The organism is Nocardia sp. NPDC060255 (assembly GCF_042727395.1).
Lineage (GTDB): Bacteria > Actinomycetota > Actinomycetes > Mycobacteriales > Mycobacteriaceae > Nocardia.
The window spans coordinates 1-226,020 of sequence record NZ_JBHXAU010000010.1 but is presented as its reverse complement, the minus strand read 5'-3'; the positions used below and the strand labels follow the sequence as shown (position 1 = coordinate 226,020).

Sequence of the window (226,020 nt, the reverse complement as noted above, 5' to 3'; positions counted from 1 at the left end):
CGGCATCACGCTGCCCTTCGGCATCGTGATTCCGCTGCCGCCCGCCCCCCAGGGCTGACGCCACACTCGAAGCAGGTCACGAAGTAGTAACAAAAAGGTCTCGGATGCGGTAGTCTCCTCTTCGTCAGATCACGAAGGGCTCACATCGAGCCGTTGGAGGGTCACTGCACAGTGGGGCGTCACCGAAAACCACCAGCTGTCACCGTTAAACGCAGCTCGGTTATTGCATTGACCGGATTGGTTCCCGCTGGACTGATGGCGTGCACCGCCGCGTCCAATGTGGGACAAGGGACCACCGCGACAGCGGTGGCACAGCACCTGCCGGGGGACGATCAGGACGAGCTGGGAGCCAAACCCGCAGCACTGATGACCGACCCGGGCGCGACGACCGAATTCGTGGCCAACAAGATGGCCAAGCCGAGCGGTCCGCCGGTGGTGAAAAGCGTTGCGCTGGCTGATGGTCGGCAGCTCGCGTCGCTGCCCGCCGGGCCGATGGGTATCCCGGGTATCGCGGTCGCGGCCTATCAGAACGCCGAACGCATCCTCGCCGAGGAAAACCCCACCTGCGCCATGCCGTGGTCGATGCTCGCCGGGATCGGCCGCGTCGAATCCACGCACGCGTACGGCAAGGCCGACGCCGACGGTAACCCGCTCACCAAGGTCTACGGCCCGGTGCTCGACGGAAGCCTCTACGGCAACAACGTCGTTCGGGACACCGACGGCGGCGAGCTGGACGGTCTGGCCGGTTACGACCGCGCGATCGGCCCGATGCAGTTCCTGCCGCAGACCTGGAAGCGCTACGCCGCCGACGGCAACGGGGACGGCATCGCCGATCCACAGAACCTCTTCGACGCGGCACTGACCGCCGGAAAGTACCTGTGCGACGGCGGTTTGAACATGCGCGACCTGGCCCAGCAGTCCAAGGCGATCCTGCGCTACAACAACTCGATGGCCTACGTCGCCAATGTCATGGCCTGGGAAACCTCCTACGCCAACGGCGTCGCACCACGGGCCGGGGACCTGCCCAGAATTTGACACGCCTAAAATTCCTGCCATGCCAGTAGTTACGGAATCGGATGTGCGGGGCGCTCTCGCCAAGGTCGACGATCCGGAGATCCGCAAGCCGATCACCGAACTGGGCATGGTGAAGAGCATTGCGATCAATGCGGACAGCAATGTCCACATCGAGGTCTACCTGACCACGGCGGGCTGCCCGCTGCGCACCGAGATCATCCAGCGGGTCACCAAGGCCGTCGCCGACGTGTCCGGCGTCGGCGCGGTCACCGTCGACCTCGATGTGATGAACGACGAGCAGCGCACCAACCTGCGCAAGCAGCTGCGCGGCGACTCCGCCGACCCGGTCATCCCGTTCGCCCAGCCCGGCTCGCTGACCCGCGTGTACGCGGTCGCCTCCGGCAAGGGCGGCGTCGGAAAGTCCAGCGTCACCGTCAATCTCGCCGCCGCCATGGCCGCGCGCGGACTCTCCGTCGGCATCCTGGACGCCGATATCTACGGCCACTCGATCCCCCGCATGCTCGGCACCGACGCCCGGCCGACCCAGGTCGAGAAGATGATCATGCCGCCGCAGGCGCACGGCGTGAAGATGATCTCCATCGCGCAGTTCACCCAGGGCAATACGCCGGTGGTGTGGCGCGGCCCGATGCTGCACCGGGCGCTGCAGCAGTTCCTCGCCGACGTGTTCTGGGGCGACCTGGACGTGCTGCTGCTCGACCTGCCGCCGGGCACCGGCGACATCGCCATCTCGATCGCCCAGCTCATCCCCGGCGCCGAGATCCTCGTCGTCACCACCCCGCAGATCGCCGCCGCCGAGGTGGCCGAGCGGGCGGGCGCCATCGCGCTGCAGACCAGGCAGCGGATCGCCGGCGTGGTGGAGAACATGTCCTGGCTCGACCTGCCCGACGGCAGCCGGATGGAGCTCTACGGGGCCGGCGGCGGACAGGTGGTCGCCGACCGTCTCACCCGCGCCGTCGGCGCCGACGTGCCGCTGCTCGGGCAGATCCCGATCGAACAGGCCGTGCGGGAAGCGGGCGACGACGGCACGCCGATCGTGCTGCGCTCCCCCGAGACCCCCGCCGCCACGGCGCTGCTCGACATCGCCGACAAGCTCGCCGTCCGCCGCCGCGGGCTGGCGGGCATGTCCTTGAACATCGACACCACTAGGCACCTATAAGGGATTGCTTCCAGTGACAACTGATCTCGTCATCACATGGGTAACTCATCGGGTACGGGCTAACCTGGTCACGACTTTCCAGACGGCCGCCGACGCTACTGTCGTGGCACCCGAGTCTGGCCTGAATACGCGGGGAGGCGGGCAAGCATGCTCACGTTGCTGTTGTACGTGCTGATCGTCGGTCTCGTTGCCGCGGTGCTGTTCCTGCTCGCCAGTGCGGTATTCGGGCGGGCCGAAGAACTGGGCCCGCTGCCGGAGGGGACCACCGCGACCGTGCTGCCCGCCGAGGGGATCTCCGGCGCCGATGTCCGGTCGCTGCGGTTCCAGCAGGTGGTGCGCGGCTACAAGGCATCGGAGGTGGACTGGTCGCTGGCCAGGCTCGCCGCCAGAATCGACGAGCTACAACATCAACTGGCCGAAGCGCAGGCCGCGCGGTGGCAGGCACCGGTCGCGCCGGAGGCCAAATGAGCCCGGCCGCGATGCCCCTGGCCGAGGACGACGGCCGGATCCGCTGCCCCTGGCCGCTGGAGACCCAGTTATACCGGGATTATCACGATTTCGAGTGGGGAAAGCCGCTGCACGGCGACGACGCCCTCTTCGAACGACTGTGCCTCGAGGCGTTCCAGTCGGGCCTGTCCTGGATCACCATCCTGCGCAAGCGGCCCGCCTTCCGCGCCGCGTTCGCCGGTTTCTCGATCGACCGCGTCGCCGAGTTCGGCGAGGCCGACACGGCGCGGCTGCTCGCCGACACGGGCATCGTGCGCAACCGGCTGAAAATCGAGGCGGCGATCGGCAACGCCCGGGTTGCGCGCGAACTCGATATCGGACTGGACACATTGCTCTGGTCGTTCGCCCCCGCCCCACGGCCACGCCCGGAAACCGGGGCCGAGGTGCCCGCCAGTACACCCGAATCCGTAGCTCTGGCAAAAGAATTGAAGCGGCGCGGGTTCCGTTTCGTCGGGCCGACCACGGCCTACGCACTGATGCAGGCGACCGGGATGGTAGACGATCACCTGGCCGATTGCTGGGTCGGTAGTGACGTGTCCGACACAGTCCGACCGGTCACTTTTTGAACTCAGGTATCCGTCCACATCCGCGATAGGGAAGAATGGGACAGGTGTAGCTCGCCAAATGCCGGCGAGCTCGCTGGTTGGTGACAACTGGAGTTCCAAGAAAGTGCGCAGCATATCGCGCAGATCTGGAGGGAGCAGAGGATGGCGGCCATGAAGCCCCGTACCGGGGACGGTCCCCTCGAGGCAACCAAGGAAGGGCGTGGAATCGTCATGCGGGTTCCACTCGAGGGTGGCGGGCGTTTGGTCGTCGAACTCACGCCGGACGAGGCCGCGGCGCTCGGCGACGAACTGAAGAGTGTCACCAGCTGATACCTCAGCGCTGGCCGCTGTGGCCGGTCTGCTGGCTTGCCCGGAATGCGCGCTCGGCCTCGAGCCGTGTGATCGGGTATTGCGCTGCGGACACGGGCACAGTTTCGACATCGCCAAGCAGGGCTATGTCAGCCTGCTGACCGGCGCGTCGACCAAAATGACCGGTGACACCGCGGCCATGTTGGACGCGCGTGCCGCCTTTCAAGGTGATGGACATTTCGCACCGATCGCCGCCGCGGTAGCGGAGGCAGTCGGGCCGGACGAGCATGCGTCCGGCACAGTGCTGGAGGTGGGCGCGGGCACCGGCTACTACCTGGCCGGTGCGCTCGACGCCGCACCGTCGACCCGCGGCATCGCGCTGGACGTGGCCAAACCGGCCGCCAAACGCTGCGCCCGCGCGCATCCACGGGCCGCGTCGGTCCTCGCCGACGCCTGGCGCGGGCTGCCCGTCCGCGACGGCACCCTGCGTGCCGTGCTTTCGGTCTTCGCACCGCGCAACCCGGCCGAGGTCGCCCGGGTGCTCACCGCGGACGGCCGATTCGTCGTCGCCACCCCCACCGAACGGCACCTGCGCGAATTGATCGGACCGCTCGGCATGGTGACCGTCGACCCGGATAAAGATCGCAGGCTCGACACGGCCATGTCCGGCCACTTCACCGCGGCCGATCGCATCCTGGTCGAATACCCGATGAAACTCACGAGGACCGACGTGGCGAACGTCGTCGGCATGGGCCCCTCCGCCCACCACACGGCGGCCGAGAACACCCGCATCGCGCCCCTCCAGGAAACAACCGAGGTCACCGCCTCGGTCCTCGTCTCCACCTACCGCCCGACCTGACCCCGCAAATCCGACCGAAGGCGCCCTTCAGCACCCCAGACCTACCGAAGGTCGCCTTCGTTCGATCTCGTATTCCGACCGAAGGCGGCCTTCGGTCGGTGTGGGCGATTGTGGGGGACCTTGGGTCGGGCCTCAGGACTTGCGGACCTGCTCGTACACACCGACCGTCTGCGCCGCGATCTGCGACCAATCGAATTCGGCGATCGCCCGCGCCCGGCCCGCCGCACCGAACTCGGCGGCCAGTGCGGGATCTCCGGCGACCTCGTTGATCGCGGTGGCCAGTGCTCGCTCGTACTCCTCGGGCGCGTTCGGGTCGTAGTGCACCAGCCGCCCGGTGCCGCCGTCGACGACCACCTCGGGGATGCCACCTACGTCCGAGGCGACCACCGCGGTCGCGCACGCCATCGCCTCCAGGTTCACGATGCCGAGCGGCTCGTACACCGACGGGCACACGAATACCGTGGCGGCGGCCAGGATCTGCCGGATCTGTTCGGTGGGCAGCATCTCGCGTACCCAGAACACGTTGCCACGACTGCGCTGCAACTCTTCCACCGCGGCGGCGGTCTCCGCCTCCAGCTCCTTGGTGTCCGGCGCGCCCGCGCACAGCACCAGTTGGATGTCCGGATCGAAGTCGCGGGCCGCGGCGAGCAGATGCCCGACGCCCTTCTGCCGGGTGATCCGCCCGACGAACGCCACCATCGGCCGGTCGGTCCGCACACCGAGCACCGCGAGCACCGGCCGCGCGCCCGCCGCCACCGGACCCGGGTACCACATGCCCGCGTCGATGCCGTTGTGCACGACGTGCACCCGGTCCGGGTCGACCGCGGGGTAGGCGTCGAGCACGTCGTGGCGCATGCCCTCGCTCACCGCGATGATCGCGTCCGCGTGCTCCACCGCGTTGCGTTCCGACCAGGAGGAGAGCCGATAGCCGCCGCCGAGCTGTTCGGCCTTCCACGGCCGTCGTGGCTCCAGCGAATGTGCGGTCAGTACATGTGGGATGCCGTATAGCGTGGCCGCGAGGTGTCCGGCCAGGCCGGTGTACCAGGTATGTGAATGCACGACGTCCACCTGCCCGGCGGCGTCGGCCATGCGCAGCTGTGCGGACATCATCTGCAGTGCGGCGTTGGCGGCGTAGAGCTGCGGATCAGGTTGGTGCACCACGGCATCGGTGCGCGCGACACCCATGCAATGCACGGTGACCTCGCACAGTCGCCGCAGCTGTGCGGTCAATTGGGTCACATGCACGCCGGCCCCGCCGTATACCTCGGGTGGGTACTCGCGGGTCAGCATCGCGACCCGAAGCCGCTCGTGCGCGCCGGAATCCGCCGTCGAGCGCGGGGTGTCCGTGCCGAAACTCACCAGGTTCAAAGTAGACGTTCACCTCCGCTGGGGCCACTCGCGCGGCGGTTACCCGGTAGTTTGGCAGTGTGAGGAGCCAGCCGCACGTACTCGGGATCGTGCTCGCCGGTGGCGAGGGCAAGCGACTCTTTCCACTCACGGCGGACCGTGCCAAACCGGCGGTGCCATTCGGCGGCGCGTATCGACTGATCGATTTCGTCCTCAGCAACCTGGTCAACGCGGGTTTCCTGCGCCTGTGCGTGCTCACCCAGTACAAGTCGCACTCGCTGGATCGGCACATCTCGCAGACCTGGCGGCTGTCCGGTTTCGGCGGCGAGTACATCACTCCGGTGCCCGCGCAGCAGCGGCTCGGGCCGCGTTGGTACACCGGTAGCGCCGACGCGATCATGCAGTCGCTGAACCTGATCTATGACGAAGACCCCGACTACATCGTGGTTTTCGGCGCCGACCACGTGTACCGGATGGATCCGGAGCAGATGGTCAACCATCACATCGAGTCCGGCGCGGGCGTCACCGTCGCGGGTATCCGGGTGCCGCGCAGCGAGGCGAGCGCGTTCGGCTGCATCGACTCCGACGAGTCCGGTCTGATCACCCAGTTCTTGGAGAAGCCCGCGCATCCGCCCGGCACGCCCGACGATCCCAATGTCACTTTTGCGTCAATGGGCAACTATGTCTTCACCACCAAGGTGCTGGTGGATTCGATCAAGGCCGACGCGGACAATTCCGACTCCGATCACGACATGGGCGGCGACATCATTCCGGCGCTGGTGGCCGCGGGCCAGGCCGGCGTCTACGACTTCGCCGACAACGAGGTGCCCGGCGCGACCGAACGCGACCGCGGCTACTGGCGCGACGTCGGAACCATCGACGCCTTCTACGACGCGCACATGGACTTGGTCTCGGTGCACCCGGTTTTCAACCTGTACAACCGGCACTGGCCGATTCGCGGCGCCGCCGAGAACCTGCCGCCCGCGAAGTTCGCCCAGGGCGGGCTCGCGCAGGAGTGCATCGTCGGCGCGGGCAGCATCCTGTCGGCCGCCACCGTCCGTAATTCGGTGCTCAGCTCCAATGTGGTGATCGACGACGGCGCGACCGTCGAGGGCAGCGTGCTGATGCCCGGTGTCCGGATCGGCCGTGGCGCGGTGGTGCGTCGGGCCATCCTGGACAAGAACGTGGTGGTCGGCGAGGGCGAGATCATCGGCGTCGACCTGGACCGCGATCGGGACCGCTTCGCCGTCAGCAACGGCGGCGTCGTCACCGTCGGCAAGGGCGTCTGGGTGTAGGCGAACCTCGTCGGCGAATCAGAGCGGCGCGGGCGTAGCCGGGCAGAACGGCGCGCAGGGGCCGGGCGTGCGCGGCACCGTCGATTTCGCCGGCTGACCGAAGTCGGCGGTGCTCACCAGGTAGACCACCAGCACCGCGGCCACCAGGACCAGGGCGAAGGCGACCAGCGCCCCGCCCCAGTGAATCTGCGGGCGCCCGTCGTCGTCGTTGTTGCTGTTGTTCAGGATGTAATAGATCACTCAGATCGCACCTCTTCCGCATGCCCCCGCCCGGGGCATCACCGCGCTGGTCTCGGATGTGCTCTGAGCAGCATGCGCCTCGAATCGCCGCGCTGTCGCTGTATTCGCCGACTCGCCCACGACGGCGCCGGCGACCGGCCCACCCCTCCAGGGTCGGTCACCAGCTATCCGGCCTACCTCCGTGCGCGTCCGCACCGTGCCTCCCCTTCCTCGGACGCGACCTGTCGAAGGCGAACCGGTCATCGTACATCCGTTGCGGGCCTTCGTATTCCATGACATATCCCACACCGCGTCGCGCAATGCTCAGCACGACAGGCGAATTCGCCGGGACACACGAAACCACGCGCCCCGATCGGGTGCGCGTGACGCGGGAGAGAACTACTGGCCGGGCGCGGGCGGCGCGGGCGGTGCCGTGCAGAACGGCTCGCAAGACCCGTGTGTCGGGGTGACTTTCGCTGGGCTGGTATGGAAATCGGCGTTGCTCACCGCCACCATCGCGATCACCGCGACGACAAGGATCAAGCCGAAGAACAGCAGCGCGGGCCGCAGCCAACTCGATCGAGTTTCGAAGATGGTGTGGCCGATGTGGCCGATTTCGAACAGTTCGTGCCCACGCATTGCAGTACCTCCGCCACCGGAATACCCGGCGCGGCACAAGGAAACCGCGATGTCGGTACGAATATCGGAGCGCGTGCGGCGTGGTTAACCGCGCGAGGCGCAGAGCAACCCGTCGCCGACGGGAATCAGCACGCTGGTGAGTTCCGGATCCTCGGCGATCGCGCGGGTGGCCGCCCGCACCGCCTGGGTCGCCGGATCACGTTGCGCCGCATCGGGTACCCGCCCGCCGAGCAACGCGTTGTGCAACAGAATCGCGCCGCCCGCACGCAGCAGTCGCACCGCCTGGGTGACGTACTGCGGGTGCTCGAGCGGCGCGGCATCGATGAAAACCAGGTCGTAGGCTCCGTCGGCGAGCCGGGGTAGCACGTCCAGCGCACGGCCGTTGATCAGCCGGGTGCGCGCGGGCGGAATCTCCGCGGCGCGGAAAGCCTCCTTGGCAGCGCGCTGGTGCTCCGGCTCGGAATCGATGGTGGTCAGCGTGCCGTCCTCGCGCATACCGTCGAGCAGCCACAGCCCGCTGATCCCGGCGCCGGTACCCACCTCGACCACGGCTTTGGCGTCGAGCAGCTGCGCGTACATGCTGAGCAGCGCCCCCACCGACGGCGGCACCGGCACCGCACCGAGTTCGGTGGACCGTTCGCGCGCGCTGACGAGGATCTCGTCTTCCACGACGGATTCCTCCACGTAGGCGAGATTTCGCTCCAAATTCGATGCCACGCCTATGAGGTTAATGCTGGGCGCCTTGTCTGGGCGTTCCGAACTACCCGCGCCGCTGAGCAATCTCTCCGCAGTTTTCTCAGGTGTCCCTCAGCATCTCCATATCCAGGCCATATCAGGACAGGAAAGAGTAGGGGCAACGCAAGACCAACAGACCGGCTCGACGCGGGACACGGGAACAACAACAGACAGGTTGTCGGTTGTAACCCCACGTAACGGTTTCAGGTCCGAAAGAGATTTCGGATCGAAGCTGAGTTCCGAGTTTACGGTCCCTAGTAGGAGGTAGCCCCATCCACATGGTCGATGCGGCGCGTGAGCACGCCACCCTGCCAGAGCAGATTCTGCCGATCGAGTCCGACGCCGCCGAGGAGGCCGTCGACCTCACCGGTACCGCTGCTTTCGATGCCACCGGTGACCGGGCGGCCATGCCGTCCTGGGACGACCTGGTCCGCGAACACGCCGACCGTGTCTACCGCCTTGCCTACCGTCTTTCCGGCGACGCCCAGGATGCCGAGGACCTGACTCAGGACACCTTCATCCGGGTATTCCGCTCCCTGTCCAGCTACCAGCCGGGCACCTTCGAGGGCTGGTTGCACCGCATCACCACCAACCTGTTCCTCGATATGGTCCGTCGCCGCAACCGCATCCGGATGGAGGCGCTGCCCGAGGACTACGACCGGGTCCCGTCCGAGGGTCCCGACCCGGAGCAGGCTTATCACGACGCCCGCCTCGACCCGGATTTGCAGCGTGCGCTCGATTCGCTCGCGCCGGAATTCCGCGCCGCGGTCGTGCTGTGTGACATCGAGGGCCTCTCCTACGAGGAGATCGGCGCTACGCTCGGCGTGAAACTCGGCACCGTGCGCAGCCGAATTCATCGTGGGCGACAGGCACTGCGCGACTACCTTGCGCATAATGGAAGTGAGCAGCGGTTCGCCGCTGAAGCAAGTATCGGGTGAGCTGGACGAAGCCGGCATCGCCCTACGATTCGGATGATGTCGGTTGGAAGGGTGAGCACCGAATGAGTGGCGAGTCCAGCACGCCCGGTCGTCGTCCGCCTCGATTCCGTCCCACCGAGCATCTGGCCAGCGAGGCGATCGCGGCCTATGTGGACGGCGAGTTGCGGATGAACGCCTATCTGCGTGCCGCCCAACATCTTTCTCTGTGCCCGGAATGCGCGGCCGAAGTCGACGCACAGCAGCAGGCGCGTATCGCGCTGCGCCAATCGGGCCCGATCTCGATTCCGCACGGGCTGCACGACAGCCTGACCAGAATTCCGCTCGCCGATCTGCCGGGCGCCGCGTCGAGCCAAACGTCGAGCGCCGACGGGACTCCGCGCAACGAGGCAGTTTTCGGTTTTCTCACCGATTCGTTTGCCGCGACTCGGTGGACTACGTGGTGGCGCAAGTAGAGTTTCCCGGGTGACCACGGAATCGACGAATACCGGATCGGCCGAGACCCCGGATCGCGTCCAGGGCAGGCCCACGGATTCGGCGGGCGACAGGGGAAACCTGCGGCCGCCGGACGCGCCGGTACTGGGACCGCGACCGGTATACCGACCCCATGTCGACAACCACACGGCCAGCGCGTTCCGCAGGCCGGCGGGCCAGCGCGGTTCGTTCGCCGAGCCGCTGCCCCGTGGCGCGACGCCGGTGGCGGGCCAGGACGTGCAGAACCGTCCGCCGGACGCCGTGCTCGCCGAGGCGTTCGGTCGTCCCGAGGGTTCCTCCGAACTGCTGCAACGTGATCCCGACGCGGCCAACGGTGCCGCACCCGTCGCCGGACCCGTCGATCCGTGGCGTGATCCCGACTCCGCCGCGCGACTCGGCGCCCCCGCGGTGCCGACCCCGAAGGCCCAGCCGTTGCCGCAGGCCCAGCGCCTCAGTGCGCGTGAGGTGCTGTTCGGCTCTCGCGTCGCCCCCAAGGCGCTCGCGCTGCTCGCACTCGTCGCGCTCGCCATCGGCGTGCTGGGCGGCCTGGTCGGCAGGCTGACGGCCGAACAGTCCGCCGACCTGACCTCGCGCACGGCGACGCTGCAGCAGAGCGCGGACACCGAACAGCCGCACAGCCAGATCGCCAAGGTCGCCAACGCGGTGCTGCCGTCCGTCGTGTCCATCAGCGTCATCGTCGGCGACAACGGCGCCACCGGCTCCGGCGTGGTGATCGACGGCCTCGGCTACATCGCCACGAACAATCACGTCGTCTCGATGGCGGCTCAGGACAAGACCAACCGGGCCGCCATCAAGGTCACCTTCTCCGACGGCACCAAGGTGCCTGCGAACATCGTCGGGCGCGACCCGAAATCCGACCTCGCCGTGATCAAGGTCGATGTGAAGAACCTCACCGTCGCCAAGCTCGGCAAGTCCGGCGATGTCCAGGTCGGCGACGAGGTGATCGCCATCGGCTCCCCGCTCGGCCTGAGCAAGACGGTCACCTCCGGCATCGTCAGCGCGCAGCACCGCCCGGTGAAACTGCAGGGCGAAGGCAGCGACACGAACGCGGTGATCGACGCGGTGCAGACCGACGCGTCCATCAACCCCGGTAACTCCGGCGGCGCGCTGGTGGACATGGAAGGCCGGGTCATCGGCATCAACACCGCGATCCGCAGCGAGTCCGGCGGCTCGGTCGGCCTCGGCTTCGCGATCCCGGTGGACCGGGTGACCGAGGTGGCGCAGATCCTGATCAAGGACGGCACGATCCACCACCCGACCATCGGCGCCAGCCTGCGCAGCAAGGTGGTGTCCAACGAGCAACTGAGCGGTGCCGAGGTCGCCGACGTCACGGCGGGCGGTCCGGCGGCGAAGGCGGGCATCGTGGAGAAGGACGTCATCGTGAAGGTCGGCGACCGCGAGGTGACCGGTCCGGACGAGCTCGTCGTCGCGGTGCAGTCGCGCAAGATCGGCGACACGGTGAACGTGGTGTTGATCCGGGACGGCAGGCAGGTGGACGTGCCGGTCACCCTGGAATCCGACTGAATTCACCCACCCCCGGCCGACTCCGTCGTCCTGCCGTCCCCCTGAGTTCACCCGCTCCGGCCGACATCGTCGTCCTGCCGTCCCCACGCGCCGCTGGCCGAAAGGCCGGGTAACCTGAGGACGTGTTCAGCAATATCGGCTGGAGCGAGATGATGATCCTGCTCGTCGCCGCCCTTGTGATCCTCGGACCGGAGCGACTGCCCGGCGCGGTTCGCTGGACCACGCGCAGCCTGCGTCAGGTGCGCGACTACGCCAGTGGCGCGACCTCGCAGCTGCGCGACGAGCTGGGCCCGGAGTTCGAGGACCTGCGCAAGCCGCTGGCCGACCTGAACGAACTGCGCGGTATGTCCCCGCGCTCGATGGTGACCAAACACCTTCTGAACGGCGACGATTCGATCTTCCGCAATATGGAGGACGCGCTGCCGGACAAGAAGGACCTCTACGGCACCGGCGGCGCGATGCCGGATTATCCGATGCCGAAGCTGGAAAAGCCGTTGGAGCGCAACGAACGTCCACCGATCGACACCGACGCCACCTGACCCGGGAAAGCTGGCGCAATCGCGTCACGAAAAGGGTGCAGTGTCAAGAGTTCTAAACACTTTGGCCTGTCCAGCTGTCTAGACTTCCCACATGTCGGCCGATGACGTGGCGCGCGTTTTCGCGATCGAGGACAAGGTCGAGCGACTGAAGGCGGCCACCGATGGTGTGGCTGCGGCCCAGCAGACCATCAATGAGCTCACCAGGATTCGTCGTGCGGTGATCCGGGAGCTACACGCCGAAGGCTGGACCTTCGCCAGAATCGGTGCGGCAGCGGGGCTTTCCCGCGCGCGCATCCATCAGGTGAGCACCCAGGGTCCGGCACCGGAGGGTCTGTTCTTCGGGCACGGGACGCTCACGGTGCTGGTGCCGGAGGTGCGGGCGGGCCGGGTGATCGGCGCACCGGATCCCGCGGCGCCGCACCGGCTGGTCGAGTTGCTCCGCGAGCTCGGCTTCACCGCCTCGGTCGAACACTTCCTACCCGGGCGGCCGGTCGACCTGAACCGGGACGGCCTGATCGTGCTCGGCGGGCCGGAACTCTCGCCGAGCGTGCGTCAGCTGATCGCCGCCGACCCGCGGCTGCGGCGCGCGGTGGCCAGGGCCGGCGATGCCAGGCGCGGCATCGAGGACCGCGCCGCGCGCCGGGTCTATCGGCCCGGCGGACCCGACCCGCACGACATCGCCTACCTGGCCCGGCTGCCGCGTCCGGACGGGCGCGGCTCGGTGCTGATGATCGACGGCATGCACCCGCCCGGCTCGCTGGGTGCCATCCGATTGCTCGCCACCCGGCTGGCCACCCTGCACGAACGCGCGGGCACCCACCTGTTCTCGGTGCTGGTGGCCTGCCGGTTCGACCGGGCGACCGGCGAACCCCTGGAAGCCGAGCTACTCACCCCGGTCTATCGGCACGACCCCGAAAACCGTTTGCCCGCACCGGGTATCCGGCGCTGACATCCACCGGCGGCGGGCGCGCGGCCGACGGCCGCCGATACCCACCGTGACCAAATTGTGTCGCGGGTCACTCCACTCTTCCGTTCGGGAAATCTTGGTGCAATGCTTGAATAGCTAGACGTTAACTATGCGTGATAGGTGAGCTCCGATGAGTGTTGAACTTTCGACGGCGGCCAGTTCCGCGCCCACTGTCCGGACGGTGCGCTCGCAGCAGGCCCAGTCCGCGACTGTCGATGCGGCGGACCCGATCATCACGACCCACCGGGTGACCTACAGCGACCGGCTGAAGTTGTTCATCGGGGCCGGCGAGACCATCGACAATTTCCTGCGCCCGCTGCGCAGACTGGATGGCCACCACCGCTATTCGGTCCAGCTGACGTGCCTGCCCGCGCCCATGCGCTCGGCCGACATCAGCCCCGCGGTGAGCTCCGCCCCCGGGCAGAACTACCTGCGGTGCACCGGCTCGGCGGACGCGCTGTTCATCGAACTCCGCACCGTCGTCGACGGGATAGCCCACCTGAGCACCGTCGGCCGCACCGTTGACCACGACGGCGAGCCCGGCATCTGTGTGCCGGTTCCGGAGAGCATGCCCGCGCCGTGGATCTATCCGGACGAGGTATTCACGGCCGAAGACGCGGCCGAGGTATTCGCCGGCTACTTCCACACCGGCACGGTCCCACCCGGTCTCGCACTCCGCGAGACCGCTTGATGCGTGACCTGAGGAGGCAGTGATGAATCTGCTCGTCACGGTCGGCGGCGCCGTCTTGGCGCTCGGCCTGCTCATCCTGATCACCACCGTCCTGCGACGACCGAGCAAGTCGCCGGGACAGCTGACCGTCGCCGCGCTGCAGGCGCGACTCGCCGAGGAACACGCCCCGGCCGAGGAGGCGGCGGAACGCCTGGTCGCGCCGGAGTTGGAGCACGCGGCCGCGCAACAGGCCAAGGATTCCTGACGCACGTGTCCGGCCGAATAGCTTTCGAGTAGCTAGGCTCGAACGAATGTCGAGTAGCTAGGCTGGAACGGACCGGTCGATACCGGTGTGCCCGCTCGAGAGAGGAACCGTGCCTATGCGCGCCATGCTCGACCAGTTGATCACGCTGGCGGGGCAGGGGCCGGTGGCCTTGGCGCGAGTGGTGGATACGACCGGCCCCGGGCCGCGTGAGTCCGGTGCCGCGATGATCGTTACTCAGTCCACCGAGGTATTCGGGTCGCTGTCGGGTGGTTGTGTGGAGTCCGCGGTCGTCGAGTCGGCGCGCCAGGTGCTGGCCACCGGCCACGCGGTGACCGACCGGTTCGGTTATACCGACGGCGACGGTATCGCGGTGGGGCTGACCTGTGGCGGCGAGATCGAGGTCTTCGTCGAACGGGTGACATCCGATCGCGTCCCGATGCTGTCGGAATTGCGGCGGCAGATCGCAGCCGGTCTACCGGTCGCGCTGGCCACCAGGCTCGATACCACCGCGGAGTGGAAGCTGCTGCGGACCGACTCGACGGAGGCGTGGCACGACGTCGACCGTGACGCACTCGCATTGCTCGACGCGGGCCGCAGCGGTGTGGTCGGTGCCGACGAATGCGAGGCCGACACCTCCCCGCGGCCCCGAGTTTTCGTGCAGGTCTTCGGTGCGCCCGCGCGGATGATCCTGGCCGGCGCCAATGATTTCGTGCGTGCGCTGAGCCGGACCGGTCGTCAACTCGGCTACCGGGTCACCGTCGTCGATGCCCGCGAAACCTTCGCCACCGCAGCGCGCTTCCCGTCCGCGCACGAGGTCGTGGTGGATTGGCCGCATCGGTACCTGCGCAACGAGCAGGAGGCGGGTCGGATCGATGGCCGCACCGTGGTCTGTGTGCTCACGCACGACACCAAGTTCGACGTGCCGACGATCGCGGCGGCACTGGACATCGAGGACATCGGCTTCGTCGGCGCCCTCGGTTCCCGCCGGACGCATGCCGAGCGGACCGAACGTCTACGTGCCGCGGGTGTCACCGAGAGCAAGCTGGCGCGGCTGAAAAGCCCACTGGGCCTTGACCTCAACGCACGGACACCGGACGAGACCGCGATCTCCATCGCCGCGCAGATCCTCGCCGAGCGCGGCAACGCGACGGCTCGACCGCTCGACCGGATCAACGGCCCCATCCACCGCTGACCCGCCTCAGATCAGGTGTTCGATGCGGAGCGGGATGTCGCGGAAGCGGCGGCCGGTGGCGTGGTGCACGGCGTTGACGATGGCAGCCGCCGCGCCGATCATGCCGAGTTCGCCGATTCCCTTGACGCCCAACGGGTTCACCACGGTGTCGTCGACCGCCACGAACGAGATGTCGACCTCGGGGGCATCGGCGTTGACCGGGAGCAGATACTCCAGCAGCGACGCGTTGGCCCAGCGGCCGTCGCGGGTGTCGGGCAGCGAGCCCTCCATCAGTGCTTGGGACAGGCCCCAATTCATGCCGCCGAGCACCTGGCTGCGGGCCAGTTTGGTGTTGAGCACCCGGCCGGGGGCGAAGGCGCCGACCATCCGGCGGACCCGGATCAACCCCAGCTCCGGATCGACGGCGACCTCCGCGAACTGGGCGCCGAAGCTCATCTTCCCGTACGGCGCCGGGGTGGCGGCGGGGCGCCAGCTGCCGGTCGTCTCGATATCCGAAAGATGGTTCCGCTCCAGCACATCCGCGTACGCGTCACACACCGAGGGATCATCGGTCAGCCGCAATACGCCCTCGACACCGTCGATCTCGTCGGGCGTGCGGCCGCGCAGCGGTGAGTCGATGTCGGCGACCGCGATCTCGATGAGCTGGGCGAGCAGCTGGGCGCAGGTGACGTGTACCGCAGAGCTGATGGAGCTCGCGCCGATCGATCCGACGCTGGCCGCGATGTTCGGGTAGTCGGTGTTGCCGATCTCGAAGCGGATCCGGTCGAACGGCATGCCCATGGCGTCGCAGGCGACCTGCGACATGGCGGTCGCGACGCCGGTGCCGAACTCCTGGGTGCCCGTCTGGACGACGAGCGAGCCGTCCGAGCGCAGCCTGGCGTGTGCCCGCTGCGGCTGGCCCGGCTCGTACACCGGGTAGCCCGCCGTGCCGACGCCCCAGCCGAGCAGCCAGTTGCCGTCGGTGTGCGACCCGGGGGTCTCGATCCGGCCGTCCCAGCCGAAACGCTCGGCGGCCAGCCGGAGGCATTCAACGTAACCGTCTGAGCTCCACGGGTTTCCGCTCTCCGGGTCGACGGCGGCATGGTTGTGCAGCCGCAGTTCCACCGGGTCGGTGCCGAGCTGTTCGGCGAGTTCATCGATGGCGCACTCCAGCGCGACCATGCCGGACGCCTCGCCCGGCCCGCGCATGAAGGTCGGCGTCATCGTGTTGCCCTTGATCAGCCGATACTGCCCCTCCCAGTGCGGAATTCCGTACGCCTTGCTCGCCACCTCCAGCGACGGCTCCGCCCAGTCATCGAAATGCGAAGTGACGGAAAGCTTGTGGTGCCGCAGCCCGGTGAACCGGCCGTCGGCGTCGCAGACCAGCGTGACGCGCTGCTCCTGCTCCTCGCGTAATCCGGTGCCGTAGAACATCTGCTCGCGATTCAGGATCACCCGGAGCGGCCTGCCGAGCTCCCGCGCGATCAGCGGGGCGAGCGTAACGTGCGGCCACATCATGGCTTTCGCGCCGAACCCACCGCCGACATAGTCGGTGACGACCCGCACCTTGCTCGGCGAGATGCCGAGGTGCGCGGCGATGGTCAGCTGGCTGGCCACGATGCCCTGGGTGGCGTCGTAGACGGTGACCGAATCCCCGTTCCACATCGCGGCGGTGACCGAGCATTCGATCGGATTGTGGTGGTTGGCGGCGAAGCGGAACGTCGCGTCGACGGTGTGCGCGGCGGCCGCGCTCGCGCCGTCGAAGTCGCCGCGTGACTGTGCGGCAGGGATCTGGCCCGCGAAGATGCTGTCCGGCAGGTACTGCTCGTCGCGTCCGTCGTCCAGGCGCACCAGCGCGGGCCGCTTGTCGTAGGTGGCCTCGACCAAGCGGGCGGCCTGCTGGGCGACCTCGAAGGTGTCCGCGACAACGACGGCGATCGGCTGGCCGAAGTAGTGGATTGTGGTGTCCTGCATGGGAAAGAAGCTCTGCCCCGGTGCGGGTTGCCCGAACAGCGACGGCAACAGCGGCACCGACGCGACGCGCGGCAGGTTCTCATGGGTGAGCACAGCGACCGCACCGGCCCGCAGCGCTTGGCCGACATCGATGGATTTCACTGTGCCGTTGCCGATCTCGGCTCCGACAATGACGCCGTAGGCGGCGTTCGGCATCGGAATCTCGGCGGTGTAGCGGGCGGCGCCGGTGACTTTGGCGTGCCCGTCGATGCGGTCGAGACCCTGACCGACGAGCTTGGGGACGGTGGGGGTGCTCATTTCCGGCCTCCCCGGTGCGCGATCTGCTCGGTCACGATCTCCAGGGTGCGCACCATGGTGCGTTGTGCCAGTTCGATTTTGAACCGATTCATCGGATAGCCGTCGTCGGCGGCGGCCAGCTCGGTGGCGGCCGCGGCCGCGAAGTTCGCCTTGGTCGCGGGCTTGCCGACCAGCAGCGCCTCGGCCATCTTGGCGCGCCACGGCTTGGTCGCCACGCCGCCGAGGCCGATGCGGACACCTCGTATCGCACCATCCGCCAGATCCAGTGCCACGGCCGCGGAAGCGGCGGCGAACTCATAGGATTCGCGGTCGCGCACCTTCAGATAGTGCGAGTTCACCGCGAACGGCAAGGGCGGAACGTCGATTCGGACGATGAGCTCGTCCGCGGTGATCGGATGCTCCAGATGCGGTGTGTCACCGGGCAAGAGGAAGAAGTCGTCGAAGGCGATGGCCCGGGTGCCGCGCGGTCCCTGCACCTGCACCACCGCGTCGAGCGCGGTCAGCGGGATGGCCATGTCGGAGGGGTGCATGGCGAAACAGTGCTCGCTGGTGCCCAATACGGCATTGCCGCGGTGCAGTCCGTCCAGTGCGCCGCAGCCGCTGCCCGGTTCTCGTTTGTTGCAGGCGAACGCGATGTCGCGGAACTGCGGGCAGCGCACCCGCTGCATCAGATTGCCGCCCATCGACGCCATGTTGCGGATCTGCGCGGACGCGCCCTTCCACAGCGCGATGGACAGGAACGGAAAGCGTTCGACGACACCGGGATCGGCGGCCACCTCACCCATCCGGACCATCGCGCCGATGCGCAGGCCGCCGTCCGGGCGGTGCTCCAGGTCGGTGAGCGGCAGCCGGTTGATGTCGACCACGTTGTCCGGCTCCATCGCGCCGATCCGCAGCATGTCCACCAAAGTGGTGCCGCCCGCGAGGAATACGGTATTCGGGCGGGCGGTTACCGCGGCGAGGGCCTGATCCACTGTCTCGGCGCGGGCAAAGGCGATGGGCTTCATCGGGTTTCACCCATCTCGTCGCGTGCGCTCTTTATCGCGTCCCTGATGTTCTGGTAGGCGGCGCAGCGGCAGATATTGCCGCTCATCCACTCGGCGATCTCTTCGTCGCTGCCGGTATGTCCCTCTTCGATGCATTTGATCGCCGACATGATCTGTCCCGGCGTGCAATATCCGCATTGGAAGCCGTCGCAGCTGATGAACGCGCGCTGCACCGGATGCAGCTCCTCGCCCTCCGCCACCCCCTCGATCGTGGTGATCTCGCGCCCCTCCACGCTCAAAGCCAAGGTGAGACAGGATAATTCGCGCTTACCGTCGACCCACACCGTGCACGCGCCACAGGCGCCCTGGTCACACCCCTTCTTGGTGCCGGTGAGCCGCAGGTACTCGCGGAGGGCGTCGAGCAGGCTGACCCGAGGTTCCAGCGCCACCGGGAAAACGTGGCCGTTCACCCGCAGCGTCGCCAGCGTGTAGTCGGGACCGGCAAACTCTGGCTGCCGTGTGTCCTGCTTGGGTAGCTCACCAATAGTCATAGACGTATCTCCTGCTCATGAGCGCGCAATGGTTGCAGCATCTCGAAGTACAGAATGCGAACGTAAGACCGAACAACACTCTAGCGTTCACTCAGCAAACACGCTCGCCATCTCAGGAATGCGCAGATCACAGCAGGGCCCATGGCTTTTCGACAGCAACGAACCCGGGCACCGTAGGCACCCGGGTTCGCGCGTCAGACGTTGGTCAGGCAGCCGCCCACTCGGGGCGCAGCGTATTCATCGGCGGACGATCGGCCAGCGACACCTCGGTGCTGTGCGCGGTGAAGGCGTCCCCGACCAGCGGGAACTGGGTGAGTGCCGCCCCGGAGTCCTGCACCCCGCTGCGGCCGAGCACGGTGCCGAGGATCTGCCTGCTCATCACGCCCAGATCGGCCAGCGGACGGTTCCGGTGCGTGCGCACCCCGAGGTTCACCTGCCCGATCGCGGACAGGCCGAGCTGGTCGTAGGTATCGAGCAGCAACCCGATCTCCACGCCGTACCCCGGCGCGAACGGGACCGCGGTGAGCAACTCACGGGTGCCCGCGTATTCGCCGCCGAGCGGCTGCAACACCTGGGAGAGCTCGGGCCGCAGCGCGGCGAGCAGTGGACGGGCGACGAGCTCGGTGACCCGGCCGCCGCCGTGCGCGTCCACCGCACCGCCCTGCCGTAGCGGCCTGCGGTAGTAGGCCTTGACCAGGTGCATCGCATCGACCGTGAGCAGCGGGCCGAGCAGTTTCGGCACGAATTCGGGATCCGGGTCGATGAGGTCGGAGTCGACGAAGGCGATCAGATCGCCGCCGGTGACGGCCAGCGACCGCCACAGCACCTCGCCCTTGCCCGGCACCGGGTCCAGCTCGGGCACCGCCTGCTCGCGGCTGATCACCTCGGCGCCCGCGGCACGGGCCCGTTCGGCGGTGGCGTCGGTCGAGCCGGAATCGAGCACGATCAGCTCGTCGACCAGGGTGCCGAGCAGCGGCATGATGCTGGCCACCACGTCGGCGACGGTGTTTTCTTCGTTCAGCGCGGGCAGCACCACCGAAACGGTGCGGCCGTCTTTGGCGGCGACGAGTTCGTCGACCGACCAGTGGGGGCTGTCCCAGGTGTTTGTCGTAGCCCACGCGGGGCTGTGTTCGCGGCCATGGGGGTGGTGGAATTTCATACCAAACCTCGCAGGGTGCGTGCTGGGGGCCGGATGCCTTGGATCGCGGCGATCATGTCCACTACTCGCCGGGTGGCGGCGACTTCGTGGACTCGGAAGATTCGGGCGCCGGCGGCTGCCGACCATGCTGTTGCTGCCAATGTGCCCTCCAACCGTTCGGAAAGATCGACACCTAGAGTCTCCCCGATGAAGTCCTTGTTGCTGAGTGCCATCAGGACAGGCCACCCGGTATTTACAAGAACGTCCACTCCACGCAACAACTCGAGCCCGTGATAAGTGTTCTTGCCGAAATCATGGGTCGGATCGATCAGAATCGAATCCGCCCGCACGCCCGCTGCGGCCGCCTTTTCGGCTGCTTGGACCAAAGTCTCGGTCACCTCGGCCACTATGTCGGCATAACGGACGCGATGCGGACGGGTGCGCGGGACCGCACCGCCGGTATGGCTGCACACGATGCCGACCCCGTGCTCGGCGGCCACCGGTACCAGGTCGGGGTCGGCGCCGGACCAGGTGTCGTTGATCAGATCCGCGCCCGCCCGCACCGCCGCCAGCGCCACATCGGCACGCCAGGTATCGATGCTGATCAATAACTCCGGATACTTCGCGCGAATGGCCGCGACGAACGGGATTACCCGGCGCGATTCCTCGGCGGCGTCGACCAATGCGCCGGGGCCCGCCTTCACGCCGCCGATATCGACCAGATCCGCACCTTCGTCCACCGCGCGGGCGACGGCCGCCATGGCGGCTTCGTCGGTAAAGGTGGCGCCTTTGTCATAGAACGAATCGGGAGTGCGATTCACGATCGCCATCACCAGCGCCCGATCGGTCGCCACCGGCTTGCCGCACAAGGTTGGAAGCGGCGCTGCGGTGGTGCGAGACATTCTCTGACTGTACCGACCGGTGTGCCAGCGGTCTCGCCGCCCAGCGGCCTCACCTACCTCAGTAAGGCCGCTGGGCGGCGCGGCTAGTTCTTCGGGGCGCGGCCTGCGGCTACGTCGGCGGGATAGTCGTCATAGAAGGGAACGTAGCCGTCTGAACGGCCCGCCAGGACGTACAGGCTGCCGTCGCCGTCGGACGCGTAGCCCTGCTTGCGTAGTTCGACCTTGCGGCTCTTGAACGTGGAGGTCTGTTCCAGTTCCTTGACGACCCGGATGAACAGCGGGACTGCGTAGGCGGGCAGCTGTTGATAGACCTCTCCGGCGATCGCCTTACCGTCGAATTCGGTGTCCGGACTCAACGTCACCGCCGCCATGCCCGCCCTGCCGTCGGCGCCCGGCACATCTACGCCGTAGACGACCGCCTGCGAGAGCGCATGCGATCGGGTCAGCGCGCCCTCGACCTCGGTGGTCGCCACGTTCTCGCCCTTCCAGCGGAAGGTGTCGCCGAGCCGGTCGACGAAGGCGATGTGATGCCAGCCCTGATCGCGGACCAGATCGCCGGTGTCGAACCAGACGTCGCCCTGCTCGAAGCCGTCACGGACCAGCTTCGCCTCGGAGGCGGCCTTGTCGGTATAGCCGTCGAACGGTGAGCGGTCGGTGACCTTGGACAGCAGCAAGCCGACACCACCGGTGCCGACCTTGTGCAGTCGGCCGTCCTTGTCGCGCTTGACTTTTCCGGTCTCCTCGTCGTAATCGACCACCGCGTACGGCAGCGGCCCGAAGCCTGCGGTGCGGTCGACGCTGAACGCGTTGATGAAGGCGATGTTCGCCTCACTGGCACTGTAGAACTCGACGATCCGATTGATGCCGAACCGGTTCTTGAACTCGTCCCACAGTTCCGGGCGCAGCCCGTTGCCGACCGCCAGCCGGACCCTGTGCTGCCGGTCGGTCGGCTTCGCGGGCTGGTTCAGCAGGTAGCGGCACAGCTCACCGATATAGATGAAACCCGTTGCCTGCTCACGGATCACCTCGTCCCAGAACCGGGACACGGAGAACTGCCTGCCGAGCGCGAAAGTACCGCCGGAGCCGATCACCGCCGACAGCGCGACGGTCATCGCGTTGTTGTGGTACAGCGGCAGGCAGCAGTACAGGGTGTCGTTGCCGCGCAGGCGAATTCCGAGGCCGGCGATGCCCGCCAGGCTCTTGGTCCAGCGCAGATGGGTCATCACGCTGGCCTTGGGCAAGCCCGTGGTGCCGGAGGTGAAGATGAGGAAAGCGCGTTCCTTGGCGGTGATCTCCGCGCACACCGGCGGGTCGGTGGCGTCCGCGCCCTGGGCGGCGGCCTGCAAATCGTTGGCGGACAACACATTCGCGAGCGGCTCGGCCAGCGAGTCCAGCGCCTCTTTGCATTCCTCGCCGACCACGTTCAGCACGCTGTGCAGCAGGCCGAAGCTGTGCGCGAGCACCTGATCGCGCTGGTGATGATTGAGCAGGCCGACGGTGGCGCCGAGTTTCACCGAAGCCAGTGCGGTGAACAGGGTTTCGGGCCGATTGGTCATCAGCAGGCCGACCACGTTGCCACGCTGCACACCGCGCGCGGCCAGCACCGCGGCAAAGCGGTTCACCTCGGCGTTGACCTCGCCGTAGGTGTAGGCGGTGCCTTCGAAGCGCAGGAACGTGCGGTCCGGATAACGATGCGCGGCCCGCTGAAAGTACAGCCCGACAGAGGATTTGTCGTCCGGCCCGACCAGCATGCCTGCCACGTTGCGCAGCATGGCCGGTGCCTCGAACGCCATCGCGGGCAGGTTTTTGGCCAGGCTTAATAAGCTAACCGTCGAGCGGCCATCAGAACTCACTGTGAAGCTCTCCTCATCAGGAAGTGTTGCTCACGCCTCCAATGCCGTGAAGGCGGACGAAAGATCAGTGACCACGGTAATGCGGTCCATGGCGGGCTGGGGCACGAACTTACGGTCGTAGAGTTCGTCGAGCCACTGGAAAAGGCCTCGATAGAAGCCATTCGGGTCCAACAACACCACCGGCTTATTGTGCTGTCCCAGATAGCCTCCGGTCCAGGTTTCGAAGAACTCCTCCAGGGTGCCGATGCCGCCCGGCAGGGTGAGGAAGGCGTCGGCGCGGTCCTCCATGATCTGTTTGCGCTGCCGCATGGTGTCGGTGACGACCAGCTCGTCGGCATCGACATCGGCGACCTCGCGGTGCACCAGGTGCTTCGGGATCACCCCGACGGTGTTGGCGCCGCCGGCCCGAGCCGCGATCGCCACCTCGCCCATCATCGAGACGTTGCCGCCGCCGGACACCAATTGCCAACCGCGCCGGGCGATCTCGGTGCCGACCTGGGCGGCCAGCGCGAGGTAGGTGGGATCGGCGGTGCTCGCGGAACAGTAGACACAAATGGAATACGGCTGCTCGCTCACCACTGGTCCTCCGTACCGAGCGCGTCCTCCGCGCCGTTGCCCTCCGCGCTGGCCAGGATGATCTGCACGACCTCTTCCACGCTGTCGGTGACGTGGATCAGGCCGAGGTCACCGGGCGAGATCTTGCCGGAGCCGCCGAGCGAATCGCGCAGCCAATCGACCAGGCCGGACCAATATCTGCTGCCGAACAGGATGATCGGGAACCGGGTGATCTTGCGGGTCTGCACCAGGGTGAGCGCCTCGAACAGCTCGTCCAGGGTGCCGAAGCCGCCGGGCAGGCAGATGAACGCCTCCGAGTACTTCACGAACATCGTCTTGCGGACGAAGAAGTAGCGGAAGTTGATGCCGAGATCGACCCAGTCGTTGAGGCTCTGCTCGAACGGCAACTCGATGCCGAGGCCGATCGAATAACCGCCCGCCTCGCACGCGCCACGGTTGGCGGCCTCCATCGCGCCGGGGCCGCCGCCGGTGATCACCGCGAAACCGGCCTTGGCCAGCGCCGTGCCGATCGCCCGGCCGGCCTGGTACTCCGGATGATCCGGGCCGGTGCGCGCCGAACCGAACACGGTGACCGCGCGCGGCACCTCGGCGAGCGCGCCGAAACCCTCGACGAACTCGGCTTGGATGCGCAGCACCCGCCACGGGTCGGTGTGTACCCAATCGGTGTCGCCGCGCCTGTCCAGCAAATTCCGGTCGGCCGTGCCGGTCCCATCCTTGCGGTCCCGGCGGAGCATGATCGGTCCGCGAAACTTGGCTGTCGACTTCTGCGTATTGGCAACCTCGCGGTCAGCGGCGTCGGTGGACATACCGCCCACGCTACCGGGGACTGCGCACCGCAACTGCCTGGAGGCGAGAAGTCGTCCGACGTTCAGTAGCCCGACCCGGCCCCGAGACAGCCCCGCAACCTGCACCCCAGCAAACCCGTGATTCAGCGCTGCCTGTGATCGAACAGATAGACGGGTCTCAGCCCACCGCGCCGGTCAAGTAGTTGCGCAGCATGGCGGTGACGGCGGTGATCTGGTCGACGGGGACGTGTTCGTCGCGCTTGTGGGCGAGGTTGGGGTCGCCGGGGCCGAAGTTGACGGCGGGGATGCCGCGGGCGGCGAAGCGGGCGACGTCGGTCCAGCCGTACTTGGCGCGCACGCCGCCGCCACCGTGGCTGTTCACCGAGGCGATCAGGTCCTTGGCGGCCGGGGCGGTCAGGCCGGGCAGCGCGCCGGGTGCGGAGTCGGTCACCTCGAAGGTCAGCTCGAGGCCCGCGAACACCTCGCGGACATGCTCGACGGCCTGGTCGACCGTGCGATCCGGGGCGAAGCGGAAGTTCACCTCCACCTCGGCGGCATCGGGCACGACATTGCCCGCCACCCCGCCGGCGGTGCGCACCGCGGACAGTCCCTCGTGATAGACGCAGCCGTCGATATCGACCTCGCGGGCCCGATAGTCGGCCAGCCGCTGCAGGATCGGGGCCAAGCGGTGAATCGCGTTGTCGCCCAACCAGGCTCGCGCCGAGTGCGCGCGCGTTCCGGCGGTGGACAGCCGAACCCGCAGCGTCCCTTGGCAACCCGCTTCGATCCAGCCGCCGGACGGTTCGCCCAGCACCGCCAGATCACCCGCGAGCCACTCCGGCAGCTCGCGTTCGATCGTGCCGAGCCCGTTGAACTCCGACGCGATCTCCTCGCAGTCATAGAAGATCAACGTCAGGTCGTGCACGGGTTCGGCCACCGTCGCGGCCAAATGCAGGAACACCGCATCGCCGGACTTCATGTCGACCGACCCGCAGCCGTAGAACACCCGCTCCCCCGCCGCGTTCTCGGTGAAATGCCCGGGCACGTTGCCGGCGATCGGCACGGTATCCAAGTGTCCGGCCAGCACCACTCGGCTCGGCAGTCCCCGATTCGTCCGCGCCAGCACCACATTCCCGTGCCGCACCACCTCGAACCCACTCGTCTGCTCCCGCAACGCCCGCTCGACGAGATCGGTGATCGCCACCTCGTCCCGCGAAACACTCGGAATATCGACAAGAGCAGCGGTCAGGGTGATCGGATCAGCACGCAGGTCGAGGGTCACACCCCCACCCTACGACCGCCGTGTGGTGGGGCACATCGGTGGAGCGGGCTCACCACTGGTGGCGACAGGTCGGTAATCTCTGTTGACGTGAGCATTCAGGGAGCAGCAGCAATCGGTATCGCCAATGTGACCGCGGACGGGACCGTCTTGGACACCTGGTACCCGAGTCCGGAGCTCGGCGAGTTCGCCGAGACCGGAACTAAGCGCCTGGATGACGCCCCTGCGGAGTACGCGGCGCTGCTCGGGTTCGACGAGGCGCGCGGTGTCGATGTGGTCGCGGTGCGCACGACGATCGCGGATCTGTCGGCGGCACCGGTCGACGCGCACGACGTCTACCTGCGGCTGCATCTGCTCTCGCATCGGCTGGTCCGGCCGCACGGGGTGAACCTGGACGGTCAGTTCGGGCTGCTCAGCAATGTGGTGTGGACCAATCACGGCCCGGCGGCGGTGGAGGGCTTCGAGACCACCCGCGCCAAGCTGCGCGCCCGCGGCCCGGTGACCGTGTACAGCATCGACAAGTTCCCGCGCATGGTCGACTACGTCATCCCGTCCGGTGTGCGCATCGGCGACGCCGACCGGGTCCGCCTCGGCGCACATCTCGCTTCCGGCACCACCGTCATGCACGAGGGCTTCGTCAACTTCAACGCGGGCACCCTCGGCAACTCCATGGTCGAGGGCCGCATCTCGGCCGGTGTCGTGGTCGGCGACGGCTCCGACGTCGGCGGCGGCGCCTCCATCATGGGCACCCTCTCCGGCGGCGGCACCACCGTCATCTCCATCGGCGAGCGCTCGCTGCTCGGCGCCAACGCCGGCGTCGGCATCCCCCTCGGCGACGACTGCGTCGTAGAAGCCGGCCTCTACCTGACCGCAGGCACCAAGGTCACCACCCCCGACGGCACCGTCGTCAAGGCCGCCGAATTCAGCGGCCAGAACAACCTCCTCTTCCGCCGCAACTCCGTCACCGGCGCGGTAGAAGTGGTGCCCCGCAAGGGAACCGGCATCGAACTCAACGCCGCCCTGCACGCCAACGACTGACCCGGGATCCGAGAGGCACGCCACAGCGGCTCCAGAGCCGCGCGCACGTTGGCCTGACGCGCACGTTTCGGGGCGCTGCGCACGAAATCGCTAGCCGATTCCTGCGCGGCGGGCCGATTCACGCGCGGCAAGCGAAATCACGCGCGGCAGGCGTGCGCCGGTACGGCACCGAGGTCGCGCACACACTGACTCGCTGCGCGCGTTTCGGGGCGCTGCGCACGAAATCGCTAGCCGATTCCTGCGCGGCGGGCCGGTTCGTGCGCGGCGGGCCGGTTCGTGCGCGGCGGGCCGGTTCGTGCGCGGCGGGCGGAGCTTTAGGTGAGGCGTTTCTTTTGGACCTTGCCCATGGCGTTGCGGGGAAGGGAGTCGACTATGCGGATCTCGCGGGGGCGTTTGTGGGTCGAGAGTTGTTCGGCCACATGGGTGATCAGGTCTTGTTCGATGGAAGTCGGGGCGGGGCTGCGTAATACGACGAAGGCGACGATGCGTTGGCCTAGGTCGGGGTCGGGGAGGCCGACTACGGCGGCCTCGGCGACGGCGGGGTGGCCGAGGAGGGCGGTTTCCACTTCGCCTGCGCCTATGCGGTAGCCGCCGGACTTGATGAGGTCTACCGATTCGCGGCCGACGATGCGGTGGAAGCCGTCGGGGTCGATGGCGGCGACGTCGCCGGTTTTGAACCAGCCGTCTTCGGTCCAGCTTTCGGCGGTGGCGTCGGGGCGGTTGAGGTAGCCGTCGAAGAGCATCGGGCCGGAAACCTGGAGGCCGCCGATGCTTTCGCCGTCGTGCGCGACGTCGGCGCCGGATTCGTCGCGCAGCCTGGTCTGTACGCCGCGCACCGGCGTCCCGACCCAGCCGGGGCGGCGCTCACCGTCGGCGCGGGTGGACAGGGTGATCATGGTTTCGCTCATGCCGTAGCGTTCGATCGGCGCGTGGCCGGTGAGTTCACGCAACCGCTCGAACACCGGAACGGGCAGAGGCGCGCTCCCGGACACGAGCAGCCGCGCATCAGCCAATTGCTTTGCGGCATCTGGATCTTCGACAACCCGCGACCACACGGTGGGCACCCCGAAATACAGCGTGCCGTGCGCGGCGGCGTACGCCTGCGGGGTCGGCTTGCCGGTGTGCACCAGCGGACTGCCCACCCGCAGCGGACCGAGCACACCGAGGATCAAACCGTGCACGTGGAACAGCGGAAGCCCGTGCACCAGAACGTCGTTCGCGGTCCAGGCCCACGCGTCGGCGAGCGCGTCCAGTCCAGCCGCGATCGCACCGCGGCTGAGTACAACACCTTTCGGCAAACCGGTCGTCCCGGACGTGTAGAGCACGAAAGCGGTTGCCGCAGCGTCGGGTTCGGGATAGGTATGCCATGACCTGGCGTGCACCCGGACCGGCACCACCGGCAGCTCGCTGCCCTCGGGCGCTTCGCCGAGCCAAGCCTGCGCCCCGGAATCGGCCAGGATGTGCGCGAGCTCAGCGGTTCCCGAATCCGGCGGCACCGGAACAACTGTCACCCCGGCGATCAGACAACCGACCACCGCGAGCACCGTACTCACCGTCGGCTTGGCCAGCACCGCAACCCGATCGGCCCTGGCCACCCGCTCGGCGACGGAGGTCGCGGCACCGAGCAGATCACTGCGCGAGAGCGTCACCCCGTCGATGGTGACGGCATCCGGAATATCCGCCCCGCCTGCGACGGCGAGCGGGTTCAGGGAACTGAGCAGCAACGGCGGACCGAACGACATGCGCCCAAACTACTTCGCCCACCCCGCAACACCTCGGCCGGTCACAGGTGAATGAACCGTCGATGTGACCGTTGACACACGTGATGAGGCGGTGAGACAGTTAGTGCATAGCCTTCTCAATGAGACAGGGGTCGACGATGACCAGGCCACTTCGCGCAACGACGCACGAGACCGAACCGCCGGACGAGCTCGACATCACCCAGTTCATCGACGGCATCGCCGGCCTGCTCGGCGGCGGCGCGAACGTCATCATGCAGCTCAGCACCCGGCCGGTCGGTTACGGCGTGGTGGAGAGCACCGTCGACAGCGGAAAGGTCATGCTGCACCCGGTCAAACGGTTGCGCACCACGATCACCTACCTGGCCGTCGCCATGCTCGGCACCGAGGACGAACGCGCCGACTACCGCGCGGCGGTCAATCGTTCGCATCGCCCGGTGCATTCGACCGCGTCGAGTCCGGTCCGCTACAACGCCTTCGACCCGAGTCTCCAATTATGGGTTGCCGCTTGCCTTTACTGGGGCGCGAAGGATCTGTACGAACGCATGCACGGCCCGATGGACGAGCCGACCGCCGATGCCTTCTACCGCCACAGCGCCCGTCTCGGCACCACTTTGCAAGTGCGCCAAGACATGTGGCCCGCCGATCGGCAGGCCTTCGCCGCGTACTGGGACGCCAATCTGGCCGGCACCACGATCGATCCGCCGATCCGCGACTACTTCAACGACCTGATCGATCTGAAGATGCTGCCCCGGCCGGTGCAACTCGTCTTCGGCCGCCCGCATCGCTTCTTCGTCGCGGGCCTGCTCCCGCCACATCTGCGGGACCAGATGGGCTGCACCTGGACCGCGCGCGACGAGCGCACCCTGCGGCGCGTCATGCGCACCCTCGGCACCACGCAGACCTGGCTCCCCCGCCAGGCGCGCATGTTCCCGATGAACGCCTACCTGCTGGACCTGCGCATGCGCCGCCGCCTCGGCCTCCCCCTCGTCTGACTGGGCAATTGATCAGCTACCGCGTGTCGCGAGCGACTTTTCACTGCTGATCGGTGTTATCTCGAAGAGCACACAGGGGGCCGAGCCAGGAGGAAACGATGGGCTATCGGACTGTTGTGACCGCGGCGGCCGCCGCGGCGACCTACTGCGCGCTCGTCGCGCCTACTGCCTATGCGGAACCACCCGACCCGGCGGTCGTCCCACCACGCACCGCGATTTCCATCCGTTCCACCTTCGGCGCGAACTGGAGCACCGCGAACGAACACGAATCTCGCACCAGCCTGTCGCTGACGAAGCTCTACCTCGCCGACTACGCCCTACGGCACGGCGACGGCTCTCGCGCGGACCGCGACCTCGCCGAACGAATGATCCGCTACTCCGACGACGGCGCGGCCACCACCATGGAGAACAAATATCCACAGGCACTCAAATCCGTTGCAGCGGAATACCATCTGACGGACACCCGCTCAGCGGGAAGTTGGGGCGCGGCCTACACCAGCACCGCGGACCTGGCCGACTTCCTGGACGCCAAACTGCGCACCGACCCCAACTCCCCGATCCTCGAATGGATGGCCGAAGCGGGCGAGAACGCCACCGACGGCACCGAACAGGATTGGGGCACGGCGCGTTTGCCGTTCGTCCTCGGCACCAAGTGGGGCTGGTCGGATTTCGGCGAGCCCGACGTCGCCTCGGCCTCCTACGGCCCCGGTTTCGCGGTCGCGGCGCACACGCACGGCACCGCGACCGAGCAGACCCTCGACATCCTCGGGGCGCTCCCGCTGGCCGCCCTCGAACTCGCCACCGGCCACTGAGACCCGTCAGGGCACCCGGAACGACACCACGATGTGATCGCGCGCGAACTGCCGGATCGCCACCTCGTCATGCAGTGGAATGACGGTCTGCGGCGTCAGCGCCAGCGATAACGCCGTGCGCGCAATCATTTCCGCGAGCGGCTCCGGGTCGTAGGCGGGCAGCTTGCCCTCCTGCTGCAGCCGGGCGATGAACTCGGCCAGGTAGTCCCGGCCGAGCTCGAGCACCGGCGCGCCCTTGATGGTGAGATACGGCAGCACCAGTTCGGGCTCGGTGGCGAGCAGTCGATGGACGAGCCGGTTGTCCCGGAGCCCGGTGATGAACGCGGCGAACAGTTCGACGATCTGTTCCTCCGCGCCCGCGTTCCGATCCACCTGCCGCTGCAAGGCCGCGTCGACCTGCTCGACGAACTCGCGGGTCTGCCGCAAGCCGACCGCCTCGATCAGATCGGACTTGCTGGCGAAGCGCCGATACAGGGTGGCGAGCGACAGTCCGCAGCGCCGAGCGACCTCGACCATGCTGGTGCGCTTGATGCCGAAGTCGAGGAACGCCAGCATCGCGGCATCGAGCACGCGCGCCTGATTGCGGTCTTCCGGACCGGCGCCGCGCACCAACGGCAGCAGTCTGCTGAGCCTCGCCATGCCTTCCACCCTATCGGGATCGCCGAAACGATGACACAAGAAGCATTGCAACGCATCATTGACATGATCGACGAGACAGTGAGAAGGTGAGTTAAGAACCTTCTCACTGTTCGCTTGTCCGGGCCGCTCCGGACACAGAAAGTCGAGGTCAACGATGACCACACCGCTGCGCATCGCCGAGCCGGATCCGGACCGTGCCGAGCAAACCCTCACGCCGGACAGCGTCCAGCAGTACATGGACGGCATCGCGGCCTTCCTGGGCGGCACCGCCAACGTCATCATGCAGCTGAGCCTGCGCCCGGTCGGCCGCGGCGTGCTGGAGAGCACCGTGGACAGCGGCAAGGTCACCCTGCATCCGGTCAAGCGACTGCGCACCACGCTGACCTACATCGCCGTCGCCATGATGGGCTCCGACGAGGAACGCGCGGCCTACCGCGCGGCGGTCAACCACTCGCACCGCCCGGTCCACTCCGGACCGCAGAGCCCGGTGAAATACAACGCCTTCGATCCGAAGCTGCAGCTATGGGTGGCGGCCACCATCTACTGGGGCATCGACGACCTCTACACCCGCATGCACGGCCCGCTGGATCCGGCGACCGCCGAGGCGCTCTACCAGTACAGCGCGCGGCTCGGCACCACACTGCAGATGCGCCAGGAGCTGTGGCCCGCCGATCGCACGGAGTTCTTTCCGTGGTGGGAGGAGAACCTCGCGCAGTACCGGATCGAGCCCGCCCTGCGCGAGTACTTCGACGGCATCATCGACCTCGAAATGATGCCGCGGCCAATCCGATTCACCTTCGCCAAGCTGCAGCGATTCATCGTGGCGGGACTGCTGCCGCAGCACGTGCGCGACGAGATGCGGATGACCTGGACCGACCGGGACCAGCGCCGATTCGACCGAATGCTGCGCGGCATCTCGGTCGTGCACACCCGACTACCGAAGCAGGCCCGGATGTTTCCGTTGAACATCTACCTGTTCGATCTGCGCAGGCGGCTGCGACTGGGAAAGCCACTGGTGTAGGGACTTTCAGGACTTGCTGACGAGAGCGCGTAGAAAGAACCCGAGATTGGCGGGCCGCTCCGCCAGCCGCCTGGTGAGATAGCCGTACCACTGACTGCCGTAGGGCACGTAGACCCGGACCGCCCTACCCGCCGCGACCAGCCGCAGTTGCTCGGCATCACGGATGCCGTACAGCATCTGGTATTCGAATCGGTCAGGGCCACGGCCGCCTTCGGCCGCGAGATCCTCGGCATCGGCAATCGGCACCGGGTCGTGCGAGGCCACCATCGGGTAGCCGTCGCCGAGCATCAGCGCGTCGAGGCAGCGCAGATAGGAATTGGTCACCTCGGACGCTCGCTGGAAGGCGACCTCATGCGGCTCGCGATAAGCGCCCTTGCACAACCGGATTCGCGAATCCGGTCCCGACAGCGCGCGGCAATCCGCTTCGGTTCGATGCAGATATGCCTGCAGAACCGCACCTAGCCACGGGAATTCACCGCGCAGCTCGCGGACCGTGGCCAGCGTGGCATCGGTGGTGGTGTGGTCTTCGGCGTCGACGGTCACCCACACGTCGGCCTGGGCTGCCTTGGTGCACAGAATGCGCAGGTTCTCGGTGGCGATCGCGGGCCCGTCCACCGGCAAAGCCTGGCCGAGTGCGGACAGCTTCACCGATACCTCGACGGGCGGGGCGTCGATGCCAGGTAGTGCGGGACGGTCCAGCGCGGCCAATTCGTTGATCAGCGAAAGGTATTCGGCCACGGTGGCCTCGGCCTGGCTCCGGTCGGTGGTGTTCTCCCCGAGGAAGTCCACGCTGACCATCCGCCCGCTGTTCAGCAGCGTCTGTGCCACCTCGATGAGGTCGGCCCTGGTCTCCCCTGCCACGAACCGCCGCACGAGGTCGGCGGTGACCGGGATGCCGGTGAGCGCGCGTTTCAGCCGTGGCGACTCCGACGCCGCGAGGATGAGGGGACGCAGTGGATTCACCGGTTCACTCGCCCATGTGCGGGTAGCGGTAATCGGTTGGCGGAACGAAGGTTTCCTTGATCGTGCGCGCGGATACCCAGCGCAGCAGATTCAGCGGGGAGCCTGCCTTGTCGTCGGTGCCGGACGCGCGGGCGCCGCCGAACGGCTGCTGGCCGACCACCGCTCCGGTCGGCTTGTCGTTGATGTAGAAGTTGCCCGCCGCGAATCGCAGTGCGGCGCCTGCCTGTTCGACCGCTTGGCGATCCTGCGCGAACACCGCCCCGGTCAGCGCATACGGTGCCGCTGAGTCGACCTCCGCCAAAATGGCCGCGTACGAGCCGGGTTCGGCGTCGTCATAGACGTGCACCGACAGGATCGGCCCGAAATACTCGGTGGCGAACGACTCGTCGTGCGGATCGTCCGCCAGCAGCACCGTCGGGCGGACGAAGAATCCCTCGCTGTCGTCGTAGGTGCCGCCGACCGGAATGGTCAGCCCGGCATCCCTGGCCCGCCGAATCGCGGCGGCGTTCTTGTCGAAGGCACGCTGATCGATCAGCGCACCACCGAAATTGGACAGATCGGTCACATCCCCGTAGGTCAGCTCTGCGGTGCGGTGCAGGAATTCGTCGCCCATCTTGCGCCACACGGAACGCGCGATATAAGCGCGCGAGGCGGCCGAACACTTCTGCCCCTGATACTCGTAGGCACCACGAATCAGCGCGGTCCGCAACGCATCCGGATCGGCCGACGGGTGGGCGACGATGAAATCCTTACCGCCCGTCTCCCCGACCAACCGCGGATAACCGTGATACCGGCCGAGATTCGCGCCGACCTGCTGCCACAGATACTGAAAGGTCTTGGTGGAGCCGGTGAAATGAATCCCGGCCAGTTGCGGATCGGCCAGCGCCACCTCCGACAGGGCGATGCCGTCGCCGGTCACCATATTGATCACACCCGGCGGCAGCCCCGCCGCCTCCAGCAATCGCATCGTGTAGAACGCCGAGAGCGTCTGCGTCGGCGACGGCTTCCACACCACCGTGTTCCCCATCAGCGCAGGTGCGGTCGGCAGATTCCCGGCGATAGCGGTGAAGTTGAACGGCGTGATCGCGTAGACGAACCCTTCCAGCGGCCGATAGTCCAGCCGGTTCCACACCCCCGCACTCGACTCCGGCTGCTGCGCCATGATCTGCCGCGCGAACGCCACATTGAACCGCCAGAAGTCGATCAACTCGCACGGCGCGTCGATCTCCGCCTGCTGCGCCGACTTCGACTGCCCGAGCATGGTCGCCGCCGCGATGGTCTCCCGCCACGGCCCGGCCAGCAGATCGGCGGCCCGCAAGAACACCGCGGCCCGCTCGTCGAACGGCAACGCCCGCCAGCCCGGCGCGGCCGCCAGCGCCGCGTCGATCGCGCCCTGCGCTTCGGAATGCGTGGCATCGGTATAGGTCCCCAGCACCTGACGGTGCCGATGCGGCGCGACGATATTGTGCCGCTCGCCGATCCCCGGCCGATGTTTACCGCCGATGACCAGCGGCACCTCGACGTTGTCCGCGGCGATCTCGGCCAGCTTGGCGACCAGCAGTTCCCGCTCGCGACTGCCCGGTGCGTACGAGTGCACCGGCTCGTTGCTGGGAGTAGGAACAACCGTGACAGCGTCCATACCTCAGGCTAACGCCGGCTCGCGCCCCGTGCCTCTGCCCGCCGTGCGTGTCGGCCGTCCGTCCGCGCGACGGACGGCCGAGCGGGTGGTCTACGCGGTCAACCGTTGGACAGCGGCGGCGATGCGTTCATCGGTCGCGGTCAGCGCGATGCGGACATGTTCGGTGCCGGTGGGACCGTAGAAATCTCCCGGGGCGGCGAGGATGCCACGGTGGGCGAGCCAGTCGAGGGTGGTGCGGCACGGTTCGCCGCGAGTCGACCAAAGGTAGAGACCCGCTTCGGAGTGGTCGATCCGGAAACCGGCTTCTACCAAGGCTTTTCGCAGTACCTCGCGGCGAACACGGTACCGCTCACGCTGCTGCGCCTCATGCGCGTCGTCGCTGAGCGCGGCGGTCATCGCGGCCTGGATCGGGAACGGCACCATCATTCCGGCGTGCTTGCGCACTTCCAGCAGTTCCGCGACCAGTGCCGGGTCACCCGCGACGAAGCCAGCGCGGTAGCTGGCCAGGTTGGAGGTCTTCGAAAGCGAGTGCACGGCAAGGAGGTTCGTGTGGTCGCCGTCGCTGACCTCGGGATCGAGGATGGAGACGGCGCGCCCCTCCCAGGTGAGGCCGAGGTAGCACTCGTCGGAAGCGATGATCACGTCACGTTCGCGGGCGAATTCGACGACCTTGCGCAGGTGATCGACGCCGAGCACGCGCCCGGTCGGATTCGACGGGGAGTTCACGAACATCAACGCGGGCGTCCGCGGTCCGAGCTGGGTGAGCCCGTCGGCCCGCACGATCTGCGCGCCGGCGAACAGCGCACCCACCTCGTAGGTCGGGTAGGCCACCTCGGGGATGACGACCAGGTCGTCCGCGCCGAGGCCGAGCAGCCGGGGCAGTCCGGCGATCAGTTCCTTGGTGCCGATCGCGGGCAGCACCGCCGCCGGGTCGAGCCCGGTGATCCCGTAGCGCCGCTTGAGCGCGTCGACCGCGGCCGCGCGGAGCTCGGGGGTGCCGTGCGTCGCCGGGTAACCGGGCACGGCGGACGCCGCACTCAGGGCCGCGCGGATGAGCGGATCGACCGGGTCCACCGGGGTGCCGACCGACAGGTCGACGATCCCACCGGGATGCGTCGCCGCCTTCGCCTTCACCGAAGCGATGGTGTCCCAGGGAAAATCGGGGAGCAGGCTGCTGACCCGAGCACGTGCCGTCACGTCCGAGCTACTCGCTCGCCATCGGCGGCAGTTCCTTGATGAACGGCGGGTCGTAGTCGACCTGACCGACCTTGGTGGCGCCGCCCGGCGAACCCAGCTCGTTGAAGAAGTCGATGTTGGCGTTCACGTACCCGCTCCACTGGTCCGGGGTGTCGTCTTCGTAGAAGATCGCCTCCACCGGGCACACCGGTTCACATGCACCACAGTCCACGCACTCGTCGGGATGGATATACAGCATGCGGCCACCCTCGTAGATGCAGTCCACGGGGCATTCCTCGATGCATGCCTTGTCCTTCACGTCAACGCACGGTTCAGCGATGATGTACGGCACTGCCGTTCTCCTAGTCTGTCCTCACCTTGCGGGGATAGTCCGCCCAGCGAAACCCTATCCGGACACCCCACGCTACTCCGGGTCAGCCTTGCCTAACTTCAGATGTTCCGCACGCCACTATCGGCGTGCGAAACCACTGCCCGGATCAGGCTGTTCGGCACCGTTCCCACGACATTGCGGGTCCGGCTCCCTCCGTTCGGCGACAGCCCGGCCGGTCCGCCGGGTTTCCGGCATCGCGACCGCGATCCGACTTCGATCGCAGTGCGGGGCCTTGCCTATCGCCGAACCCGCCTTCCGTCTTCGGCCGTTGCCGGAAGCCTACGCCGTCACCCGACCGTGAGTGGTAGCGCCGAAACCTTGTGCTGCGGAACGCCGTACGTGGTGGTCCGTTCGCGGGCCGGCCGGCCGATGCCCGCGGCGATGTCCACCAGCTCCGCAACGGTCTTGGCCGAGCCGTGCTGCGAGCCCGCCATCCGGGAGATGGTCTCCTCCATCAGCGTGCCGCCGACGTCGTTGGCGCCGCTGTTGAGCATCACCCTGGTGCCGACGGTGCCGAGCTTCACCCAGCTGGTCTGGATGTTGTCGATCCGGCCGTGCAGCATGATCCGCGACAGCGCGTGCGCGGCCTGGTTGTCCCGGTTCGTCGGGCCGGGCCTGGCCGCGCCGGCCAGGTACAGCGGCGCGCTCTGATGCACGAACGGCAGCAGCACGAATTCGGTGAAACCGCCTGTCTCGTCCTGGATTCCGCGCAGCACGCGCAGGTGCCCGACCCAGTGCTTCGGGTTGTCCACGTGGCCGTACATCATGGTCGAGCTGGAACGCAGGCCGATCTGATGCGCGGTGGTGATCACCTCGATCCACGCCGAGGTCGGCAGCTTGCCCTTGGTGAGCACCCAGCGCACCTCGTCGTCGAGGATCTCCGCGGCGGTGCCCGGGATGGTGTCCAGGCCCGCTTCCTTCAGCGCGACCAGCCAGTCCCGAATGCTCTGCCCGCCGCGCGAAGCGCCGTTGACGATCTCCATCGGGCTGAAGGCGTGGACGTGCATGGACGGCACCCGCTGTTTCACCGCACGCACGATGTCGGCGTAGCCGGTGACCGGCAGGTCGGGATCGATACCGCCCTGCATGCAGACCTCGGTGGCGCCGTCGACGTGCGCCTCCCAAGCCCGATCCGCGACCTCGTCCATGCTCAGCGTGAACGCGTCGGCGTCGCCCTTGCGCTGCGCGAACGCGCAGAAGCGGCAGCCGGTGTAGCAGATGTTGGTGAAGTTGATGTTCCGGTTCACCACGTAGGTGACGTCGTCACCGACGGTGTCGCGACGCAGCTGATCGGCCAGCGCGGCCACTGCCTCCAGGTTCGCACCGTCGGCCGTGGCCAACGCCAGGTATTCGGCGTCGGACAGTGCGGCCGGGTCGCGCTCGGCGGCCTTCAGCGCGGCGAGCACCTCGGAGTCGAGCCGTTCCGGCGCGACGACCGCGAGATCGCGGGCCTGCTCGCGGATGGTGTCCCAATCGCCGAAGGCGCCCACCACGTCCTGGCCGATGGCGGAATCGCTGCGGCTCTCGGTGTTGCGGCCCTCGGTGTCGATGGCGGTGTTGAGGTCGACGCGTCCGGCGGATTCCCAGGACTGGTCCGGTTCCTGCCAGGGCAAGCCGACCGGCATCGCGTCCGGGTTCGCCAGACCGGTGACCGGATCGCTGAGCGCGGCCACGTGCACGCCGATCCGCGGGTCGATCCACGGGCTGCCCGCGCGCACATACTTCGGATGCGCGGAGGTCCGCTCGACCAGCTGGTACCCGGCCTGCTCGGTGATCTCCCGCAGCGTGTCCAGGTTCGGCCACGGCCGCTCCGGGTTCACGTGGTCCACCGTCACCGGCGACACGCCACCCCAGTCATCGATGCCCGCATCGATGAGCGCGAGGCAGTCCTCGTGCGACACCAGGTTCGGCGGCGCCTGCACCGGCACGTCCGGGCCGAGCAGCAGCCTGGTCACCGCGATGGTGGCCAGGAACTCCTCGATGCCCGCGTCGGGGACGTCGCGCATGGCGGTGTCGTCCTTGGCCCGGAAGTTCTGGATGATCACTTCCTGGATGTGCCCGAAAGCCTTGTGCTGCTTACGGATCGCCATGATCGACTCGGCGCGCTCGGTCAGCGTCTCGCCGATGCCGACCAGCAGGCCGGTGGTGTACGGAACCGAAAGGCGGCCCGCATCGGTGATCGCGCGCAACCGGACCGCCGGGTCCTTGTCCGGGCTGCCGTAATGGCAGGCGCCCTTCTCGGTGAACAGCCGGGTCGCGGTGGTCTCCAGCATCATGCCCATCGACTGCGCGACCGGCTTGAGCCGGGAGATCTCCTCCCACGACATCACACCCGGATTCAGGTGCGGCAGCAGGCCGGTCTCCTCGAGCACCAGAATCGACACGGCGCGCAGGTAATCCAGCGTGGAGTCGTAGCCACGCTCGTCGAGCCACTGCGCGGCCTCCGGCCAGCGATCCTCGGGACGGTCGCCGAGCGTGAACAGGGCTTCCTTGCAGCCGAGTGCGGCGCCGCGGCGGGCGATGTCGAGCACCTCGTCGGGTTCCAGGAACATGCCCTTGCCCTCGGCGCGCAACTTGCCCGGCACCGTCACGAAGGTGCAGTAGTGGCATTTGTCACGACAGAGCCGAGTCAGCGGAATGAAGACATTGCGGGAGTAGCTGATGGTCTTCGGCCGCCCCGCCGACTCCAGGCCCGCGTCACGCACTCTGGCTGCGCTGTGGCTCAGGTCTTTCAGGTCGTCACCGGTCGCATGCAGCAGCACCGCGGCTTCATCCACGTTCAACGTGACACCGTCACGGGCTCGTCGCAGAGCCCTGCGCATAGCCGATGGAGAAGGGAGTGCAGCAGGAATGCTCGGGTTCGGCAGTTCGGTCACGTCTTCGATCATGCGCTAACCATCCGGACCTGTCTCCTTCCGAGGCTGATGAGTGAGCGTAGCGACCAGAACCCACCGGGCGCGGGACGCCGCGTTCACCACGGCACCCTGTGACAGCGAGGCACCATGTGAGCGTTGACAACTGCGCGAAGCTCGGGGCTATTCCATCGGCGCCCGCCGAAATCGGTTGCCCGTGGTCACCCGGGTGCGCCGCGCCGCGCACCATCGGCGGCCCAGCGGGCCGAAGTTCATGGAACCATGGCAGGCATGTCGCAGCCGCGCACCATCATGGCCGATCCGGCCTGGCGCCCCAGTCCGAAGGCGAAACTCTTGTGGACCATCCAGGCCGCCCTGGTCTGGGTGGTTCCGTTCGCGGCGCAGCTCGTCTGGGCAGTCCTCGACTCCGGCAATCGGGGGTGGCAGCTCACGGTGTTCCTGGTGACGCTGCTGCTCGCCGGATTGAATATCGGTGTGGTCCCGTGGTGGCGGTACGCGGTGCACCGGTGGGAGGTCACCGAGGAGGCCGTGTACACCCGCGTCGGCTGGCTCACCCAGGAGAGCCGGGTGGCGCCGATTTCGCGGGTGCAGACCGTCGATACCGAACGCGGGCCGTTGGCGCGACTGCTCGGGCTTGCCACGGTGACGGTGACTACCGCCTCGTCCGCGGGCGCGGTGCAGATTTCCGAGCTCGACCTCCCGGTCGCCGAGGAGACGGTGGTCCGGCTGACCCGGATCGCGGCGCAGCATCGGGGCGATGCGACGTGACATCAGCGGAGGCGATCGCACCGGAGACCGATCAACCGTGGTCGCGCCTGGACAAGCGAATGTTGCTGGTACATCCGGTCACCGAGGTGGTGAAGTTCATTCCGGTGCTGATCGGGTCGGTGATCCTCGGCACCAGCAGCGGCAATCATGGGTGGAGCATCATCCCGCTGGCGTTGATCGTCGGGTTCGCGCTCACCCGCTGGTTCACCACCACCTACCGGGTCGGGCCGACCCATGTCGAGCTGCGCACCGGGCTGATACAGCGCAAGAAGCTCGCGGTGCCGCGGTCCCGGATCCGGTCGGTGGACATCGAGGCGGACCTGCTGCACCGGCTGCTCGGGCTCGCGGTGCTGGCCATCGGCACTGGGCAGCAAGCGGATTCGGGCGACAAGTTCAAATTGGACGCGCTCGACGCGCGTTTGGTGCCCGACCTACGGGCCGCACTGCTCGCCCACACCGGTAGCGCGCCGCAAGACGCTGCCGGACAACCTGTTTCGCTCGACAAGGCGACCACCGAGCGTCCGGCTGCGCTGCCCGGCCGCGAGATCGCGCATTGGAATCCGGCCTGGGTTCGGTACGCCCCACTGTCTTTGACGGGTTTCGCCATCATCGCGCCGATCGTCGGTCTGGCGTTCCAGTACGGCGTCGGCCAGGTGCTGTTCCGCTCGGACGCGGTGCAGCGGGTGGAGAACGGCGGCGCGGCACTGATCGCCATCGGCACCGCGGGGTTGCTCGTGGTGATCGTGCTGATCGTCAGCCTGGCCGCCTGTGCACGTTATCTGACAACGTATTTCGGCCTGCGCGTCATCGATGACGGCCGCACGCTGCACCTGCGCCACGGCCTGTTCACCACCCGCCAGATCACCCTGGATCTGGCCCGCTTCCGCGGCGCGACGGTGAACGAGCCGCTGCTGCTGCGCCTGGCCGGCGCCGCCGAACTCGAGGCGATCATGGTCGGCGCGAGCCCGCGGCAGAAGATCCTCCCGCAGGCGCCGCGCACCGCCATCGAGCACACGCTGAGCCACCTGCTCGCCCCGAACGAGTTCCAGGACAGGGCGATTGCCCCGCCCGCTGCGGAGCCGGGCCCCGGCAGCGCACCGCTGATCGCGCACGGTCCGATCGCGCGCCGCAGGCGGCACACTCGCACGCTGGTGCCCCTTGCCGTGGCCGCACTCGGCATGCTGGTCGCTTCGGTTGCGGGCGCGAACTTTTCGCCGTGGTGGTGGGTGCTGCCCGTGCTGTTGGTTCCGGTCGCGATCGCGCTGGCGGAAGACCGCTATCGCGGCCTCGGCCACACCGTGCTGCCCGAAACCGCCACCGGCCCGCGCTGGTTGATCACCCGCTCCGGCTCACTGGGTCGCGATCGCGACTGCCTGGAAGCACCCGGCGTGATCGGCTGGACCGTCCGGCAGTCGTTCTTCCAGCGCCGGGCAGGCGTCGCCACCGTGGTCGCGGCGTCCGCCGCCGGCAAGAAGCGGTATCACGTGCTCGATATCCCGCTCGACGAAGCCTGGGCCCTCATCGACGCGGTGACACCGGGCCAGCTCGGCGACCGCTAACGCCTGCTGAACAACCCGGAATTGACGCGAAGGTAGATGTACACCAGCGGCGGCACCAGCCCGCAGAACAGCAAAAGCACAGTGCGCCAGTCACTTGCGAGCATGATGTCCCCGCCGGGGCCGGTGCTCGCGCAGATCAGGAACCCGAAAGTCCACGCGGCCAACGGCAAGAACATCGCCGCCACCCGCGGCGAGACGGCACGGACACCGAGCACGAGCAGGATGTTCACCACACCGGCCAGCACACCCGACAGCGGAAACGCGGTCGCGCCGAAGTAGGTCGGCAGATACAACACTTCCAGGGCCAGCGTGATGAACGCGTCGATCACCAGAATCACGAGGATGAGCGGTGCCAGCCAGGGCGCCACCGGGGCGGGCGACTCCCGATACGTCACGGGCACCTGATTGCCGCCGACGGCCGCCCTCACGGCACCGGGGGAAAGCCGAGGAGGGTCAGCAGGTGGCTCTGCATGTCGACGAACCCGTACAGCACCGACAGGTACAGCTCGTGCTGGGCCTGCCAGTTCGGCTTCATGCTTTCCACGAACGCGACGATCGCGTCCTGGACCGACCAGTTGTACATGGGAGCGAGTCTATTCCGACGCCGTGGCCGCCGGGGCCCGCATGATCACTTCTCGCCGTCGACGGGGATGTTGGCGACCACCGGGAACTCGCCGGTGTAGCCCATCCGCTCCTCGGCGATGGACAGCACCCGCTTGCGCGCCACCAGCCAGCCGACGATCAGCATCGGAATGATCAGCACCAGCGAGGCGACGGTCCAGGTGCCCACCGGATAGTCGATGCCGGTCAGCACCACCACGAGGAACAGGAACACCAGCGTGAGCAGCCCGGTATAGGGCGCGCCGAACATCCGGAACGACGGCCGATCCGCCTTCCCCTGTTTGGACCAGCGCCACAGCTGCAGCTGGCACAGCACGATGGTGGCCCAGGAGGCGACGATGCCGAGCGAGGCCAGGTTCAGCACGATCTCGAAGGCCCGGTCCGGCACCACGCCGTTGAGCGCGATGCCGACCAGCGCGATCAGGCTGGTCAGCAGGATGCCGCCGTAGGGAACGCCGTTGCGGCCCATCACGCCGGTGAACTTCGGCGCGCTGCCGTTCATCGACATGGACCGCAGGATGCGTCCGGTCGAGTACAGGCCGGCGTTGAGGCTGGAGAACGCGGCGGTGAGCACGACCAGGTTCATCACGCTGCCGATGCCGGGCACGCCGAGCAGGGTGAAGAAGGTGACGAACGGGCTCTCCTTGGCGGTGTACGCCGTGTACGGCAGCAGCAGGCCGAGCAGCACCAGCGAACCGACGTAGAAGATCGCGATGCGGGCGATCACCGAGTTGATCGCGCGCGGCATGATCTTGGCCGGGTTCTCCGTCTCGCCCGCCGCCGTGCCGACCAATTCGACCGCGGCATACGCGAACACGACACCGGAGACCACGACGACCAGCGGCAGCACCCCGGTCGGGAACAGCCCGCCGCTGTCGGCGATCACGCTCGGCCCGGTCGGGTTGCCCTGCACGGTGAATCGGCCGATCAGGAAGATGGTGCCGACGATCAGGAAGGCGCTCAGCGCGAACACCTTCACCAGCGCGGCCCAGAACTCCATCTCGCCGAACCACTTCACCGAGATCAGGTTGATGCTGAGCACCAGGATCAGCGCAATGAGCGCGAGCAGCCACTGCGGGATGCTGCTGAACCCGGACCAGTAGTGGAAATACTGGGCAATCGCGGTGGTGTCGGCGATGCCGGTCATCGACCAGTTGAGGAAGTACATCCAGCCGGCCACGAACGCGGCCTTCTCGCCGAAGAATTCGCGGGCGTAGGAGACGAACGACCCGGACGACGGCCGGTGCAGCACGAGCTCACCGAGCGCGCGCAGGATGAGGAACGCGAAGAATCCGCACACGCCGTAGACCAGAAACAGTCCAGGTCCCGCGTTGGCGAGCCTGCCGCCCGCGCCGAGGAACAGCCCGGTGCCGATGGCGCCACCGATGGCGATCATCTGCAGCTGCCGCGGTTTGAGACTCTTGTGGTAGCCCTCGTCCTCGAGGCTGAGGTGAGCCTTGTCGCCGACCGCCGTCATGAACCGCTTCGCCTCCACATCGCTGAATTCGAGATCACGGGAACGGTACCCGGCGAAAGTTTTCGGGGTAACAGCAACCCTAGAGCTACGAATACCCGCAGCTCAGGGCACATTCGAAGAATACGCCGGAATGCGACAGGAACTGCGGAAGGCTAGCCGCGCCATCGATGGAAGTTCGTTATTCGAGGCCCGCGAGAAGATCATGTTCGCGGCCATCCGAACCGACCGGTCCCCTCTGACCGCGGACAAGAACGAAGCACTCCTCCGGCAGTACCGGCTGAGCAACATTGTTGGAGAGCGCGAATTCACGCCCGGACGGCGCCATCGTGAGCTGGGTGGCGTGCGCCCGCAGCGCGGCGCGTTTGGCGGCGAGCGCGTCGGACACGTCGATGGTGGTGGTCACGGTGCGGCTCGGCACGCTCGCGAGTTCGTCCGCGGCGGGCAACCGCCAGCCCTGCGGCAACCGGCCGGGCAACCCGTCGACCGTGCGCTTGGCCAGCGCGGTCGTGTGCTGGCGCAGCATGTCGGCGTCGGTGACGGTCCAATAGAACTTCGGCGTGTCCCAGCCGCGCTCGGCGGCGGAATGCACTGCGGCCGTGGTGATCTGGTGTGCTCGAATGTGGTCGGGATGGCCGTAGCCGCCGTTCGGGTCGTAGGTGATCACCACGCGCGGCCGCAATTCCACGATCACCTCGGTCAACGCGTCCACCGCCGCATCGCCCGACTTCACGAACACCCCCGGCTTCTCCGCCGCCGGGGTGCCCGCCATGCCCGAATCGCGCCAGTGGCCCGCGCCGCCGAGGAAGCGCGGCGGCGCGGCATCCAGGGCCTGCAATGCCCGGGTCAGCTCGAGGATGCGATAGCCGCCGAGTTGATCGGCGCGATCGGCGGTGAGCTGGGCCCACTCGTCCCCGATGACCTCGCCCTCTTCGCCGAGCGTGCAGGTCACCACGGTCACCGGCACGCCGCGGCGGCGGTAGTGCGCGATGGTGCCGCCGGTGGTGATGGATTCATCGTCCGGGTGCGCGTGCACCAGCAGTAGGCCGCCGGTCATTGGATCTTGCGCCACTGTCCGGCGTCACCGAAGATCCCGACCTGGATGCTGCCGCTGAGCGACGCACCATCGACCCGGGGTCCGGCGGCGGCGACAACGTTGTCCTGCACGATCGGCAACACCGTGGCCAACTCCCACAGCTTGGGCTCGGCCTCGGCGAGCACCCGGCCGGTGTCGATGCCGCGCAGCGCCTCATCCATCGGCACCTGCAGGGCAGGGTCGCACACTCCGGACAGGTTGGCCGGTGCGCGGCGCGCCGGATCCGAGCTCGGTTGCGCGGCACCGGTGGTGCCTGCGCCGACTTCCGGTGGCGGGCAACCGTATCGGGAGGCGAGCACGGTGGCCGGGTCGGAACCCGCCCGCTCCCAGCCGACGATCGCGTCGATCGTGCCGTCGACGAGCTCGCGCCCGTACAGCTCATCGGCGGCGACATTGCGCACCGTGGCATCTATTCCGGCACTGCGCAATTGGTCGGCGGCGGTGTTCGCGACCGCGATCGCGGTGGTGTCCCCCTCGGCGGCGCCGATCCGAATCGTCAGGGATTTACCGTTTTTCGCGACCGGACGCGGCGTCGGCGCGGGCGAGGTCGGCGAGTTGACCGGCGGCGGCTCCGGCGCGCGACCATATCCCGCCTCTGCCAGCACAGCGAAGGCTTCCTCGGCGGGCGGCCGAGGCGGCGAGGTCGGCGCATAGCCGGGGTCGGACGGCGAAAGTATCTGTGCGCGGGCCGGTTCCACCCAGCCGCCGGTTTGCGCGCCGACCGTCGCCAGGAGCGCGGGATCGAGCAGCGCGAGCACCGCCCGACGGACCCGGATATCACTCACCGGGCCGGTCCGGCCGTTGAGCGCGAGCTGCAGCACCCGCGACTGGGGCATGATCGCGGTGCGCACCGACGGGATGGCGGCCAACTGCGCCTGGGTCGCGACACCGCCGTGCACCAGCGTCATCTGGGCGTCGTTGGTGCGCAACGACTCGGCCAGCTGCGCGGGTGTCCCGCCGCGGCGCAAAAGGATCTCGTCCGGTGCCGCGGGGGTACCCCAGAACCGGGCATTGCGCTCCAGCAGCACTTCCTCGCGCTGCGGATCGACATTCTTGATCGCGAACTGCGCACCGGACACCCGGATTCGCTTCACCCAGCCGTCCTGGAACCCGCCGGGCGAATCCTTCATCAGATGCGAGGGCAGCAGATTGGTGAACAGCTGCTGCCAGGCCGGATAGGGCTGCCGCATCTTGACGGTCACCAGTTTGCCGCCGTCGGCCGAGCCGATATCGGTGATCAGCCGGTAGCCTGCCGAGTCGATGACACCGGGCTGCGAAATCATCTGCTGCCACAAGAATTGGAAGTCCTCGGCGGCGATCGGCGCACCGTCGGACCAGTTCGCCTCGTTGCGCAGCGTGTAGGTGATGGTGAACGGATCTTGCGCGCTGACATCGGCCGAGGCGATCAGCGACGTGTCCGGCACCCAGTCGGTGAGGCCCGGCGCGGCCTGATTCGGCACCGGCCGGAACGGGCTCGGCAGCACCATCGAACTCAACGCGGCGGACGCGGGTGACTGATCCGAACGCAGGTGCGGATTGAACCCGATGCCGATGGTGTCGATCGCGACGACCACCGTGCTCTTGCCCGGCTTGGCCTGCGTCGTCTTCGGACTGTCCGTGGTCTCGATCGGCGGCGGCGGATTGGCGGTACACCCGGCGAACACCGTCAACGACGCCGCAACGATCAGCCCGAGCACCCGCCAGGTAGCCCGCCGATTCGACCGCGGACTCACGCTGCGCACGCTACCGCGCCGACCGACGGCGGCAGCACCGCCGAGGGCGACAACGCCGGCCGCTCCATGCCATTCCCTGCGCCCACTTTCACGGTTGCGGACTCTACCGCACCCACCTGATGGAATCCTGCCCATACTGAGGGGGTGGCAGCGCCGCAATGCGGGCCGAGACGACGCTCGTCAATTGCGTGAACAGAACACTCGGGCAAACGGTCGGCATTCCCGCCGAAAAGGCCTCTCGGCGTTCGGATCGGCGCCCGTGCTTTGTCCAGAACGCTTGCCTATCAGCAGCATTCGCCGCCGATGCCGCCCCGGCTGATTAGCGCGGGAATCCTGCGCACATCTCCATTCATGTGCTATTCACCCGAGCCGACCCCCCGAAATTTCCGGTAATTCGAACCCCGGTCCTCGGCGGTTTGAATTCCGATAGCAAACGGGATTCCAGCGCGAACGCCGGAATCCCGTTGCGGTCGAAACGATCAGAGGGCGGCGCGGTCCCGTGCCTTGCGGCGGGACAGTTCGCGGCCACGCTCGGTCGCGCCCAGGATCACCTTGCGCACCCGGACCACCTCCGGCGTGACCTCGACGCACTCGTCGTCGGCACAGAACTCCATCGCGGCTTCCAGGTCGAGCTGCAGCGGCTTGGCCAGCGTCTCGAACACGTCGGCGGTCGCGCTGCGCATGTTGGTCAGCTTCTTCTCGCGCGTCACGTTGATGTCGAGATCCTCGGCGCGCGGGTTGATCCCGACCACCATGCCCTCGTAGGTGTCCGCGCCCGGCTCGACGAAGAACTGGCCGCGATCGGCGAGCTGGATCATCGCGAACGGGGTCACCGAGCCGGCCCGGTCGGAGACCAGCGCGCCGGTGTGGCGGGCCCGGATCTCGCCGGCCCACGGCGCGTAACCGTGCGAGACCGCGTTGGCGATGCCGGTGCCGCGGGTGTCGGTGAGGAAGTCGGTGCGGAAACCGATCAGGCCGCGCGAGGGGACGATGAACTCCATCCGCACCCAGCCCGCGCTGTGGTTGGCCATCTGCACCATCTTGCCCTTGCGGGCGGCCAGCAGCTGGGTGACCGCACCGAGGTACTCGTCGGGGCAGTCGACGGTCAGCTCTTCGTACGGCTCGTGCACCTTGCCGTCGACCTGCTTGGTGACCACCTGCGGCTTGCCGACGGTCAGCTCGAAGCCCTCGCGGCGCATCTGCTCGACCAGGATGGCCAGCGCGAGCTCACCACGACCCTGCACCTCCCAGGCGTCCGGGCGGCCGATGTCGAGCACGCGCAGCGACACGTTGCCGACCAGTTCCTGATCGAGGCGCGACTTCACCATGCGGGCGGTGAGCTTGTGCCCCTGCACCCGGCCGACCAGCGGCGAGGTGTTGGTGCCGATGGTCACCGAGATGGCGGGTTCGTCGACGCTGATGCGGGGCAGCGCGACCGGGTTGTCGATGTCGGCGAGGGTATCGCCGATCATGATCTCCGGGATGCCCGCGATGGCGACGATGTCACCGGCCTCGGCGACCTCGCCCGGCTGGCGCTCGACGCCGATGGTCTGCAGCAGCTCGGTGATCTTCACCTGCTTGACGCCGTCGCCGTGCATCCACGCGACGTTCGCGCCCTTGCGCAGCTGGCCGCTGTAGATGCGGACCAGCGCGAGGCGGCCGAGGAACGCGGAGGCGTCGAGGTTGGTGACGTGCGCCTGCAGCGGTCCGGCCGGATCGCCCTTGGGCGCCGGGATGTTGTTGAGCAGCACGTCGAACAGTGCGTCCAGGTTCTCCGCGTCCGGCTCGTGCCCGTTCTCCGGGCGCTCCTTGGACGCCTTGCCCGCGCGGCCCGAGGCGTAGAGCACCGGCAGGTCGAGCGCGAGCTCGGCGGCTTCGGCGGCGGAGTCGTCCAGATCCGAGGCCAGGTCGAGCAGCAGGTCGTGGCTTTCCTCGACGACCTCCTCGATCCGGGCGTCGGGCCGGTCGGTCTTGTTGACCACCAGGATCACCGGCAGCGACGCGGCCAGTGCCTTACGCAGCACGAACCGGGTCTGCGGCAGTGGGCCCTCGGAGGCGTCCACCAGCAGCACGACGCCGTCGACCATGGACAGGCCGCGTTCGACCTCACCACCGAAGTCGGCGTGGCCCGGGGTGTCGATCACGTTGATGACGGTGACGGAACCGTCCGCGTGGTGCTTATGCACCGCGGTGTTCTTGGCGAGAATGGTGATGCCCTTCTCGCGCTCCAGGTCGCCGGAGTCCATCACCCGATCGACGAGCTCGGCTCGCTCGGCGAAGGCGCCGGACTGGCGGAGCATGGCGTCGACCAGCGTCGTCTTACCGTGGTCGACGTGGGCCACGATGGCAACGTTGCGAAAATCGCGCGCAGACGACACGCTGAATCCTCCTGCTGTTAGGTGTAGGTACCGGCCGACCCCTGCAAACAGGTGGAGAATCGAAACTCACCGGGCATTGCGGCCATATACACCCTACCTGTGTTCGGGTCACCCCTCCGCGTCAGGCACGCAACTAAGGGTATGCTAACCGACATGGGCAAGGTCAAGGCTAAGCAGGTTTCGCGTCTGAAACCGAAGAAGAAGTGCTGTCGCAAAAAGACGCGCTGCGTGAAATGCCCTGTGGTCATTATGCGTATGAAGAAGTGTGAAGCCGCAGGCATCTGCGGCAAGGACCTGAAAAAAGCGCTCAAGCAGGCGCGCGCCGCCTGACCTTTTCGACCCCGCCGGGCCGCCCGCGAACCGCGCTGCGCCGGACCGATCCGGCAATGACGGACATCACTCTCCGCGGAGGAGTAGAACCGGGGTTATGAGTGCCCCGTTGCTGACCGAAACCGAACTCACCGAGTCACTGACCGACCTGCCGGACTGGACCAGGGACGGCGATGTGCTGTCCCGCACCGTGCAAGCGCCCACCTTCCTCGCGGGCATCGAGCTCGTCCGGCAGGTGGCCGAAGCGGCCGAGGCCGCGAATCATCATCCCGACATAGATATCCGCTGGCGCAAGGTGAGCTTCGCGCTGTCCACCCACGATTCCGGCGGTCTCACCGCGCTGGACGTCGAGCTGGCCCGCACGATCGATCAGCTGGCGGCCCAGCTCGGCTGAGGCACTAGGCGGCGTGCGCCGGGCCCTCGGTGGGGACGCGCGCCGCCGCTGCCCGCTCCGGCTTCTTGCGCCGACCGGCGCGGATCACCCAGACGAAGAACACCAGCGAGCCGAGCACGTCCACCGTGCCGAGCCAAGCCAGCACCGCCGGTCGCGGAATGGTCCAGATCGAATCCTGGGCGAACGACAGCACCCACGGGATCCCGATCAGCGTGTTCACCAGCCAGTAGCCCGCGATGATCTTGGCCCCCGCCGCCCGCCGCAGTGGCCCGTAGAGCAACCACAGCACCGTCGGCAGCAGCCAGACCCAGTGGTGCGACCAGGAGATGGGCGAGACGAGCAACCCGAACAGCTGCACCATGATCAGCGTGCCCATCCGGTCGTCCGGCTCGAGCGCCCGCCAGGCGAAGAACGCCAGCACCGCGACCACCAGCACCCCGGCCAGCCACCACGGCCCGGATTGCACGTCGTAGCCGAGGATTCGGCTCAGCGCGCCGCGCAGCGACTGGTTCCACACCGAGCCGACCGGACCGATCCGGTCCGCGTCGCCGAGCAGGGTGCCGAAGTACCGCCGCGCCTCGTGCGGGGCGATCAAGAAGCTGATCCCGACCGTCGCGCCGAACACCACCGCCGACCACACGGCCGCCAGCCAGCGCCGCTGGGCGACGAAGTACAGGCCGCTGATCGCCGGGGTCAGCTTGATCCCGGCGATGACGCCGATCAGCCCGCCGGACAGCCACCAGCGCGAACTGCGCACCGCGATCATCGCGCCGAGGACCAGGAAGACATTGACCTGGCCGTAGTCGATCGTGGTCCGCACCGGCTCCATCCACATGCCGAGCGCGGTCCAGCCGACGGTCGCGGCCTGCCAGCCCGGCTCGCTCGCCCGCTCGGCACCGAGGATCAACTCCAGCGCGATGCGCACGACGACATAGAGCGCGGCGACGGTGGCCAGCAACCAGCCGACGGCGACGGCGGTGAACGGCAGATAGTGCAGCGGGAAGAAGACCAGCGCGGCAAAGGGTGGATAGGTGAACGGCAACGGGAAGTCCGGCGTCTTCTCCGCGTAGGTGAAGTCGTAGAGCTTGTCGGTGAGCAGCGACGCCGATCCGTCCACGTACACGTGGAGGTCGACGACGTTGATCCCGTTCTTGTTCAAGAACATCCAGAGCAGCCTGGCCAGAATGGACAGACCGAGTGCCGAGACAGCCCATCGGAGTTGACGGTTCAAATCGCAGGCTTTCGACTCGGGTGGGTGCGTCGGCCCGACACCCGGCGATGCGAGTGTTCGGCGACAAGAACGGACGGCTCCGACTACATTAACCGCAGCGCCGATCCCGGTCGTCGCGCCCTCGTATCCCCAGCCGAATCACTGATAACATTTGCATCACCTTTCACACCGGTAACACCTGACACGCGCTACCGTCTGATAACACTGATCGTCCGCATGACCTGTAGGGCGACGCGGCTGTACACATAGCCGCGATATCCCTAGAGTGACCCCCGAAACGATGGCTTTTCAGCATCGGCCCAGATGTACCCGAGGTAAGGACGGCTAGACCAGTGCTTCGCACCCGAGGATCGCGGATCGCATTGTCGGCACTCGCCATCGCGGCGACTGCCACGCTTGCCGCGCCGACGACAGCAGTCGCGGCGCCCGCGCCCGCGCCTGCGGCGACCCCGAACACCGTGCCGATGGTTCCGGAGGGTGTGCCGATCGACGCCCTGGCCGCCTTGGCCCCCGCCATCGTCGGCTCGATCGCTGGCCCGGCCGATATCGCGGCAGGCCCGCAGTCGGCCATCCTCGACCAGGCCCGCAAGCTGCTCGCGACGCTGAACCTGCCGCCGCAGATCAAGTCCACGCTGGAGCGGATCATCACCTTCCTGGACGGCAGCGGTGGCGGTGGCCCCGAGCTGCCGCAGGAGGGCCCGGTCATCGCGCAGTTCCTCTACCCGACCATCGGCAAGGGCTGCATCGGCCCCACTGCCGACTCGATCGGCACCGCGCTCGCGGTCGCGGGCCCGGCCCAGCTGCCGCCGCCCGGACCGAAGGCCGGTCAGGCCGGATTCGTGTTCACCGCGCTCGGCACCAAGGCGCCGACCGAGGTACAGAATCCGCCGATGACGGTGCAGTGGATGAACCTGGACACCCGGCAGGGCGGCCTGCTGCCGCTGACCGACGAGGCCAAGATCAACCCGGGTGGCCCGGCCACCCTGTCCGCGATCGCCGACACCGGTTCCGGCCGGGTCGTCGCGGTCATCTCCGGCTCGCTGACCACCAAGGCCGACGACGCCGACCCGCGCACCTGCTCGTTCCTGCCGACGCTCGGATTCTTCACCGTTGCATAGGTTTTGCGACAAAGGCGGCGCTCCTCCGGGATCGCCGCCTTTGTCGTCTTTACGACATCACCCCACCGAAACGCCGCGATGACGGATGCCGGGATAGCGAATGTGGTAGACCGCTAACTATGGCGATCGAACATTCGAATCGGCACGGCCGCTCCATCCGGAGCAAGCACTCGCACCGATCGATACTGTCCTTCCGATCCGAAGGCTCGATCCTGTCGATCGGGTCGGCCTACTCGATCCTCTCGATCGGCAGCGTCGGCTCGGTGCTGTCGATCGGCTCGGTCGGCTCGTTCGGGTCGGCCATCTCCTCGTTCTCGTTCACCAGCCTGGGCTCGGCGTTCTCCGGACTGTCCCGCTGGTCGCTGTTCTCCTGGCTCGGCGATCACGAGGCGCCGGACAGCCGCCCGACCCTACGGGTGGTGCCGGACGAGGAACCCGACCTGCGCGAAGCGCCGCTGAGCCACTCGCAGACCTAGCCTCGGCTCACCACTGCCCGTATTCGGCGGCGAGTGCGTGATTGAGATCGACGCCGATGCCGTCGAGCGAGCGTTTGTCGATCTCGAACTGGTGCAGGTGCGCGGCGGGGTTGATGACCCCGTTGGAGCCCCAATTGTGTTGCCAGTACCAGGAACCCAGGCCGGCGGCGCGGGCCAGGTCGATGGTGGGGGCATTGGCGTACATGCCGGTGTTCTCCTTGCCGAGCACCGACTGCCAGCCGAGTAGGTAGGGCGCGATCATGCTGGCGAATTCGACTGCGGTCGGGTTGTCGTCGATGGCGGCGTAGATCGGCACGTTGTCGGGGCCGCCCGCGGCGAGGTGGAGGTCGAGTCCGCGTTGCGCGTGTTTCTTGCCCGCCTCCAGTCCGCCGCGCCAGTCCGCGGTCGGTCCCTTGCCGAACTGGTAGCAGGACACGATCTGCAGGTTCGCCTCGTGCAGCTGGTCGACCTCATTGGCTCGCAGCGGCTTGCCCGCCATCCATTCCGCGCCGGGCCGCCGGTCGGAGACGTACCGGATCACGCCGAGATGCCCGGCGTCCTTGATCGACTCGGCCGAGGGCACGCCGCCCGCGTAATCGACCAAGGTGCCGAACGCCTGGGCGGCGGCGGGTTTCGCGGAAACGGTCAGGCCGATCGCGGCCGCCGCGGCGGCATAGCCGAATAGCTCACGCCGGGACACAGAATTGGAACGCATCGTAGGACTCCTTCGCGCAACCCCGACCATGGATGGCAGCGTGCCCGGCGCACCTTCCCCATACATTCAGCGCGCGCCGGGAGCCTCGAACGTGTACTCATTTCACCATATTCACATGGGAACCGCTAGACCCACGGGACACACCCTTTCACATTGGTCACACGCGTTGACGTGCCAATGCGACTGCGGCCGTGACTAGGCCTTGTCGGAAGTCCCCGGAGAGGTCGAGGAACCGATGCGGGCGGCTACGTCGATGGTGCGACCGGAACTGTCGGCGAGTTCTTTGCTCACCACGCCCGCTACCTGGGCGATCACCTGCTTCTTGATGCCTGCGAGCGCGCCGAGCGTCGCGGCACGGACGCCGTGCGCCTTGAATTCCAGCCGGATGTCGTCCGGGTCGGGCGGCGGCACGTCGATGACCACGAGCAACGGGTCGGCGGCGCGGGCGGTCAACACCAGCGGGACCTCGACGTCGGCGCGGTAGCGGTTGGCCTTCAGCACGTCCACGGTGATGTCGAGGCTGACCGGCAGCGTCAGGTCGAAAGATCGTGGCGTGTCGGTCTTGTCGTCCAGTTGCGGTACCCGGACACTGCCCCGCACGGTGACGGTCGCCGATTTCCCCGGCCCGGTCTTCAGCGGGCCGATCTCGATCGGCCGTCCGGCCATCCGCTCGACCACATCGAAAACGCGCTCGCGCGTCACGATCCGCGAGAAGAACCGGTGCCCGAATTCGTCGTAGCCGATCCAGTCGAACTCCGCCTGCTCCCGATGGGTGGACTTGGCGCCGTTGACGATGGCCTCGACATCGAAGACGCGGCTGCGACGGGCCTGCGGATCGGCGAGCATGGCGTTCACCCTGGACGCGACCTCGCGTTGCACCAGGCCGGCGATCGGGTCGAGCAGCATCTCCCCCGCCGCATCCATCGCCTGGGCGCGCACCACGAAGCTGACGTCGCGCTGGGTGATCGGCGGGATGTCGATGACGATCAGCAGCGGGTCGGCGGTGCGCGCGTGCAGGGTCAGGTCGATTTCGACGCGGGCCTCCAGCCGCAATTTCTTGCCGCCGAGCATCACCTTCAGCGCCAGCGACACCGGAACGGTGACCTCGAACGTCACGTGCGGTCCGCTGTGCAGCACCTTGGGCGTGCCGACCTTGCCCTCGGCGACGAAGCCCGCGAGGCCGGCCGGGCCGAGCGAGAATGGGCCGATCGTCATGCCGCGTCCGGCCATCCCGGACACCGCGGCCTCGATCCGGTCCTTCGTCACCGCGTGCGTGACGAATCGCTCCCCGAAATCGGCGTAGTCGATCCAGGCGGGATCGCTATTCGGTGCGTCGGTCGACTGCATCAGATGTTCCGGAACCCTCACCGCTCGATGGACACCCGACACGGTACGCGACCAACATTGCCCGGAACTTGCTCGAGTCTGAACCCGAGATCCCCGTCCTGCCGATGAGGGGGAGGCAGGGCGGGGATCGGCGACGGCGCTGCCGGGCGCCGTCACTAACCATCGTAGGGCTAACGCGCGCGCCCAACGGACGTGCGCACCCACCAACCACAGCCGTTAGCCGTCAATACATCTCACAGTCGGCCGAATCCGACGATTCCCGGCACCTCGGCCAGCGCGAACGTGTGGATGCTCACCTCGCCGAACTCGTTGCCGCCGATGGTCGTCACCATGCCCGCGCCGGACTTCAGCACGATGTTGGTGTGCTGGCCGAACGGGCTGGTGTTGTCGTACATCAGCACGTCACCGGTGCGCGGCCGGTAGCTGCCGACCGGGGCGAAGCGGCCCGCGCTCGCGTAGTACTCCTGCAGCGTGTACACGCCGGGGATCCGCCACGAGCCCGAATTCGGGTTCGCCAGGGGCACACCCGACTCACGCAGCACCCAGCTCACGAAGTCCGCGCACCACGGTTCGCTCGCTCCTTCGGCGTATTTGGCGCCCGATCCCGGATTGTGGAATTCCCGCGCTGTCACGGCTACCACCTTGGCCTGCGTCGGGTCGAGGGTCGCGCTGTCGACCGCGGGGAAGTCGGTAACGCGCTGCCCGACGATCGCCGCCGGGTTCGAATGGTCTTGCCACCAGCGGACTCCCACCCCCCCGACGGCTGCGAGCGCGAGCACGACCAGTCCCACTGCGAGCCACGGGCCCGCGCGCCTGCCCGACCGGCCGTGCCGAGCGCCGTCCGTGCGGTGCCGCGCCCGGTGCGACGTTCTGACCTGCTGCTCCGCCATCTCTCCCCCGATTTGTTCGTGATCGTGACCGTCTCGGCCCTTGCTGAATTGGACGAACGAACCGCCCGAACGGTTCCCGTCGAAAAACTATTTTCCACCAGCGATGGAACAAGGGTAGAGTGTCTACCATCCCAGTCCAGAAGGGTGGACCCCTATGGGTTTGAATATAAAAAATGAGAAGGTGCACGCCTTGGTGCGTGAGGCAGCGGAGCGGACGGGGATGTCCCAAACCAGCGTTGTCGAGGAGGCACTGAAACGCATGTTGAAAGAACTGAACGCCGAGCGCGAGGCGACACAACAGTCGCGAAAGGCTCGACTCTGGGAAATCGTGGCCGATATCGACGCCAGGATGACTCCCGAGACCCTGGCGTTGCTCACGACCGATGATCTCTACGACGATCAGGGGATGCCCGCATGATCGTCGACGCATCGGCCCTGCTCGCCATCATCAAACAAGAACCCGAACGCGGTAGTTTCATCGACGCGCTCGACGCGGCCGAGAGCCGGTCGATGTCGGTGGTCAACCACTTCGAAGTCGCGATCAAGGTTGATCGCAGTCCGGACCCGATCTTGGCGCGTAAATTCGCGGAGTTGATCGGCGAGGGAGATATCGAGCTCGCTCCCGTCTCGCTGGAGCAGGCTGCCATCGCCCGAGCCGCATACCGCGATTTCGGCAAGGGCAGCGGACATAAGGCACAGCTCAATCTCGGCGATTGCTTCGCTTACGCACTCGCCACCGTTAGGAAAAAGCCGCTGCTCTACAAGGGCAACGACTTCGTACACACCGATATCAGATCTGCGGTCTGACCTCGGAGCTCGATTCCGGGCGGCGGCGCGCCGCCCGGAATACCGTCCGGGCGAAGCGAATCCGCGCTACCCTCCCAGGACACCGGGCGACGGGGAGGTACGACCCTGGACACGCTGTGGACTTTCGTAGTGCACCGGCGACATCAGCTGCTCATCGACTCTTATCTGCATGTGTCGGCGGTGTTGCAATCGGTGCTGATCGCAACGATCGTCGCGGTGCTGATCGGCATACTGGTGCACCGCAGCCCGCTCGGCTCATCGATCTCGACGGCCGTCGCCAGTGCCATTCTCACCGTGCCGTCGTTCGCGCTGCTCGGCCTGCTGATCCCGATCCTCGGCCTCGGCGTCGCACCGACAATCTCCGCGCTGGTTCTGTATGCGCTGCTGCCGATCCTGCGTAACACGATCATCGGGCTGTCCTCGGTGGATCCCGCGGTGACCGACGCGGCCCGCGGTGTCGGCATGAATCGCCTGCGGGTACTCACCGCCATCGAACTCCCGCTCGCCTGGCCCGCCATCCTGGCCGGGATCCGGGTCAGCACGCAGCTGATCATGGGCATTCTCGCCATCGCCGCGTACGCCAAGGGACCCGGGCTCGGCAACCTCATCTTCTCCGGGCTGGCCCGGCTCGGCAGCCCGAACGCGGTGCCACAGGCCCTGGTCGGCACGGTACTGATCGTCGTACTAGCGCTCGTACTGGACGGGATCTACGTCCTCGTCGGACGCCTCACCACCTCGAGGGGAATCCGTGACTGACACCGAAACCCGTTCCGGCGGCATCGAATCGGCGGTGTCCGGCGAAGAGATCGTGCTCGACGCGGTCACCAAACGCTATCCGGGCCAGCGCGATCCGGCCGTCGACGAGGTGTCGATGACCATCCCGGCGGGCGAAATCGTCGTACTGGTCGGGCCTTCCGGCTGCGGCAAGACCACCACCATGCGGATGATCAACCGGCTGATCGAGCCGACCTCGGGCACCATCACCATCGGCGGGCGCGACGCCGCGTCGATGAATCCCGACCAGCTGCGCCGCGGCATCGGCTACTCGATCCAGCAGGCCGGCCTGTTCCCGCACATGACGGTCGCCAAGAACGTCGCGACGGTGCCGGGCCTGATCGGCTGGGACCGCAAGAGGGTCGCCGCCCGCACCGACGAGATGCTCGACCTGGTCGGCCTCGATCCGGACACCTATCGCGACCGCTACCCGCGGCAACTGTCCGGTGGTCAGCAGCAACGCGTCGGTGTCGCCCGCGCGCTCGCCGCCGACCCGCCGGTGCTGCTGATGGACGAGCCGTTCGGCGCGGTCGACCCGATCACCCGCGGCCTGCTGCAGGACGAATTGCTGCGACTACAAGGCGAATTGGGCAAGACCATCGTGTTCGTCACGCACGACTTCACCGAGGCGGTCAAGCTCGGTGACCGAATCGCGGTGCTGGGCAACCAGTCCCGCATCCTGCAGTACGACACCCCGGCGGCCATCCTCGCCGATCCCGCGGACGAGACGGTCGCCGGTTTCGTCGGCGCGGACGCCTCGCTCAAGCAGCTCACCCTCACCCGGGTGAGCGACGTCGACATGCGCCAATGCCCGACCGCCGTCGAGGACGAGCCGGTCGACACCCTGCGGACCGCGCTGGCCGGGCAGGACTGGCCGTGGGCGCTGGTGCTCGACAAGCAGCGGCGGCCGCTGCGCTGGGTCTCGGCCGACCACCTCGCGCACGCGAACTCATTGCGCGGCACCGGAACACCGATCGGCGAGCCGCTGTCGCTGCGGTCGACGCTGCAGGACGCGCTGGAGGCATTGCTCGCCGACCAGACGGCGAACGCGGTCGTCACCGGCAAGCGCGGCGAATACGTCGGACTGATCACCATCGACACCCTCGTCGCGCACCTGTCGGCCATGCGCGCCGAACACGGATCCGGCCGTCCCGCGGCGGGTGACGCGCCGTGACGGCGGCCATCGGCACCCCGCCCGCGACGTCCTCGCCCGCCGCCCAGCGGCGGGCCGAGCGGATCCGGCTGTTCGTCCAGCCGGTGGTCGTGCTGCTGCTCACCGCGGGCGTGCTGGTGTGGGCGTTCGCCAGGGACCTGACCACCACGCAGCAGGCCAGCCTCAATACGCACAACATCGTGACCGTCACCTGGCAGCACATCCTGATCTCGGCGACCGTCGTACTGATCGTCATCGTCATCGCGGTGCCGCTCGGCACGGTGCTCACCCGGCCCGGATATCGCCGTCTGGCACCGCTTTTCGTCGGCATCGCCAATATCGGCGCGGCCGCACCGGCCATCGGCCTGATCGTGCTGTTCTACCTCGCCACCCGCACCACCGGCTTCTGGATCGGCGTCGCGCCGATCGCGTTCTATTCGCTGCTTCCGGTGCTGCGCAACACGATCCTCGGCTACCAGCAGGTGGATCAGACGCTCACCGACGCCGGACGCGGACAGGGCATGTCGGCGCTGACGGTGTTGCGCCGCATCGAGTTTCCCCTCGCCGTGCCCTACATCCTGGCCGGCCTGCGCACCTCGCTGGTGCTGGCGGTCGGCACCGCGACGCTGTCTTTCCTGGTGAGCGCGGGCGGTCTCGGCATCCTGATCGACACCGGCTACAAGCTGCGCGACAACGTCACCCTCGTCGTCGGCGCCGTGCTCGCGGTCGCGCTCGCCCTGCTGGTCGACTGGCTCGGCGCCCTCGCCGAGCAGTTCCTCGGGCCGAGGGGGCTGAAATGAACCGACGGTGGCGCGGTGTGGCGCTGACGGCCGGGGTGATGCTGATGGCGGCCTGTGGCTTGGAATCCGGTGGCGCGGTGCCGCTTCGGGTGGGGCCGGGCAGTATCGGGCCGGTTCCCGAACTCGACGGCGTCCGAATCATCGTGGGGTCCAAGGACTTCACCGAGCAGAACATCCTCGGCTACATCATCGAGTTCGCCATGTCGGCCGCCGGCGCGGAGGTGCGGGACCTGACGAACATTCAGGGTTCCAACAGCCTTCGCGACGCCCAGCTGCACGGTCAGATCGACGTCGCCTACGACTACACCGGTACCGGCTGGGTCAACTACCTCGGTAAGGAGACCCCCGTCCCGGACGAGGTAGGACAGTTCGACGCCGTCCGCGACGCCGATCTCGCCGCGCACGGCATGGTGTGGGCGGACATGGCGCCGATGAACAACACCTACGCGCTGGTGATGAGCCCGGCCACCGCGCAGGAGACCGGCGTGCGGACGCTGTCGGACTATGCCGCGCTGATCGAGAAGGACCCGGCCGCCGCGGCCACCTGCGTCGGCACCGAGTTCAATGTGCGCCAGGACGGTTACCCCGGCATGGCCCGCAAATACAACATCGATGTCGGCAAGGTGCACAAGCAGATCGTCCAGGATGCCGTGGTCTATCAGGCCACTGCCGATGCCAAACAGTGCAAGTTCGGCTCGGTCGCCACCACCGACGGCCGCATCCCGGCGTTGAATCTGGTGCTGTTGCAAGACGATCAGCGCTTCTTCCCGAAATACAATGCGGCAGTGGTGATGCGCAAGTCGTTCGCCGACGCGCATCCGCAGGTCGCCACCATTCTGGCGCCGATCTCGCAGCGGCTCACCAACGAGGCCGTCACCGAGCTGAACCGGCTGGTCGACCTCGAAGGCAAGGAGCCCGCCGACGTCGCTCGCGACTGGATGGTCGCGCAGGGATTCGTCACCGCTCGCTGACCCGTTGCAGTACAACGGTTTCCGCTGGCCGGGGTGCGCGACGCGGGCCGCGCACCCCGCCCCACCTCAGACGCGCGGGACGCGACCGAGGTAGCTCAGCAGTTCGGCGACCGCGCTGCCGTCGGACTCGCCGTCGACGATCGCGGCGTAGGCACCCCACTGACGCAGCGGCTCAACGATTTCCGCTTCCTCGCCGCTCCCCGGTGCGGGCTGCGCAGTGCGCGCGGCGGTGAGCAAGTACCCGGCCAGCTCCTCGGTCAACGGCGACGGCTGGCCCGTGCCGATCGCGATATCCCAGGCGTGCACCGCGGCATCCAGTGCGCACATCACCGCACCGACCGGAGTCGGCAGGGAACCGTGCGGCAGCGGCGTCGGCACGGTCTCGGTGTCGTCGGCGACGGTCGCCCAGGCGGCCGCGGTCTGCTCGATCGCGTTATCGACCAGCGCCGTCTTCGACCCGTCGACGCTGCCGGAGGGCTCGAAGGGGTTGCCGGACGGCCCGGCTCCGATGCCGAGCGCCGCGGCGTAGGCGAGCTGATCGCCCGCGGCGTGCTGAACCACCTGCGTCACAGTCCATTCCGAGCACGGCGTCGGCAGCTCCCACTGATCGTCGCGGACACCGGCGACGACGTTTGCCAGGGCACGGTAGGACTCGTCGAGGACGTCCCGCCAGACGGGGCTCAGGGTGGCGATGGAGGTGGTGGCGACGTTCATGTCAGGACCTTTCGAGATGGTGTTCCTTGCTTCTGACATCAGCCTATGAGTCCATTAGGCTGGTTTCGTTCCTAATTTTCCCGAGGTGAAATGTGACGCCGACCACAGTGCGAGTACTGCGTTTGCTGGCCCTACTGCAGGACCGCGCGCACACCGGCCGGGAGCTGGCCGAGCGACTGTCGATCACCGACCGCACCCTGCGCAACGACATCCAGCGCCTGCGCGAACTCGGCTACCCCGTGCAGGCGCAACGCGGCGCGATCGGCGGCTACCGCCTCGGCCGCGGCACGACGATGCCACCGCTGCTACTGGACGACGACGAGGCCGTCGCCGTCGCGGTGGCCGTCGGCCTGGCCGAGGACGGCGCCACCGGGATCGCGGACATCACCGACAACGTCACCCGCGCCCTCGCCAAACTCGACCAAATCCTGCCGAAACGCTTGCAGCGCAAGGTAACCGCGCTCCGCGAAGCCACCGCCATCGGCCCGGCCACCACCGGATCGCGCGAACCCGACGCCCCGGTCCCCGCCGCGATCCTGACCACGCTCGCCGGCGCCATCCGCGACGGCGCCACCGTGCTGATCGATCAGCCGGACCTGGCCCGCGAAGAAGTCGAACCCTATCGACTCATCAATTGGCAGCGCCGCTGGTACCTGGTCGCCTACCACCTCGAAACCCATTCCTGGAGCGCGATTCCCGTCGCCCGGGTCCAGCAGGCCGGCACCGGCACTCGCCGCTTCGCCGCCCGCGCACTCCCCGACGACGACCTGGTCGCCTTCGTTATGCGCCACATCGCCAGCACCGGCTGGCAGGTGCACGCCCGCGTCACCGTTCTCGCCCCCGCCGAAACCGTCATCGCCCGAATCAATCCCGCCGTCGGCGTCGTCGAGGCCGTCGACGCGGACAGCTGTGTGCTGCTGACCGGCGCCGACGCACTCGAAACCGTCGCCATCTACCTGAGCATGCTGATGATGGACTTCCGCGTCGACGGACCGCCGGAGTTGGTCGCCCACATCCGCACCCTCGCCCGCCGCTACACCGAAGCCGTCACACCCGAAACGCTGGTTCCGCCAGACCCGTCGCCGGAATCCGGACGAATGATCACGGGGAACTGATGCCGGGATAGCGCGGGAGGCCGCCGGACAACGACCGGCACAAGCTGCGCCCGTTGGCGTCGGTTGCGCGCCCGTCGAAGTTCCCTGCCACGGGTGTACGACTTCTCACGTCGCCGCTCGACGCGGACTCTTCTACGCTCACAGGCACTTCGGTCCAGTTGCGTGCATCGGCTCGCGAGATCCGATGTGAGAGAGGTCGGCATGACCAGCGAGACAACGGCGGCACTCGTGCTGCCACAGACGCCCCTTGCACAGCACGTCCTCGCGCTGACTCTGCGAGTGGAGTCACCGGCGGTGGTCAACCACAGCATCCGCAGCTTCCTGTTCGCCAGACTCTTCGCCGAGCACACCGCGGCGAAACCCGACGCCGACTACGACACCGATCTCCTGTTCGCCGCCTGCGTGCTGCACGACATCGGCCTCAGCGACGCGGCCAACGGGAACCAGCGGTTCGAGGTCGACGGGGCGGACAAGGCGGCGGAGGTGCTGACCGAGCAGGGTCTCGGGGCTGCCGCCGTCGACTCGGTCTGGGAAGCGATCGCGCTGCACACTTCGCAGCACATCGCCGATCGCCGCGGCACGCTGTGCCTGCTCACCAGGAACGGGATCGCACTCGACTTCGGCAAAGACACCGAGTTCATCAGCGACGAGGTCGGCGCGGCAATCCACGCGCGGTATCCACGACACGCCATGGCCACGTCCCTGACGGACATCATCATCGAACAGGCAACGGCACGGCCGGACAAAGCGCCGCCGTTCTCCCCAGCCTTCATGCTGCTGCGCGAGCGCGCGGCCGGGCAACGAACACTGCTGGAGCACGCGGCCGAACTCGGCCGCTGGGGCAACTGACCCTGGAAACAGCGGAGCCGACCCGGGCAAACCGGGTCGGCTCCAACAGTTCTCAGATCAGGCGTGTCCCACCGTCGCCGCCGCGTCGGGCGCCTTGCGCATCGGGATCAGCGCGGTCAGCACGATCGCGACAACGGCGGCCGCCGTGGCGATCAAGAACGTGGTGTGGAATCCGTCGCGCGACGGGAACACGTGCACGCCGAGCTGCATGGTCATGTGTGCGAGCACCACGCTCATCACCGCCGACGAGGTCGAGGTACCGACGGAACGCATCAGCGAGTTCAGCCCGTTGGCCGCGGCCGTCTCGGTGATCGGCACCGCGCCCATGATCAGCGCGGGCATCGCGGCGTAGGCCAGGCCGACACCCGCGGCGACGATCATCGACGCCACCATGATTTCCCAGACGCTGTTCATCAGCACCACGGCGCACAGGTAACCGGCCGCGATCACCGCGGAACCGAGCGCCAGCGTGATCTTCGGGCCGCGCGCGGCGGACAGCTTCGCCGACACCGGCGAGAGCAGGATCATCACGAATCCGGTTGGTGCCAGCGCCAATCCGGCGTTGACCATGGTCAGGCCGAAGCCGTAGCCCGTCTGTTCCGGCGCCATCAGCAGCTGCGGGAAGGTGAGCGACATGCCGTAGAGCGCGAAACCGACTGCGACGGAAGCGATATTGGTGAACAGCACTCGCGGTCGCGCCGAGACCCGCAGGTCGACCAGTGGCGAACGCTGACGCAGCTCGTAGGCGCCCCAGCCGAGGAACACCACCAGCGACACCGCGAACAGGATCAGCGTCGTCGGGCTGCCCCAACCCCAGTCCGCACCCTTGGTGATCGGAATGAGCAGCGCCAGCAGCGCGATCGAAAGACCAACCGCGCCACCGAAATCGAAGCGCGCGGGGGTACGCACCGGCGACTCCGGCACGAAGACGAAAACCAGCGCGGCACAGATGAGGCCGAGGCCGGCCGCGGTCCAGAACAGCATGTGCCAGTCCGCGTTCTGCGCGATCGCCGCGGCGAGCGGCAGGCCGAGGGCGCCGCCGACGCCGAGCGTCGCGCTCATGATCGCCATCGCCGAGCCCACCTTCTCGGCGGGCAGTTCGTCGCGCATGATGCTGATGCCCAACGGAATCGCACCGACGGCAGCACCCTGCAGCGAGCGTCCGATGATCTCCGGAATCAGCGAGGTGAAGGCCGCGCAGACGACCGAACCGGCGACCAGCGAGAGCAGGTTGACGAACAGCACCCGGCGCTTGCCGAACATGTCGCCGAGCCGGCCGCTGATCGGCGTGAACACCGCACCGGCGAGCAGGGTGGCGGTCACCACCCAGGAGGCGTTGGACGCCGAGGTGCTCAGCAGGTCGGGCAGCGTCGGAATGATCGGGATGACCAGCGTCTGCATCAGCGAGACGACGACACCGACCATACCGAGGGTGGCGATGAGGACGGCCGGCGATGGACGCCTTCGGTCTTCGATATCAGAGACGGTCGAAGACGCGTCGGCAGCAACAGTCACAAATGTGCACGCTACACATCTTGTGTATCGTGCACAATTGGATATAACGTGACGCACCCGACATAGTGAGGCCCATGTCCGAATTCGGTCCCGCCGACAACGCAGCGCTCACCCGCCTGGTCTACGAGCTGACCCTGCTCGCCAGGCACTTCCCCGCGTCCCTGCTGCGTCGCCCCGGTTTCCAGCTCGACCGCTCGGCCTTCCTCATCCTGACCAGGCTGGAGTACGACACCGCGCTGAGCCTGCGCGAGTTGTCCGAGACGTTCCAGCTCGACATCTCCACGATCAACCGTCAGGTCGGCGCGATGCTCAAGCAGGGGCTCGTCGACCGCGTGCCCGACCCGGACGGCGGCATCGCGCGCAAGATCCAGGCCACCGTCAAGGGATTGGATGTGCTGGCCGCCGATCGCCTGCAGAGCCGGGACGGCATCGGCGCGGTGGTCGCCGACTGGGCCGACGCCGATGTCGATCAGTTGAGCAGGTTGATCGCGCGGTTCAATCAGTCGGTCGAGTCCATCGAAGCCAATCCGTGGCCGCGGCCGCCGGAAGTGCGCTAGCGGACTCCCTTGGCGGATGTCAGCTCGGAGAGCGTCCGCCCACCCGCCTTTATCGTCGCGAGGACCGGTGCGGTCTCCAGCGTCCGGATCGCGTCGAGCTCGCCGAGGCGGCCGGTGAGGTATCGGTGCAGGGCGGCGGGGTCCGCACACATTGCCTGGGCGACGAGGTTGGCCGAGCCGGTGGTCGCGACCACGAAGGCGAGTTCGTCGTGCCCGGCCAGCGTGCTGGCGACCGCGTCGAGGCGGGCCGGGGCGACCGACATCCACAGCAGGGCCTGGGTGGTCGCGCCGAAGTGCGCGTCGTCGAATTCGACGTCGAAGAAGAGCGCGCCCGTCGCGCGCAGGTCGGCCAGCCGCCGGGTCACCGTCGCCGGCGACCAGCCGGTGGCCGCGGCGAGTTCGGCGAGGCCGGATCGGCCGTCCCGGCTCAGCACGCCGAGCAGGGCGGTCTCGGCAGCGGACAGGGTCCGATGCTGCGGCGGACTGCCGGATTCGATCTGAAGTTGTTGCTGCTGAGCGGTATTCAATGCGTTGACATGGCCGCGCCACACGCCGGGCCCGCCGTGGTAGGTGTGCAGCACCAGGTGCGCGGACACCCCGGTGACGCTCGAGGTGCGCGGAATGTCGTGCAGCAGTAGCGATCGCGAGGTCTGCGCGCCGAGTGGGACATCGACGATGAGCAGGATTTCGGTGCCGCCGGACATCAGCTTGACCCACGAGGTGTCGGACCTGCGAGCCAGTGAGTTGGCCAGGTGCTGTGCCGCGGCCGTCGTGGTGGTGAGTCGAACCAGCCACTGCGCCTTGCCGATTCCGTGCGTGTCCGGCAATCCGACGACGCGCAGGCCTGCCTCGGCGCGTAGCCGACGGTACCGGCGAGCAATGGTCTGCGTCGAGACACCGAGGACCGCACCGATCTGATTGAACGGTGCCCTGCCATCGATGTGCAGTGCGTGGATCAGGCCGCGATCCACGTCGTCCAGTGTGGTCATTCCTTTCATATCACCACGCTGTGTGGAAATTTTCCACTATCCGTGCGCGGTAGATGGATCGATTGACCGTCCCGGTCGCACTCTTGTCCAGGCAGCGGGCATTCGGCCCGCCCCATCGAAAGAGGAAGCGACACCATGATTCTCGTAACCGGAGCCACCGGAACCGTCGGCCGCGCGTTGATCGAGCAGCTGCGCACCGCGGGCGAACAGGTCCGCGCGACCAGCCGACAGCCGGCGGACGCGCAGCTGCCCGCGGACGTCGAGGTGGTCCGAGCCGACCTCGGCGACCCCACCCACCTGGCCGCCGCCATGCGCGGCGTCGATCGGGTTTTCCTGTTGTCCGCCGGACCCGCGATTCCCGAGCACGATGCGATCGTCGCTCGGGCAGCCGCCGAGGCGGGCGCCGTACGCCTGGTCAAGCTGTCGTCGGGCCGCACCGGCGACGACACCGCGACCGATCCCATCCCCACCTGGCACCGCGCGGGCGAACAGTCGGTGCGCACCTCCGGTGTGCCGTGGACAATCGTGCGCCCGCTCGGGTTCATGTCCAACGCGCTGCACTGGGCAGGCACGATCCGTGCGCACGGAGCCGTGTACGCGCCATATGGGCAGGGGCGCATAGCCGTCATCGATCCACGCGATATCGCGGCGGTGGCGGCCGTCGCGCTCACCACCGACGGGCACGACGGTCAGGTGTACACGCTGAGCGGACCGCAGGCGCTGTCCCCCGGCGAGCAGACCGCCGTCCTCGGCGAGGTGCTCGGCCGCCCGCTCGAATTCGTCGAAGTCGCACCGGAACAGGCACGTCAGGCCATTGTCGAGCACGGCGTGCCCGCCGAGATGGCGGATGCGATCATGGCGCTGCGGGCCACCGCGCTGGCGGCTTTCACCTCCGTCGTGCACGACACCGTCGAACGGCTCACCGGCGCACCGCCGCGCACCTTCCGGCAGTGGGCGATCGATCATGCCGCCGAGTTCCGCTCCGCCGCAGCCTGACTCGGCCCGGACAGCGGCACGGCGGCAACCCCCGTACGATCAGAGCGTGCGGCTGGGTGTGGGGTTGCTGGCCGTGTCCGTCCTCGTGGCCGGATGCGACGCCGGCGAGAACAAGTGGTCCGACTGGACCGTCACGGCGTATTACACCGCCGTCGAGTCCTACCATGACGGACCGCGCGAAACGGTGCACGGTTGCATCTACCTCGACTGTGTCGACGACGACGCTCAACTCGGCGATCTACCAAGCGATTTCGTCGACGCGGTGCGCGACGAAGGCACCGGCCGTATCACCAGCGGCAGCAACGCGGGCGCCTACCTGAACTGGTCCTACGACGCCGGCTTCTGGCTCGACTCGCAGCCCCGCGACGCCGCGGGCGAGATCCTGCAGCCCTTCCGCAGCGCCGCCGCCGACGGCCTGGCACCAGGCACCCGCCTGCGCCTCACCGACTGCGGCATCATCGACCCCGAAGCCGCCGCCACCTGCGCCAAATTCCAAGCCGCCGAATGGTCCGTCGGCGAAGAATTCATCCCGGGCCCCGGCGGCCCACACCACCTCGACCTCTACATCGGCGAGGAAACCTCCGCGGACTTCGCCGATTCCACCGACTTCCTCATCTTCGCCGGAGCCGCCGTCGAACCGATCGACGACGTGCCGAACGGGGCATAGCTCGCGGTGCCCTGTTCGCTGCCCGGAGCACCGGGCCCGAACACGGGCAGATCGCGACGGCGCTCGGCCCAGCGCCTATTCCGGCGGGTCCAGGCGTAGCCGTTCGACCGGCTGGCCCGTGATCTCGGCGACGAGTTCGAAGTCCTTGTCGACGTGGAGCACAACGAGTTTCGACTGTTCCGCGATGGCCGCGATCAGCAGATCGGGGATCGATGGCGCGCGGTGGTGTCCGCGGTCGGCGAGGGTTCGGAGCACCTGGACCGACCGGTTCTCGGCAGCCGGAGTCAGGTACTCCACCGGCATGCTCGAGAGGGGTGGGAGGTCGAGCAACTCGGTCAGATCCTTGGCCGATCTGGCCGAGTAGCCCGTCTCCAGCACGGTAACGGTGGAGATTCGCACCAGGCCGCGTTCGATGCGTTCGGCCCATCGCTGCGCATCGGGACTTCGACCAAGGCGAACCAACGCGGACTTGTCGACGAGCCAGGGCCGCTCACTCACGACCACGCCTGCCGCATGACCTCCGGGTCGTCGAGGTCTCGCGCTAGGCGGCCTAGTCGATCGAGGTCCGCCGCTGTCACCGGCGCCGCAGCCGACCGGAAGTCTCGGCTGATCCAGCGGCGAAGGAATTCACTGCGCGATACGCCCAGATCTTTTGCGCGCCGATCTATCTCGGCGATCGTCGAGTCGGGCACATCACGGATCAAGATGTCGGTCATCAAGCCCACCTCCTTGATATCGATGATATCAGCAGGAGACAAGCTCGACCAGAGGTTCAGCGCTGTCATTTCCACGCCTCAACTCTTGCCCGACACGGCCCCCAAGGGAACCCACGCCCGGGCAATTGTGGATAACTCGGGGGTGTTAGGGAACGACGTCCTAACCGGCGCAACGTAATACGAGGCTTTGGCGTCCGTTGGGGTGGTGGCGCGCTAGGCTCTGCGGCTGGGTCGGACCCGACGTCATGGGAGGCGCTTCGATTCACACGAAACAACACGCATGGTGGGACAACTACCTCGTGGCCCTGCTCGGTCTCGTGCTCGCGGCCGGATTCGCATTCGCCGCTATCGCCGCGGCCTCGGGAGGGGCCTATCCGCTGGCGATTGCCCTGGCGGTGCTGGCAGTGCCCTTCGCCGTTCCCACCATCCTGCAAGTGCTCGGCGAATTGCTCATCTACTTGATGATTCCGGTCGCGTTGGTCGGATTCGTACTGTTCCTCCCGGTTCTCGCGGTGAGTCCGGCGGCACGAAAGTGGGCGCGACGGCGGTGGCGGAACCGCTGAGCGCGAGTCGACGAAGATCACATCGATCGGCTGTCGGCCGTCCGTAGAGTTGTCGGCATCGAGCTTGCTGCGTAAACCGACGGACGGAGGCCCCGGGTGGGCGGTAGCAAGGCGCGGACCTGGGACGTACGTGGAATCGCGTGGTGGTTGCCCGGGCTCGCCCTGATCGTGTCGGGTGTGTTGCTGTACTCCCCCTTGGGCGTTTCGCTGATCGAGGGACGCGTTGTCGTCGCGGTCGCGATGCTGGTACTCGGCGCGTCCGCCGCCGCTCGGTGGTGGTTGGCGCGCAGCGGCGGTTCGTCGGCCGCCGAGCCCGATCAGCCGGCTGATGGTGACAGCTTCGAGTCCACCCCACTCATGCGCGCTCGACGGTTGCTGGGTGTCGAGGCAGCGCTTGCCACTGGGTTCGGCGTGCTCGGTATCGCCGCACTGACCATGTCTGTGTCGACGTCGTTCCTGTGGGTCGGGGCGTGCTGGATCGGCGTCGGCAGCTGCGGCCTGTCGGCCGGGGCGCGACGCGACGATGTGCTCGTCGCATCCGCGGCACTCGCGGGCTGGCAGGTGCTCGCCGGCTCGATTCTCGCGACGTTCCCCTTTCGCACCGGCCTGGATTTCACCGCATGGACGGTCATCACCCTCTTGATCACCGGGGTGGCGATGGTGCTCCGCGGTCTCCGGCTGACTGCTCCGCTGCCCCGCGCGAGCACCCTGCGCTGGTGGCGTCCGGCCGCGGTAACCGTGCAGTTGATCGTGCTCGCGGTGACAATCGGCTGGTACGGGACAATCGTCACCCAAACCGCCCGGCAGGACGCGGAACAAACCCGCCTGGCCGCCTTCTACCAAGTGCCACAAAGTATTTCACCCCAACCGCCGGGCACCGTGATCCGTTCATCGCCGATGTCACTGCCCGGCGTGCACGGCCACGGCCAGCGCGTCCTGTACTGGTCCCAGGACCGCAACGGCACCCCCGCGGTGTCGTCCGGCATGGTCTGGACGCCACTCAGCGAGGGCGCCAACCGCCCCATCCTGAACTTCGCCCACGGCACCGTCAGCCTCGGTGCCGAATGCGCGCCGAGCAGGAATTCCGGCATCGCCGCGACCATGCCCTGGCTCAACGACGCCCTCGACCGCGGCTGGGTGGTCGCCGCCAGCGACTACGCGGGCGCCGCGGGCACCGGCGACGGCGAGCACTACCTCGTCGCCACCGACCAGGGCCGCGACGCCGTGAACGCCGCCCGCGCCGCCCGCAACCTGCCCGGCTCCGGCGCGGGCACCGACATGCTGATCTACGGCATCTCCCAGGGCGGTCTCATCTCGCTGGCCGCCGCCGCGCTGACCCCCACCTACGCGCCCGAACTCCACCTCGTCGCCGACGCCGCCACCGCCCCCGCCTCCGACATCGCGGGCATCCTGCACGAACGCCCACCCCAACTCCTCAACGGCTGGGCCGTCACCCCCTTCCTCACCACCCAGTACGCCAAGGCCTACCCCCAACTCGACCCCAACGCCCTGCTCACCCCGCAAGCCGCCGCCCGCAACGAGGAAATGGCCGGAGCCGGTTGCGCCGCAATACCTTTCGCCGCCCTGTTCGCCCGAATCACCACCGTCCCCGGCATGGGCGACTACTTCAAGGGCGACCCCCTCGCCGACCCCGCGTGGCGCCGAGCCTTCGAGGAGAACCGCGCCCCCGACCTGCCGCCGGGCATTCCGGTCTATCTGGCCCAGGGCCTGGAGGACAAACTCGTCCCGCCGAAATTCACTGCAGCACTGGTCAACCGCTACTGCGCCGCAGGCACTCCCGTAACAACCCAGTGGAACCCCAACGTCGGTCACGACAATCAAAACGACCAAGCCGTCGCCCCCCGCGTCATCCAATGGTTCGCCGACCACCTCACCAACACCCCCACCCCCAACAACTGCGGTGACCCCCTCCCCGGCAACTAGGCAGCCAGATTCAGGGCGTTGCATATCTAGCTATTTCTAGCTAGATTTGCACCATGACTTCTGTTCGAGTGCCCATCACCACCGCATCCCGCAAGGGCGTGTCCGGGTTGGTCGCGGCAAGCGAAGAGCAGCGCGTCGTGCTGACCAGCCATGGCCGAGCGGTGGCCGTCGTCGATTCGGCTGAGCGAATCGACGAGGACATGCGCAAGATTCGCGAAGCCAAGCTCGCAATCCTCGATGCCGCCGCCGATCTCGCCTCGAAGCGGACGCGGAAGTTCGATCTCGCCGCGGTGTGCGTCCGGCTCGGCGTCGACGAGTCCAGGGTGCGCGCGCTGGCGGCCGAGCGGGTCGCGAATCGGTGAGGAAGGGCGAATCGTTCCCCGGCTGCCAGGCGGAGATCGAGTTCTCCGACGCGTTCGTCGAGTATCTCGAGGACCTGCCGCCCACCGAGTGCGAATCCGTCCTCGTGGATCTGCTTGCGCTGTGCGGTAATCCAGCGGGCAGCCATCCGCTGAGCAACCGCGGCACCGGAGATCGGCTGGCCGGCTGGAACACCCTCGATGTACTCGGCAAACAGCATCGCGTCATCTTCTCGAGCAGGATCGTCGACGACGTCGGCATCATCGAGGTGCTCTGCGCGGGCCCGCGCCGAGCCGACGCCGCCTATGACATGGCGAATGCGTTGATCCAGAGCGGCCAGCTCACGCTCGACGAAGCCACCGAACTGTGGCAAGCGCTGGTTCTGCTCGATGTGCTGGCCGAAGACATCGGCCTCGACGGGTGGGACTATCGGCCGGAGCCCGCGCCCGCTGGTCTCATTCGGACCGTCGTCGCCGCCGGGTTGCTCGACGAGACCATCGCCAGGGTGATGTCGAAGGACGAGATCAATGCGGCGATGTCGCAAGGCTGGGGCGCGGACGGGCCTGATCCCAAGGCCGCACTGCGCGCCGCCTTGGCGCGCGCCAGGGCTGGAGTGGACGCGGGCGACCTGAACCGTATCGTCGCCGACCGGGGCGAACCACGGTGTGACGTAGTGCTTCCCCGCGCGGGCGCGACCTGCATCCGCCGCAAGGATCACCCCGGGCCGCACCGCGCCACTCCCTGACTAGTTCGCGCTATCCAATTGTCTTGCTGGGCTTGATATCAGGCTACGTATGGGCGTTCGGCGCGGGCTGAGCGGAGGGCGGAGCCCCACCAGGTGAGCTGGTCGAGGAGTTGGTCGGCGGCGGTTTCGGGGGCGGATGGGTCCGTCAGTTTGCCTGTTGGGTCGAAGAGTTGGGCGGCGCTGTGGAAGCTGACGGTGTCGCGGACGGTGACCGCGTGTAGTTCGGCGAAGACGTGGCGAAGGTGCTCCACGGCGCGCAAGCCGCCGGAAATGCCTCCGTAAGAGACGAATCCGATCGGTTTGGCCTGCCACTGGGTGAAGTGCCAGTCGATCGCGCTCTTGAGTGGGGCCGGGTAGCTGTGGTTGTACTCGGGTGTCACCACGACGAAACCGTCGGCTGCGGTCAGTCGCGCACCGACGGACCGCAGGGCTCGCGCACCGTCGGGTTCCGGTTCGTGCGACATGTGAGCGGGCAGTTGATCTTCCGCGAGATCGATGAGATCGACCGCGATGTCGGCCCGCTTTTCGGCGTGTTCGACGAACCAGTTGGCGACCGTGGGACCGAACCGTCCCGCCCGGGTGCTTCCCACGATCACGGCGACCTTGACCGGATTCTCCGTCATGACAATTCCTTTCGACGCTGGCTACTGATGCGGGTAAGCGTCGAACATCAACAAAGGTTTATGTCAAGTCGCCGGTGATCTACTCGGCCGACCCGCTCCCGGGGACCCAGCCGCGGCCTACTCCGAAGGGCGTACCGCCGAGTCGGCCACGCTCGATTTCGATGGCGGGGCGCTTGCGGTAGTCGGCCGCGAGAATGGGCTCGACATCCCGGTTTTCGTAGGCAGCCAGGCACGGCGCGAAGAATGCGCAGGCCGAGCAGTGTGCCGGTGTGGGATTCGGGTAGACGTGGAGATCAGGGTTGACCATGTCCAGTATCTCGTCGGCCAATTGCGCACCGGCCGCGTGTATCTCGGCACTGTTGCGCCTGATTGTGGTGCGGCGGAGTCCATTACCTTCGATGTGGCTGATCCGGTCGGCGGTCTCCGCCGGTCGACCCTTCACATAGATGCGCCGGGGTGACGAGACACCGCGGCCACCACCGCTCGGCTCGTGCTGAGGGATGCCGCCACGCCGACGTTGGGGCGGCAGCTCGCTCCGGTTTCGCGAACCGTCGGCGGCTCGCGGTGAGAGCTCGTTGTAGATCGTGCCCGCGACCTCCATGCCGTCGTAGAACCGTCCCCACGCCCAGCACGCCGTCACCGAATCCTCCTCCAGCACAAGCTGTGCCACCGGCGGGAACGGCTCGTCGAGCACCCGGTGGCGCACGACCCAGTAGCGGTCGTACTCATCGATGGCCAGCAGGTCGATCCGCCCCGTGTAGTGGATTCCGCCGCCGCCGGGGCCGACCAGCCCATGCTCGGGATCGGCCGGGTCGGGCACGATCGCGTCGAAGTCGGTCTCCACCCGGATCGGCGAGAAGCGGTCGACGGTCGGCGCCCAGGAGAAGTAGCGCTCCAGCAGCAGGTGCGCACGATCGAGGGTGGCCTGCCAGTCCGGCGGCTCGGTGCCGAGCGCTTCGCGTTGGCGACCGAGCGCGTTGTCCAGCGCCTTGGTTACCAGCGGTAAGACGATCGCCGCATCCCAATCCCACATGCCGGGGAAGTAATAGACGGCGAGGGCGTCGCGCAGCGCCCGATCGAGGTCATAGGTGGTGCGCCGAACCGGACTCAGGCAGCGACGCCCGGTCGCGGCGAAATCCCACTGCCGACGGCACCGCTTGAATGCGGCACGATCGGCAGCACTGACCAGGTATTCCACCGCCCGGCCTCAATGCGTCCGGGGCCAGGGCTCGTCGAGCGGCCATCGGCAACGGTCGGCGCCGCTGCCGATCATCGACTCCATCTCGGCCAGTAGGTCATCGAGCATTTCGCGGGCGCTCTCGCGATCGCCGACCGCACGCTGCCAGCAGTAGTAGATCCACGTGTCGGCCGCGCCCGGCGAACACTCGCCTCCGCCGCGCCATCGATACGAATCGCCCCGGCGCTCGACATAGACCAAGTCGCCCGGCTGCGGGTCGGCAGTCAGGATGGCGTCGAGCAGCTGTTCGCGGTTCACGGCCACCTCGGAAGGTTTGTCCGGCGCTTCGAATTTTACGCCGCCGGACACTCCTATCCGCCGTCAGAGACGTTCGACCCGAGCAAGCCCCCTACTTCGCCGGAGTAGTGACCGCCGGCGCGGGCGGCGACGTGGTCGCCGTGGACGACGTCACGGTCGGCTGCACCGTAGGCGATGCGGTGACAGTCGGCTGCACCGTGGGTGACACGGTGGCTGTCGGCCGAATCGGCTCGGGGCACTTGTGGTTCCACTCGCCGAGGGTGTTGATCTCGGCGGGCGTGCGCGGATCACCCGTGTAGTCGATCCGCTCCGTGCAGATCACACCGCAGTTGTCATTGCAGTTGTCGGTGCCGCCCGGCCGCGGCGCGTTGGGATCACCGCAGAAGATCACGCCACAGTTGTCGGTCCCGCCCGGCGGCGGTATCGCACCGCAGTTCTCATTACAGTTGTCGGTACCACCGGGCGGCTGCGCCGCAGGCTGTCCCGCGTCGCCGACGCCGGGCCGCGACCCATCCTGACGTTGCGGCCCACCCGGATTACCCTGCGCCGGAACCGAACTCGTCGGAGTCACCGTCTTCGTCGCGGTAACCGAAGTCCCGGTCACCGAACTCGGCAGCGGCGTACGGGATTCGGACTCCTTCGTCCCGCATGCCACCACCAATACCAGTGTCACCGCGGCCAGTAGCACGCCCAAGACCACACGCAGCCGTCTACTCATCATTACCCTCATCTCCTCCAGCTGCCGAAGCAGCACCCCGAACCGAACCTAAAAGTACACGGCAACCGAAACTTTCGGATAAATGCCCCAGGTCGAATACCGATGCAGCGAGGCCGGCTGAGCAACCTGCGGCGTGCAACTGTTTTACGTTGTGAGCATCATGGAATTCGAAGGTGCGGAAGTAGTCCGCGAAACGCAGTACTTCGGCGACCCCTTCGCCCCCGGGCCCCTCTCACGCGCAGTGGGTCGAACCGATGGATTAGACCCGCTGTGCCGATGCGATGGAGCCGGTCAATGCGTCGTATAGCCAGCGATGGGTTGGCCCCACAGTGATACGGGCGCCGAGCAGCTGCCCGGTCAACGCCCAATAACGATGAATCCGGTGGTCGGCGTCGGTGGCATCGACCAGCAATTGCCGGCGGAAACGCCGCGAATCACGTTCCCCGCGCGCCCTGGCATGGGCCCTGACGTAGCGATCGAGTTCGCTGCCCTCGTGCGGCGGCGCGCCGGCCGCGACCAGTGCCACCACATCCGCCATCAGGTCGCCCACATCGAAGTACAGCCCTTGACGGTCGCGGATCAGCTCCGGCCGATACCGCCAGAGTTGCTGTCGCACAACACGACTCAGTTCCGGGTCAGCGGCAAGCGCGGCCAGTTCGGCAAGCGCGACAACCTCGTCGACGGACGGATCAGCAGGCGGCTCCGGGACATTCCAGCACACCCATCTGTCGACCTCGATCCTTGGCACCGGAGCGAGGACGCGCTGCCAGAACCGTGCGAGGCAATCGTGTACCGCACCACTGTCCTGCGCGGCGGCCAGCAACGCGAGTCGCTCGACCCGCTGCGTCGGGGCAGCCGTCTCGACGGCCCGCACCGACGCGCGTCGCCAGGCCAGCGACCTGAATTCGAGGTCGAGTCGCGCACTTTCGGCGGCGATGGCCTCATCGATCGACCGCTCGCCGTGCAACACGTCGGTGATCGAGCCCAGCCCCAGACCCAGCGCCCGCAACCGCCGGACCAGCAGCAGTCGTTCAATCGCGCTGTCGGCGTCGAACATCCGATGCCCACCCGCGCTGCGGCGAGGTTCCAGAATGCCCTCGTCGCAATAGAACCGGATCGTGCGCACCGAAAGCTCGGTGCTGCGCGCCAACTCACCGATACTCACCAGCGCGCTCGCCTGTATGTCGTCCGTCACAACTAGTTGAACCTCCACCCCGGTGGAGCTCTTAGCGTACTGGCACTGCCGTTCGACCCCAGCCGGAGGAACCAGCGCCTAGTAGGCGAGGGCGCACCGCAGCTATGTGATCGCATCGAGGAAAAGAGGATTCGTGGCAACCACGCAGGAAGAAATCGTCGCAGGCATCGCGGAAATCATCGAGGAAGTGACCGGCATCGAGGCCGCCGAGGTGCTGCCGGAGAAGTCCTTCGTCGACGATCTGGACATCGATTCGCTGTCACTGGTGGAGATCGCCGTGCAACTCGAGGACAAATACGAGGTCAAAATCCCCGACGAGGATATGGCGAGCCTGCGCACTGTCGGCGACGCGGTCGCCTACGTCCAGAAAATGGAAGCCGAGCAGCCACAGCTTGCCGCCGAATTGGAGGCGAAATTCAAGGAAGGCCAAGAGAATTGATCGCTGACGCACAGCTGAATCCCGCTGCCGTCGAACTCGGCAACTTCTTCCCGCAACCACCCGACACCGTATGGCGCGCGCTGACCGAGCCGGATCTACTGGCACGGTGGCTCCTTCGCCCGATCGGATTCGCCGCCTCGGTCGGAACCCGCTTCCGATTCACCTACCCCACCTCACCGATCGATGAGGTGTCCTGCGAAGTACTTGCGGCCCGGCCGTACGAACAGTTGACCTACAGCTGGCTACATCCGCAGGCCGAGCACCCCGCCCGATGGATCATCGACTGGACGATGCGTCCCCAAGGCCGCGGCACCCGACTTCTGTTGATGCAGAAAGGTTTTGACATCGAAGACCGTCGACAGAAGATGGTCCGCAACGCCACCGAGCGAAGCTGGAAACGTTCCGTCCTACCGCGACTCGGTGAGGTGATCCACCAATAGAGTCTGGAGTTGGCCGGGTCGCCGGAACGCCGCAGTCGACCCGACCATCTAGGACTGCGGCGCGGCGCGCACGCCCGAGGCCGCCAACTCCTCCGGCACCGACCTGCCCGGCTCGTCGCCGCTTGATCAAGGGGCCTCAATAGCTGGGCCGGCCAGAGTTGGACTCGATTCGCGGCCTTCGTCATGGTGCGGCAGGGTTGGACGCACCATGACCGACTACGACGATTCCGCGCAGACCAGCCGGTGGCGGCACGGCGTGCGGCTCGGCTTGTGCATCGTGTTCCTGCTCGGGATGTTCTATCTCGTTGCCGTCGCACGGGTTATCGATATCAACGGCGTGCGCGACATGATCGCCGAGACCGGTCCAGCCGCGCCGTTCGTGTACGCAGCAGTGTCGGCGCTCCTCGGCGCCATTCTTGTTCCTGGCTCGATTCTGGCGGCCGGGAGCGGTCTGCTTTTCGGACCACTGGTCGGGACATTCGTGACATTGGGTGCGACCGTAGGCACCGCGACAGTCGCCGGCTTCCTCGGACGACGGGCAGGCCGCGAGAGTGCGCGCGCCCTCATCGGCGCCGAACGCGCAGATCACCTCGACGCCCAGATCGAACGCCGCGGCCTCTGGGCCGTAGTCGCCCAACGCTTCATCCCCGGCGCCCCAGACGCCCTGTCGTCCTACGCATTCGGCGCCCTCGGCGTCCCCCTATGGCAAATGGCCACCGGCGCCTTCATCGGCTCAGCCCCCCGAGCCTTCGTCTACACCGCCCTAGGCGCCTCAATCGGCGACCTCTCCGCCCCCCTCGCCTACACCGCAATAACAATCTGGTGCATAACCGCCATAATCGGCGCCTTCACCGCCCACCGCACCTACCGCACCTGGCGCCATCGCCGCGAAGAAGCCGATCGAGCCCCGAAACCGCTAGACGGTTAAGTGCAATTCGACCAAGTTCCGATACGGAACAACCTGTGCCCAGAGTCCCCATTCATGCTGACGAAAAGGTCCGTGTCCAAACTCCGCCCCGGTGACACGGCCCTACTGCCGGTATTCAAGAGCCCGGGAGATCCCGCACTGGATGGGGCCATGGCAGATCCGGGTAATGAACAAGCTGCTGATCGATGTGCGCCGCGACTAGTCGCTCAAGCTCGTCGATACTGTGGTCGGAGTCTCCAAAGCTTCGCGCCCTTCCGGCATGGAAGGTGTCCCATTTGCTTCGCCCGCTTTGTCGAGTCGCGGCACCTTGCTCGTGACTGCCGAATCCGGTCAAGACGCTGTTCCAGACAGGTTGATAGAGTCTGCGCAAACCGTCTTCTCCTAGATCCGCGTGCACATCAGGCATCAGGAGTACTCGAAACTCGAACTCCGCCACCAGCAAACCACCCTCGTCGATGGAGCGCCGATGTGCCTTCAAACGCAGGTAGACCGGCCGAAGTGACGACTTCACTCGTCCCGTAGCACTATTGTGCGACGCTCCTTGACCAGCGTAAAGCGGGATCTCAGTCCGAGCGAGCGGGGTGTACTCGCCCACGGATTCCCCGCGATAGTAGATTGCGTACAAGCCCGCCCCGTCGAACCTTGGCACCTGCTCCGCCATAGAAAACAGCGGCTGTCGTTCCAGCGTCTGGCAAATGATCTCTGTCAGGTGCTCGGTGGATAGCGGATCGAAGAACGCGGGTTGGAAGGAACCGTCCTTCACGGTCATGCTTCACGCTCCTTGTCAGTGCCTGCCGCTAGGGTCGGTGAGCGAGGTGGAGTACTCGACTCACCGAGACCTTACTTGGTGAGCTGACGGACCGTTTGGGATGGCTCCGAGCGTCTACCGACGCAGTAAACCCAGTCTCCAGATGTCACAATATTCACAGATTCCGCGGTACGCTTTACCGGTGCCTGAACAGGGAAGAGAGCCAATGGTGGATCGAACGGGGGTCGAGCTGTTCGCAGGTGCGGGCGGCCTGGCCATGGCTGTCCATCAGGCCGGCTTCCGCCCGCTGTTATTCAACGAGTTCGCGAAGCGGGCGTGCCAGAGCCTGCAGGCCAACGGCGCGAAACCTCGCGGGGATGTGGAGTGGGTTCCCGAGCCAGGTGAGCCGTGGCCGCTCGTCGAGGGCGACGTGCAAGAGCTGGACATGACGTACCTGCACGGCCGCGTCGATGTGCTCGCCGGAGGACCGCCCTGCCAGCCATTCAGCCTCGGTGGTATTGCGAAGGGCGACGAGGACAAGCGGAACATGTTTCCGCAGATGTTCAAAGCGATGCGGCACATTCAGCCGAAAGCGGTCATATGCGAGAACGTCCAAGGTCTCCTCAGACCATCTTTCAGGCCGTACTTCGAGTACATCCTCCGCGAGATGGAGATGCCCTTCGAGTTGCGTGACCCGAACTCTCGTTGGCAGGATCATGATTCGGTTCTGATAAAGGCACAAGCCACACGTAGCGGCGACCTGCGCAAGCGGTATGATTTAGTCGTTACCCGCGTAAACGCTGCCGATTACGGGGTTCCGCAGATCCGTCATAGAATTATCATTGTCGCGTTCCGTGCGGATCTGAATGTAGATCTCGAACAATTCAGATCAGATGTACGGCCTCAATATTCCGAAGCTTCTTTGTTTCGCTCGATGCGCGACGGTTCCTACTGGAAGCGGCATTCCAGGGTCCCCAAGCATGTTCGCGATCGTGTGATGGCAAGACTTCCTCAGGACATTCCACTACTCGATGATGGATTACAACCATGGCGGACGTTCCGAGATGCGATCACAGGTATCGACGAAAATGAAGGAAAGCCGCTCCCGAAGATCTCGTGGGACAAATTGGACCGCAAAGAATATCGCGTTGGTGGGTTCACAGATCACATCGGTTGGCCTGACGCACGGATCTACAAGGGGCATACACCGAACGAGCTGGATCGTCCGGCCAAGACAGTGAAGGCTGGCGTACACGGCGTGCCGGGTGGCGAATCGGTGATGCTGACAGACGAGTTGGACCCAGCTGACGACACGACCTATCGACACAGGTACATGACCGTGCGTGAAACGGCACGAGTAATGACGTTCCCAGACCATTGGAAGCTGGAAGGCCCGAGAGGGGAACAGATGCGGCAGCTCGGAAACGCGGTCCCCGTCAAGCTTGGGTCTGTGTTCGCCGAAGCTGTCGCGAAAGCCTTGGACAAGGCGGAAGTTTGCTCATGACCGCTGAGGGGAAGTCGTCTCAGAATCGTTGGAACGACAAGATGCCCCCAGACCGGGCCTGGAAGGGCAGGCCCGGACGAAGCAGGTCAGCACTATCGGCTGAGCAAGATAGAGCGGCTGGCGGGAGCCACCGTCGACTGGTGGATCTAGGCGGTGGCCGCTTCGCTCGCGCCTCGGTCTCGTTGAGGGTGTACGCGAGAACCCGACGGATCCGAGCGACCTTGCGATGGGGCGATGGCGAGAAATCACCAGAACGGTACCTGGGCGAGGTTGGATTCGATACCCGTGCGGCCAACTTGACCGAAGGTTGGCGACGGGCATGGAACAGGGGCTTACTCACCGAGGAGAAGCTTCCGAAGGGATCGACAGCGTCATCCCTCGCAGTGCGTGCGTCCATGCGCGGTAACCGCGGCAGGGACACCAGGCCTGAGAAGCGTCTCAGATCCCTTCTGTACAAGGCTGGCCTTCGCTACCGCGTGGATGCGGAGCCTCTAAAAGGCCTCGGGCGTCGAGCGGATGTCGTATTCGTGAAGGCGCGAGTGGCTGTGTTCGTGGATGGCTGTTTCTGGCATGTCTGTCCGGAACATCACCGAGCAGCGACACGCAACACCGAGTTCTGGCAAAAAAAGTTTGGTGACAACCAACGGCGAGACGCAGAAACCACATGCGTCCTTACAGAAGCTGGCTGGACTGTCATCAGAGCATGGGAGCACGAACCTCCCGATGAGGTCGCCCGTCATGTCATCGCCACCGTGCGCGGGACGGCCTAGCCCTGGAGCTCATGGCCAGGTCTCCTCAACGGTGGTCGGTTGGCACCTCTAGAGAGTATGCGTAGCGTTCATGACGGCTCTACCGCTGTGCGCGACCCTGCATCCAGGTTCGGATGCGAGCCCAGACACTTAAAGTTTGGAGATTGTGATCATCTCGATCGATGCTGAGCGCCAGACACACTACTGTTAGTCGCGCGGGGGCACAGCCTCGCCGTACACATCTGGTCACGATGGACTGGGTGCGGCGCAGGGATCACTCGGCGATGGCGTACCCCAACGCATAGAAGTGCGTCTTCGAGGGGATGGAGTTGGGTTTTGGCAGGGGATCAGTTCATCAATGTCACGCCACACCCAAGGATCTTGGGTGTGCTCGGCGATATCGAGTTCTCTCAGTGGCAATGTCTAGCAGAGCTCGCCGACAACTGCTTTGACGAGTTCCAAGCAGCTGGCGAGGCAGTCCATAGACCATCGGTAACGATCACGCTGCCTCCCGCTAGCTCGAACCGTGCGTCCGCTGAGATCACCGTGCGAGACAACGGCCGCGGTATGAGCTTGACTGCGGTGACCAATGCGATCAGTGCGGGCTGGACGAGTAACAGCCGACACGGTTCGCTCGGGTTATTCGGTATGGGATTCAACATCAGCACTGCCCGACTTGGGCGGCGGACTACAGTGCGCACGAGTCGTGCTGGCGACCCCGAATGGATCGAAGTCACGTTGGACCTAACGAAGATCGCAAACTCGTCCAAGTATCTGGCACCATATCGCACAGTCCCGAAAGCCAATCCAAGCGAACATGGAACCACGGTCACTATCAGCGAGCTGAAACAAGATCAACACTCCACTTTGTGTCGGCCTCGCACCCAGAGCGTTATCCGCGACAAACTAGGAGATGTCTACAGCTACCTCTTAAGAGAGAAGGGGTTTCTACTGACACTGAATGGCAAGAAGGTTCAGCCGCGAGTGCCGTGCATATGGGATGCGAAACGCACCGTAACACGGCAAGGAGTCGAGATCCATGCCGTTCAGCAGATCGATCATGTATTGAGTTCCAAGAAAGCGTGTATGACGTGTGGATATTGGAGTTCCGCTGACGCCGAACAGTGCGAAGAGTGTGGACAAGATCGCATCGAACTACGCGAGCGAAGGATTTGGGGCTGGGTCGGAGTTCAACGATATGTCCATACATCAGACTATGGCATTGACTTCCTTCGAAATGGGCGAAAGATCCTCCAAAGGGACAAGCGCGTCTTCTACTGGCAGGACGAAGACGATCTCGGCGATCCCGAGCTCGAGTATCCCATTGACTCCAAAAAGCCAACGGGAAGAATCATCGGCGAGATTCATTGTGACCATGTTTCGCCCAACTATCAAAAGACGGCATTCGAGTTCGAGACCACTGAATGGCGGCAGGTTCTACGTGAAGTACGAGGAACCAGCCCCATTCGACCGCAGATCGCCAAACGTCTGGGTCTGCCAGAGAACCGTAGTCCGCTGGCCCTTCTCTTCGCGGGCTTCCGCCGCCAAGACCCGGGGCTGAATTACCTAATTCCTGGAGACGGCCATAATCCCCTACACGAGAAGGCTGCGAAGTGGGCGGACCTCATGAGGAATGGGGACCTGGACTATCAAACAGACGAGATGTGGTATCAAGCCGCGCGCCAGCATGACCACCCAGTCGAGCCTGATCTGGACCCGACCTCCGGCGAGATTCTTCCCGGCCTGAATATCGACTCTGTCGAGGTCGACCCAATGTTCCCCACGGACGAGACGCGAGGGAAGAGACCGTTCACGGAAAAGGAACCGCCTGCTGAGACGGTTAATGCGCGTCTTCAACGGTACCGGGATCACGCAGAGGCGCTCGTAGACCTTACTGGCAAGTACCTCCTTGATGATCTGGGCAGCGTAGAGCTGACAGTATGGGCAGTCCGAGGGCAAGAACTCGTTACCAATGAAGGACACGTAGTCCCGGTTGCGGCGATGATGCTTCGGGCTCCGACCCTAGAGGTGTTCGTCAACGCTGGTCATAAGTTGTTCAGCCAATTTGGAACCGATATGCGCGACATGGCGCTTGTTGAGGTTGCCGAGTTCATGCGCGCGCGAGTCAACAGAAAGATAGATACTCCCTTGACAGAGATCGTGGGAAATCTCAAAGCTCAAAGCTCAAGACCGCAGTTGACCGTGGCCGCAGTAGCGGATGAGTCGGAGCGCCTGCTTGAACGTGTCCGAGCCGCGATGGTTATTCCCGTCTCAACTAACCCGAGCAGCGTCTGGGAATTGCTGACAAACGACGAACGGGCCAGCACGGAGCGAAGTTTCGCTGTTCAATCTGGTGGATGGCCGTCCTGGGATGATGCTCGTACGAGCGGAGAGTTCATTCGATACATCCCAGCGAGCGCGATAACCCGCATCATCAAGGCTTCCCCGGAACTATTTCTCGACGGCCATGTTTTCAAGCACCGATACCAGGATCTGACTGATGCGAGCGCGAAGGCTCTCGTTCTAGATCGCGTCATAGGCCCGTTGGGCGACCTCACGCTGCTCGACCAACACAGCCCACGGCTCGATAGTGATGAGTTGTCACGGACCCGAATCAGTTGCCGTTTGATCACTCGCGACCTCGCAGACGACATATAGGGCCAGGTATGCGTCGCTTCCTCGATACAGCCTCCCTTCTTAGCTCTGGTCCGATACAGTTCCCTCGCCAGATTGAACGCCTTTTGTGGCATTTGGGTTTTTCGGATGTCACGAATATCGACGGATCTGGTGATGAAGGGGGCGACATCCTCGCCAGTCGGCGAAGCGAGACCTGGGTCTTCCAGTGCAAATGGAAACGAAGCGGCGCGGTGGGCGCCAACGCGGTGGAAGAGGTCACACGGGCTCACACCCGATACCGTGCGCATCATGCTGTCGTCGTGACCAATGCCCGGTTCAGCCCGTCCGCGCAACAGCGGGTCGAGAGTATGAAGCGTCTCGGGCCAAACATACTGCTTTGGTCCGGAACAGACCTGACGACAAGCTTCGACCGACTTCCACCTCGATTCGATGAGATTGCGCTGCGTGGGTATCAAGTCGACGCGTTGCGAGCGATCCTCAGTGATCTCGATACCACCCGCCGCGCATTGCTCGTGCTCGCGACTGGGTTAGGCAAGACAGTCGTGGGTGGAGAAGTAATCGCAGCGCACTTGCGCCAGAATCCCGCATCGCAGGTTCTCGTAGTCGCTCACGCCAAGGACTTGGTCCAGCAGTTGGAGCGAGCATTGTGGCGCCATATTCCTAAAGATGTACCAACACGGCTTCTGACCGGTGACACCCGACCGGACGACCTCTCCGGGATAACCTGTGCAACGGTCGGATCCGCGTTACCTGCAGCACGATTTGGTTACCGACCAAGTCTCGTCATGATCGACGAGGCTCACCACCTAGGCGAGGAAGGGCAGTACGACAAATTACTCGAAATTCTAGGCGATTCACAACATTTAGGTGTAACGGCCACGCCCTGGCGAGGAGATAAGCACGACATTACCCGCCAATTCGGCACTGCCAGCTTCAGCCTGGGAATCGAGGAGGGAATGAAGCGCGGCTATCTCGCTCAGGTCGATTACCGCCTATTCGTCGATAACATAGATTGGGACGTTGTCCGAGAAGCCAGTATCCACTCATATGGACTGGCAGAGCTCAATGCACACTTGTTTTTACCTCAACGAGACGAGGCTATCCGCGATGAGCTGGCTGCGGCATGGGCGGGCACCGCACGGCCCCGAGCCATCGTCTTCTGTCGCACTATCGAGCATGCCGAGCGTCTCGCGGACCTGCTCGTACGAACACCACTTTGGTCAAACGCCCTCGCAGTACACGCAGGGCTTGGAAAGCGAGAACGGCAGAGCCGCCTGCTCGCATTTCGATCTGGCGAAATCCCACTCCTGACCTCTGTGGATATTTTAAATGAAGGCGTAGACGTGCCCGACGTTAATATCCTCTGTTTCGCTAGAGTCACTCACTCACGTAGGATTTTCGTTCAACAACTCGGACGAGGGCTTCGTTTACGCGAGGGCAAAGACCGTGTCACAGTCTTGGATTTCGTGAGCGATCTCCGTCGGATCGCCGCGATCCTCAAGATGAAGCGCACATTCGACAGATACGACACTGAGGTTGAAACCTTACATAAGGCAACATCGAATATAAACTTTAGTGACCAGCGAGTATCCACACTTATGGACGAGTGGATCAAAGATGCCGCTAGCCTCGAAACCGCATATGACGAGCACCGGCTTCAGTTTCCCGCCGGCCTGACAACTTGGGAATAAGGTAACCATGCCTCTGAGACAGCTACCTCCATCCGTCCGCGAACGTCTCATAACCGAGATATACCGCCAAGCGCATGAACTGGATTGGGAATTCTTGAGCAACCCGGAGAAAACTCATCAGTACCGCAAGTGGATTGAAGATCCGCAGGTTGGCAAAATTCTACTCGACTACGGTCCAGAGAAAGATGCAAGAGTCTGGATCAAAGACGTGCCGATGAAAGAGTACACTAGAGCCCAGGAAGGAATCGGTAACTACGTGCGCTATACCGTGCGGCGATTCAAAGGTCCTCAGGAAATTATTCAGGCGGCGTTCGGTCACGGATGGGATATGATTCCGAACACTATCAACGTCAAACCTAACCATTGCTACGCAACAAATGGGACCTCAACCCGATACGTCTGCTGGGGACACGCAGGAACCGTTCGTGACCTTGTCTGGGCCGCGCTGAGCATAGCGGTCTCGGGGGGCGACAGACCTGCGATTGTCGTTACGACACGCGATGGCGAAACTATCGACAGTCCTGTACGGGAACTACATTCTGCGCTGGCCGAGCACTGCAGAATTGATTTGAGCTACCTTCATCGCGAACTAATTGTGAATCCCGAGTACAACCAGCCGCAGGCGCACTAGCTGAACAGAATGCACACCATCTATTTGCTCAATTACTCATGTTCAACAATGCAGCCATCAAGACGCATAGTAGATCAGTGGGCATGCCCCCAATGCGATACCCTAGTCTGGCGAATGAGTCCATGCCTCGCCTCGGAAGGTGCGCAGGCACCGTGAAATTCAGCGGAGACACCTATGTTTACACGGGATCACGGGTGATCATCTTCAGGATTTTCAGCAACTCACTCGCCGCCCTCAGCTGCTGGTGTTCACTATCAGGCGCATCAACATTCCAATGAGCGAGCTCATTGCGATATCTAGCAACCGATTTCAGTCGGTCCACAAGCCCCTGCCGCTCCAATGGCCAACCTAGCTTGGTCCATACCTGATCGTTGTTCACGACGAATGAATAGTTACCGAGGGTTAGATCCTTTGCGGACATCACACTGTCCTTGCCTCTTTTGAGGCCACTCCGTAAATCTTCGACAGAGAGACGGTCGAGTGCACGACGGAGCCGTCGTTCGATCTCCTCTAGTACCGTAAATGGCATGATCCGAGTTCTGAGCTCGCCAGCCAGATCAGCTGTGGTTACAATCCCGGTCACTATATTCTCGGCGTCTACAACAATTACGAAGCCGAACCTCTGGATGTCATCAATTCGAGCGAAGAGTTCTTCCTCTCCGTGTGCGGCTGGCGGATACGCGTCTGCGCGAGACTTCCATAGAGTGACATTACGTTGCACCAAGCTTGAATGCGCGATACTTTCCCATGTGACAACACCCTTGAGACGTTGGCGATTATCCACGATGGGTAGCTGCGAGAACCCGCGTGTGACCATCAGCTCGATTGCCCGTTCGAGCGATTCCTCAGCTGCAACCGTAATAATTGGCCCATTTTGTCGAATATTGCCGATTCGCCATGTCAGATCTCTACCGACGGCTGCTCCTGAAATTGTTTCCGAACCAGTACCCTGATCGCTTTTGTCACCTGAATTTTTCTCACCGATGGTCAGCGGCAAAACCGTGACTAGACTATCGAGCTGCACAGTCGCGAAATCCGGCTCGACCGCGAGGTGGAGGTTACGAAGAGCCTGATTGACATCATCCACAACATCGCTTGTTCGACGCTCATGACCCCACAGACTGATGAGGGATCGCACAGACAACTGCCGCGCGCCAGAATTAAGAACGTCCTCCTGAAGTTCATCGTGAGTCGCTGGTGAAATAATGTCACCTGAGTATCCAGGGTCGACACCAGTATCCAACAATGCCTTCACCCGCTCTACACCATTACGCCGACTGAGCTCGCTAATTGTCAGATATGAACCCATGCTGGCCCTCAGATCGCCAGCGATGGCGGCGCGCTCGACGCTAGAGTTCAACCATTCGACAGGACGTACATGCCTGTATCCAGGCGCTGCATTTTTACGATACTCGTAGCCCCCATCGATTTTTCCGATCGACACTACATCACGATATTTTCTCGGCATTACCACAAGATCACCAACCTGCATCTCGTTTACGAAGCGCCACAGTTGGTGTGTCCAATTATCGATTGTTGATCCATGCTCATTGCGGTAGCAAATCGCTAAAAGGTTACGCAAGTGATCAATGTCTTCCACCTCCGCAAGATCATGACTCACGCTGCCCCATCCAGCGATTGCTAATCCGTCCGCAAGAGCAGACTCTTCACGTTGCCCATCCCAACCACCACGCACAGTCCATGCATGAACCATTCCACCGCATCCTCGATAAATCCCCTGCAGCACAGAGGGAACGATTAGAGTCGACCCATAATAGCCAATAATATATCGACTCCTCGGATTAAGGCCTGAATCTGATGCAGCCCGCACCCGCTGCCAGACCGATCAAACACGCGACCGGTCATCCAATGATGGCACGTCACCGCGTAAAGTGACCAGCTGTTGGCTCTATTGGGCGATCCCGTATTGCACCGTGCCTTGGACGACACTCTTGTATGGTCCGGTTAGTTGCACGACCTACACGTTGAAGCGGAACTCGACTACGTCGCCGTCGGCCATGACGTAGTCCTTGCCTTCCATGCGGACCTTGCCTGCGGCTTTGGCGGCGGCCATGGAGCCGTGTTCGACGAGGTCGTCGAAGGCTACGATTTCGGCTTTGATGAAGCCGCGTTCGAAGTCGGTGTGGATGACGCCTGCGGCTTTGGGGGCGGTGTCGCCCTGGTGGATGGTCCAGGCGCGGGACTCTTTGGGGCCTGCGGTGAGGTAGGTCTGCAGGCCGAGGGTGTGGAAGCCGGTGCGGGCCAAGGCGTTCAGGCCGGGTTCGGTTTGGCCGATGGATTCGAGGAGTTCGAGGGCGGACTCGTCGTCGAGTTCGAGGAGTTCGGCTTCGACCTTGGCGTCGAGGAAGACGGCGTCGGCGGGGGCGACGGCGGCCTTCAGTTCGGCGATCTTCGCGTCATCGGTGAGGACGGACTCGTCGGCGTTGAAGACGTAGAGGAAGGGTTTGGTGGTGAGCAGCGAAAGCTCTTTGAGCAGTTCGCCGTCCAGCTTGGTGCGCGCGGAGTAGAGCGTCTGGCCGCTGTCGAGGACCGCGTTGGCGGCGACGGCCGCATCGAGCAGGGGCTTGCGGTCCTTCTTGATCCTGGCTTCTTTTTCCAGCCGCGGGATCGCCTTCTCCAGGGTCTGCATGTCGGCGATGATCAGCTCGGTCTCGATCACCTCGATGTCGGCGAGCGGGTCGACGCGACCGTCGACGTGCACCACGTCATCGTCGGCGAAGACGCGGACCACCTGGCAGATGGCGTCGGCTTCGCGAATGTTGGCGAGGAACTTGTTGCCGAGACCGGCACCCTCGGACGCACCCTTGACGATGCCCGCGATATCCACGAAGGACACCACGGCGGGCAGGATCTTGGCGGAACCGAAGATCTCGGCGAGTTTGTTCAACCGCGGATCGGGCAGCGGCACCACGCCGACATTCGGCTCGATGGTCGCGAACGGGTAGTTCGCGGCCAGCACGTCGTTCTTGGTCAGCGCGTTGAAAAGCGTCGACTTTCCGACGTTGGGCAGGCCGACGATTCCGAGGGTGAGACTCACGAGACTGCCTCGCTGCGCTCGGCATTCTCGTACGTCTCGGACGCTGTGCTGGTTGGTTCGCTCGCTCGCTCGCTCACGAGAACGAGAGTCTACGCGGCAGGCGCGGTGCTCCAACCCGCGCCTGCCATACCGGTGATCAGGGGATAAGCACGACCTTGCCGAGATTGCCCCGGTCCTCGATCACCGCGTGCGCCTCGGCGGCGTCGTCGAGCGCGAATTCCGCGTGCACCGCGGGCCGAAGCTGATCGGACACCACGTACTGCCACAGCTCCTGCCGCCACTGATCGAGCAGGTCGGGCCGGCGCTGCGCGATGCGCGCCATCTGGAATCCGATCACCGACTTGGCGCCGACGAGCAGGTCGTAAGCCTGGATGGTGCCGCCACCCGAGCTGTAGTAGACGAGCCGTCCACCAGGAGCGAGCGCGGCGATCGCGGGCCCGAGCAACTCGCCACCCACCGCGTCCAGCACGTAATCGACGGGCTCGCCCCACGACTCCTGCCCGTACTCGATCACCTCGTCGGCACCGAGCCCGAGGACGAACTCCGCCTTGTCCAGATCCGAGACCGCACCGACGACCCGCGACGCCCCACGCACCCGGGCAAGCTGCACCGCGAGATGTCCAACCCCACTGGCCGCCGCGGTGACCAGCGCCGACTCACCTTCACGAGAGTTCGCCGCGTCGAGCGCACCCAGCGCGACCAATCCACTGCGCACCAGCGCGACCGCGTCCACGGCCGACGCACCGTCGGGAATCGGCGACGCCATCGCCACCGAGAGCAGCGCGTAGTCGGCGTACCCGTGCCCGAACACCAGCCCGGTCACCCGATACCCCGGCGCGTACCCGGTGACGCCGTCGCCGACCGCGACCACCTCGCCCGCGACCTCGCCACCCAGCGCGATCGGCTCGCGCTGCTCGCGCACCTTCCGCACGGTCGGCAGGGTCACCCCGATCGCCTCGACCCGGACCAGGAGTTCCCCGGGCCCCGGTGCCGGCACCTCGACCGACACGACCTCGAGCACCTCAGGACCACCGCTGCGCTCGTATTGGACCCGCCGCATCACACCTCCAGAAATCGTTAGAAGGGGACACGGTAACCAGCTCCCGCGGTGCGCTCATACCCAATTTCGCCCCGAGTGCGCCATCTCACCGCGCTTGCGGTCGTCACCGGGCGGCGTAGCGTGACCTGCATGGAGCCGATCACCGAGGTGGTGACAGCGCAGCCGGCGCCCATGCTCACGCCGTTCATCGATCATTACCTCGGCTATCGCATGACGGGGTATCCGCCGGGGTTGCATCGCGGCCTGCCGTCGGCACATATGACGTTCATCATCAGCATCGGTCCGACCATCGACGTTGTCGCGCAGACGGATCCGAGTCAGTCGCCGCAGGATTACCGCTGTTCGGTGAGCGGCCTGCAGGCGAGCACGGCGATGATCTCGCACGACGGTCATCAGGAGGGCATCTCGGTCGCGCTGACGCCGCTCGGCAGCCGCGCCCTGTTCGGCGTGCCCGCCGCCGCGCTCTGGGACACGTCGGCGGAGTTCGCCGATGTGGTCGGCCCGATCGGGCACGAGCTGTGGGAGCGGCTGCAGGGGCCGCGCGGCTGGCCGGAACGCTTCGCCACCGTCGATCGAATCCTCACCAGGCTGGCCTATCCGGATCGCGTGGTCGCGCCCGAACTGACTTGGGCCTGGCGGGCCGTCGTCGGCTCCGGCGGGACGCTGTCGGTCGGCGCGCTGGTCGAGGAAATCGGCTGGAGCAGACAGCATCTCGCGCGCCGGTTCAGCAACGAGTTCGGCCTGAGCCCGAAGCTCGCGGCTCGGATCACCCGCTTCGAACGCGCACGGCGAATGCTCGAGCACACCCCGTCGTTCATCACCATCGCGCAGGTGGCGGCCAGCTGCGGCTACTACGACCAGGCCCATCTGAATCGCGACTTCGCCGAGCTCGCCGGAACCAGCCCGACGATCTGGCTGGGCGAGGAGATTCCATCCGTCCAAGACACCGACCGGTCTGCCGGGCGACGCTGAGGGCATGACGAATCCGACACCACCCGATGTCACCACCCGCACCGCCGTCTGGCCCACGCTGACCTTCCGCGACGCCAGAGCTATGTCCGCCTTCCTCGTCGAAGCCTTCGGCTTCCAGGAGTCCGCGATGTACACCCGCGAGGACGACCCGTCCATCGTCGAGCACGCCGAGCTGCGCTGGCCGCTCGGCGGCGGCGTGATGTTCGGCTCCGCGTGCAAGGACGAAAGCGTGTTCGGCAAGCGCGTTGCAGGCAACGACTCGACCTACGTCGTCTGCGACGAACCGGATGCCCTGTTCGAACGCGCAACTGCCGCCGGTGCCGAGGTGCTGCGCGGCCTGCGCGACGAGGACTACGGCTCGCGCGGTTTCACGGTCCGTGACCCCGAGGGCAACCTCTGGAGCTTCGGCACCTACTGGGGCGAATAACTCAGCGCCCGAGGAGCATTGCGTAAGTTCACGTGGGGTCTACGGCCCGGCGGCCTCGAAGCCGTTGGGCCGTTTCACCGACCCCCGAGACCGGACATGGCCATCCCCCGGATGAACGCCCGCTGGGCGATGCCGTACACCACGAGCAACGGCAGCAGAATGACCATCGAGGCAGCCATGAGAATCGGCCACTGGGTGTAATACTGCCCCTGCAGACGCACCAATCCCAATGTGACGGTGGCGATCTCGTTGCGTTGGATCATCACCAGCGGCCACAGGAAGTCGTTCCAGACGGTGATCCAGGTGAGCACGCCGAGCACCATCAGGGCGGGGCGGGTGTGCGGCAGCAGAACTCGCCAATAGACCTGCCAGGTAGAGCAGCCGTCGAGGATCGCGGCCTCCTCCAATTCCGTTGGCAGCGTGGCGAAGAACTGGCGCATCAGGTATGTGCCGAAGGCGCTGCCGAACAGGCCGGGCACGATCATCGCCCACGGTGTGTCCACCCAGCCGAACGCACGCATCAACAAGAACTGCGGAATCACCGTGACGGTCAGCGGCACCATGAGCGTGCCGAGGTAGGCGACGAACAGCACCTCGCGACCACGAAACCGCAAGCGCGCGAAGGCATACCCGGCCAGCGAGCAGAAGAACACCTGCCCGGCGGTGACACATACCGCGTACACCGCGGTGTTCAGGAGCATCCGCCCGAGCGGCAGCAGCTCGAATACCTCGCTGTAGTTGGACCATTGCGGACTCGCCGGGAGCAGGTTCCCCTCCGCGATCTCCCCGTCTCGCTGCAACGACCCGGACAACGCCCACAGAATCGGCGCCAACGCGCACCACGCGATGCCGATCAACACCGCGTAGATGCCGATCCCGTGCAGCATCCGGCGCACGATCATCCGCTCCGCCTTCACAGGTCAACGGCCTCCCGCCGCGCAAACCGCAACTGCAGCAGCGTGAGCACCAGCAGAATCGCGAAGATCACCCACGCCAATGCCGACGCGTACCCGACCTCGTAGAACCCGAAGGCGTTCTGGAACAACATGATCCCCAGCAGATAGGTCCCTGTCTCCGGCCCCCCGTTACTTCCGGTGAGCGCGTACACCTGATCGAACGCCTGCGTCGAATTGATGACCGTGATCACGAAGACGAACGACAACGGCCCTCGGATCAACGGCAGCGTGATCGCCGAAAACCGCCGCAGCGCACCGGCTCCGTCGATCTTCGCCGCCTCGTAGAGCGGTTCCGGCACCCCTTGCATCGCGGCAAGCAGAATGACGGTCGCGAACGGCACGCTCTTCCACACCGTGACGACACTCAGCGAGACCAACGCCAGATCCGGATCGGTCAACCACGGCACCGGCCCCAACCCGACCACACCGAGCCCGATATCGAGCATCCCGTCCTCGGTAAAGATGAACCGCCACACCACCGCCATCGCCACCGTGGAGGCCACCAGCGGCAGGAACGCCAACGTTCGAAAGAACCCGATACCGGCCAGCTTCCGGTTCAGCGCCGCCGCGATCCCCAACCCGATCAGCACCGTCGGCACCAGCGTGAGCACGGTGAACACCGCACTGTTGCGCAATGCGATGAGAAACAACGGATCCGCCCCGAAGAGCCGCTGATAGTTGGCCAGCCCGACGAACCGCATCGGCCGGAACAAGTCCCACGCGTGAAAACTCAGATACAGCGAAAACCCCAGCGGAAACAAGAGAAACACCGCAACGGCCGCCACGTTCGGCGCCACGAACAGCCACCCCGCCCGCTCCCGCTTCCGCGCCAGCCGAGCCCCACTCACGGCGACTCCAGCAGCGCGTCGAGATCGGCGGTGAATTGGCCATCGAAGGACGCGGCGGTCGCGGCACCGCGCAGGACTCGGTTAGCACCGCGCTCCAGCAGGGCGGAGACCTTGCCCCACGCCGGGGTTATCGGTAGCGCGCGGGAATTGTCCGGCCCCTCGGTGAACACCGCGAGGTTGCGCGTCTCGCGATGTGCGGCAGCGAAACCGGGCGAACTCATCGCGGATTTCAGCACCGGAACGAACAACCCGGACGCGGCGATGATGGCCTGCCCCACCGGCCCGGTCGCGAATTTGACGAATTCCCAGGCCTGTTCGACCCGCGGACTGTCCGCCGCGATGGACAATCCGGTACTGCCGACATCGGTGATCGCACCGGGACCGCCGTGCGGCCCGACCGGCAACACGGTGACATCGATCGAAAGCCCGTCCCGCCCAGCGAATTCGGAGTACAGCCAGTGCCCACCGAGTACCATTCCCGCCCGTCCCGCCCGGAACAGGTCCGCCGCCGAAATCGATAGCTGGTCGGCGACTTTCGGCGCCACCCGATGCCGCACCGCGAGATCGGCGTAGAACTGGAACCCTTCGGCGAACCGGGGATCACCGAGATTGGCCTTGGTCGGCGCCACCGACGGGCTGAACCACTCCGCGCCGTTGTTCATGCCGAAACAGGCGGCCGAGTAGTACGGCACCCAGGCGTCGGCGAAGCCCCACTGCTTGTTCTTCGTGAGTGTGCGCGCGGCATCCAGGAATTCGTCGAACGACCAGGCATCACGCCACCGGGCGGGCGGCGTCAACCCGGCCGCCGCGAACAACTCCCGGTTGTAATAGAGGAACACCCCGGACCACTGTTCGGGCAAGGCGTACTGCCCACCGGCATAGGTGAAGGTGTCGTACAGCGCCGGATAACTGTCCCGGCGCAACATCTCCGCGTACTCGGGCTCCCGATCGAGCAGCGTGCGCAGATCGAGTAGCACGTCACGCTCGGCGAGCCCGGAGTAGAGCAGCTCCCAGGCCATGATGACGTCGGGACATCTGCCGCCCGCACAGTAGGTGAGCAGCTGCTGCTGCGGATCCGGGCCGGACATGATGGTGCGAATCCTGATGTCCGGGTGCCGCTTCTGGAACTCGTCGATGATCGTCGACCGCACCCGCGCCTCCTCCGGCCTGGCCTGGAAGAAGAAGGTCAGCGCGTCGTCGGCGGATCCGCAGCCGGTCGCGGCCAGTAGCGGCGCGGCCAGCGCCGAGCCGAGCAGGGTGCGACGACGAATCGGTGACACGAGCTCCTCCACGACGGCCTGCGGATGGATACGCGAACCCCGGGATGAGAAACGGCGATGTGTAGGACCGATCGGCGCATGCCCGAGCCAGCATGGCAGCATACGGATGGCAACATCGCCGGGCGAGGGGAACACGCCCACTCGAACCGGCGAACACCGGCGACCGTGAACAACGGCCGACCGGCCGGCTGACGCCCCGCGGGCCACCCCTACCCGTGCGCGCAGACGGATCGAGCCCCGCTCGTAGGAAGACACAGCACGAGTCCTCGCGGCGATCTCGATTCGTATCGCAATGTTCAGACTTCACTAAGTCCGGCTCATGCGCGCCTCGGTTCAGCTACGTTGACATCGTTTCAGCAAGCTCGATTTCACGGGAGAGTAGTTCGCATGGCGACCATCGAATACCTCCGGACAGATCCCGACCTACCTCCCGTGGGTGTCGTGGACCGTTCGCCTATCACCCCAGTCAAGAAGGGCATTTTCGCCGCGATCGCCGTGGTGGGTGCGATCGCCTGGGCCGTCCTGGCCATCTCCCGCGGCGAGTCGGTCAACGCGGTATGGATCGTGGTCGCGGCCGTGGCCACCTACGTGCTGGCCTACCAGTTCTATTCCAGGCTCATCGAATACAAGATCGTCAAACCGCGCGACGACCAGGCCACGCCCGCCGAGATCCTGGAAAACGGCAAGGACTACATGCCGATGGACCGGCGGGTGCTGTTCGGGCACCACTTCGCCGCCATCGCCGGCGCGGGGCCGCTGGTCGGTCCCGTCCTCGCCGCCCAGATGGGCTATCTGCCCGGCACCATCTGGATCGTGATCGGCGTCGTCTTCGCCGGTGCGGTGCAGGACTACCTGGTGCTGTGGGCCTCGACCCGCCGCCGCGGCCGCAGCCTCGGGCAGATGGCCCGCGACGAGCTCGGCGCGGTCGGCGGCGTCGCCGCGATCATCGCGGTGCTGGTGATCATGATGATCCTGCTCGCGGTGCTCGGCATCGTCGTGGTGAACGCGCTGGCCGCGACGCCGGGCAAGGACGGCACGTTGCAGGGCGGCAGCCCGTGGGGCGTGTTCTCCATCTCGATGACCATCCCGATCGCCTTGTTCATGGGCGTTTACCTGCGCTTCTTCCGGCCGGGCAAGGTCGGCGAGGTCTCCATCATCGGGTTCGCGCTGCTGCTGCTCGCCATCATCTCCGGCAACTGGGTCGCCGGATCCGGTTGGGGCCAGGACCTGTTCACGCTGTCGGGCACCACCATCGCGTGGTTCCTCATCGGCTACGGCTTCATCGCCTCGGTGCTGCCGGTGTGGCTGCTGCTCGCGCCGCGCGACTACCTGTCCACCTTCATGAAGATCGGCACCATCGTCCTGCTGGCGGTCGGTGTCCTGATCACCATGCCGGTGCTGAAGGCACCCGCCGTCTCCGACTTCGCCAGTTCCGGCAAGGGCCCGGCGTTCGCGGGCAGCCTGTTCCCGTTCCTGTTCATCACCATCGCCTGCGGCGCGCTGTCCGGATTCCACTCGCTGGTCTCCTCGGGCACCACGCCGAAGCTGCTGGAGAAGCAGTCGCAGGCCAGGATGATCGGCTATGCGGGCATGCTGATGGAGTCGTTCGTCGCCGTCATGGCGATCATCACCGCGAGCATCATCGACCAGCACCTGTACTTCGCGATGAACGCGAGCGCGGGCCTGACCGGTGGCACCGCGGAGAAGGCGGCGGCCTACACCAATAGCCTTGGCCTGAGCGGGAATCCGATCAGCCCCGCAGAGCTGACCCAGGCTGCCAAAGACGTCGGCGAGACCAGCATCGTTTCCCGGACCGGTGGCGCGCCGACGCTCGCCGTCGGCATGTCCGAGGTGCTGCACCGGTTCCTCGGCGGCACCGGGCTCAAGTCGTTCTGGTACCACTTCGCGATCATGTTCGAGGCGCTGTTCATCCTCACCACGATCGACGCCGGTACCCGCGTCGCACGCTTCATGCTGTCGGACTCGCTGGGCAACCTCGGCGGCCCGGCCAAGAAGTTCAAGGATCCGTCCTGGCGGCCCGGTGCCTGGCTCTGCTCTGCGATCGTGGTCGCGGCGTGGGGCTCGGTGCTGCTGATGGGTGTCACCGATCCGCTCGGCGGCATCTACACGCTGTATCCGCTGTTCGGCATCTCCAACCAGTTGCTCGCCGCGATCGCGCTCACCGTGGTGCTGACCATCGTGATCAAGAAGGGCCTGGTCAAGTGGGCCTGGATTCCGGCGATCCCGCTGATCTGGGATCTGACGGTGACGATGACGGCGTCCTGGCAGAAGATCTTCTCGGCCGATCCGAACATCGGCTACTGGAAGCAGCACAGTAACTATGTCGCCGCGGTCGACGCGGGGAAGATCTTGGCGCCCGCCAAAACCGCCGCCGATATGGACAAGGTCGTGCGCAACACCTTTATCCAGGGCAGCCTGTCGATCATCTTCGCGGTGCTGGTGCTGATCGTGGCGATCGTCGGCTTGATCGTCTGCGTGCGGGCTTGGCGGGCAGGCGGCGGACCGGACAGCGAATCGCCGGACGAGCCGTCGAAGATCTTCGCCCCGAAGTCCTTCCTCGCGACCGCCGAGGAGAAGGAGGTGCAACGGGAATGGGACGCCCTGATCGCCGCCGGGAAGGTCCGAGCGCCGGGCGCCGCGCAGGTGAAGGCGACGCAATGACCGTGCACGTCGCCCCGCACGGCAGTCGATCGGCTGCCGTGCGGGGCCTGCGTGCCGCTCGAAGTGGTTGCGCGGCAGCGATTTGGTGGTTCAACTCGATCCTCGGCGGGCAGGACTATCGGCGCTACGTCGACCATCTCGCGCGCAACCATCCCGGCTGCGCGGTGCCGACGGAACGCGAGTACTGGCGGACCCGGCACGCGGACGCGGACAACAACCCGGCAAATCGCTGCTGCTGAGGCACGGCGGAGCGACGCGATGAGGGCGCCGCTCCGCTCGCCGAGGTAGGGGCTGATCTGCGCGTTCGCGATTCCAAGTGGCGCGAACCAGGGGTCATGGCAGATTTCCGCTAGCGGCGGATCGCCGCAGCTGACATTGTGGTTGGCGTGACGATCACGGCGTTGGATTTCGAGCGGTGCTACCGGGCGGTGTCGACCAGGGATTCCCGCTTCGACGGGCAGTTCTTCACCGCGGTGCGTACCACCGGAATCTATTGTCGCCCTTCGTGTCCGGCGATCACGCCGAAACGGGTCAACGTGTCGTTCCTGCCGACCGCGGCGGCGGCACAGCAGGCGGGCTATCGCGCCTGCCGCCGGTGCCTGCCGGACGCGGCCCCCGGCTCGCCGCTCTGGAACACCCGCGCCGACCTGGCCGCGCGTGCGATGCGGCTGATCGGCGACGGCGTGATCGAGCGCGGCGGCGTCCCCGCGCTGGCCGCCACACTCGGCTATTCGCAGCGGCAGCTGACCCGCGTGCTCACCACCGAACTCGGTGCGGGGCCGCTGGCGCTGGCCCGCGCGCACCGGGCGCATACCGCCCGACTATTGATCCAGACGACGGCAATGCCCATGTCGGACATCGCTTTCGCGGCCGGGTTCGCCAGCATCCGCCAGTTCAACGACACGGTGCGCGAGGTGTTCGCGGTCAGCCCGACCACCATGCGGACCGAGGCGAACCGCGCGAAGTCCATCTCGAACGCACGCCAGGTGCCCGCCGTCAACGGCACGCTGAGCCTGCGGCTGCCCTACCGCGAGCCGCTGGATCGAGCCTGGCTGGAATGGTTCCTCTCCTCGCACGTGGCACCCGGCATGGAGCTGTGGGAGAACCGCGCCTACACCCGGAATCTGCGCACGCCACACGGCCACGCGACGACCAGGCTCAGCTTCCAGCGCGACCACGTGCGGGCCGAACTGGCCCTGCACGACATGCGCGACCTGGCGCCGACAGTGGCGCGACTGCGGCACCTGCTCGACCTGGACGCCGACCCGATCGGCATCGACGAGGCGCTGGGTGTTACTCCAGGACAGGGGATTTCGACACCGGAACTGACCGATCCGGACACCACCCGGCTGCCGGACGCGGGCGCCGGTTCACCGCCGGACGCTGAGCTCGACCCCTGCGACGGGCGACAGCCGGTCTTCTCCCCCGGCATTAGGGTGCCCGGCTGCCTGGACGGCCCGGAACTGTTGCTGCGCACCATGATCGGACAGCAGATCTCGGTGTCGGCGGCGGCGACGCACACCGCGCGGCTGGTCGATGCGCTCGGTGATCGAGTCGACGGGCCGATCCCCCTGCTGTTCCCCACCCCGGCGGTGATCGCCGAGCGCGGTGCCGAGGTGCTCACCGGTCCAACGCGGCGGATTCGCTCGATCATCGGCGCGGCCGAGGCATTGGCCAGTGGCGAACTGGCGTTGCATCAAGGCCGTACCGCCGCTGACCTGCGTCGCGACCTGCTCGCCCTGGACGGGGTCGGCCCGTGGACAGCCGACTACGTGACGATGCGCCTACTCGCCGACCCGGACGTGCTGCTGAACACCGATCTGGTGGTCCGGCAGGGTGCCGCGGTGCTCGGCATCGACCTCTCCGATACCGCGCGCTGGGCGCCGTGGCGCTCCTATCTGTCCATGCACCTGTGGAAGGCGGCGCTGACCGATCGCGCCGCTCGAGCCAAAACCAAGTCCGTCGCACCGAAAGCGAGCGCCGAAGCATGAACGCCACGACCGTTGTTCGCCCGACCAAGCGCCGGATCGGTACCACCACTGCGGATTTCGCGACCGTCGAGACGCCGATCGGACCGTTCACCGCGGTGGTCGACGCCGACGGGGCCGTGCTGGCCGCCGGTTGGACCGCCGACGTGCACGACCTGCACCCCGTGATCCACTCGACGTTGCGTCCGGCCGAACTGCGGCAACGGGATTCGCTCGGTGAGCTCACCCGGATCATCACCGCCTACCACGACGGTGAGCTCACCGCGATCGATGACGTCCCGGTCCGTCAGCAGTCCGGCGAATTCCTCATGCACGCCTGGGAAGTCCTGCGCAAGGTGCCGGCGGGCGCACCGATCACCTATACCGAGTACGCCGCCATCTCCGGTCGTCCCGACGCCACCCGGGCCGCGGCCAACGCGTGCGCGCGCAATGCGGCGGCGCTGTTCGTGCCGTGCCACCGCATTTACCGCATCGGCGGGGCGCTGGGCGGCTTCCGCTGGGGTCTGCCGATCAAGCGCTGGTTGCTCGATCACGAGGCGTGATCGCGGGCGCGGCGACCGGGTTCGCACGGCAGGCGCGCTCGAGACAGCGTGCCCGCGCGGCGAGTTCGAGGTGCCGGTCAGGCGACGGTGGCCTCGAGGTGGGAGCCGGAGCGGCCGCGGCGGACGTGCAGGCGGCTGGGGATGCGCTGGCGCATTTCGTCGACGTGGCTGACGACACCGACCACGCGGCCGCCCGCGCGGAGCTCGTCGAGGACGCCCATCACCGCGTCGAGGGTGTCGGCGTCGAGGCCGCCGAAGCCCTCGTCGATGAAGAGGGTGTCGAGCACGAGGCCGCCGGATTCGGCGGCGACGGTGTCGGCCAGGCCGAGTGCCAAAGACAGGGAGGCCATGAAGGTTTCGCCGCCGGAGAGAGTTTTGGCGGGGCGGATGGCGCCGGTGTAGTCGTCGCGGATGTCCAAGCCGAGACCACCGCGGCGACCGCGTGGGCCCGCCTTGTCGGAGTGCACGAATTCGTAACGGCCACCGGACATTCGGCGCAGGCGAAGCGAACCGGCCTGGGCCACTTCCTCCAGGCGGGCCGCGAGAACGTAAGAGCGCAGCGACATCCGGCGGTTGTTCTCGCCGCGGCCCGCGACGACCTCGGCGAGTCCGGCCAGTTCGTCGTGGCTGCGTTGCAGCGGGGCGATGCGATCCACCGCCGCCCAGAGTTGGCCGCCCAGGTCTTCCAGCAGGCCGACCCGCCTGGTCGCCTCGGCGTGCACGGCGACGGCGGTGTTCAGCTGTGTTTGTGCGGCGGCGACGGCGGACTCGAGCTCGGCCAGATCGCCGGGTTCGGTTGACGCGGCCGCTTGGATTTCCGGTTCTGCGAGAACGGCTTCCGCGTGTGCGCGGGCGCGGTCCGCGTTGGTGAGTTCGGCTTCGATCTCTGCCTGGCGTTGTGCGGTGCGGCTCGCCGCAGTGACCACGCGCGCATAGGCGGTGAGCCTCGCAACAACGTCCCGGGGTGCCTCGACTCCGGCTGGACGCGGCGTGGGTTCCGTCACCGAGTCGTTGGCCGGGGCCGGATGGTCGGCAATCGACGTAACCGAGTTGTCGGTGGTCGCTGCGGCCGCGCCGTCGGAGTGCACGGAAGTCGCATCGGCAGAAGTCGCCGCAACCGCATTGTCAGCGGTCGCCGCGGCTGCGCCGTCGGCGTGCGCCGTTGCCGGATCGCTCGATTCAGCGTTTGCCGCACCCGCGGCGGCGTGCGCCACCTCGGCACCGGCCGTCGCTGCCTCGGTTCGCTGACGACCGGCTTCGAGCTCGGGTATGAAACCTGCGGCGCGGGCGAGGTTTTCGACGCGGTCGGCGATGACGGCCACCTGTTCGCGGGCGGCTGCGGCGTCGGCGCGGGTGTCGCGCAGGGTGGTGGCGTCGGCGACGAGGGCGGTGAGGCGGGCGTAGCGGCGTTCGATGGTCTCGTCGTTGCCTGCCGCGGCGCGGAGACGGTCGTTGAGTTCGGCGAGGCGGGTAGTGGCGGTGGCGACGTTCGCGGCGACAGTGCTTCGGCGCGAATCGGATTCGCGGAGTTCGTCGTGCAGGCGGGCCTCGTCGGTGCGCAGGCGGGTGAGTTCGGCGGTCAGGCCGTCGGCCAGTGCCGCCAATTCGGCGGTGTCCTCATATCGGTCGGTGGCGGTGCGCAGGGCGGCGGCCAGTTCGACCCGGTCGGCGTCGCCGCCGCGGGCGGTGAGCGCCTCGATCTCGCGTTCCAGGGTGGTGATTCGGGCCAGCACGCGGTCACGTGCGTCCTCGGCGGCGCGCTCGGCCGTCATCGCGGCCTCTTCGGCGTCCTTGGACACGGCGGTGGCGGTGGGACGGGCGGGCGCTGGGTGATCGGCCGAACCGCACACCGTGCACGGCTGGCCGTCGGTCAGCCCGTCTGCGAGTTCGGCGGCCATGCCTGCCAGTCTGCGCTCGCGCAGATCGAGGACGCGCTCCTTGGCGTCGTTGTGCGCGGCACGGGCGGTTTCGAACTCGACGCGGGCATGGTCCAAACCTGTTTTGCGGGAAGCGAGTTCGACCGCGGCTGCGGCAGCGGTCTGTAGCCGCTCGCATTCGGCCGTCAGGGTCGGCAGCGTGGCGGCCGCGTTCGTCGCCTCGCGCAGGCGAACCTCGAGGGTGGCGAGCGAACCGGGGAGCTGTTCACGCAGCCGGGTCAGCTTGGTCACCTGGGTGTTGAGCGCCGCGTCCTCATCGCGCAGCCCCGCCAACTCCCGGTTGAGCCGAGTGGCCGCGGTCGCGTCGGCCCGCACCTCGTCCAGTCCGCCGATCTGCGCGCTCCAACGCCTGATCGCGGCATCGATGTCCGCGTCGTCTCTGATCACCGCTTGGTCGGCGGAGCGAGCCCCCCTTTCCCCCGCCCCCATCCGATTCCGCTCGGCACCAGAATGATCCGCACGTAGCGGTCGGACACCCTGCTGCTGAGCGTCCGCGTGTGAGGCGGAAGTTCGCTCGGTAGCGCGGGTCGCTCCATTTCCGGCCGTCTTCGCGCGATCCGACTCGGTACCAAGGCGATTCGCATGCAGCGGTTGGACACCCGGCTGCTCGGCGTCGGCGCTATCCGCTACTCCGCCACTTGACGCTGGATCAACGCTGTCTGTGTCCGCGCGGTCTATCCGAACCAGTTCGACACCGCCGAGGTCGGCACCGGCGGGCTCGAGCAGACGGGCGGCCAATTGGCGACTGGCGCTGAGGGTTTCGGTGTCTTTGCGGCGCATCTGCATGACCGCGTCGCGGGCCTCATCGATGGCGGCGGCGACCGGCTCGGCGCGGCGGGCCAATTCGAGTTCGGCTTGCAGGGCGGTGCGCTGGTCCGTCGAGGCGGCGTAGTCGTCGAGTTGCTTGCGGGCGGCCGACATGCGGCGGCGTAGCTCGTGCAGGCGGCGTTGCTCCTCGGCGAGCGCGCGCACGCGGGCCGAGTCCTGTTGGCAGCGTTCGGCTTCCGTGGCCGCGACGGTCAGGTCGGTGCGCGCGGTGGCGAGCAGCTCCTGTGACCAGCCGACGGCCTCCAGTGGGCCGAGGGTTTCGGCCGCGCCGGTCCCGGCCGCGACGCCGACCTGCGCGATCAGCCGGTCGATGCCTTGCTTGCGGGAGTCGAGGTCGGCGGTGGAGGCGCGGCGCTTGTCCGCGAGCCACTGTTCGGCGCTGCCGAATCGTTCGGTGTCGAAGAGCTTTTCGAGCAGCTTCTCGCGATCTTCGTTGTCCGCCCGCAGGAATCGGGCGAAGTCGCCCTGCGGCAGCAGCACCACCTGGAAGAACTGGTCGGCGCTCATGCCGAGCAGCCGGATGATCTCGTCGCCGATATCGGGTATCCGGGAGAGGTTTTCGCCGCGCCCGTCCAGCCAGGCCAGCGTCGCCTTGGCGGGGTCGGTGCGCATGCCGGTGCCGCGCAGCTTCGGGCGTTCGAATTCGGGGATGCGGGTGAGCCGCACCCGCCGACCACCGAGGGTGGCCTCCAGGATCACCTGCGGCGGAGTCTGTTCCGGCGCGTGATCGGAGTGCAGGCGCTTGCTTTCGCCGCGCGCGCCGGGGACGCGGCCGTAGAGCGCGAAGGCGATCGCGTCGAGCACGGTGGTCTTGCCCGCGCCGGTCTGTCCGTGCAGCAGGAAGAGCCCGTCGGCGCCGAGCGCGTCGAAGTCGACGACCGTGGTTTCGGCGAACGGGCCGAAGGCGGTCATCTCCAGCTTGTGCAGCCTCATGCAGCCGCACCGTCCATCGGCGTGTGCCTACCGCTGCTCGGCAGCCCGGGGCGCTCCGCTCGGCGCGCCCTCACGCCGAGAGTTCCGCTGCCGAGCCGGCCGTCAGCGCGTGATCGGGTTCCGCGACGGCGGCGGCGAGTGCCCGCTCCAGCCAAGCCATTTCGCCCTCGCTGGGCACACCGCGGACGTCGGTGAGGAAGCTCTGCGCTACTTCGGTATCGCGACGGCCGTGCACCCGCTCACGGTAGCGCAGCTCCGGGTTGCCCTCCGGCCGCACCCACTCGACGTGCACCGCGTGCGGGAACCGTTCGCGCAGCTTGCGCATCGCGTCGACCGGGCGGGCCGAGTCGGTGAGCACCGCGGAAACGTAGTGCTCCTCGGCAGGCGCGTGGCTCTCGTCGGCGAGCAGCTCGTCGAGGGTTCCGGTGAGCTTGGTCAGCCCGCGCACCACGGGCAGGTCGCGGCGCTGGACCGAGTGCAGTCCGGCGGCGTCGAGCTCGATGAGCCACACCGCCTTGCGGTGTGAGCTCTCCGCGAACGAATACGGCAGCGGCGAGCCGCAATAGCGCACGGACTCCGACAGCGTCTGCGGCGAATGCAGGTGGCCGAGGGCGACATAGTCGATGCCGTCGAAAGCCGACATCGGCACCGTCTCCACGCCGCCGACCGAGATCGAGCGTTCCGAACCGGTCGCCTCGCCGCCGACGACGAAGGCGTGCGCGAGCACCACCGTGCGGGTGCCGTCCCGCTGCGCGATGTCGGCGCGGATCCGGCGCATCGCGGCGTCGAGGATGTCGGCGTGCGAACGCGCCTGCGGCACACCGAGTTCCGCGCGGGTGATATCCGGCTCCAGGTACGGGATGCCGTAGAACGCCACCGGGCCGTGCTCGTCGTCGAGCAGTACCGGTCGGTCGGCCTCGGCGACCGTGGTGCGCAGATACAGCCCGCCCGCCGCCGCGAAGCTCGCGCCCGCGCCGAGTCGCGCGGGCGAATCGTGGTTGCCGGAGGTGGCGACGATGCGGGCGCCTGCCGCGCGGATGGCTTCGAAGCCGCGGTTACACACCGCGATCGCGTCGGCACTCGGGATGGACCGGTCGTACACGTCACCGGGCAGCACCACCACCTCGACCGACTCCTCGGCCACCAGCTCGGCGATCGCGGCCAGCGAACGAGCCTGGTCGGCAAGCAGATCGACGCCGTGGAAGGTGCGCCCGATGTGCCAGTCCGAGGTGTGCAGCATCCGCATCCGCGAAACCGTAGGCCACCGCACCGACACAATTCAATTGCCGAGGCCCTCGTGTCGGATAGCCGTCCTTTCGTGCGGCGTGTCAGCGGTGATTCGTACGACACTCCGACGGCTATCCCTCGGCGTCACGCGACATACGCACATGGTGTGCGGCCGGTCCGCATTCGTTCGGTTGTCCGGCTCATTGTCCAACCGCGAGTGCGGATTTCGACGCCGCACCGCGCCGCGCACCACCCCGTGTCGGGCCTGATCGATAACTGCTGAGCGACGCGGGTCACGAATTCGGTTGCCTCGTCATGACCGACCAGGCCACGCCGCGGCGTATGTACGGCTTGACCACCATGTTTGCCGACACGGCGCTGCGTAATTGCCGACCCGCGCGTTCTTGTCGGTGGGTTACGGCACTATCGGCGCTATGACCGCACCGATGCTCGTCGCACTGATGCTGGTGTTCGCCGCCGGGGTAGGGCTCGGCTGGCTCGGCCATGCCGCGCGCGCCGGGCAGCGGGCCGTGCAGGCAGAGGCGAGACTCGCGGCGGCCACCGACAACGAGCACCTGTTGCGGCAGTCGCTCACCGCGGCGAACGAGGATGCGGCGCGCAGGCATTCGCATGCGATCGGCGCGATGGTCGATCCGCTGCGCGATGCGGTCGGCGCGCTGAACCAGCACATCCAACAGGTCGAACACCATCGGATCAACGCGTATTCGAGCCTGCGTGAGCAGGTCGCGGGGATGCAGCGCACCTCACTGCAGCTCACCAGCCAGACCAGTCAGCTGGTCGCCGCGCTGCGGGCGCCTCAGGTGCGCGGGCGGTGGGGCGAGATCCAGCTGGAGCGGGTGGTCGAACTGGCCGGGATGACCAGGCATGTCGACTTCGACACCCAGGTGACCCGCGCGGCCCGCGGCGACGGTGACGGTGACCGCACCGGCAATGTCCGCCCCGACCTGGTGGTGAATCTGTCCGGCGGCAGGCACATCGTGGTCGACGCCAAGGTGCCGTTCAGTGCTTATCTCGACGCGAGCATGGTCGATGATCCCGACATGCGGGCCGAGCATCTGACCAGGCACGCGAAACACCTGCGCGGGCATATCGACCAACTGGCCGACAAGGCGTACTGGGCCGCGTTCGATCCGGCACCGGAATTCGTGGTGCTGTTCGTGCCCGGTGATCCGTTCCTGGACGCCGCGCTGACCACGGACTCGGGGTTGCTGGAGTACGCGTTCGGCCGGAACGTGATCCTCGCGACGCCGACCACACTGATCGCGCTGCTGCGCACGGTCGCGTTCGGCTGGCGGCAGGAGGCGCTGTCTCGCGATATGGCAACCGTTCAACAATTAGGTAAGGAGTTGTACGCCCGGCTCGGCATGACTGGCAGGCATCTGGACCGGCTCGGCGCGCAACTCGGCAAGGCCGTCGACGCTTTCAACTACACGGTGGCCTCGGTGGAATCGCGGGTCATGGTCACCGCGCGCAAACTGCATGACCTGGAGATTGCGGAACAGGAGGTGCCGGCTATCCAGCGGGTTGATTCGTGGCCACGCGCGGTGGGCTTCGCCGACGCCGACGATTAGCCGGGACAACCGCCGTGCCATAACGCCGTCCGAGGCGTCGAAGGTTAGTGTTCATAATGTGGCTGCTTCCCAACGTGTGCGAACCCGGGTGCCCGCGCCGCAACGCTCGATACTGCCGACGGTCCCGGGTCTCCCGGTGGGCGCGGCGGTCCTGATCGCGGTTGCCTGCACGTTTCTGGGTTTCTTGATCGATGCGAACGGCGACAGTACCGACCTGACCGGTACCTTCGCCGCGCTATACGTCGTCGGTTGTGTCGCAGCCGTACTTACCGTCCGCTATCGCGGCCTGTTCACCACCATGGTGCTGCCGCCGCTGCTGCTGTTCGTCGCCGTCCCGCTGGCCTATAAGCAGCTGACCGGCGTCGCGATGAGCTCGATCACCGAGATCCTGCTGAAACTGGCGGTCCCGCTGGTCGAGCGGTTCCCCACCATGTTCCTGGCCACCGCGCTGGTGCTGCTGATCGGCGGCGCGCGCATCGCGCTGCAGCGCCGCAGCGAGGCCGCGGGCGGCGCGACCGAGTCCAAGCGCGGCGAAAGCTGGGGCCGACCCGGCACCAAGCGCCCGCGCACCGGCCGGGCCGGCACCGCCGGTCTCGCCGACTCGGCCCGCCGCCGCACCCGCCGCCCCAAGGACGACGCGGACGATCTGGACCCTGTCGAAGACACCCCACGACCGTCCCGCCGGACCGCACCGCCGGTGGCCGACGCCCCGCCGCGAGTCGCCGGCTCCGCCCGCCCACGCGAGGGCCGCCCGGCCCCACGCACCGGCGCCCGCCCCGCCGCGGCCGCCCCACGCGCGGACACCGAACCCCCCCGCGGCAACCCCCCGCGCCGTCGCGGCGACATGCCACCCCCACACCCCCAGCCCAATGTCCGCTACCGCGAACGCGATTCAAGCCGCACCGACCGCCGCAGACCGGAAAACCTGTAACCGGCAGCCCCCGCGCACAAGCTGTCCTCGCGCGCTCGAAATCGCCAGCCGATTCGTGCGCAAGATGCCGAAAGGTGCGCGGCACTCAGCCACACACGCCGAACTCCGCCCAGTCAGCACCCGGCGGTCCTGTAGTCACCGAAGGTCGTCATCGAGTCGAGTCGAATGGTCGCGAGTTGATCTCCAACAGCAACCATATGACTCTCGTCGATCGCGCTACCGTTGCCGAGGCACCCGGAAAGCCATCGAATGTCGAGTTCCAGGGCGGTTTTACACTGCGGAACTGGCGTGTCCAGTGTGCTGCGCGCGGGATCTCGTGGCGCGCACGGAATCGCTAGTTGATTCGTGCGCGCGATGACGAGCTGTGCGCGGCGGCGTCGGGGCGAGCAGCATCGGTGCGTCGTGGACGGCACGACGGGTACCGGGTCGCGTGGCGTGCGCGAAATTGCCGGTTGATTCGTGCTGGACGCCGAAGGATGCGCGGCGGGCTCTGATCAGACCTGCGGGAGGCGGGTGGGCGGCCGCGATGGGGTTAACGCGCGCGGGTGGTGCGGAGTTCTCGGGGCAGGGCGAAGACGAGGGTTTCGTTGGCGGTGGTGACCGGCTGGACGTCGGCGTAGCCGTGCTCTTCCAGCATGTCCAGGACGCCGCGGACCAGGATCTCCGGGACCGAGGCGCCGGAGGTGATGCCGATGGTGCGGACGTCGGTGAGCCAGGCGGGGTCCACCTCACGGGCGTAATCGACCAGGTAGGAGGCCTTGGCGCCGGCGTTGAGGGCGACCTCGACCAGGCGCACGGAGTTGGACGAGTTGCGCGAGCCGACGACGATCACCAGATCGCATTCGGGCGCCATCGCCTTGACCGCGACCTGACGGTTCTGGGTGGCGTAGCAGATGTCGTCGCTGGGCGGATCCTGCAGCGCGGGGAAGCGCTCGCGCAGCCGCTGCACGGTCTCCATCGTCTCGTCGACGCTGAGCGTGGTTTGTGAGAGCCAAATCACCTTCGACTCGTCGCGCACGGTGACCTTGTCGACCGAGGCCGGGCCGTCCACCAGCTGCACGTGGTCGGGCGCCTCGCCCGCCGTACCCTCGACCTCCTCGTGGCCCTCGTGGCCGATCAGCAGGATGTCGTAGTCATCGCGGGCGAACCGCTTCGCCTCCTGGTGCACCTTGGTGACCAGCGGGCAGGTCGCGTCGATGGTGTGCAGATTGCGCGCGGCGGCGGAGGTGTGCACGGCGGGAGAAACACCGTGCGCGGAGAACACGACCACCGAACCCTCGGGCACCTCGTCGGTCTCGTCGACGAAGATGACGCCCTGCTCACGCAGTGTTTCCACGACGTGGCGGTTGTGCACGATCTCTTTGCGCACGTAGATCGGCGCACCGTGCTTTTCGAGCGTCTTCTCCACGGTTTCCACCGCTCGGTCCACGCCGGCGCAGTACCCACGCGGCTCCGCGAGCAGCACCCGCTTGCCGCCGACGGTATCGGCGGTTCCGGCACCCGACGAGCGGGCGATTCCGACGTTCAAGGGTATGGCCGTGGACATGCCGACAGCTTACGTGCGTGCACCGACTCTGCGCCGTCCGGGCATTGCGCCCAGCGCCGTCCGGGCATCGCCCCCGCGCCGTCCGGGCATCGCCCCCGCGCCGTCCGGGTATCGCGCCCGCGAACTGTCCGCGCGGCGGCGAGGCGCGCTCCGCGCATGCGGTTCTATGCGCCAGAATCACTCCCGTGAGCCCCGACCTTTGCATAGCACACCATTTCGGGCAGTCTAGGACCATGTTTCGACCACCGTTCCTGGCCCGGGTAGCCGCTGGGGCCGCCGTATACGCCATTGAGGAAACTCGTCGGCTACCCACGGCCGCAATGAATTTGCCGATCACCGCCATCAGTCAGATGCTGCAGACGACGATGCATGTCCAGCAGTTCGTGACCAGCCTCGCACTCAAGGGTGACGCGGTTTTCGATCGATTGGGCAACGCTCCGGAAGAACAGCCGGAGTGGGCCACCTTCGACGAGGACCTCGACAGCGAGCAAACCCCGCACAGCGCGACGGCGCGCACCAGCCGTTTCGACCTGTACGCCACCGAAGAACCCGAATCGCCCTTCCCCGCCCGGGAAACCCCGGCCGAGCGCAACGGCCACGCGGTCGAGTTCGTCGCCGACCCGGAAACCGCTGCGCCGGAACCGGAACCAGAGCTGGAGATCGTCCGCGCGGAGGAACCCGCGCCCGCGATCGATGCGCCGGAAGTGGCCACCCGCTACGACTACGCCAATATGACCTTGGCTCAGCTGCGCGCCCGCCTGCGCATGCTGACCATCGAAGACCTCACCGCGCTGCTCGACTACGAGCAGCAGACCCTGGCCAGGGCACCGTTCGTGACCATGCTGACGAATCGGATCGCCACCGTGCGGGCCCAGTGACCGAACCCCGGACGCCACCGTCGACGGTTGGCCGGGACACCCCCGGCCAACCCGAGCGCTCCGACCAACCGCAGGCCCAGAGTGCTGCCGCGCCGGCGAATTCCGCCGAGCAGCCGTATCCGGTCCGCTCCGTCGCGATCAAGGTCGCGCAGTGGATCGATCGGCTCGGCAGCATCTGGGTCGAGGGTCAGATCACCCAGATCAATCTGCGGCCGGGCACCCGCACCGCATTCCTGGTGCTGCGCGACACGTCCGCGGACATGTCGCTGTCGGTGACCTGTGACCCGGATCTGATCCGCAAGTCCCCGATCCCGTTGCAGGAGGGCAGCCGGGTCGTGGTCTACGGCAAGCTGTCGTTCTTCACCGGCCGGGGCACCCTGTCCTTGCGTGTCATCGAGATTCGCCCGGTCGGCATCGGCGAGCTGCTCGCCAGGATCGAGCGGCTCAAGGCGCTGCTGGCCGCCGAGGGACTCTTCGATCCGCGGCTCAAGCGGCCGATCCCGTTCCTGCCCAAGACCATCGGCCTGATCACCGGCCGGGCCAGCGCCGCCGAGCGCGATGTGCTGACCGTGGCCAGAAATCGTTGGCCCGCAGTGCGTTTCGAGATCCGCAATACCGCGGTACAGGGACCGACCGCGGTGTCGCAGATGCTGGAGGCGCTGGCGCAGCTCGACCGCGACCCGGCCGTCGAGGTGATCGTGCTCGCCCGCGGCGGCGGCAGCGTCGAGGATCTGCTGCCCTTCTCCGACGAGGCGCTGTGCCGCGCCATCGTCGCCGCGACCACCCCGATCGTGAGCGCGATCGGCCACGAGCCGGACAACCCGCTCAGCGATCTGGTCGCCGACCTGCGCGCCGCCACGCCCACCGACGCCGCGAAGCGCGTTGTCCCCGACGCGGCCGCGGAATTGGCCGGTGTGCGCGATATGCGCACCCGCTCCGCCGCCGCGTTGCGCGGCTGGGTCGACCGGGAAACCCGCGCGCTGACCCAGCTGCGTTCGCGTCCCGTACTCGCCGACCCGCTGCGCGAAATCGACCGGCGCCGTGAGGAAATCGAGCGCCTGCGCGCGTCGGCCCGGCGCACCGCCGAGCAGTTCATCCGCACCGAGGCCACCGCGACCAGGCACCTGCGCGAGAAGCTGACCGCGGTGGGCCCGGCCGCCACGCTGGCCCGTGGCTACGCTGTCGTGCAGCGCGTCGCGGGCACCGAGCGGCATGTGGTGCGCACGATCGAGGACGCACCCGCGGGCAGCCAGCTGCGCATCAGGGTCGCCGACGGCGCCGTCTCCGCAGCCGCGCTCGGCACGAAGGCACTCGGCGCGCAACGCCCCACCGAGGACACCGAAACAAGGAGGAGCTGACCTTGGCCGAAGCCGAGACCGAACTGGCGGAGATCGCCACCTTCGGTTACGAGCGCGCCCGCGACGAACTGGTCAATGTCGTGAAGATGCTCGAGCAGGGCGGTCTCGACCTGGACGAGTCACTTGCCCTGTGGGAGCGTGGGGAAGCGCTGGCCAACCGCTGCGAAGAACACCTGGCCGGTGCCAGAAAGCGCGTCGAGGACGCACTGTCGCGCACCGACCTGGAGGACGGCAAATGACGATCCGCCGGGCCACGCCGGACATCCGCACCACCGACATCGAGCGCAGCCGCGACTTCTACAAGTCGCTCGGCTTCGAGGAGGCGATGGATCTCGGCTGGGTCGTCACCATGGTCTCCCCGTCCAACCCCACCGCCCAGGTGCTGCTCGTCGGCCCGGGCGCGGAAAAGCTACAGCCGAACATGAGTGTCGAGGTCGATGACGTGGACGCGGTGCACGCGGCGATGACCGCCGCGGGCGCCGACATCGTCTATCCGCTGACCGACGAGCAGTGGGGCGTGCGCCGCTTCTTCGTCCGCGATCCGAGTGGCACCATCGTCAACGTGGTCAGCCACAGCTGACGATCAGGGCTTGCTGATCGGCTGCGCCGCGGTGATCGCCTGGGCCAGCGTGACGAACGAGTCGCGCTGTCCCGCACCGGTGATGAGCACGCGCGACTGGCCGAGGTCGGCGACCCAGGCCGATTCCGAGCCGGGCTCGGCGTAGACGATCCACTTCTGGTCGCCCACCTGCTCGGTGCCGCTGGCGTAGCGGGAGCCGAGGACGAAGCGCGACATCGACTCCTCGGTCGCATTGCTCTGGCTGAAGCGCATGTAGGAGCCGTGACCAGTGATATAGCCGACAGTGCTGATCGGTCCGCCGCCGGTGCCGCTGATGTTCTCGCGGCTGCCGGAGTTGGGGGTCCAGTCACTGGGGACGGCCGGGTTCCGAATGGGGAACGGCAGGCTGCGCGCGTCCGACGTCAGCGCCGCCTGCACGTCGAAGTGCGGAATCTGTCCCTGCGTCGGACCCTTTGCGGCAAAGCTGCATTGGCTCGCGAGGCCTGCGAAAACCACGGCGATCAACACGAGCGGGATCAACGACCAGAACAGATCCCGGTAGTCGTTCATGATGCGTGGCTTTTGTGGGGACACGCAGACAGTATCCACTCGCGGCTCGGGTGCTCGAGCTCGCACCCCGCCCCGGCGAGCAGGGTGTACGCCCGTCTCAGTTCGAGTGAGACAATGCGTCGGTACGTACCAACGCACAGGAGGCACCCCGCAATGACGGCATCTTCCCCGACACCGAGCCGCCGCGAGGCGCCGGACCGCAACCTCGCGCTAGAGCTGGTCCGCGTCACCGAGGCCGGTGCGATGGCCGCTGGCCGGTGGGTCGGCCGCGGCGACAAGGAGGGGGGCGACGGCGCCGCCGTCGACGCGATGCGGCAGCTGGTGAACTCGGTGTCCATGCGCGGCGTCGTCGTCATCGGCGAGGGCGAGAAGGACGAAGCGCCGATGCTGTTCAACGGCGAGCTGGTCGGTGACGGTACCGGCCCCGAGGTCGACTTCGCGGTCGATCCGGTCGACGGCACCACGCTGATGTCGAAGGGTTCGCCCGGCGCCATCGCGGTGCTCGCGGTCGCCCAGCGTGGCGCCATGTTCGACCCGTCCGCGGTGTTCTACATGAGCAAGATCGCGGTGGGCCCGGACGCCGCCGACGTGATCGATATCTCCGTGCCGATCGGCGAGAACATCCGCCGGGTCGCCAAGGCCAAGAGCCTGTCGAAGTCGGATCTGACCGTCTGCATCCTGGACCGGCCCCGGCACGCCGGGCTGATCCAGGAGGTCAGGGACGCGGGCGCGCGCATCCGGCTGATCTCCGACGGCGACGTCGCGGGCGCCATCGCCGCGGCCCGCCCCGATTCCGGCACCGACATCCTGGTCGGCGTCGGCGGCACCCCCGAGGGCATCATCGCCGCCGCCGCGATGCGCTGTATGGGTGGCGAACTGCAGGGCATGCTCGCCCCCACCGACGACGACGAGCGGCAGAAGGCGATCGACGCGGGCCATGACCTGGACCGCGTGCTCACCACCGAGGACCTGGTGGCCGGCGACAACGTCTTCTTCTGCGCAACCGGCGTAACCGACGGCGACCTACTCCGCGGCGTCCGCTACTACGGCGGCGGCGCATCCACCCAGTCCATCGTGATGCGCTCCAAGTCCGGCACCGTCCGCATGATCGACGCCTACCACCGCCTAACCAAGCTGCGCGAGTACTCCTCGGTCGATTTCATCGGCGACGAGCACGCGGTACCGCCGCTGCCCTGATCTCAGCACCGACTCGACAGAGACGCGCAGGCATTCCGCCTGCGCGTCTTTTCTATTCCGCCACCCGCGTGTGCGAATCACTACAGGCGTGGCAGCCCCACGGCTTGTTGGGGCGGCATAGGGTCGAAACCATGACGGAGGAGACGCAGTACCGCATCGAGCACGACACTATGGGCGAGGTCCGGGTTCCGGTGGACGCGCTGTGGCGGGCACAGACCCAGCGGGCCGTGGAGAACTTCCCGATCAGCGGACGCGGCCTGGAGCGCGCGCAGATCCGCGCGCTCGGCCTGCTGAAAGCCGCCTGCGCCAAGGTGAATCGGGATCTCGGCCTGCTCGACCCGGCCAAGGCCGACGCCATCATCGCCGCGGCGAACGAGATCGCCGAGGGCAAGCACGACGCGCAGTTCCCGATCGATGTGTTCCAGACCGGCTCGGGCACCAGCTCGAACATGAACGCCAACGAGGTGATCGCCTCGATCGCCAAGGCGAACGGCGTCGCGGTGCATCCCAACGACGACGTGAACATGTCGCAGTCGTCCAACGACACCTTCCCCACCGCCGTGCATCTGGCCGCCACCGAGGCGGTCATCACCGACTTGGTGCCCGCGCTGGATCATCTGCGGCTTGCGCTGCTGGACAAGTCGACCGAGTGGCGGACCGTGGTCAAGTCGGGCCGCACCCATCTGATGGATGCGGTGCCGGTGACGCTCGGTCAGGAGTTCGGCGGCTACACCCGGCAGATCGCCGCGAGCATCGACCGCCTGATGGCGACGCTGCCGCGCCTCGGCGAGCTGCCCATCGGCGGCACCGCCGTCGGCACAGGTCTCAACGCGCCTGATGGCTTCGGCGCAAAGGTCGTCGCAGAGCTGGTCCGCTCGACCGGTCTTGACGCTTTGCGCGAGGCCGAGGATCACTTCGAGGCGCAGGCGGCCCGGGACGGGCTGGTCGAGGCGTCGGGCGCGGTGCGGACCGTCGCGGTGAGCCTCACCAAGATCGCCAACGACATCCGCTGGATGGGCTCGGGGCCGCTGACCGGTCTCGGCGAGCTCCAGCTGCCCGATCTGCAGCCCGGTAGTTCGATCATGCCCGGCAAGGTCAATCCGGTGCTGCCCGAGGCGGTTACGCAGGTCGCGGCACAGGTGATCGGTAATGACGCCGCGGTCGCGTTCGGCGGCGCGAACGGCGCCTTCGAACTGAATGTCTATATCCCGGTGATGGCGCGCAATCTGCTCGAGTCGATTCGCCTGCTGGCCAATGTCTCTCGATTGTTCGCCGATAGGTGTGTGCGCGGTCTGGTCGCCAATGTCGATCACCTGCGCACGTTGGCGGAATCGTCGCCGTCCATTGTGACGCCATTGAATTCGGCAATCGGCTACGAGGAAGCGGCTGCGGTCGCCAAGGAAGCGTTGAAGCAGAAGAAGACAATTCGCCAGACGGTTATCGATCGCGGTCTGCTCGATGAAAAGCTCACCGAGGCAGAACTCGACCGGCGGTTGGATGTGTTGTCGATGGCGAAGGTCAAAGACGCTGATTAGCAATTAATTTCGACGCTATGCCGGGCGTCACGTTGCACACCCTCATGGTCCAACGTGACGCCCGAACATGCGTGTGCGCGGGTATGTCAGCCGAAGTCGGCATACCCGCGCCGGGCATCACAAAAAGATGCCGAGTGCCGCGAGGAACGCAGACGCGCCCACGCCGACCAGTGCGACGAGGCCGGCAACAATTGCAGCGATCATGATTCTTTTCCTTTCTTGCTTCCGCACATTGCGGATGTACTCAGCTAATCGCGAGCAAAGCCGCGTGTGTTTCATCACACTGTCGCGGCGCAAGAAAGAAAATCCGGTCGGCGCGGTAAACCACGCGCCGACCGGCAGTAATTCAGCGCAGATACGCGAGTTCTTCGCGGGCCTTTTCGCCCGCTGCACCCAGATCGGTCCGGGTGAAGACGTTCCACCGCTGCAACAGCGGCTTGAACACCAGCTCATCCTGCTTGGCCGGATCGTAGATCCCGGCCTCGGCGAGCACGTCGTCGCTGTTGCGCCCGTCGGCCAGCGTCACCGAGGGCACCACGAAGCCGGCCACCTGGTCGGCGATGGCGCGCATCGCCTGATCGGGCGCCACGTTCAGGCCCGCCTCGACCAGCTCGGCGAAGACGACCGCCTGCAGCTCGTCGTCGACCGCGATGCGCTCGGCGATCGCGGTGACCATCGGGCTCTCGCCCAGCGCGGCGGTGTTGCGATGCCGGATCGCGGCGGCGAGCTCCTCGAACGCGCAGGCGGCCAGCACGTCGAGCAGGTGCATGCCGGGGCGGCGGAAGCCGGTGGTCATGTTGTCCATCCGCATGCGTTCCAGCGCGACCGGGTCCACCGCCCTGGTCGTCATGAGGAAGTTGCGGATCAGGATCTCGTGGCGGTTCTCCTCGGCGGTCCACCGGCCGACCCAGCGCCACCACGCGCCGGTGCGGAGGTACTTGCCGAGCTCGCGGTGATACGAGGGCAGGTTGTCCGCGATCAGCACGCTGACGGTCAGCGCGGTCTTGGCGACGTCGCTGAGCTCGGACTGCTCCGGCGCCCAATCGGTCCCGCTGAGGAACGCGAAGTTGCGGCCGTCGTCCCACGGCACGAAGTCGTGCGGCTGCCATCCGTCGGCGGCGTCGATGTGACGGCGCAGAATGGATTCCACGTCCAGCGCGAGGGATTCGAGCAACTCGCGATCGGTCAAGAGAGTTTGCACCTAGACAACCTAGCGGTTGAGCCCGTGATCCGGGGATTTTTGGAATGAGACTGGACGGGCGTCCGGGACAGGCTGAGCCGTCCCGGACGCCGCACCGACTACTGCTTCGGGGTAACGGTCGTCTTGCCGTCGACCCAGGTGATGGTGCCGCCGGAGAAGTCGCTCTCCTTGCCGCCGGCGATGTCCTTCTCGTCGCTGGTCGGGTAGCCGAGCTTGCCCATGGCACCGCCGTTGTCTTCCCACGCCTTGCGGATCTCGCCCCAGACGATGTGCGCCTCGCCGTCCTTGGCCTTGTACACCGTGCCGCCGACGAAGTCCTGGTACTTGCCCTCCTCGGGGCCGGACTCCTGCGCCTCCAGCGGAGCGCCCAGCGCGCCGGCCGGACCGCCGGACTGCACGTACTTGTCGAAGATCGCACCGGAGACCGTGAGGTCACCGCGCTGTGTGGCGATCTTGGTCTCCGCCGCGGCACCCGAGGCGTGCTCCTCGCCGTGCTGCATCGCGGCCGCGGTGGTGGTGATCGAGGCCGCCGCGTTGTTGTCGTTCTTGTCGTTGTCCTTGCTGCAGCCGGCGACGATCAGGCCTGCTGCGGCAAGCAGAGCAGTGTATCCAGCCGTTCGTCGAGCGAAGTGGTGCATTTCCATCCTCTCGAAAGTGGCTACGAGACGCCGCCATCTCGGTGACGCCGCTGGCAGCCTAGGCCGATGTTCAGCAATGACCCGGCGAATCCACCAGGGACACGCCGGGTCATACCGAACAGCTATCGCAGGGATATTACCCGGCGACTGTGAGCGGAAACACACCACCCAACTCAGGCGTTGGGGCCGTACTCCTCCAGCATCTCGGTCACGAGCGCCGCGATCGGCGAACGCTCACTGCGGGTCAGCGTGATGTGAGCAAACAACGGGTGACCCTTGAGCTTCTCGATCACCGCAGCCACACCGTCGTGCCTGCCGACGCGCAGGTTGTCCCGCTGGGCCACATCGTGGGTGAGCACCACGCGCGACCCGGTGCCGAGCCGGCTGAGCACCGTGAGCAGCACGTTGCGTTCCAGCGACTGGGCCTCGTCGACGATCACGAACGAGTCGTGCAGCGACCGACCGCGAATGTGGGTAAGCGGCAACACCTCCAGCATGTCCCGGGCGAGCACCTCCTCCATCACCTCGCGGCTGGCCAGCCCGTCGAGCGTGTCGAAGACCGCCTGGGCCCACGGACCCATTTTCTCGCTCTCACTACCGGGCAGGTAGCCGAGCTCCTGGCCGCCGACCGCGTAGAGCGGACGGAAGACCACCACCTTTCGCTGAGTTCGCCGCTCCAGCACCGCCTCCAGGCCCGCGGTCAACGCGAGCGCGGATTTGCCGGTGCCCGCCCGGCCGCCGAGCGAGACGATGCCGATGCTCTCGTCCAGCAGCAGATCCAACGCGATGCGCTGCTCGGCCGATCGGCCGTGCAGGCCGAACGCCTCGCGTTCGCGCACCAGTTGCACCCGCTTGTCCGGCGTGACCCGGCCGAGCGCGCTGGAGCTGCTGCCCAACAACCGGATTCCGGTGTGGCAGGGCAGTTCCCGGGCATCATCGATGTCGAGGATGGAGTCCGAGTAGAGCTGGTCGATCTGCGCGGTGCTGACGTCGAGTTCCACCATTCCGGACCAGCCGGAAGTAACGACGTCCTGTGCGTGGTATTCGTCGGCTTGCAAGCCCACCGCACTCGCTTTGACCCGTAGCGGAATGTCCTTGGACACCAGCACCACCTGGCGGCCCTCGGCCGCGAGATTCAGTGCACAGGCCAGGATTCGGGAATCATTGGTGTCGGTGCGGAATCCGACCGGAAGGACCGCGGGATCGGTGTGGTTCAGTTCCACCTGCAGCGTTCCACCCTCGGTGCCGATCGGCACCTGCTGATCCAGCCTGCCGTGCTGCAGGCGAAGATCGTCCAGGTTGCGCAGGGCTTCCCGCGCGAACCAGCCCAGTTCATGGTGATGCCGTTTGCCTTCGAGTTCGCTGATGACGACCAGCGGTAGCACCACGTCGTGTTCGCCGAACCGGGTGAACGCCCAAGGATCGGACAAAAGGACCGAAGTGTCGATGACAAAAGTATCGGCCGGGGAATGCGAGGGGTGTGCCCCCTTCGCGGCGGTTCCGCCTTTCGCGGAACGGGATTGCGCCGAGGGAGCGGGAACGGAGCGTGAAGCAGTCACGGTGGGCTCCTCTTTGTCCGCGCGGCACCCGCACGAACGATCTCGCTGGACCGGTCCGTCCTGATGGGACCTGACGTTGCCGTCAGATGCCACGAGGGCCGGGTGCCGGCCCCCTCGTACTGATCAACTCAGTCACGGTCAGGACCTCCCGTACGAGCCACACCGCCGCGGCCCGCACCATCGACGCTACCGCCGAACTACGCTTCCCCGCTCCCGCACAGGTAGGCGTGTCCGTGAATTTGTCGTTAACCCAGAGACCAGCCCGCTCCGCTACCCCGCACCGGCGGTGTTCAAACCGGCTGGTGAGCGGCAATACCGCGCCCCCACGGCACCTTCTGGCCCCCGGCCGATCCCAGCAGATCCGCGGAGCGCCGCCAGCGAAGTGACCAGCATCATTGCCGCATCACTTCAGGTAAGTGCTTCCTGTAGCGCCGCGGTCCGGGGAACCCAACGTGGGTCCCGGGCCACGGTGTTGTCTCCGGTCATGTTGGTGCACGCGTACCCGACCGCGACCCCAGATTCGAGTGCCGCCACGCAGATCGGCCAATCGGTCAACTTCGTTGGGCCGATGCCATATTCGAGTCGAGAGGCCCGGCCTGTCGCGGGTGGTCGGCGGGGCCGGTTAGAGTCGCTGGCATGGCCGGTAATGAGGAACTGGAGAAGCTGTCGTCCAAGGAGCTGCACGATCGCGCGGTGAAGCTGGCCGTGCGGCATGGGGACGTGAAGTTCTTGTGGCGGTTGCTCACCTCGATTCCGGCGGCCGAGGCTGCCGCGGGCAACCTTGGCGAGAGCGAGGCGGACATCAAGTACGTGTTGCCGATGCTGGACGACTACATCCACGCGGGTGACGGTGAGATCGCCGAGGTGCTGCGGCCGTTCTATCTGGAGTACCTGACCGAGCACAGCTGATCGCCGAGTCCTCGACTCGGGATCGACGCCGCGGCGGGGTCAGCCGCGCGGCAGTGCGGCGCGGAAGAGGCCGACGGCCGTGCCGCGCAGGAAGTTCTCCCAGCTGAAGTGGTCGTGCCACAGGATGATTCGGCCGTCGCGCAGTTCGAAGGTGCCGGTCACCCAGAACGCGATGCGGACCGGGCCGAAGCGGAGGATGTCGGTGCGGTCGGTGAGCACGATGTTGCCGTCGGCGGCGATGTGGTGCATCGCCACCGCGAAGCCGAACGCGTCCCGGTCCAGGCCGAGCAGCACCTTGCGCGCCAAACCGCCGCCGAGATCGGGCAGCGAGGTGTTCTTCCAGACCACGTCCGGGTGCAGTAAGTCCAGCGCGTCCGAGACTGGGCCGTGTTCGAGCGCGGCGAAGAACTCCCGCACCGTGGTGATCGCGTCCTGCTGAAGTGATACGTCCTGGGCCATGATTCGACGATAGCCATTACCCGGTGTTACGGCTATCTCGCGAAGGGCTCAATTGCCCGCTCGGCGGCCGATCAGCACGGCCAAACCATCCAGAACGCGTTCGATACCGAAGTTCAGGGCATCGTTCGAGCCGCCCGCGTCGGGCGCGGCGACCTCCTCGGCGAAGGCGGCGGCCACGGCGGGATAGCGATCGCCCGCCTCGGCCATCATCTCCGCGAACTGTTCGGCGAACTGCCCGGCCGGGTCGTCGCCCAAGGATTGCGTCTGCTGAGCCAGGCTGCGGACGTGACCGTGCACCAAGACGATGGTGTCGAGTCGCTCCGAGCCGGTCAGACCGGTGCCGTCGAGCGCGACCAGCGCGCTCTCCATCCACCCCATCTCGTTGGGGCCGAACGGGCGCGCACCGATCGTGAGTTCGATGGCCCACGGGTGGGCCCGGTATCGCTGGTCAATCGACTCGGACCACAGCCGCAGCCCGGCACGCCAGCCTTCATGTGCCGAATCACCCCGCACCGCAGCGGTATCCGGCGGTGGGCCCATCGCCGAGTCGAGCATCAGCGCCATCAGCTGTTCTTTGCCCGGCACGTACCGATACAGCGACATCTTCGTGAAGCCGAGCTTGTCCGCCAACCGCTGCATCGACAGGTTCGCCAGCCCTTCGGCGTCGACGAGCGCGATCGCCTCGGCCACGATCCCTTCCAGCGAAAGGGCGGGCTTGGGCCCGCGCTTGGGCCGCTGCTGAGTACCCCAGAGCAGCTGAACAGTGGTCGGTGTCGGCATGACCAAATCCTTCCGGAGAACGGCTTGACCTGAAACTGTGTCTACCATACTCTAATTCGTGTCCGCCGGAAACAGAATCTGGTAGACGCAGATTCAGATCACAGGAGTCATCATGCGTAACAAGACCGTCCTCATCTCCGGCGCCAGCATCGCGGGCCCCGCCCTCGCCTACTGGCTGGACCGCTACGGCTTCGACGTCACCGTCATCGAACGCGCCCCCGGCCTGCGCCCGGGCGGCCAGGCGATCGACTTCAAGGGCCGGACACACTTCACCGTCCTGGAGCGGATGGGCATCCTGGCCGACATCAAGGAACGGCGGACCGGCACCACCGACACCGTCTTCGTCGACGAGAACGGCAAGCGGTTGGCCATCATGTCCGGCGACTTCACCGGCGGCGACGTGGAGATCCTGCGCGGCGACCTGGCCGAGATCATGTACAAGCGCACCGCGGAACACTGCGAGTATCTGTTCGGCGACTCGATCAGCGCCCTCACCGAACTCGCCGACGGTGTGCACGTCGAATTCGAACACGGCCCGGCGCGCACCTTCGACCTGGTCTTCGGCGCCGACGGCATCCACTCCAGGGTGCGCAAGCTGACCTTCGGTCCGGAAAAGGACTTCGTCAAGTACCTGGGCCACTACTACTGCGTCGCCGGCGCGAGCCCGTGGAGCAAGGACGCCACCGGACCGCGTGAGCGCGTCACCGCCTACGGTCACAACGCGCCCGGCAAGCTGGCGATCAGCGGCGGGTCGAAGGCACAGCAGTTGTACATGTTCATTTCGCCCGAGCTCGACTACTCCCGCGATGACACCGCGGCCCAGCGACGCATCGTCGAACAGGTCTACGCCGACGTGCACTGGGACGTTCCCCGAATGCTCAGCGAGATGGCCGATTTCAACGACTTCTACCTCGACTCGCTCAGCCAGGTGCGGATGCACGGCACCTACACCAAGGGGCGGGTCGCGCTGGTCGGCGACTCGGCATACGGAAACACGTTGGCGGGCTTCGGCACTGGGCTCGCGGTGGTCGGCGCGTATGTCATCGCGGGGGAACTCGCCGTCGCGGACGGTGACTACACCGTGGCGTTCGCTCGCTACAACGAGATCATGAAGGGCTACGCCAAGATCATGGGAAACAGCAACGCTGGAAGATTCCTCGCGCCGAAGACCGCGTACGGCATCAAGATGCGCAACTGGTTCTTCGGATCGTGGATGTTCGGCATGATGGTGAAGTACGCGGACAAGGCCGCCAACGACATCGACCTGCGGGACTACCCGGCGATGGTCGGCGCGACCGAGATCAACTGAAACCGTTGGCCGCGCTGTGGTTTCGATCCCGCGCACTGGTTCGAGGCCGTCCAGTATGCGGGGTCGATCCGCCGATGTGCTCGCACCGGAGAATCCACTGTGTTTCGATGGAACCGAACCGGGGTGGGGCGCGTCTATAGGGTCAGAGGCACTCATGAAAGGGGACGGTGATGGCGGTGGACAGCCCGTTTCCCGGGTACATCGAGGATGCGAAGTCCGGGGCGTTGACGGTGCGGATGGATCCGCAGGGGTTCGTCGATATCGACAAGGCGTGTCAGGACCTGATCGATTCGCTGGTGGCGGTGCAGACCGACGCACGCGAACTCGGTGAGCGATCGTATTGGGGTCTAGGCGAAGCGAATCCCCGGTTGTCGTCCGCCATCGAACTGGTCACCTTGTTCCGTGAGAAGGCATTCGGCGGCCCCAACAACGCCTTCGACACCATCACCGACTACATCGCTGTCGCCCAAGAGATCCAGACCATGTTCACCGCCATCCGCGACGCCTACGTCCGCACCGACGCCGGGTTCGCCGCCAAACTGCGGGAGCTCAGCGTATGAACCTCGGCGCCAGCGGAACAACCACTCCGCGAATCGGTTTCGCGGTGGCGGCGGCGGGTCTGCTCCTACTGACCGGCTGCACCGGGGACAAGGGTGCGGGCACACCGACACCGGCCACGGCATCGACGCCGTCCACGACCACCCCGAGCACGTCGACCGGGTCCAACGCGCCCACCGCATTCGACCCGTGCACCGCACTGACACCGCAGTTCTTGAGCGAGCATCGGTGGGACGCGAAACCGCCGGAACCCAAACAGGACAGCGCGGCCGGAGTCACCTGGAAGGGCTGCCGCTACGTCGCCAAGGCGAGCTACGGCTTCGTCATCGAGACGACCAACGGCACGCTGCCCCAGGTACGGGAGAAGTTCCCGGCCGCCGTGGAAGTCTCGGCAGGTCAACGCAAAGCGGTGCGCTACGAAGCGCGACCCGACGTCCCCGGCGGGTGCTCGATCAACATCGAGATGCAGTCCGGCTCGCTCTACATCCTGACCAACGTTCCGCAGACACCGGCCAACAAAAACCTCGCAGCCTGCGATATCACGACCGAAATCGCCCAAGCAGTCGCACCATTGCTGCCCGCCGGCAGCTGAACAACCCCACGGGGGAGCGATCATGAAACAAACCGATGGCCGCGCGATCACCAATCCCGAGAACGCGCAAAGCTTTACCCACGCCGAGATCAAGCAGGCGGCCGACGGGATGAACCCGGACGGGCTGGACAGCGCGTTCGACGCCTGGTCGAAGATCGCGACGGCGGTGACCGATGCCGGGCACCAGTTCGAGACCGCCATCAAGCAGGCGGTCGAACAGCATTGGGAGGGTGCGGCGGCCGACAGCGCGGTGCGCGGCATCCGCGACTACGCGACCCAGGTCGGCGAGTTCGGTACGACACTGAACGCGCAGAGCACGCCGTTGTCACAGGCCGCGAGCGCGGCCGCGAAATTCAAGATGTCGGTGCCCGACGTGGTGGACACCTCGACCAATCCCCGCGGCCCCGAGCTACGCAACTCCAACGAGGAGCAGGCTCGCGACGAGATGACCACGCAGTACATCCAGCCGTACGGCACCACCGCCCCCGCCATTCCGACGCTGCCGCCGCCGATCAGCCCGATCGTCGTGCCGACGCCCGGCGGCGACAGCAGTACCGATCCCGGCACGAACCCGGTCCCGGGCAAGACGCCCGACGGCAACGGTTCGCACACCGACAACAACGGTTCCGCCACCGAGGATTCCGGCAAGCAGGCACCGACCGACCAGACCGGCAAGTCGGCGGACACCGGTAAATCCGACACCGAGGCAAAACCGGAAGGCACTGCTGCGCAGTCTGTCTCGCCGGATCAGAACAACGCATCGACCACGCCTGCCGCGACGACGACGGCGGCGACCACCCCGAAGTCACCGACCAACCCGACCATCTCGGCCAATCCGATCACGACCGGAATCCCCACTACGCCACTGCCATCAGCACCGGCAACCGTCACCTCCGCTTCGTACAACGGCACTCCCAGCGGGTCGGGCACACCGAGCACCGGCGACCGCCCCAGCACCTCGACGTCCCCGCACACCTCGGCGAGCCCGATCAGCGAAGCCCGCCCCGGCACCTCCCGACCGCCGCTGCCCGCCACCACACCGGGCGCCGCCGGACCGCAACCCGCCGCCGTCCCTGGTCGAACCGGCGCACCGGGCACCTCGGGTTATCCCGGCATGTTTCCGCACGCCGCCCGAAGCCAGGGCGACGACGACGGCGAACACAAGTCCCCTGGTTTCCTGCGCACCGCGGAGCACGCCAAAGAACTCCTGGGCGAGGTGGAAAAGACTGTGCCGCCGGTGATCGGGGAAAAGTGACGGCACAGTGGTCGCTGTCGGCGGAGCAGTTCGCGGCGGCCTGGTTCGGGACCGGCCTCGATCGACTGCCGTTTCCGTTCCGCTTCACCAGTCGCTTCCCCGGTCTGCGCGAATACCAGACCTACCAGCGGGAATTCCGCGACGAACTGGCCCGGCCCGAGCGCGTCCCGCTGGCGCGTGCCATCACCGTGCTCGCCCGGCCCGATTGGCGCATCGAACTTTTCGGCCACGACAACACCCGCGACGGCATCGAGATGCGGGCGATCGGCTGCGCCAGCCGCGGCGGCGCGGGCGTGATCGCCGAGCAGACGCCCGCACCCACCGGCGGCCGAGTTCAACTCCGCCGCTGCCGCGTCGACCAACTCGCGACCGAACTGGTGCGACTGCTGCCGGACACCGCAGCGGGCAGCACGGGCGAAAAGTCCTTCCTGCTGGACGATCTCAACGATGACCGCCCCGACCTGTTCGGCAGCGCCCCCGCCAGCGAGGTCAAAGATCGCTACCGCCGCTTCTGGCGCCAGTCCGGCGGCACCCGCGGCACGGTCACCGTGCTGCTCGGCCCGCGCAACGCCGAACCGCTGCGCACCGGCCGCCTGCGCTGGATCGACACCGCCGACGGCCGCTACTACGAGGTTCCCGCCAACCGCGCCTTGATGATCCGGCCGGGCACCAGCGCCGACATCACCCGCTACCTCGACGAAGCGATCGCCCGGGCCAGGGCCCGGATGGACTCGGCGTGAACCGCCGATCAGGTGTTCGCGCGGATCGCTTCGATGAGCAGCTGCGCCTCGTGCTGATGACCAACGGCATTGGCGTGCAACGGTTGTGCGGGCGATTCAGGGAAGACGCCTTCGGCCCACCGATCGTCCGCCGGCGCGCAGGCATCGTGGCCGGCGCTGGCCGGGTAGACGTCGACGAAGGTCGCGCCGTGGGCCGCGGCCTGGGTGACCAGCACCGCGTTGACGGCTTCGACGCCTGCGTAGATCTGGTCGGCCTGCGTCGGCAGTAGCGGCACCGCCGGGAAGCAGCCGCCCGCGCGCACCCGCTCGATCTTGCCCATCACGAAGATCCTGGCCTGCGGTGCGCGGGCGCGGATATCGTCGAGCAGCCCGGCCAATTTCGATACCAGCGCGGTGGCGGTCCAGCCGTCGTCGGCGTAGTCGTTGATGCCGAAATCCACCGAGACGATCGTCGCGTCCGCGGTCACCGCGTCCATCTGCGGAGGGTTCGCGCCGCCGAACGGCAACGGCTGTGCCGCATACATATTCGCGATTTTCGCGCCGGAACACGCCGGGTCACGCAGGGTCAGTCCGAGTGCTTCGGCGGTCAGATGGGCGTAATTGTGGTCGGAACGAAAGCAGCCCAGCGGGTATATCTGCTCCGGGATGAACGGTCCCGCCGCGCTCGACTCCCCCACGGACACATAGATACCCGACGGTTCCGCGGCCGCCGACGCACCCATCACACCTGCGGCGAGCACGACCAGCGTGCACACCACCCGGACCGCCCGCCTGCCGACCACCAGGTTGCCTCCGCGTCGAGTCACCTACCTGAGAACTGAACTTCAGACTGCGCTCCCCCGCCGTCAGACGAGGGTGATCCGCGCAAACACTAGCGGGATCGCACGCGCCTGAGCTGCGACGACACGGCTCGGCGACCACATCGGTGTCTGCCGCCGGGTGCACAGATGGCCTGGCCCGCCGATGACGAACATGCCGCAAGACTCTGGACCGCCAAGAGCACCGCGAGGCATCACAGCCGGACAGGTGGGCAGGGCTGCACAACTGGCGCTCATCTATGACGCCGGTCAGGATTGCGGGGAGGGACCGTGTCCACAGACGATTCGGGCTCGCATATCCGGTGATTCACCAGATATGCGAGCCCGTCGAACGTCTTCGCGGCGACTCAGCCCAGCAGGCGCCAGTCCTCCAAGCCCTCGTAGAGCGGAACGCTCTGCGCCAGCTTGGTGACGCGGCCACGCAGCGCGTCGACATCGGAGGTGCCCGCGAGCGCGGTGGCGATGATATCGGCGACCTCGGTGAACTCGGTGTCGCCGAAGCCTCGGGTGGCCAGCGCGGCGGTGCCGATGCGCAGGCCGGAGGTGACCATCGGCGGGCGCGGGTCGAACGGAACGGCGTTGCGGTTCACCGTGATTCCGATCTCGTGCAGCAGATCCTCGCCCTGCTGGCCGTCGAGCTCGGAGTTGCGCAGGTCGACGAGCACCAGGTGCACGTCGGTGCCGCCGGTGAGCACGCTGACACCCTTGCCCTTTACGTCGGCCGCGGTGAGCCGCTCGGCCAGGATCTTGGCACCGGACAGCGTGCGCTCCTGCCGGTCCTTGAACTCACCGCCCGCCGCGATCTTGAAGGCGACGGCCTTGGCGGCGATGGCGTGCATGAGCGGTCCGCCCTGCTGCCCCGGGAACACCGCACTGTTGAGCTTCTTGGCGAACTCCTGCTTGGCCAGGATCAGGCCGGAGCGCGGACCGCCGAGGGTCTTGTGCACGGTGGAGGACACCACGTCGGCGTGCGGCACCGGCGAAGGGTGCAGGCCGGCCGCGACCAGACCGGCGAAGTGCGCCATGTCCACCCACAGATAGGCGCCCACCTCGTCGGCGATCGAGCGGAACGCCGCGAAGTCCTGCTGGCGCGGGTAGGCCGACCAGCCCGCCACGATCACCTTCGGACGAGCCTCGAGCGCGATGGTGCGCACCTCGTCCATGTCGATGCGGTGGTCTTCCTTGCTGACGCCGTAGAAGTGCGTCTCGTACAGCTTGCCGGAGAAGTTCAGCCGCATGCCGTGGGTCAGGTGACCGCCGTGCGCGAGGTCGAGGCCGAGCAGCTTGTCGCCGGGGTTCATCAGCGCCATCAGCACCGCGGCGTTCGCCTGCGCGCCGGAATGCGGCTGCACGTTGGCGAATTCGGCGCCGAAGAGTTCCTTGGCGCGGTCGCGGGCGAGGGTCTCGACGACGTCGACGTGCTCGCAGCCACCGTAGTAGCGCCGGCCCGGGTAGCCCTCGGCGTACTTGTTGGTGAGCACGCTGCCCTGCGCCTGCAGCACCGCGCGCGGCACGAAGTTCTCCGAGGCGATCATCTCGAGGGTGTCGCGCTCGCGGGCGAGTTCACCCGCCATCGCGGCGGCGAGCTCCGGATCGAGCTCACCGAGAGACTGAGTATTGACCGAGGCCGTCGTCTGCGTCACCGCCACAGTCTATGGGCCCGCATTGTCCTCTTCAGCATGGGGTTCCAGGCAACTCCGGGGTCATCCGTCACTCGACGCGTGTGCGGTTCGTTAGCTGTCGGCAGTGGTCGGGAGGTAGTGGTCCAGCAGGACCGAGAGGTGTTTTTGCGCGTCGGCCAGTGGCTGACTGGATTTCATGGCGCGCGACTGCACGATCGCACCCTCCAGCGCGCTGATCACGAAGCTGGCGAACGACTCCGCCTCCTCGGCGGGCAGTCCCGCGTCGGCGAAGCCGGTGCCGAGTCGTGCGTGCCAGTCGGCGAATACCGCACCGGCCGAGGCCTGTACATCGGGCTCGGATTCGGCGAGCGCGGCACCGATGATCGGGCAGCCCGCGCGGAACGAGCTCGTGTCCAATGCGGTGATCCACCAGCCGAACAATGCGTCGAACCACTGTCGCGGCGGACGCGAGGCGGCGACCTTCTCGATCACGGTCGCGAGCCGCGCGCCGGCCACGGTGGTGGCGGTCGCGACGAGCTCGCTCTTGCCGGACGGGAAGTGCTGATACAGCGAATTGCGTGACGCCTTGCCGCGGTCGAGCAATGCGGTCAGACCCGCGCCTGCCACGCCCTGCTCGCGGACGAGTTCGATCGCGCTCTCGATCAGCCGAGCGCGTGGGCCTCCGGTCATCGGGCACCCCCTGTGCGGTCGAAGTTCCCGGTGCCCGTGGGACGGGCGGGCACTGCACCAGTGTGACTTATGCCACCCGGCGCTGGTCGGCCGGAGATTCCGCCCGTTGTCGGCGGCGCGAGCGCGGCGCGCGTATTTCTCACGCGCATCTCCTCCTCCAGCATGGTTGCGTGAACCGATCGGTCCATGCTGCAATCATGACAGATGTGGACCGATCGGTTCACCGAAAGGACGGATTCATGTCGGAGACCACGATCGACCTCGCGCAACTGACGGGCCTGGAGATGCTCCGCCTCGGGATGACGCGGACGGACCGCCCTCCGTTCATCGGCGATCTGCTCGGCATGGAAGTGGACCTGCTCGAGCAGGGCAAGGTGGTGTTCTCGCTAAGCACCCGCCCCGACTTCGCCAACCCGCTCGGCACCACGCACGGCGGCATCTGCGCCACCCTGCTCGACTCGGTGATGGGCTGCGCGGTGCACTCCACCCTCGACGCCGGCGTCGGCTACTCCACCTTGGAACTGAAGGTCAACTACATCCGCTCCGTTCCCACCGACGGCCAGAAGCTCACCGCCACCGGCACCACCATCCACGTCGGCCGCACCACCGCGACCGCCGAGGGCAGGGTCGTCGACGAACAGGGCAGGCTGGTTGCGCACGCCACCACCACCTGCGTCATTTTTCGCGGAAATCGCTGAGACACAAGGAGTCTCGCCATGACTACCCGCAGCACCAGCGCCGCCGTCCGCAAGTTCCGCCGCGAGCGCCTCCTCGGCCGCTACCTGGTCAACCCTGCCGTCGGCCTGCTCGACCGCATCGGCATCCGCTCGGCCCTGCTCGCCGAATTGGAGACCACCGGCGCGAAAACCGGTCAGCCGCGCCGTGTTCCGGTCACCGTCTCGGTGGATGACCAAGGCGCCTGGCTCATTTCGCAGCACGGCCGCCGCTCCGGCTGGGCCCGCAATATCGTCGCCGACCCGAAAGTCCGCCTGCGCCAAGGCAAACGCTGGTTCACCGGCACCGCCGCCTTCGTCCCCGACGACGACGTGGTCGCCCGCGCCCGCAGCTTCGCCAAGGGCCGCGTCCTCGAATCCGCCGCGGAATGGACCATGAAAGCGCTGGAAAGCGACCCCATCTCAGTGCGCATCACCTTCACCAACGCCTGACTCCCGCCCCTGCCCCCGCCACTCGGGGCACCTCGATTCGGGGCAGCGCGAGACGTAACAAGACACCCGATTCCGCCGGTTCACCAGATGGCCGGCACGAACCGGAGGGGATCGCGCCGTACGACACACCGCGGCGCCATCGTCCTCGGACATTCGCACCCTCCACCACTGCCCGGCGGCGGGTGCGAATCCGTGTCACGAGATCAGTTGCGGCGCAGGGCACCCGGGGTCAGCGGTTCGTCCAGTAACCGGCGGAAGCGGTCGGCGCGGTCGTCCGCGGCGGTGGCGCGATCCAGCCAGCCGCCGAGCAGGCGGTAGCCCTCCACGTAGGTGGAGATGTAGGCGCGCCATAGTGGGGAGGACAGGAAGCGCAGGGTTTGGCGGGCGCGTTCGGGGGTGGCGAGGCTCCAGGTCTGCAGGAATTCGGTGACCTCGTCCTCGGGGCGATGCTGGTCGTGCAGGAGCAGGGCCGCGTCCTGACGGACGCTGAGCAGCTTCGCCGACGCGGTCGAAAGTTGTTCTGCCCGTTCGCCGTCGAAGCGCAGGCCGAGGTCGGCGTAGATCTCCTGGGCCCATTTTCCCCAGCCGGGGCCGACGATGGCCTGCAGGGCCAGGTCGGCGAGGCCCTCGGCCATCAAGCACTGCGGAGTGTTCACGACGAACAGGGTTTGTTCGGCCTGACCGGTCGCGACCAGTCCGGCCTCCTTGCGGCAGTGCTCGGTGTGATGACCCGGGTAAGACTCGTGCGCGATCAGCGACGGCAGGTGCGTCATGTGCTGTTTGAGGTCGGAGTTGATCGCGACGCGGGACTGATAGTTGCCGAGGTAGTAGTTGAAGCCGGACCAGGGCTTGTCGCCGACCACCTCGTAGGTGACGTGCTCGTGGTCGGGCAGCGGATAGCGGTCGCGGACCAGTTCACGCAAGGCATCGGAGAACGCCGCGACGCAGGCGGCCAATCGCTCCGGCGGGATCTCGTCGGCCTTGCGATGCGTGGCCACTCGCTGGGCCAGCGGGCCCGTACCGGCGAGGACCTCGTCCATCTGCCGGTGTGCGTCGCGGTAGTCCTCGACGTTGCCCGGGGCGATGTCCACGTCGAAGTAGGCGCGCACTTCATCGACGAACCCGATGTCGTCACCGGCGAACTTGCGTCCGGAGCATTCCAGCGCGCGCAGGTGTACGTCGAGGAATTCGGTGCGCTCCACGGTCAGTCCCGCGTCGGGCAATCCGGCACGCAGTTCGGCCGCCCGGCGGGCCAGCTGCCGCGGCTCCGGCGCGGGGGCGTTCGCCACTTCGCGGCGCAGGGCCGGATCACCGGTATACGCGTCGACGAACCCGTCTTCGAGTCGGTCGAATGCCAGGCCGAGCCGCAGGTACTCGGTCACCAGGGGATGCGCTGCCATCCGGTCGACTTTAGCGGCTCACCGGGAGCCCGGACGCGGCACAATCACGCGACGCCACCCTGCGTTCGCCCGGTGAAAAGCGCTCGGCGTCGACCGAGTCAACCCAGTATCGGTACCCCGCTTTTTCCACGCCGTTGACGCAGAGCAGAATTCGGTTATGCGGCGAGAGTTAGACCGAATCACACGGAGCCGGCACGGTATGTGTACGCGTTTGCCGAACTGGAGCGTCGGGTAAGTGGGACGAATGAGCGAGCCCAGTCCGTATGTGGAATTCGACCGGAAACAGTGGCGCACACTGCGTAAGTCGACTCCCCTGGTGCTCACCGAGGAAGAACTGAGGGGCCTGCGCGGTCTCGGCGAACAGATCGACCTCGAAGAAGTCGCGGAGGTCTATCTGCCACTCGCTCGCCTCATCCATCTGCAGGTGGCCGCGCGCCAGCGGCTGTTCGCCGCGACCGCGACCTTCCTCGGCGAGACGCACCCCGATCGGCAGGTGCCGTTCGTGATCGGCGTCGCGGGCAGCGTCGCGGTCGGCAAGTCCACCACCGCCCGCGTGCTGCAGGCGCTGCTCGCCCGGTGGGACCACCATCCGCGGGTGGACCTGGTCACCACCGACGGATTCCTCTATCCCACCGCCGAACTCACCCGCCGCGGCATCATGCATCGCAAGGGCTTCCCGGAGAGCTACGACCGCCGCAAGCTGCTGCGATTCGTCACCGAGGTGAAGTCGGGCGCGGCCGAGGTGTGCGCGCCGGTGTACTCGCACATCTCCTACGACATCGTGCCGGACAAGTTCCACTGCGTGCACCAGCCCGACATCCTGATCGTCGAGGGCCTGAACGTGCTGCAGACCGGGCCGCGGCTGATGGTCTCGGACCTCTTCGACTTCTCCATCTACGTCGACGCCCGCATCGAGGACATCGAGAACTGGTATGTGCAAAGGTTTCTCGCGCTGCGTGAGACCGCCTTCGCGAACCCGAACGCGCATTTCCACCACTACTCCGGATTCACCGACGAGCAGGCGACCCATGCCGCGTCCGAGATCTGGAACAACACCAACCGCCCGAATCTGGTGGAGAACATTCTGCCGACCCGGCCCCGCGCCACCCTCGTGTTACGCAAGGACGCCGACCACAGCATCAATAGACTGCGACTACGTAAATTGTGATCCCGCTTACAATTTCCAGGCTTCGTCGAGCCGTTTCGCCACATTGATATCGCGGGCCGCGGCAATGTGCGGTTTGTCGATCTCCTTGGCGATATAGCGCGCGACGAAACGCCGGATCTCCTGATCGACGCTGGCGAGGATGCGCAACAGGTTCCCGCGAATGGTGTCGGTAGCGACATTGATCCGGACGTCGCTCGACCGCGGCGTCGCGATGTCGATGACCACGCGCAGCGGCTCGGCGGCCCGCACGACCAGGTGCAGATGGATGTGCCCGTCCACCTCGAAGCGGTGCCGGTCCAGCGCGAGATCGATGAGCATGTCGACGCTCAGCGGGATCTTCAGCGCGAACGAGATCACGTCGTCGATATCGCGGCGCACCACGGCCTGACCGAGCTGCACCTGCGCGCTCGCCTTCGCCAACCGGCCCGGCCCCACGCCGATCGGACCGAAATCGAAAGCGGCCCCGGTCAACTGGTCGAACGCACCGAGGATGCGCTCCTCGGTGGCGGCGTACTCGAAGAACCGGCGACCGAAGTCTTCGTAGCTGAGGTAGGGCGCCGTAGCTCGGTGTCCACCGGAGCGGCTGTCCAGGTCACTCATGACCCACCGCCGGACCTCAGATGCCGAAGCGCCGGTGTCGTGCCGCGAAGTCGCGCAGCGCCCGTAGGAAGTCCACGCGCCGGAATTCCGGCCAGTATGCCTCGGTGAACCATATCTCCGAGTATGCGCTCTGCCACAGCAGGAAACCGGAGAGTCGCTGTTCCCCGGAGGTGCGGATGACCAGGTCCGGGTCGGGCTGACCGGAGGTGTAGAGGTGCTGGCCGATGGCGTTCACGGTGATCGACTGCACCAGATCCTCGCCGGTCTCGCCCGCCGCGATCTCCTGGCGCACCAGCGAGCGCACCGCGTCGGTGATCTCCTGCCTGCCGCCATAACCGACGGCCACGTTGACGTGCACGCCGCTGTTGCCCTCGGTCCGTTCGGCGGCGGTGCGCAGGCGCTTGGCGATCAGCTCGGGGAAGCCGTCGAGCGTGCCGACGATCCGCACGCTCCAATTCCGTTCCGGGTCCGACAGTTCCTCGACGACGTCGGTGATCACCTCGAACAGGGTCTCCAGTTCCTCCGGATCGCGCTGCAGGTTCTCGGTGGAGAGCAGGTAGACGGTGACCATCTCGATGCCCTCGGCCTGACACCAGCCGACCAGCTCGGCGATCTTGACCGCGCCGACCCGATGACCGTGGCTCACGTCGGTGAAACCGTTCTCGCGCGCCCACCGCCGATTACCATCGCACATCACCGCGACGTGGCGGGGATGTTGTTTGCCGGCCAGCTGCTTCATGAGCCGGGCCTCGTAGATGCGATACGGCAAACCCCGCACCTGAACCGGAAGCTCCACGCGGCCACCCTACGCCTCAGCGGCGGGATCCTGGCAGCGACCGGGTCTCCCGGTACAGTGGCGGGAGACCGTAACTTACGGTTCCGTAGGTTACCGGCGAGTTCAATCAGGAGGTAGCTCGTGTCCGAATCGGTCGGCGGCACCGACACCGGAGTGGTCGACGACTCGGGGCCGGAGTCCCTGGTCGAGGCACTCGGCAAACCCCGGATGCGCGGCTGGATCCACACCTGGGCGGTCGGCATCGCGGCCGTCGCCGCCATCGTGCTCGTCGCCAAGGCGGCCACCATCTCGGCCACCGCGGGCTGGTCCACCGCCGTCTACGGGCTGACGGTGTGCGGCCTGTTCGGCATCAGTGCGGTCTATCACCGGGTGACCTGGCCCACCGCGCAGGCCCGCATCCGGATGAAGCGGGCGGATCACTCGATGATCTTCCTGTTCATCGCGGGCAGTTACACACCGTTCGCCCTGCTCGGCCTCCCCGGCCGCACCGGGCAGACGCTGCTGATCGTGGTGTGGGCGGGCGCGCTGGCAGGTGTCGCGCTGAAACTGTTGTGGCCCACCGCTCCCCGCTGGGTCGGCGTGCCGCTCTACCTGTTGCTCGGCTGGGCCATCGTGCCGGTCGCCGGGCAGCTGAACAGTCAGATCGGCATCGCGCCGCTGATCCTGCTGCTGGTCGGCGGGCTGTTCTACAGCGGCGGCGCCATCCTCTACGCCACCAAATGGCCCAACCCGTGGCCCACCGTCTTCGGCCATCACGAGTTCTTCCACGCCGCGACGGTGCTCGCCGCGCTCACCCACTATGTCGCGGTCTGGCTCGTCGTCCTCCGATGACCAGCGCGAACGGCTAAGCTGCTCGTTCGTGTTCCTAGTCACTGCCGTTCGTGGCGTCGCATGATCGCCCGGCTGGTCATCTGGGCACTCAAGGCCCGCGCCGGTCTCGCGGCGGTGGTGATCACCGCCAATCTCAGCGGTCTGGCCGTCATCATCATGGAGCTCTGGCTCAGCGGGTCGCTGAGCAGGCTCGGCCCCGACTGGCTCAGGCATGTCGCGCTGGCGGGCATCTATCCCACGCTCGGCTTCCTGGCCGGGGTCGCGCTCGCGATCCGGGACCGGTCGTACCATTTCGGCTGGCTCGATCAGGGACGCAAACCGACTGAGGAGGAAGCGCGGCAGCTGCTTCGCCTGCCGATCACCATCACCACCCGTGCGCTCGCGGTGTGGATCACCGGTGTCATCGTCGCCACCCTGTCGCTCATCCGGCTGACCCCGGACAACGATCCGGCGGTGATCGCGGCGCTGTTCACCTTCGGCGGGATCGAATCGGTCGGGCTGACCTTCCTCATCGTCGATCGGCTCATCCGGCCAACCATTCCGATCGTCGCCGCGGTGCTCGGGCCGACCATGCACTGGAGTTCCTCGGTGCTGGTCCGGGTCGTGGTCAGCTGGGCGGTCGCGGCGGCGTTGCCGATGCTGATGCTGATCGTGGTGCTCGGCAATCCGGTGGCCGATCCCGCCGATCGCGTGCGCACCGCCATCTACCTTTCGGTGGTCGGTCTCGGCGTCGGCGCGTTGGCGACGGCGTTCCTGGCCCGCGCGGTGGCCACGCCGATGCGCACGTTGCGGCTGGCGTTGGATCGCATCACCAAGGGCGATCTCGACGTGCGCGTTCCGGTGGGCAGCACCAGCGAGATCGGACGGTTGGAGAACTCGGTCAACGAGCTGGTCGCGAATCTGCGTGAGCGCCAACGGATGCGCGACGTATTCGGCAGGCACGTCGGCACCGAGGTGGCCGAGCGCGCGCTGGCCGGCGGGCTGGACCTCACCGGCGACGTGCGGGTGGTGACCGCGCTGTTCGTCGACGTGACCGGCTCGGTCGAACTGTCCACCGGGCTGCCGCCGGAGGAGTTCGTGGCCAAGCTGAACCGGCTGCTCGCGACCGTCGTCGCCGCGACCGAGGAGAACAACGGGCTGGTCAACAAGTTCGAGGGCGATGCCGCGCTGTGTATCTTCGGCGCGCCGATCGCCCTGCGCGACAACGCGACTCCCGCACTGCGCGCGGCACGGCGGATCCGGGACGAGGTGGTCGCGGCGGGCGAACTCGACATCGGCATCGGCGTCGCGCACGGCCTGGTCTTCGCGGGCGATATCGGCTCGGACACGCGACTGGAGTACACCGTCATCGGAGACGCCGTCAACGAGGCGGCCCGCCTCACCACCGAGGCGAAAGAGGTACCGCGCCGAATACTGGTGAGCGGTTCCGCCATCGAGGACGCCGCGCCGCACGAACGTGCGAAATGGACGCTGTACGAGACGATTCTGCTGCGTGGGATGAAGCAGCCGACGGCCTGTTGGACCGACGTCGACCAGGCCGCCACGGACCTGAGCGGCAATGGTTCCCGAACCGCCGCGCCGAGCGGCACCGCGGATCCGGCGACCGATCGCAGCGCGGTGGTCGAAGTTCGCACCGCTGCAACGGAAACCGACTGATCGGCTGTTCCGCTGCGTCATCGGGCAGCCGACCTCGGTGACCAGCGGCGCTATCGCCCCGGCGCTCGGCAGCAGCCACTGACCGTTATAACAAGGCGAGCGATCAGCGCCTTCGTCCGCTGTAGGCAGGCCCTAGCTCGGCGACCACCGCCACCAGCGAGTCTTCCGACCGCCCCGGTCGACTCCCCTCGCCTATGTCCGTTCCAAAGCCGCACGCAGTTCAGCCGATGTCGCTACCGGGAGGTCGCAGACCGTGCCGCGGCAGACATAGGCGGCGGGCTCGCCGCCCAGCAATGGGCGGTCCGCCAGCAAGGGAGCCGAATTCGGCAGGCCGGCAAGGATTACCGTGCCGCCGGGGGCGGTGGCACGGGCAGTGGCGAGCAGTTCACTTGGCTCGCTGGGTGTTTCGGTGGCGATAGCGACCTGGAGGGGCCCGCGGAGAGCGGCCTCGGCGACCGTGATCCATTGGCCCGCTGAGCGTGGGGCGCGGGCCAGGACGACCGCGCCGCGCTGAAGAGTCTGTTCGGCCAGTGAGAAATAGGGAATGGCGCGGTCGGGATCGCTGGCGGCGGCCGCGGTGAGCAGCGCTTCGGCGAGGGCGGACGCGCCCGCCGGGGTAGCGCCGTCGACCGGGTCGCGAGGCCGGGCGACCAGGGTCTCGGCGTCGTCGGCGGTGTCGTACCAGCTGCCGGGGATGCCGGGATCGGCGAAGTGCTGGATTGCCTTGTCCAGCAATTGTTGCGCCTCGTCGAGCCAGTTGAGCTCGCCGGTGGCCTGATGCAGGGCGAGCAGGCCGGTGACGAGCCAGGCGTAGTCCTCGAGCACGCCGGGCGACGCCCCTGCTGTGCCGTTCAGTGAGGCGCGGCGCACGCGGTCGTCGATCACGTGCTCGGACAACAGGAATCGCGCGCAGCGGACAGCAGCGGCTACCCAGTCGCGCTCACCCAGTGCGGCACCCGCCTCGGCCAATGCCGTGATCGCCATGCCGTTCCACGCGGTGACCACTTTGTCGTCGCGGTCCGGTTGCGGGCGGCCGTCGCGAGCCTTGCGCAGCGCGGCGGTGATGCGTTCGAGCCGATCGATATCGGCGGGATCGGTGTATCGGGTGAGCACCGAAGTGCCCTGCTCGAAATTCCCACCGGTTGTCACCCCGAAAAACTCTGCGGCCCAGGCGCCTTCGATCGGTCCGAGTTCGCCGACCAGCTCGGCGGGCGTCCAGACATAGGTCGCGCCCTCTACCCCGGGCTGGCCGGGCTCGAGATGTGTATCGGCGTCGAGCGCGGAGGCGAAGCCACCTTGCTCGGTACCCAGATCGTCGAGCAGGAACTGAACAGTTTCACGAGTAACCCGGTGCGCCAACGACTCCGGCGATCGCCGCGCCAAATGCCCATACACCCGCAGCAATTGGGCATTGTCGTACAGCATCTTCTCGAAATGCGGTATCACCCAAGCCGGATCAACGGAGTAGCGCGCGAATCCACCACGCAACTGGTCGTAGATGCCGCCACGCGCCATCGCCTCGGCCGTACGATTCACCGCCGCGAGCACCGCCGGATCGCCGCTGCGCTCCCAACTGCGCAGCAGCCCCTCCAACAGCGCCGACGGCGGAAACTTCGGCGCCCCACCGAATCCCGCATACTTCGGATCCTCGTCCCGCAACACCGCGGCGACCGCATGATCCAGCAACTCGGCATTGATCGCCAGATCCGAATCAGGCAGCCCCGCCGCCTGCGCCTGCAACGCCTCGGTCACCTGCGCCGACGCCTTGTGCACCTCATCACGCCGCTGCTGCCAGGTCTCGGTGATCGCGGTAAGCAACTGCGTGAACGACGGCATCCCACCCCGCGGCACCTTCGGGTAGTACGTCCCGCAGTAGAACGGCTCCCCCTCCGGCGTAAGGAAGCACGTCATCGGCCACCCACCCTGCCCCGTCATCGCAACGGTGGCATTCATATACACCGCATCCAGATCAGGCCGCTCCTCCCGATCCACCTTGATACAAACAAAGTTCTCGTTCATCAACTCGGCAGTCGCGACATCCTCGAACGACTCATGCGCCATCACATGACACCAGTGACACGACGCATACCCGATCGACAACAGAATCGGCACATCCCGCTCCGCCGCCTCCGCCAAGGCAGTGGCATCCCACTCCCGCCAATCAACTGGATTGTCGGCATGCTGACGCAGGTAGGGAGATGTCGCAGCGGCCAATTGATTCACGTTTCCAGCCTGCCATACCCGGGGCGCACGCAAACCCGATCCATGCTCGCCTCTCGCGTCCGGGGTTAACTCGGATTGATCATTGCGTTAGTCCGAGTTATGATGTTAAATCGGACTAAGGCCGTGATTTTTCCGACTTAGGAGGCGTCTGTGTCGACAAAGTGGGCCGCGCACGCCCGGGAGCGGCGAGCGTGGCAGCAGACACATCGCGGCGGCACCCGGGACGATCGAATGCTGCGGGAGATCGAGGTGTCCCTGCCGCCAAGGATCGCCAGACAGGCAGTTGACATCGATACTGCGCTGTCGACCGAATTGGAGGCGGCGGTTCGGGAGATCGCGGTGTTGGACGCCACGCATGGGGACCAACTCGAAGCATTAGGGTTACTGCTACTGCGCACCGAGTCGGTGGCGTCGTCGAAGATCGAAGCCATCGACGCCGATCCCGACGACTACGCTCGCGCGCTACACGGCATTCGGAGCAACCCTTCGGCGGTGGCGATGGCCGCCGCCACAGACGCGCTGGACGCACTGATTGGCTCCGCCTCCCGCGAGCGTCGGGTCACCATACCGAATTTCCTTGCCGCGCACCGTATTCTCATGGCCGACGACAAGTACGAACACATGCATGCAGGGCGCTTCCGGGACATGCAGAACTGGATTGGCGGCAGCGACCATTCGCCGCGTGGTTCGCTCTACATTCCGCCACCACCGGACACCGTGGCCGACTACATGGCCGATCTAGAGACGTTCGTCAACCGGAGCGATCTGTCGGCGCTCGCGCAAGCGGCAGTCGCGCACGCGCAGTTCGAGTCCATCCATCCGTTCACCGACGGCAACGGCCGGATCGGGCGGGCGCTCATCAACAGTGTGCTGCGGTTGCGTGGCGTAACCACACTGGTGGTGGTTCCGCTCGCGTCGGCACTGGTAGCCCGGCGCGACCGCTACTTCGAACTGCTCACGCTCTACCGGACAGGTGACGTGCGGCCGCTCATCTCGGATTTCGCGCGATGTGCGGCGATCGCGGCGGCGCAGTCGCGAACGACAGCCGAGCGGCTGCGCGACGAGATTCCTCGCGAGTGGCGCGACCTGCTGGGCGGTGTGCGCGCTGGCAGCGCCGCCGCTGCGTTACTCGGACACCTACCTGCCCACCCGATCCTGTCCGCCGAGGAGGCGGAAGCCCTGACAAACGCTTCTCGCAGCAGCGTTTTCGCGGCAATCGACCGCCTGGCCGAAGCTGGCGTACTACGGCCGCTCACCGACCGGAAACGCAACCAGATCTGGGGCGCCGGCGCAGTCCTCGACGAACTCGACGACCTCGGCGTCCGGATCGCCGATGCTGCTCGCCCAGTGTGAACATGTCGGCGACTTGCTCTGGGTTGTCGATACGAACTACGGGCCACATAGTCGATCAGTTGTCCGGTGGTGGACCATGGGCCGTGCACGGGCAGCAGCAGGGTGTCGGCGGCGACGTCCGGGACGGTGAGGGCGTCGCCGGGATGGAACATGGCGTCGTCGATCAAGAATCCGATGTTGCTCCGAACTGGCGCACCGGCGCAACGTGACGCACCAATCGGCCGCCAAGACCATCAAGGACCTCGTCGGCGCCGGCCTGGTGCGCACCGAACCGCATCCCGACGACGGCCGCAAGCACCTGCTGTACATCACCGACACCGGCCGAGCCCGCCTGCGGCGCGAACGTACCCAGCGCGCCACCTCACTCGACAGCGCCATCAGCAACACACTCACCCCGGACGAGCAGCAACAACTGTGGGACTGCGTGCGATTGCTGACCCGCATCACCGCTCATATGAACGGACGGTGACCGAGTGGCTCGACGCAGAGTCAGCTCGCCGGTGCCGTGCACACGCACTCCGCGAGGTCAGCCGAGGACTGGGAAGTTTGCGCGGATGATGTTGTGGGGGTCGCGGTTTCGCTTGATCTCGCGCAGTCGCGCGAGGGTGTGTGGGTCGAAAGCTGCGGTGGCGGACTCGCCGGGGGCGAGGAAGGTGTAGGGCTTGGTGCCGGTCAGGTGGGTGCCGAGGGCGCTGGTGATCTCGTCGAATCGGTCACCGATGGTATCGAGCAGGTGCGGCAGTCCCAGGCCGAGCAGGTACAGCGCGTACGGTTCGGCGACCGCGCCGCGGGCGCCGAAGTCGGGGCGGTCCTGGGCGAGCGCGCCACCCAGGCCGCGGATCTGCACGTTGAGTAGCGGGGCGACGGGTGCGTCGATGAGGGTCTTCACGACTGCGTCGCCGAGATCGGTGAGCAGCTCGCCGCGCGAGAGCGACGGGCTGGGGTCGGTGGGTTCGGCGGTGATCTTGCCGATCTCGCCCGGGCTGAGTTTGCCTCGGGTGTCGGCGATGATGCCGTCGATCGTGTCGAGCCTGCGGGTCAGGTACCGTCCGTCGGCGGGGTCGCCGAGGTAGGCGAAGTCGATGGCGACGGTCGGCGCGGCGCCGGGAATCTGATAGCGCTGCAACCACACTGACAGTTCGGCGGGTGCGTCGGTGGTGAGCTCGGTGAACAGGTCGAAGACCTCGCGGGTGCGGTCGGCAGACCACATGACCCGCCCGCCGTAGAGGCGGGGCAGCGCGAACAACTCGAACTCGAGCCCTGTGACGATCCCGAAATCGCCACCGCCGCCACGCAAAGCCCAGAACAGCTCCGGATCGGAGTCGGCGGTGACGCGCTGCGGACTACCGGCGGCGTCGACGATCTCGACCGCCCGCACCGCGTTCGCGGCCCACCCGTACTTTCGGGCGAACCAGCCGAACCCGCCGCCCAGGGTGTATCCGGTCACCCCGACGACCGGGTTGCTCCCGGCCAGCCCGGTGAGCCCGCACCCGGCTGCCGCTGCCTGCACCTGTCCCCACTGCACGCCGCTGCCCACACGCGCCACGCGCTGTCCGGGGTCGATGTCGATGGTGTTGAAGTGCTTGGTGCGCACCAGGATCGCGCCGTCGATGTCGCCGGTCGCGCCGTGCCCGGTCGGCTGCGTCACCACTGCCCGGCCCGCCCGGCGGGCGTAGTCGAGCACCGCCGCGACGTCCTGCGCGTCGGCGACTTCGACGACGCCGGCCACAGACTGCGCGATGGCGGAGTTCCACGGTCGCGCCGCCTGATCGAAATCGGCGTCGCCCGGTAGGAGCACACCGCCACGGACCGCGGTGCGTAGGTCTTGGATAGACATTCTCAGTCCTCGTTCGTCATTGTCTCGGTTTGCTGATTGATAGACGACGTAGCGTCGGCGGGTGTGACACGAGCTCCTCGCCGACGCGGTGGCATCAGTAATCCGCCAGCGTGATGGCGTTGGCGGCGCGCTCGATCGGTTTGATGATGGGTCGCAGGGCCAGCCCCTTCCAGGGCATATGCCGCAGCATCCGGAGCATGGTGGTCTGGGTGCGGATGGCGCGGCGGTCGCTGGCGACCATCTGGGTGGCGTTGGACCAACCGAGGGTCTGGTTGCGAGCGATGTAGTCGCTCATGGCTTGCTGGTAGCGGGGGAAAGCGGCGCGCTGGTCGCCCCGCGCCGCACGGAGTTCACCGGCCAGGACGTACGCGCCGACCAGCGCCATGCTGGTGCCTTGGCCGGACAGCGGGGACGGGCAGTAGGCGGCATCACCGACGACGGCCACCCGGTGGTCCCACCAGTGGTCGAGGTGGATCTGGCTGACGGTGTCGAAGTAGAAGTCGGGGGATTCGGGCATGGCGTGCAACAGGTTCGGAGCTTCCCAGCCCGCGTCGGCGAAGGTTTCCGCGACGAGGCGCTGCTGGGCGGCGACATCGTGGCGGCCGGGCAGCCGATCGGGGGCCGGGAAAATGAACTGGGCCTTGGCGGTGCCGTGCTGGGTGCTGTAGAGCTGGACGACCTTGCCGGGAGTCGGGTAGACCAGTTCCCAGCGGTCCAGGCCGAGGTCGTTGGGGACCGAGAACGCGCAAACAGCCATGCCGGTGTGGCGGGCGAACTGCTCCTCCGGACCGAACGCGATGCGCCGTACCGGCGAATGCATGCCGTCGGCACCGATGACGAGGTCGAAGACGCGCGAGGCGGCATTGCGGAAACCGACGGTGACACCGTCGTCGTGCCGGACCAGCTCCGTGATCGAATCACCGAACAGGTACTCGACTTCGCCCTTGGTGGCATCGAAGAGGATGCGGGCGAGATCGCCGCGCAGCACCTCGTCGTCACCGGGCGAGCGCAGGCCGATCAGCTCGGGGCCCAGCGTGGCGACGGGCTTGCCGGACGCGTCGACCCAAGCGCCGCCGCGCATGTTGGTGGAGGCTCCGCGCAACTGCGGCAGCAGGCCCATCCGCTCGACGACATCCATTGCCACACCACGGATATCGACCTTGTAGCCGCCCTCGCGCAGCGTCTGCGACTGCTCGACGATGGTGACGGTGAAGCCGTAGCGGGTCAGCCAGTAGGCGAGGGCGGGACCGGCGATGCTCGCGCCGGAGATGAGGACGGTCTTGTTGGCGAACTGCGGTGTCTCGGTCATGGAAAGGAGCTTCGCTGGAGTCGCTCACCACGGGCTCACCATCGGCTCACCGTCACTCACCGACCAGCGCGACCACCTGCTCGACGGAGTATCCGCGGCCTTTACCGAAGGCCATGAGGAAGCCGGATTCGCCCAGGGCGGAGCGGGTTTCAGCGGTGATGCGGGCGACGTCGCCATCGCCCATCGAGCGCAGACCACGCAACGCTTCGGCGGCGCCGAGCAGGTGGGCCGCGCGTTCCGCGTCGCCGCACGTGGCGGCCACTCCGGCCAAGCCCTCGACGGCTGAGGCCGCCACCGGTCGCAGCTGATGGCGATGGGCGAGCTCGAAGGCCGTGCGATGGGTGGCGCGTCCCGCCGCCAGGTCACCCTCGGCGGTGTCGACCCAACCGAGGCCGATGAGTGCGCGGGCTCGGGCCTCGACCGCACCCACCGAGCCTTCGGCTACCAGGTTCAGGGCCGCGGTGTATTGCGCACGAGCGCTCGGCAAGTCTCCGCCGGATCGGTCCAGATCGCCGAGCCCGCGAATCGCATTGGCGCGCATATCCGTCGCGCCCACCGAGCCGGCCAGTTCGGCGGCGCGTTCGTAGGCGGCGCGGGCGGCAGCGGAGTCACTGCCCGCCAAGATGTCACCGCGACGGTTGAGCAGATCGGCGGTGTCGTCGACGGTGCCCAGTTCGGTGTAGCGCTGCACGGCCTCATCGATCAGGGTCAGGGCGGCCGGTCGATCGCCGCGCCAGTCGGCGACCGCCGCGAGTTTGTCGAGCGCCGTGGCGATCGCCCACCGGTCGCCGGTCGCACGGAAACCGGCTAGGGCACTGCGGAATTCAGCCTCGGAGTCGGGCATGCGCCCGGACATCAGCAGCCGCAGCCCATCACCCAATCGGAGGAAGGCTCGCGACCATGCGTCCGGCCCGAAGAGCAGTCGTGCGCGATCCGGATCGACGGTTGCCATACCACCCGCGATCGCGAGCAGAAACACCAGATGCGGTCGCCGCAGCGGGGTTCGGGATTCAGATACCGCCGCGGCCGCGCGTTCGACCGCCGCGCGCGACTCGCCGCCGCCCCGCGCCGCCACCGCCGCGCATAACGCGTATTCCTCGACGGATGCCGGATCGAGTTGGGGCAGTAGCTGTTCGGCCATTTCGACCGCGTCACCGGGCCGACCACTCAACCACCAGTACCACGCCAGCGCGGCGATAAGCCGTTGTGCCAGCCGCGGATCGGAACGCGCCGCCCAGTGCAGCGCCGCTTGCAGATTGCCGTCATCGGCGGCCAGCGTGGCCAGCCAATCCAGCTGGTCGGCCCCGCGCAGCAGCGGGTCGGCACGCTCGGCGAGGTCGGTGAAGTACCGCGCGTGCGCGTCCAGCAGCCGGTCGTGCTCGCCCGCGTCGATCGCCTGCCGCCGCGCGAATTCACGAATGGTCTCCAGCATTCGGTAGCGGCCACCCGCTACTTCCACCAACGATTTGTCGACCAGATCGTCGAGCAGTTCATCGGCATCATCGATATCGCAGACATCGCGCGCGGTCCGCGCAGTGGCTCCGCCCGCGAAGACCGAGAACCGTTGGGCCAGTAGCCGTTCGGCCGGGGCCAGGAGTTCCCAGCTCCAGTCGACCACGGCCTGCAAGGTGCGATGGCGGGGCTCGGCGGTGCGGTCACCGCGGGCGAGCAGCCGGAAGCGGTCACCCAGGCGCGCATCGATCTCGTCGAGCTCGAGGGTGCGCAGCCGGGCGGCGGCGAGTTCGAGGGCCAGCGGTAACCCGTCGAGGCGGGCGCACACGCGCCGGACCTCGCCGATCGTCGCGGCATCCACGGCGAAGCCGGGTCGCGCGGCGGCGGCCCGATCGGCGAACAACCGGACGGCCGCACAGTCGAGCTGCTCGGCCAAGGTGGCATCAGCCGCGGCGACGGATAGTTGCCCGACCGGGAAAACGGTTTCGCCGGTGATCCGCAAGGGTTCTCGGCTAGTGGCCAGCACGCGCAACCCCGGGCAGCCGAGCAGCAGCCGGTGCAGCAGGCGGGCGGCGTCGAGAATCAGATGCTCGCAATTGTCGAAAATGATCAGCTGCGGTCGTTCGGCGAGCATCGAGCGCACCCGGCTCTCGACGTCGCGGGGCTCCCCCGGGGCTCGCCCGGTGCTCTCGCGTCCACCCAACGCCGCGGCCACCGCCTGGACCACCTGCGCCCCGTCCACCAGCGGGGCCAGGTCCACGAAGCAGACCGGCCCCTCGGTGCGAGCGCCGACTTCCAGGGCCAATCGCGTCTTGCCGGTCCCGCCGGGACCGGTCAGTGTCAGCAGCCGAGACTGCGCGAGCAGCAGCGCTACCCGCGCCAATTCCGTATCGCGCCCGAAGAATCCGGTGAACGGCGTCGGCAGCCGCCGGAGCGCACGTTCCGGTGCGGCATCGGCGCGCAGGATCGCCAGATGCGCCTGGGCCAATTCCGTCGAAGGGTCGGCCCCCAATTCCTCGGCGAGCAGCTCGCGCCCCTGCTCGAACAACGCCAGCGCCTCCGCCTGCCGCCCCGCCCCGTACAGTGCCCGCATCAGCAGGGCCCGTGCCCGCTCTCGAAGCGGGTGCGCCGCAACGATTTCGGGCAGGCGCACCAGCGCTGCGCGGTGATCGCCCAGCGCCACCGCCGCCGCCGCGCGATCCTCCAGCGCCGCGAGCCACACCTCGGTGAGGCGAACCGCCTGCACCGCGGCGAAGGGCGCGTCCACCACATCGGCGAAGGCCGGGCCGCGCCACAGCCGCGCCGCCTCGTCCAGCAAGACGGCAGCGGTGGCGAAATCCTTGTCGTGCACGGCCTTTCGACCGTCCTGGGCGAGTTGGGCGAACCGATGCGCATCGACGTCTTCCAGTGCCACCGTCAATCGATACCCGGCAGCCGAAGACTCGACGATCTCCTCGGTAAGGCCGGCTTTGCGCAGCGCACCACGCAGTCGCGATACCTGCGCCTGCAGCGCATGCCCGGCGTTGGCGGGTGGCCGCGCCCCGTAGAGACCGTCGATCAACCGATCCCGCGACACGACGCGACCGGCGTCGAGCGCAAGCAGCGCCACCAACGCCCGCACCTGCGGGCCGCCGACCGTGATCGGACTCCCGTCGGCCAGGCGGACTTCGATGGGACCGAGGATTCCGAACTGCACAATGCACAGTATGCTCGCGCAATCTCCGAGCTACCGGATGGCCGGCTACTGGGCGCCGATGGCCGGGCTGATGGCGGTGCCGCCGCTCACATCGACCACATTGGCGGTGATCCAGCGGGCGTCCGCGGAGGCGAGGAAGGCCACCGCATCGGCGATATCGGCGGGCTGCCCTACCCGGCCCAGCGCGGTCATGGCACCGATGCTCGCCCACACCTGCGGATTGGCATCGAAGAAGGCGGCCATCCCCTCGGTCTCGGTGGCACCGGCGGCCACCGCGTTCACGGTGATGCCGCGCGGACCGAGCTGCACCGCAAGGGTTTTGGTGAGCACATCGATCGCTCCTTTGCTCATCGCATAGGCCACCTGCGATGGTGCCGCCACCCGCGGTGCGCACGAGGAGATATTGACAATGCGACCGCCATCGCGCAGCAGCGGTATCGCCCGCTGCGAAATGAACAGCGGCGCGGCGACATTCACCGCGAAGAGGCTGTCCACCGCCGCCGGGGTCAGCTGTTCGATCGAGCCGTTGCCACCGCCGCCGCCCGCATTGTTCACCAGAATGTCGAGCCGCCCGTCCGGCAGGCGCTCGGTCAGCTCGGCGAACAGCGCATCGATTCCGGCGGGCGTGCTCACGTCGGCGCGGAGAGCGAATGCCTGCCCACCCGCCGCGCCGATGTCCGCGACGGTCTGCGCCGCCGCTTCGTCGTCGTGTCCGTAGTGCACTGCGACCGCCGCGCCGTTCGCTGCCAATCGCAGGGCAATGGCGCGACCGATTCCGCGAGAAGCGCCGGTAACGAGGGCGAACTGAGACATGAGAACTCCTGTGCTCGGGTTTGTTTTCTTGACACAGACATTCGCCTGCCGCGCTCACCAAACCCTCACCATGTGCTCACGGACGGTGGCATCCGCCACGTCGCCGCGCTATCACCCGAACGTGCTCGGCCGCATCCATGCATGCCCTTCCGCGGCGCACCCGTCAGTTCCAGTCGGACCAGACCGGTGGCGGGCCGACGATGGTGACTCCGTAGCTGACGAGCAGTTCGGCCTGCTTGTCGTGTTCTCGGGCCTCGGCCGCGCCGACGCCCTTGAAGTAGCCTTCGATCGCACCCGGTGTACTGCCGACCAGCACCTCGCTCTCCTCGGTGATGGTCTGAAAGGTATGCGGAATATTGCGTGGACCGTAGACGAAAGCGCCGGGACCGGCCTCGGAGACGGCGCACTCCGTCAACGAGTACCCACCGATCCAGAACCGGACCCGCCCGGACAGGATGACCCAGAATTCGTCTTCTCTGGTGTGGAAGTGCAGCGGCGGTGCGCCCGCCGGGAAAACCTTGGCCCGCATGACGGACAGCGCACTCGCGGTCTCCTGCTCCGACAGCACCTGCTCGAAACCGCCGTCGTAGTAACGAACTTGTGGCTGGGTCCAGGGCGCCCGAACGCCCACGGGGCCTGCGTAAGCCATTGTGATGTCCTTTCATACCGGTGGGACCGCCATGTCGTCCCGTAACAAGAAAACCGCAACCGCCGTCAGCAACGGATCACTGTTCGATCACCATCGATCACGGCTTAACCTCGAGGAGTGAAGGTCTTCAGATGGTCGACGGTGACGAACTCGCTGGTAGGACTGGACTGAGCGACCGCCTTGCGCAACGATTCGAGACCACCCCAGTCTCGCGCGGGCTCGGCGAGCGGATAGTCGAAATCGTCCCAGTGCGTGGGAATTACATAGCGTGGGTTGCCGGTGACGCGCAGCAACCGCGCGACGTAGTCGTAGATCTTGCCGCCGCCCGCGGGCAACAGCAGCACGTCCGGGTGCAGGCCGGCCAGCTCGGACTCGATATAGTTCGAACCGCCGAAGTTCAGCACGCTCACCCCGCCGCCGCCCACCTCGTAGGCCAGCGTGCCGCCTTCGACCAGATCGCGAATCACCCTGGGCTCCGGTAACTTTCCCGCCCCCAGACCGGGCCTGGTACCGGCGAACGCCACCTCCGCCCTGGCACCGGAGGCCGAATGCAACGAGCGCAGTGCGCGAATGGTGTAGCCGTCGAAGCGGAGGTACTCGCCGCCGGTGGCGATCGAGAGCTGGTCCTCGGGTGCGCCGAGCGCCATCAGCAGATTGAGATGGGTCTCGGTGCCGAGCACCGTGGCACCGGTCTTCTTCGCCAGGTACGGCACGTCGGTGAGGTGGTCGTAGTGACCGTGGGTGACCAGGATGTGGTCGGCGCGCAGTTCCCCGTTGTCCACGTAGTGGTCGATGAGCGCCGTATCGACGGTGATCGGGGTGTTCGGGTCGGCGCCCGCATCGGTATAGGTACCGGTATGGAACCTGGTCAGCCACGGGTCGATCAACACCGTCTTGCCGCCGGGCAGCCGGATCTCCCAGCCGTTGTTGCCCCACCAGCGCAGGGTCACACCGCCAGGCGCCGGAGCCGGACTGCTCGCCGCCGGGCCCGCGAATTCCTTTCCACCACATGCCATTACACCGGCCAGTAACGCAGCGCCCGCAGTCACACCGAAGAAATTTCGCCGTCCGAAACCTGTCATGCGAGCACCGAAACACACGTTCGCCGCCGCTGTCCAAGACCAGCCGGCCTACTCGGCGATATCGAAAACGATATCGTCGCAGCGTGGACATGCTGCGTCAGCTGCGGTATTTCGTTGCCGTCGCCGAAGAACTTCATTTCGGCCGGGCCGCCGAGCGCCTCGGCATCGCCCAACCACCGTTGAGCCAGCGCATCCGCAAGCTCGAAACCGATCTCGGCGCCCGGCTGTTCGACCGGGACAGCCGCCGGGTCGAGCTCACCGAGGCGGGCCAGATCCTGCTCGCCGAGTCCCGCGATCTGCTCGCCCGCTGGGAGCGCACGACCTCACTGGTCGGCAAGGCGCATCGGGGCGAGATGGACGCGGTGCGCGTCGGTGTGCCGCCCGAACTGGCCGGGCGGGTGCTCGCCGCGATCCTCACCGCGTTCGAAAGTCGCGAGGTACGCGTGGATCTACAGGAGCTGACCACTGCCGAGCAGGTTCGCCTGCTCGCCGACCGCCAACTGGACGCCGGACTGCTGCAGCATCCGGTCGACGTGGTCGGCCTCGAACTCGGTCCCGCCGTGGACACTCCGGTCGGCGTGGTGCTGCCCCGCGATTCGCCACTGGCCGTACGGTCTTCGCTCACCCTCGCCGATCTGGCCGGGCTCGGTTTGGTGATCTTCCCGCGGGCGGCCGCACCCGGACTCTACGACGCGACGCTGCGCACCTGCTGGGAACACGGTTTCAAACCGACGCGGGTGCAGCATGCCCGCAATCCCGAATTCGTGCTCGGCATGGTGCTTTCCGGCCGTGGCGTCGCCTTCGATCAGGGCATGGTGGCGCAGAAGGAACCGAGGGTCGTCTGGCGGCCGCTACCGGAGGGTACGCTGAGCTGGCGGCTCTCGCTCGCCTGGCCCGCGACGGCACCGCATCCGCTGGCGCCCGAACTGGCCGAGCTGATCGCGCGAGTTGTGCAGGGCGACGGCACATCTCGGCCCGCAGATGTTCAGGCCGCGCCGCAACGACCGTGGAATGTGGTGTACGGCAGGCCGTGAGCGGTCGTCAGCGAGCGTGCCGAAGCGGTAGCGCACCCGCCGCAGTGGAGCCGAGTGCCGGCGAGGTACATCCGTGCGAGATGCTGCCGATCGCGTGCGCGGCGACGGCGCCGATGGCGCGATCCACCTCGGGTAGCCGTTGGGCGACGGTGTCCGCCCTGGTGAATACCGCTACGGCATAACGACTTCCGTCCGGGTACTCGAGCACCCCGATCTCGTTGCGCACTCCGGGCAGCGTGCCGGTCTTGGCCCACACCCGCACCTCCGGCGGGAACGCGCCGGCGAGCCGATGCCAATTCACTTGCTGGCGCATGAGATCGCGCACCCACCGGCACGCCTCGGCCGGACCCGCGCGATCCTGACCGATGAGGGTGAGCAGGCGGGTCATCGCACGCGGCGTGCTCGCGGTGGTCCGATGGGGATCCAGGGCACGGGTGCCGAGGATCTCCGCGGCGGTGAGCGCCGGGAACCGCGCGGCGAACTCGGCGGCATCACGCGCCCCGATGTCCTCGGCCATGCTCTGCACGATGTTCCGCGGTGCGCCGACGATCCTGGTGCCCGCGAGACCGAGCTCGCGCACCAGCGACCGCACATTATCGATGCCCACCCGGTCGAACAGCAGGTCGGCGGCGGTGTTGTCGCTCAACGTGAGCGCAAAGAACGCAGCATCCCGCAGGCTCAGCTCCACATCATCGTGACAACCGGCCGTACCGACCCCACCGAGCCGATCCGCACCGCCCACCCGCACCCGATCGGCCGGATCCACCTGCCCCGCCACCACCTGCCGAGCGAACTCCAGCACCAGCAGCACCTTCACCACCGACGCAAGCACCACCGGCTCGTCCGCCCCCACCCCCGCCTCCGCACCGCAGCCGAAGCACCGAGCATGCACCCACCCCCGCACCCCGACATCCCGAAAGAACTCCCGCACAACTCCCCAACCTGCCACATCGCCTAGTCCCGGCGATGGTCCAGTCGGTCGCGTTGTGTTGTCCATCGAGTCGCTGAAACACCCGTGCTGCCGCCCGCTCACTCGAATGGCTCTCGATACCTCTACCGGCACGCTTCTGCGACCTGCGCTCAGCAGCTATCTGCTCCTGGCACATCACGTAACACATCGATCAACATCCACAACAGGCTGGAGGGGTTCTGGCCCGGTGCATCGCTGTTCGCTCGCGCCCGGTCCGCCGCGTCCTGTACGAAAGGTGCGAAGTCCCCGAATGCGAGCTTCTCCTTCTCATATGCAGGCAGATACTTCCGTAACCTCTGCTGGGCCGCGTCGCCGTCCTCGAGGTACTTTCGACAATCCGCGAAATGCAGCACCAACCATGCCTCGAAACACGGGTTGGAGATCAGCAGAGAGACACCTACGTCCTGAGCGATCTTAAGTGCGCTGTCTACATCGAAATCGTCTCTGTCCGCAACCGCGAATGCTCGATCGAATCCGATCCGGCGACGGGTCTGCGAAGTTTTCCGGACCAGCTCACTCGGTCCGCTGTTGATGAACTGGACCTTTTTCTTTTTGATACGCGCGCTGACCCATGGCTCCTGCACGACTGCCTGAAGGTATACCTTCTCGGTCTTCGCCCCGTTCGTCGTCACCAATATAAAGATAGCTGACTCGCGGACAGCGATTGCTCGATCAAGCGACGTTGTGCGCCCTTGACCCACTCGGACAGGTCGCCGAGGTTGTTGATTACTCTGTCGCGCTGCCATCGGCCCCTCCTCTGCCCCGCATCGCCTGGGCGAGCAGGTCCGAGGAGATATCCGGTACCGCTCCGTAACTACCGTTCAGGTACCGCCGCTCGCGATTCTCCCCGTTCTTTCGCGGTTTGAACTCGGACAGCGAGTACAACAAGGATCTGCCGTCATCGCCCTTCTCCGTGAACCAGATCTCGTCCCTCTTCAATACCTCTTCACCGTCCAGATGTCCGAGCAGAGCAGCATCATGGCTGGTGAAAATCAACTGCGCGCCATGCGGATTGGTCAATGGCGACCGGAACAGCTCTACCGACGTCGCAGATAGCAAAGGGTGCAGGCTGACGTCGATCTCGTCGACTACCAGGAGACCGCCGCGGTCGAGTACGTCGATCGCGTCCACGCCGAGTTCTAGGAGTTGGCGAGTACCTCGCGACTCATCATCGAATTCCATCAGGACATCACCATCCGCCCCCTTGTGCCGGAAAAGCAGCCGATCGCGAGTGGCGGCGCGGATAGCCTGAGCCTTCAGGTGTTCGCCTGCCTCGGTCAGTTCCTGGACCAATCGCCTCGCATCAGGATCACCGGGAGCGAGTTCGATACCGGCAATACCGAAATCAGCAACTCGCAGCAAACCCGCAAGCCTGTCGCGCAACCTGTCATCATGAAATGTGCCCGGAGGTCCGGGCGGCAGCATCAGACCAGAAGACCCTCGGCGCGTCCGTATTGCGCGAAACCACCGGTACGCGTCGTGCAACGGGTCCGGTAGCCGATTCTCGTCTGTTCCGCCACCCCGTCGAACACGAAGCTTGAACCGTGCCGCAGTAGATAAATAGAGCGCGGTTGGCGCGGTGAATCCAGCGATATCTCTCAGATCACTGTGACTGCGATAATCTGGCCCCAATTCGAAGTCATCGCCGATGCGCGCAAAGATCAATTGCTCTCGACCAGATTTATGATAACGGTCGGTCCGAGGATAGTAGTAGAGCCATTCTTCGAGAACTTCGTTGTTGTCGATAGTGAAACCATAGGCGTGATGCTCACCGCCGAGTAACAAGTCCACGACATACCGGGAGGGCTCCAGCTGTGCAGCGCGCACCAACTGGAAGGGGTTGCGCCGCAACCCTTGGCCCGGCTCCACGTCGCGATCAGACCCCAGCACGAAACGCCGCATGAAATCGAGTGCGTCGAGCACGTTCGACTTCCCGGAAGCGTTCCCACCGAAGACGCCGACAACCGGAACTGGGCGAACCTCTGCGTCCGGATAGTCACCGGGGAACGCCGGCATGAGGTTCAGCTGTTGCTCATCCCGGAACGAACGATGATTCGCGAAACGGAAACTCTGCAACATCTCCAGTCACCTCACCCTTACTTCGTCGGCTCAACCCTATCTACGACTTTTTCTCGCACAACACCGCCTGAAGAACCATGATACAAGTCACATCGCATCTCAGGTAGCACCCCATGCCCCCAGTTCAGGGGTTGGCGCAGATGCACAGGCCGCATCGCTAACGCTGACGGCGAGGTGAGCAGCGGCACTGTGGTCGCCGATCCGAGACGCTTGACTCTCCCGGCGCTGGAGCGTTGAGGCTGGCGGGATGAAACTCGACCTGGCCAAAACCGACAGGCACTACTACCACGCGTCTACCGAACCGACGCTGCGCACCTTCGGCAGCTACGGGTACGTGACGGTCACCGGTTCGGGAGCTCCGGAAGGTCCGGAGTATCTCGAGGCCGTCGAGGCGCTCTATCGAGCTGCGTACGGTGCCAAGAAGATCGCCAAGGCGGGTGGGCGCGATTTCGTGGTGGCGAAGCTGGAGGGGCTGTGGTGGGTAGAGTCCGACGCACCGCCGCTGACGGTGCCTCGCTCGGAATGGCATTGGCAGTTGATGATCCGGATGCCGGAGGGCGTCACCGCGGACATGGTGCGCGGGGCAACCTTTGAGCGGCTCAGTGAAGGTGACGCCGTTCAGGTGCTGCATGTGGGTCCGTATGCGACCGAACCGGAGACCCTGGCGAAGATGGACGCGTTCATGACTGCCGAGGGGCTCGCGATGAACGGCCGCCATCACGAGATCTATCTCTCCGATCCACGGCGGGTGCCGGCCGCGCAGGCCAAGACCATCCTGCGTCACCCGGTCCGCCGCGTCACCGAAAAATAGGATGCGCCGGTCGAATTCGACCGGATACAGTTCGCAACGCGCCCGGTGCGCGGGTAACGGTCGATTCGACCGTATCGGCGGATCCGATAGCTCGACCGATAGAGCTAACCCACCGTCGGCTCGAATATGGACGAGCCGTCGGTGACATACCGCGAACTCCGGTGCGCATACACACGCACCCACGGTGTGGCACACGTTTCCTTGGTGTGCCCGAAATACGGTGGGTGCCTAGGAAATCGGGTCGATATACCTGCAGCTGAACGAAAGGGCAGAATTGCCATGCGCATATTCTCCATCGCACGCCGGAATGCCGACGCAGCCCGAGATATCACTGCGACGACGTCCTCGGCGCATGCCGAGCAGCACGCATTGCACCGCAACCATGGTGGCCGGCTCGGCTACCAGCAGATCGCCGACCGCGAACTGTTGCTGCTCGCGGCCTCGACCATGGTGCGGATCCGTTAACCCGCGCTACGGCGTGCGCGCGAGCACTTCCCGGCCGACGTAGCCGAGCAGTCGGCGATGAGCGGGCTCCCCTGCTTCGACAAAGACTTCCGCGTCGAAGACGCCGGGGGTCCGGAACTGATCGATGCCACCCCTGGCCTGCATGGTGGCGAGAAGTTCGCCACACAGCTCATCGTCGGCCAGCTCGGGCCTGCCGATGGCGACCGCGAGGTCGACGCCGTGCACAACCAGTTCGGTGAGGTGCACAAGGGCCGCCGCCGGTGCGGGCAGCGCGCCGAACGAAACGTGCACGGTGTTGTCCAGCGCGTCGGGCCGGTGCCAGGCCGCCCGGTCCACCTCCGCCGCCGCCGCGTACGCGCCCTGCGGATCGCCGCCGAGCCAATCGGATTCATGATCGGCACCCGAATCCGTGCCGCTCAGCGCGGCCGCGAAGAGGTGCATGTTGCCCACCATATGGTTCAACACGGTGCGCACATCCCACTCCCGGCAAGGCGTCGGCGCCGCCATGGAGCTCTCGTCCAAGGCGGCGACGATCAGGCTCGTCGCATCGAGTGCACGGTCGATCTGTCCGATCACGTTCTCCATGAGCTTCCTTCGGTCGAGCGGTCTGGCTGAATTGGTAACACAGGCGGGCGACATATGGAGGCCGTTGCGAAAGCTGCTCGCGGCGAATTAGGTTGCCAGCAGTGTGCTTCTCGGTGGCCGGTGGATTAAGCCGATGCGCGAGCCGAATACATCTCGCTACAGTGTGCAATGCGCTCGGTGCGCACGCAACGCCCATCCCACAACGTTTGAAAACTGTTGTGCGGACAGCGTTGTGACCATAGACCGCACTATGCAGACGTGTGAAGCTGACAACCACTTCCGATTAAGCTCCACCGTACTCATTTCGTTATCCACTTCAGGTGTCGTTTAAACCTGTTACCGCCGATTGAAATTCGGACAGACCACCCAGGCCACCATTGCCGCTTCAACCGGCCGATTTCCGCAACTGCCGCAAACGATTCGACGCCGCGTTCCACCAGATGGTGTCGCGCGGCGTCGAATTCGTGACGGTGCAGCCGTCAGGTCTTTTCGGCCCGGCCGTCCGGCTCGGCCTCTTCGGGCCGGCTGGTGATGCCGCGCTCGGTCCCCTCGTCGGCCTCCTGGTCCGGTTCCGGGTGTTCCGGCTCGAAGGTCGCGGGCAGCTTCTTGAGGTGCTTGTTCATCGAACGCACCAGCAGCACCGTGCCTGCGAGCAGGACCAGGATGATGACCAGGCCGAGCGGGGAGGCCTTGCCGAACTCCGGCCCGGTGGGCGTGCCGCCGGGCGCCTGGGCGAGCAGAACCAGCATCACCGCTGCTCGTCTTCGATGCCTGCGAACAGATCGGTCTCCGGCAGCGCCGTCTTGACCCTGGTCTTGGCCAGTTCGAACTCCTCGGTCGGCCAGAGCCGCTGCTGCAGCTCCAGCGGAATGGCGAAGAACGCGCCATTCGGGTCGATCTGGGTCGCGTGCGCGCGCAGGGCGTCGTCACGCTGCGGGAAGTACTTGGCGCAGTCGATCTGCGTGGTCACCCTGGAGAACACGTCGCCGCGCTCCGGCACGTACTTGCGCATCCGGTCCAGCCATTCCTGCAGCGGGAACGGCTCACCCATCCGCTCGTACTCCTCGGCGAAGATCTCCATCCGCCGGGCGGTGAAGCCGTGGTCGTAGTACAGCTTCAGCGGCGTCCACGGCTCGCCCGCGTCGGGGAACTGTTCCGGGTCGCCCGCCGCCTCGTACGCGGCGACCGACACCTCGTGGCAGCGGATGTGATCCGGGTGCGGGTAGCCGCCCAGCTCGTCGTAGGTCGTCATCACGTGCGGCCTGAACTCGCGGACCACCCGGACGAGCGCCTCGGTGGCCTCCGCCAGCGGCACCACCGCGAAGCTGCCTTCCGGCAGCGGCGGCAGCGGATCACCCTCCGGCAGACCGGAATCGATGAAACCGAGCCAGTGCTGGCGCACGCCGAGCGCACGCGCCGCGGCGGCCATCTCCTCGCGCCGGATCTCGTTGATCCGGTCCAGGACACCGGGGGTGTCCATCGCGGGGTTCAGGATGCTGCCACGTTCGCCACCGGTCAGCGTCACGACGAGGACATCGTGTCCTTCGTCGGCGTACCGGGCGGTCGTCGCGGCACCCTTGCTCGATTCGTCGTCGGGGTGGGCATGCACCGCCATGAGGCGAAGGCCACTCACGTCTCGTTCACCATCGCTCTCGCTCGCGGGTGTCGGGTCTTCGTTCCCTATAGTTCCATTCGACCGACATTTGTTCCGACTTACCCCCCGGGAGCGACCTTGTGACCGATCGAAGCGACGCCCCGGTTCCGGCGACGAGCAGTAGGCCAACCGACCGGTACGGGACAAAGCCCCCTGTCGACCGCCGCTGGCTGCCGCTGGTCCTCGGCGTGGTCGTGGTGCTGCTCGGGTGCGGCGTCGCCTTCATCGGATACCAGAAGTACGGCCCGAAGGACATCGAGTCCGAGCAGCTCGGCTACACCGTCGTCGACGACGCGACCATGACGATCCGGATCAAGGTCACCCGCAAGGACCCTGGACAGGCTGCGGTATGTTTCGTCCGCGCAATGGCGCGCGACAGTGTCGAGGTCGGCCGCCGCGAGGTGCTGATCGAGCCGTCTACCAGCGGCACGATCGAGCAGACCACCACGGTCAAGACCTCGTCTCGACCGGCGTCGAGCAGTATCTACGGCTGTAGTGGGCAGGTTCCCAGCTATCTCCGAGCAGGGTGATATGCCTCTTTTGCCGTACCATTTCTCCTCGAAATTAACTCCGACCTGCACGTTTGTGATTCATGCTAAAATGGCCTGATACACGGTTCCGGGGTTCGGAGCCGTGTTTGCTGCATTGGCGGCCAGCGCTATCTGTTCCGGATTATGAGCTTTGCCCGGAACCAGGGTCTGTCGGGGTTCGATGAACTTCCCAGGATCGCTCTAGCCGTCGACTGGTGCGTGCCCGCCCCACGGGTGGGTACCGCGGCAGTTATCAGGGAATCCCGGCCCGCCGGGAACAACTACTAGGGAGTGATCGAGATGACTGAGACGCAAGTGACTTGGCTGACCCCGGAGTCGCACGACAGGCTCAAGGGCGAACTCGATGCGCTCATTGCCAATCGTCCCGTTATCGCTGCCGAGATCAACGAACGCCGTGAAGAGGGCGACCTCAAGGAGAACGGCGGATACCACGCCGCGCGCGAGGAGCAGGGCCAGCAGGAGGCGCGCATCCGGCAGCTGCAGGAGCTGCTGAACAACGCCAAGGTCGGTGTCGCGCCGACCAAGTCCGGCGTCGCACTCCCCGGCTCGGTCGTCAAGGTCTACTACGACGGCGACGAATCCGACACCGAGACCTTCCTCATCGCGACCCGCGAAGAGGGCCTGAACGACTCCAAGCTGGAGACCTACTCGCCGGCGTCCCCGCTCGGCGGCGCGCTGATCGACGCCAAGGTCGGCGACACCCGCGAGTACACGCTGCCCAACGGCAAGACGATGAAGGTCACCCTGGTCAGCGCGGAGCCGTACCACAGCTGAGGCTTCCGGCCGTGGTCTGCAGCGACCCGGCCGACCAGTTCCCCTGAGACACGAACGGCCGCACCCGTTTCCGAGGTGCGGCCGTTTCGTCATCGCTGCGGTTCCTAGCCGAGCGCCTGCTCGATATCGGCGAGCAGGTCGGCGGCGTCCTCGATGCCGACCGACAGCCGCACCAGATCGGCGGGCACCTCCAGCACGGAGCCCTCGGTGGACGCGTGCGTCATCGCCGCCGGGTGCTCGATCAGCGATTCCACCCCGCCCAGCGACTCGGCGAGGGTGAATACCTTGGTGCGCGAGCAGAAGTCGCGGGCCGCGTCCGGGCCGCCGTGCAGGCGCACCGAGATCATGCCGCCGAACCGGCGCATCTGCTTGGCCGCGACCGCGTGGCCCGGGTGCTCCGGCAGGCCGGGGTAGATCACCTGGGAGATGGCCGGATGCCTGGTCAGGAACTCGGCCAGGGTCTCCGCGTTGTCGCAGTGCCGATCCATCCGCACGGCAAGGGTTTTGGTGCCGCGCAGGGTGAGGAAGGCGTCGAACGGTCCGGGCACCGCGCCCGCGCCGTTCTGCAGGAAGCCGAACGCCGCGTCGAGCTCGGGATCGTTGGTGATCAGCGCGCCGCCGACCACGTCGGAGTGGCCGCCGAGGTACTTGGTGGTCGAATGCGTGACGATGTCGGCGCCGAGCAGCAGCGGCTGCTGCAGGTACGGGGTGGCGAAGGTGTTGTCCACCACCAGCTTCGCGCCCACGCCGTGCGCGATGTCGGCGAGCGCCGGGATGTCGCCGATGCTCAGCAGCGGGTTGGTCGGCGTCTCGACCCACACCAGCTTGGTGTTCGGCCGGATCGCCGCGCGCATCTCGTCCACGTCGAACACGTGCGCGGGCGAGTGCTCGATGCCCCACTGGCTGAACACCTTGTCGATCAGCCGGAAGGTGCCGCCGTACGCGTCGTCCGGGATGACGATGTGGTCACCGGGACGCAGCACGGCGCGAATGGCACAGTCGGTGGCCGCCATGCCCGACGCGAACGCCCGGCCGTAGGTACCGGATTCGAGCGCGGCGAGGTTCGCTTCCAGCGCGGACCTGGTCGGGTTTCCGGTGCGGGCGTATTCGAAACCGCCACGGAGACCGCCGACTCCGTCCTGGGCGAACGTCGAACTCGCATAGATGGGCACGTTCACCGCGCCGGTCTGCGGGTCGGGATCGAATCCTGCGTGGACGGCTCTAGTGGAGAACCCCAGCTCACTCATACGCCCAGCCTAATCAGGGGCGATTTCCGGGCAACCCCCCGGTAGTACCAGATGGATACTCCGCCGACGATCCCGCCCCCGTTCCGACGTAGTTACGCAGCTAGGGCGGTTGCACCGGAAAAATTATGACGGGCACCTCCGAAGACCCCGATATCACCGGCGCTCCCCCAATTACGCTTAGTGCATGGTGACTGTGGAAGAACTGTTCGCGATCGACTCCCTGCTGTCCGACGATGAGCGCGAGATCCGCGATGCCGTCGCGACCTTCGCGAATCAACGCTTGCGACCGCACATCGCGGACTGGTTCGAGGAGGGCACCTTCCCGGCTCGCGAGATCGCACCGCAACTGGGCGAGGTCGGGCTGCTGGGCATGCATCTCGAGGGTTACGGGTGCGCGGGCATGTCGGCGACGATGTACGGCCTGGCCTGCCAGGAACTGGAGGCCGTCGATTCCGGCGTGCGCAGCATGGTGTCGGTGCAGGGTTCGCTGGCGATGACCGCGATCCACAAGTACGGCTCGGAGGAGCAGAAGCAGCAGTGGCTGCCGGAGATGGCGGCCGGCCGCGCGCTCGGCTGCTTCGGACTCACCGAACCCGACTTCGGCTCCAACCCCGGCGGCATGCGGACCAGGGCCAAGCGCGACGGCACGGACTGGGTGCTCAACGGCTCGAAGATGTGGATCACCAACGGCTCGGTGGCCGATATCGCGGTGGTCTGGGCGCAGACCGAGGACGAGGGCAGGCAGGTGATCCGCGGCTTCCTGGTGCCCGCCGGGACGCCCGGATTCAGCGCGCGCGAGATGCATCGCAAGCTGTCGCTGCGCGCCTCGGTGACCGCCGAACTGGACTTCGACGATGTCCGGCTGCCCGCCGATGCCGTGCTGCCGGAGTCGCGCGGGCTCGCCTCGCCGCTGGCCTGTCTGAGCGAGGCGCGGTTCGGCATCATCTTCGGTGCGCTCGGCGCGGCCCGCGACTGCCTGGCCTCGACCATCGAATACGCGCGCACCCGCGAGGTGTTCGACAAGCCGCTGGCCGGATACCAGCTGACCCAGGCGAAGCTGGCGAACATGGCCCTGGAGTTCGGCAAGGGGCAGCTGCTCGCCCTGCACCTGGGCCGGTTGAAGGATCGCGGCACGGTGACTCCCGAGCAGGTGAGTGCGGGCAAGTTGAACAGCACCAGGGAGGCCATCGCGATCGCCCGCGAGTGCCGCACCATCCTCGGCGCCAACGGCATCACGCTGGACTATCCGGTGCTGCGTCACGCCAACAACCTGGAGTCGGTGCTCACCTACGAGGGCACGGCGGAGGTGCATCAGCTGGTGCTCGGCCGCGCGCTGACCGACGCCAACGCGTTCCGGTAGCGAGCGGCGTCGGGCGAACCAGTTCCCGGCCATCTAAAGTCCGAGCGATCGACCTATAAATACCGAACGGTCGCATTTATCGGCGGTGGCCGGGAAACTGGTTCGCCGACAATGATTTTCGTGCGGCAAGTTTGCTGGAACACACTTATCCGGCAAAACAGACTGGGTCAAGCGTCACAGTTTTATAAAGACTCGCCGATTGCTAGCATAGGAACATGTTTTTGCTGGGCCCCGCGTTGCTCGAAGTGTCGGCGCGCAAGATATTGACCCGCCTGCACAAGACGCACGGGGTACCGGCGCTGGCCGCGGCGGCGGAACTGCCCGCGCTGTCGGCGGCGCTGGATCAGCACGCCGCGGCCGTGCGCGACATCCTCGAGCTCGGCGTCGAGGGCGCCGCGCGGGTGCCGATGAGCGTGCTGCTCGCGGGTTACGCCCGCGGCCTCCTCGATCAGGTGCGCGAGGCCGCCGCCGAGCACGGGATGACCGGCGCGGCACCGGGCGATCTCGGCGGCTGGGCGAACGCCGACTGGGTCCAGCTGCGGCTGGCGAGCGTGTGCCTGCACCAGTCTCAGCAATTCGCCTGATCGGCCCCTGACATAGCGCGTCCGCCGCAGGCCGGAGCCCACGGCGGACGCGTTCGTCGTTCGGCCTAGCGCCGCTCGCCCGGATCGCGGTAGCCCATGTACTCACCGGACTGCTCGTACGAACCGCCGCCGCCCTGCATCGCGCCCTGATCCCACTGCTGCGCGTGCTGGCCGCGCGAGGCCTGCTGATCCATCCATAGCTGCTCGCGCGACGCGTCCTCACGGCCACGCGAGTACGCCTCCGCATGCCCCTTCACCGCGGGCATCTCCTCTTCCAGCCCGCTCAGCCAGTTCTCCCAGCGCTGCTGCATCGGCCGCACCATGCCGCCGCCGACGCCGACCACCAGGACGCCGCCGATGGTGGCGAGCACCGTGATCAGGATCGGCATGGTGACCGACGTGGCCACCCCGATCTGGTTCAGCGCCGCGACGATGCCGACGCCCCAGATGAACACCGCGGCGACCCGGCCGATCATCGCGCCGTAGGACAAGCCGCCGAGCATGTTGCCGACCAGGTCACGCACCGCGGAGGCGATCGCGCCCGCGATCACCACGATGATGATCGCGACCGCGGCCTTCGGCAGCCACGAGACGATGCCGTCGAGCAGATCGCTCACCGGGTTCGGGCCGAACACGCCGAAACCGAGCTGCAGGGCGATCAACAGGATTGCGTAGTAGGCGAGCTTCGCCAGCAGGTCCGAGGCATCGTAGCGGCTGCGCGACATCATCTGCTTGAGGCCGCCGCGCTCGACCAGGCGGTCGAAGCCGAGCCGGTCGAGCACCTTGTCCACGATCGTCGAAACGACCTTCGCGACGATCCAGCCGATGAGCAAGATGACGATGAATCCGGCCAGCTTGGGGACGAACGTGGCCACCGAACTCCACGCGTCCGAGAACCCCTTCTGGAAATCGATAGCCAAACTGGAGGTGTACATGCCCGTCCCTTCGCTATCCGATTAAGCCAGGGCGGTTTGCCGAGGCTGCTTCAACGCCGGTTATACCCCGGCCGCATAACTCGAACCTTCCGTTTGCAGATAATTTGCCACATTGCGGCTTTCGGCGCGACCGGTCGCTCGAACCGTGACCCGAAGCCGTACTCTCGACTCCGGCCACCCCCGACTGGTCGGTCTTCCTCACAACCCGTCCCACGCGATGAGGAGAAGATTGTTACGACCTGTCATCACGGTGCCATCTCGATGTCACCGACACGCCGAGGTAAGGGGCGCAGTCTTATCTCGGATTCGGCATCAGGGCAATGCCTCCCGCCTGACGTCACCCGGAGGTGCACGATGAAGACCTTGTCAGCCGCTGATACGAATCACCAGCCGCCGGGAGCCCGCGATGTTCGTGCGTGATCGCGCGCTGCCGGCCACCGGAGGCACCGCTCGGTCGCTGCCGGATCAACGGGAACTGGTCGCCGCCTTCGGCAGCCGCGAGGGCGATCCGAACGCCGAGCATCCGCTGATCGGCTGGGCCCGCAGGCTGGCCGTCCTGCACCGGCAGCGCCGCGGCAATCCGCTCGCGGCCGCCGGAATCGATTGCCGCCGCGCCGAATTGGTCGCCGCCATCGATACCTGGGTGGCCACCCAGCTGCCCCGCCGCAGTTGCACCGAGCACCTGCGCACCGAATCTCTCGGCGCCACGGTCGACCGCATGGCCGCGGCCCACGCGCACGCGAGCCATCTGCTGCACACCGCCGAGAAAGTGTCCGATGTCCGAGTGCACGCGGCGTGGTATCGGCTCGCCTCGCTGGCGGACGAGTGGACGGATCTCATTGTGGGTGCGGTGCGAAAAGCCTAGTGGCGCAGGGGTGTCCGGTCTGGACGGACAATCTTCGCGTCGAACGAGGAGAACGGCAGGCAACCGGCCGGATGGTGTCCGCGCAGGCCGGGTCAGACCACTAGTTCGGGTTCTCGCATGGACAGTTGCCGCGCCGAGAACCAGCGCATCCCCTTGGCCAGCAACGGCAGCATCAGCACCATCAGCAGTAGGCGCATGCTCTGCACACAGGTGATCAGCGGCAGGTTGGCGTCCATCGACTCGGCGGTGGCCAGCACGGCGTTGATACCGCCGGGCGTGGTGGCCAGGTAGATATCGGACAGCTCGAGGTCGACGAAGGTGGCGACCGCGAAGGCCAGGCCTGCGACGATGGCGGACAGCGCGACGATGGTGACCGTCATGCCGGGGATCATCCGTGCCATCTCGCGGACGACGGTCCGGGTGAAGCGGGTGCCGACCTCGAAGCCGATGAGCACGAACAGCAGATCCTTGAACAGGTTCGTCGGCGCGTACCCGTGGCTGACGCCGAACGCGGTGAGCGCCGCGGTCATCAGCATCGGCCCGATCAGCGCGGGGCTGGGCAGGCTGAGCCGTTTGCCCAGCTTGGTGCCGACGACGCACAGCATGACCGCGATGGACAACCCGGCGACCTGATCACCGCGGCCGACGATCATCCAGAACGGCAGATCAGGATTGGTGACCGAGGCGCCGAGCGTCGCGTGCTCGGTGCTCATGCCATCGCCGCTGTGGTTCAGCAGCGCACCGAGAGCGGGCGCACTCACCGCGACCAGCGCGACCCGCAGGTATTGCATGAACGCCACCTGGCGCGGATCCGCGTCCATATCGTCGGCCACCGCCACCACCGCCGCGGAACCACCGGCCAGCAGGCCGAGCGTCGCGGTCGGCAATTCCACGTGGGCGAAGCGGGCGAACACCACCGCGACCAGCAGGCTGATCAGCAGCGTCGCCACCGTCACCGCGAGCACCGGGATCAGCGCCAACCCGATGCTGGACAGCAGCGAGATCTCCAGATAACTGCCCATCAACACACCGAGCATGGACTGCACACCGCAGGTCAATTGCCGAGGCATCGGCGCGGGCAACTTCCCGGCCAACGCCAGCGCGCCGCCGACGACGATCGCGAGGATCATCTGTGGTGCGGGAAAATGCACTCGATTGAGTAACTCCGCCCCGGCAAGCACCGAGGCCAGCAGAGCTACCCATCCGATCACTTGCCTCCGAGTCATACCTAGTAATCCTTGCCCCAGCTAATGAACAAACAGTAACGACTCCGTTATCAAAGTTAACGGACGGTGTGATCCCGGCCGCATGGCGCCAATTGCCTGTTCAGAGCGGACATTTCCTAAGTCACGCAGATCTTCGGACTGTACCCGATATCCACCGTAGCAACTCGAGCGAACTCGCAGCTCACAGCTGTTTGCCAGCTTCGCTGTCCGGATCGCCCGGGCCGCCGGGCCGCAGCGTGTACGATTCGCCCGAACCACCCCCACCGCGGGAGCTCGGGCAAGGCCGGGCTGAGAGGGCGAACCCCAGCGCTTCGCCGACCGCATGAACCTGTCCGGGTAATGCCGGCGTAGGAAGAGCGTTTCGGGCATGTCTGCATCGACCCTGCACAACTCCGAACGGCACGAGGCCCCCTTCACCCTCGACGAGCCCGCCCCGAAGGTGCTGTCCTTCTGGGACCAGAGCGCATTCTGGGCAAACCTGGGTGTCAGCCTCATCGCCTTCTCCGGCGCGTACACCGTGCTGGCACCGAATTCCGACGGCGCACCGCAGATCTCCATTTCCGCGGGCATCCTCGCGATGATCGTCGGCACCGTCGTCGGCGGTCTGATGCTCGGCTTGGCGGCCGTGCCGGGCGCGAAGACCGGCAAGCCGGCGATGGTGCTGTTGCGCGGCCTGTTCGGCGCGAAACTCAGTTATCTGCCAACGGTTTTGAACATCGCCCAGCTGATCGGCTGGGGCACCTTCGAATTGATCGTCATCGGTGACGCGGCCGACGAACTGTTCGGTGGTGGTCCGCACTGGCTCTACGTGGTGGCGGCCGGGGTGCTCACCACGGTCCTGACCATCTGGCCGCTCGGCTCGGTGCGGATGTTGCGCCGGTTCGTCACGGTCGGCGTGGTGATCGCGCTGATCTGGTTCTACATCCAGTTCTTCCGCACCGGCCTGCCGGACCTGTCGGCAAACCCTGGCCCGCACGGCAGCGGCCCGTTCGGCGCGGACTGGAACCTCTTCTGGATCGCCACCGACGCGGCGCTCGCGGTATCGATCTCCTGGGTGCCGGTCGCCGCCGATTACACCCGGCACTCGCGCAGCACCGGCACGGCGTTCGGCGCGGCCAGCGGGGCGTATGCGGTCACGCAGATCGTGGCCTACACGCTCGGCCTGTTCGCGCTTGCGCGCGCCACCGGCGACGGCCAGTACTCGCCGTTCCTGCAGGTCAGCCTCGGCGGACTGTTCTTCTTCGTCTTCGTGTTGCGCGAGGCCGACCAGTCCTTCGCCAACGTGTACTCCACCGCCGTCTCGATCCAGAACCTCGCCCCGCGCGTCGACCGGCGCATTCTGTCGATCGGCCTCGGCCTGCTGATCACCCTGCTCGCGCTGCAGCTGAACATGGCCAACTACTTCGGCTTCCTCGGCCTGATCGGTTCGGTGTTCGTGCCGCTGCTCGGCGTGCTCGTCGCCGACTTCTTCCTGCGCGCGAAGGGCGAGTGGAACACCGCCGACGACGCCCCGCCGCGCTGGGGCATGATCCTCGCCTGGCTGGCCGGGCTCTCGGTCTACCAGCTCATCAACCCGGGCGACGCCGGCGTGTGGACCGACTTCTGGGTGAACATCCAGGAGCAGCTGCACTTCACCAAGCAGGCGTGGATGAGCGCGTCACTGCTGTCGTTCCTCGTCGCCTTGGTGGTCGCGTGGGCGGTCGGGCGGGTCGCGACACTGCGGCAGGACAGGGTAGCCGGCGGCGCATCCGCCTAGCTGCCACGATGGAGTGATGGGCGAGGTCAGGATCGGCACGTCAGGGTGGGTGTATCCGCCGTGGCGTGGCGTCTTCTACCCCGAGGGTGTGACGCAGAAGCGTGAGCTCGCGTACCTGTCGCAGCACATGAACAGCGTCGAGATCAACGGCTCGTTCTACGCGCTACAGCGCCCGTCGAGCTATCAGAACTGGGCGGGTCAGACGCCGGACGATTTCGTGTTCGCGGTGAAGGGCAGCAGATTCATCACGCATATGAAGCGGTTGCGCGCTGGCGACGAGTCGCTGGCGAACTTCCTCGCCTCCGGCCTGCTCGCCCTCGGCCCCAAACTGGGCCCGATCCTCTGGCAGTTGCCGCCGAATTTCCAGTTCGATCCGGACGTGCTCGACACCTTCTTCGGTCATCTCCCCCGAACCACCACGCACGCCGCCGACATCGCGAAACAGCATGACCACCGGGTGGATCCGGCTTATACGACCACGGACGCCGACCGCCCGCTGCGGTACGCAGTGGAGGTCCGTCACCCCAGCTTCGTCACGCCGGAGTTCACCGACCTGCTGACCAAGCACCGGATCGCGCTCGTAATCGCCGACACCGCAGGCAAATTCCCGATGATCGAGGAGGTCACCGCGGACTTCGTCTACATCCGGCTGCACGGACATGACGAGCTGTACGTCAGCGGCTATACCGACGAGGGTCTCGACATGTGGGCAGACAAAATCCGCACCTGGTCCACCCACCACGACATCTACTGCTACTTCGACAACGACGCCAAGGTGATGGCCCCGCGCGACGCGGTAGCGCTGCGCGCCCGCCTCGAAAAGCCGCACGCCTCTTGATTTCCCGCGCCGAAATCGCATGCGATTCTAGGTGCGAGAAATCAAGACGTGCGGGAATTCAGTGGCCGAGTGTGCCGACGCTCAGGAAGCCGAGCAGGTCGTGGCGGGTGATGACGCCGACGGGCTTGCCCTCCTCGACGACCATCAACGCGTCGGTGTCCGACAGCGCCTTGGTCGCGGTGGAGATCGGTTCGCCCGCGCCGATCAGCGGGAACGACGGGCTCATGTGCTTGCCGACCGGATCGGTCAGGTGCGCACGACCCTCGAACACCGCCGAGAGCAGATCGCGTTCCGAGACGCTGCCCGCGACCTCGCCCGCCATCACCGGCGGTTCCGCGCCGACCACCGGCATCTGCGAAACCCCGTACTCGCGCAGGATTTCGATGGCGTCGCGCAGCGTCTCCGACGGATGGGTGTGCACCAGGTCGGGCAGTTCGCCGGACTTGCCGCGCAACACGTCGCCGACCAACGGCTCGACCGTGCTGCCGTCGAGGCGCTCGCGCAGGAAGCCGTAGGAGCTCATCCACTGGTCGTTGAAGATCTTCGACAGGTAGCCGCGGCCACCGTCGGGCAGCAGCACCACGACGACCGCGTCCGGGTCCCGCTTGGCGACCTCGATGGCCGCGACCACCGCCATGCCGCAGGAGCCGCCGACCAGCAGCCCTTCCTCGCGGGCCAGGCGCCGGGTCATGTCGAACGAGTCCGCGTCGGAGACCGCGATGATCTCGTCCGGGATCGCCGGGTCGTAGGCTGACGGCCAGAAGTCTTCGCCGACCCCCTCGACCAGGTACGGCCGTCCGGTGCCGCCGGAGTACACCGAGCCCTCCGGGTCGGCGCCGATGATCTTGACCTTGCCGCCGGACACCTCCTTCAGGTATCGGCCGACGCCGGTGATGGTGCCGCCGGTGCCGACGCCCGCGATGAAGTGGGTGACCTTGCCCTCGGTGTCGCGCCAGATCTCCGGACCGGTCGTCTCGTAGTGGCTGTCCGGGCCGCCGGGGTTGGAGTACTGGTCCGGCTTCCACGCGCCGTCGATCTCGCCGACCAGACGGTTGGAGACGCTGTAGTAGCTGGCCGGGTCCTCCGGTGCGACGGCGGTCGGGCACACGACAACCTCGGCGCCGTACGCGCGCAACACATTGCGCTTGTCCTCGCTGACCTTGTCCGGGCACACGAACACGCAGTGGTAACCGCGCTGCTGCGCCACCAGCGCGAGGCCGACACCGGTATTGCCCGAGGTGGGTTCGACGATGGTGCCGCCGGGCCGCAATTGCCCGGACTTCTCGGCGGCGTCGATCATCTTCACCGCGATCCGGTCCTTGGAGCTACCACCCGGATTCAGGTATTCGATTTTGGCCGCTACCAGTCCGGTATTCGGTCCTACAACAGAGTTCAACCGGACCAGCGGCGTATTGCCGATGAGGTCCACGACATGGTCGGCGATGCGCATGCGCCCCATAGTTCCAGATGGACCCGGTGTGAGTTGGCGCACGCCACGCGCAAGGCCGTCGGCCCGGACAAAACCGGGAATCCGGCAATCCCCCATTTAGGATCCGAACCATGGAGCAGCCGAACATCGCCAGGGCCGGTGTTGTGCTGGCCGGCGCGGCACTGGCCGCGCTGGTCGGACCGGGCGCGCAGGCGAACGCAGTCACCATCGAATTCCCGCAGGTGCTCACCATGGCGCACGGCGGCCTGTGCGGGACGACCGTGCGCACCTGGGCCGACGTCAACCCAGCGTGGCCGGGCCGGGCCATTATCAATATGCGCGCGCTCCCGGTCGTCGGCATCGGCGACGGCGACTATCCGCTGGCCCCGCTGTGTGAGGTGCACACCATGGTGGATTGGCGCAACACCACCACCGGCGCGGTCGGCAGGTACGAGGACACGATCGTCACCGGCCTCTACGGCAGCGTCCAGTACGCGCTGTTCCAGGACACCGGCCCGGGCCATGTCGAGGTCACCGTCACCACCGACGCGGCGAGTATTCCGGCGCACGGCTGGTTCGACGTTCCCGCTCCTGCTGCCCCAGCTGCATAAAGTCGGTACATTTTCTTTTGTGAGCGCACCACGCATCGGCTGGCGTACCGCCGCGGTGACCGGTGCCGCAACAGTCCTGGCCGGTTCCGGAACCGGCGCCGCATGGTGGGCGACCTCTCGACTGTTGATGGCGCAGGCCGGCGCGGCGCGTGGCGTCATCGGCCGCGACACCTCGAAACCCCCTGAAGCCGACGGCATCTACACGGCGGGCTGCCTGGTACCGGAGCGCTGGCGCTCCGGTAAGCACGCGGATCTGCACCTGATGGTCTTCGGCGATTCCACCGCGGCCGGTGTCGGCTGCCTGGTCGCCGATGAAGTACCCGGCGTGCGCCTGGCCCGTGGCCTCGCCCTCGCCACGGATCAGCGAATCCGATTGAGCACCAAGGCGATTTCCGGCGCTACCTCCAAGGGGCTGTCCGGTCAGGTCGATGCGATGTTCGTCGCCGGTCCACCCCCGGACGCCGCGATCATCCTGATCGGCGCCAACGACATCACCAAGAAGCACTCGGTCCGCGCCTCCGCCCGCAGGCTGGCCGCCGCGGTCGCCCGACTACGGATGGCCGACAGCGTGGTGGTGGTCGGCACCTGCCCGAATCTCGGCACGGTGACCGCGATTCCGCAGCCGCTGCGCACGGTGGTGCACAACTGGAGCGTCCGGCTGGCCCGCGCCCAGACGGTGGCCACCAGCGTCGCGGGCGGCCGGCCGGTGCCGATGGGCTATCTGCTCGCGCCGGAATTCCGGGCCCAGCCCGAACTCCTGTTCTCCGCAGACGGTTTCCACCCTTCGGCGGCCGGTTACGAACTCGCCGCAGCGCAACTTCTTCCGGTCCTGCTCGAGGCGCTGGACGAGGCGACCCCCGGTTCCCGTTCACCGGGGCGCGACGTAGATTCGATAGGAACCCGCGAGTAACAACAGCGGTTCGCACGTTCCTTCCGACAAAGGAGTCCTCATGCCTGAGGCTGTCATCGTCTCGACCGCCCGCTCCCCCATCGGCCGGGCGGCCAAGGGATCGCTGGTCGACATGCGGCCCGACGACCTGACCACCCAGATCGTCCGCGCGGCGCTCGACAAGGTGCCCGCCCTGGACCCCGCCCAGATCGATGACCTGATTCTCGGCTGCGGTTCCCCCGGTGGCGAGTCCGGCTTCAACCTCGGCCGTATCGTCGCGGTCCAGCTCGGCTACGACTTCGTGCCCGGCACCACCGTGCACCGCTACTGCGCGTCGTCGCTGCAGTCCACCCGGATGGCCTTCCACGCGATCAAGGCCGGCGAGGGTCACGCGTTCATCTCCGCGGGCGTCGAGACGGTGTCCCGGTACAAGAACGGTTCCGCCGACAGCTGGCCGAACACCCAGAACGAACTCTTCGCCGAGGCGCAGGCGCGCACCGCGAAGACCGCCGAGGGCGGCGCGGGCATCTGGCACGACCCGCGCGAGGACGGCCTGATCCCCGACGCCTACATCGCGATGGGCCAGACCGCGGAGAACGTCGCCGGCTTCACCGGGATCACCCGCGAGGAGCAGGACCACTGGGGCGTCCGGTCGCAGAACCGGGCCGAGGAAGCGATCAAGAACGGCTTCTTCGAGCGCGAGATCACCCCGGTCACGCTGCCCGACGGCTCCGTCGTGTCCAAGGACGACGGCCCGCGCGCCGGCGTCACCTACGAGGCGGTCAGCAAGCTGAAGCCGGTGTTCCGCCCGGACGGCACGGTCACCGCGGGCAACTGCTGTCCGCTCAACGACGGCGCCGCCGCGCTCGTCATCATGAGCGACACCAAGGCCAAGGAACTCGGCCTGACCCCGCTGGCCCGCATCGTGTCCACCGGCGTCTCGGGCCTGTCCCCGGAGATCATGGGCCTCGGCCCGATCGAGGCGTGCAAGCGCGCACTCGCGTTGGCGGGCAAGTCGATCGACGATATCGACCTGGTCGAGATCAACGAGGCGTTCGCGGTGCAGGTGCTCGGCTCGGCCCGCGAGCTGAAGATCGACGAGGACAAGCTGAACGTCTCCGGCGGTGCCATCGCGCTGGGCCACCCGTTCGGTATGACCGGTGCGCGCATCACCACCACGCTGATCAACAACCTGCAGACCTACGACAAGCAGTTCGGTCTGGAGACCATGTGCGTCGGCGGCGGCCAGGGCATGGCGATGGTTATCGAGCGGCTCAGCTGAGCTAGGTAATACGTGAAGGGCGGTCACCGGGTTTCCGGTGACCGCCCTTTCTCGTCCGCGGCTTTACCTGCCAGGTAATCGCTTTCGCTACCTGAAACGTCAAAGATTAAGAGCGTCAACGCAACAACAGCTCAGGAGTCCGCAATGCCCGCCTATGCGATCGCCCACTTGCACGACGTCGACGTCAATGCCGAGATCGTCGAGTACCTCCAGCGGATCGACGCGACGCTGGCGCCGTTCGGCGGAAAGTTCCTTGTGCACGGCGGTAAGCAGACCGTGCTGGAGGGTCCGGCCAACGGCAATGTCATCGTGCTCGAATTCCCGGATTACGAAGCGGCACAGGGCTGGTACGACTCGCCCGCGTACCGCGAGATCCTCCCGCTGCGCACCGGCAATTCGGTCGGCGTCGCGGTGCTGGCCGAGCATTGCGGCGACGACCACGTGGCGACCGATGTGCTGAGCTGATTCGGCTTGAAACACAGAACGGGTGGTTACCGGAAATCTCCGGCAACCACCCGTTTTGCTGCTGCGGCCGTGTCGTCTCGGCAGGGTGACGACGGGAAACCCCCTGAACCGTGTGTCGCCGGGCCGTTCCGGTGGCCTCGCGCTGGCGGTATCCAATCTCGCCTACAACGACGCTATGCAAAGTTATATAGCGATGATACATTCGTTCTCTGTTGGGAGGTCCCCGGCGAACGAAGGACAACGTGAGCGAGGAAGAGTCGATGAGCCTGGAAGGGAAAACGGCCCTGGTGACCGGGTCCAGCAAAGGGATCGGTCGGGCGATCGCCCTGCGGTACGCCGAACGCGGTGCCGACGTGGTGGTGAACTACTCACGCGACAAGGCCGCCGCGGATGAGGTGTTGGCGCAGATGCGCAGTACCGGAGTGAAAGCGATCGCCGTGCAGGCCGACGTGTCACGGGTCGAGGAGATCGATCGGCTGTTCGAGTCCGCGCTCGACGAATTCGGCAAGGTCGATGTCGTGGTCGCCAACGCGGGGATCGAGAAGGTAAACATTCCCGTGGTCGAGGTGACAGAGGACGATTTCGATCTGCTGTTCCGCATCAACACCAAGGGCCCGTATTTCGTCCTGCAGGCCGCGGCCCGTCACATCGCCGACGGCGGCCGGATCATCAACATCGCCTCCAGCTCGACAGATCGCCCACAACCGGGCCTCGGGCTCTACGGCACAAGCAAGACCGCTGTCAAATACCTGGTCCAGGTCCTGTCACTGGAACTCGGTTCCCGCGGCATCACGGTGAACACACTTTCGCCCGGACCGATCGAAGGAGCGGGCATCTTCACCGATATTCCCGACGACGATCCCTACAAGAAGACACTGCGGGAATCGGTGCCCCTCGGCAGGCTCGCCACGCCCGGCGACATCGCCGACTTCGCTGAATTCCTCGCCGAGGACCGGTCGGTGTTCCTTACCGGCCAGGAGATCTTGATGAACGGCGGATCAAGCAACTGATCCCGCGACTACGGAGAAAACCAATCGACAGGAGTACGACGATGACAGCCACAATGCGGGCGATCCAGGTAATCGAGGCCGGAGCGCCATTTTCGTCCATGACGGTGCCCGTGCCCGAGCCAGGGCCGGGGCAGGTCCGAGTCCGAGTCCGCGCGTGCGGTGTCTGCGGCGGAGAGAACATACCGCGACTGGGACTGATGGGCGTTACGCTGCCCCGCACCCCGGGCCACGAGGTGGCCGGTGATGTCGACGCCGTCGGGGCCGGGGTGACGGCCTGGCAGCCCAGTGACCGAGTGGGTATCGGCTGGCACGGTGGCAGCTGTCTGACATGTCCGCCGTGCAGGCAAGGCGACTTCGTCAACTGTGCGTACCGGACGATTGTGGGACTGTCCTACGACGGCGGCTACGCCGAATACATCGTCGTCCCGCAGGACGCGCTCGCGCGCATCCCGCACAACCTCACCTACGAGGAAGCCGCACCCCTGATGTGCGCGGGCATCACGTCCTTCAACGCCCTGCGCAACTCCGGTGCACGTCCGGGTGACACGGTGGTCGTACACGGCGTCGGCGGCCTCGGTCACCTGGCCGTGCAGTTCGCCGCCAAGATGGGGTTCCGCACGATCGCGGTCAACCGCGGGCGAGCAAAGGAAGACATCGCCCGCGAACTCGGCGCCGACGAATACCTCGACAGCGACGCGGGCAGCGTCGGCGAGGCCTTGCAGCGATTGGGCGGTGCTCACGTGGCATTCTCCACGATCGGATCGAGCTCGGCCCAGGCCGATCTGATCCAAGGACTGCGGCCCAACGGCCACCTACTCATCGTGGCCAGCGAACACCAGCCCGTCGAGGTCGCCCCGGATCTGCTGGTCTTCGGCCGCCGCAAGGTATCGGGCTGGTACAGCGGGCACGCCAAGGACAGCGAGGAAACCATGGAATTCGCTGCGCTCAAAGGCATCCGGCCCCTCATCGAGACCTACCCACTCGAAGATGCCGAAGTCGCCTTCCAGAACATGGGCAAAGCTCGGTTCCGCAACGTCCTCACGACATGACCCCACCGGCCATCCTGTACCGGCGCTACATTTCGTAAAATAGCAGCGTGACACAGAAGGTGGGCGTGCAGGTAACGACGAGAACCCGGCTACTGGACGCGGCGGCCCAACTACTCGCTGAATCCAGCGGCTCGCAGATCACCACCAGGGCGATCTGCGAGCTGGCCGGGGTGCAGGCACCGACGCTGTATCACCACTTCGGCGACAAACAAGGCCTGCTCGACGCGGTCGCGTCCTACGGCTTCGAGCAATACCTCACCGCGAAACGCACGAGCACACCATCAGAAGATCCACTCGCCGACATCCGCCACGGCTGGGACCAGCATGTCGGTTTCGCTGTTGCGAACCCAGCGCTCTACGCGGTGATGTACGGCCAAGTCGTGCCCGGCAAACGACCCGCACCCGCAGCCGACGCGGAAGCGCTGCTGCTGGCGTTGCTGACTCGCGCCGCCGGCCAAGGCCGACTGACCACCACCCCGCAGACGGCCGCCGATCTCATCTTGGCCACCAACGTCGGGGTCGCCCTCGCTCTCATCACCATGCCGCCCGACCAACGCGACACCACACTGTCCGACCGCACCCGCGACGCGATACTCGCCGCTATCGCTGTATCGGATACACCGACCGCCGCGACCAAATCCGATACGGATCGCTCAACCGCCTCCCGCAGCGCCATCGCCTTGCATGCCGCCTTGGCGGACGGGACATCGCGTCTTTCTACCAACGAAACCTCCCTGCTCAAAGACTGGCTACGCCGATTAGCCGACTGATGCCAATGAGGTAGGAACCCTCGCGCCGACCGAGCCCTGTGGGCGGGGCACGGCCGAAGCCGAGGACTGGGGTCGGTGGGCTACGGCGAGTCGCGCGTTCAGAGTATTGATGTGGGTTGTTGAATGTCCGGCATGACAGCTCGTCGGCTCCGTCTGGGTTCGATTCCGTTGATCGCGGCGGGCGTCACGATCGCTGTCTGCACCGGCGCCGCGCACACTGAACCATCCTCCACCGCAGAATGGTTCGCCGCAGACACGAAGAGCCGCGAGGTGCAGACCGCGACGGCGCTCGCGGTGCACGACATCAACATTCAGTCCAACGCGCCGTACTACAGCAAGCTGATCCGCATCATTCATGCGGATCAGCAAATCAACGCAGGCGTTCTTTACAGAATCGTCTTCGACATGGCCGAAACACTCTGCCGCAAATCCGAAACCGTGGACACGAATTGTGCAGTCGCTCCGCAAGGACGGCGAGACCGCTGCACAGCAAAAGTCTGGGTGCAACCCTGGCGGAACTTCACCCAACTCCAGGACTTCGAGTGCCAGGCGACGCGGCCGGCCTAGATGGGTCGGGATGAGCGACTTCCCGGATTGTCAAGCGGCACAGGGCTGGTACGACTCGCCGGAATACCGCGAGATCCTCCCGCTGCGCACCGGCAATTCGGTCGGCGTCGCGGTGCTGGCCGAGCATTGCGGCGACGACCACGTGGCGACCGATGTGCTGAGCTGATTCGGCTTGAAACACAGAACGGGTGGTTACCGGAAATCTCCGGCAACCACCCGTTTGTCAGTTCAGCGGTCTACCACCGCCGCCCTTAATCGTTGTTGAAGTAGCTCAGCAGTCGCAGGATCTCGACGTACAGCCAGACCAGGGTGACGGTCAGGCCGAGCGCGACGCCCCAGGCCGCCTTCTCCGGCGCCTGCGCGCGGATCAGCTGATCGGCGGCGTCGAAGTCGAGCAGGAAGCTGAACGCGGCGATCGCGATGACCACCAGGCTGAAGATGATCGCGAGCGGGCCGCCGTCGCGCAGGCCGAGGCCGCCGGAGATGAAGAAGCTGGCGATCAGGTTGCCGATCGCGAGGACGAGCACGCCGATCATGGCGCCGACAATCATCCGGGTGAAGCGCGGTGTGACGCGGATCGCGCCGGTCTTGTAGACGACCAGCATGCCCGCGAAGACGCCGAAGGTGCCGAGCACGGCCTGCGCGATCATCGCGCTGCCGCCGACTCCGCCGAACGAGATGTTGGTGAACATGAACGACAGCGCACCGACGAACAGACCCTCGAACACCGCGTACGACAGCACGATGACCGGGTTGTCCATCTTCCTGGCGAAGGTCGCGACGAGCACCAGCACCAGGCCGACCAGGCCACCGCCGATGACGAACAGCGGCGCCAGCGAGTGGTTCGCATTGGTCAGGCCGTAGGAGATGATCGCCGACAGCGCGAGCACGCCGAGCGTGATGGCCGTCTTGGTGACCACGTCATCGATGGTCATCGCCCGGGTGTCGGTCGGCTGCTGATACGGCTGCGGCTGCTGGTACTGCTGCCCGTACTGGTTGCCGTACTGCTGACCCATCTGGCCCGCACCGGTCACGCCGGAACCGAAGTTGGCGTAGCCACTGCCCTCTTGCCTCGGCAAATTTCTGAATACCGGATTGCTGGTGCTACGCACTTGCGTCCCTTTCTGGTCGATGCCGCCGTTCGTCGAGCTCTCGCTCGAGAACCAACTGCTAGGTCCAACGTTTGCTGCGCGGCACGAGTTCCCAGGGAACTTGCCGACGCGGACAATTCGGACTCTACCGCTGTTGCGCGTCGTGCAGGCCACGCACGGACCGAGTGACCGTGAACTTGCGGTTGCGCCCGACCACGTCGGTGCGGCCGACCATGCGCTCGATCACCCCGCGGTAATTGAGATGGGAGTTGAAAACCGTCCACAGCTCGCCGCCGGGGCGCAGCACCCGGCCGGTCTCGGCGAACATCTTGATCGCCGAGCCGGTGTGCACGGCAGCACCGACATGGAAGGGCGGATTGCACAGCACCAAATCGGCGCTGTTGTCGGCGGCCGAGGACATCGCGTCGTCACGCACCACCGTCACCCGCTCGGCGACGCCGTTGACGGCCACCGTCGCCCGGGCCGAAGCCACCGCGGCCGCCGACTGATCGGTGCCGAGCACCCGGAGCGCGGGTCGCGCCTTGGCCAGCGCGACGGCCAGTATCCCGGTGCCGCAGCCGAGGTCGATGGCTTCGCGCGCATCGGGTTTCATCCACTTCAGGTGGTCGAGCAGGAACCGGGTGCCGATATCCAGCCGGGCGCCGGAGAATGCGGCACCGTGCGCGACCACGTCGATGCCGAGGGCGTCGATCCGGTCCTGGACCGGGAACGGCGGCTCGCCGACCGGTTTCGGCCCGCTGACCAGCAGGGTGCGCGACTTCTGCCGGCCACGGCTGGCCCGGACCTCGGAAAACGACTGGGCCAGAACGTCGTTCATCGACTTCGTCAGATACTTGTCCCGGCCGCCCGCGAACACCAGCACCTCGGGATCGGCGTAGCGGGCGATGGCGTCGGCGACCTCGGTCAGCCCGGCCAGCGCCCGCGGCAGCCGCAGCAGCACCACCCGGACGCCGGCCAGCAGCTCGCGGCCGAGCGGATACGCCGTGTAGCGATCGGCGTACCCGAGCGCGCGGGCGTTGTTGGCCAGGGCGAGTTCGCCGGTCAGCAGATCCTGATACACCCGGACGTTGCGCAGGTCGTGCGCGGCGACCGCGCCGATGGTCAGCGCACCGTACGCGTCGCCGAGGATAGCTATCTTTCCGCTATCAGAACTGGCGAGCGCTTCATCGGCGACATCGAGGATCAGCCGATCGGCGGCATCCACGGCGTAGAGGTTCAACGCCTCTACATCTGGATACCGCCGCAGCCGGCTCAGTACGTCCTCGATATCTGCCACCCCTCAAGTGTGCTAGATCGTTGCCCTAGGTTCACACCGGCCCCGGCAAACCCACCCCAGCAAACCGTGCAGTCTCTTGTGTGCTAATCGAAAATGATAGCACCACAACAGATTACGGTCAATTGACACCCGCTTTGCCGCCGATCGGGGTCACCGCGTGCCAGACCCCACCGACACCTTGCCCGAGCAGGTCACCCGCCTTCTGGTCTTTGGCGAAGAAGTAGACCGGCCAGCCGGCGAGGGTGATTTGGCATGCGCCATCAGCACGTTCGACGAAGCCGATGAGTTGCGGGTCGATACCCCCGGCGTACACGGCCTGGCCGCGCCGCACGACCAACGGCGGCCACGTCGCGGCACAATTATCCGCGCAATTCGACTTGGGCGGCTTCGCGGTGTCGTTGTCGAACCGGTACAGCGCGCGGTCGGTGACCGTAACGTACTGTCCGACAGCGCTATTGTCCGCGATGGCGAGCTGAACGGCATTCGCGCCGGTCGGCGCCGTTCCGCTGTAGATCTTCAGCCAGTCCTGCGTCTTGGCCGGCGCCTGGTTCTGCGGCGCGCCCGCCGGAGCCGCGACCGAGGTCGACACTGCGGGAGCCGGGGTCGCCGGCTTGGCCGGATCGGCGGTTCCGCAGGCACTCAGCAAACCGGCGAGAATCACCGAGGCAGCGGCGAATGGCCGGGTGGCTCGCTGGAAGTGCTTGGTCGACAGCATTATTCAGATCCTCCGGACCCATCGATGACGCGCGAATCGCGTCCGGTCATCGAGAACTACGAGGCAGACCCACCGGCGGTTCACCCGAAATTACTTCCGATGGCAAACATCGAGAAACCCATAAATCCCGCACGATGTACTGATAGCCGATTACCATCAGTCTCATGCGTAACAGGATGGTGTTGGCCATCGCCGCTGCGACGGCACTGCTCGCGGGCTGCGGCGACGACGGATCCACCGCGCACACCCCGGCCGCCCCCACCTCGACCACCGGCACCATGGCCGAGGCACCGAGCGCGCCGCGCGACGCGACGGCCAAGCGGGGCACGGCGTCCGGCGATGCGGGCCTCACCGTCACCAACATTCGGATCGGCCACCAGTCCGGCTTCGACCGGGTGGTCTACGACCTCGGCGGCAAGGGCGCCCCCGGCTGGATCGTGCAGTACGCCGACCGAGCCGTGCAGGACGGCAGCGGCAAGCCGATCGACGTGGCCGGGAACTCGATCCTCGAGGTGCAGATCCTCGGCTCGGCCTATCCGTTCGACAGTGCCGTCGCGCCGTACGCGGGGCCGGATCCCGCGACCGACCCGAGCGCACCCCTCATCGCGGGCGTGTATCGGACCACCGTGTTCGAGGGCACCACCCAGTCCTTCATCGGCGTCAATGCGGATCGGCCCGGGTTCACCGTCACCACGCTGACCAATCCGACGCGGCTGGTCATCGACGTCGCCACCCCATAGGTACCCGTACCGCCAGGGGGTATCAGCATCGAGCCGATCAGCCGTCACTACACTGGCCGCGTGGTCGAACAGCACCTCCCGCTCCGCGCCACCGGGCTCGCCCGGGCGCTCGGCGTGCTGGTGCTACTCGCCGGGATCGTGGCGATGCACGCGGCGGTCTTCGCGATGCACGGCCACGCGGATGCGGCGGTCCCCGATCACGGCGCGATGGCGATGCCGACCGCTGTCAACCAGCCCGTCGCTATGCCCGACGCCAATCATGGTGCGCCGGGCGCGGATTGCGCGGGCGACGGATGTGGCGGCGCCCACGGCGGAATGCACGGCTGTGTGTTCATCCTGGCCGCTACCGCCCTGTTGCTGGCGCTGGTGCTGCTGTATCGGATCACCGTCGATCGCCCGGGCAATGGTGTTGCGCGGCTGCGTCATCGGCGGCCGCGGCGGGAACGGTCACCGCCGTGGACCGTGCTCTCACTGGCCGAATTGTCGATTCTGCGGATCTGACAGGTACCCGGCGACCGTCTCGACGATCGCCGGAGTTCGCCATGCCCGAATCCCAGTCATGCGCAATTCACAAGGAGCACAACCATGTTCATCACCCGTACCCGAATCACCGCCGTCATCGTCGCAGGCGCCGCCGCCCTCGTCCTCGCGGGCTGTAGCGACGACAACGCCATGCCCGGCATGGATCACGGCGCATCGAGCACCCCCGCCGCCAGTACGCCGGCGGCCCGCAGCGACTTCAACGACGCCGACGTCACCTTCCTGCAGATGATGTATCCGCATCACGCGCAGGCGGTCGACATGGCGAAGCTGGTGCCGAGCCACAGCCAGAACCCGCAGCTGCTGGCCCTCGCCGCCAACGTCGACAAGGCCCAGGCACCGGAAATGCAGCAGATCAGCACGCTGCTGCAGAGCTTCGGCAAGCCCGCCCCGACCGCGGGTAGCGGACACGGCGGCCACACCATGCCGGGGATGATGAGCGCCGACCAGATGGCCGCCCTGCAGGCGGCGTCCGGACCTGACTTCGACCGCCAGTGGCTGACCATGATGATCGAGCATCACACCGGCGCGGTCGCCATGGCCGAGACCGAGCTCGCCGACGGCACCAACGCCGAGTCGAAGACGTTGGCCCGCACCATCATCGACAATCAACGCGCGGAAATCGACACCATGCGCGGCATGCTCGGCCAGGGCTGATCCGGCCGCCTGTCGCACCGGGATACCCCGCTGGCCCCGGTGCGACAGGCCCCCACTCGCAGATACCGCGCTCGCTGCCTGTACCGGACTCGGCACTCGTCAAGGCGCATCGCCGCGCTCGAAGAAATTCTCCAGCAACGCGTTGAACGGTGCGCCGGTGTCGGGCACCAGGTGCCCCATCCCCGCACACACCGCGCGTTCGGCACCGGTCTGTTCGGCGATGGCGTCGCAGATGATCTCGTTCGACTCCATATGCCCGCCGGAGATCACCAGGATCGGAAAGCCCGCCGCCCGTAGCTGTTCCATGGGCGGTGCGGCCTCGTCCGGCGGGCGCGCGCCTTGCAGCCGTCGCATCCCGTCGATCAGCACCGGCGGTATCTGCTCGCCGAGGGCGACGGGCACGCCCTCGACATCGAAGAAGCGCGTCAGCGCGGCCTCCGGCGACAGATCCGGGTCCTCGATCAGCGCTCGAGTCGCGGCAGACACCCAATCGACCGCAGCGTTCCCACGGGCGATGCCGAACAACGGCGGCTCGACGATGGTGAGCGATCGAACGTGCTCCGGCCGCAGCGCTGCGGCATACATCGACACGATCGCGCCATAGGACAACCCGACCAGATGGACCGGCCGGTCGAGCAGCTGATCGGCGAGCAGGCCCGCCTCCGGCTCGAAATCCTGGCGGCCCGCGGCGGGGGTGCCGCCGTGACCGGGGCGGTCCGGCGCGAGCAGGGTCCACCGCGCGGTCAACGGCCGTTGTGCGCGCCAGGCCTCGCGGCCGCCGAGGATCCCGCCGTGCACGAGCACGACCGGCGGCCCCGCGCCCCACCGGTGGACATGCAGCCGGACATCGGGATTCGTCGGATCCATCAGCGATCTCCTTCGGCTCGACCGTCGTGCACCGGGGTTACTTGCCGGTGGGCGGTCCGCACTTCTCCATGTTCACCTGGGTCATGTGCAGGCTCGCCTGGGCGATGTCCGGACCGACGGAGTCGATCGTGGCCTGTCCCTTCGAGATGGCCCGGTAGCCCGCGCTGATCTTGTCGATATCGCCGGTCACCTCGGCCGGCGCGATGGCCTTGACCTGGTCGAACTGATCGGCCGTCTTGGCGTAGTCGGCCGGGGTGATATCCGACTTCGAGCCCATAGCCCGTGTGCTGCGGGACAATTCGACCATCGACTGGCAGTAGTCCGCGGGCTTCGCCGGGGACTGCGCGGCGGGCGCCGCGGCGCTGCTGGCGCCGGGGGCGGGGGCACTGCTGCTCTTGTCGTCGGAGCAGGCCGAGCCTCCGGCCGCGACGAGGGCGATGAGCGCGAACGCGCAGAGTGGTCGGCGATTCATGGACGGTTCCTCCGAGTCTGATGGCTTGTGCTGCTGTCGATACTTCGGGGTGGACGTCTCACCGACCTTTCACGGGCGTCTCAGGACAGGTAGATCACCTGTCGAGCACGCGGCGCAGCACCTGGCCGATCGCATCCGCTGGATCAGCACCGCTCGCCGGTGCCCGCCAGACAATAACTTGATCGGGGCGAACGAGCACGGCGCCATCGGCATCGATGCCGACCCGTTGCGGCCATTCGTTCGCTTCGATCACCGTGGCCGCCAGCGGGATTCCCAGCCGGGCCGCCGCTTCGCCGGCCGCGGGCACCCAGGCCGCGCCGTCGGGGCCGGCCAGCAGGACGAACTCCGTTCGGACGAGATCGAGGGTGGAGCGTGTCTCGTCGAGCCAGAGATGGGGTAGCCGGGATCCCGGGGTGCCGTCCAGGACTCGTTCGACGTCCTCGGTGTCCGGCAATCGCGGGTCGGGGTCGATCACCGCGGCGGAGTCGTAGCGGTAGCCGAGCTGCACCACCGGCGCGGCCGCCATCCCGACCGCCGCCCGCGCGGCCCCCGCGGTGGGGCTCATATCCCAATGCAGCCGTGGGTTGGCCACTCGCAGCAACGCCTGCGCCAAGGTGAACGAGGCGACCGATCGGCGTTCCGTCTCATACGTTTCCAGCAGCGCCGGTCCGGCGTGTCCGTGCAGCACCGCCGCCAGCTTCCAGGCCAGGTTGTGCGCGTCGGCGGCACCGGTGTTCAGGCCGAACGCGCCCTGCGGTGGTACCGAGTGCGCCGCGTCGCCGACCAGGAACACCCGCCCCCGCTGGAACTTGTCGGCGAGCAAACCTCTTATGCGCCAAGGCAACCGGCTGCGGACCTCGACCTCCAGCGCCGGGTCACCGACTGCGGTACGGATCAGGTCGGCACACCGCTCGTCGGTGAAGTCCTCGACGGACTCGCCGTTCTCGGGGTGGTAATCCGTATGGAAGATCCACTCTTTCGCGCCGTCGACGGTCGCCACCATGCCCTGCACGGCCGGACCGGTGATATCGCAGTTGGCGAAGTGCCGACCGTGCGTGTACGGCCGCAGGTCCGCGCGGAAGAGCATGCTCACCTTCGGATTACCGAACGACCCCGGACCGGTCGTATCGATGCCGAGTGCGTCGCGCACTCCGCTGCGTGCCCCGTCGGCGGCGATCAGGTAGTCCGCGCGGACCGTGGTTCCGTCGTCGAGGTGCGCGGTGACTCCGTCCGCATCCTGCTCGAAGGAGGTCAGGCGCGTCGAATACCGAAGGGTGACACCACGTTCCGCCGCTGCGGGCGCGAGCACCTGGTCCAGGCGATCCTGAGCGCAGATGCCGCGGATCCTGGCCGGGCTGAGCTGACCCGAGCCCCAGCCGGTCCGGATGGGCGGTGCGTCCGGTACGGCGGACAGGTCCACCGCGGCGAGTGTTGGGCCGGAGATCTTGCCGAGGCTACCCGCCGACATGTCGACGGCCACCGCGTCGACCTCGTCCGCCAGTCCGACCTGGCGCAGGAATTCCATGGTGCGCGGGCCGAGTCCGGTCGCCCTCGGATGGATGGACGGGCCCGCCGCGCTCTCGACCAGCAGGGCCGATATTCCGTGCTGCGCCAGGAAGACGGCGGTGAACAGGCCGACCGATCCGCCGCCGACGATCAGCACGGGAACTCTCGTCTCGGACATGCATTCTCCTTACGGCTACGACGTACTCACTATGGCTACACCGTATCCATAGTGCTAGGATGAGCGCAAGAGGGAAGGATACGATGACGAATACCGCCAAGACGCTGGTGTGGACCAAGGAGCAGCGCGCACCGAGCCGTCGGGCACCGAGTATCGAGCGGATCGTGCGCACCGCCATCGACCTGGCCGACAGCGAGGGACTCGACGCGGTCACCATGCGCCGCGTCGCCACCGAACTCGCATCCGGCACCGCGTCGCTGTATCGCTATGTCGAGAGCCGGGATGACCTGCTGGACTTGATGATCGATGCGGTGCACGGCGAAACGACACCGCCCGCCCGCACCGGTGACTGGCGTGCCGATCTCGCCGCCGTCGCCACACACACTCGTGCGACGCTGAACCGGCATCCATGGCTCGGTTCGGAACTCACCGGCCGCCCCGCGCTCGGCGCGAATTCGCTACGCCTGCACGACCTCGCGCTCACCGCCGCGGGCGCACGCACCCGCGACATCAACCTCGCCGCCGCCATGGTCGACACCGTGCACGCCTATGTCCTCGGTGCCGTCGCCCAGCAGTTGGCCGACGAAACGGCCCAGCGCCGAACAGGTCTCACCGAGGCCGAATGGCAGCGGACCGTGGGTCCCTACCTCCGCGATGTGCTGGCGAGCGGGGACTATCCCGAATTCGGCCGTCGCGTGCGCGATGCCGACGACCCGGACGCCGACCAGCGTTTCGCGTTCGGCCTCGACTGTGTACTCGACGGAATCGCCACGCGTACAGCGGGAATCGACTAGGTCACTCGCCGGGGCGTTCGATGACCTGCCAGGCGGGCGCCTCCGACGAGGCGGGAATGGTTCGCGCGCGCTTGCGCACCTGCTCGAGCACCACCAGCGCCGCGCCCGCGAGCAGGGTCAGCACGGCGAAGATCGTCACCACGGCGGCCGCGGCGCCGAACCCCCACATCGCCACCACCGCGGCGGCGACGGCGATCACCACACCGATGAACAACAAGCCGAACCCGGCCCAGTTCCTGGTGTCCGCCAATGTCTCGCCCGGCTGCGGTTCCGCGATACGGGTGATGTCCTCAGCGTCATCGAGCGGCGGAATCTCGTATGGCCCATCCACTGTCATTCTGCTTTACCTCGCGCCGCGATACCGGCTGGTCGGCCGGTACCTGATGCGACAAGTATGCCCCCATTGCCTCATCCGAAACCAGACCGGACACTCGTTGTCCAGCAGGGAGTTTCGCCCGCGCCTGCGGATCAGTTGTAGGACTTGCCGACGCCCTCGAGCAAGCGCTCCAACGTGTCGTACGTGGGGGTGGTGATCACGTCCATGAGATCGGCGGCGACCGGAATGTTGTGGTCGGCGGTCACTGTGGCGAACTGGGTGGCATCGCCGGTGCGGAAGCCGTGCTCGGCGGCGAGGCGCTGCAGATCCGGGTCGGTGGACAGCAGGCGGCCGATCCGGTCGCCCGCCTCGCCCAGCGGCACCAGCGTGTGCCGGGACATGATGGTCGGCGACGGGTACAGCAACGTCATGTCCGGCTTGATCTGGCCGCGCACGGTGGCGTCCACGAACTGCGACTCGTAGATCCAGACCAGCGGCGTCGGGCCCATGCCGGAGGCGAGGTAGGCGTCGAACGGGCCCTCGCTGCTGTTCTGGGTGTAGCCCTGGCCGACGAAAAGCCTTGACACCGTCGGGATTACGTCCTGTTCGGCGGACGTGCCCTGCACGATGGTGTTGTTGTTCGCGACATAACCCGCGATGGCCAGGTACATCGCCGCGGAGTTGGAGCTGCGCGGGTCGGTCGTGGAGATCAGCACGTTCTTGCGGACCGAGTACGCGGTGTTGTCGCCGAGCTGGTCCCACCGCGTGTTGTTGCCGACCATGCGCAGGTAGGGGGCCATGTCGAAGGTCGGCACCGGACCCTGATGCACCACGCCCGACTTGGCGAGCAGGTCGGCGATCGGCTTGAACGTGGCGATCGCCATCGGCGAGGAGAACGGTATGTATTTGGCACTCACGTTGCGCTGCCGCTGAATTCGCTCCGCCGCCTGCTCACTCGACGGGAATGCGAACGCGTACTTCCCGAGATCGACCGACGTCGCGATCTCCCGCGACCCCGCCGCATCCACCTCCACCTTCACCCCGTTGCGCGCCAGCACCTCGGCCACCTTCGGATCCTGAAAGAACGACATCTTCTCGGACCCGACCACACCACGCACCAGGGTCAGCGACGACACTCCCGGCGCCGCCGCCTGCGGCGCGGAACTCGGCTGCCGCACCGCCAGCGCCAAGGTGACCACGGTCACCACCACCAAGGCCGCGACCACCGCGGCAACCGCCGCCGGTGCGAAACGCTTGTTCGCCGACCATGTTTCACGAATCGCGGCAGGCAACCCACCATCCACCGACTCGGCCTTGTGCTTAGCCTTACGCGTCCGCGCGGTATCCGGCCCGACGACCGCGTCCCCTACTTCCCCCACCGCCTCCAACTGCCGACGAACGTACCGCTCCACCAAAATCGGAATGAACGTCCGCACCGGATGCCCAGCGAACCGCCGCCGGGCAGCCCCCACCACCCCCTCGATGTACTCCGGAGAGTAAGTGCCGCCGAAGTTTTCGACCAACCGCTCCGTCACCTGACGAACCGCCTGCTCCTCCCGAACAGTGTCGGCAACCACCACATTCTCCTCGGCATCGAGCGGCCAAAAACATCCCCACGACAGCACCCAACCCCCATCGCGCCGGCCAACCCTAGCCCTACTCCCACCCGCCCAACCCCGCCCAGCCGCAGAATTCAATACGAAACCCCCATTCCGAAACCCCCCGTTGCACCCCCGTTTCCCCCACCGAAATGCCCGGTGCAGGCGGCTTGGCGGGTTGGGGCGGGACGGGGGTCGGGATGAGGCGCTATCGTCGGCTGGAGTCGCTGACTAAGGAGATGGTTATGGCTCGGACTGCTGTTGTTACCGGGGCTTCGTCCGGGATCGGGAAAGCGACGGCCGCGGCGTTGGTGGCGCGGGGGTATCGGGTGATCGGGACGAGTCGGAAGCCGGAGGGGGTTGGGGACGAGGCTCGGGTGGCGGGGGTTGAGTATCGGGCGCTCGATTTGACCGAGGCGGCGTCGATCGAGGCGTTCGCCGCCGGGCTCGGGGATGTTGATGTGCTGGTCAACAATGCCGGGGAGAGTCAGGCGGGGCCGTTGGCGGAGTTGCCGACGGATGCGGTGGAGCGGTTGTTCCGGCTGAATGTGCTCGGGCCGGTGGCGCTCACGCAGGCCGTGTTGCCCGGTATGCGGGAGCGCGGGTATGGGCGGGTGGTGATGGTGGGATCGATGATCGCCAGCTTCCCGATGCCGTATCGGTCGTCGTATGGGGCGACCAAGGCGGCGCTGAAGGGTTTCGCGGTGGCCGCGCGATTCGAGGAGTCGCCGTTCGGGGTGTGGATCAGCACGGTCGAGCCGGGGCAGATCAATACGGGCCTGCGGGAACGCCGGACGAAGTATCTCGCCGAGGGTTCGCCGCACACCGCCGACTTCACCACATTCATCGCGAAATTGGATGAGGCACAAGGCAAAGGCATTACGGCCGAACGCGTCGCCGACACCATCGTCAAGGCCGTCGAGGCCGACCGCCCGCAGCCCCTCTACGCCGTCGGCAGCAACGCCCCCGTCATGTTCGCGGTGCGCAGACTACTGCCGCGCACCGTGATGGAACGCCTCATTGCGCGCGTGCACGGACTGTCTCGATAGCCGGCCACATCAGGGTTCGCACCCAGCTCTCGCCACCAGCTGTTCAGCCAGCGTCCACAACCGGTCGGCCCGGCCGGGGTCCACGGCGTACGGCAGGTAATAACCGGGCGGCGGATTACCGTCCGCAGTCCAGGCTGCCGCGACGGAACAGTCTTCGAGATACTCGCCGCCGACCAGCCCGGGTTCCACCGCGGCCCACACCGAAGTCGCCGCACCTTGCTCCGGCGTACGCCACCCGGGCGGGGTGTCACCGCGACGACGCAGCGCGGGCCAGCCCGCGGCCGCGAGCTGTTCGGGATCGAGGTGGCGTTGCAGACCGGTCACGATCCCACCGGGCATCACCGTGTTGGCGGTGAGACCTTCGGCAGCGTATCGGGCGTGCAGACCGACCGCGAGCAACGCGCACGCCGTCTTGGACTGACCGTAGGCCTGCCACGGATCATATTGGCGGCGTAGGTAATTCGGGTCGTTGAAGTCGATGTCACCACGGCGGTGCGCCCGCGAGGTGAGTGAGACCACCCGCGCCGAGCCCGCCGCGCGCAGCGATGGCAGCAGGCCCATCGTCAAGGCGAAATGACCGAGATAGTTGACGGCGAACTGGGATTCGATGCCATCGGCAGTGCGCCGCAACGGTGTCGCCATGATTCCGGCGTTGAGAATCAGGATGTGCAAGGGCTTTCCGGTGGCCGCGTGCTTGTGCGCCCACGTCGTCACCGACTCGAGCGATGCCAGGTCCAGGGGACGAAACACGATGCGATCGTTGCCCGTTGACGCGCGGAGCGTTGCGACGGCAGCCGCCCCGACCCGCTGATCACGACCGGCGAGCACCACCCGAGCGCCCGCCGCGGCGAGAGCTCGCGCGGTCTCGAATCCGAGTCCGGCGGCGCCACCGGTCACGATGGCTTCTCGCCCGGTCAGATCGTGATCCGCGATCACCTCGAGCGCAGTCCGCACCGTCATCGCGTCAACCACCAAGTGTGCGGCCTCGCGACGGGCGTCCGAGCCTGGGCCGTTCGGGAAGGAGTCATGCCCCCGAGCCTGCTGCCAGCGACGATGGCGGGGAAGGTGGCGGCACTGCTGGTAGTGCGGTGCCTGGCAGTGATACGGCCAGCCACGATCGTGGCATCCGATGACACACTGAATGCCATGGCGCAGGCCCCTTTCGAACCGTCTGAAGGCACGGCCTTGGGTGAATTCCTCCGGGCTCGGCGCGCTTTGCAGCATCCCACCGATCTCGGTTTGCCCGCCGGCACTGGCCAGCGCCGCACTCCCGGCCTGCGGCGCGAGGAGCTGGCCGCCATTACCGGCATCAGCATCGATTACTACATCCGCCTCGAACAGGGCAAGGAAACCAATCCCAGCCCGGCGGTCCTCGACGCGCTCGCCCGCGCGCTGCGCTTGGACGACGAGCTGACCACCCATCTGTTCGCCCTCGCCGATCTCGCGGCAGGCCGTGGCAGGCGGCGCCGGGCCGCACCGGCGGTACGCCCCGGCATCGCGATGCTGCTGGAAAGCGTGCGTCCCTGCCCCTGCTACGTCCGCAACCGCACCAACGACATCATCGCCAGCAATCCCGAGGGCCTGGCCTTGCTCGCCGGCATCGACCGGTGGCCGCCCGCCGAACGCAACACCACCCGCTATGTCTTCCTGCATCCGGCCGCTCGAACCCTGTACGACAGCTGGGATTACGCCGCCGCAGCCAGCGTCGCCCAGTTGCGCGCCGCCGTGGCGATCGACCCCGCCGATCCGCGCCTCACCGAACTCGTCACCGAACTCACCACGGCGAGTGCGGAATTCGCCGCGCTATGGGCGCGCCACGATGTCCGGCGCCGATATACCGACCGGAAAACGTTCTGCCACCCACGCATCGGCGAGATCACTTTCGTCTACGAGACTCTCGACCTCGGCACCGACGGTCACCGCCTCGCGCTCTACCAAACCGTGCCCGGCACCCCGGATTACGAGGCCATGCTGCTGCTCGCCCTCACGGCACACACCGCCGAGCCGACAAAGCTGAGTTAGCAGACCAACTCGGGCATCACCCGCGAGTCCTTCTCGCACCCGGCAGGCTGGAACTGACTGCCCGTCCTATGCCTATCCGGCCAGCCGGTCCGCTTCGTCCAGGTGGTCACGCAGTCCGAGCAGCTCCCAGCGCTGCAACGACAGCGGCACGTTCCCCTCGCGCCAGAGCCGGTCGTGGAATTCCTGTAGATCGAACCCGTCGCCGAGTTCGCGGACCGCCGTACTGAGCAGATCCTGAATCTGCAGTTTGCCGATCTGATAGCTCAACGCCTGGCCGGGGGTCCCCGCGAAGAACACCGCTTCCTCCCACGCCGTCTCCCGATCCAACGGCACCGCGACCGTCAGCCGATCCGTCGCCTCATCGATGGACAGTTCGCCGAGTGCGAGCGCGATATCCACTTCGACGCGTAAAGCCCGCAGCCGCATGGCATTTGCCACGAAGATCGCGCTGGCCGGTGCGTCGTCGAACAGCCCGGCGTGCAGCATCAGCTCTTCGTAGTGGAACGCGATGCCCTCGTTCGGCGTCGAGTCGTAGAACCACCGCCGGGCGGGATTCTCGTGGTGCCAACCGATCGCGACCTGCTGGGCGTGTACGCCCTCGTGCACGATCGCGGTGCGCGAATCGAACGCGGCGGCCCGATCGAAGTACGGCAGATCCGGTCGCGGCGCCGGGACATATCGAGTGGCCTCCTTGTCCCTTCGCGCGGGCCCGGTCAGATCGTCGGTAACCCCGAGCCAGGTCAACGGCTCGAGATAGGGCGGTCGCGGCGCGAATCGGTAGTGCCGCAAGCTTTCCGGCTGACTCAGCAGACCCCGCTCCTCGGCGAACTCGCGCACCGCACGCTCGTCGACGGCTTGGCGCTCGGCATGTTCAGCGGCGTCGGCGGGCAGTTCAGGTTCGGGCGCGTCCCGATGCCGGGTACGCAGCAGCGCCTCGAGCGCGACGGCCCGATGCCACTCTTGGCGGCCCATCGCACGCAGCCGCTGCGCCGAATACGGCAGCAGCGCAACGCGATGCAGAAAGTAGGCCAGCGATTCCGGGCCGACCGGTTCGACCTCACCCAGCGACGGCAGCTGCTCAGCAAGCCAATCCCGGTACGCCGCAACAGCATCGGCGGCCACCCTGGCGGCCGAGGGCAACTCGGCGGCATAGGCGTCGGGCAGGAACGGAACAAGCTCCGCCAGCGCGGCCGCGAGCGAACCCTCGGCCTCGTTCAGCAGTCGCAGCGTGCTGCGGGTGAACGACGCACCGGCCTGCCCCGCGAGATTCTCCCTGGCCTGCTCGAGCACGAGCGGAACGTGCCGCAGCAGCGCGCAGACCCGAGCCGCCCGAGCCGCGTCGAACGGCGCCGAGACGAGCAACTCCACATAGATCGGGCCGAGGCTCTGCTGAACGTAGAAGCCGGGATTGCGCTCCCAGTCCCGGATCAGCTCCAGTTCCCAGTGCACCCTGGCGAGCGCCGAGCCGAGCAGCCTGCCGTCGACCTGCACCGCGACCGGCTCGTCGGACAGGTCGAGCTCGCGGTGTCGGCGGGTCAGCTCGGCCAGCACCTCCTGCCGACCGGCGATCGCCTTCGCGGACCAGTCGGGCAGCCACCCCGCCGGCCGTTCCACCCGTGGCAGATCGTCGTGTGAGTCGGGCAGTGTCGCCAGCCGCCAGTCCCAGAACTCTTCGGCAAGCTTCGCTAGACCCATGTCCGCACAATACAATTGGCACCCGCCACCGGCCAGCCATTAGATACCGGGTGCCGCTACTACCTACAGCCCGGCGTGCGAGAACAGCCCGGGCGAGCCGATACCCTGCTGCGCCGGTGACGCGGGCACGATGCGCTCGAACAGCGCCAGATAATCGTCGATCATCCGATCCGCGCTGAAGCGCTCGCACACGTCGTCGCGGGCGACCTGCCGGTCGAGCTGATCGACCTTGGCGAGCGCGGCCACCGCCCCGGCCACATCGGTGACGAGGAATCCGGTGACACCATCGCGAATGATCTCCGGCATCGACCCCAACGGGGTTGCGATGACCGGCGTTCCGGTCGCGAGGGCCTCCACGACCGCGAGGCCGAACGGCTCGGCGAATCCGATCAGGTGCAGCAAAGCGCGTGCGCCACCGAGCAGTTCGTCCCGGCGCGCCGGTCCAACCGGCCCGACGTAGGTCACGGCGGGGTCGCCGAGGTGCGGCTCGACCGCCGTGCGGAAGTACTCCTCGTCCTGAACCACGCCCGCGATGATCAACGGCAGCCCGGTGAGCCGCGCCACCTCGATTGCCAGGTGCGTCCCCTTGTCGGGGTGAATTCGCCCGAGAAAGAGCAGATATTCGCCGTGCTCGGGCCGAAATGTGAACTGCGCGGTATCGATACCGTGATGGATTGTCGCGGCATAGCGGAGCGCGGAGTGCCGATCGGCATCACTGATCGCCACATAGTGCGCGATATCGTCGAAGGCCTTATATACCGGCACAATTTTCGGCGAGGAAAAGCCGTGGATCGTGGTGACCATCGGGGTCGACACCAGGCGGCTGTAGGTCAGCGGCATGAAGTCGAAATGGTTGGCCAGCACGTCGAACTCGCCAGCGTGCGCGAAGGCGGTCGAATTATGCAGCGCCTCAGCGACTTTGGCGTCGGCATCGGCCGTCTCCTCGTACCCCGACGCCACCGGCGCGACCAGCCGCGCCGACGTCTCGGAGTCCCCGGTGGCGAACAGCGTGACGTCGTGTCCCCGCGCGACGAATCCCTCGGCCAGGGTCGAGGCGATGTGCTCCCATGGTCCATAGTTTTTCGGTGGCGTGCGATGAGCTACCGACGCGATTACGCCGATTTTCATAAAATCCTCGATTACTGGCGAATTAAGCGCCGAGAGCCGCTACGAACGGGCGGACTTGATACCACGACCCTATCACATCGCCCCTGCGTGATCTGGGTGTTACTATCGAGGCCTAGTGGTCGATCCGCCCGTGTCGTGCTCCGGAACGGATTCTCAAGCGCTTCAGCGCGACACGATTCAGCCAATTGAGTGGCTGCAGACAGCGGCACCGTCGGCGCTGGCTCGAATCAGGAAGGCTGACGTTGTGTCAGTTCGGTCTTACGGCGTTCTGAGCACTTATCCACCGACCCAGTGCGGGTTGGCCACCTTCACCGACTCGCTGGTCGGCGCGCTGACCACGCCCACCGAAACCGGTTTCGCGACGGTCGATTTCGGTCAGGGCCCGGCTGCCGCGCGTACCGTCGGCATCGTCGCCGTGGTCGACAGCCCCGAGCAGGCGCCGCGGCCGTTGGTGACGCACCAGTGGGAGCGCAGCGCCCGGCGTGGCGCCGCCACCGCGGCCGCCGCCCTCAATCGCTTCGATGTCGCCATCATCCAGCACGAATACGGTATCTACAGCGGGCGCGACGGCGTCGATGTCCTCGAAGTCGTTCGCGCTCTGCGTGTTCCGGCGATCGCGGTACTGCATACCGTACTGGTCACCCCGACCACGCAGCAGCGGATGATCCTCGAAGAGCTGGCCCGGCACTGCGCCGCGCTCGTCACCATGACCGAGACGGCCCGCCAACGGCTGATCGAGCACTACGCGGTCGACCAGTCCAAGGTCAGGGTGATTCCGCACGGTGCGACCGAGCACCTCCCCGGACCGCACAGCCTCCGGCATCAGCCGATCTCACGGACGCCGGTCATCCTGACCTGGGGTCTGCTCGGCGAAGGCAAGGGCATCGAATGGGGCATCGACGCGATGGCCCACCTCGCCGATCTGCGCCCGGCCGCGCACTACCGGGTGGTCGGGCAGACCCATCCCCGGGTGCTGGCCCGCCACGGCGAGTCCTACCGCACCAGCCTCGTCGACCGGGCCGCGCGGCGCGGCGTCACCAACGCCGTGCACTTCGACGCCCGCTACCTGTCCAGCGACGAGCTGCACCGGCTGATCCAGCAGGCCGATGTCGTGCTGCTCCCCTACGACTCGCGCGAGCAGGTGACCTCCGGAGTTCTGATTGAAGCCGTCGCAGCGGGTAAACCAGTGGTATCGACGGCTTTTCCGCACGCGCGGGAACTGCTGTCGAGCGGCGCCGGTCTCCTTGTCGATCGCGAATCACCGACCGCCATCGCGTCCGCGCTGCGCAAAGTGCTCACCGAGCCCGGCCTGGCGGCCCGGATGAGCGCGGAGGCGAAACGCATTGCGCCAGAACTACTCTGGCCCGCAGTGAGCAGGAAATACCATGCGCTTGCCGCAGAGACGCTGCAAGCCGAAGCGAAGTTGGCGACAGCATGAGTGAAACGATCACCATTTCTTACGCCCACCTGGTGCGACTCAGCGACGAGGTCGGGATCTTCGAGCACGCTAAATTCACCGCGCCTCGCCTCGAGAACGGTTACTGCGTAGACGATGTCGCGCGGGCCCTCGTGGTCGTGCTCCGCGAGCCGGAGCCGACCGAGGAGCTGGACGCGCTGGTACAGGTGTACGCGCGCTTCGTCTTCGACGCCCTCACCGAGGACGGTCGCAGTCACAACCGCCGCGGCACCGACCGGAGCTGGCAGGACGAACCGAGCCTGGAGGACCACTGGGGTCGCGCCATCTGGGCGCTCGGCACCGTCGCCACCCACCGGCCGGAGCTGGCCGAAAAGGCGTTGGCGCACTTCACCGTCGCCGCGAAGCAGCGCTCCCCGTTCCCGCGCGCGATGGCCTTCGCCGCACTCGGCGCGGCCGAGGTGCTGCGCGCCGATCCCGGAAACCTGATAGCGCCAAAGCTGTTGGCCGATGCCGCCAAGCTGATCGGCCCGCCGACTCGTCGCCTCGACTGGCGCTGGCCCGAGCCGCGGCTGCACTACGCCAATGCCGTACTGGCCGAAGCACTCCTGGTGGCCGGTGCCGCACCGGGCCAAGGCCGCACGCACGCCGACGGATTGGCGATGCTGCGCTGGCTGCTGGAGACCGAGACCGCGGGCGACCACCTGTCGGTCACGCCGGTCGACGGCTGGGCGACCGGCGAGAAGCGTCCCGGTTTCGACCAGCAGCCGATCGAGGTCGCCACGCTGGCCGATGCCTGCGCCCGCGCCTTCGACGACACCAAGGACCACCGCTGGCAGGAGGCGGTCATGTTGTGCGAGGCCTGGTTCCGCGGCTCGAACGATGTCTCGACCCCGCTCATCGATCCGGCCAGCGGCGGCTGCTGCGACGGGCTGGAACCCACCGGACGCAACGAGAACCAGGGCGCCGAGTCGACCCTCGCGCTGATCTCCACGATGCAGCAGGCCCGTCGCCTGCAACAGGCGGCCGCATGACCAACACCTCGGCGGTGACGACGACCGACCTGGCCCGCCGGGGCGGCCAGGCCCTGTTCCCGGACGGGAGCCGGGTCCTGGCCAGGTTGTTCCAACCCGGTCAAGAGCTACTCGGACCCGGCATTTCGCGCGCGGAGGCGATCATCGCGCGCGTGCTGCGCCTGTCCGACGCGGAGGTGTCGAGCACCCTGGCGTCCGTGCTGCGCCGCTTCGGCAACCGGCACCGCGACCTCACCGCGATCTTCGCCACGCACAGTGCGGTGGTCGAGCAGCTGCTGCCCGCGGTGCTCACCGCGGATCGACGGCAGCTCATCGGTGCCTGCTTCACCCAGGAGTACGCGGTCGAGGCGGCGGCGCTGTTCAATCCGTCGATGGTCGCGCACCCGGACCAGACCGGCCTCGCCCCAGGCGAATTGCGTTTCGTCATGAGCGTGCGCGCCCTCGGCGAGGGACATATCTCGAGCATCGAATTCCGCACCGGCGTCCTGGCGGGCGGCGATTCGATCCGGCTGAACACGCCGACACCATTCCTGGAGGCGGGCCGGATCACCCGGTCGACGGCCGGAAACTACACGGTGACCTTTCCCGCGGACCGCCCGATGTCCGAGCGGATTCTCTTCCCGGCCGGCGCCGACGAGACACACGGCATCGAGGACGCGCGCTTCACCCGTTTCACCGAAAGCGACGGGAAAGTAACGTATTTCGCCACCTACACCGCGTTCGACGGCGGCCGGGTCGCGCCGAGGTTGTTGCACACCAACGATTTCGTCACCTTCGACAGCACCCGGCTCGACGGCGGCGGCGCCACCGACAAGGGGATGGCACTGTTCCCGCGGCGGGTCGACGGCCAGTATCTGATGCTCTCGCGCTGGGATCGGGAAAACATCAGCGTGGTCAGCTCGCCAGACGCGCGGGCCTGGAGCGATCCGGTCACCATCTACCGGCCGACGCAGCCCTGGGAACTGATCCAGCTCGGCAACTGCGGGCCGCCGATCGAAACACCGAGTGGCTGGCTCGTTCTGACGCACGGCGTCGGACCGGTGCGCACCTACGGGATCGGCGCGATCCTGCTCGACCTCGACGACCCGACCCGGGTCATCGGCGCACTGCGCCAGCCCTTGCTGGCACCGACCGAGACCGAACGCGACGGCTACGTGCCCAATGTCGTGTATTCCTGCGGCGCACTGGTCCACCAGGCCACCCTCGTCCTGCCCTACGGCTGTAGCGACTCGGCCATCAGGTTCGCGTTCGTGGATATGCCCACGCTGCTGCAGCGACTGACGGCCGCGGGCCCGCCGGCAATTTCGTAGCGCTGCCTCGACCCGCGGACCGTGCCATGCTGACCACCTCCCGCGGTAACTGAATTCGCGCCGTGCACGAAACGATGAAGGATTTCCATGAGTACAAGGTGGCGGCGGCTGACCGCGGCGGGCGCGGCGGCCGGCATACTGACCGGAATTTGCGCGCCGGGGGTACAGGCCCAACCCGGCGATACCCGATCGACCACGGCTGCCGGCGATGTCGCCGGCATTCCAAGCGTGGGGAAGGACCCGGACGGCAGCGTTCCACCCGAGGGATCCGACGACTGGACCTGCCGACCCCCCGCCGCACACCCGCGACCGGTCGTGCTCGTGCACGGCACCTGGGGCAACCAGAACGACTGGAACGTGCTCGCCCCGCAGCTGAAAGCCGAAGGCTACTGCGTCTTCTCGCTGAACTACGGGCGTGACACCGCGAGCGTGCTCGGCGCGCTACCCGGAATGTACGGGGTCGGGGACATCCGCAGGTCCGCCGAGGAGCTCGCCGCCTTCGTCGACCGGGTCCGCGCCGCAACGCATTCGGCGAAGGTCGATCTCGTCGGCCATTCCCAAGGCGCGCTGATGTCTCGCCAATATCTGCGCTTCGCGGGCGGCGCAGGCAAGGTCGACCACCTGATCTCTCTCGCGGGCACCAACCACGGCTCCACCATGCGCGGTGTGGCAGGCCGGATCCCGTCCGGCAGCGCCGATTCGGCTTTCTCCGCCGGACTGACGGAAATCGCCGGAACCGCCGCGGCCCAGCAGCTGGTGGGCAGCGACTTCCTCCGCGGCATCAACGCCGCGGGCGATACCGACCCCGGCATCAGCTACACCGTGATAGCCAGTACCCACGACGACGCTTCCACCCCACCGGAGGCCACCTTCCTAAAGGCGGGACCCGGCGCGACCGTCGACAACGTGTGGGTCCAAGACTTCTGCGCCACAGATACTTTCGAGCACGGTGTCCTCCCGCAGTCCCCTACCGTCGCCTACATCATCAAGAAGGCGCTCGACCCCGGCTACACCGGCACCGCCTGCCCCTGACACAGATCCGGGCGGTAAGGCCGATAGCCCTACCGCCCGGATCTGTTGTGGTCAGCTGTGTTCGGTGACGAGCTGCGGATCCGGCTTCACGTCCTCGGCCTGCTCCGTCTCTTCCATCACCGCTTCGCCACGGGCGACCATGCCCGCCTCGTCGGAGAGCTTCAGCTGCGGGATGAACAGCGCGAGCACGAAGACGATGATCGCGCCGGGGATCAGGTACCAGAAGCCCGGCACCAGCGCGTTCACGTACGCACCGACGATCGCGTCGTGCAGTCCTTCCGGCAGGTGCTTGACCACCGACGGCACCAGCGCGCTCGGGTCGAGCTTCGCCGCCATCACCTCCGGACCGTGCGACATGAACGCGTCGGTCAGCCCCTCGGTCAATCGGTTGGTGAAGATCGAGCCGAAGATCGCGACGCCGATCGCGCCACCCATCTCCCGGAAGTAGTTGTTGGCACTGGTCGCGGTCCCGATCTGGTTGGGCGCCACGGCATTCTGCACGACGAGCACGATGATCTGCATGATCAGGCCGAGGCCCGCGCCGACCACGAACAGCATCGCGGAGACGACCCACATCGAGGTGTTCGCGTCCAGCCGGGTCAGCCACAGCATGGCGCCCAGCATGGTCAGCGCGCCGATCGGCGGATACACCCGGTAGCGGCCGGTCTTGGTGATCGCGGTCATCGACCCGATCAGGGTGATCATCATGCCGACCATCATCGGGATCAGCAGCAGACCGGAGACCGAAGCGGAAGCGCCGGTGGCCATTTGCAGATAGGTCGGGATGAAGCCGATCGCGGCGAACATCACCAGGCCGACGAGCAGGCCGATCGCCGAGGTCAGCACGAAGGTGCGGTTGCGGAACAACCACAGCGGCAGCATCGGCTCCTCGGCCCGCGCTTCCACCATCACGAAGGCGGCCACCACGATCACCAGCGCGGCGATCATCGCGACGATCGTCGTCGAACCCCACGCGTACTGCTTACCGCCCCAGTCGGTGATCAGGATCAATAACGTTGTCGCGGAGGACATCAGCAGCACACCGAGGTAGTCCGGCTTGGTTTTGGGCCGATGGCTCGGCACGCTCAGGTAGCGGAAGGCGATGAACAGCGCGGCGATACCGATCGGCACGTTGATCCAGAAGCACCAGCGCCAGCCGAGCGTGTCGGCGAAGAAGCCGCCGAGCAGCGGTCCGGCCACCGAGGTGATGCCGAAGACGGCACCCATCGGCGCCATGTATTTGCCGCGATCCTTCGCGGGCACCACATCGGCGATGATGGCCTGCGCCAGGATCATCAGGCCGCCGCCGCCGACGCCCTGCAGGCCGCGGAAGACGATGAACTCCCAGAAGCTGGTCGAGGCGGCGGCACCGACGGACGCCGCGGTGAAGGCGGTCACCGCGAACAGGAAAAGCCAGCGCCTGCCGAACATGTCGCCGAATTTGCCGTAGATCGGCATCACGATGGTGGTGGCCAGCAGGTACGACGTCGCGGTCCACGCCATGTGGGAGACGCCGCCGAGTTCGCCGACGATGGTCGGCATCGCGGTGCCGACGATCATCTGGTCCAGGCTGGCCAGGAACATGCCCGCGATCAGTGCGGAAAAGATGAGCCAGATTCGTTTCTGGGTCAGGACAATGGGGGTAGGCGGCGAGTCAGCCGTCGTAGTCATCGGGCGCGTCTCCTAGTTTCGCTCGGCGGGCTGGTCGAACATCCGGGCGGCCATCGCACAGTGGTCGTGCACGGCCGCGGCGAGTGATCTGGTGGTGTCGGCGGTGGCGGACATCGCTGCCCGGGTGGTGATGGTGGTCATGACTCCCGCTGCGAGCGCGGCAAATTCGGCAGGGACCGGTTCGCCGGCCCGCGCGGACAACAGTTCGCCGACAATGGCCTCCTGTTGCACGCCGGCGGCCATGAACGACGCGAAGATCCGCGGCTCCTGTTTGACGATCTCCATGATCAGCGAGATGGCTTCGCGCACTTCCTCTTCCGGCTCGAACGCCGAAGCGAACAGCCAGGTGAGGTCGGACATGAGCGCCCCGGTCGGACCACCGGCGACGAACTCCGCCCGCGCGGCGGGCGTGCCGATCTCCTCGATCGGGCCGACGATCGCGTCGAGCTTGGTGTCGTAGTAGTTGAAGAACGTGCGCGGCGAGACCCCGACGACCTTCGCGATGTCGTCGACGGTCGTGGCGTCGAGCCCGTCCGCGACCACCAGCCGTCGGGCAGCCATACACAGCTCGAGCCTGGTCTTGCGCTTCTTCTGTTCACGCAGACCGATCGGCGGCTCCGCGCGGGTGGGTAACGACATGGCAAAAATTTAACACAAACTGCAAAATTTCAGACAGTGCAATTTTCTGTGATCGCGCTCACCCGGCGGCACGCCAGAAGGACTGACGCCGCGAGGTCTCAACCCAGGCAATCCGTCGACCTACTACCCATCTGCGTGACTCAGCTCACCAATGCCAGCGCATACCGTCCAATAAGCAGCTTCTCAGGTTCGTCACCTACTGTTCATCTCAGTAGATGAGCCCGTTCAGATCACCTGAGCTCATCAGACCAGAGAGGCAATGAGGCCATGGCGCGACGTGTATTTCCCGTGCAATCAATCGGCACCGGCGGCTATCGCCGTTCGATCGCAGCGCTCGCGCTGATAATCGGCGGCGTCGTCGCCGCGACGGCGCTCAGCTCCGGCATCGCGATCGCAGACCCCGGCACCCGCTCGGACCACACACCCGGCCGCGGCACCCGCGGCGACACCACCGGCGCGCACCACATCGACCCCTCCGGTTATCACCACGCCGATGCCAATCCGCTGCGGCAGAACGAGCATCAGAACTCCTTGCGCGAGTACCGAAGTCAGCAGAACCCGGCCGAAACCACGGAGAACCGCGGCAACGGCGCGGCCTCGACCTGGACCGCCGTGCCGCGAGCCGATGGTGACGGCTGGGTCGTCTGCCGCCCCAGCGCCAGCTGGTGCTGATCGCCCCTCGCTCTGAACTTGCTGCACCACTTCGCATTACGGCCCGACGGAGCTGATCCGTCGGAGAGGGAAAGAGAGACGACGATGAGAACTGTCAACGGCACCGAGACCACCACCCGAATGAAAGCGCTCACCCTGCTCTCGATCGCCGCGGTAGCCGGCGGTGTCACCTTCGGTGCCGGAGCAGCCGCCGCCGCGGATGCCCGGACAACGTCGGCAGGCATTGGCGCGCAATGCCTTTGGGCGGCCACCGCGCATCCGCAGGGCTCAACCGTCACCGCCGGTGGTCAGACCTTCCAATGCACGACCGACCGCGGCACGCCGTATTGGCGGCAGGGACCGGCGGCGAGCCGCCCGAGCACCGTCCCCAATCCCGGCTCGTACACCACTCCGACGGGCCTGTTCAGCGCGGGCGCGCGGCAACCGGGCACGGAGTACAACGACTACTGCGTCGGCGGCCAGCTCATCGAGGGCAACGAGGACATCTACCAGGTGGTCGCGGACCGCAGCGGCAAGCTGTACTGGAAGGCCGCCGCCCCGATCTCCCAGTGGGCCTTCGATTCCGGCGCGGACCGCCCCGGTCCGTCGTCGCGGACCGCGAGCCTCTGCATCGACGGCAACCTGACCTGACCGCGCCCGTCACAGCATCCGCGCGGCCGCGTCACCGATCGCCTCGTCGAGAATGGCCAGGCCGAGGGACAATTCGTCCTCGGTGGCGGTCAGCGGCGGGGCGATCCGGAAGACGCCACCCATGCCGGGCAGCTGCACGATGTTCATGTGCAGACCCAACTCCAGGCAGCGGCGGGTGACCAGCGCGCCGAGTTCGTCCGAGCCCTGCTTGGTCTCCCGGTCGACGACGAGCTCGAGTCCGGCGAGCAGTCCGCGACCACGAATATCCCCGACGACGGTGTGCCGCTCGGCAATTCGCTCCAGTCCACCCCGCAGGAACGCGCCGAGCTCGGCGGCCCGCTCGTCGAGACGGTCGCGGACGAGCACGTCGAGCACGGTGTTGCCGACCGCGGCCACGAGTGGGTCGGCGACGTGCGTGGTGAAGAACAGAAAGCCGCGATCGTGCGCCTCCTGCTCGATCTCGGCGCTGGTGAGCACGGCGGCCAGCGGCAGTCCGGCGCCGAGCGTCTTGGACAGCGTGAGGATGTCCGGCACGATGCCGTCGCGTTCGAACGCGTACCAGGATCCGGTGCGGCACAGCCCGGTTTGCGCCTCGTCGAGGATCAGCAGCATGCCGCGTTCGTGGCACTTCTCGTGTAACGCGGCGAAGTAGCCGAGCGGCGGTTCGACGACTCCGCCGGAGCTGAGGATCGGCTCGACGATGCACGCGGCCAAGCTGCCGACCGACTGGGCGTCGATCAGGTCGAAGGAGAAGTCGAGCTGCCGTCGCCAGTCGAGTTCGCCGGTGTCCGTGGTGAAGTCGGGCCGGTAGGGGTGCGGTGCCGGGATGGCGAAGTTGCCGGGCGCGGCCGGGCCGTAGCCCTTGCGGCCCGCGCTGTAGGTCGCGCTCGCGGCGGCCTGGGTCATGCCGTGCCAGGAGCGGGCGAACGAGACGATCTCGTGCTTGCCGGTGACCAGCTTGGCCATCCGGATCGCCGCCTCGTTCGATTCGGCGCCGGTGGTGAGCAACAGCGCCTTGTCCAGCGGATCGGGCAGGGTGCCCGCCAGCCTGCGGGCCAGGTCGACGACCGGGCGACTGAGCATGCCGCTGAACAGGTGGTCGAGTTCGCCGATCTGGCGGCGGACGGTCGCGACAATGTCCGGGTGCGAGTGCCCGAGGATCGCGCTCATCTGCCCGGAGGTGAAATCCAGGATCTCCCTGCCACTTTCGGTGTACAGGAAGCTGCCCGCGGCGCGGGTGATGATCTCGGGGGTGAAGGTGCCCGCGCCCGCGTAGCGCACGAGGTGGCGGTCGGTGTCGGCCCAGAAGTCGGCGGTGGACTGCGGCGTGCAGGTAGGAGAAGCCATATTTCGACGGTAAGGGCGGTGCGAGCGACACGTCCATCTCACAATTCCGGCTGTGCTGTTCGGCTCAGCCGTACAAAAATCGAGGGATGCTGAACCCCTGGCGGCTGCGTTTGCTCAGCCAACTCGATTCCCTCGGCACCGTCCGCGCGGTCGCGCAGGCGGCCAACCTGAGCGCGTCCAGCGTGTCCCAGCAGCTCGCGGTGCTGGAGGCGGAGACGCACACGCAACTGCTGGAACGCACCGGCCGCCGGGTCCGGCTCACTCCGGCCGGGTTGATCCTGGCCCGGCGGGCAAGGGCCATCCTCGACCACATGGGCACCGTCGAGGCGGAGTTGCGCAGTCTCAACGGTGAACCGGCGGGGTTGGTCCGGCTCGGCGCCTTTCAAAGCGCCATCCACTCGCTGTGCGTGCCCGCGGTGACGCGGCTTGCGGTCAGCCATCCGCACCTCGACATCACGCTGCACGAGCTGGAGCCGCACGAGAGCATGCGTGCGCTGCGGGTCGGTGACGCCGATATCATCGTCACCACAACCGATTTCGTCGAACAGCCGCTCGGACCGGACATCGACATCGTGCCGCTGGCCACCGATCCGATCGTGCTCGTGCTGCCACCCGACCGGGCGGCTCGCGGACCCGCCGATCTCGCCGCGTACGCCGACGAGCCGTGGGCTTTCGATACGCCGAAGTCCTACATGGCGAATCTGGCGACCCGGCTCTGCCGCGAATCGGGCTTCGAGCCGCGGATAGTCTGCCGTTTCAGCAATTACATGATGGCGCTGCAACATGTCGAGGCCGGACTGTCGATCACCCTGCTACCCGGCCTCGCCATCGATCCGCGCTACCGCGTCACGACCAGGGAACTCACCAGTCCGGTTACCCGCACTATTACCGCGGTTATCCGGCGCGGTGCACCGCCGCGCGCGGCCGTCAATGTGGTGCTCGATGCCCTGCGCAGACACGGTGATCTACCTGGTACCACCGGGCCGATCGAGGGCTGAAAACACTCGAACGAAAAGCAGATCACTCGCCGACGAGCAGTAAATAGCCCGCGACACGGGCCGTAGCAGCCGGAATATTCACCGGAATGAATGGCGCATTCATGCAGGTCAATGATCTATTTCAATACCTATCGGATATTTAGTTACCGTTTCGTTATTACTTTTCAGTGTGTCGGAAATTTGTTCGAACCAGATTGTGTCGAAGGATGGGAAATCGGAACCGCTTGGACTGACAGATCACCGTGATGTTCTCGAATGTATTCGAAGACTTGGTGAAGTCCGGTGCGCCAGCACGTGCGGCGTTGCATGGCCCAGCCAAGGCCTTCGAAATGACCATCGGAGGACTTGATCATGGCATCGAAGACCGACGACGACGTCCGAAGTACCCGCTCGCTGCGGCGGGTGTTCTGGTGGACACTTGCCGCAGGCGCAGCCGTCTCCGGCGCACTCCTTTTCTCCGCCGCGGAGGCCTCGGCTCAAACAGTGACCGTTCCCGGCATCGGCAGTTTCGACATTCCGAACGAAATCTCCCTCCCCCCAGGGATTCCCGGACTCCAGGCCGCGGTACCACCGCAGGAGAGCGCGCCATCCGCTGCTCCCTCCCGGACCGAATTCTCCGCTCCCGGAATCACCTTCGCCCTCCCCGACATTCCGGGCTTCGAATACTCCGGTCTGGCAGGGCTTCCCGGCATCAAGCCGCCGAACATTTTGCACCCGCAGGTCGCACCGATGAAGACGACCGGCGAGGTCGCCGTCGAAGCGGCCCGCGCCAAGATCGGCTCGAACTACGGAACCTCCGCTGGGCCCGATGTTTTCGACTGCTCGGGCCTGGTGCAGTGGTCCTACCAGCAGGCCGGTGTCTCGGTCCCGCGCACCAGCTACGATCAGCTCGCCGCAGGCACCCCGGTGTCCAAAGACGATCTGCGCCCCGGCGACCTGGTGTCGTTCTACGGCGGCGGCCACTCCGCGCTCTACGCGGGCGACGGCAAGGTCATCCACGCCTCCAGCTACGGCACCGGTGTCGTCGAGTCGCCGATGTCGGAGATGCCGTACGCGGGCGCCTGCCGATTCCGGAACTAGAAGCTTCACACCGAGTTCGGTTAGCGAGCAGTCCGAATGCTGTTCGTCCGCGCCACCATTCCTTACGATCGTCAGCATGGCTACGGCGATCGAATACGACAGCCCTGGGCTGCCGACAAGCTTGCACGGCGTCGATCCTGCGGCGCTGGAACAGATCCCCACCGACATCGTCGACATCTGTCAACTCGCCCCCGGCCTGGTCATTCAACCGCGCGATGCCAAGACCCGGGACTTACCGCCAGAACGGTTCTCGGAGAATCAGATTCGTCCAGCCGCCACCCTGATCGAAGCGCTGCTCGCGTTGGATCCGGCGCCCGTGACAGTCCGGCGAGAACCGGACCGCCGCGTGATCGGCACCTGCCGGCACTTCGCGGTGATCAGCTGCGCACTGCTGCGCCACCGAGGGATCGCGTCCCGTGTGCGCTGCGGCTTCGCCACCTACTTCCAGCAGGGACATGGCCTCGATCACTGGATCACCGAGTATTGGCATGATGTCGAACGCCGATGGGTGCGCATCGATACCGAGATCCTCGGCCAGTCGATCCTGGATCGCCCGGAGGACCTCCGGCCCGGTGAGTTCTTCAGCGGCGGTGAAGCATGGGTCGCCTTCCGCGAAGGTCGCATCGACGCCGCGGCGTTCGGCGTCGGTGGCACCGCTAATTGGGGGCCGGCCGAGATACGCGGCAACGCGATCAGAGATCTCGCCGCCCTGAACAAGGTCGAGATGCTTCCGTGGGACGAGTGGGGGCGCATGACCGCGTCGTACAACGGCGAGACCGGCCCGGACTACGACGCATTCCTCGACACGATCGCCGTCACCGTCGCTGACGACGATCCAGCCGCTATCGCCGAACTGTATGCACACGACGAACTCCGAGTGCCTGCCGAACTCACCCGCTGAAAGTTCCCCTCAACGATTCGGCTCTTCTGCCGCCTGCGACATCAATCCCCGCGGGGATCAGTCGCTTTCGGTCGGTTCGTCCGCGGGTGCGGACGCGGCAGGCGCGGCTATCCGAATGACCCCGGCATCCAGATCGAGGGCAAGCCGGGGACGGTGCGGCTGTCCGTCGCTGTCCCCGCTGCCCTCGTCGGCCAGCTTCTGTCCCGGAAATAGTTCGCCCATGACGCCCATAACTCCACCATAGACCCGAGCGGACAATCGCCTGCGTTACGGACTGTGCCCAACAGAATACGTCCGGTTATCCGCCCATGAAGCGACCGAATTCGTCGGCGGGCGTGCTCGAAGATGTCCGATTCGCTCTACGCTGGCCGCATGTCTGTTCGCCGTCTGATTGTCTTGTCCGCGCTCTCCGGTTTCGCCTTGCTGGGAGCGTCCGCATGCACCGTGGAAGGGGCGGGCACCAAGACCGACTGCGCGGTGAGCGGCTGCACGGTCACCTTCGATCACGGCGTCGATGCCAAGGCCACCATCCTCGGGGTGGACGCGGAACTCGTTGCGGTGAACGGCAATACGGTCACGTTGAAGGTGGGCAACCAGGAGGTCAGCGTTCCGGCCGGGGACAGTCGGCCCGCCGACGGGCTGAGCGTGCAGGTGCAGGAGATCACCGGCGACAAGGTCGTGGTCAGGCTCTCCACCGGAGTTACCGCCAGCTGAGCGGTCAGCGCGGATCGCTGCGGTATCTGGTGACGAATCTACGCAGTATCTCCTTGGGTGCGGTGATCGCTTCCCGATGCCCTAGTGCGGTGAGGTAGTCCGCCTCATCCGGGTCGAAATAGCCTGCGTGCCGGTAGGTTTCGATGCGCAGTGCGAGTCCGTCACCGTCGAGTTCGGGGTGGAACTGGGTCGCGTACACGTGCTCGCCGACCCGGATCATCTGCACCGGGCAGTCGGCCGAGGTGGCGAGCAGCACCGCGTTCGGCGGCACCTCCTGACACGCCTCCTTGTGCCCGACGAAGGCCCGGAACGTCTGCGGGACGCCCGCGAGCAGCGGGTCTTCGCCTGCGTGGTCGGTCAATTCGATGGTCTGCGCGCCCGGCGGCTCGTCGTATCGATCGCCGCTCACCAGGCCGCCGAGTACATCGGCCAGAATGCTCAGCCCGTAGCAGGCGCCCAGATACGGGAAGTCGCGCGCGACGATCTCGGCGAGCAGCTTCTTCAATCCGGGCTCGAACCGCAGCTGGTAATCATATTTCTCGGACTCCGGATTACCGACATTGCTCGGCCCACCGCCGACGATCACCGCCGCGAAGTCGTCGAGCACCAGGTCGGGCAGGCCCTGCTGGTCCATCTGCACGCGCACCACGTCGTCGGCGTCGAGCTCGCCGGCGCGCAGCACGGCGCGGTATTCGTCGTCCGCGGCGGGGCGCTCGGGTCGCAGTTGGAGCAGCAGGCACGGCTTGGGCATGCACAGATTGTGCAAGACCGGCACCGCTGACATGGCGTTACGCGGACAAGTGGCGAGTCACCGGCAGCGAAACGTCGGTCGTTTGAATGACGGTCGTACGGCCGATACCCGGCACCGGGCGCGACTGTCAGGCTGGACGGTGTTCTTCGGCTGGGACACGGCCACCCGACACGACTGAAGCCGAGCACCGAGGGGTTAATCGGACTTCAGTACGGCAGCCGCAAGCGCCAGCCTGCGGCTGCCGTGTTTCGCGTACCTACGCGGGCGGGGCTATCGCAGTGGATCTGTTGTCCTCGTTGCCGAGGTTTCTTGCTTGCAGCGGCTGGTCGAAGGTGCCGCGCAGGACGCTGACGCCGGCGGTCAGTGCGGAACCTCCGGTGTTCCAATCGATTCCGGCAGGCTGCGAGGTCAGCACGACCACCGTGTACGGCAGCTGGGTCGCGCTCGGTCCGACCAGGCCGGTGGTGTCCAGCGTGGTGGAGTTGTCCAGCCCCATCCAGCCCTGTTTTACCGCCCAGCTGAGGCCGGGCAAACCGTCCGGGATGCCGAAGTACTGGTCGGTGCCGTCGGCGGAGATCTCGCTGGTACCGCGGAGCGCACCGACGACAATGTCTCGGGCCGGCTCGGGCACCACGGTGGTCAAGTAGCGGTAGACGGTGGCCACATCCCGCGCGGTAGTCAAGGTCTCGCCCCATTCCTCCGGGTCGTCGGGCGGCTGCGTCCCTGTCAGGCCGATCGCGTCGATCATCCTGGCGACGATCGCGTCGCCACCGTTCGCGTCCCACAGGGCGTCGGCGACGTTGTCGTCGCTGGCCGACAGCATCTCGCGCAACTGTGCCGCGGTATCCGAATCAGGCTGCCAGCCTTGGCTGTTCAACGCATCCAGGGCGATCAGCAGTTTGACCACCGACGCGGTGTAGAACTGCTGATCGAGATTCAAGCCGACAAGCACTGTCCCGGAACTCATGTCGACCACGTCGATCCCGACCTGCGACCCCGGCGAGACGGCCTGAATCGCCGCCTGCATCTGCTGCGCCAGCGCCGTGGACGACACGGCGGACTGCGGCAGGTGCGGAACAGGGGTCCCGCGAACCGGTGTTACCGCGACCGGCGGAGTACCGTTCACCGGTGTCGCCGCCACGGCGGAGCCCTGGTCGTGCGGCCCGGCCGCGGCCAGCGGCGCCGCCGCCGCCAACGCCGATATCGCCACTGCCGCTACGCAACCGGCGGACGCTGCCCCCCACCCCCATATCGATCCCATACCTATTTAAACCATGTGCGACTGGTGAAACCTCGAGGGGCACTTGGCAATTAGCTGTGACCTAGCCGCGAGCCCCGGATTCTCCGATCGGGACAGCCTCAGGGTCAGCTCACGACGGGTATCGGGGTAGGTCCGCCCTAAGGATGACATCGGACGCGACCGCGGGGCGATGCCCATCGGGGGCGGACCCGCGCAGAATCGCTGGTGCGGTTGGCGATCACAAGCATTCTGTAGGGAAATTCCTAGCCGCAGGCGATTTGATGCACGGGTGCAGTTGGCGGGGCTCCTGCGCAAACCGAAGTGAGATCACGATCTACCTGGTGAAATGGAGAAGACAGTGCCCGCGACGTTCCCGAGTTCCAGCACCCTGGCCGCCTCTGACGCAGTGCAGGACTACCGCCGCCGCGGATGGACAGTCGCCGAAACCGCCAACGGCGTCTGCCTGATCACCGACGAGCGGATAGCGGCCATCGAACTCACCGGCACACTCGCCGCCGAGGTCCGCCGCTTCCTGCGCGCGAACAACCTGTCCGGCCCGGTCATCGAGATCCCCGGCGCCGAGCGCCGCGAGATCCACCTGGTAGTCGGCGCCGCCAAGGCGACACTCGCCATCGAAGCCCTGCGCAGCGCGGGCGCGATCGTGCACACCGACGGCGCGAGCATCCCGCTTCCCCCGACCCGGTTGTCGAACGGCGCAGCCACCTGGGACATCTCACCGGCCCAGGCCCGCTGGATCCCGCCGGTGGTCGCGATCGCCGCCGCCGTCCACGCCGCCGCCCCGACCCGCCATCGGCGCCTCGTCGAGGTGGCCTGCTAAGCGCCACAACAGGTTCGAGCAGGCTCTCCGCTGACCAGGGTCGAGCCCGATCCGAACGGACGGACCGGGCTCGGCACCAGAATCGGTATCTCAGCACCTGATCGGCGTGCTAGTCGCGCCGGCGCGTTCCCTCAGTTCGTCTGCTTGCCCTTGCCGGAGCCGCTGCCCGCCTTGCCCTTCGGTGCCTTGGCCTTCTGGGACTCGCCATTGTTGCCTGTATGGGTTGCCTGGTTTCCCGCGGTGCTTCCCTGCTGCTGGTGGCCGGATCCACCCTGCTGCCGCATCCCGCTCTGTTGGGTTTGGCCGGCTTGGCCGCTTCCACTGTTGCCCGCCTTGCCTGCCTGGTTGACAGCGTCTTGCCCCTGGTTTGTGGCAGAACTGCCGTTTTGCTGCTGGCTGGATCCAGCCTGCTGCTGCGTCGCGCTGTGCTGTCCTTGGCCCTGCTCGTTGCTTCCGTCCTGACCTTGACCAACGCGGCCGTCCGCTTGATTTCCCGCGTTGCCCGTCTGGTGGCCGGCGCCAGGTCTTTGTTGCTGCTGTTGCTGTCCCCCGCTCTGCGCTTGGCCGGCTCCGTCGTTTCCACCATCCCCTTGGTTTGGGACGTTGCCCGCCTGATTCCCACCGTTACCGGCCTGTTGTCCAGCGTCGCTTCCTTGTTGTTGCACGGCGGTGGGCCTGGCCGTCGCCGTCCCCGTGCCGGTCAGTGCGATAGCTGCGGCAGCGAACAGCACGACCGTCGTAGTTTTCCGAATCATGCGTAACCCCGTCTCTTTCGAGAGTGGTACGCCCGAGTGTCAGCCGGACGCCAGGTCGACCGATCGGTCAGCCCATCGCGTATTCGATGCCGGGACCATTCCAGATGGGATCGAACAGGATTCGGCTCGGCACCGGTCGATCAGGCGACCACGTGGCGCGGTTCCGGGAAATGGCAAGCGGCCCGGTGTCCTTCGGTGGATGAGCCCAGTTGGATCAGTGGTGGTTCCTGCTCGGCGCAGATGTTCTCGGCCTTCCAGCAGCGGGTGCGGAAGCGGCAGCCGGAGGGCGGGTTGATGGGTGAGGGGACGTCGCCGGTGAGGCGGATCCGGTCACGTTGTTTCGCGCTGTCGGGATCGGCCTCCGGCACCGAGGACAGCAGCGCCTGCGTGTACGGATGGTGTGGGCGGTCGTAGAGGTCGGCGCGGTCGGCGATTTCCACGATCTTGCCCAGGTACATGACCGCGATGCGCTCGCTGAAGTGCCGCACCACGGCCAGGTCGTGTGCGATGAACACGAAGGCGATGCCCAGGTCGCGTTGCAGCCCTTGCAGTAGGTTCACCACCTGCGCCTGAATGGATACGTCCAGGGCGGACACCGGTTCGTCGGCCACGATGAGCTTCGGGTTCAGTGCCAGCGCGCGGGCGACGCCGATGCGCTGGCGCTGCCCGCCGGAGAATTCGTGTGGAAAACGGTTGTAGTGCTCGGGATTCAGGCCGACCGTCTCCAGCAACTCCCGCACTCGACCGCGCCGACCACCGGGCGGGTTGATGCCGTTGATCTCCATCGGCCCGGCGATGATCGTGCCCACCGTCTGCCTCGGGTTCAGTGAGGAGTACGGATCCTGGAAGATCATCTGGATCTCGGACCGGATGGGCGCCAGCTCGCGGCGCGTACGGTGCGTGATGTCCTGACCGCGGTAGGTGATCGTGCCTGCCGTCGGCTCCAGCAGCCGGGCCAGCATCCGTCCGGTGGTCGACTTGCCGCAACCGGACTCACCCACCAGGCCGAACGCCTCGCCGGCGGACACGCTCAGATCAATGCCGTCCACGGCGCGCACCACCTCGGATTGCCGTTTGAACAGGAACCCGGAGCGGATGGGGAAATACATCTGCAACCCCGTCGCCGTCAGCAATGGTCCGGCGTCGGTGCGGCGCGAAATCGGTTCGGACAGTGACTCTTCGGTCAGTGCCTGGTCGGTCATGATGCGCTCCCGATGCCGAGCGTCGGCCGGACGATATCGACGAAGATGCGGTCGGCCTCCTCGTCGGCCAGGTGACAGGCCGACCCGCGCCCTGCGGCGGTACCGAGCTCCGGCCGCTCGATCTTGCAGCGCGCGTCCGCCACGCGGTCCACGTAATCGCACCGGGGATGGAACGGACATCCGGACGGCACGTCGATCAGGCTCGGCGGCGCACCCCGCACCGGTTTCAGCGGCGTGTCCACATCGCCGCCCAGGTGCGGGATCGACGACAGCAGACCCCAACTATAGGGATGCCGTGGCTGTTTGAGCACCTCGCGCACCGTGCCTCGCTCCACGCATCGGCCCGCGTACATCACCAGCACGTCGTCGGCCATCTGCGCGACCACGCCCATGTCGTGGGTGATCAGGATGATCGCCGTGTTGAACTCGCGCTGCAACTCTCGCAGCAGGTCCAGGATCTGTGCCTGCACCGTCACGTCCAGTGCCGTCGTCGGCTCGTCCGCGATCAGCAGATCGGGATCGCAGCAGAGTGCGATCGCGATCATCACCCGCTGCCGCATGCCACCGGAGAACTGGTGCGGGTACTCGTCCACCCGCCGTTGTGGTTGCGGTATACCAACTTTGGTGAGCATCTCGATGGCCCGCGCCCGCGCCCGCTTCTTGGACGCGCCGGTGTGCCTGCGGTACGTCTCGATGATTTGGTCGCCGACCGTGTAGTACGGCGACAACGCGGTCAACGGATCCTGAAAGATCATCGAGATCCGCTTGCCCCGGAACTGCCGGGTGGTGCGCTCGTCCGCCCCGGCCAGATCCGTTCCCTCGAACAGAATCTGCCCGCTGATCGTCGAATGCTCGCGATTGTGCAGGCCGAGGATGGCCATGGCCGACACGCTCTTGCCCGAACCCGACTCGCCGACGATGCCGAGTGTCTTACCCCGCACGAGGTCGTACGACAGCCCGTCCACCGCCTTGACCGTGCCGTCTTCAGTTCGAAAGTGCACGAACAGATCTCGCACCGAGAGGATGGTGCCTTGGCTGGACATGTCACGCTCCAGTGTCGATTCGGCCCTGGTCATCCCAGCCTCACCCTCGGGTCGATGAACGCGTACACGACGTCCACCACGATGTTGGCCACCACCACGGCGGTGGCGGCCAGCAGCACCACGGCCATCATCACCGGCAGATCCGAGTCCTGCACGGAGAAGACGGCCAACTGCCCGATCCCGGGCAGATTGAACACGGTCTCGGTGACGAGGGCCCCGCCGAGCAGCACCGCGATGTCCAGTCCGAGCAGGGTGGCGATCGGGCTCATGGCGCCGCGAAAGGCATGCTTCAGATAGACATTCGCGTTGCCCATGCCCTTGGCGCGCACGGTACGGACGTAGTCCTCGTTCAGCACTTCCACCATCGAGGAACGGGTGAACCGCGCGTAGGCCGCGGCGGTGATGATGGCGAGGCAGACCCAAGGCAGGAACAACCCGGTCCCCCATTTCACCGGATTATCGAAGAACGACGTATAACTGGGCACCTCCATGAGGTGCGTCGAATACACGAAGAGGAACAGCAGGAACGGGCCGAGCACGAAAATCTGCTGCGCGCCGCCGAGTACTGCGAAACCCATCGCAGCTTTATCGGCGAACTTCCCCTTGCGCAACGCGGCCAGCAGGCCGAGGCCGATGCCGACGACCAGGAACATCACCACCGCGCCGACGGTCAGCGAGAACGTGACCGGGATCCGATCCAGGATGGTGTCCAGTACCGGCCGATGGTTGTGGAACGAGTAACCGAGGCACGGAGCCGAGCAATAGGTGTCGGCGATGCTGCGGCCGGTGAAGATCCCGGCGAGGTAGTCGAGGAACTGCTGCCAGACCGGCTTATCCGTGCCCAATTGGTGTGCGACAGAGGCGATCAGCTCGGGTGAGCAGGTTCTTCCGCAGGCCAGCCTAGCGACATCGTTGCCGGGGGCCACATAGAACATCACGAAGGTGACCGCGCAAACAACCAGCAGGATCACAAGGCCGCCGAGGATCCGGCGGGTGAGGAAGGCCAGCATTCGGAGATCGCTCTCTGGAGGAGGAGCCGGGTGACGGGCAACCTGTCCGGCACCCGGCTCGAGACTTCGTCAGACTCGCGCTACTTCTTGATATAGGCGGTAGTCAGGTCGAGGCTCAAGCTGATCGCGTCCATCCGCGCCCCGCCGACCTTCGAGCCGAACATCAACTGTTTGCGCAGGTACACCAACGGGATTGCGGCGGCATAGTCCCGCTGAATCAGCTGGTCCAGCGGCATGTACTCCTTGCCCTGGGCGTCGATGTCCTGGATCGCCTGCACGCGGTTGATCTCGTCGTCGACCCCCTTCTCCTTGAGCTGGGCGTAGTTGTTGCCCTCATCCTTGACCGCCCCGCCGTAGTACACCGCGCTGTACACAGTCCGGTTGGTCGGCCAGTCCGGGCCCCACGAGTTCCAGATCAGGTCGAACGGATTGTTCAGGCGCCCGACCGCATCGTAGAAACCCTTGTCCGGCACCGGGTTCAGGTTGACCTCGAAGCCGGCGGCCTCCAACGCGCGCTTGATCGGGGTACCCCAACGGTCGGCGGTCGGGGTGGAGTCCCAGGCCACGTTGACCTTGTAGCCGAGTTGATGTGCGTCGGTGAGGATCTGCTTCGCCTTCTGCGGGTCGCCGTTGTCGCCGACGCCGTACGGGTTGGGCTGCGCCGAGTAGCCCACCGAGTTACGCGGGCTGAGCGTGGTGGCGATATTGCCGAAGAAGGGGCCGCCTTGCGTGGTGAGGACGTCCTGCTTCGGGAACGCGGTGGCGATCGCCTTGCGGACGTTCACATCGGTGACCCGGGCGGTGTTGATCGCGAAGGCCTGCACGGAGTTGGTCTCGGCATCGACGGTGCGCTGCTTCAACTTCGGATCCTGCAGGATGGCCTGCACTTGATCGGTGTCGATACCGCTGTAGTAGGAGGCCGCGCTCGGGTCGGTGTCCGCCTTCAACTGGTCGGTTTGCTGCTTGGCCATCACACCGAACTGGAAGTGGATCTGATCCGGGTACTGGTGCCGGACCGGGTCGGTCTTCGGATCCCAGTTCGGGTTTCGCACCAGGGTCAGCGTCTTGTCCACCTCATGTGCGCCGATCTTGTACGGCCCGGTGGCCATGTCGCCGAGCCCGTTGGCGTCCAGGTCGGCGGGCTTGGCGTCCTTGTCCTTGCGCACCGGGACGGTCTCGCTCATCGAGGCGGCGAACGGGAAGTCCGACTCCGGCTCGGCCAGGTGGAAGATGATGGTCTTGTCGTCCGGCGTCTCGATCTTGTCGGAGCCGAGTTCCTGGCCACCGAACGGACCCGGGTAGACCGAACTGAAGTCGTCCTTCCCGGCCAGCCACAATTGGACCCACTTCGGCCCGGTCGCGAACGTCGGATCGAATGTGCGCTCGACGCCGTACTTGATGTCCTGGGACCTGATCGGCGTGCCGTCGGCGTACTTCACGCCGTCCTTCAGGGTGTACTTCCACGTCTTACCGCCGTCGGAGGCCTCGCCGGTATTGGTGGCCAAGTCGCCGACCAGCGCCATCGAGCCGTCGTCGTGCTGGTTGAACACGGTGAGCCGGCGGTTGATGAGCCGGAATGTTCCGTCGTCCGGGGCGGTGTAGACCTTGGCCGGGTCATAGTGCGGATGGTCGGCGCGCCACATCAGGTCGAGTGTGCCGCCCTGCTGGGCGCCGGATACCTCCGCGGCCGGACCGGTCGACTGTTTGCCGGTCGGGTCGAGAGTGAGTTTGCTCTGTACGGCCTTCGGCTGGTCAGTACTGCCGACATTGGTGCCGCCGGCCGAGCAGCCTGCCGTCACCAGTGCCAGCGCCGCCGCCACCGCAGCGGCCTGCGCGAGATGGGTTTTCTTCATTCCAGTTCCTGCCTCCTCTTACCGCCGGAAAAGCCCGGCGACCCAACGGTTATCGGCTTCCCTTCGGGTCGAGGGCGTCGCGCACCGAGTCGCCGAGCAAGTTGAACGCGAGCACAAAAAGCATCATCCCGATACCGGGGAAGACCAGGTAGGTGATGTCGGAGGAGATCAGGCCGGATCCGTTCTGCACCATCACGCCCCAGTCGGGCGTCGGATCCTTGATGCCGACGCCGAGGAAGGACAGTGCCGCCTCCGCCGTGACGTATGCGGGCAGGTCCAGCGTCGCCAACACCAGGATCGGGGTCCACAGATTCGGTAGCAGTTCCCGGAAGATGATCCGCCGCGGACTCGCACCAGTCACCTTGGCCGCCTCGATGAACTCCCGCTCCCGCAAGGAGAACACCTGGCCGCGCTGCAGCCGAGCGTTGCGGGTCCAACCGAACAAGGTCAGCAGTCCGATCAGGCTGGCCGCCCGCACCCACGGCGGAACCTCTTGCCCCGTCGCCTGATAACTAGCCCAGGCGACCGGCATGAAGGCGAGGATGAACAGGGTGGACGGGATGGACAGCAGGATGTCGGTGATCCGGCTGATGACGTAATCGGTCCGGCCGCCCACATACCCGGCGGTGACGCCGAGCAGGGTGCCGATGATCGTCGTCAGCAGCACTACGGCCAGCGAAATCAGCAGGGAGGTACGGATTCCGTAGACCAGCACAATGAGTACGTCGCGGCCAGTGTGCGGTTCGATACCGAACCAGAACTGGCTGTCGATACCGCCGTTGGGCTTGACCGGGAAGCCGGTGTCGGTGAGCAACCCATTGCCGGTCGTGGCGTACGGGGTGTACGGGTCCTTGCCGTAGAGCAGGGAGATCAGCGGCGCGCCGAGGCCGACGACGAAGAAGAACAACACGACGATGCCCGCCACGACGCCGGTCTTGTCCCGCTTGAACCGAAGCCAGGCAAGCTGACCGGGCGAGCGCCCAACCGGACCCCCCTTGACGGCGGGCACCGCATCCGGTGAAAGCTCATCCGTGAGCAGGGTCGCCACGACTTCCCCTTTGATCACCCTAAAGCAACAACAATGGGCGAAACGTACGGCCCGTATCCTCCAACGTCAACCCTCGCACTCGTTTACTTAACAAACTGTGCACATAGATCGAGCGGTCACCTTGTGCACACCACAAACAGGCCACCATTGCGCCGGTTTTTGTACCAGAGGCCAACTCATCCGAGTACCGTGACACCCATCGCTGTCTCGAAATCCACCGACCCCCAACAGATCTCAGCGTCGAGCAACCGGTCGCACGACTGCCGCCGACCGGCAGCTTCGACTGGGGAATTCCCCAGTTGCGAGGTTGCCCGGCGCACGTGAATATGTTGCGCCCAAAAATGCTACGCGGCTTCCGAATTCACCTACGGTCGATCTCGAGCGCGCCTATCCGTAATGAGGAACAGCACGCCGCCAAGGGCGGCCGTCTGCAGGAACAGCTGGCCCGCCGGATCGCCCAAAGCCGCGCCCGTGCGAATGATCGATGTGATGATGCCTGCCGCGATCAAGATGGCCACGACCAGTGCGGCAACCGTTCTGCGCGGTGTCCATCGTTTCCGCGGGCCGGCGACCGGGACTGGTTCCAGCACCACTGAAATCAAGACCAGCCCGGCAACGACACCGGTCAGGCCGAACAGATGAGTCGCCGTCAGGTCGTTCCAGTCCTTGCTGACCGCCAACCTGGTCACGGAGGCAAGGTACAGGCCGATGACGACGAGCCCGCCGACCCGGTTGAACTGTGACCATCGCTTCTTCGGGCCCTCTGCGGCAACCGATCCCACCCCTTTTACGGGCACAGCTGGAGCCCCCAAGTCAGTTGATCGGCCTGTATAGTTCGCTTCGACTCCAAACGGGGGAATCCATTGCTAGAGAGAGTAATTCAACGTGCTTAAATCCAACAGGGCGGCCGCCGCTACCGTGGCGACGCTCAGTGCACTGGCCGCGGCGATCGCGTTCGCCGCGCCGCAGGCGGGGGCGGCAGTCACGACCATCCGGGTCGAGCAGGGCCAGAGCTTCGGCAGCTCGGCAGACGCCCGCGGCACCGGCTGCGCCTACCCGATCACCGTGTTCACCGACCCCGGCCGGGAGCTGATCGTGCTCGACCAGATCGGCGACGACCCGAAAAACGCGGACTACAAGCAATTCCAGCCGAACTCAGTCGTAGCGGACGCGTCCGGAACGGCACGCACCACGTGGACCCCCACCCAGAAGGGCCCGCACAAGATCGTGGTACTCGAGCTCTTGGACGGCGACGACTACGACGCCTACACCCTCCGCAATCCAATGAACGTCGGAACCGGCATCAACCTCGGCCCCGCCTGCGCCGTACTCCCCTGATCCCCTCGCCGCAGACCGGCGTGTCCCCCTCGGGCGACACCCGGCCTGCGGCCCCGATCACCCAGCGCGGCCTCCGCAAAGCCTGCGCCGAGCTGCACCTCCGGCAGTCGCCTGGTGCCCCCAGGGCGGCACGTACGGTATCTACAACAAACCGGGGACGTGGTGAACTGCGGATTTCTGCCGAACTTCCGATCAATCGGGCGGCGCTATCGGGTTGCCGACAGCGCGACAACCGGTGACAGATGAGGGCCTTCGAGGTAGCTCACGGGGTGGGACCACCGCCTGGCGGCAACACCTGCTGCACCCGCAATCACGGCAAGCCCTCATCGAGTCGACCGAGATCCTGGGCGGCGACGCTATGCCATCAGATCACGTCAGGCTGGGACGCGACGACATCACCGACCTAATGGTCCGGGTGAAACTACCGGCACTCAAGCATATTGGTCACGGTGTCGAACGCCCGGCGACGGACGTCGGTGTCGGTGTCCAGCCACAACTCACGCCAATGAGAATGCTCACCCAGCACGTTGTCCAAGGCCCGGACTGCGACCGCGGCGCAGCTGGCACCGAGGTCAATTGCGCCGCCTTCGGTGAGAAAGTCAGGCGCATACACCGACGTGGTTCACAGAGTCTCTACCTCGGGTGGGCGGGAGGCAGCGATCCCTGCGCGTTTTCGCCCCCGCTCAGGAACCCATTTCCGTATTACAGTGCAGGGCCAAATCGCGGAGCTTGATCACCATCTTGTCAATCGTGCTCGTAGGGACAGCCGGCATCTTCACCTTGGCCTCGGCCTCAATTTCCTTGAGGATGGCTGCTTGCTCGTCGGAGGTATGCGGCCTGAGCGGCTGCTTGTGGATCTGGTTGCTGATGATCTCCTTCAGGGCGCTGAGCTCCTGAGCCTTCAGCTGGAACTCGCTATTCTCCTTGTCCAGCTCCTTGAGGGTGCAAACGGTGAGGTTCTTCCGTTGCGACGCCTCGTCGGCCTGCGCTGGAGGAGCCAGAGCGATGCTGGGCATCACCACCGCCACGATGGCTAACGCCGAGACGAGTGGCCAGCGAGATTTCATTGTGGATTCCGTTCCATTGAGGCGAAAGGATCTGGCAGGCATTCGCGGTCGCAAGGCAGGGATACTTCTTACTCGTCGGTGGCATCGCCGGGTTCTTCGAACGTATTGACCCGAGACCGAGCTCAGCTTATCCGGACACCATGGGCCGATGCGGTAGTCCGGCAATGGTTTGGCCAGAAAATCCTCCGAACGTGTCGTCCAGTAGAGCGCCGGTCTATCCAGCAAATCTCCTCGCATGGGCGCTCAAGGTTGACCCGCCAGATGCTCAACGAAGTCCTCCGGATGTGGCCTATCGCCCCTGGCTTCTTCCGCGTCGCCCGCTCAGACCAGAACGTAGGTGGGTACGAAATCCCCGCCGGTCGTGCGGTTTTCGTGCTCAGCCTCGCCGCCCAGCGCGACACCGACGTCTGGGGACCCGCCGCCAGCAGTTTCGACCCCGACCGGTTCGATCCGGCAGCGCTGCGCCGCTACCCCGAGCGGTTCTTCAAACCCTGGGGAGCTGGACCGCGATCCTGTATCGGTCGCGTCTTCGCTATCCACGAGGCCACGGTGCTGCTGGCCCGCATCCTCGACGCATTCGTTCTGTCAACCTCCGATGAGCTGCGGATCCGCGAACGCGCTGCCCTCAGCCCCGAGCCGGTCACCCTGCACCTGACGCCTCGACCGTAAGCGACCCGAAAAGAGGCCCCCAATGACGTGGTACCTCGTCGAATGCCTTGGCCCGTCCTCGATGAGCATCGTTGCCAAAGACGGACTGCGAAAGGAATGGGTCTCGATCTTCCGCATCGAACGCGACGAAGGCATCGACGCGGTGGGCGCGCTGAACTGGGCGCGCGGCAGCGGCTCACACCTGGACCAGCGAATGTCGGGCCGCTTCGGCGACCGGCAAGTAGAAATCGTGCCGATCCTTGGGCCCGAAGACGACGTCTGGAACCTCGGCGAACTCCAAGTCCAGCAACGCCTCGAATCCTGGCTGATGAGCACCGACGACGCCTCGGCCTGGAAAGGCATCAGATCCCCCGGCGAGATATTCCGGAAAGTCTTGCGTTTCGACGACATCCCCCAACTCATCGAAATAGCGAACAGCCCTACCCCCGACGCGCAGTTCGAGTCGAGCCTGTGCATCCTCCACGACGACGGCCACCTGATGAACTGGCAGATCATGGCGCGCGGACGCAACGACGAACGCCACGTCGGAGTCCGCGCCCTCACCCACGACGTCACCGACATCGCCCCTCCAGTTGTCGGCCCGTTCGAAACACTGCGCCTTACCAACGAAGACATCACCGACGGACCCGCCGCGGCGCTGCTCGCCTTCGGCGCACGATCGAGCCCACCGCCCATCTCGTCCTGGATCGGCAAGGTGCCCAACTGGATCGACTGACAGCGCGACGGCGACCCCGCCCTCATCCACCCCGACTCCTGGTCCGCACTCAGGCGGACCCAAGCACTGCTCGAACCAGCCTGCCCCACAATCGAAATGACCACCCGAGCCCGCATCCGAGCCAACACCGACACCGGATGGCAAACAGTCGACATCACCTCCCGCCGATACCCCGGAGAAGTCGGCCGCATCCTGCACATCATCCGTATCGCAAAAGCCGATGAAGACGTGCTCGTAATCGAGGGTCGCGAAACGGCAGAGCAGCGTAACGCAATTCCTTCTTCAGACGAACCCGCCAGCGAACGGTGATGCATCGGTTGCAAGCGCCCGAACTGCTCATCGGGCAAGGCCGATGTCCTGCTCATTGATGATGAGGCAGGGTCGGTGCACTGAGCTGCGGTGCCTCGAGTTCGTGAGACGGATAGTAGGGCGAGCGTCTCGCTGATCATGAGGCGGAGCGGGGCGGAGCCGAACCGGACGACGACTCACGCGACCCGGCGGAGCAGGGGTCAGCCGCCTTGCGGCTTCGCGAAGGCGGCCGCGCCGATCCGCTGTGCCAGCGCCGGTGCGGCACCGTTGTCCTCAGCGATCCGCGAAACCGCGTACACACCATGCCGCGACAGGTCACGGGTAGCGAAAACACCACTTGCGTAACCGATGTCGTGCCCGGTCTTGCCCCACAACACCGTACCGTCGGGCATCCGGGTACTCATCAACCCACCGTCACTGAAACATTGAGTGCCCGGCCCGCCGGTGGCGACATCGCACAGCAGTCTGCCGTCGGGACCCACCGGCATGGTGAACAGCAGCTGCTGCTGTGCGGGCGGCAATAGATCACCGTGCAGCACAGCGACCAGGAACCGGTCGACCTCGGCCGGGGTGGAGATGATCGTCGAGGGGAGCCCGGCCTGCTCGCTCACATCGACCACCGAGCCATTGCTCCCGGTGTAGTAGCCGTGCAGATACGGTGTCGGAATGCGCGGGTCGCGTTCGGGAACCGACGTCTCATGCATTCCCAGCGGCCCGGTGATGCGGTCCCTGACCTCCTCGGCGAACGAGTGCCCGGTGACCCGCTCGATCAGCAGCCCCGCCACCCGGTAGGCGAAACTGCTGTACTCCTGCCTGGTGCCAGGCGCGAAATGCGGTCCCGGCGCGGGCCTCTCGGTCAGGTCCGGGAACAGCGTGTCATGAACGTCCTCGGCGAAACTCCGGTAGTCGTACCGACCTGCGATCACCTGATCCGGCGTCAGCGGGGGCGCACCTTCGTCCTCCGCGGGCAGTCCACTGGTGTGGTTCAACAGTTCCCGCACAGTCACGGTGTCGAACGCCGGCGGCAGCACGCCGGGCAGGTACCGCCGCACCTGCGCGTCGAGGTCCAGACAACCCTGCGCGGCCAGTTGCAGCACCACCACCGACTCGAAAACCTTTGACACACTACCGATCCGGTAATGCGCGTTGCGGGCCACCGGCTGCCCGGTGAGCCTGTCCCCGTCCGCACCCTGCCAGACCTCTCCGTCGCCCCCGACCAGCGCGAGGTCCGCGGCAGCGTTGTCGCCGTCAGTGATCCTGACCGCGGCGTCGAGCGCGGCGGTGTTCAGCCCGGCGCCAGCTGACGCTGGGCCTGCCAGCGTAACCAGCGCCGCAGCAGCCACGGCCACGGCGCGGCACAAGGTGTACTTCATCAGTGTTGCCCCATCGGTATCAGATCGTGGCGCAGTGACCCGCACGATGGTCACGCTAGCGAGCACCCAGTCCAGGGCGCATCGGGGACCCCCCTGATTCTCTACACCATCACAGCCACTCCGGTCCAGGGAACCCTCAGACCGGGGTGACGTGGTATTCGCTTGTTCGCCAATAGGATCGACCGCGAGCCGGGCGCGGATGGTGAAGGTCGCCACGATGATCGTCTCGGCGTCGTAGTCGATCCTGGCCTCGTCGTGGGGCACCGCAGTCCGGTGCCGGACAGCGCCGCTCACTGCTTGTCCGGCGGCAGGTCGAAGTGGGCATCGGGGTTTCGACGAACCGTCACCACTCCACGAACGTCATCGTCGACTCCCGCAGGTCAGCCCCAAGCAGTGCACTGAACCCGTCGGCTTGCTCCTCGCTGGCCGCTCACCACCATTTCTTGGCTAGCCACCGTGCCTCGAGTACACGAGACGAATCGGCAAATACCTCAGATCAACGAGACTGCCTCAGCATCAACGAGACTGGGCAGCCGATCGCAGTCCCCGGCCCTGCGTTTCAAGAGAGCTGTAGCGTGGCTTTGATCGCGAATTCGGACACCGTCTGGTCGCGAATTTCGACAGCGTCTTGTTCGTGGCTGGTCGCGAATCTCGACATCACTGCACCAACCTGGTTGCGGTACGACGGTACCCAACTGATCTCCTGTAGCTGGGGTTGTCAGCAGTCATCGTGATGGATCGTCGCGCCGCCACTTGGGGAACCTCGACAGCAGCATTGGAACGTGTTCTCGCATTGCTTGGTGCTGCGTCCGAGTTCGCCGTGTGACCGATAGGCGGCATGTGCGGACACAGCAGCGGCGGCTGGTCGGTCCGACACCGGCCCACGCGAGATCGTCCCACGGGCGAACAGCTTGTCACGCCGGCGAGCCATCCAACTGTCGCGTGGCAACGAATACAGGTCCTGAACAGGAATGTCGGCGACTTTAGAGCGTCGTCGTCAGGTAAAAGCCGAACATACATCGAAGGGGCATTGGATGCACGCAACCAATCTGAACAGGCGACTCGCAGCCCTGGCTGGAGCAGTCGCAGTGACCTCCGGGGTCGGTGCGCTTCTTCCGGCCACCGCATGTGCCGCCGCCGACGAGGTCACAATCACCCATGGATCCGTGACCAAAAAGTTCTCCGCCTCCGAAAGCTCCAGCTGCAAAATATTCCACTCGGGAAACGGTGAAGTCTTCGACCGTAATAGCGGTAGTAAAACAATCACTATTGTCAACAATACGAAAGAGCCACTGAAGTATTACAAGAAAACGCGCTGCGAGGGAGCGGTCACGGCCACGGTCGCGGCGGGAGAGACCAAAAAGGTCAACTTCAGCAAATATGGATTCGCCTTTGTCGTCCCTAGTAGCTGAGCTCTTGTCGCCGCCGTGTCGTGCGGTAAGAGGACAGAGAGCTTGACGTATGCCGGCTGAAGAAGGAGGGAAACGAGTGGGCTCCGGTTCGCCGGCTACTTTCGGGGTTGCGCCAGTACCAGTCCAGCCGAGGTCCAGCAATGTGTCTGCGACGTTGGCTTCTCCGTTGTGTGGATTCCGCGACTTCCTCGGTGTCGTCGCGGCGGATCGGCTACTGGGCGAGGTCACCAGGTGTGTCGGTGCGGGTGCCGATCCAGAGCCTGCCGATCTCGGGGATTTGGGCGCAGCTCTCGGCCGGGTTGTCGGTACGGCGTGCGATTTGCTGGGCGTGGAGGCGCCCTCGTGCCCGCGGATCGGTTTCACGGTGGTGACGGGTGATGATCGCGGGTGGCCAGACGCTGCCAGGTCAGCCTGTGTACGCCAGGACCCTGAACAGGTGAGTTTCGTCTATTGGTTACATGCCAGGCCACGTCGCTTCTGTGGTGGTCAGCTGCGCCTCTACGATGCTGGGGTTCGTGATGGCCGTCCCACGGTTGATGCCCAATACCGTGATTGCCCGGTCGAGCACGACACCCTTGTGTTATTCCCCTCCAGTTTCCACTCCGAGCTGCGCCAGGTAACCCGGCCGCCCGAGTTGCGACCGGTGAACGCGCCGCTCGATGATCTACCGGGATCTCGATTCGCTATACGCGGGTCGATCACGTGACCGGCCCGTCGAGCACCAGCACGACACTCCGCGGGCCGGAAACGCCCAGGACCGGTTGTCCTGCATTGACTATCGGGATAGTCGCCGACCACCATCAAATGAGCAACATTCCCGCTATGGTAGAAACGCTGGGCTGTCACGGCGAGTTCGAGATCGTGATTGTCGTTGACAGCGCAGTGGACCTATCATTGCTCGATCTTGTTCGTGGGCAAATCAGTGCTGCCTTGGATTTGCGCGCCGTGCAGTGGCGGCCCGGGACTGCGGCATTGAACACGATCTTCACCGAGGCGCGAGCTCAGTGGGTGCTAATCCTCGAGCCCGGGACTCAGCTACACAATTCCGCACTGACTCACCTGATGGAATTCGTCACCACCCACCCTGAATGCGCGGATCTACTCCAAGGTCCGAGGAGCACAGGCCCGCTATCTCCGGACATCATCGAGTTGGAGCCGGTATGGCATCGAGGCCGTTTCGGAGTTCCCGGTAGTTATTTGCGCTCACCCGTCGCGCGGGCGGAGACCGTGGAGATCGGGATGCAGGATCTCGGGGTTTTCGCCTGCCGTCGAGATTGCTGGCCGGGCATTGATCCTCGGCTGAGGATGAGCGAGGGGCCAGCGGGCTACCTGCACAAAAAGTTTCGCGCCCACGGACAACGAACTCTGTGTCTGCCGTTTCTGCGATGGGGCAACACCACAAGCTACACTGTCGAGGACCCTGCCCGCGACGCGGAGCGCTTCTTCCGATATCTGTTGTGCTGGGAGGACACCGGCGAAGCCATCGAGCCGATCTGCGAGCACTTCACCGAACGCTACGGAGCGTTGTGGGTCGAACAGCACCTCGCCCACTGGCAAGCAAGCCGCAGTGATCCCTTCGGTGCCTTCGATGCCTTGGTCTGCATCAACTCCGACCGGCAACCGGATCGCTGGGCCCGGATCACGGCACGCTTCGCGGCCCTGGGCATCGCGGACAAGGTGCAACGCCTGCCCGCCATCCTGACACCTCAGCGTTACACCATTGGGTGCGCGTTGTCTCACCGCCGTGCAATCGCCACGGCCCGACAACAAGGGCTGGAAAGCATCCTGCTCTTCGAAGACGACGCGGTGTTTCTCCAGGGCACGACTTGGGTGTTACGCCACAGTGTCCGCGAACTGATGGCCCTGCCATGGAAACTGTTCTACCTCGGCGGTTTCTACTCCGACCAGAAGAACCCCCTCGGCACCGATGGCCCCGCACCCGCCGGCGCATTCCTGCGCCACGCACCCGGACTCGTCTGTCTGCACGCCGTCGCCTACCACCGCCGAGTATTCGACCAGATCCTCGACGAACTCCCCGCCGACCCGCACGCAATGGGAGAATTTCTCGATAACCACGGCGGCCACATCGACGTCTACTACGCCGAGACCTTCAACGAAGGCGTCTACCGCGCCTACCCCACTGTCGCCACCCAGGAAAGCTACATCCACCTCGAACACCCCCACCTCCGCGACCAATTCCTCACCACCCCAACCCCCGAAACGAACACACCCCCTGACCCGCATCATCAACACCGATCAAGCGTGCCAATAACTTGACGCAAGTCAAAATACGAGCACTTGTATCGCGGTGTCATCGCCGATGGTGACACCCTCGACATGGAAGTCCATCGCTTCCGCGTCATCTCCAACACCCTCCGACCACATCAAGCACTCGGAGACCGGACACCCCAAGGCCGCTTACCTAGGCGATTCAGCGACCCTAAGAACGCGCGATAGGCGGCAATATCGTGCGTTGACGAGGCTGAGATGACCTCGGCCCGTGGAGCTTCCACAGGCCCGCGCCGGCGGGGTTCGAACCGCCTCACGAACGCGTCGTGCGCTGGTAAAGATATCGGTGACGCTGTTGATGGCCGCTGTGGAGGTGCGCGATGAGCGAGAACGACCAGAACCAGGAACTAGCGTTCTGCAGAGAGGTCCTGGAGCACCTCAAAAGCGAGATCGCCGTGCCAGTTACCAAGGAAGAACTCATCGAGGTGTTGCTCGCGATAGCCAGCCAGATGGGTAGCTACGGGCAGACCGCGAAGGAGTACTTCACGCAGAACGCCGACGAACTGTACAAGTTCGTCACCTCCGACGGCGATGCCGACGAGTGTTGCCGCGCGATTGGATTCTGAGCTGCGCTGGGCGCCGGGCTTCTCCCCGGGTGGGCTACCGCCTGGATCTGTCCAGTCTTCCTCTTCCACTTGGGATTTCGGCGTGTCGATCAGTTCGCAATGGGACGATCTTGTTCGGGTCGGTATCGGGCCGGCCATGAGGAGGAGGCACTATGTCTGACGAGCAAGCCACGCCTGAGGTAGCCGAGCCTGCGGCCTCCGACAAAATGGCGCGGATCGAGCCCGGCACGGTGGGAGCGCTGTCGCTGCGGTACGTCGACGGCGTGCCGGAATTGGTGGTGACCGGCGGAATAGCTGTTCAGCGGGAAATCATGCTCAAGGATTCGACGGGAAGGTCGATCGCACCGTTCAGCCTGGATACGCCGCACACGGGTGGGCAATCTTATGCAGCTGGTGTCCCTCGCGTCCCTGCCGCATGCATCACCATTGAGGACGCCGAGCTGATGTGGCGTAGCGGAGGAGAGGGCGAAGCCCCGTAACGCACTACATACCCTTCGGACGGTACGGCAGCGGAATCGACGGACACGGCGACGGCCTCGGAGATGCCCGGGGCCGTTGATCTTCGGCTAGGCGGCGGATCGCGCGGGATGCGGCATTATCGCTCACTTACCCTGACTGAAGTCAGCGTGGACACGGGGGGTGACGCAGTACGCCTTATGTAGATGAGCAGACCTTGCGCCGACCGCCGATAAGCGAGTCTTACCGGCGATCGACCAAGGCTAATACGCGATCCGTTATTCGCTCGATCAGCCTGCCATCGCAAGAGATGGCTGGCGTCACGGTCAAAGCCGCTGAATACTCGCGTCGAGCTGCGGTGAACTACCAACTGAGCTTTCGTTTGTTCTTCGCGACGACCTTCTCATTCTCGTCCCAGAGGACCGCCCGCACCTCACCGCTCCCCGGGTGATGCCAGAAATCGTGCTGAGTTCCGTCGTCGGGAACGATGACCGCGCGGGTCATCTTGTTATTTTCGCCGTTGCACTCAACCTCTTCCCGCTGTGACTCGCCCTTCGCGGGGCCGACCTGATCAGGTTCCGGTGAGCTCTGCTCCGTATAGATCTTCAGATACTTCGCGGCCCCCTCTGCGCACCTGTAAGTGACCGTCACTTCGAGGATCGGAGGTTCCTGCTCGACCGGCGGTTGGTACTTGGCGGACTCCAGTTTGACCATCGGCTCATCCGCCGCCCCCGCCAGCCCAACACCACCTGAACCCCCAACCGCCAGAACACACCCCGTGACCACCGCAATCCCTGCACGAGCCAGACGCATCGTCGCTCCTGTTCGTCGAGGCAGACCAGCCAACCTGACCCACCGTACGACGACTTATTCGACACGACCCCGCCCACGGATCGGAACACGCCGACCCACCGGTCTGGCACCCCGAAAATCGGGTCGACCATCCGCGCACTACACCTCGAACGCGACCCGGCCCATCCCATCGGCATCCGGCGATCGACCTCCAACCTCTCAACAACCCGTTGCACGATATTCGGCTAGTTACCGCGCGTTCTCAGGGGTCGGCCCCGACAACCGGACTCACCATCGCAGCCTGCCACCGGGTTGACGCAAGACACGCGTCTAGTCCAGCTGGCATCGACTCGCCGACAACGCGCGCCATGCGGCATGAGGGTACGTTCCGACGACAGGGCCGTCCCTCGTGATTATGGAAATGCGGTCAACGGTCTACGGGCCTCGTGTTCGATCATCGAGCGGCGGGGTGACGCGTGTCCGAGCGGCGCCTTGTGGAGATAGACAGGCGTGCCAGGATTTCTCCATCCATCCGGAAGGGTGCAACGAATGACCAGCATGACCACCCCCTTCAGCTGGTGCAAGACGACAACCTGCCGGATTCGTTCGACCGGAACGATCGCGGCGTTGACCGCTGGGCTCGCGGCCGCAGCCGTGACTATCGCCCCGGTCGCGTGGACCGCCCCCGCGGAATCGAAACTCACCATCACAGTCCACGACCCCCACGACGTCGATCACCAGGCCACCCTCGTGTGTGCGCCCACCGTGGGCGGCACACACGCCCACGCCGCCGAAGCGTGCGCCGCCCTCACAAAGGCGAACGGCAACCTCAACAAACTGGAAGGCAACTTCCAACGTCCCAAGCGCTGGGAAAAGGTCCGGTGCCTGAGTGTCCCGCCTACAGATGTGGAGGTCACTGTGAAGGGAACATGGAACGGGAAACCCGTCGACTTCTCGAAGAACTTCTCCGGCTACAAGGCCACGCCATGTAACTCGGCCGCCCAGGAAGAACTGTCGCCGGTCATCCCGGTCGACTGAGGTCAACACCAGGGCTGAGCAGAAGTAAACGGCCATGTCGGTAGCCATAGAGACCTGCCGATACCAGGCTGGAAATGGTACCGCTCACCTATGCACGCCATTCGACAACACCGGATGTTCTGCGCCGCAGCTGATCTCCCCGTGCGGAACGCCCGCCCGCGCGCCATCGATGTGCGGACATTCGTGAGTCTTCGGTCGGCCGGTTTTTGCCGACACGCCGGACAGCGCTGCAGGTCGGTGGGTGCAGCTAACCGGACTGGTGGAATAACTCTGCCATCCGGAACTGCCACGGCAACGAATGCTTCACGGGCGCATCTCAGTGCCTCGTCCGGCCTTCTGAATGACCTGTCACATGGAACACAGGCACGAATCTGGAGGAATCCTTGCGCGTCTTATCTCGTGTTCTGGCCACCGCCGCCGTAGGTGTCAGCCTCGCAGTGCTGACCCCCTCGACCGCATACGCAGCCGATCCGCCCACCGCTCCCAAGCTGTGCACACCGGATCAGGAGAACGCCGCAGCAGGTGACAGGGACGCCGTCAATGCCTGCGATCAGGCGCGAAGCGACAGCGCCAAGGCTCGCTACGCCGGTGTCCCACTCAGTGACAACGACAAGGAACGGTCCGACCCGTTCACGTTGAAATCGGAGCCAGGGCAAAAGCCGCGAGATCGACGAGACCTCTACGCCGACAGCGATGACCTCTCCTACGTCACATTTGCGGAGCGTGCCGCGTGGGTCACCTGCCGCTTTGCGCTGACCAAAGGCGGAGAGCTGTGTAAAGGCCCGCAGAAATGCGAAATGATCAAGCAAGCGGATCTCCAGGACAGCTGTTATCGAAATGAGGGCGGACGTCCTGATGACGGTGTGGTACGTGATGACACAAAACTGCCTGCTGAATTGCGGGCAGCAAAATCCACCGCCCAGGCTGCGGCCGCAGCAGGCAAGGGCCTCAAGCAAACCAGTTCGTCAGACGACTACATCAAAGCTGATAAAGCAGAGGCCGCGGCCGTTGCCGCAGCACGCGAGCTGGGCTGGGTCGCCTAGGGCGGCTCAGGTGCGGGGTCCCGAACGCGGCCGAACTGATGACGTAGTGACTGGCGTGCAACCCATTCGCAAGGCGCTTCTCAATCATCCGCACATCGGCAGTACCGCGCGTTCTCGGGACCGGCGCGCCAGCTACGACAAACCGAACTCGCTGTCACACCTTGCCAGCAGGTTCTCGATGGTGGGCGTTTGGTGGGGCGCCCGGGCGCCCTCGGTGGTCGCCGCAACAGGAT

229 protein-coding genes and 1 riboswitch (1 of these 230 only partly in view) are annotated in these 226,020 nt (G+C 66.5%); of the genes, 123 read left to right on the top strand and 106 right to left on the bottom strand.

The genetic code is table 11. The features are described 5' to 3' along the window. The 7 genes from ACFWF1_RS20535 to ACFWF1_RS20505 all read left to right on the top strand — a co-directional run. A protein-coding gene (locus ACFWF1_RS20535; RefSeq protein WP_379280744.1) for a lytic murein transglycosylase crosses the window boundary here: on the top strand, positions 1–58 show its end. The gene continues 1,115 nt to the left of window position 1, outside the view; only the last 58 of its 1,173 coding nucleotides appear in the window; the start codon falls outside the window, past its left edge; it ends in the stop codon at positions 56–58. Positions 59–171: 113 nt separating this feature from the next. After that, positions 172–1,035 (top strand): lytic transglycosylase domain-containing protein, encoded by an 864-nt coding sequence (locus ACFWF1_RS20530; RefSeq protein WP_379280745.1) that lies wholly within the window; start codon positions 172–174, stop codon positions 1,033–1,035. 19 nt (positions 1,036–1,054) lie between these two features. After that, complete coding sequence (locus ACFWF1_RS20525; protein WP_379280746.1) at positions 1,055–2,191, top strand: Mrp/NBP35 family ATP-binding protein; 1,137 nt, start codon at positions 1,055–1,057, stop codon at positions 2,189–2,191. Between the two features lie 147 nt (positions 2,192–2,338). Continuing rightward, positions 2,339–2,659, top strand: a complete 321-nt coding sequence (locus ACFWF1_RS20520) for a DivIVA domain-containing protein (protein WP_357381023.1) — start codon at positions 2,339–2,341, stop codon at positions 2,657–2,659. Next, positions 2,656–3,264, top strand: coding sequence for a DNA-3-methyladenine glycosylase I (locus ACFWF1_RS20515; RefSeq protein ID WP_379280747.1), 609 nt, complete (start codon positions 2,656–2,658; stop codon positions 3,262–3,264). The genes ACFWF1_RS20520 and ACFWF1_RS20515 overlap by 4 nt, the downstream gene beginning before the upstream one ends. Positions 3,265–3,405: 141 nt before the next feature. Next, complete coding sequence (locus ACFWF1_RS20510) at positions 3,406–3,573, top strand: DUF3117 domain-containing protein (RefSeq protein ID WP_011211259.1); 168 nt, start codon at positions 3,406–3,408, stop codon at positions 3,571–3,573. Then, positions 3,560–4,411: a putative RNA methyltransferase gene (locus tag ACFWF1_RS20505; RefSeq protein WP_379280748.1), complete on the top strand. Its 852-nt coding sequence runs from the start codon at positions 3,560–3,562 to the stop codon at positions 4,409–4,411. Before ACFWF1_RS20510 ends, ACFWF1_RS20505 begins: the two co-directional genes overlap by 14 nt. 132 nt (positions 4,412–4,543) lie before the next feature. Here the strand turns inward: ACFWF1_RS20505 and glgA are convergent, their stop codons facing one another. After that, positions 4,544–5,701 carry a glycogen synthase gene (gene glgA / locus ACFWF1_RS20500; protein WP_379281200.1) on the bottom strand — a complete coding sequence of 386 codons (1,158 nt, stop codon included), beginning with the start codon at positions 5,699–5,701 and terminating at the stop codon, positions 4,544–4,546. Positions 5,702–5,838: 137 nt separating this feature from the next. On the opposite strand from glgA, the gene glgC reads away from it, so the two are divergent. Beyond that, entirely contained in the window at positions 5,839–7,053 is a 1,215-nt protein-coding gene (glgC, locus tag ACFWF1_RS20495) for a glucose-1-phosphate adenylyltransferase (protein ID WP_357381029.1), read from the top strand. Between the two features lie 18 nt (positions 7,054–7,071). On the opposite strand, the gene ACFWF1_RS20490 is transcribed toward glgC, so the two are convergent. The 3 genes from ACFWF1_RS20490 to ACFWF1_RS20480 all read right to left on the bottom strand — a co-directional run bounded on the left by ACFWF1_RS20490 (position 7,072) and on the right by ACFWF1_RS20480 (position 8,628). Next, entirely contained in the window at positions 7,072–7,293 is a 222-nt protein-coding gene (locus ACFWF1_RS20490; RefSeq protein WP_379280749.1) for a hypothetical protein, read from the bottom strand. Between the two features lie 378 nt (positions 7,294–7,671). Beyond that, the gene (locus ACFWF1_RS20485) at positions 7,672–7,911 is read right to left on the bottom strand and encodes a hypothetical protein (RefSeq protein WP_379280750.1); all 240 of its coding nucleotides are present in this window, start codon (positions 7,909–7,911) and stop codon (positions 7,672–7,674) included. Positions 7,912–7,995: 84 nt separating this feature from the next. After that, complete coding sequence (locus tag ACFWF1_RS20480; protein WP_379280751.1) at positions 7,996–8,628, bottom strand: O-methyltransferase; 633 nt, start codon at positions 8,626–8,628, stop codon at positions 7,996–7,998. Between the two features lie 296 nt (positions 8,629–8,924). Between ACFWF1_RS20480 and sigE the strand changes: the two genes are divergently transcribed. From sigE to ACFWF1_RS20440, 8 genes are all read left to right on the top strand, one after another. Then, the gene (sigE, locus tag ACFWF1_RS20475; protein ID WP_357381035.1) at positions 8,925–9,584 is read left to right on the top strand and encodes an RNA polymerase sigma factor SigE; all 660 of its coding nucleotides are present in this window, start codon (positions 8,925–8,927) and stop codon (positions 9,582–9,584) included. A gap of 62 nt (positions 9,585–9,646) precedes the next feature. Further along, positions 9,647–10,036, top strand: a complete 390-nt coding sequence (locus ACFWF1_RS20470; protein ID WP_379280752.1) for a hypothetical protein — start codon at positions 9,647–9,649, stop codon at positions 10,034–10,036. 10 nt (positions 10,037–10,046) lie between these two features. Then, on the top strand, positions 10,047–11,600 hold the full coding sequence (locus ACFWF1_RS20465; RefSeq protein ID WP_379280753.1) for a trypsin-like peptidase domain-containing protein: 1,554 nt from the start codon (positions 10,047–10,049) through the stop codon (positions 11,598–11,600). A gap of 122 nt (positions 11,601–11,722) precedes the next feature. Beyond that, a complete protein-coding gene (tatB, locus tag ACFWF1_RS20460) occupies positions 11,723–12,139 on the top strand; it encodes a Sec-independent protein translocase protein TatB (protein ID WP_357381040.1) in 417 nt (138 codons plus the stop codon). Positions 12,140–12,230: 91 nt separating this feature from the next. Next, a complete protein-coding gene (locus ACFWF1_RS20455; protein WP_357381042.1) occupies positions 12,231–13,088 on the top strand; it encodes a hypothetical protein in 858 nt (285 codons plus the stop codon). Between the two features lie 148 nt (positions 13,089–13,236). Beyond that, on the top strand, positions 13,237–13,797 hold the full coding sequence (locus ACFWF1_RS20450; RefSeq protein ID WP_379280754.1) for a hypothetical protein: 561 nt from the start codon (positions 13,237–13,239) through the stop codon (positions 13,795–13,797). A gap of 22 nt (positions 13,798–13,819) precedes the next feature. After that, a complete protein-coding gene (locus ACFWF1_RS20445) occupies positions 13,820–14,041 on the top strand; it encodes a hypothetical protein (RefSeq protein ID WP_379280755.1) in 222 nt (73 codons plus the stop codon). Between the two features lie 115 nt (positions 14,042–14,156). Next, on the top strand, positions 14,157–15,233 hold the full coding sequence (locus ACFWF1_RS20440) for an XdhC family protein (RefSeq protein WP_379280756.1): 1,077 nt from the start codon (positions 14,157–14,159) through the stop codon (positions 15,231–15,233). Positions 15,234–15,239: 6 nt separating this feature from the next. Here ACFWF1_RS20440 and ACFWF1_RS20435 read toward each other — a convergent pair whose 3' ends face one another. The 9 genes from ACFWF1_RS20435 to dapE form a co-directional block, all read right to left on the bottom strand. Then, the gene (locus ACFWF1_RS20435) at positions 15,240–17,483 is read right to left on the bottom strand and encodes a xanthine dehydrogenase family protein molybdopterin-binding subunit (protein ID WP_379280757.1); all 2,244 of its coding nucleotides are present in this window, start codon (positions 17,481–17,483) and stop codon (positions 15,240–15,242) included. After that, positions 17,480–18,490, bottom strand: coding sequence for an FAD binding domain-containing protein (locus ACFWF1_RS20430; protein ID WP_379280758.1), 1,011 nt, complete (start codon positions 18,488–18,490; stop codon positions 17,480–17,482). The genes ACFWF1_RS20435 and ACFWF1_RS20430 overlap by 4 nt, the downstream gene beginning before the upstream one ends. Beyond that, positions 18,487–19,020: a (2Fe-2S)-binding protein gene (locus ACFWF1_RS20425; protein ID WP_379280759.1), complete on the bottom strand. Its 534-nt coding sequence runs from the start codon at positions 19,018–19,020 to the stop codon at positions 18,487–18,489. The genes ACFWF1_RS20430 and ACFWF1_RS20425 overlap by 4 nt, the downstream gene beginning before the upstream one ends. A 205-nt stretch (positions 19,021–19,225) precedes the next feature. Then, a complete protein-coding gene (locus ACFWF1_RS20420; RefSeq protein ID WP_379280760.1) occupies positions 19,226–20,179 on the bottom strand; it encodes a glucosyl-3-phosphoglycerate synthase in 954 nt (317 codons plus the stop codon). Further along, the gene (gene folP, locus ACFWF1_RS20415) at positions 20,176–21,060 is read right to left on the bottom strand and encodes a dihydropteroate synthase (protein ID WP_379280761.1); all 885 of its coding nucleotides are present in this window, start codon (positions 21,058–21,060) and stop codon (positions 20,176–20,178) included. The genes ACFWF1_RS20420 and folP overlap by 4 nt, the downstream gene beginning before the upstream one ends. 83 nt (positions 21,061–21,143) lie before the next feature. Further along, positions 21,144–22,913 (bottom strand): long-chain-acyl-CoA synthetase, encoded by a 1,770-nt coding sequence (locus ACFWF1_RS20410; RefSeq protein WP_379280762.1) that lies wholly within the window; start codon positions 22,911–22,913, stop codon positions 21,144–21,146. Between the two features lie 30 nt (positions 22,914–22,943). Continuing rightward, positions 22,944–23,492, bottom strand: coding sequence for a TIGR00730 family Rossman fold protein (locus tag ACFWF1_RS20405; protein ID WP_379280763.1), 549 nt, complete (start codon positions 23,490–23,492; stop codon positions 22,944–22,946). Next, positions 23,486–24,295, bottom strand: a complete 810-nt coding sequence (locus ACFWF1_RS20400) for a TIGR00730 family Rossman fold protein (protein WP_379280764.1) — start codon at positions 24,293–24,295, stop codon at positions 23,486–23,488. Before ACFWF1_RS20400 ends, ACFWF1_RS20405 begins: the two co-directional genes overlap by 7 nt. A gap of 157 nt (positions 24,296–24,452) precedes the next feature. After that, on the bottom strand, positions 24,453–25,556 hold the full coding sequence (dapE, locus tag ACFWF1_RS20395) for a succinyl-diaminopimelate desuccinylase (protein ID WP_379280765.1): 1,104 nt from the start codon (positions 25,554–25,556) through the stop codon (positions 24,453–24,455). A gap of 87 nt (positions 25,557–25,643) precedes the next feature. Between dapE and dapD the strand changes: the two genes are divergently transcribed. Continuing rightward, the gene (gene dapD, locus ACFWF1_RS20390; RefSeq protein WP_379280766.1) at positions 25,644–26,591 is read left to right on the top strand and encodes a 2,3,4,5-tetrahydropyridine-2,6-dicarboxylate N-succinyltransferase; all 948 of its coding nucleotides are present in this window, start codon (positions 25,644–25,646) and stop codon (positions 26,589–26,591) included. A gap of 314 nt (positions 26,592–26,905) precedes the next feature. Here the strand turns inward: dapD and ACFWF1_RS20385 are convergent, their stop codons facing one another. Next, positions 26,906–28,333, bottom strand: coding sequence for an acyl-CoA synthetase (locus ACFWF1_RS20385; protein ID WP_379280767.1), 1,428 nt, complete (start codon positions 28,331–28,333; stop codon positions 26,906–26,908). 137 nt (positions 28,334–28,470) lie between these two features. On the opposite strand from ACFWF1_RS20385, the gene ACFWF1_RS20380 reads away from it, so the two are divergent. Next, entirely contained in the window at positions 28,471–29,325 is an 855-nt protein-coding gene (locus tag ACFWF1_RS20380) for an oxygenase MpaB family protein (RefSeq protein WP_379280768.1), read from the top strand. Between the two features lie 98 nt (positions 29,326–29,423). Continuing rightward, complete coding sequence (locus ACFWF1_RS20375) at positions 29,424–30,137, top strand: hypothetical protein (RefSeq protein WP_379280769.1); 714 nt, start codon at positions 29,424–29,426, stop codon at positions 30,135–30,137. 6 nt (positions 30,138–30,143) lie between these two features. On the opposite strand, the gene ACFWF1_RS20370 is transcribed toward ACFWF1_RS20375, so the two are convergent. After that, positions 30,144–30,776 carry a TetR/AcrR family transcriptional regulator gene (locus ACFWF1_RS20370; RefSeq protein WP_379280770.1) on the bottom strand — a complete coding sequence of 211 codons (633 nt, stop codon included), beginning with the start codon at positions 30,774–30,776 and terminating at the stop codon, positions 30,144–30,146. A 154-nt stretch (positions 30,777–30,930) separates the two neighbouring features. On the opposite strand from ACFWF1_RS20370, the gene ACFWF1_RS20365 reads away from it, so the two are divergent. Then, positions 30,931–31,797, top strand: coding sequence for an oxygenase MpaB family protein (locus ACFWF1_RS20365; RefSeq protein ID WP_379280771.1), 867 nt, complete (start codon positions 30,931–30,933; stop codon positions 31,795–31,797). 6 nt (positions 31,798–31,803) lie between these two features. On the opposite strand, the gene ACFWF1_RS20360 is transcribed toward ACFWF1_RS20365, so the two are convergent. The 5 genes from ACFWF1_RS20360 to ACFWF1_RS20340 all read right to left on the bottom strand — a co-directional run bounded on the left by ACFWF1_RS20360 (position 31,804) and on the right by ACFWF1_RS20340 (position 38,854). Beyond that, on the bottom strand, positions 31,804–32,760 hold the full coding sequence (locus ACFWF1_RS20360; RefSeq protein WP_379280772.1) for a proline dehydrogenase family protein: 957 nt from the start codon (positions 32,758–32,760) through the stop codon (positions 31,804–31,806). Positions 32,761–32,764: 4 nt separating this feature from the next. After that, positions 32,765–34,399 (bottom strand): L-glutamate gamma-semialdehyde dehydrogenase, encoded by a 1,635-nt coding sequence (pruA, locus tag ACFWF1_RS20355; RefSeq protein ID WP_379280773.1) that lies wholly within the window; start codon positions 34,397–34,399, stop codon positions 32,765–32,767. Positions 34,400–34,489: 90 nt separating this feature from the next. After that, the gene (dapC, locus tag ACFWF1_RS20350; protein ID WP_379280774.1) at positions 34,490–35,596 is read right to left on the bottom strand and encodes a succinyldiaminopimelate transaminase; all 1,107 of its coding nucleotides are present in this window, start codon (positions 35,594–35,596) and stop codon (positions 34,490–34,492) included. A 7-nt stretch (positions 35,597–35,603) separates the two neighbouring features. After that, positions 35,604–35,927, bottom strand: coding sequence for a ferredoxin (gene fdxA, locus ACFWF1_RS20345; RefSeq protein WP_357381081.1), 324 nt, complete (start codon positions 35,925–35,927; stop codon positions 35,604–35,606). A gap of 326 nt (positions 35,928–36,253) precedes the next feature. After that, positions 36,254–38,854: a bifunctional FO biosynthesis protein CofGH gene (locus ACFWF1_RS20340; RefSeq protein WP_379280775.1), complete on the bottom strand. Its 2,601-nt coding sequence runs from the start codon at positions 38,852–38,854 to the stop codon at positions 36,254–36,256. A gap of 255 nt (positions 38,855–39,109) precedes the next feature. Here ACFWF1_RS20340 and ACFWF1_RS20335 point away from each other — a divergent pair, with 255 nt between their 5' ends. Then, positions 39,110–39,607 carry a PH domain-containing protein gene (locus ACFWF1_RS20335; protein WP_379280776.1) on the top strand — a complete coding sequence of 166 codons (498 nt, stop codon included), beginning with the start codon at positions 39,110–39,112 and terminating at the stop codon, positions 39,605–39,607. A gap of 59 nt (positions 39,608–39,666) precedes the next feature. Beyond that, entirely contained in the window at positions 39,667–41,166 is a 1,500-nt protein-coding gene (locus ACFWF1_RS20330) for a PH domain-containing protein (RefSeq protein WP_379281201.1), read from the top strand. On the opposite strand, the gene ACFWF1_RS20325 is transcribed toward ACFWF1_RS20330, so the two are convergent. The 6 genes from ACFWF1_RS20325 to typA all read right to left on the bottom strand — a co-directional run bounded on the left by ACFWF1_RS20325 (position 41,163) and on the right by typA (position 48,468). Beyond that, positions 41,163–41,594, bottom strand: coding sequence for a hypothetical protein (locus ACFWF1_RS20325; protein ID WP_379280777.1), 432 nt, complete (start codon positions 41,592–41,594; stop codon positions 41,163–41,165). The two genes, ACFWF1_RS20330 and ACFWF1_RS20325, sit on opposite strands and share 4 nt — an antisense overlap. Further along, complete coding sequence (locus tag ACFWF1_RS20320; protein WP_357381091.1) at positions 41,591–41,749, bottom strand: hypothetical protein; 159 nt, start codon at positions 41,747–41,749, stop codon at positions 41,591–41,593. The genes ACFWF1_RS20325 and ACFWF1_RS20320 overlap by 4 nt, the downstream gene beginning before the upstream one ends. 45 nt (positions 41,750–41,794) lie before the next feature. Further along, entirely contained in the window at positions 41,795–43,264 is a 1,470-nt protein-coding gene (locus ACFWF1_RS20315) for an amino acid permease (protein WP_379280778.1), read from the bottom strand. Between the two features lie 178 nt (positions 43,265–43,442). Then, positions 43,443–44,318, bottom strand: coding sequence for an N-acetyl-1-D-myo-inositol-2-amino-2-deoxy-alpha-D-glucopyranoside deacetylase (gene mshB, locus ACFWF1_RS20310; protein WP_379281202.1), 876 nt, complete (start codon positions 44,316–44,318; stop codon positions 43,443–43,445). Continuing rightward, positions 44,315–46,090 carry an ABC transporter family substrate-binding protein gene (locus ACFWF1_RS20305; RefSeq protein ID WP_379280779.1) on the bottom strand — a complete coding sequence of 592 codons (1,776 nt, stop codon included), beginning with the start codon at positions 46,088–46,090 and terminating at the stop codon, positions 44,315–44,317. Before ACFWF1_RS20305 ends, mshB begins: the two co-directional genes overlap by 4 nt. 479 nt (positions 46,091–46,569) lie before the next feature. Then, positions 46,570–48,468, bottom strand: a complete 1,899-nt coding sequence (typA, locus tag ACFWF1_RS20300; RefSeq protein ID WP_379280780.1) for a translational GTPase TypA — start codon at positions 48,466–48,468, stop codon at positions 46,570–46,572. A gap of 153 nt (positions 48,469–48,621) precedes the next feature. On the opposite strand from typA, the gene ACFWF1_RS20295 reads away from it, so the two are divergent. Then, on the top strand, positions 48,622–48,798 hold the full coding sequence (locus ACFWF1_RS20295; protein ID WP_191093947.1) for a hypothetical protein: 177 nt from the start codon (positions 48,622–48,624) through the stop codon (positions 48,796–48,798). Positions 48,799–48,895: 97 nt separating this feature from the next. After that, positions 48,896–49,192 (top strand): 4a-hydroxytetrahydrobiopterin dehydratase, encoded by a 297-nt coding sequence (locus ACFWF1_RS20290; RefSeq protein WP_379280781.1) that lies wholly within the window; start codon positions 48,896–48,898, stop codon positions 49,190–49,192. Between the two features lie 4 nt (positions 49,193–49,196). Here ACFWF1_RS20290 and ACFWF1_RS20285 read toward each other — a convergent pair whose 3' ends face one another. Next, on the bottom strand, positions 49,197–50,423 hold the full coding sequence (locus ACFWF1_RS20285; protein WP_379280782.1) for a mannosyltransferase: 1,227 nt from the start codon (positions 50,421–50,423) through the stop codon (positions 49,197–49,199). A 332-nt stretch (positions 50,424–50,755) separates the two neighbouring features. On the opposite strand from ACFWF1_RS20285, the gene ACFWF1_RS20280 reads away from it, so the two are divergent. Further along, complete coding sequence (locus tag ACFWF1_RS20280) at positions 50,756–51,541, top strand: hypothetical protein (protein WP_379280783.1); 786 nt, start codon at positions 50,756–50,758, stop codon at positions 51,539–51,541. A gap of 119 nt (positions 51,542–51,660) precedes the next feature. Further along, complete coding sequence (locus ACFWF1_RS20275; protein ID WP_379280784.1) at positions 51,661–52,017, top strand: hypothetical protein; 357 nt, start codon at positions 51,661–51,663, stop codon at positions 52,015–52,017. 7 nt (positions 52,018–52,024) lie between these two features. Here the strand turns inward: ACFWF1_RS20275 and ACFWF1_RS20270 are convergent, their stop codons facing one another. The 3 genes from ACFWF1_RS20270 to ACFWF1_RS20260 form a co-directional block, all read right to left on the bottom strand. Continuing rightward, positions 52,025–52,732: a DUF1906 domain-containing protein gene (locus ACFWF1_RS20270; protein ID WP_379280785.1), complete on the bottom strand. Its 708-nt coding sequence runs from the start codon at positions 52,730–52,732 to the stop codon at positions 52,025–52,027. Between the two features lie 195 nt (positions 52,733–52,927). Continuing rightward, entirely contained in the window at positions 52,928–54,079 is a 1,152-nt protein-coding gene (locus ACFWF1_RS20265) for a hypothetical protein (protein ID WP_379280786.1), read from the bottom strand. Positions 54,080–54,312: 233 nt separating this feature from the next. Next, the gene (locus tag ACFWF1_RS20260; RefSeq protein WP_379280787.1) at positions 54,313–54,969 is read right to left on the bottom strand and encodes a CHAP domain-containing protein; all 657 of its coding nucleotides are present in this window, start codon (positions 54,967–54,969) and stop codon (positions 54,313–54,315) included. Between the two features lie 154 nt (positions 54,970–55,123). Between ACFWF1_RS20260 and ACFWF1_RS20255 the strand changes: the two genes are divergently transcribed. The 6 genes from ACFWF1_RS20255 to ACFWF1_RS20230 all read left to right on the top strand — a co-directional run bounded on the left by ACFWF1_RS20255 (position 55,124) and on the right by ACFWF1_RS20230 (position 59,474). Next, complete coding sequence (locus tag ACFWF1_RS20255) at positions 55,124–55,387, top strand: type II toxin-antitoxin system VapB family antitoxin (protein ID WP_379280788.1); 264 nt, start codon at positions 55,124–55,126, stop codon at positions 55,385–55,387. After that, entirely contained in the window at positions 55,384–55,776 is a 393-nt protein-coding gene (locus tag ACFWF1_RS20250; protein WP_379280789.1) for a type II toxin-antitoxin system VapC family toxin, read from the top strand. Before ACFWF1_RS20255 ends, ACFWF1_RS20250 begins: the two co-directional genes overlap by 4 nt. Before the next feature lie 105 nt (positions 55,777–55,881). Then, complete coding sequence (locus ACFWF1_RS20245; RefSeq protein ID WP_379281203.1) at positions 55,882–56,532, top strand: ABC transporter permease; 651 nt, start codon at positions 55,882–55,884, stop codon at positions 56,530–56,532. Further along, on the top strand, positions 56,525–57,724 hold the full coding sequence (locus tag ACFWF1_RS20240; protein ID WP_379280790.1) for an ABC transporter ATP-binding protein: 1,200 nt from the start codon (positions 56,525–56,527) through the stop codon (positions 57,722–57,724). The genes ACFWF1_RS20245 and ACFWF1_RS20240 overlap by 8 nt, the downstream gene beginning before the upstream one ends. Beyond that, positions 57,721–58,503, top strand: a complete 783-nt coding sequence (locus tag ACFWF1_RS20235) for an ABC transporter permease (protein ID WP_379280791.1) — start codon at positions 57,721–57,723, stop codon at positions 58,501–58,503. Before ACFWF1_RS20240 ends, ACFWF1_RS20235 begins: the two co-directional genes overlap by 4 nt. Continuing rightward, positions 58,500–59,474 carry a glycine betaine ABC transporter substrate-binding protein gene (locus tag ACFWF1_RS20230; protein WP_379280792.1) on the top strand — a complete coding sequence of 325 codons (975 nt, stop codon included), beginning with the start codon at positions 58,500–58,502 and terminating at the stop codon, positions 59,472–59,474. Before ACFWF1_RS20235 ends, ACFWF1_RS20230 begins: the two co-directional genes overlap by 4 nt. A 66-nt stretch (positions 59,475–59,540) precedes the next feature. Here ACFWF1_RS20230 and ACFWF1_RS20225 read toward each other — a convergent pair whose 3' ends face one another. Next, complete coding sequence (locus ACFWF1_RS20225; RefSeq protein ID WP_379280793.1) at positions 59,541–60,188, bottom strand: TIGR03086 family metal-binding protein; 648 nt, start codon at positions 60,186–60,188, stop codon at positions 59,541–59,543. A gap of 92 nt (positions 60,189–60,280) precedes the next feature. Here ACFWF1_RS20225 and ACFWF1_RS20220 point away from each other — a divergent pair, with 92 nt between their 5' ends. Further along, on the top strand, positions 60,281–61,303 hold the full coding sequence (locus ACFWF1_RS20220; RefSeq protein WP_379280794.1) for a helix-turn-helix transcriptional regulator: 1,023 nt from the start codon (positions 60,281–60,283) through the stop codon (positions 61,301–61,303). 201 nt (positions 61,304–61,504) lie between these two features. Beyond that, positions 61,505–62,152, top strand: a complete 648-nt coding sequence (locus ACFWF1_RS20215) for an HD domain-containing protein (protein ID WP_379280795.1) — start codon at positions 61,505–61,507, stop codon at positions 62,150–62,152. Positions 62,153–62,209: 57 nt separating this feature from the next. On the opposite strand, the gene ACFWF1_RS20210 is transcribed toward ACFWF1_RS20215, so the two are convergent. Continuing rightward, positions 62,210–63,667: an MFS transporter gene (locus ACFWF1_RS20210; protein ID WP_379280796.1), complete on the bottom strand. Its 1,458-nt coding sequence runs from the start codon at positions 63,665–63,667 to the stop codon at positions 62,210–62,212. A 74-nt stretch (positions 63,668–63,741) separates the two neighbouring features. Between ACFWF1_RS20210 and ACFWF1_RS20205 the strand changes: the two genes are divergently transcribed. Beyond that, positions 63,742–64,224: a MarR family winged helix-turn-helix transcriptional regulator gene (locus tag ACFWF1_RS20205; protein WP_379280797.1), complete on the top strand. Its 483-nt coding sequence runs from the start codon at positions 63,742–63,744 to the stop codon at positions 64,222–64,224. Here ACFWF1_RS20205 and ACFWF1_RS20200 read toward each other — a convergent pair. Further along, on the bottom strand, positions 64,221–65,213 hold the full coding sequence (locus ACFWF1_RS20200; RefSeq protein WP_379280798.1) for an Lrp/AsnC family transcriptional regulator: 993 nt from the start codon (positions 65,211–65,213) through the stop codon (positions 64,221–64,223). The genes ACFWF1_RS20205 and ACFWF1_RS20200 overlap by 4 nt on opposite strands. Positions 65,214–65,348: 135 nt before the next feature. Here ACFWF1_RS20200 and ACFWF1_RS20195 point away from each other — a divergent pair, with 135 nt between their 5' ends. Beyond that, the gene (locus ACFWF1_RS20195; RefSeq protein ID WP_379280799.1) at positions 65,349–66,209 is read left to right on the top strand and encodes an NAD(P)H-binding protein; all 861 of its coding nucleotides are present in this window, start codon (positions 65,349–65,351) and stop codon (positions 66,207–66,209) included. Positions 66,210–66,255: 46 nt separating this feature from the next. Next, positions 66,256–66,876 (top strand): hypothetical protein, encoded by a 621-nt coding sequence (locus ACFWF1_RS20190; RefSeq protein WP_379280800.1) that lies wholly within the window; start codon positions 66,256–66,258, stop codon positions 66,874–66,876. Between the two features lie 75 nt (positions 66,877–66,951). Here the strand turns inward: ACFWF1_RS20190 and ACFWF1_RS20185 are convergent, their stop codons facing one another. Together ACFWF1_RS20185 and ACFWF1_RS20180 are read right to left on the bottom strand one after the other, a co-directional pair. Further along, entirely contained in the window at positions 66,952–67,374 is a 423-nt protein-coding gene (locus tag ACFWF1_RS20185; protein ID WP_379280801.1) for a PIN domain nuclease, read from the bottom strand. Continuing rightward, a complete protein-coding gene (locus tag ACFWF1_RS20180) occupies positions 67,371–67,592 on the bottom strand; it encodes a ribbon-helix-helix protein, CopG family (RefSeq protein WP_379280802.1) in 222 nt (73 codons plus the stop codon). Before ACFWF1_RS20180 ends, ACFWF1_RS20185 begins: the two co-directional genes overlap by 4 nt. 245 nt (positions 67,593–67,837) lie before the next feature. Between ACFWF1_RS20180 and ACFWF1_RS20175 the strand changes: the two genes are divergently transcribed. The 4 genes from ACFWF1_RS20175 (at position 67,838) to ACFWF1_RS20160 (ending at position 71,204) form a co-directional block, all read left to right on the top strand. Beyond that, positions 67,838–68,155: a hypothetical protein gene (locus tag ACFWF1_RS20175; RefSeq protein WP_379280803.1), complete on the top strand. Its 318-nt coding sequence runs from the start codon at positions 67,838–67,840 to the stop codon at positions 68,153–68,155. 96 nt (positions 68,156–68,251) lie between these two features. Further along, complete coding sequence (locus tag ACFWF1_RS20170; protein WP_379280804.1) at positions 68,252–70,099, top strand: lipase family protein; 1,848 nt, start codon at positions 68,252–68,254, stop codon at positions 70,097–70,099. Between the two features lie 53 nt (positions 70,100–70,152). Continuing rightward, on the top strand, positions 70,153–70,461 hold the full coding sequence (locus tag ACFWF1_RS20165) for a hypothetical protein (RefSeq protein WP_379280805.1): 309 nt from the start codon (positions 70,153–70,155) through the stop codon (positions 70,459–70,461). Beyond that, positions 70,458–71,204, top strand: a complete 747-nt coding sequence (locus ACFWF1_RS20160) for a type II toxin-antitoxin system RelE/ParE family toxin (RefSeq protein ID WP_379280806.1) — start codon at positions 70,458–70,460, stop codon at positions 71,202–71,204. The genes ACFWF1_RS20165 and ACFWF1_RS20160 overlap by 4 nt, the downstream gene beginning before the upstream one ends. A 38-nt stretch (positions 71,205–71,242) precedes the next feature. On the opposite strand, the gene ACFWF1_RS20155 is transcribed toward ACFWF1_RS20160, so the two are convergent. From ACFWF1_RS20155 to ACFWF1_RS20135, 5 genes are all read right to left on the bottom strand, one after another. Continuing rightward, the gene (locus ACFWF1_RS20155) at positions 71,243–71,827 is read right to left on the bottom strand and encodes an NADPH-dependent FMN reductase (protein WP_379280807.1); all 585 of its coding nucleotides are present in this window, start codon (positions 71,825–71,827) and stop codon (positions 71,243–71,245) included. A gap of 79 nt (positions 71,828–71,906) precedes the next feature. Further along, positions 71,907–73,025 (bottom strand): hypothetical protein, encoded by a 1,119-nt coding sequence (locus ACFWF1_RS20150; RefSeq protein WP_379280808.1) that lies wholly within the window; start codon positions 73,023–73,025, stop codon positions 71,907–71,909. A gap of 9 nt (positions 73,026–73,034) precedes the next feature. Beyond that, a complete protein-coding gene (locus tag ACFWF1_RS20145) occupies positions 73,035–73,322 on the bottom strand; it encodes a hypothetical protein (protein ID WP_379322203.1) in 288 nt (95 codons plus the stop codon). A gap of 91 nt (positions 73,323–73,413) precedes the next feature. Next, positions 73,414–74,043: a hypothetical protein gene (locus tag ACFWF1_RS20140; RefSeq protein WP_379322202.1), complete on the bottom strand. Its 630-nt coding sequence runs from the start codon at positions 74,041–74,043 to the stop codon at positions 73,414–73,416. 256 nt (positions 74,044–74,299) lie between these two features. Continuing rightward, complete coding sequence (locus ACFWF1_RS20135) at positions 74,300–75,235, bottom strand: MerR family transcriptional regulator (RefSeq protein WP_379280811.1); 936 nt, start codon at positions 75,233–75,235, stop codon at positions 74,300–74,302. Between the two features lie 133 nt (positions 75,236–75,368). Here ACFWF1_RS20135 and acpM point away from each other — a divergent pair, with 133 nt between their 5' ends. From acpM to ACFWF1_RS20120, 3 genes are all read left to right on the top strand, one after another. Further along, the gene (gene acpM / locus ACFWF1_RS20130) at positions 75,369–75,674 is read left to right on the top strand and encodes a meromycolate extension acyl carrier protein AcpM (RefSeq protein ID WP_379280812.1); all 306 of its coding nucleotides are present in this window, start codon (positions 75,369–75,371) and stop codon (positions 75,672–75,674) included. Further along, positions 75,671–76,114 (top strand): SRPBCC domain-containing protein, encoded by a 444-nt coding sequence (locus ACFWF1_RS20125; RefSeq protein WP_379280813.1) that lies wholly within the window; start codon positions 75,671–75,673, stop codon positions 76,112–76,114. The genes acpM and ACFWF1_RS20125 overlap by 4 nt, the downstream gene beginning before the upstream one ends. A 208-nt stretch (positions 76,115–76,322) precedes the next feature. Next, positions 76,323–77,042, top strand: a complete 720-nt coding sequence (locus ACFWF1_RS20120; RefSeq protein WP_379280814.1) for a TVP38/TMEM64 family protein — start codon at positions 76,323–76,325, stop codon at positions 77,040–77,042. 115 nt (positions 77,043–77,157) lie between these two features. Here the strand turns inward: ACFWF1_RS20120 and ACFWF1_RS20115 are convergent, their stop codons facing one another. Next, the gene (locus tag ACFWF1_RS20115) at positions 77,158–77,811 is read right to left on the bottom strand and encodes an Eco29kI family restriction endonuclease (protein WP_379280815.1); all 654 of its coding nucleotides are present in this window, start codon (positions 77,809–77,811) and stop codon (positions 77,158–77,160) included. 181 nt (positions 77,812–77,992) lie between these two features. On the opposite strand from ACFWF1_RS20115, the gene ACFWF1_RS20110 reads away from it, so the two are divergent. From ACFWF1_RS20110 to ACFWF1_RS20090, 5 genes are all read left to right on the top strand, one after another. Beyond that, positions 77,993–79,294 (top strand): DNA cytosine methyltransferase, encoded by a 1,302-nt coding sequence (locus ACFWF1_RS20110; protein ID WP_379280816.1) that lies wholly within the window; start codon positions 77,993–77,995, stop codon positions 79,292–79,294. Next, on the top strand, positions 79,291–80,064 hold the full coding sequence (locus tag ACFWF1_RS20105) for a very short patch repair endonuclease (protein ID WP_379322201.1): 774 nt from the start codon (positions 79,291–79,293) through the stop codon (positions 80,062–80,064). The genes ACFWF1_RS20110 and ACFWF1_RS20105 overlap by 4 nt, the downstream gene beginning before the upstream one ends. A gap of 315 nt (positions 80,065–80,379) precedes the next feature. Next, entirely contained in the window at positions 80,380–82,701 is a 2,322-nt protein-coding gene (locus ACFWF1_RS20100) for an ATP-binding protein (RefSeq protein WP_379280818.1), read from the top strand. An 8-nt stretch (positions 82,702–82,709) separates the two neighbouring features. Further along, positions 82,710–84,371 carry a DEAD/DEAH box helicase family protein gene (locus ACFWF1_RS20095; protein ID WP_379280819.1) on the top strand — a complete coding sequence of 554 codons (1,662 nt, stop codon included), beginning with the start codon at positions 82,710–82,712 and terminating at the stop codon, positions 84,369–84,371. Positions 84,372–84,465: 94 nt separating this feature from the next. Continuing rightward, positions 84,466–85,002, top strand: coding sequence for a hypothetical protein (locus ACFWF1_RS20090; protein ID WP_379280820.1), 537 nt, complete (start codon positions 84,466–84,468; stop codon positions 85,000–85,002). A 178-nt stretch (positions 85,003–85,180) separates the two neighbouring features. On the opposite strand, the gene ACFWF1_RS20085 is transcribed toward ACFWF1_RS20090, so the two are convergent. The 3 genes from ACFWF1_RS20085 to ACFWF1_RS20075 form a co-directional block, all read right to left on the bottom strand. Beyond that, positions 85,181–86,716 (bottom strand): CBS domain-containing protein, encoded by a 1,536-nt coding sequence (locus tag ACFWF1_RS20085; RefSeq protein WP_379280821.1) that lies wholly within the window; start codon positions 86,714–86,716, stop codon positions 85,181–85,183. 264 nt (positions 86,717–86,980) lie between these two features. Then, entirely contained in the window at positions 86,981–88,060 is a 1,080-nt protein-coding gene (gene ychF, locus ACFWF1_RS20080; RefSeq protein WP_150402273.1) for a redox-regulated ATPase YchF, read from the bottom strand. A gap of 136 nt (positions 88,061–88,196) precedes the next feature. Then, positions 88,197–89,120, bottom strand: coding sequence for a zinc-binding alcohol dehydrogenase family protein (locus ACFWF1_RS20075; protein WP_379280822.1), 924 nt, complete (start codon positions 89,118–89,120; stop codon positions 88,197–88,199). A 129-nt stretch (positions 89,121–89,249) separates the two neighbouring features. Here ACFWF1_RS20075 and ACFWF1_RS20070 point away from each other — a divergent pair, with 129 nt between their 5' ends. After that, positions 89,250–90,092 (top strand): helix-turn-helix domain-containing protein, encoded by an 843-nt coding sequence (locus ACFWF1_RS20070; RefSeq protein WP_379280823.1) that lies wholly within the window; start codon positions 89,250–89,252, stop codon positions 90,090–90,092. Positions 90,093–90,096: 4 nt separating this feature from the next. Beyond that, positions 90,097–90,519, top strand: a complete 423-nt coding sequence (locus ACFWF1_RS20065) for a VOC family protein (protein ID WP_379280824.1) — start codon at positions 90,097–90,099, stop codon at positions 90,517–90,519. Between the two features lie 74 nt (positions 90,520–90,593). On the opposite strand, the gene ACFWF1_RS20060 is transcribed toward ACFWF1_RS20065, so the two are convergent. Genes ACFWF1_RS20060 through ACFWF1_RS20050 form a run of 3 tightly spaced genes read right to left on the bottom strand, consistent with a single transcriptional unit; the run spans position 90,594 to position 93,603 of the window. Continuing rightward, positions 90,594–91,421, bottom strand: coding sequence for a carbohydrate ABC transporter permease (locus ACFWF1_RS20060; RefSeq protein ID WP_379280825.1), 828 nt, complete (start codon positions 91,419–91,421; stop codon positions 90,594–90,596). Between the two features lie 11 nt (positions 91,422–91,432). Continuing rightward, a complete protein-coding gene (locus tag ACFWF1_RS20055; protein WP_379281204.1) occupies positions 91,433–92,308 on the bottom strand; it encodes a carbohydrate ABC transporter permease in 876 nt (291 codons plus the stop codon). Positions 92,309–92,319: 11 nt separating this feature from the next. Next, positions 92,320–93,603, bottom strand: a complete 1,284-nt coding sequence (locus ACFWF1_RS20050) for an ABC transporter substrate-binding protein (RefSeq protein ID WP_379280826.1) — start codon at positions 93,601–93,603, stop codon at positions 92,320–92,322. 387 nt (positions 93,604–93,990) lie between these two features. Here ACFWF1_RS20050 and ACFWF1_RS20045 point away from each other — a divergent pair, with 387 nt between their 5' ends. From ACFWF1_RS20045 to ACFWF1_RS20030, 4 genes are all read left to right on the top strand, one after another. Continuing rightward, a complete protein-coding gene (locus ACFWF1_RS20045; RefSeq protein ID WP_379280827.1) occupies positions 93,991–96,285 on the top strand; it encodes a carbon starvation CstA family protein in 2,295 nt (764 codons plus the stop codon). After that, the gene (locus ACFWF1_RS20040) at positions 96,282–96,524 is read left to right on the top strand and encodes a YbdD/YjiX family protein (RefSeq protein WP_379280828.1); all 243 of its coding nucleotides are present in this window, start codon (positions 96,282–96,284) and stop codon (positions 96,522–96,524) included. Before ACFWF1_RS20045 ends, ACFWF1_RS20040 begins: the two co-directional genes overlap by 4 nt. A 147-nt stretch (positions 96,525–96,671) precedes the next feature. Beyond that, entirely contained in the window at positions 96,672–98,276 is a 1,605-nt protein-coding gene (locus ACFWF1_RS20035; RefSeq protein ID WP_379280829.1) for a DNA-3-methyladenine glycosylase 2 family protein, read from the top strand. Beyond that, complete coding sequence (locus ACFWF1_RS20030) at positions 98,273–98,815, top strand: methylated-DNA--[protein]-cysteine S-methyltransferase (RefSeq protein WP_379280830.1); 543 nt, start codon at positions 98,273–98,275, stop codon at positions 98,813–98,815. Before ACFWF1_RS20035 ends, ACFWF1_RS20030 begins: the two co-directional genes overlap by 4 nt. A 77-nt stretch (positions 98,816–98,892) precedes the next feature. On the opposite strand, the gene ACFWF1_RS20025 is transcribed toward ACFWF1_RS20030, so the two are convergent. Both ACFWF1_RS20025 and ACFWF1_RS20020 read right to left on the bottom strand, forming a co-directional pair. Next, on the bottom strand, positions 98,893–102,513 hold the full coding sequence (locus ACFWF1_RS20025; RefSeq protein ID WP_379280831.1) for an AAA family ATPase: 3,621 nt from the start codon (positions 102,511–102,513) through the stop codon (positions 98,893–98,895). 70 nt (positions 102,514–102,583) lie between these two features. Continuing rightward, a complete protein-coding gene (locus tag ACFWF1_RS20020; protein WP_379280832.1) occupies positions 102,584–103,759 on the bottom strand; it encodes an exonuclease SbcCD subunit D in 1,176 nt (391 codons plus the stop codon). 415 nt (positions 103,760–104,174) lie between these two features. Here ACFWF1_RS20020 and ACFWF1_RS20015 point away from each other — a divergent pair, with 415 nt between their 5' ends. Continuing rightward, complete coding sequence (locus ACFWF1_RS20015; RefSeq protein ID WP_379280833.1) at positions 104,175–105,332, top strand: DNA recombination protein RmuC; 1,158 nt, start codon at positions 104,175–104,177, stop codon at positions 105,330–105,332. A 58-nt stretch (positions 105,333–105,390) separates the two neighbouring features. Continuing rightward, positions 105,391–106,263, top strand: coding sequence for a DUF6542 domain-containing protein (locus ACFWF1_RS20010; protein WP_379280834.1), 873 nt, complete (start codon positions 105,391–105,393; stop codon positions 106,261–106,263). Between the two features lie 532 nt (positions 106,264–106,795). On the opposite strand, the gene ACFWF1_RS20005 is transcribed toward ACFWF1_RS20010, so the two are convergent. After that, the gene (locus ACFWF1_RS20005) at positions 106,796–107,809 is read right to left on the bottom strand and encodes a 4-hydroxy-3-methylbut-2-enyl diphosphate reductase (RefSeq protein ID WP_379280835.1); all 1,014 of its coding nucleotides are present in this window, start codon (positions 107,807–107,809) and stop codon (positions 106,796–106,798) included. 233 nt (positions 107,810–108,042) lie between these two features. Here ACFWF1_RS20005 and ACFWF1_RS20000 point away from each other — a divergent pair, with 233 nt between their 5' ends. From ACFWF1_RS20000 to ACFWF1_RS19985, 4 genes are read left to right on the top strand one after another with little or no spacing between them, the layout of a single operon-like run. Then, the gene (locus ACFWF1_RS20000) at positions 108,043–108,687 is read left to right on the top strand and encodes a lipid droplet-associated protein (RefSeq protein WP_379280836.1); all 645 of its coding nucleotides are present in this window, start codon (positions 108,043–108,045) and stop codon (positions 108,685–108,687) included. Further along, a complete protein-coding gene (xseA, locus tag ACFWF1_RS19995; protein ID WP_379280837.1) occupies positions 108,684–110,045 on the top strand; it encodes an exodeoxyribonuclease VII large subunit in 1,362 nt (453 codons plus the stop codon). The genes ACFWF1_RS20000 and xseA overlap by 4 nt, the downstream gene beginning before the upstream one ends. Before the next feature lie 2 nt (positions 110,046–110,047). Then, positions 110,048–110,284, top strand: coding sequence for an exodeoxyribonuclease VII small subunit (locus ACFWF1_RS19990; RefSeq protein WP_379280838.1), 237 nt, complete (start codon positions 110,048–110,050; stop codon positions 110,282–110,284). After that, positions 110,281–110,625, top strand: a complete 345-nt coding sequence (locus ACFWF1_RS19985) for a VOC family protein (protein ID WP_379280839.1) — start codon at positions 110,281–110,283, stop codon at positions 110,623–110,625. Before ACFWF1_RS19990 ends, ACFWF1_RS19985 begins: the two co-directional genes overlap by 4 nt. 3 nt (positions 110,626–110,628) lie before the next feature. Here ACFWF1_RS19985 and ACFWF1_RS19980 read toward each other — a convergent pair whose 3' ends face one another. Beyond that, on the bottom strand, positions 110,629–111,198 hold the full coding sequence (locus tag ACFWF1_RS19980; protein ID WP_379280840.1) for a DUF4245 domain-containing protein: 570 nt from the start codon (positions 111,196–111,198) through the stop codon (positions 110,629–110,631). 90 nt (positions 111,199–111,288) lie between these two features. Between ACFWF1_RS19980 and glpX the strand changes: the two genes are divergently transcribed. Further along, positions 111,289–112,371, top strand: a complete 1,083-nt coding sequence (gene glpX / locus ACFWF1_RS19975) for a class II fructose-bisphosphatase (RefSeq protein WP_379280841.1) — start codon at positions 111,289–111,291, stop codon at positions 112,369–112,371. Between the two features lie 131 nt (positions 112,372–112,502). Beyond that, a complete protein-coding gene (locus ACFWF1_RS19970) occupies positions 112,503–113,906 on the top strand; it encodes a class II fumarate hydratase (protein ID WP_379280842.1) in 1,404 nt (467 codons plus the stop codon). 346 nt (positions 113,907–114,252) lie between these two features. Here ACFWF1_RS19970 and ACFWF1_RS19965 read toward each other — a convergent pair whose 3' ends face one another. From ACFWF1_RS19965 to ACFWF1_RS19955, 3 genes are all read right to left on the bottom strand, one after another. Further along, on the bottom strand, positions 114,253–115,107 hold the full coding sequence (locus tag ACFWF1_RS19965) for an acyl-ACP desaturase (RefSeq protein WP_379280843.1): 855 nt from the start codon (positions 115,105–115,107) through the stop codon (positions 114,253–114,255). A gap of 98 nt (positions 115,108–115,205) precedes the next feature. Continuing rightward, on the bottom strand, positions 115,206–115,751 hold the full coding sequence (locus ACFWF1_RS19960) for an LGFP repeat-containing protein (RefSeq protein ID WP_379280844.1): 546 nt from the start codon (positions 115,749–115,751) through the stop codon (positions 115,206–115,208). A 167-nt stretch (positions 115,752–115,918) separates the two neighbouring features. Beyond that, the gene (locus tag ACFWF1_RS19955; RefSeq protein WP_379280845.1) at positions 115,919–117,304 is read right to left on the bottom strand and encodes a PhoH family protein; all 1,386 of its coding nucleotides are present in this window, start codon (positions 117,302–117,304) and stop codon (positions 115,919–115,921) included. A 636-nt stretch (positions 117,305–117,940) separates the two neighbouring features. On the opposite strand from ACFWF1_RS19955, the gene ACFWF1_RS19950 reads away from it, so the two are divergent. Beyond that, entirely contained in the window at positions 117,941–118,213 is a 273-nt protein-coding gene (locus ACFWF1_RS19950; protein ID WP_379280846.1) for a hypothetical protein, read from the top strand. 39 nt (positions 118,214–118,252) lie between these two features. Here ACFWF1_RS19950 and ACFWF1_RS19945 read toward each other — a convergent pair whose 3' ends face one another. Both ACFWF1_RS19945 and ACFWF1_RS19940 read right to left on the bottom strand, forming a co-directional pair. Further along, positions 118,253–118,672, bottom strand: coding sequence for a limonene-1,2-epoxide hydrolase family protein (locus tag ACFWF1_RS19945; protein WP_379280847.1), 420 nt, complete (start codon positions 118,670–118,672; stop codon positions 118,253–118,255). A 48-nt stretch (positions 118,673–118,720) separates the two neighbouring features. Continuing rightward, complete coding sequence (locus ACFWF1_RS19940; RefSeq protein WP_379280848.1) at positions 118,721–119,452, bottom strand: TetR/AcrR family transcriptional regulator; 732 nt, start codon at positions 119,450–119,452, stop codon at positions 118,721–118,723. A gap of 112 nt (positions 119,453–119,564) precedes the next feature. Between ACFWF1_RS19940 and ACFWF1_RS19935 the strand changes: the two genes are divergently transcribed. The 5 genes from ACFWF1_RS19935 to ACFWF1_RS19915 all read left to right on the top strand — a co-directional run bounded on the left by ACFWF1_RS19935 (position 119,565) and on the right by ACFWF1_RS19915 (position 123,906). Then, entirely contained in the window at positions 119,565–120,761 is a 1,197-nt protein-coding gene (locus tag ACFWF1_RS19935; RefSeq protein WP_379280849.1) for an FAD-dependent monooxygenase, read from the top strand. Between the two features lie 170 nt (positions 120,762–120,931). Then, positions 120,932–121,321, top strand: coding sequence for a hypothetical protein (locus ACFWF1_RS19930; RefSeq protein ID WP_379280850.1), 390 nt, complete (start codon positions 120,932–120,934; stop codon positions 121,319–121,321). Further along, positions 121,318–121,911 carry a DUF3558 family protein gene (locus ACFWF1_RS19925; protein WP_379280851.1) on the top strand — a complete coding sequence of 198 codons (594 nt, stop codon included), beginning with the start codon at positions 121,318–121,320 and terminating at the stop codon, positions 121,909–121,911. The genes ACFWF1_RS19930 and ACFWF1_RS19925 overlap by 4 nt, the downstream gene beginning before the upstream one ends. A gap of 22 nt (positions 121,912–121,933) precedes the next feature. Continuing rightward, on the top strand, positions 121,934–123,166 hold the full coding sequence (locus ACFWF1_RS19920; RefSeq protein WP_379280852.1) for a hypothetical protein: 1,233 nt from the start codon (positions 121,934–121,936) through the stop codon (positions 123,164–123,166). After that, positions 123,163–123,906, top strand: a complete 744-nt coding sequence (locus ACFWF1_RS19915) for an ESX secretion-associated protein EspG (RefSeq protein WP_379280853.1) — start codon at positions 123,163–123,165, stop codon at positions 123,904–123,906. Before ACFWF1_RS19920 ends, ACFWF1_RS19915 begins: the two co-directional genes overlap by 4 nt. A gap of 8 nt (positions 123,907–123,914) precedes the next feature. Here the strand turns inward: ACFWF1_RS19915 and ACFWF1_RS19910 are convergent, their stop codons facing one another. The 3 genes from ACFWF1_RS19910 to ACFWF1_RS19900 form a co-directional block, all read right to left on the bottom strand. Next, positions 123,915–124,712, bottom strand: coding sequence for an SGNH/GDSL hydrolase family protein (locus ACFWF1_RS19910; RefSeq protein ID WP_379280854.1), 798 nt, complete (start codon positions 124,710–124,712; stop codon positions 123,915–123,917). A gap of 359 nt (positions 124,713–125,071) precedes the next feature. Next, complete coding sequence (glyA, locus tag ACFWF1_RS19905; protein ID WP_379280855.1) at positions 125,072–126,367, bottom strand: serine hydroxymethyltransferase; 1,296 nt, start codon at positions 126,365–126,367, stop codon at positions 125,072–125,074. 90 nt (positions 126,368–126,457) lie between these two features. After that, positions 126,458–127,036 carry a TetR/AcrR family transcriptional regulator gene (locus ACFWF1_RS19900; protein ID WP_379280856.1) on the bottom strand — a complete coding sequence of 193 codons (579 nt, stop codon included), beginning with the start codon at positions 127,034–127,036 and terminating at the stop codon, positions 126,458–126,460. 239 nt (positions 127,037–127,275) lie between these two features. Between ACFWF1_RS19900 and ACFWF1_RS19895 the strand changes: the two genes are divergently transcribed. Together ACFWF1_RS19895 and ACFWF1_RS19890 are read left to right on the top strand one after the other, a co-directional pair. Then, positions 127,276–127,734: a PaaI family thioesterase gene (locus ACFWF1_RS19895; RefSeq protein ID WP_379280857.1), complete on the top strand. Its 459-nt coding sequence runs from the start codon at positions 127,276–127,278 to the stop codon at positions 127,732–127,734. Between the two features lie 18 nt (positions 127,735–127,752). After that, positions 127,753–128,202 (top strand): nitroreductase family deazaflavin-dependent oxidoreductase, encoded by a 450-nt coding sequence (locus tag ACFWF1_RS19890; RefSeq protein ID WP_379280858.1) that lies wholly within the window; start codon positions 127,753–127,755, stop codon positions 128,200–128,202. Positions 128,203–128,405: 203 nt separating this feature from the next. Here the strand turns inward: ACFWF1_RS19890 and ACFWF1_RS19885 are convergent, their stop codons facing one another. Further along, the gene (locus tag ACFWF1_RS19885; protein WP_379280859.1) at positions 128,406–129,602 is read right to left on the bottom strand and encodes a DUF885 domain-containing protein; all 1,197 of its coding nucleotides are present in this window, start codon (positions 129,600–129,602) and stop codon (positions 128,406–128,408) included. Positions 129,603–129,837: 235 nt separating this feature from the next. On the opposite strand from ACFWF1_RS19885, the gene coaA reads away from it, so the two are divergent. Continuing rightward, the gene (coaA, locus tag ACFWF1_RS19880; RefSeq protein ID WP_379280860.1) at positions 129,838–130,770 is read left to right on the top strand and encodes a type I pantothenate kinase; all 933 of its coding nucleotides are present in this window, start codon (positions 129,838–129,840) and stop codon (positions 130,768–130,770) included. 6 nt (positions 130,771–130,776) lie between these two features. Here coaA and ACFWF1_RS19875 read toward each other — a convergent pair whose 3' ends face one another. Both ACFWF1_RS19875 and ACFWF1_RS19870 read right to left on the bottom strand, forming a co-directional pair. Beyond that, positions 130,777–131,370 (bottom strand): hypothetical protein, encoded by a 594-nt coding sequence (locus ACFWF1_RS19875; protein ID WP_379280861.1) that lies wholly within the window; start codon positions 131,368–131,370, stop codon positions 130,777–130,779. A gap of 16 nt (positions 131,371–131,386) precedes the next feature. Further along, a complete protein-coding gene (locus tag ACFWF1_RS19870) occupies positions 131,387–132,166 on the bottom strand; it encodes an isoprenyl transferase (RefSeq protein WP_379280862.1) in 780 nt (259 codons plus the stop codon). Between the two features lie 207 nt (positions 132,167–132,373). Here ACFWF1_RS19870 and ACFWF1_RS19865 point away from each other — a divergent pair, with 207 nt between their 5' ends. Next, positions 132,374–132,997, top strand: coding sequence for a hemolysin III family protein (locus ACFWF1_RS19865; RefSeq protein WP_379281205.1), 624 nt, complete (start codon positions 132,374–132,376; stop codon positions 132,995–132,997). 60 nt (positions 132,998–133,057) lie between these two features. Further along, positions 133,058–134,653, top strand: a complete 1,596-nt coding sequence (locus ACFWF1_RS19860; RefSeq protein ID WP_379280863.1) for an adenylate/guanylate cyclase domain-containing protein — start codon at positions 133,058–133,060, stop codon at positions 134,651–134,653. 192 nt (positions 134,654–134,845) lie between these two features. Here the strand turns inward: ACFWF1_RS19860 and ACFWF1_RS19855 are convergent, their stop codons facing one another. Continuing rightward, complete coding sequence (locus ACFWF1_RS19855; protein WP_379280864.1) at positions 134,846–136,876, bottom strand: thioredoxin domain-containing protein; 2,031 nt, start codon at positions 136,874–136,876, stop codon at positions 134,846–134,848. Positions 136,877–137,374: 498 nt separating this feature from the next. Here ACFWF1_RS19855 and ACFWF1_RS19850 point away from each other — a divergent pair, with 498 nt between their 5' ends. The 3 genes from ACFWF1_RS19850 to ACFWF1_RS19840 are packed head-to-tail and all read left to right on the top strand — an operon-like array spanning position 137,375 to position 138,698. Next, positions 137,375–138,229: a Fic family protein gene (locus ACFWF1_RS19850; RefSeq protein WP_379281206.1), complete on the top strand. Its 855-nt coding sequence runs from the start codon at positions 137,375–137,377 to the stop codon at positions 138,227–138,229. Between the two features lie 59 nt (positions 138,230–138,288). Further along, positions 138,289–138,438, top strand: a complete 150-nt coding sequence (locus ACFWF1_RS19845) for a hypothetical protein (protein ID WP_379280865.1) — start codon at positions 138,289–138,291, stop codon at positions 138,436–138,438. Continuing rightward, a complete protein-coding gene (locus ACFWF1_RS19840; RefSeq protein ID WP_379280866.1) occupies positions 138,435–138,698 on the top strand; it encodes a MarR family winged helix-turn-helix transcriptional regulator in 264 nt (87 codons plus the stop codon). The genes ACFWF1_RS19845 and ACFWF1_RS19840 overlap by 4 nt, the downstream gene beginning before the upstream one ends. A gap of 57 nt (positions 138,699–138,755) precedes the next feature. On the opposite strand, the gene ACFWF1_RS19835 is transcribed toward ACFWF1_RS19840, so the two are convergent. The 6 genes from ACFWF1_RS19835 to ACFWF1_RS19810 all read right to left on the bottom strand — a co-directional run bounded on the left by ACFWF1_RS19835 (position 138,756) and on the right by ACFWF1_RS19810 (position 147,067). Then, on the bottom strand, positions 138,756–140,066 hold the full coding sequence (locus ACFWF1_RS19835; protein WP_379280867.1) for an FAD-binding oxidoreductase: 1,311 nt from the start codon (positions 140,064–140,066) through the stop codon (positions 138,756–138,758). Between the two features lie 94 nt (positions 140,067–140,160). Further along, on the bottom strand, positions 140,161–141,375 hold the full coding sequence (locus ACFWF1_RS19830) for an FAD-dependent monooxygenase (RefSeq protein ID WP_379280868.1): 1,215 nt from the start codon (positions 141,373–141,375) through the stop codon (positions 140,161–140,163). Between the two features lie 52 nt (positions 141,376–141,427). Further along, entirely contained in the window at positions 141,428–144,523 is a 3,096-nt protein-coding gene (locus ACFWF1_RS19825; protein WP_379280869.1) for a BTAD domain-containing putative transcriptional regulator, read from the bottom strand. A gap of 45 nt (positions 144,524–144,568) precedes the next feature. Further along, positions 144,569–145,336 carry an SDR family NAD(P)-dependent oxidoreductase gene (locus ACFWF1_RS19820; RefSeq protein WP_379280870.1) on the bottom strand — a complete coding sequence of 256 codons (768 nt, stop codon included), beginning with the start codon at positions 145,334–145,336 and terminating at the stop codon, positions 144,569–144,571. A 163-nt stretch (positions 145,337–145,499) separates the two neighbouring features. Continuing rightward, entirely contained in the window at positions 145,500–145,985 is a 486-nt protein-coding gene (locus ACFWF1_RS19815) for a cupin domain-containing protein (protein WP_379280871.1), read from the bottom strand. Positions 145,986–146,089: 104 nt separating this feature from the next. Beyond that, complete coding sequence (locus ACFWF1_RS19810; RefSeq protein ID WP_379322200.1) at positions 146,090–147,067, bottom strand: MBL fold metallo-hydrolase; 978 nt, start codon at positions 147,065–147,067, stop codon at positions 146,090–146,092. An 89-nt stretch (positions 147,068–147,156) separates the two neighbouring features. Here ACFWF1_RS19810 and ACFWF1_RS19805 point away from each other — a divergent pair, with 89 nt between their 5' ends. Then, a complete protein-coding gene (locus ACFWF1_RS19805) occupies positions 147,157–148,101 on the top strand; it encodes a LysR substrate-binding domain-containing protein (RefSeq protein ID WP_379281207.1) in 945 nt (314 codons plus the stop codon). Positions 148,102–148,108: 7 nt separating this feature from the next. On the opposite strand, the gene ACFWF1_RS19800 is transcribed toward ACFWF1_RS19805, so the two are convergent. From ACFWF1_RS19800 to ACFWF1_RS19790, 3 genes are all read right to left on the bottom strand, one after another. Next, complete coding sequence (locus ACFWF1_RS19800) at positions 148,109–148,993, bottom strand: serine hydrolase (protein WP_379322204.1); 885 nt, start codon at positions 148,991–148,993, stop codon at positions 148,109–148,111. A 188-nt stretch (positions 148,994–149,181) separates the two neighbouring features. Further along, entirely contained in the window at positions 149,182–149,703 is a 522-nt protein-coding gene (locus tag ACFWF1_RS19795; RefSeq protein WP_379280874.1) for an RloB family protein, read from the bottom strand. Positions 149,704–149,797: 94 nt separating this feature from the next. Then, on the bottom strand, positions 149,798–151,150 hold the full coding sequence (locus ACFWF1_RS19790) for an ATP/GTP-binding protein (RefSeq protein WP_379280875.1): 1,353 nt from the start codon (positions 151,148–151,150) through the stop codon (positions 149,798–149,800). Positions 151,151–151,397: 247 nt separating this feature from the next. Here ACFWF1_RS19790 and ACFWF1_RS19785 point away from each other — a divergent pair, with 247 nt between their 5' ends. Further along, positions 151,398–151,961, top strand: coding sequence for a GyrI-like domain-containing protein (locus ACFWF1_RS19785; protein ID WP_379280876.1), 564 nt, complete (start codon positions 151,398–151,400; stop codon positions 151,959–151,961). Between the two features lie 279 nt (positions 151,962–152,240). Next, positions 152,241–152,426, top strand: a complete 186-nt coding sequence (locus tag ACFWF1_RS19780; RefSeq protein WP_379280877.1) for a hypothetical protein — start codon at positions 152,241–152,243, stop codon at positions 152,424–152,426. A 6-nt stretch (positions 152,427–152,432) separates the two neighbouring features. Here the strand turns inward: ACFWF1_RS19780 and ACFWF1_RS19775 are convergent, their stop codons facing one another. From ACFWF1_RS19775 to mca, 3 genes are all read right to left on the bottom strand, one after another. After that, positions 152,433–153,011, bottom strand: coding sequence for a TIGR03086 family metal-binding protein (locus tag ACFWF1_RS19775; RefSeq protein WP_379280878.1), 579 nt, complete (start codon positions 153,009–153,011; stop codon positions 152,433–152,435). A gap of 479 nt (positions 153,012–153,490) precedes the next feature. Then, entirely contained in the window at positions 153,491–153,760 is a 270-nt protein-coding gene (locus ACFWF1_RS19770; RefSeq protein ID WP_379281208.1) for a hypothetical protein, read from the bottom strand. Continuing rightward, positions 153,760–154,626 (bottom strand): mycothiol conjugate amidase Mca, encoded by an 867-nt coding sequence (gene mca / locus ACFWF1_RS19765; RefSeq protein WP_379281209.1) that lies wholly within the window; start codon positions 154,624–154,626, stop codon positions 153,760–153,762. The genes ACFWF1_RS19770 and mca overlap by 1 nt, the downstream gene beginning before the upstream one ends. Positions 154,627–154,745: 119 nt before the next feature. Between mca and ACFWF1_RS19760 the strand changes: the two genes are divergently transcribed. Together ACFWF1_RS19760 and greA are read left to right on the top strand one after the other, a co-directional pair. Then, positions 154,746–155,195 (top strand): DUF4307 domain-containing protein, encoded by a 450-nt coding sequence (locus tag ACFWF1_RS19760; protein WP_379280879.1) that lies wholly within the window; start codon positions 154,746–154,748, stop codon positions 155,193–155,195. A gap of 300 nt (positions 155,196–155,495) precedes the next feature. After that, positions 155,496–155,990 (top strand): transcription elongation factor GreA, encoded by a 495-nt coding sequence (gene greA, locus ACFWF1_RS19755; RefSeq protein WP_040738717.1) that lies wholly within the window; start codon positions 155,496–155,498, stop codon positions 155,988–155,990. A gap of 104 nt (positions 155,991–156,094) precedes the next feature. On the opposite strand, the gene ACFWF1_RS19750 is transcribed toward greA, so the two are convergent. Further along, positions 156,095–157,237: a cystathionine gamma-synthase gene (locus ACFWF1_RS19750; RefSeq protein WP_379280880.1), complete on the bottom strand. Its 1,143-nt coding sequence runs from the start codon at positions 157,235–157,237 to the stop codon at positions 156,095–156,097. A 184-nt stretch (positions 157,238–157,421) separates the two neighbouring features. Between ACFWF1_RS19750 and ACFWF1_RS19745 the strand changes: the two genes are divergently transcribed. After that, the gene (locus tag ACFWF1_RS19745) at positions 157,422–158,597 is read left to right on the top strand and encodes an acyl-CoA dehydrogenase family protein (protein ID WP_379280881.1); all 1,176 of its coding nucleotides are present in this window, start codon (positions 157,422–157,424) and stop codon (positions 158,595–158,597) included. Between the two features lie 215 nt (positions 158,598–158,812). Beyond that, positions 158,813–159,181: a DUF6401 family natural product biosynthesis protein gene (locus tag ACFWF1_RS19740; RefSeq protein ID WP_379280882.1), complete on the top strand. Its 369-nt coding sequence runs from the start codon at positions 158,813–158,815 to the stop codon at positions 159,179–159,181. A gap of 65 nt (positions 159,182–159,246) precedes the next feature. On the opposite strand, the gene ACFWF1_RS19735 is transcribed toward ACFWF1_RS19740, so the two are convergent. Next, on the bottom strand, positions 159,247–160,116 hold the full coding sequence (locus tag ACFWF1_RS19735) for a hypothetical protein (protein ID WP_379280883.1): 870 nt from the start codon (positions 160,114–160,116) through the stop codon (positions 159,247–159,249). Between the two features lie 406 nt (positions 160,117–160,522). On the opposite strand from ACFWF1_RS19735, the gene ACFWF1_RS19730 reads away from it, so the two are divergent. Further along, the gene (locus ACFWF1_RS19730; RefSeq protein ID WP_379280884.1) at positions 160,523–160,981 is read left to right on the top strand and encodes a DUF4254 domain-containing protein; all 459 of its coding nucleotides are present in this window, start codon (positions 160,523–160,525) and stop codon (positions 160,979–160,981) included. 92 nt (positions 160,982–161,073) lie between these two features. Here the strand turns inward: ACFWF1_RS19730 and ACFWF1_RS19725 are convergent, their stop codons facing one another. Further along, positions 161,074–162,207 carry an AbrB family transcriptional regulator gene (locus tag ACFWF1_RS19725; protein ID WP_379280885.1) on the bottom strand — a complete coding sequence of 378 codons (1,134 nt, stop codon included), beginning with the start codon at positions 162,205–162,207 and terminating at the stop codon, positions 161,074–161,076. Positions 162,208–162,462: 255 nt separating this feature from the next. Then, positions 162,463–162,578: riboswitch (TPP riboswitch) on the top strand. On the opposite strand from ACFWF1_RS19725, the gene ACFWF1_RS19720 reads away from it, so the two are divergent. Together ACFWF1_RS19720 and ACFWF1_RS19715 are read left to right on the top strand one after the other, a co-directional pair. Next, entirely contained in the window at positions 162,575–163,963 is a 1,389-nt protein-coding gene (locus tag ACFWF1_RS19720) for a purine-cytosine permease family protein (RefSeq protein ID WP_379280886.1), read from the top strand. It overlaps the preceding riboswitch by 4 nt. A 16-nt stretch (positions 163,964–163,979) precedes the next feature. Beyond that, on the top strand, positions 163,980–164,801 hold the full coding sequence (locus ACFWF1_RS19715) for a DUF72 domain-containing protein (protein ID WP_379280887.1): 822 nt from the start codon (positions 163,980–163,982) through the stop codon (positions 164,799–164,801). Between the two features lie 58 nt (positions 164,802–164,859). Here the strand turns inward: ACFWF1_RS19715 and ACFWF1_RS19710 are convergent, their stop codons facing one another. After that, on the bottom strand, positions 164,860–166,251 hold the full coding sequence (locus ACFWF1_RS19710) for a cystathionine beta-synthase (protein WP_379280888.1): 1,392 nt from the start codon (positions 166,249–166,251) through the stop codon (positions 164,860–164,862). A 110-nt stretch (positions 166,252–166,361) separates the two neighbouring features. Here ACFWF1_RS19710 and ACFWF1_RS19705 point away from each other — a divergent pair, with 110 nt between their 5' ends. From ACFWF1_RS19705 to ACFWF1_RS19665, 9 genes are all read left to right on the top strand, one after another. Further along, the gene (locus tag ACFWF1_RS19705; protein ID WP_379280889.1) at positions 166,362–166,841 is read left to right on the top strand and encodes a hypothetical protein; all 480 of its coding nucleotides are present in this window, start codon (positions 166,362–166,364) and stop codon (positions 166,839–166,841) included. A 19-nt stretch (positions 166,842–166,860) separates the two neighbouring features. Continuing rightward, entirely contained in the window at positions 166,861–167,751 is an 891-nt protein-coding gene (locus ACFWF1_RS19700) for an SGNH/GDSL hydrolase family protein (protein WP_379280890.1), read from the top strand. A 40-nt stretch (positions 167,752–167,791) separates the two neighbouring features. Next, positions 167,792–169,012, top strand: coding sequence for an acetyl-CoA C-acetyltransferase (locus tag ACFWF1_RS19695; RefSeq protein ID WP_379280891.1), 1,221 nt, complete (start codon positions 167,792–167,794; stop codon positions 169,010–169,012). A gap of 144 nt (positions 169,013–169,156) precedes the next feature. Beyond that, positions 169,157–169,477, top strand: coding sequence for a DUF1330 domain-containing protein (locus ACFWF1_RS19690; RefSeq protein ID WP_379280892.1), 321 nt, complete (start codon positions 169,157–169,159; stop codon positions 169,475–169,477). Positions 169,478–169,719: 242 nt separating this feature from the next. After that, positions 169,720–170,487 (top strand): SDR family NAD(P)-dependent oxidoreductase, encoded by a 768-nt coding sequence (locus tag ACFWF1_RS19685; protein WP_379280893.1) that lies wholly within the window; start codon positions 169,720–169,722, stop codon positions 170,485–170,487. Between the two features lie 41 nt (positions 170,488–170,528). Beyond that, positions 170,529–171,536: an alcohol dehydrogenase catalytic domain-containing protein gene (locus ACFWF1_RS19680; RefSeq protein WP_379280894.1), complete on the top strand. Its 1,008-nt coding sequence runs from the start codon at positions 170,529–170,531 to the stop codon at positions 171,534–171,536. Positions 171,537–171,583: 47 nt separating this feature from the next. Continuing rightward, a complete protein-coding gene (locus ACFWF1_RS19675; protein WP_379280895.1) occupies positions 171,584–172,306 on the top strand; it encodes a TetR/AcrR family transcriptional regulator in 723 nt (240 codons plus the stop codon). Positions 172,307–172,438: 132 nt separating this feature from the next. Continuing rightward, on the top strand, positions 172,439–172,873 hold the full coding sequence (locus ACFWF1_RS19670; RefSeq protein ID WP_379280896.1) for a cystatin family protein: 435 nt from the start codon (positions 172,439–172,441) through the stop codon (positions 172,871–172,873). Between the two features lie 10 nt (positions 172,874–172,883). Further along, positions 172,884–173,039, top strand: a complete 156-nt coding sequence (locus tag ACFWF1_RS19665; protein WP_379280897.1) for a DUF1330 domain-containing protein — start codon at positions 172,884–172,886, stop codon at positions 173,037–173,039. Positions 173,040–173,124: 85 nt separating this feature from the next. Here the strand turns inward: ACFWF1_RS19665 and ACFWF1_RS19660 are convergent, their stop codons facing one another. The 3 genes from ACFWF1_RS19660 to ACFWF1_RS19650 all read right to left on the bottom strand — a co-directional run bounded on the left by ACFWF1_RS19660 (position 173,125) and on the right by ACFWF1_RS19650 (position 175,976). Further along, a complete protein-coding gene (locus ACFWF1_RS19660) occupies positions 173,125–173,985 on the bottom strand; it encodes a Bax inhibitor-1/YccA family protein (RefSeq protein WP_379280898.1) in 861 nt (286 codons plus the stop codon). A gap of 124 nt (positions 173,986–174,109) precedes the next feature. Next, positions 174,110–175,261, bottom strand: coding sequence for a class I SAM-dependent methyltransferase (locus ACFWF1_RS19655; RefSeq protein ID WP_379280899.1), 1,152 nt, complete (start codon positions 175,259–175,261; stop codon positions 174,110–174,112). 118 nt (positions 175,262–175,379) lie between these two features. Further along, complete coding sequence (locus ACFWF1_RS19650) at positions 175,380–175,976, bottom strand: hypothetical protein (protein ID WP_379280900.1); 597 nt, start codon at positions 175,974–175,976, stop codon at positions 175,380–175,382. Between the two features lie 164 nt (positions 175,977–176,140). On the opposite strand from ACFWF1_RS19650, the gene ACFWF1_RS19645 reads away from it, so the two are divergent. The 3 genes from ACFWF1_RS19645 (at position 176,141) to ACFWF1_RS19635 (ending at position 177,913) form a co-directional block, all read left to right on the top strand. Then, on the top strand, positions 176,141–176,716 hold the full coding sequence (locus ACFWF1_RS19645) for a hypothetical protein (protein ID WP_379280901.1): 576 nt from the start codon (positions 176,141–176,143) through the stop codon (positions 176,714–176,716). Between the two features lie 60 nt (positions 176,717–176,776). Next, entirely contained in the window at positions 176,777–177,217 is a 441-nt protein-coding gene (locus ACFWF1_RS19640) for a DUF6153 family protein (protein WP_379280902.1), read from the top strand. An 84-nt stretch (positions 177,218–177,301) separates the two neighbouring features. Continuing rightward, positions 177,302–177,913: a DUF305 domain-containing protein gene (locus ACFWF1_RS19635; protein ID WP_379280903.1), complete on the top strand. Its 612-nt coding sequence runs from the start codon at positions 177,302–177,304 to the stop codon at positions 177,911–177,913. Between the two features lie 99 nt (positions 177,914–178,012). Here the strand turns inward: ACFWF1_RS19635 and ACFWF1_RS19630 are convergent, their stop codons facing one another. The 3 genes from ACFWF1_RS19630 to ACFWF1_RS19620 all read right to left on the bottom strand — a co-directional run bounded on the left by ACFWF1_RS19630 (position 178,013) and on the right by ACFWF1_RS19620 (position 180,936). After that, a complete protein-coding gene (locus ACFWF1_RS19630; RefSeq protein WP_379280904.1) occupies positions 178,013–178,780 on the bottom strand; it encodes an alpha/beta fold hydrolase in 768 nt (255 codons plus the stop codon). A gap of 37 nt (positions 178,781–178,817) precedes the next feature. After that, positions 178,818–179,252 (bottom strand): hypothetical protein, encoded by a 435-nt coding sequence (locus tag ACFWF1_RS19625; protein ID WP_379280905.1) that lies wholly within the window; start codon positions 179,250–179,252, stop codon positions 178,818–178,820. A gap of 94 nt (positions 179,253–179,346) precedes the next feature. Then, the gene (locus ACFWF1_RS19620) at positions 179,347–180,936 is read right to left on the bottom strand and encodes an FAD-dependent monooxygenase (protein ID WP_379280906.1); all 1,590 of its coding nucleotides are present in this window, start codon (positions 180,934–180,936) and stop codon (positions 179,347–179,349) included. Between the two features lie 83 nt (positions 180,937–181,019). Here ACFWF1_RS19620 and ACFWF1_RS19615 point away from each other — a divergent pair, with 83 nt between their 5' ends. Next, entirely contained in the window at positions 181,020–181,730 is a 711-nt protein-coding gene (locus ACFWF1_RS19615) for a TetR/AcrR family transcriptional regulator (RefSeq protein WP_379280907.1), read from the top strand. A gap of 1 nt (position 181,731) precedes the next feature. Here the strand turns inward: ACFWF1_RS19615 and ACFWF1_RS19610 are convergent, their stop codons facing one another. Beyond that, complete coding sequence (locus ACFWF1_RS19610; protein WP_379280908.1) at positions 181,732–182,067, bottom strand: hypothetical protein; 336 nt, start codon at positions 182,065–182,067, stop codon at positions 181,732–181,734. A 131-nt stretch (positions 182,068–182,198) separates the two neighbouring features. Next, positions 182,199–183,623, bottom strand: a complete 1,425-nt coding sequence (locus ACFWF1_RS19605) for a three-helix bundle dimerization domain-containing protein (protein ID WP_379280909.1) — start codon at positions 183,621–183,623, stop codon at positions 182,199–182,201. Positions 183,624–183,889: 266 nt separating this feature from the next. Between ACFWF1_RS19605 and ACFWF1_RS19600 the strand changes: the two genes are divergently transcribed. Beyond that, positions 183,890–184,693 carry an SDR family oxidoreductase gene (locus tag ACFWF1_RS19600; RefSeq protein WP_379280910.1) on the top strand — a complete coding sequence of 268 codons (804 nt, stop codon included), beginning with the start codon at positions 183,890–183,892 and terminating at the stop codon, positions 184,691–184,693. Between the two features lie 9 nt (positions 184,694–184,702). On the opposite strand, the gene ACFWF1_RS19595 is transcribed toward ACFWF1_RS19600, so the two are convergent. Next, positions 184,703–185,653 carry an SDR family NAD(P)-dependent oxidoreductase gene (locus ACFWF1_RS19595; protein ID WP_379280911.1) on the bottom strand — a complete coding sequence of 317 codons (951 nt, stop codon included), beginning with the start codon at positions 185,651–185,653 and terminating at the stop codon, positions 184,703–184,705. Between the two features lie 186 nt (positions 185,654–185,839). Here ACFWF1_RS19595 and ACFWF1_RS19590 point away from each other — a divergent pair, with 186 nt between their 5' ends. Then, positions 185,840–186,715 carry a helix-turn-helix domain-containing protein gene (locus ACFWF1_RS19590; protein ID WP_379280912.1) on the top strand — a complete coding sequence of 292 codons (876 nt, stop codon included), beginning with the start codon at positions 185,840–185,842 and terminating at the stop codon, positions 186,713–186,715. 72 nt (positions 186,716–186,787) lie between these two features. On the opposite strand, the gene ACFWF1_RS19585 is transcribed toward ACFWF1_RS19590, so the two are convergent. Then, positions 186,788–188,410: a DUF885 family protein gene (locus ACFWF1_RS19585; RefSeq protein ID WP_379280913.1), complete on the bottom strand. Its 1,623-nt coding sequence runs from the start codon at positions 188,408–188,410 to the stop codon at positions 186,788–186,790. 63 nt (positions 188,411–188,473) lie between these two features. Continuing rightward, entirely contained in the window at positions 188,474–189,538 is a 1,065-nt protein-coding gene (locus ACFWF1_RS19580) for a glycosyltransferase family 4 protein (RefSeq protein WP_379280914.1), read from the bottom strand. A 244-nt stretch (positions 189,539–189,782) separates the two neighbouring features. Here ACFWF1_RS19580 and ACFWF1_RS19575 point away from each other — a divergent pair, with 244 nt between their 5' ends. The 4 genes from ACFWF1_RS19575 (at position 189,783) to ACFWF1_RS19560 (ending at position 194,328) form a co-directional block, all read left to right on the top strand. Beyond that, positions 189,783–190,976: a glycosyltransferase gene (locus tag ACFWF1_RS19575; protein ID WP_379280915.1), complete on the top strand. Its 1,194-nt coding sequence runs from the start codon at positions 189,783–189,785 to the stop codon at positions 190,974–190,976. Continuing rightward, positions 190,973–191,986 carry a glycosyltransferase gene (locus ACFWF1_RS19570; RefSeq protein WP_379280916.1) on the top strand — a complete coding sequence of 338 codons (1,014 nt, stop codon included), beginning with the start codon at positions 190,973–190,975 and terminating at the stop codon, positions 191,984–191,986. Before ACFWF1_RS19575 ends, ACFWF1_RS19570 begins: the two co-directional genes overlap by 4 nt. After that, a complete protein-coding gene (locus ACFWF1_RS19565; RefSeq protein WP_379280917.1) occupies positions 191,983–193,296 on the top strand; it encodes a glycoside hydrolase family 130 protein in 1,314 nt (437 codons plus the stop codon). The genes ACFWF1_RS19570 and ACFWF1_RS19565 overlap by 4 nt, the downstream gene beginning before the upstream one ends. An 87-nt stretch (positions 193,297–193,383) precedes the next feature. Next, positions 193,384–194,328, top strand: a complete 945-nt coding sequence (locus ACFWF1_RS19560) for an esterase/lipase family protein (RefSeq protein ID WP_379280918.1) — start codon at positions 193,384–193,386, stop codon at positions 194,326–194,328. A gap of 51 nt (positions 194,329–194,379) precedes the next feature. On the opposite strand, the gene ACFWF1_RS19555 is transcribed toward ACFWF1_RS19560, so the two are convergent. Beyond that, positions 194,380–195,999, bottom strand: a complete 1,620-nt coding sequence (locus ACFWF1_RS19555; protein ID WP_379280919.1) for an MDR family MFS transporter — start codon at positions 195,997–195,999, stop codon at positions 194,380–194,382. A 12-nt stretch (positions 196,000–196,011) separates the two neighbouring features. Further along, a complete protein-coding gene (locus tag ACFWF1_RS19550; protein WP_379280920.1) occupies positions 196,012–196,638 on the bottom strand; it encodes a TetR/AcrR family transcriptional regulator in 627 nt (208 codons plus the stop codon). 288 nt (positions 196,639–196,926) lie between these two features. Here ACFWF1_RS19550 and ACFWF1_RS19545 point away from each other — a divergent pair, with 288 nt between their 5' ends. Next, positions 196,927–197,310, top strand: a complete 384-nt coding sequence (locus tag ACFWF1_RS19545) for a hypothetical protein (protein ID WP_379280921.1) — start codon at positions 196,927–196,929, stop codon at positions 197,308–197,310. An 84-nt stretch (positions 197,311–197,394) separates the two neighbouring features. Continuing rightward, positions 197,395–197,940 (top strand): hypothetical protein, encoded by a 546-nt coding sequence (locus ACFWF1_RS19540; RefSeq protein WP_379280922.1) that lies wholly within the window; start codon positions 197,395–197,397, stop codon positions 197,938–197,940. Between the two features lie 9 nt (positions 197,941–197,949). Here the strand turns inward: ACFWF1_RS19540 and ACFWF1_RS19535 are convergent, their stop codons facing one another. After that, complete coding sequence (locus tag ACFWF1_RS19535; protein WP_379280923.1) at positions 197,950–199,287, bottom strand: aspartate aminotransferase family protein; 1,338 nt, start codon at positions 199,285–199,287, stop codon at positions 197,950–197,952. An 86-nt stretch (positions 199,288–199,373) separates the two neighbouring features. Here ACFWF1_RS19535 and ACFWF1_RS19530 point away from each other — a divergent pair, with 86 nt between their 5' ends. The 3 genes from ACFWF1_RS19530 (at position 199,374) to ACFWF1_RS19520 (ending at position 202,266) form a co-directional block, all read left to right on the top strand. After that, positions 199,374–200,285 carry a LysR family transcriptional regulator gene (locus ACFWF1_RS19530; RefSeq protein WP_379280924.1) on the top strand — a complete coding sequence of 304 codons (912 nt, stop codon included), beginning with the start codon at positions 199,374–199,376 and terminating at the stop codon, positions 200,283–200,285. A gap of 351 nt (positions 200,286–200,636) precedes the next feature. Further along, positions 200,637–201,365, top strand: coding sequence for a C40 family peptidase (locus ACFWF1_RS19525; protein ID WP_379280925.1), 729 nt, complete (start codon positions 200,637–200,639; stop codon positions 201,363–201,365). 76 nt (positions 201,366–201,441) lie between these two features. Then, a complete protein-coding gene (locus tag ACFWF1_RS19520) occupies positions 201,442–202,266 on the top strand; it encodes a transglutaminase domain-containing protein (protein ID WP_379280926.1) in 825 nt (274 codons plus the stop codon). A 57-nt stretch (positions 202,267–202,323) separates the two neighbouring features. Here ACFWF1_RS19520 and ACFWF1_RS19515 read toward each other — a convergent pair whose 3' ends face one another. Next, the gene (locus tag ACFWF1_RS19515; protein WP_379280927.1) at positions 202,324–202,497 is read right to left on the bottom strand and encodes a hypothetical protein; all 174 of its coding nucleotides are present in this window, start codon (positions 202,495–202,497) and stop codon (positions 202,324–202,326) included. A 141-nt stretch (positions 202,498–202,638) separates the two neighbouring features. Here ACFWF1_RS19515 and ACFWF1_RS19510 point away from each other — a divergent pair, with 141 nt between their 5' ends. Further along, on the top strand, positions 202,639–202,980 hold the full coding sequence (locus ACFWF1_RS19510) for a hypothetical protein (RefSeq protein ID WP_379280928.1): 342 nt from the start codon (positions 202,639–202,641) through the stop codon (positions 202,978–202,980). Between the two features lie 4 nt (positions 202,981–202,984). Here the strand turns inward: ACFWF1_RS19510 and ACFWF1_RS19505 are convergent, their stop codons facing one another. Next, positions 202,985–203,731, bottom strand: a complete 747-nt coding sequence (locus ACFWF1_RS19505; RefSeq protein WP_379280929.1) for a glutamine amidotransferase — start codon at positions 203,729–203,731, stop codon at positions 202,985–202,987. Between the two features lie 256 nt (positions 203,732–203,987). Further along, positions 203,988–204,941 (bottom strand): serine hydrolase, encoded by a 954-nt coding sequence (locus ACFWF1_RS19500; RefSeq protein WP_379280930.1) that lies wholly within the window; start codon positions 204,939–204,941, stop codon positions 203,988–203,990. 388 nt (positions 204,942–205,329) lie between these two features. Between ACFWF1_RS19500 and ACFWF1_RS19495 the strand changes: the two genes are divergently transcribed. Next, complete coding sequence (locus tag ACFWF1_RS19495; protein ID WP_379280931.1) at positions 205,330–205,809, top strand: hypothetical protein; 480 nt, start codon at positions 205,330–205,332, stop codon at positions 205,807–205,809. 131 nt (positions 205,810–205,940) lie between these two features. Here the strand turns inward: ACFWF1_RS19495 and ACFWF1_RS19490 are convergent, their stop codons facing one another. The 7 genes from ACFWF1_RS19490 to ACFWF1_RS19460 all read right to left on the bottom strand — a co-directional run bounded on the left by ACFWF1_RS19490 (position 205,941) and on the right by ACFWF1_RS19460 (position 213,409). Then, a complete protein-coding gene (locus ACFWF1_RS19490; RefSeq protein WP_379280932.1) occupies positions 205,941–206,564 on the bottom strand; it encodes a hypothetical protein in 624 nt (207 codons plus the stop codon). A gap of 140 nt (positions 206,565–206,704) precedes the next feature. Next, complete coding sequence (locus ACFWF1_RS19485; RefSeq protein ID WP_379281210.1) at positions 206,705–207,673, bottom strand: ABC transporter ATP-binding protein; 969 nt, start codon at positions 207,671–207,673, stop codon at positions 206,705–206,707. Positions 207,674–207,762: 89 nt separating this feature from the next. Next, positions 207,763–208,842 carry an ABC transporter ATP-binding protein gene (locus ACFWF1_RS19480; RefSeq protein ID WP_379280933.1) on the bottom strand — a complete coding sequence of 360 codons (1,080 nt, stop codon included), beginning with the start codon at positions 208,840–208,842 and terminating at the stop codon, positions 207,763–207,765. After that, a complete protein-coding gene (locus ACFWF1_RS19475) occupies positions 208,839–209,819 on the bottom strand; it encodes an ABC transporter permease (RefSeq protein WP_379280934.1) in 981 nt (326 codons plus the stop codon). The genes ACFWF1_RS19480 and ACFWF1_RS19475 overlap by 4 nt, the downstream gene beginning before the upstream one ends. A gap of 80 nt (positions 209,820–209,899) precedes the next feature. Continuing rightward, positions 209,900–211,672 (bottom strand): ABC transporter substrate-binding protein, encoded by a 1,773-nt coding sequence (locus ACFWF1_RS19470; RefSeq protein ID WP_379280935.1) that lies wholly within the window; start codon positions 211,670–211,672, stop codon positions 209,900–209,902. A gap of 49 nt (positions 211,673–211,721) precedes the next feature. Then, positions 211,722–212,720, bottom strand: coding sequence for an ABC transporter permease (locus ACFWF1_RS19465; protein ID WP_379280936.1), 999 nt, complete (start codon positions 212,718–212,720; stop codon positions 211,722–211,724). A 365-nt stretch (positions 212,721–213,085) separates the two neighbouring features. Further along, positions 213,086–213,409 (bottom strand): hypothetical protein, encoded by a 324-nt coding sequence (locus tag ACFWF1_RS19460; RefSeq protein WP_379280937.1) that lies wholly within the window; start codon positions 213,407–213,409, stop codon positions 213,086–213,088. A gap of 196 nt (positions 213,410–213,605) precedes the next feature. Between ACFWF1_RS19460 and ACFWF1_RS19455 the strand changes: the two genes are divergently transcribed. Then, positions 213,606–214,058 (top strand): hypothetical protein, encoded by a 453-nt coding sequence (locus ACFWF1_RS19455; RefSeq protein WP_379280938.1) that lies wholly within the window; start codon positions 213,606–213,608, stop codon positions 214,056–214,058. A 683-nt stretch (positions 214,059–214,741) separates the two neighbouring features. Here the strand turns inward: ACFWF1_RS19455 and ACFWF1_RS19450 are convergent. Continuing rightward, a complete protein-coding gene (locus ACFWF1_RS19450; RefSeq protein ID WP_379280939.1) occupies positions 214,742–215,125 on the bottom strand; it encodes a hypothetical protein in 384 nt (127 codons plus the stop codon). A 78-nt stretch (positions 215,126–215,203) separates the two neighbouring features. Between ACFWF1_RS19450 and ACFWF1_RS19445 the strand changes: the two genes are divergently transcribed. From ACFWF1_RS19445 to ACFWF1_RS19435, 3 genes are all read left to right on the top strand, one after another. Beyond that, complete coding sequence (locus tag ACFWF1_RS19445) at positions 215,204–215,794, top strand: cytochrome P450 (RefSeq protein WP_379280940.1); 591 nt, start codon at positions 215,204–215,206, stop codon at positions 215,792–215,794. 22 nt (positions 215,795–215,816) lie between these two features. Then, the gene (locus tag ACFWF1_RS19440) at positions 215,817–216,509 is read left to right on the top strand and encodes a GAF domain-containing protein (protein WP_379280941.1); all 693 of its coding nucleotides are present in this window, start codon (positions 215,817–215,819) and stop codon (positions 216,507–216,509) included. A 96-nt stretch (positions 216,510–216,605) separates the two neighbouring features. Then, complete coding sequence (locus ACFWF1_RS19435; RefSeq protein ID WP_379280942.1) at positions 216,606–216,818, top strand: hypothetical protein; 213 nt, start codon at positions 216,606–216,608, stop codon at positions 216,816–216,818. 200 nt (positions 216,819–217,018) lie between these two features. Here ACFWF1_RS19435 and ACFWF1_RS19430 read toward each other — a convergent pair whose 3' ends face one another. Then, complete coding sequence (locus ACFWF1_RS19430; RefSeq protein ID WP_379280943.1) at positions 217,019–218,191, bottom strand: serine hydrolase domain-containing protein; 1,173 nt, start codon at positions 218,189–218,191, stop codon at positions 217,019–217,021. A gap of 1,034 nt (positions 218,192–219,225) precedes the next feature. On the opposite strand from ACFWF1_RS19430, the gene ACFWF1_RS19425 reads away from it, so the two are divergent. The 4 genes from ACFWF1_RS19425 (at position 219,226) to ACFWF1_RS19410 (ending at position 222,937) form a co-directional block, all read left to right on the top strand. Continuing rightward, positions 219,226–219,603: a hypothetical protein gene (locus tag ACFWF1_RS19425; RefSeq protein WP_379280944.1), complete on the top strand. Its 378-nt coding sequence runs from the start codon at positions 219,226–219,228 to the stop codon at positions 219,601–219,603. Positions 219,604–220,425: 822 nt separating this feature from the next. After that, positions 220,426–221,880, top strand: a complete 1,455-nt coding sequence (locus tag ACFWF1_RS19420; RefSeq protein ID WP_379280945.1) for a hypothetical protein — start codon at positions 220,426–220,428, stop codon at positions 221,878–221,880. A 332-nt stretch (positions 221,881–222,212) separates the two neighbouring features. After that, positions 222,213–222,458, top strand: coding sequence for a hypothetical protein (locus ACFWF1_RS19415; RefSeq protein ID WP_379280946.1), 246 nt, complete (start codon positions 222,213–222,215; stop codon positions 222,456–222,458). 152 nt (positions 222,459–222,610) lie between these two features. Continuing rightward, positions 222,611–222,937 (top strand): hypothetical protein, encoded by a 327-nt coding sequence (locus ACFWF1_RS19410; protein ID WP_379280947.1) that lies wholly within the window; start codon positions 222,611–222,613, stop codon positions 222,935–222,937. Positions 222,938–223,277: 340 nt separating this feature from the next. On the opposite strand, the gene ACFWF1_RS19405 is transcribed toward ACFWF1_RS19410, so the two are convergent. After that, a complete protein-coding gene (locus ACFWF1_RS19405; RefSeq protein WP_379280948.1) occupies positions 223,278–223,727 on the bottom strand; it encodes a hypothetical protein in 450 nt (149 codons plus the stop codon). A gap of 528 nt (positions 223,728–224,255) precedes the next feature. On the opposite strand from ACFWF1_RS19405, the gene ACFWF1_RS19400 reads away from it, so the two are divergent. Together ACFWF1_RS19400 and ACFWF1_RS19395 are read left to right on the top strand one after the other, a co-directional pair. Beyond that, positions 224,256–224,744, top strand: coding sequence for an SSI family serine proteinase inhibitor (locus ACFWF1_RS19400; RefSeq protein WP_379280949.1), 489 nt, complete (start codon positions 224,256–224,258; stop codon positions 224,742–224,744). A 383-nt stretch (positions 224,745–225,127) separates the two neighbouring features. Beyond that, complete coding sequence (locus tag ACFWF1_RS19395; RefSeq protein WP_379280950.1) at positions 225,128–225,787, top strand: hypothetical protein; 660 nt, start codon at positions 225,128–225,130, stop codon at positions 225,785–225,787. Positions 225,788–226,020: the final 233 nt, after the last annotated feature.

Excerpts from the sequence above, each read along its gene's own strand:
- ACFWF1_RS20525 (WP_379280746.1), top strand. The coding sequence starts at position 1,055 with ATGCCAGTAGTTACGGAATCGGATGTGCGGGGCGCTCTCGCCAAGGTC.
- ACFWF1_RS20520 (WP_357381023.1), top strand. The coding sequence starts at position 2,339 with ATGCTCACGTTGCTGTTGTACGTGCTGATCGTCGGTCTCGTTGCCGCG.
- ACFWF1_RS20515 (WP_379280747.1), top strand. The coding sequence starts at position 2,656 with ATGAGCCCGGCCGCGATGCCCCTGGCCGAGGACGACGGCCGGATCCGC.
- ACFWF1_RS20510 (WP_011211259.1), top strand. The coding sequence starts at position 3,406 with ATGGCGGCCATGAAGCCCCGTACCGGGGACGGTCCCCTCGAGGCAACC.
- glgA (WP_379281200.1), bottom strand. The coding sequence starts at position 5,701 with ATGCTGACCCGCGAGTACCCACCCGAGGTATACGGCGGGGCCGGCGTG.
- ACFWF1_RS20485 (WP_379280750.1), bottom strand. The coding sequence starts at position 7,911 with ATGCGTGGGCACGAACTGTTCGAAATCGGCCACATCGGCCACACCATC.
- sigE (WP_357381035.1), top strand. The coding sequence starts at position 8,925 with ATGGTCGATGCGGCGCGTGAGCACGCCACCCTGCCAGAGCAGATTCTG.
- ACFWF1_RS20470 (WP_379280752.1), top strand. The coding sequence starts at position 9,647 with ATGAGTGGCGAGTCCAGCACGCCCGGTCGTCGTCCGCCTCGATTCCGT.
- ACFWF1_RS20455 (WP_357381042.1), top strand. The coding sequence starts at position 12,231 with ATGTCGGCCGATGACGTGGCGCGCGTTTTCGCGATCGAGGACAAGGTC.
- ACFWF1_RS20450 (WP_379280754.1), top strand. The coding sequence starts at position 13,237 with ATGAGTGTTGAACTTTCGACGGCGGCCAGTTCCGCGCCCACTGTCCGG.
- ACFWF1_RS20445 (WP_379280755.1), top strand. The coding sequence starts at position 13,820 with ATGAATCTGCTCGTCACGGTCGGCGGCGCCGTCTTGGCGCTCGGCCTG.
- ACFWF1_RS20440 (WP_379280756.1), top strand. The coding sequence starts at position 14,157 with ATGCGCGCCATGCTCGACCAGTTGATCACGCTGGCGGGGCAGGGGCCG.
- ACFWF1_RS20435 (WP_379280757.1), bottom strand. The coding sequence starts at position 17,483 with ATGAGCACCCCCACCGTCCCCAAGCTCGTCGGTCAGGGTCTCGACCGC.
- ACFWF1_RS20430 (WP_379280758.1), bottom strand. The coding sequence starts at position 18,490 with ATGAAGCCCATCGCCTTTGCCCGCGCCGAGACAGTGGATCAGGCCCTC.
- ACFWF1_RS20425 (WP_379280759.1), bottom strand. The coding sequence starts at position 19,020 with ATGACTATTGGTGAGCTACCCAAGCAGGACACACGGCAGCCAGAGTTT.
- ACFWF1_RS20420 (WP_379280760.1), bottom strand. The coding sequence starts at position 20,179 with ATGAAATTCCACCACCCCCATGGCCGCGAACACAGCCCCGCGTGGGCT.
- folP (WP_379280761.1), bottom strand. The coding sequence starts at position 21,060 with ATGTCTCGCACCACCGCAGCGCCGCTTCCAACCTTGTGCGGCAAGCCG.
- ACFWF1_RS20400 (WP_379280764.1), bottom strand. The coding sequence starts at position 24,295 with ATGTCCACCGACGCCGCTGACCGCGAGGTTGCCAATACGCAGAAGTCG.
- ACFWF1_RS20385 (WP_379280767.1), bottom strand. The coding sequence starts at position 28,333 with ATGTCGTTCGGTCCGCCGTTGCTGCTCAGTTCCCTGAACCCGCTCGCC.
- ACFWF1_RS20380 (WP_379280768.1), top strand. The coding sequence starts at position 28,471 with ATGACCAGGCCACTTCGCGCAACGACGCACGAGACCGAACCGCCGGAC.
- ACFWF1_RS20375 (WP_379280769.1), top strand. The coding sequence starts at position 29,424 with ATGGGCTATCGGACTGTTGTGACCGCGGCGGCCGCCGCGGCGACCTAC.
- ACFWF1_RS20370 (WP_379280770.1), bottom strand. The coding sequence starts at position 30,776 with ATGGCGAGGCTCAGCAGACTGCTGCCGTTGGTGCGCGGCGCCGGTCCG.
- ACFWF1_RS20365 (WP_379280771.1), top strand. The coding sequence starts at position 30,931 with ATGACCACACCGCTGCGCATCGCCGAGCCGGATCCGGACCGTGCCGAG.
- pruA (WP_379280773.1), bottom strand. The coding sequence starts at position 34,399 with ATGGACGCTGTCACGGTTGTTCCTACTCCCAGCAACGAGCCGGTGCAC.
- ACFWF1_RS20340 (WP_379280775.1), bottom strand. The coding sequence starts at position 38,854 with ATGATCGAAGACGTGACCGAACTGCCGAACCCGAGCATTCCTGCTGCA.
- ACFWF1_RS20335 (WP_379280776.1), top strand. The coding sequence starts at position 39,110 with ATGTCGCAGCCGCGCACCATCATGGCCGATCCGGCCTGGCGCCCCAGT.
- ACFWF1_RS20330 (WP_379281201.1), top strand. The coding sequence starts at position 39,667 with ATGTTGCTGGTACATCCGGTCACCGAGGTGGTGAAGTTCATTCCGGTG.
- ACFWF1_RS20320 (WP_357381091.1), bottom strand. The coding sequence starts at position 41,749 with ATGTACAACTGGTCGGTCCAGGACGCGATCGTCGCGTTCGTGGAAAGC.
- ACFWF1_RS20315 (WP_379280778.1), bottom strand. The coding sequence starts at position 43,264 with ATGACGGCGGTCGGCGACAAGGCTCACCTCAGCCTCGAGGACGAGGGC.
- mshB (WP_379281202.1), bottom strand. The coding sequence starts at position 44,318 with ATGACCGGCGGCCTACTGCTGGTGCACGCGCACCCGGACGATGAATCC.
- ACFWF1_RS20295 (WP_191093947.1), top strand. The coding sequence starts at position 48,622 with ATGGGCAAGGTCAAGGCTAAGCAGGTTTCGCGTCTGAAACCGAAGAAG.
- ACFWF1_RS20290 (WP_379280781.1), top strand. The coding sequence starts at position 48,896 with ATGAGTGCCCCGTTGCTGACCGAAACCGAACTCACCGAGTCACTGACC.
- ACFWF1_RS20275 (WP_379280784.1), top strand. The coding sequence starts at position 51,661 with ATGGCGATCGAACATTCGAATCGGCACGGCCGCTCCATCCGGAGCAAG.
- ACFWF1_RS20270 (WP_379280785.1), bottom strand. The coding sequence starts at position 52,732 with ATGCGTTCCAATTCTGTGTCCCGGCGTGAGCTATTCGGCTATGCCGCC.
- ACFWF1_RS20265 (WP_379280786.1), bottom strand. The coding sequence starts at position 54,079 with ATGCAGTCGACCGACGCACCGAATAGCGATCCCGCCTGGATCGACTAC.
- ACFWF1_RS20260 (WP_379280787.1), bottom strand. The coding sequence starts at position 54,969 with ATGGCGGAGCAGCAGGTCAGAACGTCGCACCGGGCGCGGCACCGCACG.
- ACFWF1_RS20255 (WP_379280788.1), top strand. The coding sequence starts at position 55,124 with ATGGGTTTGAATATAAAAAATGAGAAGGTGCACGCCTTGGTGCGTGAG.
- ACFWF1_RS20250 (WP_379280789.1), top strand. The coding sequence starts at position 55,384 with ATGATCGTCGACGCATCGGCCCTGCTCGCCATCATCAAACAAGAACCC.
- ACFWF1_RS20230 (WP_379280792.1), top strand. The coding sequence starts at position 58,500 with ATGAACCGACGGTGGCGCGGTGTGGCGCTGACGGCCGGGGTGATGCTG.
- ACFWF1_RS20225 (WP_379280793.1), bottom strand. The coding sequence starts at position 60,188 with ATGAACGTCGCCACCACCTCCATCGCCACCCTGAGCCCCGTCTGGCGG.
- ACFWF1_RS20215 (WP_379280795.1), top strand. The coding sequence starts at position 61,505 with ATGACCAGCGAGACAACGGCGGCACTCGTGCTGCCACAGACGCCCCTT.
- ACFWF1_RS20205 (WP_379280797.1), top strand. The coding sequence starts at position 63,742 with ATGTCCGAATTCGGTCCCGCCGACAACGCAGCGCTCACCCGCCTGGTC.
- ACFWF1_RS20200 (WP_379280798.1), bottom strand. The coding sequence starts at position 65,213 with ATGACCACACTGGACGACGTGGATCGCGGCCTGATCCACGCACTGCAC.
- ACFWF1_RS20195 (WP_379280799.1), top strand. The coding sequence starts at position 65,349 with ATGATTCTCGTAACCGGAGCCACCGGAACCGTCGGCCGCGCGTTGATC.
- ACFWF1_RS20180 (WP_379280802.1), bottom strand. The coding sequence starts at position 67,592 with ATGACCGACATCTTGATCCGTGATGTGCCCGACTCGACGATCGCCGAG.
- ACFWF1_RS20175 (WP_379280803.1), top strand. The coding sequence starts at position 67,838 with ATGGGAGGCGCTTCGATTCACACGAAACAACACGCATGGTGGGACAAC.
- ACFWF1_RS20165 (WP_379280805.1), top strand. The coding sequence starts at position 70,153 with ATGACTTCTGTTCGAGTGCCCATCACCACCGCATCCCGCAAGGGCGTG.
- ACFWF1_RS20155 (WP_379280807.1), bottom strand. The coding sequence starts at position 71,827 with ATGACGGAGAATCCGGTCAAGGTCGCCGTGATCGTGGGAAGCACCCGG.
- ACFWF1_RS20140 (WP_379322202.1), bottom strand. The coding sequence starts at position 74,043 with ATGATGAGTAGACGGCTGCGTGTGGTCTTGGGCGTGCTACTGGCCGCG.
- ACFWF1_RS20120 (WP_379280814.1), top strand. The coding sequence starts at position 76,323 with ATGACCGACTACGACGATTCCGCGCAGACCAGCCGGTGGCGGCACGGC.
- ACFWF1_RS20115 (WP_379280815.1), bottom strand. The coding sequence starts at position 77,811 with ATGACCGTGAAGGACGGTTCCTTCCAACCCGCGTTCTTCGATCCGCTA.
- ACFWF1_RS20105 (WP_379322201.1), top strand. The coding sequence starts at position 79,291 with ATGACCGCTGAGGGGAAGTCGTCTCAGAATCGTTGGAACGACAAGATG.
- ACFWF1_RS20095 (WP_379280819.1), top strand. The coding sequence starts at position 82,710 with ATGCGTCGCTTCCTCGATACAGCCTCCCTTCTTAGCTCTGGTCCGATA.
- ACFWF1_RS20085 (WP_379280821.1), bottom strand. The coding sequence starts at position 86,716 with ATGGTTCATGCATGGACTGTGCGTGGTGGTTGGGATGGGCAACGTGAA.
- ACFWF1_RS20075 (WP_379280822.1), bottom strand. The coding sequence starts at position 89,120 with ATGCGGCGGGTCCAATACGAGCGCAGCGGTGGTCCTGAGGTGCTCGAG.
- ACFWF1_RS20070 (WP_379280823.1), top strand. The coding sequence starts at position 89,250 with ATGGAGCCGATCACCGAGGTGGTGACAGCGCAGCCGGCGCCCATGCTC.
- ACFWF1_RS20065 (WP_379280824.1), top strand. The coding sequence starts at position 90,097 with ATGACGAATCCGACACCACCCGATGTCACCACCCGCACCGCCGTCTGG.
- ACFWF1_RS20060 (WP_379280825.1), bottom strand. The coding sequence starts at position 91,421 with ATGATCGTGCGCCGGATGCTGCACGGGATCGGCATCTACGCGGTGTTG.
- ACFWF1_RS20045 (WP_379280827.1), top strand. The coding sequence starts at position 93,991 with ATGGCGACCATCGAATACCTCCGGACAGATCCCGACCTACCTCCCGTG.
- ACFWF1_RS20040 (WP_379280828.1), top strand. The coding sequence starts at position 96,282 with ATGACCGTGCACGTCGCCCCGCACGGCAGTCGATCGGCTGCCGTGCGG.
- ACFWF1_RS20030 (WP_379280830.1), top strand. The coding sequence starts at position 98,273 with ATGAACGCCACGACCGTTGTTCGCCCGACCAAGCGCCGGATCGGTACC.
- ACFWF1_RS20025 (WP_379280831.1), bottom strand. The coding sequence starts at position 102,513 with ATGAGGCTGCACAAGCTGGAGATGACCGCCTTCGGCCCGTTCGCCGAA.
- ACFWF1_RS20020 (WP_379280832.1), bottom strand. The coding sequence starts at position 103,759 with ATGCGGATGCTGCACACCTCGGACTGGCACATCGGGCGCACCTTCCAC.
- ACFWF1_RS20015 (WP_379280833.1), top strand. The coding sequence starts at position 104,175 with ATGACCGCACCGATGCTCGTCGCACTGATGCTGGTGTTCGCCGCCGGG.
- ACFWF1_RS20005 (WP_379280835.1), bottom strand. The coding sequence starts at position 107,809 with ATGTCCACGGCCATACCCTTGAACGTCGGAATCGCCCGCTCGTCGGGT.
- ACFWF1_RS20000 (WP_379280836.1), top strand. The coding sequence starts at position 108,043 with ATGTTTCGACCACCGTTCCTGGCCCGGGTAGCCGCTGGGGCCGCCGTA.
- ACFWF1_RS19985 (WP_379280839.1), top strand. The coding sequence starts at position 110,281 with ATGACGATCCGCCGGGCCACGCCGGACATCCGCACCACCGACATCGAG.
- glpX (WP_379280841.1), top strand. The coding sequence starts at position 111,289 with ATGCGTCGGTACGTACCAACGCACAGGAGGCACCCCGCAATGACGGCA.
- ACFWF1_RS19970 (WP_379280842.1), top strand. The coding sequence starts at position 112,503 with ATGACGGAGGAGACGCAGTACCGCATCGAGCACGACACTATGGGCGAG.
- ACFWF1_RS19960 (WP_379280844.1), bottom strand. The coding sequence starts at position 115,751 with ATGGAAATGCACCACTTCGCTCGACGAACGGCTGGATACACTGCTCTG.
- ACFWF1_RS19950 (WP_379280846.1), top strand. The coding sequence starts at position 117,941 with ATGGCCGGTAATGAGGAACTGGAGAAGCTGTCGTCCAAGGAGCTGCAC.
- ACFWF1_RS19945 (WP_379280847.1), bottom strand. The coding sequence starts at position 118,672 with ATGGCCCAGGACGTATCACTTCAGCAGGACGCGATCACCACGGTGCGG.
- ACFWF1_RS19940 (WP_379280848.1), bottom strand. The coding sequence starts at position 119,452 with ATGCCGACACCGACCACTGTTCAGCTGCTCTGGGGTACTCAGCAGCGG.
- ACFWF1_RS19935 (WP_379280849.1), top strand. The coding sequence starts at position 119,565 with ATGCGTAACAAGACCGTCCTCATCTCCGGCGCCAGCATCGCGGGCCCC.
- ACFWF1_RS19930 (WP_379280850.1), top strand. The coding sequence starts at position 120,932 with ATGGCGGTGGACAGCCCGTTTCCCGGGTACATCGAGGATGCGAAGTCC.
- ACFWF1_RS19925 (WP_379280851.1), top strand. The coding sequence starts at position 121,318 with ATGAACCTCGGCGCCAGCGGAACAACCACTCCGCGAATCGGTTTCGCG.
- ACFWF1_RS19920 (WP_379280852.1), top strand. The coding sequence starts at position 121,934 with ATGAAACAAACCGATGGCCGCGCGATCACCAATCCCGAGAACGCGCAA.
- ACFWF1_RS19900 (WP_379280856.1), bottom strand. The coding sequence starts at position 127,036 with ATGACCGGAGGCCCACGCGCTCGGCTGATCGAGAGCGCGATCGAACTC.
- ACFWF1_RS19895 (WP_379280857.1), top strand. The coding sequence starts at position 127,276 with ATGTCGGAGACCACGATCGACCTCGCGCAACTGACGGGCCTGGAGATG.
- ACFWF1_RS19890 (WP_379280858.1), top strand. The coding sequence starts at position 127,753 with ATGACTACCCGCAGCACCAGCGCCGCCGTCCGCAAGTTCCGCCGCGAG.
- ACFWF1_RS19885 (WP_379280859.1), bottom strand. The coding sequence starts at position 129,602 with ATGGCAGCGCATCCCCTGGTGACCGAGTACCTGCGGCTCGGCCTGGCA.
- ACFWF1_RS19875 (WP_379280861.1), bottom strand. The coding sequence starts at position 131,370 with ATGAGTGACCTGGACAGCCGCTCCGGTGGACACCGAGCTACGGCGCCC.
- ACFWF1_RS19865 (WP_379281205.1), top strand. The coding sequence starts at position 132,374 with ATGCGCGGCTGGATCCACACCTGGGCGGTCGGCATCGCGGCCGTCGCC.
- ACFWF1_RS19860 (WP_379280863.1), top strand. The coding sequence starts at position 133,058 with ATGATCGCCCGGCTGGTCATCTGGGCACTCAAGGCCCGCGCCGGTCTC.
- ACFWF1_RS19850 (WP_379281206.1), top strand. The coding sequence starts at position 137,375 with ATGGCCGCCGCCACAGACGCGCTGGACGCACTGATTGGCTCCGCCTCC.
- ACFWF1_RS19835 (WP_379280867.1), bottom strand. The coding sequence starts at position 140,066 with ATGTCTATCCAAGACCTACGCACCGCGGTCCGTGGCGGTGTGCTCCTA.
- ACFWF1_RS19830 (WP_379280868.1), bottom strand. The coding sequence starts at position 141,375 with ATGACCGAGACACCGCAGTTCGCCAACAAGACCGTCCTCATCTCCGGC.
- ACFWF1_RS19820 (WP_379280870.1), bottom strand. The coding sequence starts at position 145,336 with ATGTCTCAGTTCGCCCTCGTTACCGGCGCTTCTCGCGGAATCGGTCGC.
- ACFWF1_RS19815 (WP_379280871.1), bottom strand. The coding sequence starts at position 145,985 with ATGGCTTACGCAGGCCCCGTGGGCGTTCGGGCGCCCTGGACCCAGCCA.
- ACFWF1_RS19810 (WP_379322200.1), bottom strand. The coding sequence starts at position 147,067 with ATGACAGGTTTCGGACGGCGAAATTTCTTCGGTGTGACTGCGGGCGCT.
- ACFWF1_RS19805 (WP_379281207.1), top strand. The coding sequence starts at position 147,157 with ATGCTGCGTCAGCTGCGGTATTTCGTTGCCGTCGCCGAAGAACTTCAT.
- ACFWF1_RS19790 (WP_379280875.1), bottom strand. The coding sequence starts at position 151,150 with ATGTTGCAGAGTTTCCGTTTCGCGAATCATCGTTCGTTCCGGGATGAG.
- ACFWF1_RS19785 (WP_379280876.1), top strand. The coding sequence starts at position 151,398 with ATGAAACTCGACCTGGCCAAAACCGACAGGCACTACTACCACGCGTCT.
- ACFWF1_RS19780 (WP_379280877.1), top strand. The coding sequence starts at position 152,241 with ATGCGCATATTCTCCATCGCACGCCGGAATGCCGACGCAGCCCGAGAT.
- ACFWF1_RS19775 (WP_379280878.1), bottom strand. The coding sequence starts at position 153,011 with ATGGAGAACGTGATCGGACAGATCGACCGTGCACTCGATGCGACGAGC.
- ACFWF1_RS19770 (WP_379281208.1), bottom strand. The coding sequence starts at position 153,760 with ATGCTGGTTCTGCTCGCCCAGGCGCCCGGCGGCACGCCCACCGGGCCG.
- mca (WP_379281209.1), bottom strand. The coding sequence starts at position 154,626 with ATGGCGGTGCATGCCCACCCCGACGACGAATCGAGCAAGGGTGCCGCG.
- greA (WP_040738717.1), top strand. The coding sequence starts at position 155,496 with ATGACTGAGACGCAAGTGACTTGGCTGACCCCGGAGTCGCACGACAGG.
- ACFWF1_RS19750 (WP_379280880.1), bottom strand. The coding sequence starts at position 157,237 with ATGAGTGAGCTGGGGTTCTCCACTAGAGCCGTCCACGCAGGATTCGAT.
- ACFWF1_RS19745 (WP_379280881.1), top strand. The coding sequence starts at position 157,422 with ATGGTGACTGTGGAAGAACTGTTCGCGATCGACTCCCTGCTGTCCGAC.
- ACFWF1_RS19740 (WP_379280882.1), top strand. The coding sequence starts at position 158,813 with ATGTTTTTGCTGGGCCCCGCGTTGCTCGAAGTGTCGGCGCGCAAGATA.
- ACFWF1_RS19735 (WP_379280883.1), bottom strand. The coding sequence starts at position 160,116 with ATGTACACCTCCAGTTTGGCTATCGATTTCCAGAAGGGGTTCTCGGAC.
- ACFWF1_RS19730 (WP_379280884.1), top strand. The coding sequence starts at position 160,523 with ATGTTCGTGCGTGATCGCGCGCTGCCGGCCACCGGAGGCACCGCTCGG.
- ACFWF1_RS19725 (WP_379280885.1), bottom strand. The coding sequence starts at position 162,207 with ATGACTCGGAGGCAAGTGATCGGATGGGTAGCTCTGCTGGCCTCGGTG.
- ACFWF1_RS19720 (WP_379280886.1), top strand. The coding sequence starts at position 162,575 with ATGTCTGCATCGACCCTGCACAACTCCGAACGGCACGAGGCCCCCTTC.
- ACFWF1_RS19715 (WP_379280887.1), top strand. The coding sequence starts at position 163,980 with ATGGGCGAGGTCAGGATCGGCACGTCAGGGTGGGTGTATCCGCCGTGG.
- ACFWF1_RS19710 (WP_379280888.1), bottom strand. The coding sequence starts at position 166,251 with ATGCGCATCGCCGACCATGTCGTGGACCTCATCGGCAATACGCCGCTG.
- ACFWF1_RS19705 (WP_379280889.1), top strand. The coding sequence starts at position 166,362 with ATGGAGCAGCCGAACATCGCCAGGGCCGGTGTTGTGCTGGCCGGCGCG.
- ACFWF1_RS19695 (WP_379280891.1), top strand. The coding sequence starts at position 167,792 with ATGCCTGAGGCTGTCATCGTCTCGACCGCCCGCTCCCCCATCGGCCGG.
- ACFWF1_RS19690 (WP_379280892.1), top strand. The coding sequence starts at position 169,157 with ATGCCCGCCTATGCGATCGCCCACTTGCACGACGTCGACGTCAATGCC.
- ACFWF1_RS19680 (WP_379280894.1), top strand. The coding sequence starts at position 170,529 with ATGACAGCCACAATGCGGGCGATCCAGGTAATCGAGGCCGGAGCGCCA.
- ACFWF1_RS19670 (WP_379280896.1), top strand. The coding sequence starts at position 172,439 with ATGACAGCTCGTCGGCTCCGTCTGGGTTCGATTCCGTTGATCGCGGCG.
- ACFWF1_RS19665 (WP_379280897.1), top strand. The coding sequence starts at position 172,884 with ATGAGCGACTTCCCGGATTGTCAAGCGGCACAGGGCTGGTACGACTCG.
- ACFWF1_RS19650 (WP_379280900.1), bottom strand. The coding sequence starts at position 175,976 with ATGCTGTCGACCAAGCACTTCCAGCGAGCCACCCGGCCATTCGCCGCT.
- ACFWF1_RS19645 (WP_379280901.1), top strand. The coding sequence starts at position 176,141 with ATGCGTAACAGGATGGTGTTGGCCATCGCCGCTGCGACGGCACTGCTC.
- ACFWF1_RS19635 (WP_379280903.1), top strand. The coding sequence starts at position 177,302 with ATGTTCATCACCCGTACCCGAATCACCGCCGTCATCGTCGCAGGCGCC.
- ACFWF1_RS19630 (WP_379280904.1), bottom strand. The coding sequence starts at position 178,780 with ATGGATCCGACGAATCCCGATGTCCGGCTGCATGTCCACCGGTGGGGC.
- ACFWF1_RS19625 (WP_379280905.1), bottom strand. The coding sequence starts at position 179,252 with ATGAATCGCCGACCACTCTGCGCGTTCGCGCTCATCGCCCTCGTCGCG.
- ACFWF1_RS19620 (WP_379280906.1), bottom strand. The coding sequence starts at position 180,936 with ATGTCCGAGACGAGAGTTCCCGTGCTGATCGTCGGCGGCGGATCGGTC.
- ACFWF1_RS19615 (WP_379280907.1), top strand. The coding sequence starts at position 181,020 with ATGACGAATACCGCCAAGACGCTGGTGTGGACCAAGGAGCAGCGCGCA.
- ACFWF1_RS19610 (WP_379280908.1), bottom strand. The coding sequence starts at position 182,067 with ATGACAGTGGATGGGCCATACGAGATTCCGCCGCTCGATGACGCTGAG.
- ACFWF1_RS19600 (WP_379280910.1), top strand. The coding sequence starts at position 183,890 with ATGGCTCGGACTGCTGTTGTTACCGGGGCTTCGTCCGGGATCGGGAAA.
- ACFWF1_RS19595 (WP_379280911.1), bottom strand. The coding sequence starts at position 185,653 with ATGACGGTGCGGACTGCGCTCGAGGTGATCGCGGATCACGATCTGACC.
- ACFWF1_RS19590 (WP_379280912.1), top strand. The coding sequence starts at position 185,840 with ATGGCGCAGGCCCCTTTCGAACCGTCTGAAGGCACGGCCTTGGGTGAA.
- ACFWF1_RS19585 (WP_379280913.1), bottom strand. The coding sequence starts at position 188,410 with ATGGGTCTAGCGAAGCTTGCCGAAGAGTTCTGGGACTGGCGGCTGGCG.
- ACFWF1_RS19580 (WP_379280914.1), bottom strand. The coding sequence starts at position 189,538 with ATGAAAATCGGCGTAATCGCGTCGGTAGCTCATCGCACGCCACCGAAA.
- ACFWF1_RS19570 (WP_379280916.1), top strand. The coding sequence starts at position 190,973 with ATGAGTGAAACGATCACCATTTCTTACGCCCACCTGGTGCGACTCAGC.
- ACFWF1_RS19565 (WP_379280917.1), top strand. The coding sequence starts at position 191,983 with ATGACCAACACCTCGGCGGTGACGACGACCGACCTGGCCCGCCGGGGC.
- ACFWF1_RS19560 (WP_379280918.1), top strand. The coding sequence starts at position 193,384 with ATGAGTACAAGGTGGCGGCGGCTGACCGCGGCGGGCGCGGCGGCCGGC.
- ACFWF1_RS19555 (WP_379280919.1), bottom strand. The coding sequence starts at position 195,999 with ATGACTACGACGGCTGACTCGCCGCCTACCCCCATTGTCCTGACCCAG.
- ACFWF1_RS19550 (WP_379280920.1), bottom strand. The coding sequence starts at position 196,638 with ATGTCGTTACCCACCCGCGCGGAGCCGCCGATCGGTCTGCGTGAACAG.
- ACFWF1_RS19540 (WP_379280922.1), top strand. The coding sequence starts at position 197,395 with ATGAGAACTGTCAACGGCACCGAGACCACCACCCGAATGAAAGCGCTC.
- ACFWF1_RS19535 (WP_379280923.1), bottom strand. The coding sequence starts at position 199,287 with ATGGCTTCTCCTACCTGCACGCCGCAGTCCACCGCCGACTTCTGGGCC.
- ACFWF1_RS19530 (WP_379280924.1), top strand. The coding sequence starts at position 199,374 with ATGCTGAACCCCTGGCGGCTGCGTTTGCTCAGCCAACTCGATTCCCTC.
- ACFWF1_RS19525 (WP_379280925.1), top strand. The coding sequence starts at position 200,637 with ATGGCATCGAAGACCGACGACGACGTCCGAAGTACCCGCTCGCTGCGG.
- ACFWF1_RS19520 (WP_379280926.1), top strand. The coding sequence starts at position 201,442 with ATGGCTACGGCGATCGAATACGACAGCCCTGGGCTGCCGACAAGCTTG.
- ACFWF1_RS19515 (WP_379280927.1), bottom strand. The coding sequence starts at position 202,497 with ATGGGCGTCATGGGCGAACTATTTCCGGGACAGAAGCTGGCCGACGAG.
- ACFWF1_RS19510 (WP_379280928.1), top strand. The coding sequence starts at position 202,639 with ATGTCTGTTCGCCGTCTGATTGTCTTGTCCGCGCTCTCCGGTTTCGCC.
- ACFWF1_RS19505 (WP_379280929.1), bottom strand. The coding sequence starts at position 203,731 with ATGCCCAAGCCGTGCCTGCTGCTCCAACTGCGACCCGAGCGCCCCGCC.
- ACFWF1_RS19490 (WP_379280932.1), bottom strand. The coding sequence starts at position 206,564 with ATGATTCGGAAAACTACGACGGTCGTGCTGTTCGCTGCCGCAGCTATC.
- ACFWF1_RS19485 (WP_379281210.1), bottom strand. The coding sequence starts at position 207,673 with ATGTATTTCCCCATCCGCTCCGGGTTCCTGTTCAAACGGCAATCCGAG.
- ACFWF1_RS19480 (WP_379280933.1), bottom strand. The coding sequence starts at position 208,842 with ATGACCAGGGCCGAATCGACACTGGAGCGTGACATGTCCAGCCAAGGC.
- ACFWF1_RS19475 (WP_379280934.1), bottom strand. The coding sequence starts at position 209,819 with ATGCTGGCCTTCCTCACCCGCCGGATCCTCGGCGGCCTTGTGATCCTG.
- ACFWF1_RS19470 (WP_379280935.1), bottom strand. The coding sequence starts at position 211,672 with ATGAAGAAAACCCATCTCGCGCAGGCCGCTGCGGTGGCGGCGGCGCTG.
- ACFWF1_RS19450 (WP_379280939.1), bottom strand. The coding sequence starts at position 215,125 with ATGAAATCTCGCTGGCCACTCGTCTCGGCGTTAGCCATCGTGGCGGTG.
- ACFWF1_RS19440 (WP_379280941.1), top strand. The coding sequence starts at position 215,817 with ATGACGTGGTACCTCGTCGAATGCCTTGGCCCGTCCTCGATGAGCATC.
- ACFWF1_RS19435 (WP_379280942.1), top strand. The coding sequence starts at position 216,606 with ATGACCACCCGAGCCCGCATCCGAGCCAACACCGACACCGGATGGCAA.
- ACFWF1_RS19430 (WP_379280943.1), bottom strand. The coding sequence starts at position 218,191 with ATGAAGTACACCTTGTGCCGCGCCGTGGCCGTGGCTGCTGCGGCGCTG.
- ACFWF1_RS19425 (WP_379280944.1), top strand. The coding sequence starts at position 219,226 with ATGCACGCAACCAATCTGAACAGGCGACTCGCAGCCCTGGCTGGAGCA.
- ACFWF1_RS19420 (WP_379280945.1), top strand. The coding sequence starts at position 220,426 with ATGGTAGAAACGCTGGGCTGTCACGGCGAGTTCGAGATCGTGATTGTC.
- ACFWF1_RS19415 (WP_379280946.1), top strand. The coding sequence starts at position 222,213 with ATGAGCGAGAACGACCAGAACCAGGAACTAGCGTTCTGCAGAGAGGTC.
- ACFWF1_RS19410 (WP_379280947.1), top strand. The coding sequence starts at position 222,611 with ATGTCTGACGAGCAAGCCACGCCTGAGGTAGCCGAGCCTGCGGCCTCC.
- ACFWF1_RS19405 (WP_379280948.1), bottom strand. The coding sequence starts at position 223,727 with ATGCGTCTGGCTCGTGCAGGGATTGCGGTGGTCACGGGGTGTGTTCTG.
- ACFWF1_RS19400 (WP_379280949.1), top strand. The coding sequence starts at position 224,256 with ATGACCAGCATGACCACCCCCTTCAGCTGGTGCAAGACGACAACCTGC.